General features: G+C 61.5%; 173 protein-coding genes, 2 pseudogenes and 1 riboswitch (1 of these 176 cut by a window edge). Of the genes and pseudogenes, 73 read left to right on the top strand and 102 right to left on the bottom strand.

Features of this window, described 5'->3' with window-relative positions; all coding sequences use genetic code 11:
• The first annotated feature begins 118 nt into the window (after positions 1–118).
• The 7 genes from AC1RRC_RS27520 to AC1RRC_RS27490 all read left to right on the top strand — a co-directional run bounded on the left by AC1RRC_RS27520 (position 119) and on the right by AC1RRC_RS27490 (position 6,970).
• Positions 119–523: a hypothetical protein gene (locus AC1RRC_RS27520; RefSeq protein WP_493058798.1), complete on the top strand. Its 405-nt coding sequence runs from the start codon at positions 119–121 to the stop codon at positions 521–523.
• 92 nt (positions 524–615) lie between these two features.
• Positions 616–1,050, top strand: a complete 435-nt coding sequence (locus AC1RRC_RS27515) for a hypothetical protein (protein ID WP_493058797.1) — start codon at positions 616–618, stop codon at positions 1,048–1,050.
• An 18-nt stretch (positions 1,051–1,068) separates the two neighbouring features.
• Positions 1,069–1,416, top strand: a complete 348-nt coding sequence (locus AC1RRC_RS27510; RefSeq protein ID WP_493058796.1) for a hypothetical protein — start codon at positions 1,069–1,071, stop codon at positions 1,414–1,416.
• Between the two features lie 198 nt (positions 1,417–1,614).
• A complete protein-coding gene (locus tag AC1RRC_RS27505) occupies positions 1,615–2,082 on the top strand; it encodes a hypothetical protein (protein WP_493058795.1) in 468 nt (155 codons plus the stop codon).
• 397 nt (positions 2,083–2,479) lie between these two features.
• Positions 2,480–3,019: a hypothetical protein gene (locus AC1RRC_RS27500; protein WP_493058794.1), complete on the top strand. Its 540-nt coding sequence runs from the start codon at positions 2,480–2,482 to the stop codon at positions 3,017–3,019.
• A gap of 832 nt (positions 3,020–3,851) precedes the next feature.
• Positions 3,852–4,589, top strand: a complete 738-nt coding sequence (locus tag AC1RRC_RS27495; RefSeq protein ID WP_493058793.1) for an ABC transporter ATP-binding protein — start codon at positions 3,852–3,854, stop codon at positions 4,587–4,589.
• Positions 4,586–6,970: a CPBP family intramembrane glutamic endopeptidase gene (locus tag AC1RRC_RS27490; RefSeq protein ID WP_493058792.1), complete on the top strand. Its 2,385-nt coding sequence runs from the start codon at positions 4,586–4,588 to the stop codon at positions 6,968–6,970. Before AC1RRC_RS27495 ends, AC1RRC_RS27490 begins: the two co-directional genes overlap by 4 nt.
• A 72-nt stretch (positions 6,971–7,042) precedes the next feature.
• Here AC1RRC_RS27490 and AC1RRC_RS27485 read toward each other — a convergent pair whose 3' ends face one another.
• Together AC1RRC_RS27485 and garD are read right to left on the bottom strand one after the other, a co-directional pair.
• Positions 7,043–7,849, bottom strand: a complete 807-nt coding sequence (locus AC1RRC_RS27485; RefSeq protein ID WP_493058791.1) for an NAD-dependent epimerase/dehydratase family protein — start codon at positions 7,847–7,849, stop codon at positions 7,043–7,045.
• A 69-nt stretch (positions 7,850–7,918) separates the two neighbouring features.
• Positions 7,919–9,490, bottom strand: a complete 1,572-nt coding sequence (gene garD / locus AC1RRC_RS27480; protein ID WP_493058790.1) for a galactarate dehydratase — start codon at positions 9,488–9,490, stop codon at positions 7,919–7,921.
• 184 nt (positions 9,491–9,674) lie between these two features.
• Between garD and AC1RRC_RS27475 the strand changes: the two genes are divergently transcribed.
• From AC1RRC_RS27475 to AC1RRC_RS27455, 5 genes are all read left to right on the top strand, one after another.
• Positions 9,675–10,382 (top strand): FadR/GntR family transcriptional regulator, encoded by a 708-nt coding sequence (locus AC1RRC_RS27475; RefSeq protein ID WP_493058789.1) that lies wholly within the window; start codon positions 9,675–9,677, stop codon positions 10,380–10,382.
• 241 nt (positions 10,383–10,623) lie between these two features.
• Positions 10,624–13,317, top strand: a complete 2,694-nt coding sequence (locus AC1RRC_RS27470; RefSeq protein ID WP_493058788.1) for a TonB-dependent receptor — start codon at positions 10,624–10,626, stop codon at positions 13,315–13,317.
• 54 nt (positions 13,318–13,371) lie between these two features.
• Complete coding sequence (locus tag AC1RRC_RS27465) at positions 13,372–14,172, top strand: rhamnogalacturonan acetylesterase (RefSeq protein ID WP_493058787.1); 801 nt, start codon at positions 13,372–13,374, stop codon at positions 14,170–14,172.
• A complete protein-coding gene (locus AC1RRC_RS27460) occupies positions 14,169–15,734 on the top strand; it encodes a pectinesterase family protein (RefSeq protein ID WP_493058786.1) in 1,566 nt (521 codons plus the stop codon). The genes AC1RRC_RS27465 and AC1RRC_RS27460 overlap by 4 nt, the downstream gene beginning before the upstream one ends.
• 5 nt (positions 15,735–15,739) lie before the next feature.
• A complete protein-coding gene (locus AC1RRC_RS27455) occupies positions 15,740–17,587 on the top strand; it encodes a glycoside hydrolase family 28 protein (RefSeq protein WP_493058785.1) in 1,848 nt (615 codons plus the stop codon).
• A gap of 46 nt (positions 17,588–17,633) precedes the next feature.
• On the opposite strand, the gene AC1RRC_RS27450 is transcribed toward AC1RRC_RS27455, so the two are convergent.
• The 5 genes from AC1RRC_RS27450 to AC1RRC_RS27430 all read right to left on the bottom strand — a co-directional run bounded on the left by AC1RRC_RS27450 (position 17,634) and on the right by AC1RRC_RS27430 (position 23,599).
• Positions 17,634–19,220 carry a glycoside hydrolase family 43 protein gene (locus AC1RRC_RS27450; protein ID WP_493058784.1) on the bottom strand — a complete coding sequence of 529 codons (1,587 nt, stop codon included), beginning with the start codon at positions 19,218–19,220 and terminating at the stop codon, positions 17,634–17,636.
• Between the two features lie 125 nt (positions 19,221–19,345).
• A complete protein-coding gene (locus AC1RRC_RS27445; RefSeq protein ID WP_493058783.1) occupies positions 19,346–20,230 on the bottom strand; it encodes an SMP-30/gluconolactonase/LRE family protein in 885 nt (294 codons plus the stop codon).
• Positions 20,218–21,795, bottom strand: coding sequence for an aldehyde dehydrogenase (NADP(+)) (locus tag AC1RRC_RS27440; protein WP_493058782.1), 1,578 nt, complete (start codon positions 21,793–21,795; stop codon positions 20,218–20,220). Before AC1RRC_RS27440 ends, AC1RRC_RS27445 begins: the two co-directional genes overlap by 13 nt.
• A 37-nt stretch (positions 21,796–21,832) precedes the next feature.
• Positions 21,833–22,744, bottom strand: coding sequence for a 5-dehydro-4-deoxyglucarate dehydratase (kdgD, locus tag AC1RRC_RS27435; protein ID WP_493058781.1), 912 nt, complete (start codon positions 22,742–22,744; stop codon positions 21,833–21,835).
• A gap of 126 nt (positions 22,745–22,870) precedes the next feature.
• Positions 22,871–23,599, bottom strand: coding sequence for a FadR/GntR family transcriptional regulator (locus tag AC1RRC_RS27430; RefSeq protein WP_493058780.1), 729 nt, complete (start codon positions 23,597–23,599; stop codon positions 22,871–22,873).
• 323 nt (positions 23,600–23,922) lie between these two features.
• On the opposite strand from AC1RRC_RS27430, the gene AC1RRC_RS27425 reads away from it, so the two are divergent.
• The 5 genes from AC1RRC_RS27425 (at position 23,923) to AC1RRC_RS27405 (ending at position 33,768) form a co-directional block, all read left to right on the top strand.
• Complete coding sequence (locus AC1RRC_RS27425) at positions 23,923–25,809, top strand: TOL_0244 family TonB-dependent receptor (RefSeq protein ID WP_493058779.1); 1,887 nt, start codon at positions 23,923–23,925, stop codon at positions 25,807–25,809.
• Positions 25,806–26,354, top strand: coding sequence for a TOL_0243 family YfiR-like periplasmic protein (locus tag AC1RRC_RS27420; protein ID WP_493058778.1), 549 nt, complete (start codon positions 25,806–25,808; stop codon positions 26,352–26,354). Before AC1RRC_RS27425 ends, AC1RRC_RS27420 begins: the two co-directional genes overlap by 4 nt.
• Positions 26,355–26,356: 2 nt before the next feature.
• Positions 26,357–29,353 (top strand): sensor histidine kinase, YfiR-like protein-associated, encoded by a 2,997-nt coding sequence (locus AC1RRC_RS27415; RefSeq protein ID WP_493058777.1) that lies wholly within the window; start codon positions 26,357–26,359, stop codon positions 29,351–29,353.
• Positions 29,354–29,371: 18 nt separating this feature from the next.
• Positions 29,372–31,975, top strand: a complete 2,604-nt coding sequence (locus AC1RRC_RS27410) for an EAL domain-containing protein (protein ID WP_493058776.1) — start codon at positions 29,372–29,374, stop codon at positions 31,973–31,975.
• Between the two features lie 128 nt (positions 31,976–32,103).
• Positions 32,104–33,768, top strand: a complete 1,665-nt coding sequence (locus AC1RRC_RS27405) for an alkaline phosphatase family protein (RefSeq protein ID WP_493058775.1) — start codon at positions 32,104–32,106, stop codon at positions 33,766–33,768.
• A gap of 24 nt (positions 33,769–33,792) precedes the next feature.
• Here AC1RRC_RS27405 and AC1RRC_RS27400 read toward each other — a convergent pair whose 3' ends face one another.
• From AC1RRC_RS27400 to AC1RRC_RS27380, 5 genes are all read right to left on the bottom strand, one after another.
• The gene (locus tag AC1RRC_RS27400; RefSeq protein WP_493058774.1) at positions 33,793–36,306 is read right to left on the bottom strand and encodes a lipase family protein; all 2,514 of its coding nucleotides are present in this window, start codon (positions 36,304–36,306) and stop codon (positions 33,793–33,795) included.
• Positions 36,307–36,460: 154 nt separating this feature from the next.
• Positions 36,461–37,042: a TerD family protein gene (locus tag AC1RRC_RS27395; protein ID WP_493058773.1), complete on the bottom strand. Its 582-nt coding sequence runs from the start codon at positions 37,040–37,042 to the stop codon at positions 36,461–36,463.
• Positions 37,043–37,054: 12 nt separating this feature from the next.
• Entirely contained in the window at positions 37,055–37,753 is a 699-nt protein-coding gene (locus tag AC1RRC_RS27390; RefSeq protein WP_493058772.1) for a TIGR00266 family protein, read from the bottom strand.
• Between the two features lie 18 nt (positions 37,754–37,771).
• Positions 37,772–38,347 (bottom strand): TerD family protein, encoded by a 576-nt coding sequence (locus AC1RRC_RS27385; protein ID WP_493058771.1) that lies wholly within the window; start codon positions 38,345–38,347, stop codon positions 37,772–37,774.
• Between the two features lie 119 nt (positions 38,348–38,466).
• Positions 38,467–39,510 carry a DUF475 domain-containing protein gene (locus tag AC1RRC_RS27380; protein WP_493058770.1) on the bottom strand — a complete coding sequence of 348 codons (1,044 nt, stop codon included), beginning with the start codon at positions 39,508–39,510 and terminating at the stop codon, positions 38,467–38,469.
• A gap of 101 nt (positions 39,511–39,611) precedes the next feature.
• Here AC1RRC_RS27380 and nhaR point away from each other — a divergent pair, with 101 nt between their 5' ends.
• A complete protein-coding gene (gene nhaR, locus AC1RRC_RS27375) occupies positions 39,612–40,508 on the top strand; it encodes a transcriptional activator NhaR (RefSeq protein WP_493058769.1) in 897 nt (298 codons plus the stop codon).
• A gap of 96 nt (positions 40,509–40,604) precedes the next feature.
• Here nhaR and AC1RRC_RS27370 read toward each other — a convergent pair whose 3' ends face one another.
• Together AC1RRC_RS27370 and AC1RRC_RS27365 are read right to left on the bottom strand one after the other, a co-directional pair.
• Complete coding sequence (locus AC1RRC_RS27370; protein WP_493058768.1) at positions 40,605–42,068, bottom strand: pectate lyase family protein; 1,464 nt, start codon at positions 42,066–42,068, stop codon at positions 40,605–40,607.
• Positions 42,069–42,132: 64 nt separating this feature from the next.
• Positions 42,133–43,182, bottom strand: a complete 1,050-nt coding sequence (locus AC1RRC_RS27365; protein WP_493058767.1) for a pectate lyase family protein — start codon at positions 43,180–43,182, stop codon at positions 42,133–42,135.
• A 269-nt stretch (positions 43,183–43,451) separates the two neighbouring features.
• Here AC1RRC_RS27365 and AC1RRC_RS27360 point away from each other — a divergent pair, with 269 nt between their 5' ends.
• From AC1RRC_RS27360 to AC1RRC_RS27310, 11 genes are all read left to right on the top strand, one after another.
• Positions 43,452–44,792, top strand: a complete 1,341-nt coding sequence (locus AC1RRC_RS27360; RefSeq protein WP_493058766.1) for a hemolysin family protein — start codon at positions 43,452–43,454, stop codon at positions 44,790–44,792.
• 102 nt (positions 44,793–44,894) lie between these two features.
• Positions 44,895–45,362 (top strand): papain-like cysteine protease family protein, encoded by a 468-nt coding sequence (locus AC1RRC_RS27355; RefSeq protein WP_493058765.1) that lies wholly within the window; start codon positions 44,895–44,897, stop codon positions 45,360–45,362.
• Between the two features lie 24 nt (positions 45,363–45,386).
• Positions 45,387–45,764, top strand: coding sequence for a hypothetical protein (locus tag AC1RRC_RS27350; RefSeq protein WP_493058764.1), 378 nt, complete (start codon positions 45,387–45,389; stop codon positions 45,762–45,764).
• Positions 45,765–45,766: 2 nt separating this feature from the next.
• The gene (locus AC1RRC_RS27345; protein WP_493058763.1) at positions 45,767–46,258 is read left to right on the top strand and encodes a GNAT family N-acetyltransferase; all 492 of its coding nucleotides are present in this window, start codon (positions 45,767–45,769) and stop codon (positions 46,256–46,258) included.
• Positions 46,259–46,267: 9 nt separating this feature from the next.
• Complete coding sequence (locus tag AC1RRC_RS27340) at positions 46,268–46,639, top strand: VOC family protein (RefSeq protein ID WP_493058762.1); 372 nt, start codon at positions 46,268–46,270, stop codon at positions 46,637–46,639.
• Positions 46,640–46,653: 14 nt separating this feature from the next.
• Positions 46,654–47,043: a GFA family protein gene (locus AC1RRC_RS27335; RefSeq protein WP_493058761.1), complete on the top strand. Its 390-nt coding sequence runs from the start codon at positions 46,654–46,656 to the stop codon at positions 47,041–47,043.
• A 42-nt stretch (positions 47,044–47,085) separates the two neighbouring features.
• On the top strand, positions 47,086–48,258 hold the full coding sequence (locus AC1RRC_RS27330) for a hypothetical protein (RefSeq protein WP_493058760.1): 1,173 nt from the start codon (positions 47,086–47,088) through the stop codon (positions 48,256–48,258).
• 29 nt (positions 48,259–48,287) lie between these two features.
• Complete coding sequence (locus AC1RRC_RS27325; RefSeq protein WP_493058759.1) at positions 48,288–48,638, top strand: hypothetical protein; 351 nt, start codon at positions 48,288–48,290, stop codon at positions 48,636–48,638.
• Entirely contained in the window at positions 48,628–49,161 is a 534-nt protein-coding gene (locus AC1RRC_RS27320) for a DUF4256 domain-containing protein (RefSeq protein WP_493058758.1), read from the top strand. Before AC1RRC_RS27325 ends, AC1RRC_RS27320 begins: the two co-directional genes overlap by 11 nt.
• A gap of 6 nt (positions 49,162–49,167) precedes the next feature.
• Positions 49,168–49,551, top strand: a complete 384-nt coding sequence (locus AC1RRC_RS27315; protein ID WP_493058757.1) for a YfeK family protein — start codon at positions 49,168–49,170, stop codon at positions 49,549–49,551.
• Positions 49,552–49,557: 6 nt separating this feature from the next.
• A complete protein-coding gene (locus AC1RRC_RS27310) occupies positions 49,558–50,133 on the top strand; it encodes a hypothetical protein (protein WP_493058756.1) in 576 nt (191 codons plus the stop codon).
• A 12-nt stretch (positions 50,134–50,145) separates the two neighbouring features.
• On the opposite strand, the gene AC1RRC_RS27305 is transcribed toward AC1RRC_RS27310, so the two are convergent.
• The 8 genes from AC1RRC_RS27305 to AC1RRC_RS27270 all read right to left on the bottom strand — a co-directional run bounded on the left by AC1RRC_RS27305 (position 50,146) and on the right by AC1RRC_RS27270 (position 57,857).
• Positions 50,146–52,068, bottom strand: coding sequence for a putative bifunctional diguanylate cyclase/phosphodiesterase (locus tag AC1RRC_RS27305; RefSeq protein ID WP_493058755.1), 1,923 nt, complete (start codon positions 52,066–52,068; stop codon positions 50,146–50,148).
• Entirely contained in the window at positions 52,065–52,616 is a 552-nt protein-coding gene (locus AC1RRC_RS27300; protein ID WP_493058754.1) for a heme NO-binding domain-containing protein, read from the bottom strand. The genes AC1RRC_RS27305 and AC1RRC_RS27300 overlap by 4 nt, the downstream gene beginning before the upstream one ends.
• A gap of 56 nt (positions 52,617–52,672) precedes the next feature.
• Positions 52,673–53,731, bottom strand: coding sequence for an AI-2E family transporter (locus tag AC1RRC_RS27295; protein WP_493058753.1), 1,059 nt, complete (start codon positions 53,729–53,731; stop codon positions 52,673–52,675).
• A 93-nt stretch (positions 53,732–53,824) separates the two neighbouring features.
• Entirely contained in the window at positions 53,825–54,418 is a 594-nt protein-coding gene (locus AC1RRC_RS27290; RefSeq protein WP_493058752.1) for an SCO family protein, read from the bottom strand.
• Positions 54,419–54,421: 3 nt separating this feature from the next.
• Positions 54,422–55,318 carry a heme o synthase gene (cyoE, locus tag AC1RRC_RS27285; protein WP_493058751.1) on the bottom strand — a complete coding sequence of 299 codons (897 nt, stop codon included), beginning with the start codon at positions 55,316–55,318 and terminating at the stop codon, positions 54,422–54,424.
• Complete coding sequence (locus AC1RRC_RS27280) at positions 55,315–56,487, bottom strand: COX15/CtaA family protein (protein WP_493058750.1); 1,173 nt, start codon at positions 56,485–56,487, stop codon at positions 55,315–55,317. Before AC1RRC_RS27280 ends, cyoE begins: the two co-directional genes overlap by 4 nt.
• Before the next feature lie 46 nt (positions 56,488–56,533).
• A complete protein-coding gene (locus AC1RRC_RS27275; protein ID WP_493058749.1) occupies positions 56,534–57,136 on the bottom strand; it encodes an SCO family protein in 603 nt (200 codons plus the stop codon).
• The gene (locus AC1RRC_RS27270) at positions 57,117–57,857 is read right to left on the bottom strand and encodes an SURF1 family protein (RefSeq protein WP_493058748.1); all 741 of its coding nucleotides are present in this window, start codon (positions 57,855–57,857) and stop codon (positions 57,117–57,119) included. Before AC1RRC_RS27270 ends, AC1RRC_RS27275 begins: the two co-directional genes overlap by 20 nt.
• Before the next feature lie 74 nt (positions 57,858–57,931).
• Here AC1RRC_RS27270 and AC1RRC_RS27265 point away from each other — a divergent pair, with 74 nt between their 5' ends.
• Complete coding sequence (locus AC1RRC_RS27265; protein WP_493058747.1) at positions 57,932–58,135, top strand: twin transmembrane helix small protein; 204 nt, start codon at positions 57,932–57,934, stop codon at positions 58,133–58,135.
• A 55-nt stretch (positions 58,136–58,190) separates the two neighbouring features.
• Here AC1RRC_RS27265 and AC1RRC_RS27260 read toward each other — a convergent pair whose 3' ends face one another.
• The 7 genes from AC1RRC_RS27260 to AC1RRC_RS27230 form a co-directional block, all read right to left on the bottom strand.
• The gene (locus AC1RRC_RS27260) at positions 58,191–59,045 is read right to left on the bottom strand and encodes a cytochrome c oxidase subunit 3 (protein WP_493058746.1); all 855 of its coding nucleotides are present in this window, start codon (positions 59,043–59,045) and stop codon (positions 58,191–58,193) included.
• Positions 59,046–59,105: 60 nt separating this feature from the next.
• A complete protein-coding gene (locus tag AC1RRC_RS27255) occupies positions 59,106–59,309 on the bottom strand; it encodes a DUF2970 domain-containing protein (protein ID WP_493058745.1) in 204 nt (67 codons plus the stop codon).
• Positions 59,306–59,845, bottom strand: coding sequence for a cytochrome c oxidase assembly protein (locus AC1RRC_RS27250; protein WP_493058744.1), 540 nt, complete (start codon positions 59,843–59,845; stop codon positions 59,306–59,308). Before AC1RRC_RS27250 ends, AC1RRC_RS27255 begins: the two co-directional genes overlap by 4 nt.
• Before the next feature lie 4 nt (positions 59,846–59,849).
• Positions 59,850–59,963 (bottom strand): cytochrome oxidase small assembly protein, encoded by a 114-nt coding sequence (locus tag AC1RRC_RS27245; RefSeq protein ID WP_493058743.1) that lies wholly within the window; start codon positions 59,961–59,963, stop codon positions 59,850–59,852.
• 57 nt (positions 59,964–60,020) lie between these two features.
• Positions 60,021–61,622, bottom strand: coding sequence for a cytochrome c oxidase subunit I (gene ctaD, locus AC1RRC_RS27240; protein ID WP_493058742.1), 1,602 nt, complete (start codon positions 61,620–61,622; stop codon positions 60,021–60,023).
• A 16-nt stretch (positions 61,623–61,638) separates the two neighbouring features.
• Positions 61,639–62,862: a cytochrome c oxidase subunit II gene (gene coxB, locus AC1RRC_RS27235; protein WP_493058741.1), complete on the bottom strand. Its 1,224-nt coding sequence runs from the start codon at positions 62,860–62,862 to the stop codon at positions 61,639–61,641.
• A gap of 271 nt (positions 62,863–63,133) precedes the next feature.
• Positions 63,134–64,066, bottom strand: a complete 933-nt coding sequence (locus AC1RRC_RS27230; protein ID WP_493058740.1) for a methyltransferase domain-containing protein — start codon at positions 64,064–64,066, stop codon at positions 63,134–63,136.
• A 59-nt stretch (positions 64,067–64,125) separates the two neighbouring features.
• Here AC1RRC_RS27230 and AC1RRC_RS27225 point away from each other — a divergent pair, with 59 nt between their 5' ends.
• From AC1RRC_RS27225 to AC1RRC_RS27210, 4 genes are all read left to right on the top strand, one after another.
• Complete coding sequence (locus AC1RRC_RS27225; protein WP_493058739.1) at positions 64,126–64,941, top strand: ComFC family protein; 816 nt, start codon at positions 64,126–64,128, stop codon at positions 64,939–64,941.
• Positions 64,942–64,958: 17 nt separating this feature from the next.
• On the top strand, positions 64,959–65,429 hold the full coding sequence (gene trmL / locus AC1RRC_RS27220) for a tRNA (uridine(34)/cytosine(34)/5-carboxymethylaminomethyluridine(34)-2'-O)-methyltransferase TrmL (RefSeq protein ID WP_493058738.1): 471 nt from the start codon (positions 64,959–64,961) through the stop codon (positions 65,427–65,429).
• Positions 65,430–65,596: 167 nt separating this feature from the next.
• Positions 65,597–66,373 (top strand): transposase, encoded by a 777-nt coding sequence (locus AC1RRC_RS27215; RefSeq protein ID WP_493058737.1) that lies wholly within the window; start codon positions 65,597–65,599, stop codon positions 66,371–66,373.
• Positions 66,374–66,505: 132 nt separating this feature from the next.
• A complete protein-coding gene (locus tag AC1RRC_RS27210) occupies positions 66,506–66,967 on the top strand; it encodes a DUF421 domain-containing protein (RefSeq protein ID WP_493058736.1) in 462 nt (153 codons plus the stop codon).
• A gap of 18 nt (positions 66,968–66,985) precedes the next feature.
• Here the strand turns inward: AC1RRC_RS27210 and rfaE2 are convergent, their stop codons facing one another.
• Together rfaE2 and AC1RRC_RS27200 are read right to left on the bottom strand one after the other, a co-directional pair.
• Positions 66,986–67,468, bottom strand: coding sequence for a D-glycero-beta-D-manno-heptose 1-phosphate adenylyltransferase (rfaE2, locus tag AC1RRC_RS27205; protein ID WP_493058735.1), 483 nt, complete (start codon positions 67,466–67,468; stop codon positions 66,986–66,988).
• A gap of 17 nt (positions 67,469–67,485) precedes the next feature.
• The gene (locus AC1RRC_RS27200; RefSeq protein WP_493058734.1) at positions 67,486–68,685 is read right to left on the bottom strand and encodes a PilT/PilU family type 4a pilus ATPase; all 1,200 of its coding nucleotides are present in this window, start codon (positions 68,683–68,685) and stop codon (positions 67,486–67,488) included.
• Positions 68,686–68,833: 148 nt separating this feature from the next.
• Between AC1RRC_RS27200 and AC1RRC_RS27195 the strand changes: the two genes are divergently transcribed.
• From AC1RRC_RS27195 to AC1RRC_RS27185, 3 genes are read left to right on the top strand one after another with little or no spacing between them, the layout of a single operon-like run.
• Positions 68,834–69,772, top strand: coding sequence for a hydrogen peroxide-inducible genes activator (locus tag AC1RRC_RS27195; protein ID WP_493058733.1), 939 nt, complete (start codon positions 68,834–68,836; stop codon positions 69,770–69,772).
• A gap of 54 nt (positions 69,773–69,826) precedes the next feature.
• A complete protein-coding gene (gene ubiA / locus AC1RRC_RS27190) occupies positions 69,827–70,681 on the top strand; it encodes a 4-hydroxybenzoate octaprenyltransferase (protein ID WP_493058732.1) in 855 nt (284 codons plus the stop codon).
• A gap of 32 nt (positions 70,682–70,713) precedes the next feature.
• Positions 70,714–71,070 (top strand): glycine zipper domain-containing protein, encoded by a 357-nt coding sequence (locus AC1RRC_RS27185; RefSeq protein ID WP_493058731.1) that lies wholly within the window; start codon positions 70,714–70,716, stop codon positions 71,068–71,070.
• A 4-nt stretch (positions 71,071–71,074) separates the two neighbouring features.
• On the opposite strand, the gene AC1RRC_RS27180 is transcribed toward AC1RRC_RS27185, so the two are convergent.
• Entirely contained in the window at positions 71,075–71,851 is a 777-nt protein-coding gene (locus AC1RRC_RS27180) for a substrate-binding periplasmic protein (protein WP_493058730.1), read from the bottom strand.
• A gap of 161 nt (positions 71,852–72,012) precedes the next feature.
• Between AC1RRC_RS27180 and AC1RRC_RS27175 the strand changes: the two genes are divergently transcribed.
• Both AC1RRC_RS27175 and AC1RRC_RS27170 read left to right on the top strand, forming a co-directional pair.
• A complete protein-coding gene (locus AC1RRC_RS27175; RefSeq protein ID WP_493058729.1) occupies positions 72,013–73,002 on the top strand; it encodes a porin in 990 nt (329 codons plus the stop codon).
• Positions 73,003–73,014: 12 nt separating this feature from the next.
• The gene (locus tag AC1RRC_RS27170) at positions 73,015–73,761 is read left to right on the top strand and encodes a substrate-binding periplasmic protein (RefSeq protein WP_493058728.1); all 747 of its coding nucleotides are present in this window, start codon (positions 73,015–73,017) and stop codon (positions 73,759–73,761) included.
• Between the two features lie 96 nt (positions 73,762–73,857).
• Here the strand turns inward: AC1RRC_RS27170 and proC are convergent, their stop codons facing one another.
• Together proC and AC1RRC_RS27160 are read right to left on the bottom strand one after the other, a co-directional pair.
• Positions 73,858–74,688 carry a pyrroline-5-carboxylate reductase gene (gene proC, locus AC1RRC_RS27165; protein ID WP_493058727.1) on the bottom strand — a complete coding sequence of 277 codons (831 nt, stop codon included), beginning with the start codon at positions 74,686–74,688 and terminating at the stop codon, positions 73,858–73,860.
• Positions 74,685–75,407, bottom strand: coding sequence for a YggS family pyridoxal phosphate-dependent enzyme (locus tag AC1RRC_RS27160; protein WP_493058726.1), 723 nt, complete (start codon positions 75,405–75,407; stop codon positions 74,685–74,687). Before AC1RRC_RS27160 ends, proC begins: the two co-directional genes overlap by 4 nt.
• Positions 75,408–75,499: 92 nt before the next feature.
• Here AC1RRC_RS27160 and AC1RRC_RS27155 point away from each other — a divergent pair, with 92 nt between their 5' ends.
• The 5 genes from AC1RRC_RS27155 to AC1RRC_RS27135 are packed head-to-tail and all read left to right on the top strand — an operon-like array spanning position 75,500 to position 82,675.
• Positions 75,500–76,543, top strand: a complete 1,044-nt coding sequence (locus AC1RRC_RS27155; RefSeq protein WP_493058725.1) for a type IV pilus twitching motility protein PilT — start codon at positions 75,500–75,502, stop codon at positions 76,541–76,543.
• Between the two features lie 3 nt (positions 76,544–76,546).
• The gene (locus tag AC1RRC_RS27150; RefSeq protein WP_493058724.1) at positions 76,547–77,683 is read left to right on the top strand and encodes a PilT/PilU family type 4a pilus ATPase; all 1,137 of its coding nucleotides are present in this window, start codon (positions 76,547–76,549) and stop codon (positions 77,681–77,683) included.
• Between the two features lie 24 nt (positions 77,684–77,707).
• Positions 77,708–78,193: a glutathione peroxidase gene (locus tag AC1RRC_RS27145; RefSeq protein ID WP_493058723.1), complete on the top strand. Its 486-nt coding sequence runs from the start codon at positions 77,708–77,710 to the stop codon at positions 78,191–78,193.
• A 49-nt stretch (positions 78,194–78,242) separates the two neighbouring features.
• Complete coding sequence (locus AC1RRC_RS27140; RefSeq protein ID WP_493058722.1) at positions 78,243–81,686, top strand: MHYT domain-containing protein; 3,444 nt, start codon at positions 78,243–78,245, stop codon at positions 81,684–81,686.
• Positions 81,683–82,675, top strand: coding sequence for an HD domain-containing phosphohydrolase (locus AC1RRC_RS27135; protein ID WP_493058721.1), 993 nt, complete (start codon positions 81,683–81,685; stop codon positions 82,673–82,675). Before AC1RRC_RS27140 ends, AC1RRC_RS27135 begins: the two co-directional genes overlap by 4 nt.
• Before the next feature lie 99 nt (positions 82,676–82,774).
• Here AC1RRC_RS27135 and glcF read toward each other — a convergent pair whose 3' ends face one another.
• From glcF to AC1RRC_RS27120, 3 genes are read right to left on the bottom strand one after another with little or no spacing between them, the layout of a single operon-like run.
• On the bottom strand, positions 82,775–84,040 hold the full coding sequence (gene glcF, locus AC1RRC_RS27130) for a glycolate oxidase subunit GlcF (RefSeq protein ID WP_493058720.1): 1,266 nt from the start codon (positions 84,038–84,040) through the stop codon (positions 82,775–82,777).
• Entirely contained in the window at positions 84,030–85,136 is a 1,107-nt protein-coding gene (glcE, locus tag AC1RRC_RS27125) for a glycolate oxidase subunit GlcE (RefSeq protein ID WP_493058804.1), read from the bottom strand. The genes glcF and glcE overlap by 11 nt, the downstream gene beginning before the upstream one ends.
• 18 nt (positions 85,137–85,154) lie before the next feature.
• A complete protein-coding gene (locus tag AC1RRC_RS27120) occupies positions 85,155–86,651 on the bottom strand; it encodes an FAD-linked oxidase C-terminal domain-containing protein (protein WP_493058719.1) in 1,497 nt (498 codons plus the stop codon).
• A gap of 82 nt (positions 86,652–86,733) precedes the next feature.
• Between AC1RRC_RS27120 and AC1RRC_RS27115 the strand changes: the two genes are divergently transcribed.
• Positions 86,734–87,309: a cob(I)yrinic acid a,c-diamide adenosyltransferase gene (locus AC1RRC_RS27115; RefSeq protein WP_493058718.1), complete on the top strand. Its 576-nt coding sequence runs from the start codon at positions 86,734–86,736 to the stop codon at positions 87,307–87,309.
• Here AC1RRC_RS27115 and AC1RRC_RS27110 read toward each other — a convergent pair.
• Positions 87,306–88,253, bottom strand: a complete 948-nt coding sequence (locus tag AC1RRC_RS27110; RefSeq protein ID WP_493058717.1) for a LysR family transcriptional regulator — start codon at positions 88,251–88,253, stop codon at positions 87,306–87,308. The genes AC1RRC_RS27115 and AC1RRC_RS27110 overlap by 4 nt on opposite strands.
• 115 nt (positions 88,254–88,368) lie before the next feature.
• Here AC1RRC_RS27110 and AC1RRC_RS27105 point away from each other — a divergent pair, with 115 nt between their 5' ends.
• Positions 88,369–89,835, top strand: a complete 1,467-nt coding sequence (locus tag AC1RRC_RS27105; protein WP_493058716.1) for an SGNH/GDSL hydrolase family protein — start codon at positions 88,369–88,371, stop codon at positions 89,833–89,835.
• Between the two features lie 36 nt (positions 89,836–89,871).
• Here the strand turns inward: AC1RRC_RS27105 and AC1RRC_RS27100 are convergent, their stop codons facing one another.
• The 6 genes from AC1RRC_RS27100 to AC1RRC_RS27075 form a co-directional block, all read right to left on the bottom strand.
• Positions 89,872–90,651 carry a M48 family metalloprotease gene (locus AC1RRC_RS27100; RefSeq protein WP_493058715.1) on the bottom strand — a complete coding sequence of 260 codons (780 nt, stop codon included), beginning with the start codon at positions 90,649–90,651 and terminating at the stop codon, positions 89,872–89,874.
• A 67-nt stretch (positions 90,652–90,718) separates the two neighbouring features.
• Positions 90,719–91,273, bottom strand: a complete 555-nt coding sequence (locus AC1RRC_RS27095) for a hypothetical protein (protein ID WP_493058714.1) — start codon at positions 91,271–91,273, stop codon at positions 90,719–90,721.
• The gene (locus tag AC1RRC_RS27090) at positions 91,273–93,639 is read right to left on the bottom strand and encodes a YHYH protein (RefSeq protein WP_493058713.1); all 2,367 of its coding nucleotides are present in this window, start codon (positions 93,637–93,639) and stop codon (positions 91,273–91,275) included. Before AC1RRC_RS27090 ends, AC1RRC_RS27095 begins: the two co-directional genes overlap by 1 nt.
• A gap of 416 nt (positions 93,640–94,055) precedes the next feature.
• Positions 94,056–95,939: a 1-deoxy-D-xylulose-5-phosphate synthase gene (dxs, locus tag AC1RRC_RS27085; RefSeq protein WP_493058712.1), complete on the bottom strand. Its 1,884-nt coding sequence runs from the start codon at positions 95,937–95,939 to the stop codon at positions 94,056–94,058.
• Complete coding sequence (locus AC1RRC_RS27080; RefSeq protein WP_493058711.1) at positions 95,940–96,827, bottom strand: polyprenyl synthetase family protein; 888 nt, start codon at positions 96,825–96,827, stop codon at positions 95,940–95,942.
• The gene (locus AC1RRC_RS27075) at positions 96,824–97,084 is read right to left on the bottom strand and encodes an exodeoxyribonuclease VII small subunit (RefSeq protein WP_493058710.1); all 261 of its coding nucleotides are present in this window, start codon (positions 97,082–97,084) and stop codon (positions 96,824–96,826) included. The genes AC1RRC_RS27080 and AC1RRC_RS27075 overlap by 4 nt, the downstream gene beginning before the upstream one ends.
• A gap of 338 nt (positions 97,085–97,422) precedes the next feature.
• Here AC1RRC_RS27075 and AC1RRC_RS27070 point away from each other — a divergent pair, with 338 nt between their 5' ends.
• Genes AC1RRC_RS27070 through AC1RRC_RS27060 form a run of 3 tightly spaced genes read left to right on the top strand, consistent with a single transcriptional unit; the run spans position 97,423 to position 100,358 of the window.
• On the top strand, positions 97,423–98,523 hold the full coding sequence (locus tag AC1RRC_RS27070) for an aromatic ring-hydroxylating oxygenase subunit alpha (RefSeq protein WP_493058709.1): 1,101 nt from the start codon (positions 97,423–97,425) through the stop codon (positions 98,521–98,523).
• 51 nt (positions 98,524–98,574) lie between these two features.
• Entirely contained in the window at positions 98,575–99,495 is a 921-nt protein-coding gene (locus tag AC1RRC_RS27065; protein ID WP_493058708.1) for a DMT family transporter, read from the top strand.
• A gap of 11 nt (positions 99,496–99,506) precedes the next feature.
• Positions 99,507–100,358 (top strand): sulfurtransferase, encoded by an 852-nt coding sequence (locus AC1RRC_RS27060; RefSeq protein ID WP_493058707.1) that lies wholly within the window; start codon positions 99,507–99,509, stop codon positions 100,356–100,358.
• Between the two features lie 102 nt (positions 100,359–100,460).
• Here AC1RRC_RS27060 and AC1RRC_RS27055 read toward each other — a convergent pair whose 3' ends face one another.
• Together AC1RRC_RS27055 and polA are read right to left on the bottom strand one after the other, a co-directional pair.
• On the bottom strand, positions 100,461–101,213 hold the full coding sequence (locus tag AC1RRC_RS27055; protein ID WP_493058803.1) for a ZIP family metal transporter: 753 nt from the start codon (positions 101,211–101,213) through the stop codon (positions 100,461–100,463).
• Between the two features lie 269 nt (positions 101,214–101,482).
• Positions 101,483–104,251: a DNA polymerase I gene (gene polA, locus AC1RRC_RS27050; RefSeq protein WP_493058706.1), complete on the bottom strand. Its 2,769-nt coding sequence runs from the start codon at positions 104,249–104,251 to the stop codon at positions 101,483–101,485.
• 187 nt (positions 104,252–104,438) lie between these two features.
• Here polA and AC1RRC_RS27045 point away from each other — a divergent pair, with 187 nt between their 5' ends.
• Genes AC1RRC_RS27045 through AC1RRC_RS27035 form a run of 3 tightly spaced genes read left to right on the top strand, consistent with a single transcriptional unit; the run spans position 104,439 to position 106,623 of the window.
• Positions 104,439–104,834 (top strand): hypothetical protein, encoded by a 396-nt coding sequence (locus tag AC1RRC_RS27045; RefSeq protein ID WP_493058705.1) that lies wholly within the window; start codon positions 104,439–104,441, stop codon positions 104,832–104,834.
• A 56-nt stretch (positions 104,835–104,890) separates the two neighbouring features.
• Entirely contained in the window at positions 104,891–105,847 is a 957-nt protein-coding gene (locus tag AC1RRC_RS27040) for a homoserine kinase (RefSeq protein ID WP_493058704.1), read from the top strand.
• Positions 105,847–106,623: a BPSS1780 family membrane protein gene (locus AC1RRC_RS27035; RefSeq protein WP_493058703.1), complete on the top strand. Its 777-nt coding sequence runs from the start codon at positions 105,847–105,849 to the stop codon at positions 106,621–106,623. The genes AC1RRC_RS27040 and AC1RRC_RS27035 overlap by 1 nt, the downstream gene beginning before the upstream one ends.
• 151 nt (positions 106,624–106,774) lie before the next feature.
• Here AC1RRC_RS27035 and AC1RRC_RS27030 read toward each other — a convergent pair whose 3' ends face one another.
• The 13 genes from AC1RRC_RS27030 to AC1RRC_RS26970 all read right to left on the bottom strand — a co-directional run bounded on the left by AC1RRC_RS27030 (position 106,775) and on the right by AC1RRC_RS26970 (position 122,855).
• Positions 106,775–109,063, bottom strand: a complete 2,289-nt coding sequence (locus AC1RRC_RS27030) for a UvrD-helicase domain-containing protein (RefSeq protein WP_493058702.1) — start codon at positions 109,061–109,063, stop codon at positions 106,775–106,777.
• A 251-nt stretch (positions 109,064–109,314) separates the two neighbouring features.
• The gene (locus tag AC1RRC_RS27025; RefSeq protein ID WP_493058701.1) at positions 109,315–111,579 is read right to left on the bottom strand and encodes a M56 family metallopeptidase; all 2,265 of its coding nucleotides are present in this window, start codon (positions 111,577–111,579) and stop codon (positions 109,315–109,317) included.
• A 198-nt stretch (positions 111,580–111,777) separates the two neighbouring features.
• On the bottom strand, positions 111,778–112,884 hold the full coding sequence (locus AC1RRC_RS27020; RefSeq protein ID WP_493058700.1) for an S-(hydroxymethyl)glutathione dehydrogenase/class III alcohol dehydrogenase: 1,107 nt from the start codon (positions 112,882–112,884) through the stop codon (positions 111,778–111,780).
• A gap of 50 nt (positions 112,885–112,934) precedes the next feature.
• The gene (locus AC1RRC_RS27015) at positions 112,935–113,372 is read right to left on the bottom strand and encodes a response regulator (protein ID WP_493058699.1); all 438 of its coding nucleotides are present in this window, start codon (positions 113,370–113,372) and stop codon (positions 112,935–112,937) included.
• Positions 113,369–113,803 carry a response regulator gene (locus tag AC1RRC_RS27010; RefSeq protein ID WP_493058698.1) on the bottom strand — a complete coding sequence of 145 codons (435 nt, stop codon included), beginning with the start codon at positions 113,801–113,803 and terminating at the stop codon, positions 113,369–113,371. The genes AC1RRC_RS27015 and AC1RRC_RS27010 overlap by 4 nt, the downstream gene beginning before the upstream one ends.
• 286 nt (positions 113,804–114,089) lie before the next feature.
• Positions 114,090–114,719, bottom strand: a complete 630-nt coding sequence (locus AC1RRC_RS27005) for an ANTAR domain-containing response regulator (RefSeq protein ID WP_493058697.1) — start codon at positions 114,717–114,719, stop codon at positions 114,090–114,092.
• Between the two features lie 128 nt (positions 114,720–114,847).
• Entirely contained in the window at positions 114,848–115,483 is a 636-nt protein-coding gene (thiE, locus tag AC1RRC_RS27000; protein WP_493058696.1) for a thiamine phosphate synthase, read from the bottom strand.
• Between the two features lie 15 nt (positions 115,484–115,498).
• Complete coding sequence (gene thiD, locus AC1RRC_RS26995) at positions 115,499–116,299, bottom strand: bifunctional hydroxymethylpyrimidine kinase/phosphomethylpyrimidine kinase (protein WP_493058695.1); 801 nt, start codon at positions 116,297–116,299, stop codon at positions 115,499–115,501.
• A complete protein-coding gene (locus tag AC1RRC_RS26990; RefSeq protein ID WP_493058694.1) occupies positions 116,296–117,099 on the bottom strand; it encodes a thiazole synthase in 804 nt (267 codons plus the stop codon). Before AC1RRC_RS26990 ends, thiD begins: the two co-directional genes overlap by 4 nt.
• A 139-nt stretch (positions 117,100–117,238) precedes the next feature.
• On the bottom strand, positions 117,239–117,442 hold the full coding sequence (thiS, locus tag AC1RRC_RS26985) for a sulfur carrier protein ThiS (protein WP_493058693.1): 204 nt from the start codon (positions 117,440–117,442) through the stop codon (positions 117,239–117,241).
• 13 nt (positions 117,443–117,455) lie between these two features.
• Positions 117,456–119,336: a phosphomethylpyrimidine synthase ThiC gene (gene thiC / locus AC1RRC_RS26980; RefSeq protein ID WP_493058692.1), complete on the bottom strand. Its 1,881-nt coding sequence runs from the start codon at positions 119,334–119,336 to the stop codon at positions 117,456–117,458.
• Positions 119,337–119,406: 70 nt separating this feature from the next.
• Positions 119,407–119,518, bottom strand: a riboswitch (TPP riboswitch).
• A gap of 81 nt (positions 119,519–119,599) precedes the next feature.
• Positions 119,600–121,171 carry a M20/M25/M40 family metallo-hydrolase gene (locus AC1RRC_RS26975; protein WP_493058691.1) on the bottom strand — a complete coding sequence of 524 codons (1,572 nt, stop codon included), beginning with the start codon at positions 121,169–121,171 and terminating at the stop codon, positions 119,600–119,602.
• A 175-nt stretch (positions 121,172–121,346) separates the two neighbouring features.
• Positions 121,347–122,855, bottom strand: coding sequence for a DUF4214 domain-containing protein (locus tag AC1RRC_RS26970; RefSeq protein WP_493058690.1), 1,509 nt, complete (start codon positions 122,853–122,855; stop codon positions 121,347–121,349).
• A gap of 298 nt (positions 122,856–123,153) precedes the next feature.
• Between AC1RRC_RS26970 and AC1RRC_RS26965 the strand changes: the two genes are divergently transcribed.
• Positions 123,154–125,952 carry a valine--tRNA ligase gene (locus tag AC1RRC_RS26965; RefSeq protein ID WP_493058689.1) on the top strand — a complete coding sequence of 933 codons (2,799 nt, stop codon included), beginning with the start codon at positions 123,154–123,156 and terminating at the stop codon, positions 125,950–125,952.
• Between the two features lie 207 nt (positions 125,953–126,159).
• Entirely contained in the window at positions 126,160–126,603 is a 444-nt protein-coding gene (locus AC1RRC_RS26960; RefSeq protein WP_493058688.1) for a DUF2147 domain-containing protein, read from the top strand.
• Between the two features lie 19 nt (positions 126,604–126,622).
• Here AC1RRC_RS26960 and pqqE read toward each other — a convergent pair whose 3' ends face one another.
• From pqqE to pqqA, 5 genes are read right to left on the bottom strand one after another with little or no spacing between them, the layout of a single operon-like run.
• Positions 126,623–127,747, bottom strand: a complete 1,125-nt coding sequence (pqqE, locus tag AC1RRC_RS26955) for a pyrroloquinoline quinone biosynthesis protein PqqE (RefSeq protein ID WP_493058687.1) — start codon at positions 127,745–127,747, stop codon at positions 126,623–126,625.
• A gap of 2 nt (positions 127,748–127,749) precedes the next feature.
• Entirely contained in the window at positions 127,750–128,013 is a 264-nt protein-coding gene (gene pqqD, locus AC1RRC_RS26950) for a pyrroloquinoline quinone biosynthesis peptide chaperone PqqD (RefSeq protein ID WP_493058686.1), read from the bottom strand.
• Between the two features lie 13 nt (positions 128,014–128,026).
• Complete coding sequence (gene pqqC / locus AC1RRC_RS26945; RefSeq protein ID WP_493058685.1) at positions 128,027–128,695, bottom strand: pyrroloquinoline-quinone synthase PqqC; 669 nt, start codon at positions 128,693–128,695, stop codon at positions 128,027–128,029.
• Complete coding sequence (pqqB, locus tag AC1RRC_RS26940) at positions 128,692–129,633, bottom strand: pyrroloquinoline quinone biosynthesis protein PqqB (protein WP_493058684.1); 942 nt, start codon at positions 129,631–129,633, stop codon at positions 128,692–128,694. Before pqqB ends, pqqC begins: the two co-directional genes overlap by 4 nt.
• Positions 129,634–129,653: 20 nt before the next feature.
• Positions 129,654–129,728, bottom strand: a complete 75-nt coding sequence (pqqA, locus tag AC1RRC_RS26935) for a pyrroloquinoline quinone precursor peptide PqqA (protein ID WP_493058802.1) — start codon at positions 129,726–129,728, stop codon at positions 129,654–129,656.
• 285 nt (positions 129,729–130,013) lie between these two features.
• Between pqqA and AC1RRC_RS26930 the strand changes: the two genes are divergently transcribed.
• Together AC1RRC_RS26930 and AC1RRC_RS26925 are read left to right on the top strand one after the other, a co-directional pair.
• Entirely contained in the window at positions 130,014–131,108 is a 1,095-nt protein-coding gene (locus AC1RRC_RS26930; RefSeq protein WP_493058683.1) for a branched-chain amino acid aminotransferase, read from the top strand.
• A 133-nt stretch (positions 131,109–131,241) separates the two neighbouring features.
• Positions 131,242–131,922, top strand: coding sequence for a PEP-CTERM sorting domain-containing protein (locus tag AC1RRC_RS26925; RefSeq protein ID WP_493058682.1), 681 nt, complete (start codon positions 131,242–131,244; stop codon positions 131,920–131,922).
• A gap of 34 nt (positions 131,923–131,956) precedes the next feature.
• Here AC1RRC_RS26925 and AC1RRC_RS26920 read toward each other — a convergent pair whose 3' ends face one another.
• The 11 genes and pseudogenes from AC1RRC_RS26920 to tyrS all read right to left on the bottom strand — a co-directional run bounded on the left by AC1RRC_RS26920 (position 131,957) and on the right by tyrS (position 141,508).
• On the bottom strand, positions 131,957–132,742 hold the full coding sequence (locus tag AC1RRC_RS26920; protein ID WP_493058681.1) for a glutaminyl-peptide cyclotransferase: 786 nt from the start codon (positions 132,740–132,742) through the stop codon (positions 131,957–131,959).
• The gene (gene ruvB / locus AC1RRC_RS26915) at positions 132,742–133,800 is read right to left on the bottom strand and encodes a Holliday junction branch migration DNA helicase RuvB (protein ID WP_493058680.1); all 1,059 of its coding nucleotides are present in this window, start codon (positions 133,798–133,800) and stop codon (positions 132,742–132,744) included. The genes AC1RRC_RS26920 and ruvB overlap by 1 nt, the downstream gene beginning before the upstream one ends.
• 71 nt (positions 133,801–133,871) lie before the next feature.
• Positions 133,872–134,453 carry a Holliday junction branch migration protein RuvA gene (gene ruvA, locus AC1RRC_RS26910; RefSeq protein WP_154375522.1) on the bottom strand — a complete coding sequence of 194 codons (582 nt, stop codon included), beginning with the start codon at positions 134,451–134,453 and terminating at the stop codon, positions 133,872–133,874.
• Positions 134,454–134,656: 203 nt separating this feature from the next.
• Positions 134,657–135,184, bottom strand: a pseudogene (ruvC, locus tag AC1RRC_RS26905) (crossover junction endodeoxyribonuclease RuvC); the annotation flags it as partial.
• A gap of 96 nt (positions 135,185–135,280) precedes the next feature.
• The gene (purH, locus tag AC1RRC_RS26900; RefSeq protein ID WP_493058679.1) at positions 135,281–136,867 is read right to left on the bottom strand and encodes a bifunctional phosphoribosylaminoimidazolecarboxamide formyltransferase/IMP cyclohydrolase; all 1,587 of its coding nucleotides are present in this window, start codon (positions 136,865–136,867) and stop codon (positions 135,281–135,283) included.
• Positions 136,868–136,996: 129 nt separating this feature from the next.
• Entirely contained in the window at positions 136,997–137,230 is a 234-nt protein-coding gene (locus tag AC1RRC_RS26895; protein ID WP_493058678.1) for a helix-turn-helix domain-containing protein, read from the bottom strand.
• A gap of 53 nt (positions 137,231–137,283) precedes the next feature.
• A complete protein-coding gene (gene dusB / locus AC1RRC_RS26890; RefSeq protein ID WP_493058677.1) occupies positions 137,284–138,300 on the bottom strand; it encodes a tRNA dihydrouridine synthase DusB in 1,017 nt (338 codons plus the stop codon).
• A gap of 189 nt (positions 138,301–138,489) precedes the next feature.
• Complete coding sequence (locus AC1RRC_RS26885) at positions 138,490–139,128, bottom strand: histidine phosphatase family protein (RefSeq protein ID WP_493058676.1); 639 nt, start codon at positions 139,126–139,128, stop codon at positions 138,490–138,492.
• 4 nt (positions 139,129–139,132) lie between these two features.
• Positions 139,133–139,807: a YbhB/YbcL family Raf kinase inhibitor-like protein gene (locus AC1RRC_RS26880; protein ID WP_493058675.1), complete on the bottom strand. Its 675-nt coding sequence runs from the start codon at positions 139,805–139,807 to the stop codon at positions 139,133–139,135.
• A gap of 10 nt (positions 139,808–139,817) precedes the next feature.
• On the bottom strand, positions 139,818–140,255 hold the full coding sequence (gene dtd, locus AC1RRC_RS26875; protein WP_493058674.1) for a D-aminoacyl-tRNA deacylase: 438 nt from the start codon (positions 140,253–140,255) through the stop codon (positions 139,818–139,820).
• The gene (gene tyrS / locus AC1RRC_RS26870) at positions 140,252–141,508 is read right to left on the bottom strand and encodes a tyrosine--tRNA ligase (protein ID WP_493058673.1); all 1,257 of its coding nucleotides are present in this window, start codon (positions 141,506–141,508) and stop codon (positions 140,252–140,254) included. Before tyrS ends, dtd begins: the two co-directional genes overlap by 4 nt.
• A 157-nt stretch (positions 141,509–141,665) precedes the next feature.
• Between tyrS and AC1RRC_RS26865 the strand changes: the two genes are divergently transcribed.
• Both AC1RRC_RS26865 and AC1RRC_RS26860 read left to right on the top strand, forming a co-directional pair.
• Positions 141,666–143,048, top strand: coding sequence for a M23 family metallopeptidase (locus tag AC1RRC_RS26865; RefSeq protein WP_493058672.1), 1,383 nt, complete (start codon positions 141,666–141,668; stop codon positions 143,046–143,048).
• Between the two features lie 383 nt (positions 143,049–143,431).
• A complete protein-coding gene (locus tag AC1RRC_RS26860; RefSeq protein ID WP_493058671.1) occupies positions 143,432–144,529 on the top strand; it encodes an anhydro-N-acetylmuramic acid kinase in 1,098 nt (365 codons plus the stop codon).
• A gap of 87 nt (positions 144,530–144,616) precedes the next feature.
• Here AC1RRC_RS26860 and erpA read toward each other — a convergent pair whose 3' ends face one another.
• The 5 genes from erpA to rplM all read right to left on the bottom strand — a co-directional run bounded on the left by erpA (position 144,617) and on the right by rplM (position 147,603).
• Positions 144,617–144,991: an iron-sulfur cluster insertion protein ErpA gene (erpA, locus tag AC1RRC_RS26855; protein ID WP_493058670.1), complete on the bottom strand. Its 375-nt coding sequence runs from the start codon at positions 144,989–144,991 to the stop codon at positions 144,617–144,619.
• A 92-nt stretch (positions 144,992–145,083) separates the two neighbouring features.
• Positions 145,084–145,536: a hypothetical protein gene (locus AC1RRC_RS26850; protein ID WP_493058669.1), complete on the bottom strand. Its 453-nt coding sequence runs from the start codon at positions 145,534–145,536 to the stop codon at positions 145,084–145,086.
• Between the two features lie 4 nt (positions 145,537–145,540).
• Positions 145,541–146,578 (bottom strand): N-acetyl-gamma-glutamyl-phosphate reductase, encoded by a 1,038-nt coding sequence (gene argC / locus AC1RRC_RS26845; protein WP_493058668.1) that lies wholly within the window; start codon positions 146,576–146,578, stop codon positions 145,541–145,543.
• 194 nt (positions 146,579–146,772) lie between these two features.
• Positions 146,773–147,165: a 30S ribosomal protein S9 gene (gene rpsI, locus AC1RRC_RS26840; protein ID WP_493058667.1), complete on the bottom strand. Its 393-nt coding sequence runs from the start codon at positions 147,163–147,165 to the stop codon at positions 146,773–146,775.
• A 9-nt stretch (positions 147,166–147,174) separates the two neighbouring features.
• Positions 147,175–147,603: a 50S ribosomal protein L13 gene (gene rplM, locus AC1RRC_RS26835; RefSeq protein ID WP_493058666.1), complete on the bottom strand. Its 429-nt coding sequence runs from the start codon at positions 147,601–147,603 to the stop codon at positions 147,175–147,177.
• 192 nt (positions 147,604–147,795) lie between these two features.
• On the opposite strand from rplM, the gene AC1RRC_RS26830 reads away from it, so the two are divergent.
• A complete protein-coding gene (locus AC1RRC_RS26830) occupies positions 147,796–149,925 on the top strand; it encodes an Ig-like domain-containing protein (RefSeq protein ID WP_493058665.1) in 2,130 nt (709 codons plus the stop codon).
• Positions 149,926–149,971: 46 nt separating this feature from the next.
• On the opposite strand, the gene AC1RRC_RS26825 is transcribed toward AC1RRC_RS26830, so the two are convergent.
• Positions 149,972–152,167, bottom strand: a complete 2,196-nt coding sequence (locus tag AC1RRC_RS26825) for an NHL repeat-containing protein (RefSeq protein WP_493058664.1) — start codon at positions 152,165–152,167, stop codon at positions 149,972–149,974.
• A gap of 175 nt (positions 152,168–152,342) precedes the next feature.
• Between AC1RRC_RS26825 and AC1RRC_RS26820 the strand changes: the two genes are divergently transcribed.
• Both AC1RRC_RS26820 and AC1RRC_RS26815 read left to right on the top strand, forming a co-directional pair.
• Positions 152,343–153,866 (top strand): methyl-accepting chemotaxis protein, encoded by a 1,524-nt coding sequence (locus AC1RRC_RS26820; RefSeq protein ID WP_493058663.1) that lies wholly within the window; start codon positions 152,343–152,345, stop codon positions 153,864–153,866.
• Positions 153,867–154,029: 163 nt separating this feature from the next.
• The gene (locus AC1RRC_RS26815; protein ID WP_493058662.1) at positions 154,030–154,452 is read left to right on the top strand and encodes an OsmC family protein; all 423 of its coding nucleotides are present in this window, start codon (positions 154,030–154,032) and stop codon (positions 154,450–154,452) included.
• A 79-nt stretch (positions 154,453–154,531) separates the two neighbouring features.
• Here the strand turns inward: AC1RRC_RS26815 and AC1RRC_RS26810 are convergent, their stop codons facing one another.
• The 3 genes from AC1RRC_RS26810 to AC1RRC_RS26800 form a co-directional block, all read right to left on the bottom strand.
• Positions 154,532–155,344 (bottom strand): LamG-like jellyroll fold domain-containing protein, encoded by an 813-nt coding sequence (locus AC1RRC_RS26810; protein ID WP_493058661.1) that lies wholly within the window; start codon positions 155,342–155,344, stop codon positions 154,532–154,534.
• A 249-nt stretch (positions 155,345–155,593) separates the two neighbouring features.
• Positions 155,594–156,238, bottom strand: coding sequence for a 2-polyprenyl-3-methyl-6-methoxy-1,4-benzoquinone monooxygenase (gene coq7 / locus AC1RRC_RS26805; RefSeq protein WP_493058660.1), 645 nt, complete (start codon positions 156,236–156,238; stop codon positions 155,594–155,596).
• Between the two features lie 48 nt (positions 156,239–156,286).
• On the bottom strand, positions 156,287–156,763 hold the full coding sequence (locus AC1RRC_RS26800) for a hypothetical protein (RefSeq protein ID WP_493058659.1): 477 nt from the start codon (positions 156,761–156,763) through the stop codon (positions 156,287–156,289).
• Between the two features lie 86 nt (positions 156,764–156,849).
• Here AC1RRC_RS26800 and AC1RRC_RS26795 point away from each other — a divergent pair, with 86 nt between their 5' ends.
• The 5 genes and pseudogenes from AC1RRC_RS26795 to AC1RRC_RS26775 form a co-directional block, all read left to right on the top strand.
• Entirely contained in the window at positions 156,850–157,629 is a 780-nt protein-coding gene (locus AC1RRC_RS26795) for an ABC transporter ATP-binding protein (protein WP_493058801.1), read from the top strand.
• Between the two features lie 29 nt (positions 157,630–157,658).
• Entirely contained in the window at positions 157,659–158,888 is a 1,230-nt protein-coding gene (locus tag AC1RRC_RS26790) for an ABC transporter permease (RefSeq protein WP_493058658.1), read from the top strand.
• Positions 158,889–159,052: 164 nt separating this feature from the next.
• Positions 159,053–159,946 carry an ABC transporter ATP-binding protein gene (locus AC1RRC_RS26785; RefSeq protein ID WP_493058657.1) on the top strand — a complete coding sequence of 298 codons (894 nt, stop codon included), beginning with the start codon at positions 159,053–159,055 and terminating at the stop codon, positions 159,944–159,946.
• Positions 159,947–159,958: 12 nt separating this feature from the next.
• A complete protein-coding gene (locus AC1RRC_RS26780; RefSeq protein ID WP_493058656.1) occupies positions 159,959–163,534 on the top strand; it encodes a M1 family aminopeptidase in 3,576 nt (1,191 codons plus the stop codon).
• Between the two features lie 34 nt (positions 163,535–163,568).
• Positions 163,569–163,715, top strand: a pseudogene (locus tag AC1RRC_RS26775) (DUF3597 family protein); the annotation flags it as partial.
• Positions 163,716–163,816: 101 nt separating this feature from the next.
• On the opposite strand, the gene AC1RRC_RS26770 reads toward AC1RRC_RS26775, so the two are convergent.
• The 3 genes from AC1RRC_RS26770 to AC1RRC_RS26760 form a co-directional block, all read right to left on the bottom strand.
• Positions 163,817–165,439 (bottom strand): methyl-accepting chemotaxis protein, encoded by a 1,623-nt coding sequence (locus tag AC1RRC_RS26770; protein ID WP_493058655.1) that lies wholly within the window; start codon positions 165,437–165,439, stop codon positions 163,817–163,819.
• Positions 165,440–165,526: 87 nt separating this feature from the next.
• Positions 165,527–166,006: a hypothetical protein gene (locus AC1RRC_RS26765; protein ID WP_493058654.1), complete on the bottom strand. Its 480-nt coding sequence runs from the start codon at positions 166,004–166,006 to the stop codon at positions 165,527–165,529.
• 79 nt (positions 166,007–166,085) lie between these two features.
• Complete coding sequence (locus tag AC1RRC_RS26760) at positions 166,086–167,051, bottom strand: LysR family transcriptional regulator (RefSeq protein ID WP_493058653.1); 966 nt, start codon at positions 167,049–167,051, stop codon at positions 166,086–166,088.
• 72 nt (positions 167,052–167,123) lie between these two features.
• Here AC1RRC_RS26760 and AC1RRC_RS26755 point away from each other — a divergent pair, with 72 nt between their 5' ends.
• A complete protein-coding gene (locus AC1RRC_RS26755; protein WP_493058652.1) occupies positions 167,124–167,813 on the top strand; it encodes a hypothetical protein in 690 nt (229 codons plus the stop codon).
• A complete protein-coding gene (locus tag AC1RRC_RS26750; RefSeq protein ID WP_493058651.1) occupies positions 167,813–168,541 on the top strand; it encodes a hypothetical protein in 729 nt (242 codons plus the stop codon). Before AC1RRC_RS26755 ends, AC1RRC_RS26750 begins: the two co-directional genes overlap by 1 nt.
• Before the next feature lie 8 nt (positions 168,542–168,549).
• Here AC1RRC_RS26750 and AC1RRC_RS26745 read toward each other — a convergent pair whose 3' ends face one another.
• A complete protein-coding gene (locus AC1RRC_RS26745; RefSeq protein WP_493058650.1) occupies positions 168,550–169,347 on the bottom strand; it encodes a substrate-binding periplasmic protein in 798 nt (265 codons plus the stop codon).
• 303 nt (positions 169,348–169,650) lie between these two features.
• Between AC1RRC_RS26745 and pulA the strand changes: the two genes are divergently transcribed.
• Positions 169,651–172,791: a pullulanase-type alpha-1,6-glucosidase gene (pulA, locus tag AC1RRC_RS26740; protein WP_493058649.1), complete on the top strand. Its 3,141-nt coding sequence runs from the start codon at positions 169,651–169,653 to the stop codon at positions 172,789–172,791.
• Between the two features lie 43 nt (positions 172,792–172,834).
• Here the strand turns inward: pulA and AC1RRC_RS26735 are convergent, their stop codons facing one another.
• The 5 genes from AC1RRC_RS26735 to AC1RRC_RS26715 all read right to left on the bottom strand — a co-directional run bounded on the left by AC1RRC_RS26735 (position 172,835) and on the right by AC1RRC_RS26715 (position 180,778).
• A complete protein-coding gene (locus AC1RRC_RS26735; protein WP_493058648.1) occupies positions 172,835–175,039 on the bottom strand; it encodes a TonB-dependent receptor plug domain-containing protein in 2,205 nt (734 codons plus the stop codon).
• Between the two features lie 156 nt (positions 175,040–175,195).
• Positions 175,196–177,880 carry a DNA topoisomerase III gene (locus AC1RRC_RS26730; RefSeq protein WP_493058647.1) on the bottom strand — a complete coding sequence of 895 codons (2,685 nt, stop codon included), beginning with the start codon at positions 177,878–177,880 and terminating at the stop codon, positions 175,196–175,198.
• Positions 177,881–177,967: 87 nt separating this feature from the next.
• Complete coding sequence (locus AC1RRC_RS26725; RefSeq protein ID WP_493058646.1) at positions 177,968–178,432, bottom strand: Smg family protein; 465 nt, start codon at positions 178,430–178,432, stop codon at positions 177,968–177,970.
• Positions 178,433–178,493: 61 nt separating this feature from the next.
• The gene (gene dprA, locus AC1RRC_RS26720) at positions 178,494–179,669 is read right to left on the bottom strand and encodes a DNA-processing protein DprA (protein ID WP_493058645.1); all 1,176 of its coding nucleotides are present in this window, start codon (positions 179,667–179,669) and stop codon (positions 178,494–178,496) included.
• 8 nt (positions 179,670–179,677) lie between these two features.
• Complete coding sequence (locus AC1RRC_RS26715; protein ID WP_493058644.1) at positions 179,678–180,778, bottom strand: LysM peptidoglycan-binding domain-containing protein; 1,101 nt, start codon at positions 180,776–180,778, stop codon at positions 179,678–179,680.
• A gap of 157 nt (positions 180,779–180,935) precedes the next feature.
• Between AC1RRC_RS26715 and def the strand changes: the two genes are divergently transcribed.
• Together def and fmt are read left to right on the top strand one after the other, a co-directional pair.
• Positions 180,936–181,475 (top strand): peptide deformylase, encoded by a 540-nt coding sequence (gene def, locus AC1RRC_RS26710; protein ID WP_493058643.1) that lies wholly within the window; start codon positions 180,936–180,938, stop codon positions 181,473–181,475.
• A gap of 165 nt (positions 181,476–181,640) precedes the next feature.
• Entirely contained in the window at positions 181,641–182,597 is a 957-nt protein-coding gene (gene fmt, locus AC1RRC_RS26705; RefSeq protein WP_493058642.1) for a methionyl-tRNA formyltransferase, read from the top strand.
• A 30-nt stretch (positions 182,598–182,627) separates the two neighbouring features.
• On the opposite strand, the gene AC1RRC_RS26700 is transcribed toward fmt, so the two are convergent.
• Positions 182,628–183,464, bottom strand: coding sequence for a glycosyltransferase (locus AC1RRC_RS26700; protein WP_493058641.1), 837 nt, complete (start codon positions 183,462–183,464; stop codon positions 182,628–182,630).
• A gap of 136 nt (positions 183,465–183,600) precedes the next feature.
• Here AC1RRC_RS26700 and metH point away from each other — a divergent pair, with 136 nt between their 5' ends.
• Both metH and AC1RRC_RS26690 read left to right on the top strand, forming a co-directional pair.
• Positions 183,601–187,380 carry a methionine synthase gene (gene metH, locus AC1RRC_RS26695; RefSeq protein ID WP_493058640.1) on the top strand — a complete coding sequence of 1,260 codons (3,780 nt, stop codon included), beginning with the start codon at positions 183,601–183,603 and terminating at the stop codon, positions 187,378–187,380.
• A 162-nt stretch (positions 187,381–187,542) separates the two neighbouring features.
• The gene (locus tag AC1RRC_RS26690; protein WP_493058639.1) at positions 187,543–187,992 is read left to right on the top strand and encodes a cache domain-containing protein; all 450 of its coding nucleotides are present in this window, start codon (positions 187,543–187,545) and stop codon (positions 187,990–187,992) included.
• A gap of 26 nt (positions 187,993–188,018) precedes the next feature.
• Here the strand turns inward: AC1RRC_RS26690 and AC1RRC_RS26685 are convergent, their stop codons facing one another.
• The 8 genes from AC1RRC_RS26685 to rsmB form a co-directional block, all read right to left on the bottom strand.
• The gene (locus AC1RRC_RS26685) at positions 188,019–189,299 is read right to left on the bottom strand and encodes an EAL and HDOD domain-containing protein (RefSeq protein ID WP_493058638.1); all 1,281 of its coding nucleotides are present in this window, start codon (positions 189,297–189,299) and stop codon (positions 188,019–188,021) included.
• 124 nt (positions 189,300–189,423) lie between these two features.
• On the bottom strand, positions 189,424–190,191 hold the full coding sequence (locus AC1RRC_RS26680; RefSeq protein WP_493058637.1) for a class II glutamine amidotransferase: 768 nt from the start codon (positions 190,189–190,191) through the stop codon (positions 189,424–189,426).
• Between the two features lie 93 nt (positions 190,192–190,284).
• Complete coding sequence (locus tag AC1RRC_RS26675; protein WP_154375633.1) at positions 190,285–190,542, bottom strand: BTH_I0359 family protein; 258 nt, start codon at positions 190,540–190,542, stop codon at positions 190,285–190,287.
• A 75-nt stretch (positions 190,543–190,617) separates the two neighbouring features.
• Positions 190,618–191,067, bottom strand: coding sequence for a GTPase (locus AC1RRC_RS26670; protein WP_493058636.1), 450 nt, complete (start codon positions 191,065–191,067; stop codon positions 190,618–190,620).
• Positions 191,064–191,786, bottom strand: coding sequence for a response regulator (locus tag AC1RRC_RS26665; protein WP_493058635.1), 723 nt, complete (start codon positions 191,784–191,786; stop codon positions 191,064–191,066). Before AC1RRC_RS26665 ends, AC1RRC_RS26670 begins: the two co-directional genes overlap by 4 nt.
• A gap of 94 nt (positions 191,787–191,880) precedes the next feature.
• The gene (locus AC1RRC_RS26660; protein ID WP_493058634.1) at positions 191,881–194,172 is read right to left on the bottom strand and encodes a sensor histidine kinase; all 2,292 of its coding nucleotides are present in this window, start codon (positions 194,170–194,172) and stop codon (positions 191,881–191,883) included.
• Positions 194,173–194,694: a DUF4390 domain-containing protein gene (locus AC1RRC_RS26655; protein ID WP_493058633.1), complete on the bottom strand. Its 522-nt coding sequence runs from the start codon at positions 194,692–194,694 to the stop codon at positions 194,173–194,175.
• A 103-nt stretch (positions 194,695–194,797) separates the two neighbouring features.
• Positions 194,798–196,137, bottom strand: the 3' portion of a protein-coding gene (rsmB, locus tag AC1RRC_RS26650; protein ID WP_493058800.1) for a 16S rRNA (cytosine(967)-C(5))-methyltransferase RsmB. 10 nt of this gene lie beyond the right edge of the window; the window shows 1,340 of its 1,350 coding nt (coding positions 11–1,350); the start codon falls outside the window, past its right edge — the gene reads right to left on this strand; the stop codon is at positions 194,798–194,800.

Here is a 196,137-nt window from a genome sequence, read left to right as displayed (position 1 = left end):
GTGCAGTGGTCGGGCCGCGCCAACTATTTAATCAACCGGACCGCCCAATCGCTGCGCGCTTGGGTCCCCTCCGTGCTTCGCACTCCGGCGGCCGGTTATTACAACGTTATTAGCGCCTATGTCCCTTGTGCTTGCATCTTCTAGAGAATTGCAAATTTCGCTTGAGCCTGTTCAAGTGGAAGATCGGTTGCCGTCCGTGGCTTTTGATGTCCTTGCAAGACTCACTATGCCATTTCAAGAGGCGACTATTCAAATTAGGGAGTGTTGGTTCACACTTGACGCACTTCGTGATTTCGAAGACCAGCTATCCGAATTACGGTCTCTTGATTTGGGCGCTGCAACGCTTCTGGATATGAGCGAGCGGCCCATTGTGCGAGTCGCACGCGACGGCGGGACTATCATTACTACGGTGCGGGCGTCGGACACTATGGAAGCTTCATCGACGGTCATCGAGCTGAAAGGCTATGCCGCTGAAGTTTCGGAAATGCTCGAGCACTTACGTGAATATGAGAAATGGTGGTAAACATGGCTAACAATGTGTTCAAGTTCGCTCCACTTCGTTCCGCCAGACGCGCTGACGCGCGCCGCTTAACCGAACGTTCGGCCATTTAAGAAATGAGCGGCAACTTTCACTTCACCTATGCATCTGACTGGCGTAATGTCCCAGGCGCGTTCTGGGTGCATCGACCAGTCGACGGGGAGCCGGGTACTTTCGCGCCGCCAGCGCCACTGGCGGTCCCGCACAAGGGCTTTCCTGTACTGCACGTTGAATTTGAAAAGTACGAGCTTCTGTTTAGCTCCGTTGCGCAGCTTGAGCATTACATTGAAGTCCTGTCGCAAACAGTCTTGCCTACCTCTCGATGCCTTTCCGAGGCCAGTGGTCTCAAGACTGGTCCAAATCAGCATTGGTTAAGCCGCTTGCCTGGCGAGTTAAAATCACCGAAAAGTCGGCAGTCGTTGGTAAAGGTGTTGGGTGCGGCCAAGGTGTTTGCAGCCGCTAACTCGTCGAACCACGCATTCAACCCGGACGCGCTAAAGCGCGCCGGTTAATTTTGCACGTTAGCAGCTATGGCAGCACTATTTCGTTACTGTTTGATCGTTGCAGGGTTTGTGCCTTTGATGCAAAGTGCTGTGGCCCGTCCAGATGTGCCTGATGCGCTGGTGGGAAAGAGCTACGCATCTGCGCGTACCAAAATGATGAAAGAGGGGTGGATCCCATTTCATCATCCGGATCCACAGATGATGGATTGGGTGAAAGAGATTCAAAGAAAATATCCGGAGCTGGATAGTTGTGCCGCCGATAAGCCAGTTTTCTCATTCGTCTTTAAGCGGTCTGGAAAATGTCGCCGTATAGTCACTTGGGGCGAAGAGTTGAAAGATTTTAAGGTTAATTCCATTGTTCATGATTGCCCATAAGACGACAAGCTCTAACCCTGCAGTCAACTGGACTTCCTCCACGCTACGCGTTGCGGCAGCCAGTTACTTTTGAACGTTAGGAAGTGAAAATTGAGAGCACTATTTGCACTATTTGCATTATTTCTATTAGCGGGATGTGCCACCCAAGCTACTCAGCGGAATTCAGATGCGAATATCCCAAACGGAACTTGGAGCGGGATGTTTGAATATAGTGGAATGACGGCTGATAGGAGTAAACATACTGCAACCATTTCGTTTGTAGTAGTTTCCTGCGGCGGAGAAGCGAAATATTGGGTGAATGGTGGAGGTGGAGCTTTCGAATCGCCAGAAGCCAATTTCCAGGTTGACTCCTACCATGGCACTCACGTTATTTCGTTTAGGGCTAAGGACAGTGGTGAGCAACTTGGTTGGGTCGAGCTCCAGAGCTTAACTATCATTGAAACGGGCTTAAGTAACGCGAGCTTTCAGTGGACCAGATCAGTTAGCAACAGAGATCTTGATGTTGGTGAATCGGACAGAACTTTTTTTCAGCACGGAACAGGTGTGTTTGAACATGCCAGAGCTGAGTGTTCAAAAGATCAAATCCCCGCTATTGCAGCAAAGGCAATAGCAGCTATGCCACCTAACAATTCGTTCAAGCTGACGCCTGCGGCGCTGCTTAACTGAACTATTAGACTTAATCCAATGGTCGACCTTCAAGCCCAAATCGCTGAACGAAAGACATATGCCGTAGCAATGCACTTTCTTCAAACCCTCTATGAATCTGGTACAGGCGTTAGTGGCTGGCGTACTATTCCAAGTGGCTTGAATGGTTCCTTCCATGGTGCTTCGTTTCTCAGTTCGACATCGAACAGGGATTCAGTGTTAATTACGAGAAACTTGATTGTCGCCTGTGAGCTGGAAAATAAAAAGGCTGGGGCAAGTGAACTTCTCTATTCGATTTATGCAAAAGTCTAACTCTTTAATCAACCGGACGGCTTACGCGCTGCGCGCTCCAGCCGCCGGTTATTCCGAAAGTTGGATCGCGATTTGATTTCTCGCACAAGCCTTGCCAAGGAAAATAATGACACTTAAATCTACAATGTTGATTCTTGCCGCACTTACTTTGAGTGGGTGCGCTGCATCTGGAAAACACTATAAAGATATTTCACATGACTCCGTTGCATTAGGGCTATCCAAGTCCAGACTGACCGTTTTCAGAACAACAGAGACAATGGCCGCTGCGGGCCGGGACGCGCGCGTTACTTTAGACAATACATACGCCAAATATGTAGCTTTCGGTGGATTTGCAAGCATCGATACCACAGCAGGTGATCACAAATTAAATGTCGGGATGGGTTCGGATAAGAATCTATGCGAAATTTCTGTTTCATCAAAACCGAGCGAAGAACTATTCTTCGAAGTTAAGCCACTGGTGGGTCGAATTGTTGGAGAAGCTGTTGCAGCTGGCGTGACCGCTGGCTTCAGCGCAAAGGGAATCTATGGAACCGACGTTGGTTCGCAAGCCAGTCCCAAAAATTGCCAAGGCTATTTCTTGATTATGCCAGTAGATCGGGCATACGCGCTCAAGCAGCTCGAGAGCATTCGCGAAAGTGCCCAATGATCCGAAAGCGATACACGGTCTTAAATTGATGTAGATGATGTCTTCGCGCAAGATGGCAGGTGCAGGTGCAGGCGTTTGGTTGGTGGCGGTATCGCGCTCGGGGCTTCGGTTGCGCAGCTCGGGGCACGTTCATGCGCTCGGTCCAATCTTTCGCTCGTTCGGACGGGTGGGATGCGCTGCCATTTATTTGCATTATCCGCTGGCGGCCCGCCGCGCAGCTCTACGATGGGCCTAGAAATGCTTCCTCCGATAAGCGTAATCGACAGTATTGAAATGATCCGAGACGGTGGCTCGCTAGCTGCAGTTTTCCGCGGAACCGATAGCTGTCAGTACTCATTATTCTTGGAAATCCACACGCGGACGCTAGAATCAGGGGATGTGGAACGGTTGGGATACTGCGCTCCGAAGATCGTGGACCGCCTCACCAATTCTTCGCAACTGATCACTTGGCAGCATGCTGCCGTCTTGCTAGGTCAAATCGGTGGAGTGATTCGACGAGAGCACGATTTGAGGTGGTATGCGTTGATGACGGAAGTCGTTGAAACTGAAGGCAGACTTCCGAATGAAATTGAAAAAATACTTCATGCTTTTCGTCACTAGTACATTGTTGCCCAACCCAGCAGTCAACAGGACTGCCTCCACGCTGCGCGTTCCGGCAGCCAGTTACCTTTAACGCTGGCCGCAGTCACAAATCCAGCACATCGGTCTCGCTTCGCTCTGGGGAGCGTTGTCCTAAGGACTAAAGTGCCAGCAAGCGGCCACCGCCCTCCCCCCGCCTGACATTGCCGCCCCGCCTTATAATTCATGCAAACTTTTGCAAAGCGGGGCAGCGATGATCGATTTCCAGGGACTCACCAAATCCTATGGCGGCTTTGAAGCCGTCAAACCCCTGACCATGCAAGTGCGGCGCGGCGAAGTGTTCGGTTTCCTGGGACCGAACGGCGCCGGCAAAACCACCACCATCCGCATGCTGATGGGTATCCTGGTGCCCAGTGCGGGCCGGGTCCTGGTGGATGGCCTCGATTGCCAGCGCGATGCGGCGGAAGTCAAACGCCACGTCGGCTACCTGCCTGACATCCCCACCTACTACGACTACCTGCGCGGCCGCGAAATCCTGCAATTCGTGGCCGAGATGCATGGCTATGCGCGCTCCGAAGCGCGCGGCCGCGCGCACCGCCTGCTCGATGAGCTGGGACTGACTGACGCCGCCGAGGAATTCGCCGCCAATTACTCAATGGGCATGAAAAAGAAACTGGGGCTGGCGTGCGCGCTGGTGCACAACCCCAAGGTGCTGGTGCTCGATGAACCGATCAACGGCCTCGATCCGCGCGCCTCGCGCGACGTGCAGGAACGCTTGCTGGCAGCCGCCGCGCAAGGCACCACGATCTTTGTCTCGACCCACTTGCTGGACATGGCGGAAAAGCTGTGCGACCGGGTCGGCATCATCCACCGCGGCGCGCTGGTCGCTTGCGGCACGCTCGATGAATTACAGGGCGCCGCCGCCAGCGGCAGTTCACTGGAACAAGTGTTCCTGAACATTACCGACGAAGCCGGCGAGCAGGCGCCATGATGGCGCCGCCGCTGAACAGCGCGGCCCGCGCCGTGTGGCTGCTGACCCGCGTGCGCCTGCTGCGCCTGTTCAATATGCTCAATGGCTTCAGCCTGGGCAAGAAGAAGGGACCGCAGCGCACCGGCACACAGCGCAAACGCACCGTGTACTGGATCCTCTCGCCCATCGTGGCGTTTTTCATGATGGCCGGGGTCATTAACATCATCAACGGTTCCATCGTCAACCTGCATTGCGCCATCGACCATACACCCGCGTGCATGAAGGCGGCCAGCCTGAAAAACAACCCGGCCGTGCAGTCGCTGGTCATGGACCAGCTGCAAGCCATGGCGTTCAGCACCAAACTCGCGGCGGCGGCCACGCTGCAACTCTTGATGCTGTGGCTGGTCAGTGTCTTGATGCCGCTGAGCAGCCGCGAAATGGCGCAACCGGAATGGGACCTGGAATGGCTGGTCACCTTGCCCGTGCAGCGCAAGGCGCTGTTATGGGGACGGCTGCTGGAGCGCACCGTTGCCAACCCCAGCGGCGTGATGTCGGTCTGGCCGGCCTGTATCGTGCTGGCCTGGTATGGCGGCCATGGCTGGTGGTCGGCGCTCAGCGGTTTTGCCGCGGCCAGCCTGTTGCTGATGCTGGCCGCGCTGGCGCGCACCCTGGTCGATACCGGCTTGCGGCTGTCGCTGGCGCCGTCGCAATTGCGCAACCTGCAGGCGCTGGCCTCCGTATCCTGCCTGCCCATCATGTACATGGCGATGTCGTATTCAATGATGGGCTACGGCTCGTTCACCTATGACTGGGCGCGCCACTTCCCGGCATGGAGTTTGTGGACGCCGCCCGGCCTGGCCGTGCAGGCATTGACGGCGCACACCTTGCAGCAGGCGGCGCTGGCTTGCGCCTTGCTGGTGGCGCAAGCCGCGCTGCTGATGCTGGCCGGCATGGCGTTATTGCAGCATCAGCTGCGCGCCGGGGTGGTCGGCAGCGGCGCGCGTGAAAGCGCGGGACGCAAGGCCGGCGCCGCCGTGGCGCTGGACGAGGACGGCTCCCCGCAAGGCTGGCTGGCGCGCGCGCGGCACTGGGGCACCACCTTGCAGCGGCGCGAACTGCGCCTGTTGAGCCGCGACCGCAACTTCCTGGTGCAAAGCCTGCTGGTGCCGGTGGTGATCGTCGGCAGCCAGCTGGTGTTCAACAACCAGTTGCAATCGTTCGCGCAAATCGGCGAAAACCAGCAATTGATGGCGGCCGTGGCGTTCGGCATCGGCAGCTATGTGCTGATGCTGTCGGCGTTCCAGACCCTGAACACGGAAGGCAATGCGCTGTGGATGCTGTACACCTTCCCCCGTTCGCTGGACAGCATGCTGAAGGAAAAAGCCCGGCTGTGGGGCGTGCTGGCGTTGACGTATCCGCTACTGGTGTTCGCGGCCGGCCTGTATTTCAAGCCCGTCTTCAGCTGGCAGCTGGCGTGGCTGGCCCTGATCGCGCTGGCCGGCGTGGTGATTTTTTCCGGCATCGCGGTGTCGCTGGGCGTGTTTGCCTGCGACCCGCTGGCACAGGAAACCCACGCCCGCATCCGTCCCACTTACTCTTACCTGTACATGCTGCTGTGCAGCCTGTATGTGTATGGCATCTATGCCCAGGAGTGGGTGCAAACCATCGCCGTCATGGTGCTGACCAGCGGCCTGTCGCTGGCCTTGTGGCAAAAGGCGCGCGACGCCTTGCCCTATTTGCTGGACCCGGCCGCGTCACCACCGCCGCGCGTGGCGCTGTCCGACGGCTTGATTGCCGCCATGACGTTCTTCGTCCTGCAATTGCTGGCGCTGTTACTGTTCACAGGAGGCAAGCAGGCCAATGTGCGCGACCTGGCGCTGGCGTTCACCCTGGCGGGCGCGCTGGTGTACTGCGTGGTGCGGCTGGTGTACTGGCGCTACAAGACGGCGGGTGTGCCGGCCGTGCTGGCCAGTGCGCTGCATGGCGGCATGATCGGCGCGGTGCGCGATGCGGTAAAAACCGGTGTCACCGCCGGCGTGATTGCCAGTGTGTCCGGTTATGTCTACCTGTACCTGCTGCAAGGGACCATCTGGGAAAGGGAAGCGATCACCGGTTCGCTTTGGTATGCCGCCATGGCCGTGCTGGCCGCGCCCGTGTTTGAGGAATTCATTTTCCGGGGCCTGATCCACGCCGGACTGCAACGGCTGGTCCCGTCACTGGCGGCGGCGCTGGGCAGCGCCGCCATCTTTGCCATCGTCCATCCGGCCGGGTCGATGGCGCCGGTGTTCGTGCTGGGCCTGTGCGCGGCCTGGGCGCATGGGCGCAGCACGTCGCTGCTGGCCCCGATGATCGTGCACGCGATCTATAACCTGACGATCGTGGCATTGCAATTCCGCTGGTAATCCAACGGCGCCGAGTCGGTAGGATGGTTTCCGCGCAGCGGAAGCCAGCATGGCGGCTTCTGGGTTACGGGCTTATTTGTACATCGGGCCGTCGTTGATGAAGCCCCCGCCCTGGTACAAGGTCGCAGCATCATCCGGCGCCGGATACGCGCCCGTGTCCGGGAACATGTGGCGGAATTGGCGCGAGCTGTCTTTCGGGTGGAAACCGATGTGGCCGGCCTTGCGGTTGTCCCACCACACGCCATCGTTGTCGGACATGCCGTACAACACCGTGTGGCCCACGCGCGGCGCCATCAGCGAGCAGCGCAGCGATTCCACCAGGTCGTCGTAGCTGAACCAGGTCACCATCATGCGCGGGTTCTTCGGTTCCGGGAACGACGAGCCGATACGCAGGCAGACCGTCTCGATGCCGGCGCGGTCCCAGTAATAGCGGGCCAGCTGTTCGCCAAACACCTTCGACAGGCCATACATCGAATCAGGACGGGTCGGGCTGTCGGCGTCCAGGTGTTCCGTGGTCTTGTGGAAGCCGATCGCATGGTTCGAGCTGGCGAACACAATGCGGCGCACGCCGTGCTTGTGGGCGGCTTCGTACACGTTATAGGTGCCCTGGATGTTCGCAAACATGATGTTTTCGAACGTGTTTTCAGTGGAAATGCCGCCGAAGTGCAGCACCGCTTCCACCCCTTCCAGCAAGTCCAGCACCGCTTCCTTGTCGGACAGGTCGCACTGGACGATTTCCTCGCCTTCGCGCGCAGCGCCCATGTCGCTGATATCGGACAGGCGCACCACATCGGCCCACGGCTTGATGCGGTCGCGCAGGATTTTACCGAGGCCGCCGGCGGCGCCGGTCAGCAGGATGCGTTTGAATGGTTTCGTCATGCTCTTTCCCTTAAATCTGCCAGTTGTACGACATCATACGACATAGTATGACATTATGCCACAACCTGTTCAAGTCACCGGCGCCGGATTGAACAACACCAGCGCATTGTGCAATTTCCACTGTTCGGCCCAGGTCTTGCGGCCGCTGGCCACGTCCAGCATCAGGCGGAACATTTCCCAGCCCACTTCCGCGATGGTCGCTTCGCCACTGGCGATCCGGCCCGCGTTCACGTCCATTAAATCATGCCAGCGCCGGGCCAAATCGTCGCGCGTGGCGACCTTGATCACCGGGCATTCGGCCAGGCCATACGGCGTGCCGCGCCCCGTGGTGAAAATGTGCAGGTTCATGCCGGCCGCCAGTTGCAAGGTGCCGCAAATAAAATCGCTGGCCGGCGTCGCCGCGTAAATCAAGCCTTTTTGCTGGAGCTTGTCACCGGGCGACAGGACGCCGGAAATCGGGCTGGAACCGCTCTTGACGATGGACCCCATGGCCTTTTCCACGATGTTCGACAAACCGCCTTTCTTATTGCCGGGCGTGGTGTTCGCGCTGCGGTCGACCCCGCCCCGCTTCAGGTATTGATCGTACCAGTCCATTTCGCGGATCATCGCATTGGCCACGTCGGCATTGATGGCGCGCGAGGTCAGCTGGTCGATCCCGTCACGCACTTCCGTCACTTCCGAAAACATCACGGTACCGCCCGCGCGCACCAGCAAATCGGTCGCATAGCCAACGGCGGGATTGGCCGTCACGCCGGAAAACGCGTCACTGCCGCCACACTGCACGCCCACCACCAGTTCCGAGGCGGGCACGGTCTCGCGGCGGCGGCGGTTCAGCACTTCGAGCTGCTGTTCGGCCTTCGACACGATGGCATCAATCATGGATTGGAAGCCCACGTGGCCCTGGTCTTGCAGGCACACCAGCGCCGGTTCGAAATCCGCTTCCGCGCCGGCCGACTGGATCGGGATCGAGCCTTTCGGGAACAGCCGCTGCGGCTGCAGCTTTTCGCAGCCAAGGCTGACCACCATGGCCTGGCCGCCGAAGTTCGGATTCAGGCTGATATTGCGCAGGGTGCGGATCGGCACATCGGCATAGGGCGCATCGATCGCCACGCCGCAGCCATACGTGTGTTCCAGTCCCACCACGTCATCGACATGGGGGAACTTCGGCAGCAACTCTTCCTTGATGCGCTTGACCGCATGTTCCACCACCCCGGCCACGCACTGCACGGTGGTGGTGATGGCGAGGATGTTGCGGGTGCCGACGCTGCCGTCCGGATTACGGAACCCTTCAAAGGTATAGCCTTCCAACGGGTCCATGGCCGGCGCTTTCACCGTGGCGATCGGCAGCCCGGTCAATTCACGGGCGGGCGGCAGGGTCACTTGCGGTTCCGCGATCCAGCACCCAGCTTTCAGGTCGGTCGCGGCATAGCCGATCGTGACGTTGTAGCGGATCACCGGGTCGCCCTGGGCAATGTCGCGCAGCGCCACCTTGTGGCCTTGCGGCACCGCTTCCAGCAATACCAGGCCGTCCGCGAACACGGCGCCCGCCTTCAGACCTCCATCATTGACAACGATGGCGACGTTGTCGTTTTCGTGCATCAGGATGTAGCGCGGGCTGTTCGCGCTGGACGCTGCAGTCATGTTCATTCCTTTATTGGTGCTGGATACGTGTTGTTTCCCGTCCAATTCAGTATGCCCCAGATAAAAAAATTTGGCTAGTCCAGATTGCATATTTGGTCTGACCACCTTAGAATGGCCTGACCAGATCGCAACTCAGCAACGAAAATCAATCAGCAAGTCGATCGGCTAACCGGTGAACCAGGCCATGAACGCAAACCCTAAAAAACACGGCGCAGCGCAAGACACCACGGGGCACGAGCCGCGCCTGTACCGCGTGGTGGCGGACCGTATCCAGCAATTGATCGAGGAAGAGCGCATCCAGCCCGGCGAGCGCTTGCCATCGGAGCGCGACCTGGCCACCAAGCTGTCCGTCAGCCGGGCCTCGCTGCGCGAAGCGCTGATTGCGCTGGAACTGGGCGGCGCGATCGAAGTGCGCGGCGGTTCCGGCGTGTATGTCAGCGAACTGCAACCGGATGCGGCGCTGCCGGAAGCCGGCCCGGGTCCGTTCGAAGTGTTGTCGGCGCGCCGTTTGATCGAAGCGGAAATCGCCGCCATTGCCGCCCGGGTGGCGACGGACAGCGCGATCGATGCGATATTGAAAGCCGTACAGGAAATGGAAGCGAGCCATGCCAACAAAGCCAGCAACGAACACGCCGACCGCAACTTCCACCTGGCCATTGCGCGCGCCACCGGCAACAGCGCGCTGGTCGGATCACTGTCATATTTATGGGACCAGCGGGGCCACCTGTGGCACCGGCTGAAAGAACACTTCCAGACCGAAGAATTGCGTCAGGAAACCTTGAAAGACCACCGCCACATCTTTGAAGCGATTGCTTCGCATGATGCGGCGGCTGCGAAAAAAGCCATGCGCGCCCACCTGGAGCGCGTGACCCGGACTTTCTCGCGCGGCTGACACAGGAATACGTCGTACCGCTTTGCAAAAAACTGGATGTACCCGGGACTGCCCCACTCCGAAGAAAGGTGGGCGTCCCGAATGAGTTATCGACCGGCTGCAAGCTCGGCGCCCAGGCAGGCGCCCTCCTGGCAGCGGCACGGAGTACGCGAGGTGCTCCATGAAGCGAATGGCGACAGCGGCAAGGGGCCGCAAGCGAACGCCGCGCATAACTTTGATTGAATTTGAAGGAGACATAAAAATGAACAAGCCTAGCCCTGTGCAGCCTCGCCTGTTGCTGACGTCCATCACCCTCGCCGTCCTGACCCTGGTCAACTCCGTCCATGCGCAGGAAATGCAGCGCATCGAAGTGACCGGTTCGTCCATCAAACGGCTCGCCGCCGAAGCGGCGCTGCCGGTGTCATCCATCAAGGCGGAGGAATTCGTCGAGCGCGGCATGACCACCCTGGCCGACGTCATGATGGCGCTGCCACAATCGGCCTCGCTGGCCCCCTCGAACGCCGGCTCCGGCACCAACATCAACTTGCGCGGCCTCGGTGTCAACCGCACGCTGGTGCTGTTGAATGGCCGCCGCCTGGCCAACGAGGCGATTGCCGCCGGCTACGCCAATCTGGACGTGATCCCGATGAGCGCCCTGTCGCGGGTGGAAATCCTGCGCGACGGCGCATCGTCGATCTACGGTTCCGACGCGATCGGCGGCGTGGTCAACTTCATCACCAAGCGCGATGTCGAAGGCGGTTCCGTCACGGCGCAATACATCCAGCCTGAAAAAGACGGCGGCGGCGATGAACAGCGCGTCACCCTGACCTACGGTATGGGCAACCTGGCCAATGATGGCTGGAACGTGTACGCCACCATCGATGCGCACCAGCGTTCGCGCCTGGCGCAAAAAGACCGCGCCGAACTGTCGTCGGCGGCAAAACTCACGGAACTGGGCCGTGCGCCAACCCTGGGCACCGGCGGCAACGCCACCCCGGCCAACTTCACCACGGCCACCAACAAGACCGCGCAAAACCCGTACTACGCGAGCGGCTGCCTGTCGCCATCGTCGATCCAGGGCGCAAAAAACACCTGTATCCTGAACGCCAATGAATATGGCACCGCGTTGCACGCCAACCAGCAGGTGTCGTTCTACACCCGCGCCACCAAGCGCTTCTCGGAAGACCATACGGTCACCATCGATTACGCGCTGGGCACCGAACAAATCCTGGCCGCGCGCAATCCTACCAACGCGGTCGCCGTCAACGGCGTCTCCGCCACCCTGCCATCGACCAGCAAATGGTATCCGGGCGCCAGCGGCGGCGTGCCTGCCGTGGCTGGCCTGAAAGGCGAACCGCTGACCGTGACGTGGGCCGTGGCCGACTATGGCGTGGCCGTGCAAAAGGACAAGCAGATCAACCAGCGCCTGGCCGTCTCCGATGAAAATCGCTGGGGCAGCTGGGATACCCGCGCCGGCCTGGTGATCGGCATCAGCGATCGCGAAAACTATTACCAGAACGGCTTCTTCCGTGGCCAGGGCTTGCTCGATGGCTTGAAGTCCGGCGCGCTGAACCCGTTCGGGCTGCAAGACCAGAGCGGCCTGGCTTACCTGAAGACGGTTTCCGTCGATGGCCAGAAAAACCGCGATTCGCGCACCACCTACACCGGCGTCGACTTCAGCGCAACGCGGCCGGTGATGAACCTGGCCGGCGGCGAAATGAACGTGGCGGTCGGCCTGGACTTCCACCGCGAAACCACGCGTGACGACAAGCTGGCGATCCAGAACGACGTGACGTACCTGAACTCGAGCGCATCGCACGGCGAAGGTTCGCGCAACGTGTCCGCTATTTATGCGGAAATCGATATTCCGCTGACCAAGCAGCTGACCTTGAACTTTGCCGGCCGCGACGACTATTTCAGTGACTTCGGCAACACCTTCAACCCGAAGGCCAGCTTCCGCTATGAGCCATCGAAACAGTTGATGTTCCGTGGCTCGGCCAACACCGGCTTCCGCGCACCGACCCTGTTCGACGCGTATGGCTACCGCCTGCCTGGCGCCACCACCCGCACCGCCGCGCGCTGGGATGACCCGGTACTGTGCCCGGGCGGCACCCCAGGCGTGGCCAACACCGGCAAGGCGCTGCCAGGCTACGTCGCGTCGGAAGTGTGCAATGCGACGCTGCCGAAACAGACCGGCTCCAACGCCGACCTGACCCCGGAAAAATCGAAGGGCTGGACCCTGGGCGTGGTGGTGGAACCAACCAAGTCGATGACCGTGTCGGTTGACTACTGGAACATCCGCATGACCGACATGCTGGCCAACCTGCCGGAGCAGGTCTACTTCCTGAACCCGGAAAAGTACAAGTCGTTCTTCGTGCGTAACGCCGACGGCACCATCAACTACATCAAGAATGTCACGATGAACCTGGGTGGCCAGAAGGCGGCCGGCATCGACATCTCGGCGTCCTATTCGTTCCCGCGTTCGTCGACCTGGGGCGACTTCAAGGTGCAGCTCGACGGCACCTACCTGACCCAGTTCGACAACCAGCTGGAAAAGGATTCCGACTTCATCTCGAACGTGGGCCGTTTCGGCCTGGCCAGCAACGGCACCACCAGCAGCTTCCCGATCATCACGTACCGCTGGAAGCATACCCTGAAGCTGAACTGGGCACTGGGCAACTGGTCGGCGCAGATGACGCAGAACTACAACTCGAAGTATGAAGACCAGAACCTGGTGGCGCAGCAATACTGGCGCGACATCAATTCGTACAAGCCATGGAACTTGACGGCGACCTACAAGGGCTTCAAGAACATTGCGATCACGGGCGGCATCACCAACCTGTTTGACTCGGCGCCACCGGCTACCAACCACAGTGGCTATTCCAATGGCTACCTGAGCAGCGCCGCCAGCCCGATCGGCCGTTCGTACAACTTGCGCGCGACCTACAACTTCTAAGCACGGCGGGCCACGACGCGGCATTGTCCCGCGTTGTGGCCGAGCGAGGATCCGATGAAGCTAAAAATCATGACCGCGGCGCTGGCACTGTGTGCAAGCGCCGCTTTTTCCACCCACGCGGCGGAAAACAAACCAGTGCGCTTTATCCTGGTGGGCGACTCCACCATGGCCACCGCCAGCGGTTACGGCGACGCCTTTTGCGCCCGCGTCATCCGCGCCGACACCTGCATCAACCTGGCCAAGGGTGGCCGCAGTTCCGGCAGCTTCCGCGCGGAAGGCCGCTGGGATGAAGTGCAGGGATTGCTGAAAGGTTCCAGCGCTTACCGCGCCACCTATGTGCTGATCCAGTTCGGCCACAACGACCAGCCCGGCAAACCGGGCCGCTCGACCGACCTGGTGACGGAGTTCCCCGTCAACATGGCGCGCTATGTGCAAGAAGTCAAAGCACTGGGCGGCGTACCGGTGCTGGTGACGCCGCTGACGCGCCGCAGTTTCAAGAACAAAATTTTGGAAAACAACCTGGCGCCCTGGTCCGCCGCGATCCGCAAAGTGGCCGCCGAACAGCAGGCCGCGCTGCTGGACTTGAACGCGGACAGCTATGCCGCCGTACAGGCCATGGGCGAGGACGAGGCCGACACCTTTGCCGTCGAACCCAAACCCGCTGCCGCCGCGACCGCTGCACCGGCCACGACCGACCTGGCCAGGATCGAACCGGCCGGCGCCGCCAAAAGCGCCTTTGATTACACCCACCTGGGCGCCAAGGGCGCCATGTATTTCGCCCGCATGGTCGAGCGTGAACTGAAAGCCGCGCTGCCGGTCACCGCCACGCAATTCCGGCCCGAGGGACAGCCATGAGGCAGCGCCGCGCGGAACCACTGTGCCGTGCTGCGCGGGCAACAACACTGGCCGCACTCCTGGCAGCCGGCATGGCGCATGGTGCGGAAACCGCCAACGCTCCCGCAGCGGCCCAGCCTCTCGTGAAAGACAGCAGCACCGCCGCCCGCCCCACCGCATCGACCGGCACCGCCCGTCCGCAATTGAGCGCCGCGCAAGCCGCACAATTCACGCTCCGGGAAGTCTTGAAGTACGTGGGCGTGGCAGGCAGCGAGCGGATCGATCCATGGGACCCGCTGGCCGATCCACTGGCCACCAATGCGCCGTTCACGCCGCACTACATCGTCGATGCGAAGGCGCAGGCCGATGGCGTACGCACCTTTAACACGGTGCAGGCCGCCGTGTCCCGCGCCTTGCAGGATGCCGGACAGCGCCAGCGCGCCCATATCCTCGTCAAGCCGGGCACGTACCGCGAGCTGGTATATGTGCCGGCCGCGCCGGTCGCCATCACCTTGTACGGCGACGGCAAGCAGCCGGGCGACACCGTCATCACGGCCAGGCTCGATGCCGCAGTGGCAGGCGACGCCTATGCCGTTCAATACGGCCCCCAGTTTGAAAAGGCACACCCCGATGTGCAAGCCATGCATGCGCTGGTCAAGCAACGCGCGGCAAGCGGCAAGGGCAATATCGGCACCGGCGGCTCGCAAACCATGTGGGTGCAAAACCACGGCTTCCAGGCCCGCAACCTCACCATCGCCAACGGCTACAACAAGGACGTCGGCAATGCGCGCGAAGAATGCGGTGAACGCCCGTGCGGCCGCAATGACGTGAACCCGCAGGCAAATGTCGTGCACCACCAGGCGGTGGCGCTGCAGGTGGAAGGCGCGGACAAGGTACAGTTTGAAAATGTGCGCCTGATTGGTTTCCAGGATACCCTGTACCTGAAAAACCGCGACGTCCACCAGCGCCAGCGCGACACCGTGCGCAGCTTCTTCCACCGCACGTATATCGAAGGCGACGTGGATTTCATTTTCGGCGACAGCACCGCGTATTTCCTGAAGTCGGAAATCCGCACCCTGGGCGACCGCAGCACCGCGTATGTCGGGGCGCCGAATACCAGCTACCTGTCGAAATATGGCTTCGTGTTCAACCAGTCCGCCTTTACCCATGACGGTTCAAAAAATGCGCTGGCGGGCCAGTTCCATTTGGCGCGCCAGTGGTTCCACAACCAGAAATGCACGCCCTATGGCAAGGTGCCGGTGGACGGCTACCGCTGCGTGCTCGGTGACGTCAGCGCTTACAGCGCGCCGCATGGCACCATCACGCCGAACGTGCTGGAAACCGTGGGAAAAATGGTGGTGCTCAACTCGCGCATCGGCCGCCACATCCACCGCGCCAGCCCGTGGTCGGACTGGAACCGCAACGGCACCCTGCCCTACCGTCCGGCGCAGTTCAACTCCGATGATTACTGGGCCAACCTGAAAGCGGCCGGCATCGATCCCGTGCAAGACCTTGGCTACGCCCGCGCGCCGCAACCGGCCGCGCCATTCCTGGCTGAATACAACAACACTGACGAACAATGACACCCATGAAAACCATCAACCAGTCGCGCCGCACCCTGCTGAAAACCTCCCCCGCCGCCGCCCTGGCCATGGCCGGCGCGCCGTCGATCGCCGCCACCGAACAGGACCCGTGGCTGCGCGCCGCGGACATCGCGAAAAAACTGGCCAACCCGACTTCTTTCCGCAAACAGGATTTCCTCGTCACCGAATTTGGCGCGAGCCAGTGCCAGCTGACCAAGGTCAAGGCGTGGGTATCGCATGACGACGAAGCCTCGGTCGATACGCCGGTCAAAGGATCGAAGGATTGCTATGCCGCGTTCCGCGACGCGATTGCCGCATGCCACAAGGCGGGAGGCGGCCGCGTGGTTATCCCGGCCGGCAACTGGTATTGCGCGGGCCCGATCGTGCTGCTGTCGAACGTGCACGTGCACCTGAACAAAGGCGCGCACGTCTACTTCAGCAACAACCCGGAAGACTATGCGAAGTATGGCGACGTCGATTGCGGCAAACACGGCAAGCTGGTGATCACGCGCTGGCAAAGCAATGACTGCCTGAATTTCGCATCCATGATCTATGCGTATGGCCAGGACAACATCGCGCTGACCGGCGACGACTGGACCAGCATCCTGAACGGCCAGGGCGGCGTGCCGTTTGAAAACAGCCCGGATTGCTGGTGGACCTGGAAGGGCAAGAACCGCACCATTAACGCGGTGTCGCAAACCAACACGCCCGGCTACAAGCCCGGTTCGATCGCGGCCAACATGGAAAACCCCATCAATCCGAAATCGATGGCGGAAGTGGCGCCCAACCTGACCGATGACGAGCGCAAGCTGATCCAGGGGGACAGCAATAAATGGCGCGCCGATGAACACTACCTGCCGGCGCTGTCGGAAGCCGGTGTGCCGCTGCCGCGCCGCGTGTTCGGGCTGGGCCATTACCTGCGCCCGTCGATGATCCATATCGTCGGCTGCACCAACGTGCTGCTGCAGGGCTACCAGGTCACCAATACGCCGTTCTGGCAACACCACCCGGTCCACTGCCGCAACATCGTGCTGCGCAACGTGTACATGAACAGCCATGGCCCGAACAGCGATGGCTTTGATCCGGAATCGTGCGACCACGTGCTGATCGAAGGCTGCGAATTCGACGCGGGCGACGATTGCATCGCCATCAAGGCGGGCAAGAACCAGGATACGCAATACGGTCCGTCGCAAAACATCGTGATCCAGAACTGCACCATGCACGCGGGCCATGGCGCCGTGACCCTGGGCAGTGAAATGGCGGGCGGGATCCAGAACGTGTATGCGCAAGACCTGGTGTTTGAAAACAAGCACTGGAAAACCAACCCGCTGAACACGGCGATCCGCCTGAAAACCAACATGAACCGGGGCGGCTACCTGCGCAATTTCTACGTGCGCAATATCTCGATTCCCAACGGCGTGCAAACGTCGCCCTCGTTCTACGCCTCGCTGCCCGGTTCGCCGATCGCCTCGCGCACGGTGGCCACGGCGGCCGGCGCCGTCGTGACCTTCGATTGCGATTACACGCCGACCGCCGACAGCGTGCGCACCCGTCCGCCGGTGGTCAGCAATGTGCATATCTCCAACGTCAAGGTGGGCAATGTGCAAACCAAGTCCGGCCAAAAGGCATCGTGCTTCCAGGCCATCGTGGTGCTGGGTCCTGTGGCGTCCGACTACAACGGCCCGCAACCGATGCCGACCGTGCTGCCGGTCACCAATGTGACGATCACCGATTGCGATTTCGGCACGCCGGTCAACGAGAAGGCGCCGTGGTATCTGTATAACGTCAAGGGTTTGAAGCTGAAGAACGTGACGATCGGCGGCAAGGTGCATAACACCGAGCTGGCGGGCTAACCAGCATCACATGTCACACCCCGGGGTCAGACCCCAGGGTGTGACATTATTGAGAGACACGGAAGTAATCGAAATCCGCATGGCCGGCGCCGGCCGCCGGTGCAATGCTGAACACCCCCATCTGCGCGCCCACCCAGCGTCCCATCGCCGCCGTGAAAGGCTGGCCGATTTCCGTATAGACGGCGCCGTCGGCGCTGTAGGCAAACCGCGTGACGCCACCGGCGGCCACTGTCATCCGCAAATGCACCGCATTGCCCGCCAGCGGCGCCGTGGCTTCGTCCCGCTCCACGCATTCCTTGTTGGCCTTGTTGCATCCGGCCAGCGCTAATAGCAGCTTGCCGCCGGCGCGCCGGATACCGATCCAGCGGTAATCCATGCCATACATCAGCAAGCCGGCCTTGCCGCCTTCGGCCAGCGCCGAACCATCGACCATGGTCTCGGCGGTAAAACGCTCCGCCGGCAGTTTTTGCAGCAGCAGCGCGGGTGCATGCCACAGGTTGCGGGCGCCCGCAGTGTCACTGACAGCGGGCAGGCGCAGCCAGCCGCTGCGCGCCGATAGCGCATACCATTCCGGCCGCCAGTTGGCGTTCCACTGCCACTGCAATCCCAATGCCGGCGTGCTGAATTCATCGGTGGCAGGAGGCATCACCATGCGCCCGTCCGCGACCACCGGCGGACGGTGCGTCATCACCGGTTCGCCGGTCCCCTTGCCTTCGCGATCGATGCCGATCACAGGCCAGCCATCACGCCACTGCATCGGCTGCAAGTGGACCACGCGGCCATAGGCCCGCTTGTCCTGGAAATGGTAAAACCAGTCTTCGCCCTGCGGCGTACGCACCCACGCGCCCTGGTGCGGACCATTGACGGGCGAGATACCCTGCGCCATGACGATGCGGTCTTCATATGGCCCATCGATGCGGCGCGAACGGAACACCGATTGCCAGCCGGTTTCCACCCCGCCGGCCGGGGCAAACACGTAATACCAGCCATCGTGTTTATACAACTTCGGCCCTTCCAGGGTACGGTAATTCGGCAGCTTGTTGCCATCGATGACGACCTCGCCCGCGTCATCGAGCAGGCGCGCGCCGTCCGGCGCCATGCGGCGCAACGTCAGCACATTATTGAAGCCCGCGCGGCTCTTGGCCCAGCCATGCAGCAGATAGGCGTTGCCATCGTCATCCCACAATGGCGTGGGATCGATCACGCCTTTACCGGCCAGCAGCAAACGCGGTTCGCTCCATGGCCCGGTGAACGTTTCCGCCGTGGTGACATAGACGCCATAGTCCGGGTCCGGATAAAAAATCCAGAATTTGCCATCGTGGTAGCGCAGGCATGGCGCCCACACGCCGTCGCCATGGCGCGGCTGTGCATACACGGCCAACGGCACTTGCCGCTGCACTGCATGGCCCACCAGTTCCCAGTGCACCATGTCGCGCGATTGCAGCAGCGGCAGCGCGGGGGAACTGTTGAAGCTGGACGACGTCATGTAATACAGGTCGCCGACGCGGATCACGTCCGGGTCGGAATAGTCTGCGTGCAGGATGGGGTTGGTGTAGACCGGGGATGGCGGCGCGGCGTGCGCGCGGCAAGCGAGGATAGTCAGCGCCAGTGCGGCGTGGAGGACTAGGTTCAATGGTGACTCCTGCGTTTGACAAGGGCGGTTTCCGCCTTGCATGCAGACGGATGGTGCGCGGGCATGGCGGCTTTGACTTTGGCAAAACCGCCCTACGGAATACGGCCAACACACAGGCGTGCGTTTCAGCCCCGGAACGGCACGTCGGCAACGCCTTTCACGCCAGGACGCAAGGTGATCACCGCCCCGCCCCACCGTTCATCCTCCGGCTTGCCGGAGACAATCGACGTCACCAGCAAGGTGTCGAGGTCCGGCCCGCCAAACGCGCACATCGACGGTTTGAGCATCGGCACATCGATGCGCCGGTCCAGCTTGCCCTCCGGCGTGAAGCGCAGCAGGCAACCGGCGTCATTGGCGCAGGTCCAGTAACAGCCGTCGGCATCGACGGCGGCGCCATCGGGCCGGCCCACATGCTGGTGCAAATCAGCAAACACGCGGCGATTCGATGGCGTACCGGAATCCGCATCGAAATCAAACGCCCAAATTAAACGGCGCTGCGGATGCGAATCCGACAGATACATGGTGCGGCTGTCGGGGGAAAAACCCAGGCCGTTTTGCGTCAGCAAGCCATCCACGACAGGCGCGGACAGCGCCCGGCCGTCATGCGCATACAGCAGGCCGGCCGGATTGGCCGCCGCCATGTCCATGAACATGGTGCCGGCCCAGAACCGGCCCTGGCGGTCGCAGCGGCCGTCATTGAAGCGCAGGCCGGGCCCCAGGCCGTCCGCATGGCACAGCAGGGTTTCCGCCGCGGACGGCGATTCCCCCAGCACCAGCGTATATAACCCGGACTCCATGCCCGCCACCAATGACGGCACTGCGCCGCCGCCGGCGCGGGGCGCGATGCACGCCACCATTTCCGACGTGGTCCAGCTGCGCAGCGCACCGCTGGCGCCATCCATGCGCCAGACCGTGCGTTGCGGGATGTCGACCCAGTACCAGGCGCCGGCGACGGCGTCCCAGACCGGGCTTTCACCCGTTTTGCACGTAACGTCTGTTACGCGTTCCATACCAGGTCGCCGTCTTCCACCCGTGGGATCGCCAGTGGATTCGCATCCAGCAGCGCCGCCGGCAGCAGCTCCGCCGGCACTTCCTGGTAGCACACCGGGCGCAGGAAGCGGTCGATCGCGGAGCCGCCCACGGACGTCGAACGCGGATCGGAAGTCGACGGGAACGGACCGCCGTGCACCATCGATTGCGCCACTTCGACACCGGTCGGGAAGCCGTTGAACAGGATCCGGCCGGCCTTGCGCTCCAGGGTCGGCAACAGTTTGCCGGCGAAGCCGATATCGGCGCCGGTGGCGTGCACCGTGGCGGTCAGCTGGCCTTCCAGGTGTTCGGCCACGCGCAGCACTTGTTCCTGGTCGCGGCAACGGACCAGCAGCGAGCATGGGCCGAAGATTTCGCTTTCCATTTCCGGGTTCGCCAGGAAGGCATCGGCATCGACTTCATACAGCGATGCGACCGCGCCGCATGGCAGGTCGCCGCCCAGGCCTTGGGCCAGCAGTTTGACGCCGGGGATGGACGACAGCTTGTCGACACCGGACGTGTAGGCCGAGTGGATGCCCGGGGTCAGCATGGTTTGCTGCGGCTTACCGCCGAGGAAACCGATGGCGGCGTCGACGAATTGCTGCAGCGCCGGGCTGTCCACGCCCACCAGCATGCCCGGATTGGTGCAGAACTGGCCCGCGCCCAGGGTCAGCGAATCGGCGAACGCCTGGGCGATTTTCGGTGCGTTTTCCAGCGCGCCCGGCAACAGGAACACCGGGTTGATCGACGCCATTTCAGCGTAGACCGGAATTGGTTCATGACGGGCATTGGCGGTGCGCACCAGCGCCAGGCCGCCGTGGCGCGAACCGGTGAAGCCGACCGCCTTGATGGCGCGGTGCGCCACCAGGTTCTGGCCCATGGTGACGCCGGAACCGATCAGCATCGAGAACACGCCTTCCGGCATGTCGCATTCGATGGCGGCTTGCTGCACCGCCTTGCCGACCAGCTCGGACGTGCCCAGGTGCGCCGAGTGGGCTTTGACCACGACCGGGCAGCCGGCCGCCAGCGCCGACGCGGTGTCGCCGCCGGCCACGGAAAACGCCAACGGGAAGTTACTCGCGCCGAACACGGCGACCGGGCCCACGGCAATCTTGCGCAGGCGCAGGTCGGGGCGTGGCGGCGCACGGTCAGGCAGGCGCGAATCCAGGGCCGCGGTCAGGAAGCGGCCGTCGCGCACCACCTTGGCGAAGTGACGCAACTGGTTGCAGGTGCGTCCACGTTCGCCTTCCAGGCGGGCCTGCGGCAAGCCGGATTCCTGCATCGCCCGTTCGATCAGGGCAGGACCGAGGTCCATGATGCGGTCGGCGATGGTTTCCAGGAAGCGCGCACGCAGTTCCAGCGAAGTTTCACGGTAACGGTCAAAAGCCTGTTCCGCCAGCTGGCAAGCCCGCTGCAACTCCTCTTCGCCGCCCAGGCCGAACGCGGGTTCGATCTGTTCATTGCGGGACGGGTCGATGGCTTTGACAGTGCCTTGCTGGCCGCGAACGATGGTTCGGCCGATGATCATTTCACCAGAAATCTGCATGTGTGCTCCTAGGTTGTTGCGGGCTTTTGGCCCTGAATTATTGAGCGCCTTGGGCGCGTATCAGTTTGTCCAGCATGTCGCATTCTGCCTCAGTCAGGTCCGTCAGTGGTGCACGGACCGGACCTGCGTCATGGCCCACCAGGCGGGCGCCGGCCTTGACGATGCTGACGGCATAGCCGGCTTTGCGGTTACGGATCTCCAGATACGGCAGGTAGAACTCGTCCAGCATGCGGTTTTGCTCGGCATGGTTGTCGGTGGCGACAGCATGGTAAAAGTCCATGGCCAGTTTCGGCATGAAATTGAACACGGCGGAAGAATACACCGGAACGCCCATGGCTTTGTAGGCCGCCGCGTAAACTTCCGCAGTTGGCAGGCCGCCCAGGTAGCTGAAACGGTCGCCCATGCGGCGCCAGATTTGCATCATGCGTTCGATATCGCCGATGCCATCCTTGAAGCCGATCAGGTTCGGGCAACGGGCCGCCAGCTTTTCCAGCGCGTTCGCATCCAGCTTGCAGACGTTACGGTTGTACACCACCACGCCGAAATTGACGGATTTGCACACCTGCTCCACGTGTTCCACCAGGCCGTCCATCGATGCCTCGGTCAGGTAATGCGGCATCAGCAAGATGCCGGCCGCGCCCAGGCGTTCGGCTTCCTGTGCGTACGCGATCGCGGTGCGGGTCGGACCACCGGCGCCGGCCAGGATCGGTACTTTGCCACGGCAGGTATCCACCGCGGTCTTGATCACGTCGGTGTATTCGTTTGGCGTCAGCGAGAAGAATTCACCGGTGCCGCCGGCCGCGAACAGCGCGCTGGCGCCGTACGGCGCCAGCCATTCCAGGCGCTCGGCATAGGTTTTCTTGTTGAAATTGCCTTGAGCATCGAAGTCCGTCACCGGGAACGATGGCAGGCCGGACGACAGGATGGTTTTTAATTCATTGGGTTGCATGACATCTCTCCAGGTTTTCGGTAGTCAGCGGCACCATGCTCGCTTGTTGTATGACATCGTACAACCATAACGATGACGAGGCAAGCGGCGAACGTGAATTATTTTTCGGGCGGAGGCGGTGCGGCGTTAAGCCGCGCCGGCGCTTTCCTGGGCCTTGCGCAGCCGTTCACGGCTGTTCGACAGGTGCGTGCGCATGGCGGCGCGGGCCGCTTCCGGGTCTTGGCGGCTGATCGCGTTATAGATATCCTCGTGTTCGCGGTTCACCCGCTCGAGGTAGTGGGCCGGATCGTCATGCGCCAGGTGCGCGGTATTGACGCGGGCGCGGGGAATGATGTGGGTGCCGAGGTCGGTCAGGATATCGACGAAATACCGGTTGCCGGTCGCTTGCGCGATCAGCAGGTGGAATTGCACGTCCGCTTCCACCGAACCGCCGGCGCGGATCCGCGCCAGGGCCTCCCCCATCGCCGCCAGTTGCGCCTCGCTGCGGCGCGACGCGGCCAGCCAGGCGGCTTCGGTTTCCAGGCTGATCCGTAACTCCAGGATCGCCAGCACGTCGCCGATGGTGCGCACGGTATCGGCGGAAATGCGCAGCGGCTGCGACGGCGGCTCCAGCACAAAGGTGCCGATGCCATGCTTGGTTTGCACCAGCCCGGCCGCCTGCAAATGCGAAATCGCTTCCCGCACCACGGTGCGGGACACGCCATGCAAATCCATGATCACCGATTCGGTCGGCAACTTGTCGCCCGGTTTCAGCTCGCCGCCACGGATGCTGGCCGTGATGGCTTCCACCAGCCCTTGCGCAAGGTTGCGGTGGCGTTTCTTCGGAGGCTGGAAGGCGGTGGCGATATCGTTCATGGCAAAGCCTGGGAGATGGACTACTGTGATTATAACAGTTGTATGACAACCAAAATCGATGGCCCCTGTCCAACACAATACGGATATTCCCGTTGCCAAAACGCACCGGAGAGACAATCATTTTTGATAGCGTACTGCAAGCTTTGCCTACGGACTTCCCTCACAGCGAGCCGAACTGCACAAATTGCTTAAAAAATCATCACAAATTATCACCGCACCGCACTCTTGAAAGCGTTCCCCGGCCTGTATGTTTCGATGTCTAATTAGAAACAGCGGCCCCAGAAAATGGCCGCCGGCAGCCATGCCGAAGACAAGGGGGTGGGATGCGAGCGCTCGGGAGCCAGGTTGCCACACCGCTCATCCTGATGCTGTGCCTGCTGGCGCCGCATCAGGGACATGCACAAGCGGCGCAACAACCCAATGAATATTTTCAAATGTCGCTGGAAGAACTGGATGGCTTCCGCGTGACGTCCGTGTCAAAAAAAGAAGAGCGGCTGGCCGATGCCGCCGCGTCGGTCTACGTCATCACGGCGGACGCGATCCGCCGCGCCGGTGCGCACAGCTTGCCGGAAATCCTGCGGCTGGCGCCAAACCTGCTGGTGGCGCGCATCAGCGCCCAGCAATATGCGATTACCGCGCGCGGCTTTAATTCCAGCACGGCCAATAAATTGCTGGTCATGATCGATGGCCGCACCGTGTATACGCCGCTGTATTCCGGCGTGTTCTGGGATGCGCAAACCACGATGCTGCCCGATATCGACCGCATCGAAATCATCAGCGGCCCCGGCGGCACCATCTGGGGCACCAATGCCGTCAATGGCGTCATCAATATCATCACCAAGGATACGGCCGCCACCAGCGGCGCCCTGCTGCAAGCGACGGCCGGCGGCGACATCAGCGGTATCGCCATGCGCCAAGCCGGGAGCGCCGGCGATGGCCACTATCGCATCTATGCCGGCGGCGACCGCTGGCGCCATACCGAGCGCATCAACGGCGCCGCGCTGCCGGACGCCTGGCGCCGCCAGCAGGCGGGCTTCCGCACCGACTGGCGCAGTGCACGGGGCGACATCAGCCTGATGGGCGACCTGTACCGGGGATTGGCAAACCTGGGCGCGCCGGCCCGCACCACGTTTTCCGGCGCCAACCTGCTGCTGCGCTGGGAGCGCCCGCTGGACCAGGACGCCCGCCTCAGCATGCAGGCTTACCTCGACCATACCGGCCGCGACGTGCCCAACACCTACGGTGAAGCGCTGACCACGGCCGATGCCGAAGTGCGCTACGCCGTCAGCCATGGCGGGGTGGAAACCGTGGTCGGCGGCGGCTACCGGCTGGCGCGCGACAATGTGCGCAACAGCGCGTTGCTGGCCTTCCTGCCAGGCCGGCGCATCATGCACTGGGCCAACTTGTTTGCCCAGCAGCAGCGCGAACTGGCGCCGGGCTGGCGCGTGACCGGCGGCTTGCGGGCCGAATCGAATGACCAGACTGGCGTGGAATGGCTGCCGAGCGTGAAACTCGCGTGGAACCCCGGCGAACGCCACACGCTGTGGGCGGGCTTGGCGCGCGTGGTGCGGGCGCCGTCGCGCCTCGATACGGATTTATATTCGCCGGCCAAGCCGCCATATAACATCGCCGGTGGTCCTGGTTTCCAGTCGGAACTGGCTAATAAGGTGGAGCTGGGCTGGCGCGCCATGACGCAGCCGTCGCTGACCTGGTCCGCCACCCTGTTCCACAGCCGCGACCACCGCCTGCGCAGCGTGCGCGCGACGCCGGGCGGCATCGTGCTCGACAACCAGATTGCCGCCCGCACCACCGGGCTGGAAGCGTGGGGCACGTGGCAGCCCGCGTCCGGCTGGAGCCTCGATGCGGGCGCGCTGCTGCAACGCCAGCATTGGCAAGGGCCGGTGGCCGGCGCGCCGCCGGGCAACGATCCGCGCCGCCAGTTCAGCGCCGGTTCCCGCTGGAACCCGGGCGCCGGCTGGGAACTGGACGCCGCCATCCGCCATGTCGGCGCCCTGGCCACGCCCCCGGTCCCCGCCTATACGGCGTTCGACGCCCGCGCCGGCTGGCGTTTGTCGCCCACGCTGGAGTTGCACCTGAGCGGGACCGACCTGTTCCACAAGGGCCATGTGGAATTCCGTTCCAGCGCCAGCGCCGTTCCCGTGCGCATCGATCGCAGCGTGGCGCTGACCCTGACGGTGCGGTTGCCATGAACACCGTGCGGCGCACCCTCTGGCTGCTGGCCGCGATGCTGTGGATGGCCACCGCGCGCGCAGGCGACATGGCGCAGGCCGACGCGGAAGCCAAGATCAAGGCCAGCTACATTTACAAGCTGGCCGCCTATATCGACTGGCCATCCGCCGAGCCCGGTGCGGCCGGCGCCCCCTTCATCATTGGCATCATCGATGCCGACAACGTGGCGGAAGAATTGAAAAAGCTGGGCGCCGCCCATCCACTGAAAAACCGCCCGGTACAGGTACGCCAGTTGGCGGCAGGCACCTCCCTGACAGGGCTGCACCTGCTGTATATCGGGCACCGTTCAGCCCGCAATGCGCGTAACCTGTTTGACAGCATCGCCACAAAACCGGTGCTGACCATGACGGAATCGGCAGGTTCGCTGTCGGCCGGCAGCATCATCAACCTGGTGCAGGTCGATGACCGCATCCGTTTTGAAGTGTCGCTGCCCCATGCCGAAGCGCGCCAGCTAAAAATCAGTTCGCGCCTGCTGGACGTGGCGTACCGCATCGAAGGACGGTAATTATGAAACGCTTACTGCACATGCGCTCCATCAGCAAGAAGCTGTTGCTGCTGGTGTTGGCGGCCAACCTCAGCACCTTGCTGATGGCGGGGGCCGCCCTGCTCTACCACGACTTCCACGAAGCCCGCGCCAAGACCGCGGCGGAACTCAATGCGCTGGCCAACCTGCTGGGCCAGGGCAGCCTCACGGCGCTGGAATTTTCCGACGCCAAGGTCGCCAGTGAAAACCTGGCCAATTTGCGGGCCGCGCAAAACGTCACGGCGGCCGCCATCTACACCAGCAAAGGCACGCTGTTTGCCAGCTACGCGCGCGATCCGGCCCAGGCCAAACAGCTGCCGGCGCGGCCCGGCGACGAAGGCGTGCATTTCAACGGCGCGGAACTGACGATTTTCAAATCCATCGGCACCGACCAGGAAGCGCTGGGCGTGGTGTTTGTGCGGGAGCAGCATGACTTGGCGGGCTGGCTGCGCGATTACCTGGTCATCCTGGGCGCGGTTCTGCTGGCCAGCCTGGCGTTCGGCCTGGTGATCTCCACCCGCCTGCAGCGCTGGATTTCCGGTCCCGTGCTGGCCGTGGCCGACGTCGCGCACCAGGTGATGGAACGGCACGATTTCAAATTGCGCGCGCCCAAGACCACGGAAGACGAGGTGGGCCAGCTGGCCGACGCCTTCAATGGCATGCTGCAAACGCTGGAGCATGAAATGGCTGAGCGCAATGCCGCCGAGCTGGCGGTGCGCACCCTGAACGAAGACCTGGAGCAGCGCGTGCATGACCGCACCGCCGAACTGGAGGTGGCCAATGAAAACCTGCAGGTGCGCACGCACGAGGCGGAAAGCGCCAACCGCGCCAAGGCGGATTTCCTGGCCAACATGAGCCATGAAATCCGCACACCGATGAACGGCATCCTGGGCCTGGCGTATTTGCTGGACCGGCGCCAGCTCGACAACGAATCGGCTGAAATGGTGCACAAGATCCGCAACGCGGGCCGCTCGCTGCAAGCCATCATCAATGACATCCTGGATTTCTCCAAGATCGAAGCCGGCCGTCTGGAAATCGAACATACGCCGTTCCGCCTGAGCGACATTTGCGACAACCTGGCCGCTATCATGGCGGCCAACGCCGGCAGCAAGGAAATCGAACTGGCCATCGCGCCGGCGCCCTATATCGGCGGCCACGTGCTGGGCGATGCGCTGCGGCTGGAACAAATCCTGATCAACCTGACCGGCAACGCCATCAAATTTACCGAAAAGGGCGGCGTCAAGGTCGGCATGACCCTGCTGTCGCAAACCGAGCGGATCGCCACCGTGCGCTTTGCCGTCAGCGATACCGGCATCGGCATCCCGCTCGACAAGCAGGCGCATATCTTTTCCGCGTTTTCGCAAGCCGATGCCTCGACCACGCGGCGCTTTGGCGGCACCGGCCTGGGGCTGACCATTTGCCGCCGCCTGGTGGAAAAAATGGGCGGCGACATCGGTGTCATCAGCAGTCCCGGCAAGGGCAGCGAATTCTGGTTCACCGTGCCATTCCCGTGGGAGCAGGATGTGGACTTTGCCCCGCCTGAACTGGCGCAGCTCGATATCCTGGTGGCCGATGACAGCGATATCGCACGGGAAAACCTGGTGCAGACCGCACGCTCCGTGGGCTGGAGCGCCACCATGGTCGACAGCGGCGAAGCCGCGCTGCAAAAGATCATGTCGCGCCAGGCCCGGCACGGCCATTACGACGTCATGCTGGTGGACTGGAAAATGCCGGGCATGGATGGACTGGAACTGGCCACGCGCATGCGCAACACGCTGCACGACACCGCCACGCCGATTGTGCTGATGGTGACGGCATTTTCCCAGGAAGAGTTGCTCAGACATCCCGACATCAAGAGCGTGGACGGCGTGCTGAGCAAGCCGGTCACCAGTTCGGCGCTGTACAACGGCGTGGCCAACGCGATGCAGCGCCGGGGCGGCGCGATTCCCGCCACGGTGCAACCGGCGGACAACCAGCGCCTGCCCGGTCTGCGCGTGCTGGTGGTGGACGACAGCGACATCAACCGCGAAGTGGCGCTGCGCATCCTGCAGGGTGAAGGGGCGCGGGTGGAACTGGCCAATGACGGCGCCGCCGCGCTGGGCTGGCTGTGCGCCAACCGGGACGCGGTCGACATCGTGCTGATGGATGTGCAAATGCCGGGCATGGATGGCTATGAAGCGACCCGGCGCCTGCGCGCCACGCAGGCCTGCCGCACCCTGCCCGTGATTGCGCTGACGGCCGGGGCCTTCAAGAACCAGCAGGATGCGGCGCGGGCGGCCGGCATGGATGCCTTTGTCGCCAAGCCCTTCAATGTCGATGAACTGATCGCCACCATCCTGCGCCTGGTCAAAGGGCAGGCGGCAGCCACGGCGCCGGCCGCCACGCCGGCGCCGGCCGATGCGGATATCTGGCCCGGCATCGCGCTGCAGCAGGGATTGGCAACCTGGCGCGACGAAACCGCCTACCGCAAATTCCTGCGCAAATTCGCCGCCGACTATGGCCGCAGCGGCGCGCAGCTGGAAACCTGGTATGCGCAGGGCGACAACACGGCCGCGCAAGCGCTGACCCACAAGCTCAAAGGCGGCGCCGCCAGCCTGTCGCTGCTGGACGTGGCGCGGGCGGCCGGGGAGCTGGAGATGGCCGAGCATGACGGCGCCGACCTGACCATGCCGCTGCGCGCGCTGCAGGATGCGCTGGCCATCGCCTGCGCTTCGATCATCGCGTATGCCGGCACGGACGCGGCGCCACCGCCGCAAGCGGCCGGCAGCGGCGATACGGCGGCCCTGCTGCGCGCATTGCTGCAGGCGCTCGACACGGATTCACCGGACCACGCCAGTGAAGTACTGCACCAACTGGCGCCCCGGATCGCCGCCAGCGTGGCGGCGCAGCTGCAAAGCCGGATCGATGATTTTGACTTCCGTGGCGCGGAAGCGATTGCCCACGGCCTGATGGCGGAGCTGGGACTGGAAGTTGCACAGTAGGACATGGAGGGCTAAGAGATGTTACCGGGACCAATCCTGATCGTTGACGATGAACCCAGCAACCTTGCGGTACTCAAGCAAATCCTGGGGGACACTTATACGCTGGCCTTTGCCCGCAATGGCGACGAAGGCCTGGCCGCCGCGCGCAAACACCGGCCGATCCTGGTGCTACTCGATGTGCAAATGCCGGGCATGGACGGCTATGCCGTGTGCCGCGCGCTGAAAAATGATCCGCAAACGGAAAACACGCCGGTGATCTTCGTGTCGTCGATGGGTGAAGTGGGCGATGAGGCGGCGGGTTTCGCGTGCGGCGCGGTCGATTACCTGACCAAGCCGGTATCACCGGCGATCGTGCATGCACGGGTGCGCACCCACTTGTCGCTGGTGCGCGCGGCCGCGCTGGAACTGGAACAGGCCAAGACCGCGCGCCTGAGCCGCATCCACGCCGTGCTGTCCGGCACCAACAGCGCCATCGTGCGGATCCGCCAGCCGCAGCCGCTGCTGCAGGAAGCGTGCCGCATCGCCGTCGCGCATGGCGGCTTCGGGCTGGCCTGGATCGGCCTGGCGGACGCCGGCGGCAAGATCACCGTATCGGCCACCGAAGGCGCGGCCGCCGGACACACTGAATTGCACGAGGCTGCGGCGGACGTGGTGCGCCACATCCTGCAGCACGGCGAAACCGTGTTGTGCAACGATGTCCACAGCGCGGACTCGTTTGGCCTGTGCTGCGCGGATGCCCACGCGCGGGGCTTTGAATCCATGGTCGGCCTGCCGCTGCACTCCCCGCGCGGGGTGATCGGCGTGGTGCTGCTGTATGCGCAGGCGACTGGCTGCTTCGATGCCGATGAAATGAAATTGCTGGGCGAACTGGCGGGCGACATTGCATTCGCGCTGGAAGCCATCACCAATGAGCAGCGCGCCAATTACCTGTCGTATTACGATGCGCTGACGGGATTGCCGAACATGGAACTGTTCCTCGACCGGCTGGAACAGATCGAACAAAACGCGTTCCACAGTGGCGGCGGCGCTTTTGTCATCGTGCTGAACCTGGAACGCTTCAAACAGGTCAATGACACCGTGGGCCGGCATGGCGGCGATGAAGTCTTGCGCATCATCGCCAGCCGCCTGGGCGAAGATCTGGGCCGCCAATGCACGGTGGCGCGGGTCGGCGCCGATAATTTTGCCGTGGCCGGTGAGCGCGGCATCGATGAAAACGTCAATGCGCTGTGCGCCACCCTGCTCAAGCTGGTCAATGAACCGATGACGGTGCATGGCGCCACGGTGCAATTGTCGGCGCGCCTGGGCGTGTCGGTGTATCCGGCCGACGCCAGCGATTCCGAATCCCTGTTCAAGAACGCCGAGGCGGCGCTGCGGCAAACCAAGGCGATGCTGGCGCGCTTCCAGTACTACTCGCAGGAATTGAATACGCGGCTGGCGGAAAAGGCGGAACTGGAGCGCTTGCTGAAGGAAGCCGTCGATACCGGCCAATTCACCATGTATTACCAGCCCAAGGTGGACTTGCGCACCGGGCAGATCGCGGGCGCGGAAGCGCTGATCCGCTGGCAGCATCCCGTCATGGGCACGGTCTCGCCGGACCGCTTTATCCCCCTGGCGGAAGAAACCGGGCTGATCGTGCCGATCGGCAACTGGGTGATCCAGGCCGTCTGCGCGCAGCAGGCGCAATGGCAGCGCGCGGGCCAGCGCATCGTGCCGGTGGCGGTGAATTTATCGGCGCTGCAATTCAGGGAAACCAATGTGCTGCAAATCCTGGCCGGCGCGCTGGAACAGCATGGCCTGGATGCGCGCTGGCTGGAAGTCGAGCTGACCGAATCGCTGGTCATGCATGACCCGGCGGCGGCGCAGCAAACCATGCGCCATTTCGGCGACCTGGGATTGAACATTTCACTCGATGATTTCGGCACCGGCTATTCCTCGCTGGCGTACCTGAAGCGCTTCCCCTTCCATTATGTGAAGATCGACCGCGCCTTTGTCACGGACATCTGCAGCAACCCCGATGACGCGGCGATCGCCACCGCCATCATCGCGATGGCGCACAGCCTGCGCATGGACGTGATCGCGGAAGGGGTGGAAACCGAAGCACAAATGCAATTCCTGCGCTCGCTCCGGTGCGACTACCTGCAGGGTTATTTCTTCAGCCGCCCGGTACAAGCCAATGAATTCGCGGCGATGGTCCGGGACGGCAAACAACTGGCGCTGGCCAGTGACCTGACCCGGCCGGAACACACGCTGCTACTCATCGATGACGATGCGGCGTTCCGCGCCGGCATCGAACGCACCCTGCACGGAGAAGGCTACCGCATCCTGAGCGCCGCGTCCGCGCCCGAGGCCATGGACTTGCTGGCGCTGCATCCGGTCCAGGTCATTGTCTGCAACCAGCTGGCGCAGAGCGCCAACCACAAGTCGGTGCTGGCCAATGCGGCCCGCATGTATCCGGACACCATGCGGATCGCACTGAGCAGCCAGGCCGCGCTGGCGCCGGTGCTGGACGCCGTCAACCGCGGCGAGATCTACCGCTTCCTGACCACGCCATGGGATGAAGAGATCCTCAAGCAAACCATCCGGGAAGCCTTCCAGCGCTACCGGCCCGGCCCGGACAAATAGCGCGGCGCACCCACTAACGGCACCGCATGGGCGCGGTAATGCTTGTTTGCGGACGCGCATGTCATTACCATTCAACATTGCCGCCCGATCATGGCGGCCTCCCGTTGACCAACCTGTCCAGCCTACGAATGCCTACACTGACCCGGTGTTTCACCCTGCTTGCCCCCCTCGCCCTGTCCCTGGCGGCCCACGCCGCCGCCCCGGACCCCGCCATCCCGCCCAAGCTGGTGGTGGTCATGGTGGTCGACGGCCTGCCCAATGAACAAGTGCTGCGCTACCGCAGCCAGTTCGGCGCCGGCGGTTTCCGCCGCCTGATGGATCAAGGCGCCTATTTCCAGAACGCGCACCAGGCCCATGGCGTGACCGTCACGGCGGTCGGCCACGCGGCCGTGCTGACCGGCGCCTATCCGTACATGCACGGCATCGTCGGCAACAACTGGATCAATCCGGCCAACAAGCAAGGCATGTACTGCACCGAAGACCGCGAGCACACGTACCTGGGCGTCAAGACGCAGCCGTCGGACGGCACCTCGCCGCGCAACCTGCGCGTCAACACCATGGGCGATGAGCTGCGCTACAGCAATGGCAACCAGTCGAAAGTCGTGACGGTCTCCGGCAAGGACCGCGGCGCGATCCTGTTGGCGGGTAAAACCGGCACCGCCTACATGTACGCCGACGATACCGGCCAGTTCATGACCTCGACGTATTACATGGCGTCGCATCCGCAATGGGTCACGCGGTTCAACGACGCGAAACCGGCCGACCAGTACTACGGCAAGAACTGGACGCCGCTGCTGCCCGCAGCCGCCTATGCGCACGATGCGGACGATGACCTGATCGCGCCGCGCGCCACCGGCGAGGAACGCAACCGCTTCCCGTTTGCCATGGCCAGCGAGACCGGCCAGCTTGACGCCAAATACTACAACCGCCTGCGCTCGTCGCCCTTCCTCGACAAGCTGACCCTGGACTTCGCGCGCGCCGCGATTGCCGGTGAAAACCTGGGCAAGAACCCCGCCGGCGTGCCGGACGTGCTGGGCATCAGCCTGTCCAGCCACGATTACATCAACCATGCGTATGGCCCGGAAAGCCGCGCCTCGCACGACCACTTGCAGCAGCTGGACCGCCTGCTGGCGGCATTCTTCAGCGACCTGGATAAATCGGTTGGCCTGGACAACACCATCGTGGTGCTGACCGCCGACCACGGGTTCCCGAACACGCCGGAGTTTTACCAGTCGCGCAAATTCGATTCAGGCCGCGTCGACGGCAAGAAACTGGTGGCCGACCTCGACGCCCACCTGGCCGCCACCTTTAAACTCACCAAGCCCGTCACCGCTTACCTGCTGCCGAGCATCCACCTCGACTATGAGCAAATCGCGCAGGCCGGCCTGAAACGGGAAGAGGTGGAACAAGCCGCCGTGCGCTGGCTGGCCAAACAGCCCGGCATCGCCGATGCGCTGACGCGCACGCAACTGGAGAACGGCGCCGTGCCCCGCACCCGCCTCGGCACCCTGATGCAGCGCGCCTGGCACCGCGACAATTCCGGCGACGTGCTGCTGGTGATGAAACCGTACTGGATCATCGGCTACGGCAAGCACGGCACCACCCACGGCGCCCCGTACGCCTATGACACCAACGTGCCGCTGTTCATGATGGGCAAGCGCTGGATCAAGCCGGGACCGAGCGGCGCTTATACGGAGGTGCAGGATATTGCACCGACGTTATCGTATTTGCTGGGCGTGCGGCCGCCGGCGGGGGCCGAGGGCCGGGTGTTGACGGAGTTCCTGCAACGTTAAGAAAAAATTAGCGACTCAATAGTCCTAAGGGCATGGCGGCGGACTGGGCCTTGCAATGCATGCCTTGATTGTATCGTTGATGGTCCGCCCGATCAGCACATCGATCAGGCGCCCCATCACTTTGCTGTCCAAATCAAAATAGTGCGTGTGCGCACCCTTGCCCAGGCTGAATTCATATTCGCTATCCGGCGGCAATGACACGCCGCTGGCTTTGAGTGTGTCCCTATACACGGCATTACCTGATGCCCTAAACCATAGCCAGCGTCCGACATAATCCCCTGTCGTGTAAGCATTGATCCAGTGGTTGACGCCCACATCGTTAGCACGGGGAATACGTTGGTTCCCGCAGCGACTGACCCACTCATACAAATCAGGAAACCTTGCCGCATACAGTTGCCGCAGCGGACAACCAGCCGTCACCAGTTCCACTTTGCCCTCTATCGCTTGCCACAACAGCGTCACGCGATCAATTTTCTCGGCCTGCTGTTGGCATTGTGTCCGCTGCTTCAGATAGCGCAGCAGCTCCGCAGTAATGACCGTCCCCTGGCTGTGGGCCACGATCACGATACGGTCATAGCCTTGCGCGACAAGATGTTCGAGCAACGCCACGTAGCGGGAGAAAATACGGGCACGCGGAATTGAACGCCGCGGGAATTCCCTGAAGTGGTTATCAACATCCAGCGCCACATCCAGGGGCACGCGCAGCCCGGGTACAAACCGCTTCAGCCAGCTGCCCAGCAATGAAAATGCAGCTGCAGCACCAACCGTACCGGCAAAGATCTTGGTCAACGTCAGCGCAGAAAGATTTTCGACGAAGTCCCTGGCCCCACCAAGGCCAAGGTAGCCAATGAGGTCAATATCGAGCCAACGATGCAGCCACATTTCTGAGCCAGCGAGGATGGCCACCATGATGCCAACCAGCGTCAATCCCATAATGACACCATTTAACCCACAATAGCCGGCGCTGAGCCACCTCCCAAGTGCGCCGGATGTACCCAGTGGTTTGCGCAATTCGGCGAATACACTCGGCAACACTGTGAGCAACATGTACAGCAGCAGCGCAGCTGGCAATATCAGCACAGCAACAAATAACTCGGTTCCCTGCTTATAATGGATTTTCAGAAATTCATCGGCACGCACTACACCGGGTTCCTTGAGAATAGCGGCAACATACGGCAATTCTCCGGCTCCCGCCACCGCAGCAATATTCAATACCCCCCACAATCCCATCCAAATGAGGACATAGGAAGACAGCGAAACCAGGACGCCCAGCCAGCCCGTCGCAATGATACGGAACGTAGCCATGTCGCGCTTTTTCATCCGCATGCCGGTAATGAACCAGGGAAGCATGATGAGCGGTGGAACAGTCACCCACCAGGCTATGCTCATGCACAACAGGTATTCCAATGTGCGCAAGCTCGCATGCAGCCAATACTGGAACCCGATAACTTCAAGCTCACGCTGCATCATCGCGTAGACGTGCCACAAGAGCGTCAGGCACGTGAACGCCAAAAACAGCCAGCCCACCGTGCGCGCCAGCGGATAGCGTTCTTCCGCGACCCGAAATCCCCAGTCACAAAGCAGCAATAGCAATCCCACCCAGGAAACACCGATGAGCACATGGGGCGGCAACAAATATGCGCCATACCCCGCCACCGCGATCACAGCGGCAACCGGCAATAGCACGGGCCATGACAATGAGTACCGGTACCAGCACCATAAAATGCCCACAACCGCAAAGGCGACGGACAGCCCGATACTGATTGACCGGTCATGCGCTGATAGAAATCCCAGCACACCTATGGTCAACACCGTCAGCAGCACTTGCAAACAGATATTGGCCAATGCGAACGACATAGCCCAGTCCACCAAGCGCTGCCGGCGCAGCAATGTGCTCCACGATGCGTCACCGCTTCGGACATGCGCTGCGCGGGCAATCGTTTCCCGGCCCAGTTGCGAGAAACGGAACAGCAGGGTAAAGGCCTCGGTGATGATTTGAGGGATTTTTCCTGAAAGCCGTGACAGGTCGGCCCAATACATTTCATACAGATCTACCCGAAGTTCGGGTACATCGTCACAAGCTCTGCGCTCCATTCGGATACAACGCGTCTCGTAAGTCTCTTCTTGCGCACCATTGCGGCACGCCTTATACAACAGGTAATCGCTGAAGGAAGCGCCAAGGTCCAGCTTTTCTTGAGGTGATGGCGTGACTTCCGCTCGGCCTGGCGCATCAGGAATATGCCATTGCGGCCGGAGAAAGTCAGACTCCTTCGCTTGATTGAGCGCTTTCTTCACAGAATGCACCACACGGCCAGTGTCAGCATCCTGCTTCATGGACGCCAACGGGTAAACCGGCAGTACAACCGTTTCGCAGACGCCTGCGCTATAGCAGGAAGCTGACGCACCCGCCGTCGCCAGCAATGCAGAAACCGCACACGCGGTATCTCCAGCCGCCTGATCGGCCACTCCATGGATCGCGATCACTGCAACACTTGGTTGCGGAATGCATGTTGCTGAGGCCTGCTTCGTCCCGTCCATGATGTCCTCCGCTAATCTCCGGAAACATATTGTGCAGGTATTTACTACGTGTAAATCTCTCGATTTGTCACAAAAAAAACGGCAGCCCCCTCTGACAAAGGCTGCCGCGAAAGAGACGCGCCATGGGGAACGCGCCCCGGGAACGCTTAACTAATTACAGGTGCGCCGCGATTTGCGGCAGCAATTCATCGAAGGTACGGCCGGTGCCGTTTTCGCCGATCGCGTGCATTTTCCATTCGCCGTTGTGGCGGTACAGCTTGGCCATGATTTGCGCCGAATGGCTGCCCTGCACCGACAGGTTGAAACGAGCGACTTCCTTGCCGTCGGCCGCGTTGATCAGGCGGCAGTACGCGTTTTCCACTTGCGCGAAGGTCTGGCCCGTAAAACTGTTCACAGTAAACACGATGCTGCTTACCTCGGCCGGCACGGTCGACAGCGACACGCTGATCTGTTCATCATCGCCATCGCCGGCGCCGGTACGGTTGTCACCGGAGTGGCTGATGCTGCCGTCGCGGCTTTTCAGCTGGCGGAACCACACCACGTCCAGCGGACGGTTGTTGGTGTCGAACAGGATGCACGAGGCATCCAGGTCGACTTCCGTCTTGCTGCCGCCGAAGCCGAAGAAACCCTTGGATTTCACGGCATCCCAGCCCAAGCCCATCACCACGCGGGACAATGCACTGCCCGCTTCCTTGTCCAGAGAAATCTTCTGGCCCTTTTGCAAATTCACTGACATCACTACCTCCTGTTACGAATTTTGAGGACCGCGCACCCAGGCCAGGAAGCCATTGCGGTTACGCGAACACACCACGACCTTGCCGTGACCCGAGAAGCGCAGCACCATCCCTTCGCCGCTGGTCACACTGTTGACCAGATTGCCGAAGAAACCGCTGCTGCGGTTGGTCGTCACCGACATCTCGTAGTGCAGGCTGCTGTCCCAGCACACCACGTGCGAGTTGTCGATGATGACGTCCTTGCCCGGCTCCACGACCAGCTCGTTAATCGAACCGAAGCCCGATACCACCACCTGGCCGCTGCCCGAGGTTTCCGTAATAAAGAAACCGCCGGACTGGGCGAACAGCGCGTTGCCCAGGCTCTGCGTGCGCACATTCAGTTGCACGCTGGAGTTGGCCGCGACAAACGCGCCGTCGCTGATCATGTATTGACGCTGGCCCACGTCCATCACTTGCATCGCGCCCGGCAAGGTCGGCGACAACAGGCAGTCGCCGTCGCCCTTGACCGCTTCGATGTGCTGCTGGAAGAACGATTCACCGTTGGCAAAGGTGCGCATCAACGCGCTGCCGAGACCACCGGACATGCGTCCCTTGAGCTCAAGGTTGGATTCCATCATCACCATGGCGTCCGATTCGCAATAAATCTTTTCGCCGTGGCGCATCGAAACATGCAGGAAGGGATCGACATCCCCTGTAACGGTAAATACTGGCATGGTCTTGTTCCGCTTCCGTTACACGCTCACGCCGAACGAACCGGCCAGCGCGCCCAGGCCGCCTTTGTAACCCTGGCCAACCGCGCGGAATTTCCAATCGCTGCCGTTGCGGTAGACCTCGCCGAACACCAGCGAAGTTTCCACGGAACCGTCTTCGGACAGGTCAAAACGGGCGATTTCCTGGCCGGTGGCGGCGTTCACGCAACGCACATACGCTTTTTGTACCTGGCCGAAGTTTTGGCGGCGGGCATCGGCTTCGTGGATCGTCACGCAGACCGCGATGCGGTCGATCTCGGCCGGCACGTTCGCCAATTCCACGGTGACGGTTTCATCGTCGCCTTCGCCGGCGCCGGTGCGGTTGTCGCCCGAGTGCGTGACGGAACCATCGCTGGACTTCAGGTTGTTGTAGAAGATGAAGTCATTGTCGGCGCGCACTTTGCCATCCGCTTTCAGCAGGAAAGCCGTGCTGTCGATGTCGAACGCGGCGCCGTCGGTGTTGCGTACATCCCAGCCCAGGCCCACGACCAGTTTCGACAGGCCGGGAGCTTCCTTGCTCAGGTTGACGTTACCGCCTTTTTGCAGACTGATTGCCATGATGTGTTACTCCTATGTGTGTGTGTTTCATTGGTTGAACACCTTGGGGTTGTCCCCCCTTGCTTACGCGGCGGGCCGGTGTTCAATGGGCACGCCGCGATTCCTGCTACTGGCGCTGTTTAAGCAGCGGCCAGCGATTCCTGTTGCTTGCGATACCGCACCGACGACCACAGCGACGCGACAATGAAGGCGACACCGATCAGGCCCGTGAAGATCTCGGGGATATGGAACTTGATACTTGCCAGCATGATGACTGCCAGGATACCGATCGCGTAATGGGCGCCGTGCTCCAGGTAGACAAACTCATCCAGCGTGCCTTTCTCGACCAGGAAGATGGTCATGGAGCGGACAAACATCGCGCCAATCGCCAGGCCCAGCATGATGATCACGACATCGTTGGTGATGGCGAACGCACCGATCACACCGTCAAAGCTGAACGACGCGTCGAGCACTTCCAGGTACAGGAAACCACCGATACCACCGCGCTTGACCATGTCACCGACATTGCCGCCTTCTTCCTCGCCTTCCAGCAAGTTGCTCAGTCCATCGACCGCCACGTAGATCAGCACGCCCCACAGGCCGGCGATCAGCACGATCAGTTTCTGGCCTTCTTCTACCATACCCAGGCAGCCCAGCAGCGCGCCAATGGTGACCATCACGGAAACCGACGACATCTTGCCCAGCGAACCCAGCTTCTTCTCGAAGTTACCCAGCCAGTGGGTTTCTTTTTCCTTGTCCAGCAAGAAGTTCAGGAACACCAGCAGCAGGAACGCGCCGCCGAATGCCGCCACTTCCGCGTGGTGGTTGGTCAGGTGGGTCGAGTACGCTTTCGGATCATTCAGCGCCAGGGTCCACACTTCCGCCAGGCTGATATCGGCCGCCACCGCGACAATCACCAGCGGGAACAGCAGACGCATACCGAACACGGCGATGATGATGCCGACGCCCAGGAACAGCTTTTTCCAAAACTCATCCCACGTTTTCAGCACGGAGGCGTTCACCACCGCGTTGTCGAATGACAGCGACACTTCCATCACCGCCAGGATGACGGCGATACCCAATGCCGTCAGCGCGCCGCCCCACCCTGTGTGTTGGTATCCCCACCAGCCTGCGACCGCAAGGCAGATGAAGGAGACAATGAATGAAACCCTAAAATGTTTCATTGTTTTTTCCTTTCATGTTGATCAATGTCACGCAGTGTAAAGAAAACCCGCCAATTGAAAAATAGAAGATAATCGAAGTATTACTTCGTAAAAACAGAACCATGAAGACCTCGGGCATCAATTTCAGGCACCTCTATTTCTTCTGGGCAGTGGCCAAGGAAGGCAGCGTGACGCGCGCCGCCGAGCGGCTGGGGCTGGCGATCCAGACTGTCAGCACGCAATTGGCCCTGCTGGACCAGTCGCTGGGCAAGGCACTGCTGACGCAGCAGGGCCGCCGCCTGGTGCCGACCGAAGCGGGCCGGGTCGCGCTCGATTACGCGGACCAGATTTTTCAGCTGGAAGACCAGTTACAACAGGCGTTGTTGAACGTCGATGCGGGCCGCATGCGGTTGACGGTCGGCATTTCCGATTCCTTGCCGAAGCCGGTGGCCTACCATTTCCTGTCGGTGACCAACCAGCTGGAAAAAAACGTCAAACTGATTTGCATGGAAGGTGAATACGATGCGCTGCTGGCCGACCTGGCCTTGAATAAACTCGACGTGGTACTGACCGACCGCGCGGTGCGCGCCACGCCCAGCCTGCGCGTGTTCAGCCACCTGCTGACGGAAAGTCCGATGCAGCTCTACGGTGTGCCGAAACTGGCGCGGCGCTACCGGCCCAATTTCCCCGCCAGCCTGAATGGCGCCCCGCTACTGCTGCCGACGCGAAACAATGCGCTACGGGGGCGCATCGATGCGTGGTTTGTGCAGCATCGCGTGCAGCCGGAAGTCGTGGGGGAGTTTGAAGACAACGCGATGCTGAACACGTTTGGCCGCAACGGCTGGGGCCTGTTCTTTGCACCGGCCATGCTGGAGCAGGATATGCGCGACCAGTTCAATGTCGACCTGGTGGGCCAGGCATCGGAATTGCGCGAACAGTTTTATGCGATTTCCAACGAGCGCAAGATCAAGCACCCGGCGGTGGAAGCGATTCTGGAGTCGTTGCAGGCGATCTCGTAGTGAGCCACGCGGCCCGCTCAACCTTGCCCCGTTTTTGCCGCTACCGGCCGGCATCACGGCCGCCGATGGAAGGCGGCCGGTGACGGAGGGACAGCCTTAAGGCAGCTTGCCGGCCCCCGCGTTGGCGCTCACCCACGCCTGCGTATCTGCCGCCGTGCGCAGCGTGTAGGCATACGGCGGTGTCCACGCATCGGCGCCGCTGGCAACCGTCAGGCCGCACTGGCCGTCCAGCGCAATGGCAGGCCCCACCCATGTGCCGCTGTCGGCACGGTTGCTGATGAACTGGTGACCGGACGAGCGGAATCCCGCATAGCCGGATCCCTTGATGACCTTGCCGCAGAATTCAGACGGTTTCAAGCCGGTAAAGTTGTAGTACTGGTTTTGCACCAGCACCATGGACTTGTAGCGCGCATCGAGACCGCTGCCGAATTTCACATCGGGATTCTTGGTCGCGGTATCGCCAGTGACCAGGTTGTTGAACAGGTGTACCTGGCCATAGCGGGCCAGCGGCAGGCGTGAACCCAGGCTGTCCCACCAGTTGCCGGAAAAGGTCACGTGCAGCCGGCCCTGGTCACTCCAGGCCCGGCCGCTGTCGCCATTGCCGACCAGTGTGACTTTGCCGTGCTTGTAAAACCTGCTGCCCGAAATGGTCACGTAATCCGAGCCGCGCACCACGTCGAGCGCGCCATCATGGCGGGTATCGCTCGACAGGGAGGCCGGCGTATCGCCATCGCTGATGGTGACGTGGTCGATCCAGACGTTTTGCGCGCGCGAGAGCGCCATGCCGTCGGCGTACGCATTGGCGCTGTCTTCCGGATTGACGTCCCATGGCGTGTCGATCTGCAGGTTGCGGATGATGACGTTACGCGTCCACGTCGGATAGTCTTCGCCATCCTTGCCCGCCGCGATCCAGTTCTTGAAGTCGGCTTCCGGATCGCCACCGGCGGCCAGCGGCAATTCATTGCCAATCAAAATACTGGTGCCGGTGATCCGCGCCGGACGCCCGCTCGCGTCATTAATGCCCACCAGCGTGGTATTCGATGGCAGCATGATGGAGCCGCCCAATTTCTGGTCCTGGTAACTTGTATATTCGCGGAACACCGTATTGTTGCTGCTCCAGCGCAGGTCGATATGACCGATCACGCGAATGATTTTCGGTTCGGTGCCCGCTTCACGAATGGCGGCCACCAGTTGCTGGCCGTTGTACACGGTATAGACCCGGTTGGCCACGGCGGCCGAACCGCCCGTCACCACCACCCGGCCTTTGCGCGACCACGTATGCCAGCCATCCTGCGGCGCGGTCTGGCGCTCAAAGGTCAGCACACCGCCAGTCGGATCGGCCTGCGCAAACTGCCACTGCGGCAGCACGGGCGCGGGTTTGTAATTGGCCGGGTCATGGCCGTTCGCATCCTTGACGGGTGCGGAATAGTTGCGGATGCCATACGGCGCGGTTTGCAGCGGCGTGCTGGCGCCGGTCAGGGTTTGCGCATCGATGTCGGCGGCCAGGGCCTGTCCGGACAGCAAGACGGCGATGGCGCCAGTCAGCGTAAGAAGTTTCATGGAATTCCCGTGATAAATGCCGGTGGCCCGCCACCGGCATGGTTGAACTGGAAAGTTGAAGCGCTTACTGCGCCAGGTTGGTGCGCGCGCCCGCCGTGGCGATGGCCTTGGCTTTCACATCGGCGGCCAGGATCGCGGTGTACGCATAGCCGGTCGAGCCATACGATTGCGTGGTGCCCCAGCTGGTGGCGTTGACGGCGCCGCTTGGCGTATCCCACGTAATGCCAGGACCGACGTAGTTGTTGCGCAGTTCCCAATAACCGATCTGGCTGCTGTCGCGTGACGTCACCGGATTTTTCACGTTCTCAAAATAATTCGCTTCAATCAGCGACAAGCCGCCCATGCGCACATTGATGCCGGACGAGGCGACGTTATTGAAGTAATTGTTGAATATGTGGCTCTGGCCAAAGCGCTGCAGCGGCAGCCGCGACTTGACGTTTTCAAAACGGTTGTTGTGATACGTGGTGCGGGCATTCGCGTTGGCGGTATCGCTGTCGCTGTAGCCGTTCAGAGACACCTTCTGGTAGTTGTAGACGTGGTTGTACGACACCGTGATGTGGTGCGCGCCTTTTTTCATGTCGATGCCACCATCGAACGAGGCGTCGCCCGCGCCCGGGCACGAGGTCAGCGACGCGAAGATCGTGTTGTGGTCGATCCAGATGTTGCTGGGCTGGCCGGACGACATGCCTTCGATGGAAATCGAATCGGCCGCTTCGCCACCTTGCAGCAAGCCGATCATCATGTTTTGCACGATGACGTTGTGGGTATTGCCCGCAATGTGGATGCCGAAGTTCGCGCTGGAATCGGCCGCGCCACGAATCGTGATGTTGCTCTTGTTTTTGACTTCCAGCGTTTGCGCCGGCTTTTGCCACTGGGCGCACACGTCGGTGATCTTGCTGTAATCGAACTTGCCGGTGTAATTCAGCACCAGGCCCGAGTTGTCCGTGTAAGCGTCGATTTTCGCCTGCATTTCCGCCAGGGTTGCCACATTGACGGCGGCTTTACTGCCGCCGCCGGTGGTGGCGGCGCCATAACCGACCGGCCCGGCCGACGCCGCCCCGGCAGCTGCCAGTGCGGCCGTCATGAACAGCGTTTTCAGATGCATAACCTTCATTCGCATATCTCCTGTCTCGTTTTTTGGGATGTTGGATGTCGGGCCGGCCGGGCACCACGGACAGCATGCGTTTTTCACAATAAAAAGTCTATATGGTCTGACCAAAATACAACATTTGGACTGACCAAATAAATATTTTGGCCAATCCATTTTAATAATTGGCCTTACCAAAATGCATCAACGCTGGAGAAAATGCCAAAACAGCATCCGGTCGCCTGCCGGGTCGGCTAAGATAGAGGTTTCAACTACGGTCGCGTAATGCGATTCATATGGGTAATCTATTGCTCGTTCTGCTCGCCCTGTTCCTGGTCGCGCTGAACGGTTTCTTTGTTGCAGCTGAATTCGGTATCGTCACACTGCGCCGCACCCGCGTGCGTGCCATCGCAAAAACACAAGGCCTGCGCGGCCGCATCCTGGCCAAGGTACACGGCGAACTCGACGCCTACCTGTCGGCCTGCCAATTAGGTATTACCCTCGCATCGCTGGGCCTGGGCTGGGTCGGCGAACCTGCTTTTGCTTCCCTGCTGGAGCCGCTGTTCCACGTGCTTGGCGTCACGTCGCCGCAAGTGGTGCATGGCATTTCCTTTGTCTTCGCGTTCGTCACCATTTCATTCCTGCACATCGTGGTGGGGGAACTGGCGCCCAAATCGCTGGCGATCCGCATGCCCGAAGCGGTCGGCTTGTGGAGCGCGGTGCCGCTGTATGGTTTTTACTGGGCCATGTATCCCGCCATCTGGCTGCTGAACCAGAGCGCCAACATGGTGCTGCGTGTCGCGGGCCTGTCCGGCGCGGGCCATGGCGATGCGCATTACTCGACCGAAGAATTGAAAATGATCTTGCGCACCAGCCAGCCGGGTGAAAAGTTCAACAAGGATGAACGCAATATCCTGGCGCACTCGCTGGAATTCTCGCAAATGTCAGTGTCCGACCTGATGCGCCCGATCCATGAAGTCATTGCGCTGCATGCGGACAAACCGCTCGAGGAAAACCTGCAAACCGTGGTGCGCAACCGTTTTTCGCGCTATCCGTATTACGACGAAGATGGCGAGACCGTGCTGGGCATGGTGCACTTGAAAGATCTGTTCTTTGCCGAGCAGTCCGGCAAGGACTTGTCATCGCTGGCGCCGTTCGTCCGCCCGGTGGAAACCTATTCGGCCCGCACGCCGGCGCTGGAACTGTTCCGCCGCCTGAAGGATGGCGCACCGCATTTCGCGCTGATTGGCGAAAAGGGCAAACGCCCGGTCGGCTTCCTGACGCTCGATAATTTGCTGGGCGCAATGGTCGGTGAAATCCACGATGAATTCCGCCTCAATGAAAACGACTGGCTGAAGCAGGAAGACGGCGCGCTGGTCGGCAAGGCCAGCCTGCCGATCGTGTCGCTGGAACGCGCGCTGGGCCTCGACATTGAAAACGAAGAGATGGGCTTGCAAGACATCGAATCGGTGGGCGGCATGGTCATGCTGAAACTGGGCGACATCCCGAAACAGGGCCAGCGCGTGGAATTCAACGGCTTCGATATCGTGGTCAAGAAAATGAGCGGCCCCCGCATCCTGCTGGTGAAAGTCATCCCGCGCCAGCCACGCCACAGTGAGTCGGACGAGCAAGACTAAGTTGTTCTTTTCGGAACGGGTGTGTGCTAGAGTTGACTATCTATCTGGCAACATTACGACAGTACCACCAGCGCTGCCCGTCCACCCCGAAAGGAATACGCCATGCCGAGCATTCAGCTTGATGTTCCCCTCGAAGCCCAGGAAAAATCCAGTTGCTGCTGGCACACCAGCGCTCACATGATTTGGCTGTACTGGCAAAAAAACGGCAAGGGCTCCGGCCCGATGAATTCCGTGGCCGCCAAATATGAAGTCGCCGACTCGGTCGGCCTTTACCCTGCCGAATTCATCACGCTGGCTGAAAAAGTCGGGCTGTACAAGCTGCCGGTGAAAAACCAACATACCGAAGAAGACCTCCATAATTACCTGACGGCCGGCGGCCCGGTGTGGTGCGCCGGCTACTGGTTCGGCGTCGGCCACATCATCGTGCTGACCGGCGTTGGCAAGGGCAATGTGTACTTCAACGACCCGGACCAGGGCGTCAAGAAAGAAGCCACCGTGAAGTGGTTCAACGAAAAGCTGGCATCCCAGTTGCAGGGCTGCCTGATGGTCAAGGACCCGGGCCGCTATTAAGCGCCGGAAGCGTCCCGCCTGCCGATGGAAATCCTCGTTGAGCTGCTGCTTGAACTGTTGATTCAACTGTTTGGCGAGCTGTTCATCGAGCTTGGCCTGCGTTCCGCCGCAGCGCCATTCCGCAAGGAATCCAGTCCGTGGCTGGCGGCGCCCGGCTACGCACTCTTTGGCGCCATCCTGGGCGGCATCAGCCTGCTGGTATTTCCCCATCATATGGTGGCCAGTGTCCCATGGCGCCTGGTCAACCTGGGTGTCACGCCCATCGCGGCCGGCGCATGCATGTCCTTGCTGGGGGCATGGCGCGCCAACCGTGGCCAGGACCTGATCCGCATTGACCGTTTTTCTTACGGCTATCTGTTTGCACTGTGCTTTGGGCTGGTGCGCTTTTTCTGGGCTGAATAACAATGCACATCCGGCCAGCGGCGGAGTCCGATCTCCCTGTCATGCGCGGCATTTTCGACGCGGTGGTCGCCACTGGCGATACGCTGCCCTTTTCCACCGCCATGCCGGCCGAAACGTTTTACAGCCACTGGTTCGGGGCCCACCGCGCGTATGTCGCGGAAAATGAAACCGGTGTCATCGGCATGTACAAGATGGGACCGAATTATCCGGATCTCGGCTCCCATATCGCCAGCGCCACCTACCTGGTCGCCCCAGCGGCGCAAGGCAAAGGGGTGGGTCGGGCGTTGGTCACGCACAGCATCGCGCAGGCGCACAGCGAGGGCTACCTGGCCATACAATTCAACTATGTCGTCAGCACCAATGCGGCGGCCATCGCGCTGTATGAAAAGCTGGGTTTCAACATTGCCGGCACGTTGCCGAAAGCCTTCCGCCATCGCCAGCTTGGACTGGTCGATGCCTATGTCATGGTCAAACCACTGCAATCGCCACCCTGAGAGGACATCATGGAACTCGGCAATTTTTCTGTCAGCCTCGCCGTCAAGGACATCGCGGCCTCACGGGCCTTTTATGAAAAACTGGGCTTTACCGTCTGGGGCGGCGACCAGTCGAAGAACTGGCTGATCCTCAAGAATGGCATCACCGTGATCGGCTTGTTCCAGGGTATGTTCGAGCGCAATATCCTGACCTTCAATCCTGGCTGGGACAGCGATGCCAACACACTGCAACAATTTTCCGATGTCCGTGTGCTGCAGCACAGCCTGAAGGCGCAGGGCGTGCCACTGATGAGCGAGGCCGATGAAACCACGTCGGGGCCGGCCAGCTTTATGGTGGAAGACCCGGACGGGAACCAGATTTTGTTTGACCAGCACGTGTGACCGGGGTCGTCGCCATGATTAAAGGTTCCTGCCTGTGCGGCGCCGTGCACTGGACGTTTGATGGCGTGCCCGATGGCGCCACCGCGTGCAATTGCACGGCGTGCCGGCGCTATGGCGTGCTGTGGGCTTACGACTACGAAGGCGAAGGCATCACGGTGTCCGGCCCAACGCAAGCCTTCGTTCGTGGGACCGCGCTGGAATTCCATTTTTGCCCAGCGTGCGGCTGCGTCGCATTCTGGCGCGGCTTGCGCATCGATGAACAGGGACGGCGGCGCATCGCCGTCAATTTGCGTTTGGCGGAACCGGACGCCGTTGCAGCGATTCCGATCGATCATTTTGACGGGCTGGAGACGTTTGATGATTTGCCGCGTGATGGGCGGTGTGTGGCGGATTACTGGTTTTGACGGCGGATGGCTGGTGTCATGCACTTACGTGACGAAGATGTGATGCAACTGCTGTCGAGTCTGCCGTATCTGACACTGGCCAAGCAACACCATGCGAAGTCTTACGTCATGTCGCTGGTGAGGGATGCCACGGAACTCCAGCCTGTGCTGGCACAGTTCCCTGCCGTGCTGTACGAACCACTCGACCAACATTATGTTCTGCTGCGGTGCCTTGGCAGTATGAGCGAGGATTTCATTAGCGACCTCTGCAAGCACTACACGTGGCGTGGTGTCGTGGGAGCAGCGTTTCTGGTGGCCTTGTCTCCGGATCACCGATACCGGCAGTATCTCGCCGACGCCTATGACCGTGTGCCACACAGCCAGTGGTTGGTCGCTCTTGCCATGGCCGAAATTGATCAGATTGAATGGAGGGTGGATACGGACTTCCAGGCTGAACTTCGCCGCTTGCGTACGCTGCTGCATGACTTACCAAGGCCTTCCAGTTTCCTTCGCAGGGCATTCAGCGACGAACAGTTGAAACAAATTGAGATTTCGCAGGCATGCGTCAAGTCTGCGTACCATGCAGGTGGTTTCAACGCGGCCCGTGACTTGCTGGAAAAGCTAACGCACCTGTATGCAGCATTGGAAGAATCACCCTGTGCGGATTCTTCGCGCCCTGCCTCGTTGCAACCGGGTTTTCCTGATTCGTTAGAATTAGAGATGACAAAAAATCAGAAAGAACCGTTGATGCATTGTCCCGTACATGGCGATGAATTGATCGAGGGACTCGTAGAAATCGCATATGGCACCTGGATGCCGGAACACGTTGACACAATAGTTCGCAGAGCTAACACCTATCCATATGCAAATCCTTTTGTAAAGGGGCCTTGCTGGCATCAGGAAGAGACACATGCAAAGGTACGGTATTGCCCAAACTGTAGGAATGCATGGGCAAAGAGTCCTGAAATGCAGGCGGCAGCAAGACAGCATGCTGACCAGATGGCACAAAGGGAGTTGGAATTGCAATGGGCAATCAAGATTGCCGGGCAGACGCGCAGACGGCAAGTGGCGTTTTGTGCCGTCGTTGGATCCGGCATAGGTGCACTGGCTTTCTATTTCAACGATAGTGGCTTTGTCAGCAATGTCATAACAGGTGGCTTGATCGGCTCCATCATTGGCTGGTTCTTAAATCGCCTACACCGGAGCCGCACAAGTAGGGGCAGCCATACATACTAAAACAAGGCAGCCAGAAGAAAATGTCATCCGTGAAAACTGCAGCGTTGCTGATGCTGTACTGTCTTGCAGGTACCGCATGCGCAAGCAGTAACCCACAGCAATACGATGTCCCATGGTCCCGAAAAACGGAAGTCCTGAAGTATCGATCTTGCGGATGCGCCGATGCTTGCTGGGTGGTCGAACTGCGTGATCGAAAAACCAGGCGGTTAAAAGCCAAACTCCGATGCGACTGTGAAGATCTGCTGGTCACATATCCAGCGAAAGGGATTGAAAGAAAACTGGTGAAATCATGTGCTGCTATAAATGACCGTGCCGATAAAATGGCTGCAATTTCACAGCAAATGGCGGACATCATGGAAGATTCTAACGATGAGCAATGACCTGATCCCGGTACTAAAGCAGCGCTTTGCAAAAAACATTGCCCGCCACCCTGAGCTCGACTGGGATGCGGTCCAGGCCAGGCTGGCAGCCCATCCACTGAAGCTTCAAGTGCTGAAGGCAATGGAAGACAGCAGCGGCGAACCCGACGTCATTGCCCATGACGCAGCAAGCGGCGAATACCTTTTTTGTGATTGCTCGCCAGAAAGTCCCACGGGGCGGCGCAGTCTGTGTTTTGACGATGCAGCACTGGCCTCGCGCAAAGAAAACAAACCCGGCGGCAGCGCTGTGGCCATGGCCGAGGCCATGGGGATTTCATTGCTGACGGAAGACCAGTACCGCGCTTTACAACAGCTGGGCGAATTCGACCGGAAAACTTCAAGCTGGATTCAAACCCCGGCCAACATCCGGAAGCTCGGTGGCGCCCTGTTTTGCGATCGCCGTTATGATCACGTCTTCACTTATCACAATGGCGCGGAATCGTACTATGCGGCACGGGGATTTCGCGGCCTGCTCAGAGTCTGATCAGATATGAAAAAACATTGCCTGGCGCTGCCAATTCTCGCCGCCTTCTGGAGTACGGCCATTGCCGGTCCGGCCGCCGCGCCGGTGCGCGCGGAAATCGACACCCTGCTCAGCAAACTGCAAGCCTCCGGCTGCCAGTTCAACCGCAACGGTTCCTGGTACAGCGGTGCGGAAGCCAAGTCACACTTGTTGCGCAAGCTGGAATACTTTGAAAACAAGGGCACGGTGAAGAACACGGAACAGTTCATCGAACTGGCTGCCACGAAGAGCAGCTCATCCGGCAAGCCGTATCAAGTCAAATGCGGTAGCGCCGCAGCCGCGCCCAGCGGCCAATGGCTGAACACGGAGCTCAATGCCATCCGCGCAGCCACCGGCAACAATGCGCGCTAAGTACGCATGCGCTGGCTGTCCCTCCTCTTCGCCGTCCCCTTCGCATGCGCAGCCTCATCGCAGGTATTGCTGTCAGCCGATACGGAATCGCCGTTAGAAGGCGGCATTACGCCTCCCCGGGACGTGGTCAGGCTCATACTTCGCAATGAGCCTGATGATGCGGCGCTGTTAAACGAATGTATGGTGGAAAAGGAAATTGAAAAGAAGGCCACCGCGACGCTCTTTACAGCGAAAGCAATTCATTTGAACAGCGATGGCCTGCCCGACTATTTTGTACGGCCAGCCCTCGTTCCTTACTGCCACGCGTTTTACGGTGCGCACTTATTCCGGTACTGGTTTGTTACCAGCCACCGCAAGCATGGCAAGATAACCTACAGGATCGTATTGAAAAGCGGCGGCGATGAAGTACGCGTCCTGCACAGCATGACGAACGGCTACCATGATCTGGAATTGATGGGACATACCGCAGTAGTCGCCAATACCAGTATATGGCGCTTCAATGGAAAGGAATACAGGGAGGCACGCTGCACCATGCAGGTCATGGGTGACAATGGCTGGACAGGCGACACACCCTGCCACTAGAAGAAGACAGCCTTACCGCAACACCCCCAAATCCATCACCATCCCGCTCTTCAGCATCGCCACAATTCCCGCTTCCGGCAGCGGACGGCTGAAGTAATAGCCCTGGATTTCATCGCAGCCCTGCGCCGCCAGCAGGCGCAACTGGCCCTCGGTTTCCACCCCTTCCGCGATGGTACGCAAGCCCAGGCTGTGCGCCAGGCGGATCACGGCGGTCACGATCGAGCGGTCTTCCGCATCGTTGACGAGGCCACGGGTGAAGGACTGGTCGATCTTTAATTTATCGACCGGGAAGCGCTTCAGGTAACTGAGGTTGGAATAACCAGTGCCGAAATCGTCGATGGCCATGGCAATGCCCACCGCTTTCAAACGGTGCATCAGCGCGATCGACGCTTCCGGGTCCTCCATCGACAGGCTTTCCGTCAATTCAAATTCCAGCAGCGACGGTTCCAGCTGATACTTCGCCAGTACATCCTGCAACATCGACTCCAGGTCCTGGTGCGCGAATTGCGAGGCGGCCACGTTGATGGCCACCTGCACCACCGGCACGCCCGCATCGATCCACTTGCGCAAGGTGGCGCAAGCCTTGTCCATCACCCAGGTGCCGATCGCGGTGATCAGGTTGCTCTCTTCGGCCACCGGAATGAATTGCATCGGCGGCACCAGCCCCAGTTCAGGCGATTGCCAGCGCAGCAGCGCTTCCAGGCCGATGATGCGGCCGCTGGCCAAATCGATTTGCGGTTGGTAATGCAACACGAATTCGTCGCGCTGCAAGGCGCGCAGCAAGCCCTGCTCGAGCGTGACCCGGGCATCGAGGCGGTTCTGCATTTCCTGCGTGAAGAACTGGAAGCCGTTGCGGCCCGCTTCCTTGGCGCGGTACATCGCGATGTCCGCCTGGCGCAGCAGGTTTTCCGCCTGCGCGCCATCTTCCGGGAACAGCGACAAGCCCATGCTGCCCGTGATCACATGCTCCTGTCCCGCCAGCATGACCGGCTTGGCCAGGCTGTTGCCGATCCGCTCGGCAATCATGCCGGGCGTGGTGTCGCCGAGCGGGCTGTCGAGCAGGATCACAAATTCATCGCCGCCCAGGCGCGCCACGGTATCGAATTCCCTGACACTGTGACGCAAGGTTTCCGCCACCGCGCGCAGCAAATCGTCGCCCACCGCATGGCCCAGGGTATCGTTGACTTGCTTGAATTTGTCGAGATCGATGAAGATCACGGCCAGCCGTTCGTTGCGGCGTTCAGCGCGCTTGATGGCATGGGCCAGCCGGTCCAGGAACAGCGCGCGGTTCGGCAACCCTGTCAGCTGGTCGTGCGTGGCCTGATGCTCAATGGCTTTTTCATGCAGGCGCCGTTCCGTGACGTCGTGCGCCACGCTCATCACGGCATCGGCATTGTTGAACCAGATGCGGCTGGCAAAGAATTCCACTTCCACCTGCTCTCCATCGAGCCGCATCACGCGCAGCGCTTTGCGCGGCACCAGCTGCGCCATCGCCATGTCGCTGTAGGTGCCCGCCTCGGCCTGATCGTGGCAATCGGCGGCGATCCGCAACATCGCTTCCGTGCCCAGCAACTGGTCCGGCACATGGGCGCCAAACAAGTGCAGCGCGGCCGGATTCATGAAGATGATCTTGCCGCCGGCATGGATCCAGATCGCATCGGGGATCAGTTCCACCAGGGTCCGGTAGCGCGCTTCGCTTTCCTCGATATGGGTGTTCAGCTGGCGCAGGTTCTGGTTGATGTCGTACAGCTCCCGGCTTTTTTTCTCCAGCAGGGATTCCGCTTCCTTGCGGGCATTTCGTTCACGCAACAAGCTACGCGATGCGACCGTCGGCGCCGCCGCTTGCGGCATGGCGATGCCAGCCGGCGCGCCTGCCGGCGAGGCGCCGGCCGGGGTGCCGGGCAGTGCCGTGCCGCTGGTATCCAATTGCGTCATGCCGCCTCGATGTGCAGGTGAAAGCGGGTGCGGTGCAAATTGCCTTCTTTTTCCAAGTCGGTGCGGGTCACCTTGATGGGTTCCTGGAAGTGGGCAATGCAGCCGTCGATCAAGCCAGCCGCCAGGTCGGCAAAGCCGCGCGGCGAGCTGTATAGCAACTCCAGTTCATTGGGCGACGGCCGCGAGCATGGCAAAGTCGGCAATTCCGCGTCGGGATACAGTTTGCGCACCTCGACATGGATCACGTCATCGATGCGGCTGAGGAAATCGAAGACGCAGTCCGCGTCCCGGAACAGCACCGGGTAGGATTCGGAAAAGCGCTGGAACAAATGCTGTCCAAACAGGTGGATCAGCGCGGGAATCGGCATCCCGGTGGCGTTCGACAGCGCCATCACCAGGCGCACCAATTCCGCATGGTCATAGGTACCGACCGACGTATACGCGCCATCATTCGGCAGTTCCGCTTCGGTAATGATGCGGTCCAGCATATCCAGGCCCATGCGGGACTCGACCAGTTCCATAAATTCGGTAAATACAACGCCCTTCATGGCGGCCTCTCCCAGAATGTGTCAGCCCCCAGTATAAACGTTGCAGTGGACAAACGTCAGTTCGTCACATTTGGACCTTCGTCGACACTGCTGGTCCAGTTGCGTAATAACCCCATTGCCACCGCCAGCAAGGTGGGACCGATGAACAAACCGACAAAACCAAACGCCAGCACTCCGCCCATCACCCCCAGCAATACCAGCAGGAATGGCAAGCTGCTGCCCCGGCTGATCAGCATGGGCTTCACCACGTTATCGACGCCACTGATCAAAAACACGCCCCAGACCACCATGAATATCGCCCACCCGGTACTGCCCTGGTTAAACAGCCAGATCGCGGCGCCGCCCCAGATCAAGGGTGGGCCAACCGGGATCAGTGAAAACAGGAAAGTTGCCACCGCCAGCAGCGCCACCCCGGGCACCCCGGCGATCAGGAAACCCGCCGCCGCCACCGCAGCCTGCGCCAGCGCCGTGCCCAGCAAGCCATACATGACGCCGCGCACCGTGCGGCTGACCGTATCGGCCACTTCGTCCGCATGTTCGCCCATGATCTTGGCCATGCCGGTGCGTAGCGCGGCCAGCAGGGCCAAGCCGTCACGGTACAGGAAAAAGCAGACGAACGCCGCCAGGCTGACCTGCGCCACGCCGCTGCCCAGCACCATGCCGCCGCCCAGCACGATCTTGCGGGCCGGTTCCATATAGCGCTTGGCCAGCGCCACCATTTCTTCACGGCTGCCGATCAGCTTGCGCAGGTAGGCATCGGCCTGCTCGCCCACCATGGGAATGTCTTTCAGCCAGGCCGGCGGTTCCATGGTGCCGTCCGCCATCGTATCCCGCACGTGTTCCACCACTTCGCCCGCGTGGTCGGCAATATTCCAGGTCACCAGGATCAGCGGCATGATGATCACAAACACCAGCGACACCGTCATGATGGCGGCCGCCAGGGTCTTGCGCTGACGGCAGCGCTGCAGCAGCATCAGGAATAACGGCCAGGAAGAAATCGTGATGGCGGCGGCAAACAGGATGGCCGCCAGGAAGGGGTGCAGCACGGCCAGGCAGCCAATCACCAGGAAGATGACGGCCGCCAGACGGGTATAAGGTTGAAAACGTTTTTCCAAGGCTAGTCCTTCAGGTTGTGAGGTAGACATCGGTGCCGGGCCTTCAGGCCGGGCATCCACATCTCAAACTAGCTTAGCAGGAATGCAGCAGTTTCAGGAAAGCAACAACTTCAGGTCGTGGACGATCGTTGCCGGGTCTTGCTTGTCGCGCACGTACAGGCGGATCTTGCCGTTTTTATCGAACACGAAGGTCGCGGCCGTATGTTCGATGGTGTAGGAGTCGGCGGTCTTGCCCGGCACCTTGTTGTAGATGACCTTGAATTCCTTGGCCGCCGCCGCGGTCTGTTCGGGCGTGCCGCGCAGGCCGACAAAGCGCTTGTCGAAGCCCGGCACATATTGCTGCAGCAATTCCTGCGTATCGCGTTCCGGATCCAGCGTGACAAACAGTACTTGCACCTGGTCCGCCTGCGGGCCCAGTTGCTGCATCACGCTGGCCATGTTGGCCAGGGTGGTCGGACATACTTCCGGGCACTGGGTAAAGCCGAAGAAGACCGCCAGGACCTTGCCCTTGTACGTATCGAGCGTGACAGGCTTGCCGGTATGGTCGGTCAGCGACAGCTTTTCCGCATAGGACAGGCCGGTCAAGTCCGTGCTCTGGAATTGCAGTTTCTCCGGGCCCTTGTCACAGGCCGCCAGCGACAGCGCCAGCGCGGCGGAAACAGCGAGGGCGGCAAGCAGTTTTTTCATCGTTTAAATCTTGATGTAATGGTCCACCAGCAGCGCGGCGAACAGCAGGGACAGGTAAATGATCGACCAGGCAAACGCCTTGCGCGCCACGATGTCGCTGTAATGGCGGTAAATGCGCCAGCCGTGCCACAGGAAGACCGCGTTCAGCACAATCGCACTGGCCAGGTAAATCAGGCCGCTCATCTTGACGGCGAAGGGCAGCAAGGTGGTCGCCGCCAGCGCGATCGAATACAGCCACACGTTAAAGCCCGTGAATTGCATGCCGTGGGTGACCGGCAGCATCGGCAAGCCGGATTTCGCGTAATCGTCGCGGCGGTACATGGCCAGCGCCCAGAAATGCGGCGGGGTCCAGACAAAGATAATCATCACCAGCAGCCACGCTTGCATCGGCACGTCATTGGCGACGGCCGCCCAGCCCAGCGCCGGCGGCATGGCGCCGGACAGGCCGCCGATGACAATATTTTGCGGCGTGGCCGGCTTCAGGATCATCGTATAGATGACTGCATAGCCGACAAACGTGACAAAAGTCAGCCACATCGTCAGCGGATTGACCAGCGCATACAAAATCCACATGCCGGCGCCGCCAATCACAGCGGAAAACACCATGGTTTCCTTCGGCGAAATTTCACCCTGCGCCATCGGACGGCGGGCGGTGCGCGCCATGCGCGCATCGATTTCACGCTCCACCAGGCAATTGACGGCAAAGGCCGCACCGGCCAGCAGCCAGATGCCGATCGTGGCGGCCACCACGACGCGCCAGTCCGGCAGCGTTTCGCTGGCCAGGAACATGCCGATCACAGCGCAAAATACCGCCAGTTGCGTTACGCGCGGCTTGGTCAGCGCCAGATATTGGGATATGCGGGACATGCTGGATTTTTGCGAAATAGTCTGGGTCGTCATTGCTGGTGCCTGGAAGGCGCCGCTGCGCGCAAAGTACTGCTTTCGCTGTGCAGGGCCATATCGAATTGATGCTTAGCCCGATAGTTTAGCATGGCCAGCAGCAAGACCAGCAGCGCCGCGCCACCGTTATGCAGTACGGCGATGGTCAGCGGGAAATTCAGGTAGATGGTGGCGATGCCCGTCACCGCCTGCGCCGCCAGCAAAACGGCAATACCGCGCGCCAAATTTGTCATGCCAGCAATGTTCCACGCGCGATACGCGGTATAACCGGCCACCGCCAGCACCACCAGCGCGAAATTGCGGTGCACCCAGTGTACGGCGGTCAGCGCTTCAAACGGTAAATAATGGCCGGCGGCCGTTTTACCCAGTTCGCGCCACAAGTGGAAACCGTGTTCGAAATCCATCCGCGGCACCCACTGGCCGCCGCATTTCGGGAATTCCGTGCAAGCCAGGGTCGCGTAGTTAGTACTCACCCATGCACCAAGCGCCAGTTGCGCCACCACCACCACGCTGGCCGCGATGGCCAGCCAGCGGATTGTACTGAGCACGGGCGGCGGCGCGGCCGGCCGGGCTTTCTTGCCCGTCAGGGCGTCGTGCACGGTGTTTTGGCGGCAGCCGAACCAGGCCAGTACGGCCAGCAAGCCCATGCCCAGCAGCAAGTGGCCGGTGACGATGATCGGCTGCAGTTTCAAGGTCACGGTCCAGGCGCCGAATGCGCCTTGCAGGCAGACAAAGAAGAATAAAAAAGTCGGCATCGCCGGTTCGAAACCGGGGCGCTTGAATTGACGCCACTGCAGCCAGGCGGTGGCCATCATGGCCACGATCAGCACGCCGATGCCCATCGCAAGGTAGCGGTGGATCATTTCCACCCACGCCTTGAACACGGTGACCGGGCCGGTCGGCTGCAACGCTTCGGCCGCCGCGATTTCCGCATGGGCCAGGAAGGGATTGGCCAGGCCGTAGCAGCCGGGCCAGTCCGGACAACCGAGGCCGGAATCGGTCAGGCGGGTAAACGCGCCAAACACGATCAGGTCAAACGTCAGGAAAACGCAAGTCCACACCAGCTTGCGGTACTTGTTTTCGTCCGACGACATCCACACCATGGCGGCCGGAAGCAGGGCCACCAGCAAGCCCGTGATGAGCATTTGCGCGAGGGAAGTCATGTGCATGGCAATGTCCTCAACCGTATCCTTAACCGTATCGTTGGCCGTGCCATCAACCGATGGCCGATGCTTTCAACACCTTGCCCAAGTCTTTTTTCACCCTGGTCGGGTCGGGCTCCTTGGGGAAGCGCATCATCAAATTGCCCAACGGGTCGATCAGGTAAATGTGGTCCGATGCCTGGCCGCCCTGCTCCACCGGCAGCCATTTCTGTACCACGTCTTGCGGCGCGCGCAGCATGCGGGTGCCGTCATTAACGCGCAACAGCACCGTTTCCAGCGGCTGGTCATCGGTGATCAGCCACACCCGTTCGATGCGGCTGGCTTCCTTGCCCTGCATGGTGCGCAGCTGGCGCATGGCGAACAGCTGGTCCTGGCAAGCCTGGGCGCACTCGGACGGGCCCACTTTCAGCATGATCCACTTGCCCTTGTAGTCATCGAGCTTGCCCGGTTTGCCATCGAGCTGCTTGCTGGCCATGGCGGGAATCGGGTGATTGCGCGGATCGATCAGCGCACCGTAATTGGTCCGCCCTTCCGGCTTGATCACGTAATAGGTCAAATACGAGGCGATCATCGGCGCCGCGCAGACTGCCAGTACCGCCAGCAGTTTCCAGCGCCCCTTGCGGCGCTGGCTGTCGTTAGTTTGTTGCTTTTCCACGTTTGAATCCTGTTACGACAAAAAAGAGTAAAGCCATCAACGCCAGGCCATACCACTGGAACGCATAGCCCTTGTGTTTATCAACACCGGTCGATGGCGCCGGCCAGTCCTGCACGACACCGGTATCGTCCGGCCCGGCCGCGACCGATTGTTCCACCACAAACGGCTGCATGCGCAAGCCGCTGGCCGCCGCCACTTCCTGCACCGTGGCATTTTGCACGATCGCGTGGCGCTGCAGCGGCGGCGGCGTTCCCAGCTGCATCACCTGCCCCGGGCCCAGCCGCGCAATGCCTTCCACCGTGACCGTGCCCGATGGCGTCCGGTATTCAGGCAACTGGTTGCGGTCCTTGGTATTGCGTGGCAGCCAGCCACGGGCCACCAGCACATGCATGTCCGTGCCGGCGATTTTAAACGGCATCAGCAGATAAAAACCCGCGCGGCCCTGATAGGGACGATTGTCGAGATAAATGGGCCAACCCGGGACAAACTCGCCCGTGATGCGCACGCGGCGGAATTCCACCAGGGGCGCCGACATGGGCTGCGCGCTGATTTCCAGCGGCGCACCGGTGCGGCCCGCCTGCAGGCGCAATTCCTGCGCCAGCTTGTATTCCGCGCGGCGGTCTTGCCACTGCCCCAGGGAGACACCCAATGCCACCAGCAAGACCGTGGCAATAAAGGGAATCAGCTTGAAGCGGAAGGTAATGGGAAACCCCGGACGCATTACAATGCAACCTTCCTTTTTACTGATATGAGGATGCACGGCCTAAAGGCCCGGCACCCATGTTGTCGAACATAATGAAAATCCTTGTCGCCATTGCGTTCATCCTGATCCTGGCCAGCCTCGGCTCCGCCTTTTATCACATGATGCGCCAGAAAACCAAAGCCGATCCCCGCATGGCCCGCTCACTGGGCATGCGCGTGGGCTTTTCGATCTTTTTATTCCTGTGCATCTTGCTGGCGAATTACCTCGGCTATATTCAGCCTACCGGCATACGCTGATAAAAAAAGCGGGGCCAGGTCATCGGACCTGGCCCCGCTTTTTTTGATTATACGCTTACATCCAGTACACGACGACGTACAGGCCCAGCCACACGACGTCAACAAAGTGCCAGTACCAGGCCGCGCCTTCGAAGGCGAAGTGGTGTTCCGGCGTGAAGTGGCCTTTCATCAGGCGCACCAGCACCACACCCAGCATGATCGCGCCCATGGTCACGTGGAAGCCGTGGAAGCCGGTCAGCATGAAGAAGGTGGAACCGTAGATGCCGGACGTCATCTTCAGGTTCAGTTCGCTGTACGCGTGCATGTATTCATACGCCTGGAAGCCCATGAACACGGCGCCCAGCAGCACGGTTGCCGCCAGCCACACAATGGTCTTGGCACGGTTGCCGGCCACCAGCGCGTGGTGGGAGATGGTCAGGGTCAGGCCCGACGTCAGCAGCAGCGCGGTATTAATGGTCGGGATCGGGAACGGCCCCATGGTCTTGTACTCTTCCACCACGCCGGCAGGGCTGTTACCCCAGCTTGCAACGAAGTCCGGCCAGATGAATTTGTGGTCCAGGTCGCCCAGCCATGGCAGGGTGATGGCGCGCGCATAGTACAGGGCGCCGAAGAACGCGCCAAAGAACATCACTTCCGAGAAAATGAACCAGCCCATCGACCAGCGGTACGAGCTGTCGATGCGCTTGCTGTACAAACCGCCTTCAGATTCCTTGATCGCATCGCCAAACCAGAAATACAGCACGGCCAGGGTGCATGCGATACCGATGAAGTTCACCGTCGAACCCCACGAGGCGTCGTTGACCCACGCCGACGCGCCAATCATCGTGATGAGCAGCGAAATGCCACCCAGCATAGGCCACCTGGATGGACCAGGCACGAAGTAGTACGGTGCCGCTTTATGAGAACTCATCTCGTTATCTCCTGAAATGTGAATGCCCGGCCTGAAGGCCCGGCACCCATGTTGTCTAATTTACTTACCTACTGCAAATTTCACTATTGTTATCAGCAGCGCGATAAATCCGGCAGCCCCCAGCAGCGCAGCGATAATCACATACGCCAGGTTCAGTTTCACTTCATCCTGGTCAAAATCGCTTTTCCTGCGCAGGCCAAAAAACGACCACAGCACCGCTTTCAGCGAATACAGAAACGATGCATGTTTAGGTTTTTCCGTCATCGCGACGCCGTCTTGTTTTCCAGCCCGTCGATTTCAAAGAAGGTATACGACAGCGTGAACGTTTTCACATCCTTCGGCAAGGCCGGGTCGATATAAAACACCACCGGCATTTGCCGCGCTTCGTTGGCCTTCAAGGTCTGCTGTTTAAAGCAGAAGCAATCGACTTTCTTAAAATACTGCGCCACCTGGCTCGGCGCATAGCTGGGAATCGCTTGCGCATTCACCGTCCGTGACTGGACATTCACCACTTCATACACCACCGTCACCAGCTCGCCCGGATGCACTTGCAGCGAGCGCTGGGTGGAGCGGAAGCGCCACGGGCCATGCGCATTGCTGTCCAGCTCCACCGTGATGGTGCGGCTGGTATCAACTTGCGTATTGCCCGGCAAATCCACCGTGCCGTCTTTTTGCGTGATGTTGTTAATGCCCAGCACTTCGCAAATATGCTTGTAGACCGGGATCAGCAGGTAGCCAAAGCCGAACATCATCACCGCGATGACGACCAGCTTGCCCAGCATGCGTCGGTTTTCGTTCACGCGGTTATCCCAGCCAGCCGCGCTTGACGAACACCGCGATGAAAAAGACCAGTGCAACGGAGCCCAGGGTCAACGCCAGTTTCAAGTTGCTGCTGTTTTGTTTCTTTGGATCGGACATGCCGCCCCCTGTCTGCTGTCAGAACAGGCGGAGGCTTGCCGCCTCCGCCGAATGGTCTTACTTGACGATTGGTGGCTCTTCGAAGGTGTGGAACGGCGCCGGCGATGGCACGGTCCACTCCAGGCCTTCGGCGCCATCCCAAGGTTTATCACCCGCAGGCTTGCCGCCACGGATGCTTGGCAGCACCACGAAGAACAGGAAGAACACCTGGCACAGGCCGAAACCGAAGGCGCCGATCGAAGCGATCGAGTTGAAGTCCGTGAACTGCGCCGGGTAGTCGGCGTAGCGGCGCGGCATACCGGCCAGGCCCAGGAAGTGCATCGGGAAGAACGTGATGTTGAACGTGATCAGCGATGCCCAGAAGTGGATCTTGCCCATGGTTTCGTTGTACATGAAACCAGTCCATTTCGGACCCCAGTAGTAGAAGCCGGCGAACAGCGCGAACAGCGAACCCGCCACCAGCACGTAGTGGAAGTGCGCCACCACGTAGTAGGTATCTTGCAGCTGGATGTCGATCGGGGTCACGGCCAGGATCAGGCCGGTGAAGCCACCCATGGTGAACACGAACAGGAAGCCCACCGAGAACAGCATCGGGGTTTCAAAGGTCATCGAACCGCGCCACATGGTGGCGATCCAGTTGAACACTTTCACGCCGGTCGGAATCGCGATCAGCATCGTGGCGTACATGAAGAACAGCTGCGACGTCACCGGCATGCCGGTGGTGAACATGTGGTGCGCCCAGACGATGAACGACAGGATCGCGATCGACGAGGTGGCGTACACCATCGATGCATAGCCGAACAGTGGCTTGCGGGCGAAGGCTGGAATGATCTGCGACACGATACCGAAGGCCGGCAGAATCATGATGTACACCTCGGGGTGGCCGAAGAACCAGAAGATGTGCTGGTACATGACCGGATCGCCGCCGCCGGCGGCGTTAAAGAACGAGGTGCCGAAGTGACGGTCGGTCAGGGTCATGGTGATCGCGCCGGCCAGGACTGGCATCACGGCGATCAGCAGGTAGGCGGTAATCAGCCAGGTCCAGCAGAACATCGGCATTTTCATCAGGGTCATGCCAGGCGCGCGCATGTTCAGGATGGTGACGATGATGTTGATCGAACCCATGATCGACGACGCACCCATGATGTGCATGGCGAAAATACCCATGTCCATGCCAGGGCCCATTTGGGTCGACAGCGGTGCGTACAGGGTCCAGCCGGCTGCGGTGGCGCCGCCGGGAACGAAGAACGAACCGGCCAGCAGCAGCGCCGCGGGCGGCAGCAGCCAGAACGAGAAGTTGTTCATACGGGCAAACGCCATATCGGACGCGCCCACTTGCAGTGGAATCATCCAGTTGGCGAAGCCAACGAACGCCGGCATGATCGCGCCGAACACCATCACCAGGCCGTGCATGGTGGTCAGCTGGTTGAAGAATTCAGGCTGGAAGAATTGCAGGCCAGGCTGGAACAGCTCGGTACGGATCATCAGCGCCAGCACGCCGCCGGACAGCAGCATGGTGAACGAGAACCACAGGTACAGCGTACCGATGTCCTTGTGGTTGGTGGCGAACAGCCAGCGCTGCAAGCCATGTGGGTGGTCGTGCGCATGGTCGTCGTGGCCGTGCGCGTGATCGTGTGCGTGATCGACAGTCGTGCTCATGATAGGCAACTCCTAATTACTTACGTGCAGCCAGAACTTCGGCCGGTTGAACGATGTTTTCAGCAGCCTTGTTCGACCAGCTGTTGCGGGTGTAGGTAATCACCGCTGCGATATCGGTGTCCGACAGTTGTTTCCAGCCTGGCATTTCGCTTGGGAACTTGCCGGACTTCTGGCCATGCAGCAGGACCTTGATTTGTTCGGCTTTTGGACCGTTCACCACCGCCGAGGCATCCAGCGCGGCGAACGCGCCTGGCACGCCCTTGCCGGTTGCCTGGTGGCAAGCTACGCAATTGGTGTTGTAGACTTTTTCGCCTTTGGTTTTCAGTTCGTCGATGGTCCAGGTCTTGTTCGGATCGTCGGCCAGCGCCGCCAGTTCGGCTTTCTTCTTGCCGACCCACGCGGTGTACTCGTCCGCGGTCACGACACGTACCACGATCGGCATGAATGCGTGCTCTTTACCGCACAGTTCCACGCAGTTACCGCGATAAACGCCGGTGAGTTCGGCTTTGAACCAGGTGTCGCGCACAAAGCCCGGGATCGCATCCTGCTTCACGCCGAAGGCCGGGATGCCCCATGCGTGGATCACGTCGTTGGCGGTGGTGACGATACGGATCTTGCGGCCAACCGGCACCACGACTTCGTTATCGACTTCCATCAGGTAGTTTTCGGAACGCTTTTCCGTCGGAGCAACGCCGGGCGCGCCCACTTGCGAACGTGGCGTCGACAGGTTCGAGACGAAGTTGATGCCTTCGCCCTCGCCCTTCAGGTAGTCGTAGCCCCATTTCCATTGCATGCCGGTGGCTTTAATGGTGATGTCGGCATTCGACGTGTCTTTCATCGCGACCACGGTGCGGGTCGCCGGCAGCGCCATGCCGATCACGATCAGGAATGGCACCACGGTCCAGGCGATTTCAACTGCGGTGGATTCGTGGAAAGTGGCCGGTTTATGGCCCAGCGATTTACGGTGCTTGAAGATGGAGTAAAACATCACGCCGAAGACAGCGATAAAAATCGCCAGGCAGATGTACATCATCAAATTGTGCAGATCGTAGATCTCATGCGCGATCTTCGTTGCCGGCGGCTGCAAGTTCAGCTGATTGAGAACCGGACCACCAGTACCGCCGGTGGCTTTCGAGTATTCAGTTGCAGCTGCCGCCGTGTCCGCCGCCCACGCCGAAGCGGAGGCGGCTGCCATCGACAGCGCGAGCATCAACGATTGAAATCGCTTTGCATATATCATATTTTCCCCAACCACCCAAGAAATAAAAATATTTTTTTAAAGGCAGCCGTTCGATGTTCTGAATAGCCGCCGAGCGCTACCACACCTAAAACCTTTTCACCTTGCCCGAAAACAGGACAAAAAGATGGCAAAATTAGTCAAGGATTATAGTCAACATCCTCTGAGCGCATCAAGAAGATTATCCATTACGCAAGAGCAAAGCCGACAGCTTTGGCGATATTTGCCACATATCGATAACGATATTCCGCGTATCTCCGGCGTGCTATTCGAATTACTTAGCGGGCTTATTGGGACCGTTGCGGGGAAGATCGAACCGGACGATGGATTCGCCGGTACTGGTGGTGCGTGGCGCCGGCCGGAAAGCATGTCCATACAACACTTCAAACGTCAAACCCAGCTTGCCGTCAGCGCGGCGCTGGTGTTCCAGGGCGTCCAGCAAGCGCCGGTGCGCTGCCCGGCCCAGCAAACCGGGCCGGCGCGTGGCCAGCGGATTGCCGCCCCAGGCGCGTACGTCGGCCAAAAGCGCTTGCGGCGTATCGTATGTGACGGTGATTTTTTCCATGTCCAGGACCGGGGTGGAAAAGCCCGCTTCCACCAATTGGTCGCCAAAATCGTGCATGTCGACAAATGGCAACGCATGTTGCGCCAAATCCACTTCCGCGAAGGCATTGCGCACTTCGACGAAGGTATCCGGGCCAAAACAGGAAAACATCAGCAAGCCTTCCACCCGCAGCACGCGGCGCCATTCGGCAAACACGCGGTCCGGTTGCGGGTGCCAGTGCAGCGCCAGGTTTGACCAGACCAGGTCGATACTGTGCAGTGGCAAGGGCAATTCCGCGAAATCGCCGCACAGCAAGTCGACCCCGGTTTTACCGGGCAACAGTTTGCTCAGGAACTGATTCAACCCTTTCGCGGCGGGCCCCCGTGCCGCGCGCGCCATGGCTTCGGCGGCATCGATGCCGACAATATGGGCGGCGCCATACATTTTATGCAACATGGCCAGGCCGGCGCCCGGACCACAGCCGGCATCGAGCACACGGCGCGGGATCATTTTCACCAGCGCCAGGCGGTCGTGCATGCGCGATGCGATTTCCCGGCGCAGGAAATCCGATGGCGCGATACGCTCGGGGTGGGCAAATTGCGCGCGAACGCGCTCGAGGTCGATCGGGGCGCTGAGTTTGGGCGGCTTGGCGGGTGGATGCATGGTCTTGACTGCTTGGGATGAGATAATGGCGGCAGTTTACATGGTTGGCGGGGTTTGCGATGCGGACCGGGCCGAATAGCGGCTTTTTCGGCCGCGCCGCCCTGCCGCTGCGCCGGATGGTGTCGCTGGCCGGCGCATGGCTGTTGCCCGGCGAATGTGCGCTGTGCGGCGGCCTGGTCGATCAAAGTAGCCCTGGCGGCGGACGGCTGGTCTGCGCCGCGTGCCACCACTACTATATAGAAGGGTGGTTTTCCGCCGCGGGGCCACGCTGCCGCCGCTGCGCCAATCCGCTGCCGGCCGGCGCCACCGGCCTGCGCGGAACCGGCATCTGCGGCTATTGCCTGCGGACGCCGCCCGCGTTCGACCTGACGGTGGCCGCCGCCCCGTATGCGTTGCCACTGGACCGGCTGGTGCTGCAATTGAAATTCGGCGGCCGCCTGGCGCTGGCGCGGCTGTTTGGCGAAGCGATGGCGGACGCCGCGCTGGCCACGCCCGGATTCGTCCGGCCCGACATCCTGTGCCCGGTCCCGCTGGGGCCGCGCAGGTTGATCGAGCGCGGCTACAACCAGGCGCTGGAAATGGCCCGCCCGCTGGCGCGCCGGCTGGACTTGCCGCTACAGGCGCGGATGGCGATCCGGGTCAGGGAAACACAGGCGCTCAGCCGTGCCGCCACGCCAGCGGAACGGCGCGCCCATATCGCCGGCGCCTTTGCGGCGCCACGGCGGGATTGGATCGCGGGATGCCATATCGGCCTGGTGGATGATGTGATGACGAGCGGCGCGACCATGAATGAATTGGCGGCGCTGTTGAAGCGCTATGGCGCGGCACGCATCACTTGCATGGTGTTTGCGCGCACAAGGCCGCACGATGACTGAATTTTAAGGAGAGTAAATTGTTTCATGTAGTCCTGGTCAAGCCGGAAATCCCCCCTAACACCGGCAACGTCATCCGCCTGTGCGCCAATACCGGCGCACAGTTGCACTTGATCGAACCATTGGGTTTCGAGCTCGATGACAGCAAATTGAAGCGCGCCGGCCTCGATTACCACGAATATGCCGCGCTGCAGGTGCATAAGGACTGGGATGCCTTCATGGCCGCCGTGCAACCGGACCCGGCCCGCTTGTTCGCGATGACGACCCATGGCTCGTCCCCGTTCGCCAGCCAGTCATTCCGCCCTGGCGACGTGTTTGTATTCGGCTCTGAAACCAAGGGACTGGACGCGGATTTCCGCAACAGCTTCCCGGAATCCCAGCGCATCCGCCTCCCCATGCGCCCCAGCAACCGCAGTTTGAACCTGTCCAATACCGTGGCGGTCGTGGTGTTCGAGGCGTGGCGCCAGAACGGCTACCAGGGCGGCGCCTAAGACTGCCCAGTTCGCAATGTCCACCTGGGGTCAGACCCCAATTGTGACAAAAGTGGACATTGCGGTCTCATCCATACAGCGTCAACAATCGGTTGATTTATTGGATAAGTTTGCACGACGCTGCATCAAGTCATGCTGTCCGAACGAGCGTTTGCTACGCTGCCACGATGAGCCGACACATCCGCTTTCAGGCAGCCGGCGCGATGTACCACATCACGTCGCGCGGCAACCGCCGTGCCCTGCTATATCTCGACCAAGGCGATCACTGCGAGTGGTTGGAGGCCCTTGCCGAGACGGCAATTCGCTATAACATCGTGGTCTATGCATACTGCATGATGCCTAACCACTTCCATTTGTTACTCAAGACCACCGAGCCAAACATAGGCAATACCATGCGCTATTTGAACGGCCGCTATGGCCGATATTTCAATGAGCGCCACGAGCTAACCGGGCATGCACTGCAAGGCCGCTATCACTCAGAGATCATTCATTCTGATGCACAATTGTTAGAAACTGCACGCTACACGGTACTCAACCCTGTCAGGGCCAGCCTGGCCACCGGTGCCGGAGATTGGCGCTGGAGCAGTCATCGCTATGTACTCGGGATTTGCCCAGCACCCACGTGGTTGGATTACGAATGGCTTTTAGGTATGTTTGGAAATGGAGAGCTGGCCGATCGCCGCATAGCGTACGGTCGATTTATAGAAGCCGGAAAAAATCTGCCCCGACCTTCGCCGAAACTGGCCCTGCCGCTGCCTGACGCTGCCCGCCCACGCCCAAGTTTGACCAATATTGCTCAGGACAGCATTTCTCGCAACGCTGCGATTTATCGGGCGCACATGACAGGCGAATTCACCTTGCATCAAATCGCGCAGTATTTTTGCATCTCCTCACGTACAGTTTGCCGAGTCATCCAGACAATGGCTTGCAAAACCTCCCTGTAAGTAGCACTCTGCTCAACCCATGTCCACTTTTGTAACATTTGGGGTCTGACCCCAGGGTGTGACATCCGGAGACAACCGTGTGGGCGCGCTCCGGTTGTCTGTCGTATAACAGCCGAAACGACAGGAGGCGCCATGTTCGACATGGAATTACCCTGGTGGGAATACATCGCGCGCGCCACCATCATTTATGGGGCGCTGCTGGTCATGGTGCGGATTTCCGGCAAGCGCACGGTGGGGCAATTTTCCCCGTTTGATTTACTGGTGATTATGCTGCTGTCGGAAGCCGTGTCGAATTCCCTGTCGGGTGGCGACCAGTCCGTGCCCGCCGGCCTGCTGCTGGCCGCCACCCTGATTGCCCTGAACATGCTGATCGCCTGGATCACCGCGCACAGCCGCAAAGCCACCGACTGGATCGAAGGCACGCCGGTGCTGCTGGGCCGGCATGGCAAGATCTTTCACGACGCGGCTGTGAAAAACCGCGTGGCGGAAAGCGACATTGAACGCGCGCTGCGCGAAGATGACTGCAAACTCGAAGATATGCAGTGCATCTTCCTGGAATCGGATGGCAAAATCACCATCCTGAAAAAACCTTAATGACCGCTCAGTTGCCGCTCAGTTGCCATACATGCGCACCCGGGCCAGCAGCTTGGTGGTCGAGCGGTCGTGTTCAAAATCGATCGCCACGGCCTTGCCGCCATACGCCAGCACCGCCTGCCCTTCCGGAATCGCGGTCATGTCGTAGTCGCCGCCCTTGGCATAGATCTCCGGCTGGCATTCCTGCACCACTTCCAGCGCCGTCTGTTCATCGAACGCCACCACCAGGCTGGCCGCTTCCAGCGCGGCCAGCACCGCCATCCGGTCTTCACAATGGTTCAGCGGGCGGTCGTCGCCCTTGCCAAGGCGTTTCACCGACGCGTCGGTATTGACCGCCACCACCAGCGAGGCGCCCAGCGCACGCGCCTGCGCCAGGTACGTCACGTGGCCACGGTGCAGGATGTCAAATACGCCGTTGGTCAGCACCACTGGCTTGGGCAATGCCGCCACGCGCTCCTTCAAGGTGGCGCGGCTGCAGATTTTGTCTTCAAATTCAGGCATGGATATGGGTCATGGTTTCAGGTTTTGGTGCCGGAAGCGTCATCTTCTTCCTCTTCTTCTTCCTCGATCTGCATGCTCAAGCTGCCGGCGCTGCTGGAACTGGCGGCATCGCCGGGCTCCTTGCGGTCGCCGCGCAACTTGATTTGCAGACGCAGGCCGTTGGCGGAATCGGCATTGCGTATGGCTTCGTCGTACGAAATGAAGCCCTTATTATAAAGTTCATACAGCGCCTGGTCGAACGTGCACATGCCCAGCTCGCGCGACTTGTGCATGATTTCCTTAATTTGCTGGAAGTTCCCCTTCAAGATCATTTCCGCGATCGTCGGCGAATTGAGCAGGATTTCAATCGCCGCCTTGCGGCCCTTGCCATCTTCCGTGCGAACCAGCCGCTGCGACACAATCGCCCGCAAGTTCGACGATAAATCCATCAACAGCTGGTTACGCCGCTCTTCCGGGAAGAAGTTAATAATGCGGTCCATGGTCTGGTTGGCGTTGTTGGCGTGCAGCGTGCCGAGGCACAGGTGGCCGGTTTCCGCAAACGCAATCGCATGTTCCATGGTTTCCGTATCGCGGATTTCACCAATCAGGATCACGTCCGGCGCCTGCCGCAAGGTGTTTTTCAGCGCGTTATGCCACGACAGGGTATCGACGCCGACTTCGCGGTGCGTGATCAGGCAACCCTTATTCTTGTGCACGTATTCAACCGGGTCTTCCACCGTGATGATGTGGCCGGCCGAATTCGCGTTGCGGTAATCAATCATGGCCGCCAGCGTGGTCGACTTGCCGGACCCGGTGCCGCCCACCACCAGCACCAGGCCGCGCTTGGTCATGATGACTTCCTTGAGTACTTCCGGCAAATCGAGCTTCTGGAAGTTCGGGATTTCCGACGCGATGGTGCGGATCACCATCGCGACATTTTGCTGTTGCACGAACACATTGACGCGAAAACGGCACACGTTCGGCAGCGAGATCGCGAAATTGCACTCCATCTCGGCCTGGAACTCGGTGCGCTGCCGTTCATTCATGATGGCGTACGCCAGCGCCTTGGTAACTTCCCCCGTCAGCCGCTGCTGGCTCAGGGGTTTCATTGAACCCTGCGACTTCATGCTGGGCGGGAAGTCGGCGGAAATGAACAAGTCGGAGCCGCCGGTCTGGTGCATCACCGTCAGCAATTTATGGATGTAGGCCTGGGCTTCCTCGTGACCAAAAGTAGACATGCGCATCGCTCCTGTCAGGCTGTAACCGGTGCGGCCCATTATATGCTTCGGCCTATGCCGTGACCATTGCCCGACGTTACGACTTTAGCTTGTACTTCAGACCACACGACCATTGCATGCGTCGGTTGCCTGTGTTCAAATAGATTGCATGACACTGACCGAGCTGAAATACATTGTCGCTGTTGCGCGCGCCAAACACTTCGGACACGCCGCCGAAGCCTGTTATGTCGCCCAACCCACCTTATCGGTCGCCATCAAAAAACTCGAAGATGAACTGGGCGTGGTCCTGTTCGAACGGGGCGGCGCGGAAATCTCGGTTACACCACTGGGCGCGCAAATCGTGGCCCAGGCCGAGCGGGTGCTGGAACAGACCGCCGCCATCAAGGAACTGGCCAAGCAAAACAAGGATCCGCTGGCCGGCCCGCTGCGTCTCGGCGTGATTTACACCATCGGCCCTTACCTGTTGCCGCCGCTGGTCAAAGCCATGGTCAGCCATGTGCCGCAAATGCCGCTGATCCTGCAGGAAAACTTCACCGTCAAATTACTGGAAATGCTGCGCCAGGGCGAACTCGACGCGGCCATCATGGCGCTGCCCCTGCCCGACCATGGCATGGCGCTGCAAGCGCTGTATGACGAACCGTTTGTGGTCGCCATGCCACACAATCACCCGTGGGCGGCCCGCAACACCATTCCCGCCGAAGACTTGAAGACCGAGACCATGCTGTTGCTGGGCAATGGCCACTGCTTCCGCGACCAGGTGCTGGAAGTGTGCCCGGAAATGGCGCGCTATGCGGCGCCGGGCAACGGCATGCAGCGCACGTTCGAAGGATCGTCGCTGGAAACCATCCGCCACATGGTGGCCAGCGGCATCGGCCTGACCGTGCTGCCGCGCGCGTCGGTGCCCGACATGCAGGCGCAGGACGGCATGCTGCAATTCCGCCCCTTCTCCGATCCGGAACCCACCCGCCGCGTCGTCATCGTGTGGCGCAAGAGCTTTACCCGCAAGGCCGCCATCGACGCCATCTGCACCGCGGTGGCGCAGTGCAAGCTGCCCGGTGTCACCCCGGCCACCGCCAGCGAGGCCTGAAAGGGGTCCTGACGCCGGGCTATAATCGCGCTTTTGCCCGATAAAGCCATCGCGATGAACAAGCTGCAGCTCTATTTCCGCCTGATCCGCCTCGACAAACCCATCGGCACCGTGCTGCTGCTGTGGCCAACCCTGGGTGCGCTGTGGCTGGCCAGCGGCGGCGTGCCCGACTGGCGCATCCTGCTGATTTTTTGCGTGGGCACTTTCTTGATGCGCTCGGCCGGCTGCGCCGTCAACGATTACGCGGACCAGGATTTCGACCGCCACGTCAAACGCACGGCGGAGCGCCCGATCACCAGCGGCCGGGTCAGTGGCAAGGAAGCCCTGGCGGTGGCGGCGGTGCTGGCGCTGGCGGCCTTCATCCTGATCCAGCCGCTCAATGCGCTGACCAAGCAATTGAGCGTGGCGGCGCTGCTGATTGCGGGCACCTACCCGTACTTCAAGCGCTTCTTCGCGATCCCGCAAGCCTACCTGGGGATCGCGTTTGGCTTTGGCATCCCGATGTCGTATGCCGCCGTGCAAGGCACGGTCCCGGCAGTCGCGTGGTGGCTGCTGGCGGCCAATGTCTTCTGGGCCGTCGCCTACGACACGGAATATGCCATGGTGGACCGCGACGACGACCTGAAAATCGGCATCAGGACCTCCGCCATCACGTTTGGCCGGCATGACGTGGCCGCCATCATGCTGTGCTACGCGGTCAATCTCGGCATGCTGCTGGCGGCCGGCATCCACTATGGCCTGGGCCCGTGGTTCCATGCCGGCCTTGCGGTGGCGGCGGGCTGCGCGGGGTACCACTACACTTTAATCCGGGGCCGCGAACGTGCGCCCTGCTTCGCCGCATTCCGGCACAATAACTGGCTGGGAGCGGCGGTATTTGCCGGCATCGCGCTGGATTTCGCGCTGCGTTAATCCTAATTTCACCCACCCACAGAGAGGGCGCCATGGACCAGACTCACACCCCCACCACCGGCAGCACTGGCAATACCTTGCGGCAGGAAGCCGGCGCCGACCGCGAACGCTTGCTGAGCCATTTGCGTGAGGCGGTCAGCGACGCGGAACAATGGCTCAAGGCCACCCCGAAAGATGCGCCGGCCGACATCGAGCAGGCGAAAACCCAGTTCCGGGAAGCGATCGATGGCGCCAAAACGGATTTACTGAAGCTGGAAGACACGGTGCTGGCGCGCGGCAAGCTGGCCTGCAAGGCCGCCGATGCCTATGTCCAGGAAAGCCCATGGGTGGGTGTGGGCATCGCGGCCGCGGCGGGTCTCGCGCTCGGTTACCTGATCGGCCGGGAGTAATCCCTCAGCGCGCCGATGCGCCATTGCTGATGTTGTAGCGGTTGCGTACGTGCTGCAGCCAAACCCGCTCCTGTTGCAGGAAATGGGAAAACTGTTGCACCACGTCCGGATAACGCACTGTCGACAGGCGGAAGTCGCTGCGCGCATGCGGCAAGCCCGGATCAAACTGCAAGCCGCCGGGCGCATGCAACTGCTCGTCCAGCATATGGTTGGCGACGTCCACGTTGACATACACCGCGTCGATATGGCCGGCCAGCGCCAGCCGCAGCAAACTGTCAAAGCTGCTGCTGGTGGTGAGCGTGATGGCCTTGCTGTCGATCGCCTCCTGAAACGGCCACGGCGTGAAACCCAGCGCCGTGCCCAGCGATTTCAATTCCACCATTGGACGGCCGCGGCGGCGCGGCAACACCATGGCCCCTTCCGCTGTCGTCACCACCACATCGCTGTAACTGAGAGTGACGCCGCTGCGTAATTCTTCGCGCCATTTCGGGTTATCCGGATACTTGAAATCCACAGTCCGCTCTTTCAGCAGGGCCGAATACAGGCGGTTGATCGGCAGCGGCACATAGCGGAAGGTATAGCCGTGGCGCTTTGCGAACGCATCCAGCACTTCGCGCGCAAAGCCCGCGTATTCATTATTGCGGTCGATCGTGTGCAAGGGGTAGTACTGCAGGCTTTCCACGCCCACGACAAACACCCGCCCCGCCGACGGCTCGGCACAGGCAGCCCATGTGGCGCCCCATCCCACCAGCAAGGCCAGCAATGCGCGGCGCAGTTGCATGCGTCATCCCCTGGAAAAGTCCCAGCATACCCAACGCGGCGAGTCCGCGCCATACAGACCGTTGCCAATTTGCACAAGATTACAGGCAGCCATTGCAGGTGCTCCGGCCCAGGAGTACAACAGGGAGAAGCGCCACGCGCGTGACAAATGCGGAATCCATCATGCAAAACCCACTGGCAGTACTACTGTGCCTGGTTCCGGCATGGGCCTGCGCGCAACAGCCGGCGCCACAATCCATCACGGTCTACGGCGTCATGGACCTGGCCATCGCCGCCGACAGCAACTCCGGCAAATCATCGATGCGGGTCGACAGCGGCCAGCAAACCGCGTCGCGGCTCGGCATCCGTGGCCAGGAAGACCTGGGCGGCGGCCTGTCCGCCAGCTTCATGCTGGAATCGCAAATCGAATCCGATACCGGCGCCCCGTCCTTTGCCGGACGGGTGTTTGGCAGCCAGGCGTGGGTCGGCCTGTCCAGCCCGATCGGCACGGTCCGGGCGGGCCGCATGTTCACCCCGTACTTCGGCGCGATTGCCACCAATGACCCGTTCGACGCCAAGGGCCCCGGCGAATCGACCCGGGTGTTTTATGACTCCGGCGTGCGCATGGATAACACCGTCAAATATTCGCTGCCATCGGACTTGCACGGTTTTTATGGCGACATTGCCTGGGCTGCCGGCGAAAGCGCGGTCAGCAGCAGCGCCAACCGCCAGGTCAGCATGGATGTCGGCTACAAGACCGGCATCTTCAATATCCAGCTGGCGCACCATGACGCCAACGACGCGGCTGGCGCCACCCTGGCGCGCAGCACCATGATCGGCGGGAATATCGACCTGGGCCCGGTGCGCGGCTGGCTGGCGGCAGCGCGCAGCACCAACGACAAGACACTCAATACGCGCGACTTGCTGGTCGGCGTGTCGGTGCCGTTCGGCTTGCATTTGCTGTCGGCGGATTATGTCCGCAAGACCGACCGCGGCAACCCGAACGCGGGCGCAAAACAGCTGGCGGCGGGCTACTACCATTTGTTATCGAAGCGTACCAACCTGTATCTGGTATCCTCCCGCCTGCGCAACGGCAGCGCAGCGAATTACCAAACCACGCTGCCGGGCGGTTCGCGGCGAGTGATCGCTGTGGGCATACGGCATCAATTCTGACGATCTCTGAACATGAACCTGCGCAGTACCTTCGCTTTGCTGGCTATCGGCTGGCAGTGCGCGGCCCCCTCCATGGCGGCCGACGTGAGCATGGCCTTTGGCGAAAAAATCCCGCCATTCTGTTTCCCGGAAACGAATTCCGGGATTGAAGTGGAAGTGCTCGGTGAGGCGCTGGCTTACCGTGGCCACGTGCTCAAGCCTCGCTATTATTCGTTCGCCCGCATCCCGGTCGCCTTCAAGGCGAAGGAAGTGGACGCCGCCATGACCGACCTGGGCCAGGATTTACGGCCCGACGGCGCACATTACGGCGACCCGGCCGTGTTTTACGACAACGTCTTCATCAGCCTGAAAGACCGCAACCTAGTGATCCGCAAGCCGGAGGACTTAAAGGGGCTGTCGGTGATTTCCTTTGCCGGCGCCGCGCGCCGCTATCCGGACTGGCTGGCCGCCGTGCAGGCCGAAGGCCATTATTACGAACAAAATGACCAGGCCTTGCAAGTGCTGACGCTGGACAAGGGCCGCTATGACCTGGTGCTCAGCGACCGCAATATCTTCAAGTACTTTACCTTGCAATTGCGGCAGACCGGTTATAAGCCCAAGCCCACCACCGAACATGCGTTTGTGCGCTTCAATCCCATGGATTACCGCCCGGTGTTCCGCGACCGCAAAATCCGCGATGATTTCAACGCGGGCTTGAAGCATTTGAAAGACAGCGGCCGGTTCCAGGCCATCTACCAGAAATATCTGGGCGAACCGTAGGGCGGTTTCCAAGGGAAGCCGCCATTGCCGGCAGCCCGCTACTACTGGCGCTGCCGTAACGCATGCATGGTGGCTTTGCCTAACGGCAAAACCACCCTACGCCTTGCCCAGTTCCTCGCCCAATTGCCGGCCTCGGGCAGCCGCCGCTTTCATCGCGGTGATGATGGCTTGCTTGACGCCGCTTTCTTCCATGCTGGTCAGCGCCGCATAGGTGGTGCCGCCTTTCGATGTCACGCGTTCGCGCAGCACCGACACCGGTTCATCCGATTGCGCCGCCAGTTGCGCCGCGCCGGTAAACGTCGCCAGCGCCAGTTGCTTGCCCTGCTCCGCGTTCAGGCCCATTTCCAGCGCGGCCTGCTGCATCGCTTCGATAAAGTAAAACACGTACGCCGGGCCGCTGCCCGATACCGCCGTCACCGGATCGATCAGCGCCTCATCGTCCAGCCAGACTGTGCCGCCCACCGCTTTCATGATGGCGTCCGCCGCCGCGCGCTGCGCCGCCGACACGCCGCTGGCCGCCACCATGCCGGTGATGCCCTGGCCGATCAGCGCCGGCGTGTTCGGCATGGTGCGCACGATGGCCGCATAGCCGCCTAGCCAGCGCGACAAGTCCTGCGCGCGGATGCCGGCGGCAATCGACAGCAGCAGCGCCGTGCCGCCGGCCGGCAGCAGCGGCAACAGCTGCGCCGTCACCTCTTTCATGATTTGCGGTTTCACGGCCAGCACGATCACGTCGGCCTGCGCAATCGCCGCGGGCGACGCCTCGGCCGAGGGTGCGGTGGTGACGCCGTATTGCGCCTGCAGGCGTTCGAGCGAGGCGCTGTTCGGGTCCACCACGTGGATATTGGCGCCGGCCGTCAGTTTGCCGGCCAGGCCGGCGATCAGCGCGGCGGCCATGTTGCCGCCGCCGATAAATGCGATTTTCATGATGATTCCTTGGTGGAGTAGGTGCGCGCGCCAAAAATGGCCGAGCCCACGCGGACAATGGTGGCGCCTTCCAGGATGGCGGCCCGCATGTCGCCCGACATGCCCATCGACAGCGTATCGAGCGGCAGGCCTTCGGCGCGCAGCGATTCATACAGGGTGCGCACGCGGGCAAAGGCCGCGCGCTGTTGATCGAAATCGTCTTCCGGTTCCGGGATTGCCATCAGCCCGCGCAGGCGCAGCTTTGGCATGGCCGCCACCGCATGGGCCAGCGCGGCCACGTCCTGCGGCGCGGCGCCGCTCTTGCTGGCCTCGCCGCTGATATTGACTTGCAGGCAGACGTTCAGCGGCGGCAAGCCGCTTGGGCGCTGGTCCGACAGGCGCTGGGCGATTTTCTCGCGCTCGACCGTGTGCACCCAGTCGAAATGTTCCGCGATGGGGCGGGTCTTGTTGCTTTGGATCGGACCGATGAAGTGCCATTCCAGCGCCTGGTCCGGCGTGGGGGTGGCGCTGGCCAGGGCGCGGATTTTGTCCAGCCCTTCCTGCAGGTAGTTTTCGCCAAAGGCCAACTGGCCGCCCTGTACCGCTTCCAGCACGCTTTCCGGGCCAAACGTCTTGGAAACCGCCAGCAACTGCACAGCCCCGGCCGGCCTGCCTGCCTCGTGCTCCGAGGCAACAATGTTGTCTATGACTGCTTGCAAGTTCCGGGCTATTCTGGCCATAATCGTTGAGCGGGAGAGTTGACAATTGCTGGACCCGCGCGTCCGCGCCTCCCGGGAGGAAGGCGCCCGAACCGCAGGCACAGGGATTATAAATGGACATTTCCGAATTACTCGCATTCTCAGTGAAGAACAAGGCTTCCGACTTGCATTTGTCGGCCGGCCTGCCGCCCATGATCCGGGTGCACGGCGACGTGCGCCGCATTAACCTGCCGCCGATGGAGCACAAGGATGTGCACGGCATGATTTATGACATCATGAACGACGGCCAGCGCAAGGCGTACGAGGAAATGCTGGAATGTGACTTTTCATTCGCGATCCCCGGCCTGGCGCGCTTCCGCGTCAATGCCTATAACCAGGAACGGGGCGCGGCCGCGGTGCTGCGGACCATTCCGTCGAAGATCATGAGCCTGGAAGAGCTGCACTGCCCGAAAATCTTCGCCGACTTCGCATTGAAGCCACGGGGACTGGTGCTGGTGACGGGACCGACCGGTTCCGGCAAGTCCACCACCCTGGCGGCCATGATCAACCACCTCAATGAAAACGAGTACGGCCACATCCTGACCATCGAAGACCCGATCGAATTCGTGCACGAATCCAAGAAATGCCTGATCAACCAGCGCGAAGTCGGTCCGCACACGCTGTCGTTCAATAACGCGCTGCGCTCGGCGCTGCGGGAAGACCCGGACGCGATCCTGGTCGGCGAATTGCGCGACCTGGAAACCATCCGCCTGGCCCTGTCGGCGGCGGAAACCGGCCACCTGGTGTTTGGCACCTTGCACACCTCGTCCGCCGCGAAAACCATCGACCGTATTGTCGACGTGTTCCCGGCCGAAGAAAAGGAAATGGTGCGCGCGATGCTGTCCGAATCGCTGCAAGCGGTGATTTCACAAACGCTGTTGAAGACCAAGGATGGCGGCGGCCGCGTGGCGGCGCATGAAATCATGGTCGGCACACCGGCGATCCGCAACCTGATCCGCGAAGCCAAGATCGCGCAAATGTATTCGGCAATCCAGACCGGCAGCAACGTCGGCATGCAGACCTTGGACCAGAACCTGACGGACCTGGTGCGGCGCAACGTGATTTCGTCGGCGGCGGCGCGCTTTGCCGCCAAGATCCCGGAAAACTTCCCAGGGTAATTTATGGAACGCGACCAGGCATCCAAATTCATGTTCGACTTGCTGCGCCTGATGCTCAGCAAGAAAGGTTCGGACTTGTTCATCACGGCCGGCTTCCCGCCCGCCATGAAAATCGACGGCAAAATGACGCCCGTTTCGGCCCAGCCACTGACTCCGGCCCACACCGCCGACCTGGCCCGTTCCATCATGAACGACAAGCAGGCAGCCGGCTTTGAAATGTCGAAGGAAGCCAACTTCGCCATCAGTCCCGGCGACCTGGGACGCTTCCGCGTGTCCGCCTTCGTGCAAATGGGCTCGGTCGGCATGGTGCTGCGGACGATTAACTCGACCATCCCGAAACTGGAAGACCTCGGCCTGCCCGAGGTGCTGAAAGAAGTCATCATGGCCAAGCGCGGCCTGGTCATCATGGTGGGCGCCACCGGTTCCGGCAAGTCCACCACCCTGGCGGCCATGCTGGGCTATCGCAACCACAACAGTTACGGCCACATCATCACCATCGAAGACCCGGTGGAATTCGTGCACCCGCATGGCAATTGCGTGGTGACGCAACGCGAAGTGGGGGTCGATACGGAAGACTGGGAAATCGCCCTGAAAAACACCCTGCGCCAGGCGCCGGACGTGATCCAGATTGGCGAGATCCGCGACCGCGAAACCATGGACCATGCGATTGCCTTCGCGGAAACCGGCCACCTGTGCCTCGCGACCCTGCACGCCAACAGTTCCAACCAGGCGCTCGACCGCATCATCAACTTCTTCCCGGAAGAGCGCCGCCAGCAATTGCTGATGGATTTGTCGCTGAACCTGAAAGGCATGATTTCGCAGCGTCTGGTGCCCCGCAAGGAAGCCAAAGGCCGCGCGGTGGCGATTGAAATCATGCTCAATTCCCCCCTGATTTCCGACTTGATCTTCAAGGGCCAGGTGCATGAAATCAAGGAGCTGATGAAGCGCTCGCGCGAACTGGGCATGCAAACGTTTGACCAGTCGCTGTTCGACCTGCATGAAGCGGACTTGATCACGTATGAAGACGCGCTGCGCAATGCCGATTCCGTCAACGACTTGCGCCTGCAAATCAAGCTGGAAAGCAAGGCGGCGAAAAACCGCGACATGTCGGCCGGCACCGAGCACCTCGGCATCGTGTAAATAACCTCAATTACTAGGATAACAATGACCACTGTCTTTGACTTCAAGGCCGATTCCCTGGCCGGCAAAGCCGTCGACCTGTCGCAGTACAAGGGCAAGGTGCTGCTGATCGTGAACACGGCCAGCAAGTGCGGTTTCACGCCGCAATATGAAGGCCTGGAAACCGTCTACAAGCAATTCAAGGATCAGGGCGTGGAAGTACTGGGTTTCCCGTGCAACCAGTTCGGTTCGCAGGAACCGGGCGCGGAAGAGGAAATCGGCGCGTTTTGCCAGAAAAATTATGGTGTCAGCTTCCCCATGTTTTCCAAGATCGACGTCAATGGCGACGATGCACACCCGCTGTACAAGCACTTGAAAAAAGCCTCGCCGGGGCTGCTGGGCACGGAAGGCATCAAATGGAATTTCACCAAGTTCCTGGTCCGCAAGGATGGCACCGTGTACAAGCGCTATGCGCCCACCACCAAGCCCGAAGAATTGACGGACGACATAGCAAAACTGCTGGCGGAATAGGCGCATTTCAGCCCGGCCTTTGCCGGGCTTTGTTTTTTATGGTGCCAAAATGACTACAGTCACCGCATACCTGACACAACTGTTTTCCCCGCCCACCGATCCATCGATGCTGACCTATGGGATTTATGATCCCTGGCTGGTCGTGCTGTCGGTGGTGGTGGCCAGCTTTTCATCGTGGATGGGATTGCAGATGGCGGGCCAGGCGGCGTCCGCGGCCACCCCGAACCTGCGCCGCGCGGCGCTGCTGACCGGCAGCCTGGCGCTGGGCAGCGGCGTGTGGGCCATGCACTTCATCGGCATGCTGGCCTTTAACCTGTGCACCGGCGTCGAATATGACCGCGCCCTGACGATCTGGTCGATGCTGCCCAGCATTGCCGCGTCCTGCGTGGCGCTGTCGCTGATCGGCCGCAAACGCATCAATGGCTGGCAATTGCTGATGGGCGGCGTGCTGGTGGGCGCCGGCATCGGCGCCATGCACTACACCGGCATGGCGGCCATGCGCAGCACGCTGGAATTGCGCTATGACCCGTGGATGTTCGGCTTGTCGATCCTAGTGGCGGTGGCGCTGGCCACCCTGGCGCTGTGGGTGCGCTTTGGCCTGTCGATGCTGCGCACGTGGATCACGGAATCGACGCGGTTGGGCATTGCCGGCGTCACCATGGGCTGCGCCATCGCCGGCATGCATTACACCGGCATGGCGGCGGCCCGCTTCGTCGGCCGGGTGGAACCGGACGCCGCCAGTGAAATCCTCAATGCGCCCTTCCTGGCGCTGGCCGTCTCGCTGATCACGGCGGTGTTCACCTTGCTGGTGACGTCGGCCAATGGCTTGCTGCGCTACCGCGCGCTGTTCTTCCAGTTGCGGGAAAGCGAATCGTGGATGCGCGCCCTGCTGGAAACCGCGGTCGATGGCGTGGTGACGGTGGAATCGGACGGCACCATCCGCGAATTCAACAAGTCGGCCGAACGCATCTTTGGCTGGAAGCGGGAAGAAATCGTCGGCAAGAATGTACGCCTGCTGATTGCCGACCCGGCCCGCTCCGCGCGCGACGGTTTGCTCAGCCATTTGAAGGATGGCCGCGAAGGCATGATCGGCGAAAGCCAGGATATCCTCGCCCTGCACAAAAGCGGCGCCAAGGTCCCGGTGCGCAATGCCTATGGCCATGCGCGGCTGGCGAACCAGGATTTGTATGTGTGTTTCGTCACCGACATCAGCGAACGCAAGGCCATGGAACAGGCGCTGCGCGACAGCGAACAGCAATTCCGCTCGCTGATCGGCAATATCCCCGGCATTTCCTACCGCGCGCTGCACGCGCCGGGCTGGCCCATGGTGTTTGTCAGCGCGGCGGTGGAAACCCTGACCGGCTATCCGCCGGAAGAATTCCTCGGTGCGCCCGCCACCCGGCTCTATGGCGACCTGATCCACCCGGACGACCACGAACACGTGGCGCGCGGCCTGGAACTGGCGATCTCGCGCAGCGAACCGTTCACCATTGAATACCGGTTGCGCCACCGTGACGGCAGCATCCGCTGGATGTGGGAAAACGGCAGCGCCATTTTTGACGACAAGGGCAAGGTGAAATGGCTGGACGGCGTGATCCTCGATATTTCCGGTCGGCGCCAGATGGAAGAGGAATTGCGCACGGCGAAGGAGCGCGCCGAACAGGCCGCCGCCGCGCGCTCGGCGTTCCTGGCCAACATGAGCCATGAAATCCGCACGCCAATGAACTCCATCCTCGGCTTCACCGACGTGCTGCTGCAGGGTGAACTGGCGCCCGACCAGCGCCGCCATCTGGACACGGTGCGCAACTCCGCCCGCTCGCTGCTGCGGCTGCTCAATGAAATCCTCGACACGGCAAAACTCGACAAGGGCGCCGTGGAACTGGAAGAAAGCGATTACAACCTGCTGGGGCTGGTCGATGAACTGTCCTCGACCATGGGCGCCAATGCCGCCGCCAAAGGGCTGGTGCTGAGCGTGCAGTACAGCGACGCGCTGCCGCACCGGCTGCGCGGCGACGAATTGCGCGTGCGCCAGGTGCTGACCAATTTACTGGGCAACGCCATCAAATTCACCAGTGCCGGCCATGTCACGCTGGCGCTGGCGCTGGATGAACAGGACGGCCTGGAACAATTGCACGTCACGGTCACCGACACCGGCATCGGGATCCCGGAAAACCGGCTGGGGGCGATTTTTGAACCGTTTACCCAAGCCGATGCCTCGATGAACCGGCGCTTTGGCGGCACCGGCCTGGGCACCACGATCTGCAAGCAGTTGACGGAGCTGATGGGGGGGCGCATCTGGGCCACCAGTGTCGAGGGCCAGGGCAGTGAATTCCACGTGCAGCTGCCGCTGATCTATGCCACCTCGACGACCAACCCCGGACAGCAGGACAACCAGCAGGCATTACCGCCATTACCGGCGCTGCAAATCCTGGCGGCCGACGATGTGCCGCAAAACCTGGAATTGCTGACCTTATTGCTGGGCAAACGGGGCCACTCCGTCGTTACCGCCAGCGACGGTGCGGCCGCCGTGCAACTGGCGGCGGATGGCCGGTTCGACGTGATCCTGATGGATGTGCAAATGCCCTTCATGGACGGGCTGGAAGCCACGCGCCGCATCCGCGCCGAAGAGCAGGCGCAGGGCCGCCCGCGCGTGCCCATCATCGCCATGACGGCCAGCGTGCTGGAAAAAGACCGGACTGCCACCAGCATCGCCGGCATGGATGGTTTTTCACCGAAACCCGTCGACATGCTGGTGCTGGTGAAGGAACTGGCGCGCGTGCTGGGGCTGGACTTGCCTGAATTGCCCCAGGAAGATGATAGCGGCGTACCGCGCGTGCTGAACCTGGGCCAGGGGTTGCGACGCTGGGGCGGCCAGGAACAGCCGTATTACCGGGCCTTGCACATGTTCGTACAGGAACGCATGGGCCTCGGCCAGCAACTGGGCGCCATCATGTCCGGCGAACGCTATTTGGATGGCGCGGCACTGACGCACCAGGTCAAGGGCGTGGCGGCCAACCTGGGACTGGAACAGCTGGCGGCCGTGCTCGACCGCCTCGAACATGCATGGCAACAGGCCGCCGCCAGCGCCGATGCGGCGATGGACGAGCCCGACAGCCGCAATACGCTGGCAGCGCTGCTGGCGCAAACCAGTGAGCAGGTGGCCATCGCCTGCGCCGCCATGACCACGGTGCTGGCAGCCCAAGACCGGGGTGGCGCCGCCTCCGGCGCGGCGGAGCAGGCGGCGGCAGCGCCGGCGCTCGATGCGGCGCACGTGCGTGCGCTGGCGGACCGGCTGCACCAGTCGATCGACAGCGGAGCGTTCGACGAGGCCCTGCTGCAATCCTTCGCGCAAGCGCTGGCCGGCCACGCCGCGCCGGGCAAGCTCGATGAATTGCGCGGTGCGATGGATAATTTTGATTTCAGCGCGGCCCACGCGCGGCTGGAGGCGCTGCTGGCTGCCTGCCTGCCGCCAGCGGCCGGGAGTACACCATGAACAACAAGCGCCAGGCCGTCATCCTGGCTGTCGATGACGAACCGATCAACCTGCAATTGCTGCGGCAAATCCTGCAAGACCGCTACCGGCTGCTGTTTGCCAAGGATGGCCCGCGCGCGCTGGAACTGGCGGCGCGCGAACAGCCGGACCTGATCTTGCTGGACGTGATGATGCCGGACATGACCGGCTATGAAGTGTGCAAGCACTTGAAAGCCGACCCTGCCACCTCAGGCATTCCCGTGATCTTTGTCACGGCGCTGACCGATACGGTCGATGAAGTGGCGGGCTTTGAGGCGGGCGGCGTCGACTACATCACCAAGCCCGTCAGCCCGCCCGTGGTGAAGGCGCGCGTACAGTTGCACCTGTCGCTGGTGCGCATGGATGAACTGAAAGCGAGCCGGCTGGAAATCGTGCAGCGCCTGGGATTGGCGGCCGAGTACAAGGATAACGAAACCGGCCTGCACGTGATCCGCATGAGCCATTACGCGCGCCTGCTGGGCATCGCGGCGGGGTTGCATGAAGATGACGTGGACGACTTGTTCAATGCGGCGCCAATGCACGACATCGGCAAGATCGGCATTCCCGACCGCATCCTGCAAAAGCCCGCCAAACTCGATCCCGACGAGTGGAAAGAGATGCAGAACCACCCCACCATTGGCGCCAGCATCATCGGTGACCATGCGACCGGCATGCTGGCCGTGGCCTACGACGTGGCGCGCACCCACCACGAAAAATGGGACGGCAGCGGTTATCCGGCCGGACTGAAAGGCGAAGCCATCCCGCTGGCGGGACGCATCGTGGCGATCGCCGACGTGTTTGATGCGCTGACGTCCGTGCGGCCCTATAAACGCGCGTGGACGGTGGAACAGGCGTGCGACCATTTACGGGAGCAGCGGGGGCAGCATTTCGATCCGGCGCTGGTGGATTTGTTCCTGGGGCTGATTCCCCAGGCCGTGGAAATCATGACCAAGTGGGCGGAGCGGGATTAACGGCACGGGGACGCTGACCGCGTAGGGCGGCTTTTACAAAGCCGCCTGCCTGCGTCAACGCGGCGCATGCATGGCGGCTTCCGCAGCGCGGAAACCGCCCTACGATATCAACGCCTGCTCCAGTATTTCTATCCAGTGCAGTACCGGCTTGTCCGTCCCCGCCTGCAAATGCGCCTGGCAACCGATGTTCGCCGAGGCATACACCGGCGCCCCGGTCTCTTCCAGCGCCGCCAGCTTGCGCTCGCGCAGCTGATGCGACAGCTCCGGCTGCAGCATCGAATAGGTGCCGGCGGAACCGCAGCATAAATGGCTGTCCGCGCACAGCGCCACCTCGACCCCGGCCGCGCGCAGCACCTGCTCCGCCTTGCCCCGGATTTGCTGGCCATGCTGCAGTGTGCAGGGCGGGTGATACGCGATGTGCGCGCCGCCCGCGCCCTGGCGGTCCGCCGCCAGCGCGCGGACCGGCGCTTCCAGCGCCGCCAGCACTTCGCTGAGGTCGCGCGTCATGGCGGCAATCCGCTGCGCCTTGACGGCATAGGCCGGATCATGCGCCAGCAGGTGGCCATATTCCCTGACGCTGGCGCCGCATCCGGACGCCGTCATGACGATGGCTTCCACCGGCTCTGCGCCCGGTTCACCAGTACCAGGTTCGCCCGACACATAAGGCCACCACGCATCGATATTGCGGCGCATGTCATCGAGCCCGCCATCCTGGTCATTCAAGTGGTAGCGCAGCGCGCCGCAGCATCCCGCCACCGGCGCGGCAAACAGGGTGATCCCCAGCGCGTCGAGCACGCGCGCCGCCGCCGCATTGATCGATGGCGCCAGCCCCGGTTGCACGCAGCCCTGCAACACCAGCATGCGGCGCGCATGGGTGCGCTGAGGCCAGGCGCCGGCCGGACGCGCCGCCACCAGCTTGTCCTGCAAGTCTTTCGACAATAAAGGCCGCACCAGCCGTCCCAGTTTGACGGCCGGCGTGAACAGCCAGCGGCGTGGCAGCGCCTCTTTCAACACATAACGCCGGATGCGTTCGGGCAGCGGACGCGGCACCTGGCTGTCCACCACCTTGCGGCCGATATCGGCCAGCCGTCCATACCGCACGCCGGACGGACAGGTGCTTTCACAGCTGCGGCAGGTCAGGCAGCGGTCCAGGTGCGTTTGCGTCTTCGTTGTGACCGGCGCGCCTTCCAGCACTTGCTTGATCAGGTAGATGCGGCCGCGCGGACCATCGAGTTCATCGCCCAGCAACTGGTACGTGGGACAGGTGGCCGTGCAAAAGCCGCAATGCACGCAGGCGCGCAGGATCGCTTCGGCTTCATCGCCGTCGCGGGTGTTCTTGATGAAGTCCGCCAGCTTAGTTTGCATAGTCCGCGTCCTCCTCGGCGAATAACCTGCCCGGATTGAACAGCCGGTCCGGATCGAACGCCTGTCGCATGCGCCGGTTCAGCAGCGCCAGCGCGGGCGATTGCGGATGGAATACCGGCACGCTTTTATCCGGAGAACGGAACAAGGTGGCATGGCCGCCGGACGCCGCCACGGTGCGGCGGATATCGGCGGCGCGCGCGGCAGGTTCGGCACATGCGGCATCGGCATGCAGCCAGCGCTGGCCGCCGCCCCACTCGATCAGCGATTGTCCTTTCAGGATGATCGCGCTGGCATGGGGCGGCACCGCCATTCGCCACAAGTGCGGCGTGTCGAAGTACGGATGGGTGTGATCGCGCAAGGAAGACCACAGCGCCTGCGCATCGGCATCCGGCATGACCGATGCCTGCGTTCCCGCGCCCAGCTTGTCCACTGCCGCCGCCACCGCGCTGTCGGCGCCGGACAGGCGCAGCGACAGCACGCCGCCATGCCAGCAACTGGCCGACAGCGGCAGTGGCTGGCCGGCCCACTCGTTGAGCTGGCGCAGCGCGGCAATTTCATCGAGCGGCATCCGCAAGGTGGCTTCCCGCACTGGCGCCGGCAACACTTTCAGCGACACTTGCGTGATCAGGCCCAGGGTGCCCATGGACCCGGCCAGCAGCCGGGACACGTCATAGCCGGCCACGTTTTTCATGACCTGGCCGCCAAAATTCAATACCTCGCCGGCGCTATTCATCAATTGCGCACCCAGCACGAAATCGCGCACGCTGCCGGCCGCCATGCGGCGCGGCCCCGACAAGCCTGCCGCCACCACGCCGCCGATGGTCGATGCCGCGCCAAACCGGGGCGGCTCGAACGCCAGCATTTGCCCGTGCCGCGCCAGCAGTGCTTCGATGTCGGCCAGCGGCGTACCGCAACGCGCGGTGATCACCAGTTCCGACGGTTCATAATCCACCACCCCGGCATGGCCGCTGGTATCGAGCAAGGCGCCGATGGGGGCGCCGCCATACCAGTCCTTGGTGCCGCCGCCACGGATGCGCAGCGGCGTTTTATCGGCCGCCGCCTGGCGGACCTGGTCACGGAAGGTATCGAGCATCATGGTTGCCAAAACGGTTCCTTAAAAACGGGGCAAGTCCGGATGCGGCAACACGCCGCCCGTCACGCGCAGCTTGCCGAATTCAGCGCAGCGGTTCAGCGTCGGAATCGCCTTGTCGGGATTGAGCAGCGACAGCGGGTCAAAGGCACGCTTCAGGGCAAAGAACGCCTGCAACTCGGCCGCCGTGAATTGCACGCACATGGAATCGATTTTCTCGATGCCGACGCCATGTTCACCGGTGATGGTGCCGCCCACTTCCACGCACAGCGCCAGGATATCGGCGCCAAACGCTTCGGCGCGGCGCAATTCATCGGGCTGGTTCGCATCGAACAGGATCAGCGGGTGCAAATTGCCGTCGCCGGCATGGAACACATTGGCGCAGCGCAAGCCGTACTTGTGTTCCATCGCTTCGATCCCCTGCAGCACACGTGCCAGGTGCTTGCGGGGGATGGTGCCATCCATGCAGTAATAGTCGGGAGAAATGCGGCCCGCTGCGGGAAACGCGTTCTTGCGGCCCGACCAGAACTTCAGCCGCTCCGCTTCGCTGGAAGACACCGTGATCGCGCCCGCTCCCGCCGCGCGCAGCACCGCCGCCATGCGGGCAATTTCCTCTTCCACTTCTTCCACAGTGCCATCGGCTTCGCACAGCAGGATGGCGGCGGCTTCCGTGTCATAGCCGGCCTTGACGAACGGTTCGACCATGCGCGACGAAGTGCGGTCCATCATTTCCAGCCCGGCCGGAATGATGCCGGCCGCGATCACGTCCGCCACCGCATTGCCGCCAGCCGTGACATCGTCAAACGAGGCCATGATGACGCGCGCCATGGCCGGTTTCGGCACCAGCTTGACCGTCACTTCCAGCACGATGCCCAGCATGCCCTCGGAACCAATGAACGCGGCCAGCAAATCCAGGCCCGGCGCGTCGGGCGCCTCACTCCCCAATTCGATCACATCGCCCTCGATGGTGCCGATCCGCACCCGCAGCACATTGTGGACAGTGAGGCCGTATTTGAGGCAATGCACACCGCCCGAGTTTTCCGCCACGTTGCCGCCGATGGTGCAGGCGATCTGCGACGAGGGATCGGGCGCGTAATACAGGCCGTGCGGCGCGGCTGCTTCGGAAATGGCCAGGTTGCGCACGCCCGGCTGCACCACGGCCGTGCGGGAATAGGCGTCGAGCCGCACAATGCGGCTCATGCGCGCGGTCGACAGCACCACGCCGTCGGCGATCGGCATCGCGCCGCCCGACAATCCGGTGCCGGCGCCGCGCGGCACCACGGGCACCCGCAAGCGGCGGCACACTTCCAGCACCGCCAGCACTTGCTGCTCATCGGCAGGCAGCACGACGATCATCGGCAACTGGCGGTAGGCGGACAGGCCGTCGCATTCATAGGGGCGGGTATCTTCCGGGGCGCTCAGGACCGCGCTCGACGGCAGCACGGCCAGCAATGCCTCGGCAACCTGCTGGCGGCGTTCGGGCGAAACGAAAGGGGCAAGTTGAGCGGTGGTGGCGGACATGGACTTATTTTAGGTGCAAACCCGGTATTTGTCGTATCCTGCCGGGATTCACCAATTTCTGAAACACGCGGAGAAACTTACCATGGGCAACCGCCTTTCAAAAATCGCAACCCGTACCGGCGACAACGGCACAACGGGCCTGGGCGATGGCACCCGTACCGACAAGGATAGCGTGCGCATTTGCGCCATCGGCGACGTCGATGAATTGAATTCCCATATCGGCCTGCTGCTGTCGGAAGACATGCCGGACGACATGCGCGATGAACTGGTCGGCGTGCAGCATGACTTGTTCGATCTCGGCGGCGAACTGTGCATTCCCGGCTACCAGATGATCAAGGAAGAACACGTGGAAAAGCTTGACGCGCTGCTGGCCAAGCACAACACGACCTTGCCGGCGCTGACGGAATTCATCTTGCCGGCCGGTTCGCGCGCCGCTTCGCTGGCCCATGTGTGCCGCACCATTTGCCGCCGCGCCGAGCGCAGCATCGTCACCCTGGGTAAAACCGAAACCATCCACGACCACCCGCGCCAATACGTCAACCGCCTGTCGGACTTGATGTTCGTGCTGGCGCGCGTGTTGAACCGCTTTGCCGGCGGCGGCGACGTGCTGTGGCAGCACGAACGCAAGAAGAAGGCCAAGCCGCAGCGCGACGCTTAAGGCTGCTGCTGCATCGGCTGCAGCATTGGCTGCAATCCGGCCTGCACGAAGTCCATGAATACCCGCGCACGCAAAGGCTGGTAGCGGCGCGACGGGTACAGCAGGTGCACTTCCTGCGGTAGCCCTTGCCATTGCGGCAGCACGCGCCGCAGCTTGCGCGCCGCCAGCAAATCCTGCACCAGCCAGGCCGGGCACAGGCCGATGCCCGCGCCCAGGACCAGGCTGTCCCGTATCGCCAGCGCGTTATTCACGCGGAAACGGCCATGCGTTTCCACCGCGACCGTGCGCACGCCATTGCTCAATTGGTCGCTCAACTCGTCGTTCAATGCCTCGCGCAATTCCACGCGGCCGCCGCTGCTCAGCCATGCGTAGCGGATGTACTCATGCCGCGCCAGGTCTTCCGGCCCGCGCAATGGCGGGCGCCCTTTCAGGTAAGCCGGTGACGCCACCAGCCAGCGCGGCGAACCGCCAATCCGGCGCGCCACGGCATTGGGCGGCAAATCGCCGCCCAGCCGCAGCGCGACATCGACACCCTCTTCCACCAGGTCCACCATCCGGTCATTCAGGATCAGTTCGATTTCCATGTCCGGGTAATGCGCCAGGAAATCCTGCACCAGTGCGTTCAGCCGGAACTGGCCCAGCGCGACCGGCGCGTTGACGCGCAACAGGCCGGCCACCGTCCCGGTCTGCCCGCGCGCCTCCGCCACGGCTTCCCCGTATTCCTCCAGCACGCCCTTGCCGCGCTGGTAAAAGCGCCGGCCCTGCACGGTGGGCGACAGGCTGGCCGTGCTGCGTTCCAGCAGGCGCACACCCAGGCTGTCTTCCAGCGCGGCGATCACCTTGCTGACCGTGGGCTGCGTGGTGCCCTGTTCGCGCGCCACCGCCGACAGGCTGCCCAGTTCCACGGCACGCACGAAGTATTGCAGGGAGCGGATGGTATCCATCGTTCAGTTTATCCCGATCTCATTCCAATATCGAATGAATAATAGTCCAGATTTCCTTCTTCCACACATGAATGGAATGATCGAAGATGGGCCGGTCAACCAACAGGAGATCATCATGCTCAAATCACTTGCCGCACTCGGCTTGACCGCAGCCCTGGCCCTGCCAGCCACGGCGCAACAATGGCAGACCAGCTGGTACGCCGCGCCGCAGCCGGTGTGGGATAGCGGTTTCGTGCTGCCCACCGGTGTCCCGCTCACCCTGGAAAACCAGACGGTGCGGCAAACCCTGCGGCTCAGTACCGGCGGCGCGCAATTGCGGATCGTGTTGTCCAACCGTTATGGGCTGGAACCACTGGTGATCGGCGAAGCACGCGTTGCGCGCACCGAAGCGGAGGAACCCGGCGGCAGCGCGTCCGGCGGCGCCTTCCCGGCGGCAAATGGCCGCGCAGCACCCGGCTCGTCGCGGCTGACATTTGGCGGCAACGTATCCGTGACCATCGCGCCCGGCCAGCACGCGGTCAGCGACGCCGTGGACTTCCGCGCCCGCCCGCTGGAGCGTCTCAGCGTATCCACCTGGCTGCCGCAACGCGCGGCGGTCACGACGTTCCACTGGGGGGCGCAGCAAACCGCCTTAATCGCCGCTGGCAACGCGACGGCGGCGGCCAACCTGCCTGGCGCGGCGCCACTGCCCGGCCGGGTTTTCCTCAATGCAGTGCAGGTGGCGATGCCAACCCGTGAACCGGTTCCGGGCACGGCGGCTGCGGCAGAAGCGGCGGCACAAGCGGCAGTACAATCGGCGGCACATACGGCGACCGAAGCGGCGGGACGAACGGCGGCACCAGCGGTGGCTCAAGCAGTGACACAAGCAGCCAGGCCGTCGCCACCCCGGCGTGGCGGTCTGGTCGTGGCGTTGGGCGACTCCATCACCGACGGCAATGGTTCGGCGCCGGACCGCGACCGCCGCTGGCCGGACTACCTGGCGCAAACGCTGGCGCCGCAAGGCGTCGCCGTCGCCAATGCCGGCATCAGCGGTGCGCGCCTGCTGGCGGACGGTATGGGCGAACGGGCGGCCGCCCGTTTCGAACAGGATGTGCTGGCGCAGCCGGGCATCACGGCGGTCGTGGTGGCGCTGGGCATCAACGATATCGGCTGGCCAGGCAGCGCCTTCGCGCCGCACGACCCGGCCATGCAGGCGGACGCGCTGGCCGCCGGCTATTTGAAGCTGATTGCCCGCGCCCGCGCCCGCAACGTAAAAATCATCGGCGCCACCATCACGCCATTTGAAAACGCATTGCAGGGCACCGCGCTGGCGGACCACTACAGCCCCGCCAAGGATGCGGTGCGGCGCAAGGTCAACGACTGGATACGCAACAGCGGCGCGTTTGACGCGGTGGTGGATTTCGATGCGGTGCTGCGCGATCCGCAACGGCCGGCGCGCATGCTGGCGGCCTATGACTCAGGCGACCACCTGCATCCCGGCGACACGGGGTATCGGGTGATGGGGGAAACAGTGGCCGCGGTAGTGCGCGGCGCCGTGGCGGGCCGCGCTCCCGCAAGGACCGGCGCGGCTGCGCCGCATTGATACGCCTGTGGTCGAGCGCCGCCGCCGGGGGAACGCCTAGGGACCGAGCAGCCGCACCATGCCACGCGCCGTGCTGATACGGGACGCGTAGAGAGGATGGCTGGCGATCAGCGGCTCACCACCTTCGGTGGCCGCCAGCACGGCCAGTTTTCCGTAAAACGACGTCATGGCCCGCACCGGCCAGCCTGCGCGGTGCGCTATCACCATGCCCAATTGATCCGCTTCGCGCTCCTGGATGTGCGACAGGCCCGCCAGCCGCACTTGCATGCGCAAGTCGCTGCCGAGCCGCTCGATCGCCACCTCGACCGGCACATACGGCGTGCTCATCAACATGGCTTCCGACAGGGTTTCGCGATGGTGTTCCGCCACCGCGTGGGCCACCTCATGGGCCAGCAGCACGGCCAGTTCGCCATCGTCCAGCGCCAGCGCGCGAATGAACGGGCCGCCCACCAGGATCTTGCCGCCAGCCTCGCAGTTGGCCTCGACATCCGGCGCTTCCGCCACATGCCATTCCCACTGCCAGAGCGCCACTTCCGGCTTCAAGCTGGCCGCCGCCGCGACCAGCCCGTCGCCGATCGCCTGCACGCGGCGCAGCAGCGCCCGGTCGGTATCGAGCTTGCCGGCAGCCGCCAGCGCCACCACCTGTTCGATGTAGCGCAATTCCAGCGATTCGCTGACTTCATCGAAACCGTAGCGCATCTCTTGCCAGCGCCCGGATTCCGGCGCCTCGGCATGCTGCGCAAGCGCCGTTGCAGCCTGGCCCAGCAGGCAAGCGGCAAGTCCGGCAAGTCCGGCCATACCGCGCGCGGCGCCCATGATGTCCCCAATTGAAATAAACTATTTATTTCAATATAGGAAACGAATCACGCCTGCGCAAGGACCATCAGAACACCACGGCGGGCGACGGCTGGTCCGGCTTCACCCAGACCTGTGCGGGGCGGTAGGACACCACCAGCACGTCGCGGAATTCCGCCGGAAACTGCATTTTCAGCGCATGAAACTCTTCGCCCGCCGCCAGTTCCGCCCGTACTTCCAGCGGCGCTTCGTGGCTGTGGGCGCCCGGCATGCGCACCAGCAGCATGGCCCGTTCACGCATTTTTTGCTGCACCTGCACGGCCGCCGGCCATTGCCAGCCCCGGAACGCCAGCGGCTGGCCGGCTTTCAGGGTTGCGCGCGTGCCTTGCTCGAATTTGCGGTGCACGCCATCGAGCGCCTGCTGGAATTGCGCGGCCGGCATGGTGGCGTGGGTCAGCATAAATTCCTCGAAGGGACGGTTTGCCGCCAGCGCCTGGTGCAGCGCCGCAGCATAATCGAGGTACAGGGTCAGCGACAGGTGGCCGCCGTCGCGCAGCACCAGCGTGGCCCGATTCGCTTCCATTTCATGCGCGTGGCACGCCCCCGCCACGACCAGCATCGCTGCCGCCATCCACTGTTTCATTAAAATGCCCTGCAATCGTTTTCGGTGGCGGTTTGCACGCCGTTGGTCTTGAACACGAACGTCCAGCACAGGCTGCTGGTCCGGGTATACAGGATCTGGTATTTATTGGTCCCCTGCTCCCATTCCAGTGTCGTGGTGCCACCGATGGCCAGGCTGGCGGCCGTGGCATTAAGCGACATGTTGGAAACGCCGGAACCGCCGCCCGGTCCTTTCGGGTTGTGCAGCACAGCGAACTTGCCACCCTGCCCCGCCAGGTCCGGACTCGGCGTACCCCGGAAGCACGACAGGATGTACGGGCTGGTATCGGTCACGTGATAGGCATATCCCGCAGGCGCGTTTTGGTGCGTCAGCGTATTGCCGCCACAGACCGCGTCGCGCGTGGCGGTGGTGCCGTCCGGGTTGTTGTAGCCGAAGATCGCAAAGCCATCGAGCGCCCAGCCGATCGGGTGGGTGTCCCAGTAGCTGGACGACTGGTCCGCCATCATGCACACCGGCGCCGCATGGTAGTGGTAGTCATCGGCGCGGCCCGCGTGGCCGTTGCAGATATCCAGCTCCCCCTGCACCTTGGTGTCGCCGCCGCCGGTCGCCGTCTCGCAGCCACCCTGCTTGCACGGATTGAAGATGGGGATGCCGTTGACTGCCACGCCGATCGGGCCGTCCAGCGCGGTCGTGGTGTTGGCCGCAATGGCCGGGTTCAGCGGGATTTTCCATGCATTCGACCCCGTAAAGTTTTGCGCCACCGGCACTTGCAGGATGGTTTGCGTAATCCCTTTCATCATCGGGTGCGCGGTCTGGATGCCGTACGTGCTGAAGTACGCGTAGGTTTCATCGCACGTGATGCCCAGGCTGTTGGCTTTTTCATAGGGGCCGATGGCGCGCTTCATCGACAGGCAATTCAGCGTTGCCTGGGTGCGGGTATTGAGCAGGTTCAGCGTTGCGGTTTTCAAGGTGACCGGGGCCAGCGCCTGCGCCAGCACACTGCCTGTGACCTGGCTGGCCGTAAAGGCCGACAGGTTGGGCGCCGCCGACAACGCATACACGGTGAAGGTATAGGTCTTGGTGCCCGCGCCGGACGAACAGGGCGCCGCATAGCCAAGGCCGGCGCCATCATCGGCAAAGCCGAACGCGCCGCCGCCCATACCGCCTGCATCGAGGCTGGTGACGGAGGCGGGAATGTTATACAACAGCCAGTTGTATTTGACGCTGCCCGGGCCGGGGATGGTGCTCATCACCACCGCGTAGCTTTGCGTCACGGACGGCGCGCCGCTCCATGCCAGCGGGGGCGATTTGCCGGTGCCGTCGCAGGTGTAGGTATTGGGCATGGTGGCGCCTTCCATACCGGCCGCCGAGGTAACGCTGAAGCCTGACGAACCGGCGCCGGCCACCGGCGTCACGCTGGCGCTGGCCGACGCCACGCCAGCGCCTACCGCGTTGATGGCCATCACGCTGCACGTATACGCCGTCCCGTTGGCCAGGCCGGTGACCGCCAGCGGGCTGGCCGTGCCCTGCGCGGTGACTGTCGCGCTGCCGGCCGTGGCAGCCGTGCAGGCCGCCTGATAGCTGGTAATCGGCGCGCTGCCATCTTGCGTTGGCGCGGTAAACGCGATGCTGACGCTGCCATTGCCTGCGATGGCCACGCCGATCTGCGGTGCGCCCGGCACCGCGCCGGCGGGTTTCGCCAGCGGCGTAAAGGCAATGCCGGTGCGGATGGCTGGCAGGACACGGGCGCTGTTTTCGGCCCCTTCGCTGAAGAATTGCAGCACGTCCGGCACGTCGGTGGCTTTGCTGTCCAGGATGTCGGTCCAGTATTTTGCACCGGCCGCATCCGGCATGCGCTGCAGCACGTTCTGGTAGAACGCCATGACCAGCGCCGCATTGGTGGGCTTGTCGCCATACAGCGTTTTGGATTCCTTATCGGCCAGGAAGCTGGCCGCCACGTCGCGCAAACCGGCGCCCCGGTCCATGACGTCGATCCAATAGCCCAAGCCGGCGGAGTCGGGCACGCGGTTGAAGGCGGCCTGGTACAGGCGATACGCCTTGCCGGCATTGCCCGTCACATCAAACGACACCGTAACATCGGAAAATTGCAGGCGCTGGCTGCTGGCGGCAGTGACAGACGCGCCGCCATGGACCGGCGTGACAAGAAAGCCGGAACCCTCGGCAGTGATGGTGTAGTCGCCGCGTTTGCCGGAAAACACCAGGGCGCTGGCCGCGGTGGCCGCGGGGTCGGCCTTTACCGGCTCAGTGGACGGGGCGGCCCCCATCTGCAATCGCGGGTTGGACGGCTGACCGCCGTCGCTGCCGCCGCAGCCGGATAATCCGGCGAGGCCGGCGGCTACCAGTACAGGTCCATATATTGCACGCATAAGCCCCCCTTCCACATCGTATGAACGGACATTATCGCGTGCAATTGTGGAAAAAGAAGGGAGCTGCGTGGACACACTGGCATCCGCGCAACACCGTGGGGTCAGGCGTGCATTGATGCGTTTTTTCGGCGGGGTCAGGCGTGCAATCGTGCGTTGCTGGCGGCAGCATACGGCAGAACGCCCGCAGCGACGGCTTGTTTCGCCAACCAGCGGGCACGGCGGCGGCCGGGAGCGGGATGCATCGACGCCAATCGAAGGGGGGACTTAGGCGGCGGCCCGCTCACTGCAAGGAAAAGTATGCACGAATGCACGCCTGACCCCACGGCGGAAACGCATGAATGCACGCCTGACCCCACAGGGTTTGAAGGGAGGAGTGGCGCGGATACTTGGGTATCCGCGCAGCAGAGGGCGTGGTTTTAGGCGTTGTTGACGACCAGGCGCGGTTCGTCGGAACCGGCGGCCGCGCCGAAGCGGGCTTTGATGGATGCGGCGATGCCGGCGGCGTCGAGCCCCGCCAGCGACAGCAGCTTGGCCGGATCGCCGTGGTCGATGAACTTGTCCGGCAAGCCCAGCATCAGCACGGGTTTGACGATACCTTCCACCGCCAGCGCTTCCGCCACGGCGGCGCCAGCGCCACCCATGATGCAGCCCTCTTCCACCGTCACCAGCACGTCGTGGGTCGCGGCCAGTAACCTGACCAGGTCCACGTCGAGCGGTTTCACGAAACGCATGTTGGCGACCGTCGCATCGAGCTGGTCGGCCGCGCCCACGCTTGGCGCCACCATCGAGCCGAAGGCCAGGATGGCGATACGCTTGCCCTGGCGCTTGATTTCGCCCTTGCCGATTTCAATGCCGTGCAGCGCCGGTTCGATCGCGGCGCCGATGCCGGCGCCGCGCGGATAGCGCACCGCCGCCGGACCTTGGTAGTGGTAGCCGGTGGTCAGCATCTGGCGGCATTCGTTTTCATCGGATGCCGCCATCACCACCATGTTCGGGATGCAGCGCAGGTAGGCCAGGTCATAATTGCCGGCGTGGGTCGCGCCATCGGCGCCCACCAGGCCGGCGCGGTCCAGCGCAAACGTCACGTCCAGGTTTTGCAGCGCCACGTCGTGGATCAGCTGGTCGTAGGCACGCTGCAGGAAGGTCGAATAAATCGCCACCACCGGCTTCAAGCCTTCGCACGCCAGGCCCGCGCCAAACGTCACCGCATGCTGCTCGGCGATGCCGACGTCGAAGTAGCGGTCCGGGTTTTCTTTTTCAAAGCGCACCATGCCGGAACCTTCGCGCATGGCGGGCGTGATACCGACCAGGCGCTTGTCCTGTTTCGCCATGTCGCACAACCAGTTGCCGAACACTTCGGTGTAGGTGATCTTCGCTGGCGTAGTGGCCGGCTTGATGCCTTCGGCCGGATTGAATTTGCCGGTGCCGTGGTACAGGATCGGTTCCGCTTCGGCCAGCTTGTAGCCCTGGCCCTTTTTCGTCACCACGTGCAAGAATTGCGGGCCCTTGAGCTTCTTGATGTTTTCCAGGGTCGGGATCAGCGATTCCAGGTCGTGGCCGTCGATCGGGCCGATGTAGTTGAAACCGAATTCCTCGAACATCGTGGCCGGCACCACCATGCCCTTCGCATGTTCTTCGAAGCGTTTGGCCAGTTCCAGCATCGGCGCCGGCAGCACGGACTTGCCGACGTTTTTCGCGGCCGCGTAAAACTGGCCCGACATCAGACGCGCCAGGTAGCGGTTCAAGGCGCCGACCGGCGGCGAAATCGACATGTCGTTGTCGTTCAGGATCACCAGCAAATTCAGGTCTTCCTGCACGCCGGCGTTGTTCAGCGCTTCAAACGCCATCCCGGCCGTCATCGAACCGTCACCGATCACGGCGATCGCGTGGCGGTGTTCGCCCTTGATCTTGGCCGCTTGCGCCATCCCCAGCGCGGCGGAAATCGAGGTCGACGAGTGGGCGGTGCCGAACGTGTCGTATTCGCTTTCGTCGCGGCGCGGGAAGCCGGAAATGCCATCCATCTGGCGCAAGGTGTGCATCTGCTTGCGGCGGCCGGTCAGGATCTTGTGCGAATAGGTTTGGTGGCCAACGTCCCACACGATGCGGTCATACGGCGTGTTGAACACATAGTGCAGCGCGACCGTCAGTTCCACCGTGCCCAGGTTGGATGACAGGTGGCCACCGGTCTTCGAAACGCTGTCGAGCAGGTAGTTGCGCAGTTCGTGCGCCAGCGGCGTCAGTTGGTGGCGCGCCAGTTTGCGCACGTCCGCCGGGTCATCGATATTTTCTAGCAAGTTCATTTAAGCCTTCCGCTGCACGATCAGGTCCGCCAGTTCGCGTAACCGCAGTGCTTTGTCTCCAAATGGCGCCAGCGCCGCATGCGCTTCCTGCCGCAGTTGTTCCGCCAGTGCGCGCGACGGCTCCAGGCCGAGGATCGATACGTACGTGGGTTTGTTGTCGGCGGCATCCTTGCCGGCCGTCTTGCCCAAGGTGGCCGAATCGGCCGTCGCATCGAGCACATCATCGACCACCTGGAATGCCAGGCCGATGGCGCGCGCATACACGTTCAGCGCCGTCATTTCGTCATCCGACAAATCCTTGCCGGCCAGCGCGCCCAGCACCACCGACGCGCGCAGCAAGGCGCCTGTTTTCAGCTGGTGCATGCGTTCGAGCTGCTCCAGCGACAAACTGATGCCCACGCTGTCCAGGTCGATCGCCTGGCCGCCGCACATCCCCGCCGAACCGGCCGCATGGGCCAGCAGGCGCAGCATCGCCACCTGGCGCGCCGGGGGTAAGGACGCGTCAGCCAATACCAAAAATGCCTGTGCCTGCAACGCATCGCCCACCAGCAGCGCGGTGGCGTCGTCGTAGGCCACATGCACCGTGGGCTTGCCACGGCGCAGTTCATCGTCATCCATGCACGGCATGTCGTCGTGCACCAGCGAATACGCGTGAATCATTTCCACCGCCGCCGCCGCGCGCGACAGCACGGCCGGTTCCGCGCCCGACAAGGCGCCGGCCGCGTACACCAGCAGCGGGCGCACGCGCTTGCCGCCACCCAGCAGCGCATAGCGCATCGCCTCATGCAGCTTGGCCGGCTCGGTGCCGGCCACCGGCAGGTACCCGTCCATGTCGGCTTCCATGCCGGCCTGGATGGTTTTCATCCAGTCCTGGAACGTGGCGCTCATGCCTGCACCTCATCAGCAAACGGTTTCAGCATATCGCCTTCCAGGATTTTCACTTGCGACTCGACCTTGTCGAGCTGGCCTGCACAATATTTCACCAGTTCCGACCCGCGCGCATAGGCGGCGACCGACGCTTCCAGCGGCAATTGACCCGATTCCATTTGCGTGACGAGCGCCGCCAGTTCGGCCATGGCCTCTTCAAATGAAACTGGCGCAGCAGGGGCGGAGCTGGCCGGATCGGAATTCAGTTTTTTAGACATAAGCATTTATTCAATGTGGCCAGGCAGTCAGCCCGCCGGCGCAGTGTAGCCCGTTATTTTAGAACAAACCAACGAATGAAGTTGAAAAATGCCGCTTGCGCCACAGTTGGGTGCGCTGAAAATCATTGCATTAATGATTAGTAATTTGCGGCAACACCACAGGCGCCACCCCATTTACCCCACCTATCCCGGGATGCCTTGTGTCATATCAACCTGTTTAACACATTTTCACGGTATAATCTCCGGTTCTGTCCGAAATACCGTTTCCTTAACTGACAACAGGTCTTTACGGATTCTGTCTCTTCTTGGTTGCTGTACATTAATTAAGGGGGGTTGGGATGTCCGATCTGGCTACCCACGCCATGCTGGCGCGTTCACACGCGCAACTTCCAGTAAACGTCTACTTTGACAAAACGCTGCTGCAGCGTGAAATGCAGTCGCTGTTTAAAGCCGGCCCGCGCTATGTCGGGCATGAATTGATGGTACCGAACGCGGGCGACTTCATGACGCTGGCGGCGGAGAATGACGGGCGCATGCTGGTGCGGAACGCCAATGGCCTGGAAGTCCTGTCCAATGTGTGCCGCCACCGCCAGGCCGTGATGTTCAATGGCCGGGGCAACGCCAATACCATTGTGTGCCCGCTGCACCGCTGGACCTATGACTTGAAAGGTGAATTGATCGGCGCACCGCACTTCGCCGAGACGCCGTGCCTGAACTTGCCGAAAACCCGCCTGCAAAGCTGGAACGGCCTGCAGTTCGAGCAAAATGGCTACGACGTCATGGACAAGCTGAAATCGCTGTCCGTGACCAAGGACCTCGATTTCAGCGGCTACATGTTCGACCATGTGGAAGTGCACGAGTGCGACTACAACTGGAAGACTTTTATTGAAGTCTACCTGGAGGATTACCACGTCGAGCCGTTCCACCCGGGCCTCGGCGCGTTCGTCAGCTGCGACGACCTGCGCTGGGAATTCGGCGCCGATTACAGCGTCCAGACCGTGGGCGTGAACCGTGGCTTGCGCAAATCCGGCTCGCCCGTGTACCAGAAGTGGCACGAGCAGGTACTCCAGTACCGCAACGGCGAACCGCCGCCGTATGGCGCGATCTGGCTGACCCTGTATCCGAACATCATGGTCGAGTGGTATCCGCACGTGCTGGTGGTCTCGACCCTGTGGCCGATCGGCCCACAGAAAACCCGCAACGTGGTGGAGTTCTACTATCCGGAAGAAATCGTGCTGTTCGAGCGCGAATTCGTCGATGCGGAACGGGCGGCCTACATGGAAACCTGTGTCGAAGACGATGAAATTGCGCTGCGCATGGATGCCGGCCGCAAGATCCTGATGGAACGCGGCGAAAACGACGCCGGCCCCTATCAGTCCCCGATGGAAGACGGCATGCAGCACTTCCACGAGTGGTACCGAAGTAAGCTGGAAGTTTAAAGAATGGGTGCCGGGCCTACAGGCCGGGCACCCACATCTCAAAGGCAGTCAATGCACTCTCTGTGGATGCTCTTCGCCAGTTTCCTGTTCGCCGCCATGGGCGTCTGCGTCAAACTGGCCTCCGAACTCTATAGCACGTCCGAACTCGTCATGTATCGCGGCATCATCGGCATGACGATCCTCTACACCATGATCCGCCTGCAGGGCGGCACCCTGAAAACCGCTTACGCCTGGGCCCATACGTGGCGCGGCGTGGTCGGCGTCCTGTCGCTGTGGCTGTGGTTCCATTCGATCAGCCAGCTGCCGCTGGCCACCGCCATGACCCTCAACTACATGGCGCCGATCTGGATGGCGCTGTGGCTGTTCACCCATGGCTGGTGGCACCGCACTGGCCATATTGAATGGCCGCTGATCGCCGCCGTGTGCATGAGCTTTGTCGGCGTGGTGCTGCTGCTGCAGCCAGCACTGGAAAAAGACCAGCTGGGCCCCGCGCTGATGGCGCTGGGGTCATCCGTGCTGACGGCAATGGCTTACCTGCAAGTGCGCAAACTGGGCCAGCTCGGCGAACCGGAATACCGCGTGGTGTTTTATTTCTGTGTCTCGAACTTGCTGGCCGGCGTCGGTGGCCACGTGCTGGAAGCCGGCAGCGGCCCCGTCACCTGGCATGCGATCGACAGCTGGCGCAACCTGGCGCTGTTGCTGGGGATTGGCTTGCTGGCGACGTCGGCCCAGGTGGCGATGACGCGCGCGTACCGCCTCGGAAAAACACTGGTGGTGGCCAATTTGCAGTACACCGGCATCGTGTTTTCCAGCATCTGGGGCGTGCTGGTGTTTGCCGACACCTTTGACTGGCATGCATGGCTCGGCATCGCGGTGATTCTTGCGTCAGGCAGCGCGGCAACGTTTTACAATACGCGCAGTACGGAACGTGGCAAAGCCATAGCCGACACCGATCCCATCGCCAGCGAATAAGGATACAAGACATGCATACCACCCTGATCAGCGCGGCCACGCTTGCCCAGCACCTGACAGACCCGAACTGGATCATCCTCGATTGCCGCCACGATTTACTGATGCCGCAAGCGGGCCGCGAAGGCTTTGCCATCGGCCACATCCAGAATGCGCAATTTGCCGGCATCGACGACGATCTGTCGGGCCCGAAAGCCGCGCTGGACGGCGTCTTCAAAGGCCGCCACCCGCTGCCGGACCGCGCCACTTTCATTGAAACCCTGCGCAACTGGGGCATCAATGACGACACCCAGGTGGTGGCGTATGACGCGCACGGCGGCATGTATGCGGCGCGCCTGTGGTGGATGCTGCGCTGGATCGGCCACCAGGCGGTGGCGGTGCTCGATGGCGGCATGGCGGCGTGGCAGGCCGAGGGCTTGCCGCTGGTGACGCCGACCGTCGGACGTCCCCGTGGCCATATCACCGAACGCCCGACCCTGACGTCCACCGTGACGGTGGCGGAAGTGCTGGACAATGTGACGCATGGTCGCAAGCAGGTGATCGATGCGCGCGCCCATGACCGTTTCCGTGGCGAGAATGAAACCATCGATCCGGTCGGCGGCCACATCCCGGGGGCGAAAAACCGCTTCTTCAAGGATAACCTGCTGCCGGACGGCCGCTTCAAGCCGGGCGCACAGCTCAAGCAGGAATTCTCGCACCTGATTTCCAACCCGACCAACGCCATCATGCAGTGCGGCTCCGGCGTGACGGCCTGCCACAACATGCTGGCACTGGAACTGGCGGGCCTGCATGGCGCCGCACTGTATCCGGGGTCGTGGAGCGAGTGGTGCTCGGACAAGTCGCGCCCGGTGGCGACCGGGGCTTAAGCCAGCAAGGATGGGACACATCCCATCACCACTGGCGGAAACCGCCATGCATGCATCCCGTTGAGGCAAGCATGGCGGCTTTGTAAAAGCCGCCCTACCAATTCAATGCCGGTGAGCCGTCAGGAACAGTACGATACACACGCCCAATGCAATCAGCAGCACCTGCGGGATGGTTTCCTTCAGGGTCGCCCGGCGCTGCATTTGCGGCATCAAGTCGCTGACGGCGATATAGATAAAGCCGGACGACGCGAACACCAGCACATACGGAATCATGCCGCTGGCTTTGTCGAGCGTGTAATAGCCGAGCAAACCGCCCGCGACCGCCAGCAGGCTGCACAGCAGGTTGTACACATAGGCGCGGGTGCGCGAAAAACCCGCATTCAGCAAGACGATAAAATCGCCGATTTCCTGCGGGATTTCATGGGCAATGATGGCCACGCCCGTCACGATGCCCAGGCCAGGGTCGGCCAGGAACGCGGCGGCAATCAGGATGCCGTCGGTGAAATTGTGCATGCCGTCGCCGACCAGGATCATCCAGCCGGCCTTGCCGGCTTCGCGCTTGTCGTGGCCGTGCGAATGGTGGTGGCCGTCGCCTTCATGGTGGTGCGAGTGGCGCAGGATCGCCAGTTTTTCCAGCATGAAGAACGCCAGCAAGCCGGCCAGCAGCGCCGCAAACAGGGTGCGCGGATCGGCGCCCGATTCAAACGCTTCCGGCAGCGCGTGCAACAGCGACGTCGACAGCATGATGCCGACCGACAGGCTGACCATGCGTTCCACCACCTTGGCCAGCAAGGTAAACGAAAACACCGCGGCGGCTGTCAAACTAATGACGCCGCCGATCGTGGTAGCCAGCAGGATGGAAATAAGTGTGGAATCGATTTTGAAACCTCGTGCGCACCGCGTGCATCACTTGCAAACCGGACATTGTAACGTCCGGCGCGGATTTTTGCCGGGCCCGGAACGCGAAAAACAGCCCCGAACGTCATACCGTAGGGCGGTTTTGCTGAAGGCAAAGCCGCCATGCCGGCGTCACGGTACTGCCGGAGCTGGCGGTATCGCACGCATGGCGGCTTCCGCCCCGGCGGCAACCGCCCTACGAAATCACGCCGCGTGGCAGCAAATAATCAATGGGCTTCTTCCCAGTTCTTGCCCACGCCGACTTCGGCCAGCAATGGCACCTTCAGTTCCGCCACGCCCGCCATCAATTCCGGCACCTTGCGCTTGACCAGTTCCAGTTCGTCGTCCGGCACTTCCAGCACCAGTTCATCGTGCACCTGCATGATCATTTTGGTCTGGAGGCCATCGTGTTCCAGCCAGTCCTGCACCGCCACCATGGCCAGCTTGATCAAGTCCGCCGCCGTGCCCTGCATCGGCGCGTTGATGGCCGCCCGTTCCGCCGCCTGGCGGCGCGGGCCGTTCGGCGAGTTGATTTCCGGCAGCCACAGACGGCGGCCAAACACGGTTTCCACATAGCCGCGCGCCTTGGCCTGCACGCGCGTGTCTTCCATATAGTGCTTCACACCGCTGAACCGGGCGAAATAGCGCTCGATGTAACTTTGCGCGGCCGCCCGTTCGATCCCCAGGTTGGCGGCCAGGCCAAAGGCGCTCATGCCGTAAATCAGGCCGAAGTTGATCACCTTGGCATAGCGGCGCTGCTCGCTCGTCACATCAGCCGGCGCCACGCCGAAGATTTCCGCCGCCGTGGCGCGGTGGATGTCTTCCCCCGCCGCGAACGCCTTCAGCATGTTTTCATCGCCCGAGATGTGCGCCATGATGCGCAATTCGATTTGCGAATAGTCGGCCGACACGATGTGGTGGCCCGGGGCCGCCACGAACGCTTCGCGGATGCGGCGCCCTTCGGCGGTGCGCACCGGGATATTCTGCAAATTCGGGTCGTTCGACGCCAGCCGGCCCGTCACCGCCACCGCTTGCGCATAGTTGGTATGCACCCGCTGGGTGGCCTGGTTGATCATGGCCGGCAACTTGTCGGTATAGGTCGACTTCAGCTTGGCCATGCCACGGTATTCCAGCAAGACTTTCGGCAGCGGATAATCCTCGGCCAGCTTTTGCAGCACTTCCTCGTCGGTGGACGGTGCGCCGCTCGGGGTTTTCTTGACCACCGGTAGCTTCAGCTTGTCGAAGAAAATTTCACCGATTTGCTTGGGCGAACCCAGGTTGAAGGGCTGCTCGGCCAGTTCATGCGCATTCTTTTCCAGTTCCAGGATGCGCGCGCCCAGCTCGTTCGACTGGGTGCGCAGTAAGTCCGGATCGATACGCACGCCATTGCGCTCGATTTTTTGCAGCACGATCGCGGTCGGCAACTCGATGGTTTCGTAAATGCGCTTGAGGTTTTCATCGCCCGCCACCTGACCAATCATGGCCAGGTGCAGGCGCAAGGTGATGTCGGCGTCTTCCGCCGCGTATTCCGTGGCGCGGCCGATTTCCACCTGGTCAAACGTAATCTGGTTCACGCCCTTGCCGCATACGTCGACGAATGGAATCGTGGTGTGGTTCAGGTGGCGCAGCGCCAGGCTGTCCATATCGTGCTTGTGATGCGATTCAAACACATACGACTGCAGCAGCGTGTCATGCGCGATGCCGCGCAGGACCACGCCATGGTTGGCGAAAATGTGGCTGTCGTATTTGAGGTTCTGGCCGACCTTGTGTTTATTGGCGTCTTCCAGCCAGGGCTTCAGGCGCTCCAGCACATAGGCGCGGTCGAGCTGCTGCGGTACGCCCTGGTAGCTGTGCGCGACCGGGATGTAGCAAGCCAGGCCCGGTTCGGTGGCCAGCGAAATGCCGACCATTTGCGCCGTCATCGGTTCCAGCGACGTGGTTTCCGTGTCCACCGCGGTCAGTTCGGCCTGGTTGATTTTTGCGATCCACGCGTCAAGCTGCGCTTCCGTCAGCACGGTTTCATAGTGCACATTGGCCGGCGCGGCGGCGGCGCCAAACAAATCGCCCGTGGCCGGGCCCAGCGGCGCGGCGGGTGCGGCCGACGCGGCTTTGGCAGTGACAGCAGCCGATGGGGCCAGGCCGCCCAGTTCGCGCAACAGGGTTTTGAAGCCGTACGTGGTGAAGAACGTCACCAGCGCTTCCTTGTCCTCGCCGCGCGCCACCAGCGACTCGGAAATCGACATCATGTGCGCGGACAGGTCGCAGTCTGTTTTGACGGTAATCAGTTCGCGGCCGCGCGGCAGCCACGGCAACGCGGTGCGCAAGTGTTCGCCCACGGCGCCCGTGACTTTATCGGCGCTGGCGATAATGCCATCGAGCGTGCCATATTGCGTCAGCCATTTGACGGCGGTCTTCGGACCGCATTTATTCACGCCCGGTACGTTATCGACGGTATCGCCGATCAGGGTCAGGTAATCGATGATCAGGTTCGGCGGCACGCCGAATTTGGCCAGCACGCCGGCTTCATCGAGTTTTTCATTGGTCATCGTATTGATCAGGGTGACCTTGCCGTTGACCAGTTGCGCCAAATCCTTGTCGCCGGTGGAAATAATCACGTCCATGCCGGCTTTGACCGCATCGACCGACAGGGTGCCGATCACGTCATCGGCTTCCACCCCTTCCACGGTCAGGATCGGCCAGCCCATGGCGCGCACGGCTTCGTTGATGGGCTCGATCTGCTGGCGCAAATCGTCCGGCATCGGCGGGCGCTGCGCCTTGTATTCGGGATACAGGTCATCGCGGAAGGTCTTGCCCTTGGCGTCGAACACGCAAGCAATGTAGGCGGCTGGGAAGTCTGCGCGCAGGCGGCGCAGCATGTTGACCATGCCGTGCATGGCGCCCGTCGGGTAGCCATTCGGGCCGCGCAAGTCAGGCAGTGCGTGGTAAGCGCGATAGAGGTAACTGGAACCGTCAACCAGCAGCAGGGTCTTTTGCATAACAGACAACCAATGAACGTGAATCCACCATTATCGCAGAACTGCGGGGCTGGCTGGTATGCAACACAAGCTTTCCCGGACGGCAATTTCCCCCTTGAGAAAACCGGGTTTAAAGCCAAGCTGTTAGGGGTTTGTTACAATGGAAAGGCAAGCAACCGCCTGCACAACCGACTGAGGCGAAATCACCATGCGACTTTCCACAATCTGGCCAGTTCTCATCCTCGCCCTGGGCAATACAGCGCTGGCTCAGGCGCCATCCGCCGCGCCACCCAAGCTCGACAAAATCGACGAAATTGACACCCCTATCACGGTGACCAACAAACCGAAAGAAAAAGCGGTCAACGAAAAACGCGACAACAGCGGCCGCGTGACTGAAGTCAAGGTCAAAAGCGGGCCGTCGTCGTACACCGTGAAACCCAAAAACACCACCACCAGCACGGCATTGCCTGGCGACGCCGCCGGCATGGCGAACCGTGGTCCCCAGTGGACGGTGATGGAATTTGATCTCGGCAAGAAAAAGACCAAGCAGAAGGATGACGAGGGTGACGACAATGCGCCGCCTCCGCCGTCACAAAAACCCTGACCGCGTCCCTTGCCTTCTTATTAATTTTTTATCAGCTATCACAGCTCCGCTTTCTCATGGCAGTTTTTACCCCGGTCAGCCTGGATGATGTCAGCCAGTGGATCACGCAATTCCCCCTCGGCAAACCGGTCGCGATCAAAGGCATCGCTTCCGGTATCGAGAACAGCAACTTCTTCCTGACGACCGAGAGCGGCGAATACGTCCTCACGATTTTCGAGAACCTGTCGTTCGAACAATTGCCGTTTTATTTGAACCTGATGCGCCACCTGGCCGACCGCAATGTCGCCGTACCGGCGCCGATCGCCAACGACCAGGGTGAACTGGTGGTGGCCCTGCATGGCAAACCCGCATCCATCGTTACCAAGCTGGTGGGCAGTTCGCAACTGTCGCCACAACCCGTGCACTGCGCGGAAGTCGGCGCGATGCTGGCAAAAATGCACGTGGCCGGCCTCGACTACCCGGCCTACCAGCCCAACCTGCGTGGCCTGGAATGGTGGCACTGGGCGGCGCCGCAAGTGCTGCCGTTCATGCCGGCCGAAACCGCGTCACTGCTGCGCGATGAAATCCAGCTGCAGGACAGCTTTGCCAAGTCCGACATTTACAAGAAGTTGCAACAGGGCCCGGTGCATGCCGACCTGTTCCGCAACAACGTCATGTTTGACGGCGAAAAGCTGACCGGCTTCTTTGACTTTTATTTCGCCGGCTGCGACACCTGGCTGTTCGACGTGGCGGTGACCGTCAATGACTGGTGCATCGACCTCGACACCGGCATCCTGGACACCGCGCGCGTGCGCGCCATGCTCGACGCGTACCACGCCGTGCGGCCATTCACGGCGGCGGAACAGCAATCGTGGTCAACCATGCTGCGCGCCGGCGCGCTGCGTTTCTGGCTGTCGCGCCTGTACGACCTGCATTTGCCGCGCGAAGCGGAAATGCTGACGCCGCACGATCCAACCCACTTTGAACGCATCTTGCGCGAACGCATTGCGGTCGCCGCACCGGCACTCTTCTGATGAACAAGCTCCCCGCAAGCACCGGCTGGCTGTGGATCAAACAGGGCTTTGCCCTGTTCATGAAACAGCCGGCGGGCCTGACCATGCTGGTCATTGCCTATTCCTTCCTGATGCAATTGCTGAGCATCATTCCCTGGGTGGGCCCGGTGGCGGCCATGGTGCTGACGCCGGTGTTCTGCATCGGTTTCATGCGCGCTTACCAGGGGGTGGAACAGCAGCAGCGCGTCACGTTGAACGTGCTGTTTGACGGCTTTCGTTCGCCGGTGCTGCCGCGCCTGATGACCCTGGGCGCGCTGTACCTGGCGGCCATGGCCGTCATGATGGGGATCTTTGCGCTGAATATGGGGGATGTCGCGGTCCAGGTGCAGAAACAGCAAGTCACGCCGGAAGTGGCCATGAAACAGGTCAACGTTGGCGCCTTGTTGTTCTGGCTGCTGGCGATCGGGGTGCCGGCGGGCATGGCGTATTTACTGTCGCCGATGCTGATTTACTGGCAGCAGATGAAAGTGGGCAAGGCGTTGTTCTTCAGTTTCTTCACGATCTGGCGCAGCTTCCGGGCCTACCTGGTCTTCCAGCTGTGCTGGGTCATGCTATTCATGATCGTGGTGCAAGTGCTGGCCATGGTGTTTGGCGCCAACACCACGCAAATGCTGGTGCGCGCGCTGCTGTTCCCGGTTGCGCTGGTGCTGTATCAGTGCGCGTCGTATTGCTGCTATAAACACTTCTTTGGCGCGCCGTCGGAACAGGCGGTGGCGCCTGAAAAAACCGTTGACTGAAAACCCGTAGGGCGGACTCCACGAGGCCGCCATGCTTGTGCCGCCAATGGCGCTGGCTGCACGGACCGGCATGCATGGTGGCTTCCGCCCCGGCGGAAACCACCCTACCGATTTTGCACCCGGATGCGTTCAGCGGCGCCACCCGGCGATCTCAGCGTCCCAGCTTTTCCAGCTTGGCCACCGACAAATCCAGCACCTTCATGCCGTGGCTGCCGAAATTGATTTGCGCGCGGCAGTTGTCGCCGCTGCCTTCCAGGTTGACGATCACGCCTTCGCCAAAGCGGCTGTGCGAGACCGCTTCGCCGATGCGCCAGCCGGACGATTTTTGCGCAACGCGCTGCGTCAGCGCCTTGTCCGCGCTGAAGGTCAGCGGCGCATCATCCCAGGCGGATTTGCGGTTGCCAAACCATTGCGCCTGCACGCGCGGCGACAGCCATTTCAGGGACTCTTCCGGCAATTCATCGAAGAAGCGTGAACGCACGTTGTAGCGGGTCTGGCCGTGCAGCATGCGGGTCTGTGAAAACACCATGTACAGGCGCTTGCGGGCGCGGGTGATCGCCACGTACATCAGGCGCCGCTCTTCTTCCACGCCGTCGTCTTCCTTGGCGCTGCTTTCATGCGGGAACAAGCCTTCTTCCAGGCCGGCGATAAACACATTGTCGAATTCCAGGCCCTTGGCCGAGTGCACCGTCATCAATTGCATCGCGTCCTGGCCGGCCTGCGCCTGGTTGTCGCCCGCTTCCAGCGACGCGTGCGACAGGAAGGCCGACAGCGGCGACATCACGGACGACAGCGGCGCGTCGGCATCGAGGATTTCCAGGCCGTCGGCATTGACGATGGCTTGCCCCGCCTGCGCTTCAGCGCGCGGCCCCATGTGCGCCGGGGCATCCTGGCCATAGCCTTCTTCCGACACGTACTGCTTGGCCGCGTTGACCATTTGCTCCAGATTCTCGATGCGGTCCGCGCCTTCTTTTTCAGTGGCGTAATGCGACAGCAAGCCACTGGCGTCCAGCACCACGCGCACCAGTTCCGGCAGCGCGAATTGCTGCGTCTCGAAGCGCGCGCCTTCGACCAGTTTCACGAACGAACCCAGCGATGTCCCCGCCTTGCCCGTCATGTACGGCACCGCCGCATACAGCGACACGCCATATTGGGTGGCGGCGTTTTGCAACAGCTCGATGGTGCGCACGCCGATGCCGCGCGCGGGGAAATTCACCACGCGCAGGAAAGCGGAATCGTTGTGCGGGTTGTCCATCAATTGCAGGTACGCGATCGCATGCTTGACCTCGGCGCGCTGGAAGTAGCGCAAGCCGCCGTACACGGTGTATGGAATCCCGGCCGAGAACAGCGCATGCTCGATCACGCGCGATTGCGCGTTGGACCGGTACAGCACCGCGATTTCACTGCGGCGTACGCCTTCGTTGATCAGGTTCTTCGATTCTTCGATGATCCACTGCGCTTCCTGCAAATCCGAGGTGGCTTCATACACACGCACCGGCTCGCCCTGCCCCGCATCGGTGCGCAAATTCTTGCCCAGGCGGCGGCTGTTGTTCGAGATCAGGATGTTCGCCGCATCGAGGATGTGGCCGTGCGAGCGGTAATTCTGCTCCAGCTTGATCAGGTTTTGAACACGGAACTCCGTTTCAAAGGCGCGCATGTTGCCGACATTGGCACCGCGGAACGCATAAATACTCTGGTCATCGTCGCCCACGGCAAACACGGCGCTGGCGCCCTCGCCCGACATCAGCTTGAGCCACTTGTATTGCAAATCGTTGGTATCCTGGAACTCGTCGACCAGGATGTGGCGGAAGCGCTGCTGGTAATGTTCGCGCAGCGGCTGGTTGCGCGACAGCAGTTCATAGGTGCGCAACAGCAGTTCGGCAAAATCCACCACGCCTTCGCGCTGGCACTGTTCGTCGTACAGCTCGTACAACTCGATCATCTTGCGCTCGTTGGCGTCGAACGCTTCCATCTGCGCCGCGCGCACGCCGCTATCCTTCGCGTTGTTGATGAAGTACATCACGTTTTTCGCGGGGAATTTGTCGTCATCGATATTGAACGCTTTCAGCATGCGCTTGATGGCCGACAGCTGGTCTTGCGTATCGAGGATCTGGAAGGTTTGCGGCAGCGCGGCATCCTTGTAATGGGTGCGCAGCAGGCGGTTGCACAGCCCGTGGAACGTCCCGACCCACATGCCCCGTGTATTAATCGGCAACATCGCCGACAGGCGCGCCAGCATTTCCTTGGCGGCCTTGTTGGTGAAGGTCACTGCCAGCAGGCCGGACGGCGAAATCTGGCCGGTCTGGATCAGCCACGCGATGCGGGTGGTCAGCACGCGGGTTTTGCCGGAGCCGGCGCCAGCCAGGATCAGCGCGCTTTGCGCGGGCAAGGTGACGGCGGCAAGTTGTTCGGGATTGAGGTTGTGGAGGAGATTTTGCATCCCGTGATTATACCGGGCGCGGATGGCGGAAGGCAGGCGGGAAGGCGCTTGCCGCCACGGTTTTGTCCCGCCAGGGGTGGCCTGGCGGGATCTGATCGACATTACGGGGGCTGGCACTGAATGTACTCGACATTACGCGGCCTGCCCCTTTACACAGCAACACACTACTCGACAATACAGGGCCTGGCCCCTTTACAGCACCTTTACAGCAACGCGGCATTCAGGGCCCGCCCCTCCACACGGCAGGAACGTCAAAGCATCGGCTTGGCCTGGCCATTGCGCACGGCCTCTTCGATCAGACCACGCACGGTCTTGTCCGCTTCGCGGCTGATGCGCGCCTGTTCGCGGCCCAGTTCACCCATTTTGCGGCCCAGCTCTTTCATGGGCTGGCTGGCTTCCTTCATCTGGCGGCCCAACTCCTTCATCGGCTCGTATGCCAGCGCCAGCTGCGCATGGTTTTTCGCCAGTTCCTGCGACGCTTGCGCCATTTGCCGGGTCAGCGGTTCCATCTTCGCCTGCAGCGCTTCCATCTGCTGGCGGTCGATGTCGCGCTGGCCCTCGCTGCGCTCGCGCTCCATCTTGCGGGCCGCTGCTTCCAGCTGGCGGCCGATGGCTTCCTGCTGGCGCGCCAGTTGTTCCATCTTGCGCTCAGCGGCGCGGCGTGCTTCGCGCTCGGCCTGGTTGCCTTCGCGCTGCGCCTGCAGCGCATCCATTTTCGCGGACAAGCCATCCATGACCTGGCTGTGCTGGTCCATGATCTTGCCCTGCGCATCCATCTGCTCTCCGAGCTTTTCCGTCGGCGCCCACGCGGCATGAGCCCTGGCCAGCAGTGCAGGATCCTGGATCAGATACGCCTTGCCGCCGCTGCGATACCAGATGAAGTCGCCTTTGACGGCACCTTTCAGGCGTTTCAATTCATCGATATCGGCTTCGGTGCCGGACAGTGAAATATTCCGGCTGCCCTGCACCACGGCATAGGTGTCCTTGTTGTTATTGCTGATGTGCAGGTGGCGGAAGCGTTCGCCATGCAGGTCAGGGCGTGGCGCTTTCGGTGGTTTCGGCGGGCGGGGGACGGCGCCCGGCGCGGGAGGCGCTTCCGGCACATCCACCATCGCGGGCACGGCCGGCGCTGCCGGTACGGCAGGCGCTGCGGCCACGGCCGGCAAGGCCGCCATTGCCGGCAAGGCGCGGGGTGCGGGCGCCGCCGCGGGTGCTGGCGGTGCGGGCGGTGCTGGCGGTGCTGGCGGCACCGGCGCATCTTCCACCAGTTCCTCGCCGCCTGACAGCGAGGCTCCCGCCGCGACGCGGCTGGCGCCATCATTGGCGCGGTTGGCGTCATTCACGCGATTGGCGTCATTGGCCCAGTTCGCGTCATTGGCCCGGTTCGCCTCATTGGCCCGGTTGGCGTCATTGGCCCGGTTCGCGTCATTGGCACGGTTGGCGTCATTGGCGCTATTGTCTTCCGACGTGACGGTAATCTTGCCGCGCACCGTGTCGAAGCTCGGTGCCGCATGGGCATACAGGACGGCGCATGCCGTGCACAGCCCCAGCAGGGGCGCCGCGATTTTCCAGCTGAGGGGTTCGGAGCCTGGACGGACTAGGCGTTTGATACGGGACATGAGGTTTCCTCCGTGGGCCGCGTGGGCCAGTTGGGGGGTGGAGAACTGGAAGCGGTCCAGTTCCGACAATGCAAGGGCCAGGCGCCGCGGTTCGCCGAGCGTGCTTGCGGCTATATCGTCTGCAATCTGTTCCCGTTCGACACGGATGCGGTTGGACAGCATCCACACGACAGGATGGTAGAACAGCAAAATCTCGATGGTGCTCTGCACCAGGTTGACCAGGTAATCGTGGCGGCGGATATGCGCCAGTTCGTGCGCCAGCAGCGCTTCCAGCAAATCCGGCGGCATGCCCGTCACCAGCGAGGCCGGCACCAGCACCACCGGTTTCCAGCAGCCGGCCGTCATCGGCCCGTCCAGGTGTCCGGCAATCGCCAGCCTGACTTCGCGCGTGAGCCCCATGCGCAGCGCCAGGTTGTCCAGGCGCTGCTGCCAGGCGGCATCCGTGAAATCCGCGGCTTGCAAGGTGCGTTCACGCACCCACAGCAAACCCAGCGACAGGCGCAGGGTCATGACCGCCGCCCCCGCCGCCCACAGCAACACCAGCCATGGCAACTGGCGCTGCACCAAGTAGCGCCACGACGTCCATTGGTCGGCATCCATCAGTTCAGGCACGGCGGGCGCGCCGGCCGCCGCCAGCCAGTTGCCGTCCGCTGCCGCAACGGCGGCGTGCAACGAGGCCGCTTCCACCAGGCGCAGGACAATGCCGGCCAGCGGCAGCGCCACGCACAGCAGCAGCGCGGCGCATGCCACCGCATAGCGCGCCTGCGGACGGGCATTGCGCAAACCATGCAGCGCCAGCGATGCACCGCAGCCGATCAGCAACCCTTGCCACATAAAATGCAGCAGCGACCAGCCGATGGCCGGCAGCAAGGCTGAGAAAAAAGCGTCTGGGGTCATGCGAAGCTCCTGATTGGTTGCAAAGTAGATTAAATGATCTAGACATCCGTGTCTAGAACTTTTTTTCTACATTGGGACGCGACGAGTGCGTGCCGGGGTCAGGCGTAACGATAAGGCAAGGCGGAGGGAAATCGGCGGGAAATGCGACAGGCTGCAAACCGGACGGTGCAGCCTGTTGATTCAGCTCAAGAGCGAAAATTAATACATGACGACGGAACGGATCGATTCCCCGCTCTTCATCAAGTCAAACCCTTTATTGATGTCGTCCAGCGCCAGCTTGTGCGTGATTAGGTCATCAATGTTGAGTTTGCCTTCCATATACCAGTCGACGATTTTCGGCACATCGGTGCGGCCGCGCGCGCCGCCGAACGCGGACCCTTTCCAGACCCGGCCCGTCACCAATTGGAATGGACGAGTGGAAATTTCCTGCCCCGCCGCCGCCACGCCGATGATGATCGACTGGCCCCAGCCCTTGTGGCAGCACTCCAGCGCCTGGCGCATGGTGGTGGTGTTGCCGATGCACTCAAAGCTGTAATCGGCGCCGCCATCGGTCAACTGGATGATGGCGTCCACCACATTGTCGACCTCGTTCGGATTGATGAAGTGCGTCATGCCGAATTTGCGGGCGATCGCTTCGCGTTCCGGATTCAGGTCGACGCCGATAATCTTGTCCGCGCCCACCATCTTCGCCGCCTGGATCACGTTCAGGCCAATGCCGCCGAGGCCAAACACCACCACATTGGCGCCCGCTTCCACCTTGGCGGTAAACAGCACCGCGCCCACGCCGGTGGTCACGCCGCAACCGATGTAACAGACTTTATCGAAAGGCGCGTCGGAACGGATTTTCGCCAGCGCGATTTCCGGCACCACGATGTAATTGGAAAAGGTCGAGGTGCCCATGTAATGGAAAATGGGCTGGCCATCGATGGAAAAGCGGCTGCTGCCGTCCGGCATCAGCCCCTTGCCCTGCGTGGCGCGGATCGACTGGCACAGGTTGGTCTTTTGCGACAGGCAGAATTTGCATTGCCGGCATTCCGGCGTATACAGCGGGATGACGTGATCATCCTTTTTCAGGGATTTCACGCCAGGGCCCACATCGACCACGACACCCGCTCCTTCGTGTCCAAGGATGGCGGGGAAAATACCTTCAGGATCCGCACCAGACAGCGTGTAGTAGTCGGTATGGCAAATGCCGGTCGCCTTGATCTCGACCAGCACTTCCCCTTCACGCGGCCCGCTCAGCTCGACCTCTTCGATGGTCAGCGGCGCACCTGATTTCCACGCTACGGCGGCTTTGGTTTTCATAAATGTTCCTGTTGGTGTGGGAAAAAGTCCCACATCTTATCAAGGAACAATTATTCGTGACACGCCATCGACGCCGTAAAACCAAAACCCCCGGGCAATTGCTGACGGCTGGCCCACAACTGGCGCACCTGCGATGCCAGACGCAACGGTTCCAACGGTTTGGCAATGATGCCGATCGCGCCGGCCGCCACGTATTGCGCCACGTCCGCCGCAGCCGCCAGCCCCGTGACAAACATGGCCGGCGTATCCCGCAAGTGCGCAATCCGGCGCAATTGCGACAACGTCATCAGCGCGTCGCGGTTGCAGGAAGCCACGTCCAGCAAGATCAAATCGGGGAAGAAATCCGCCGCATCGAGCAAACCGCTGCGGCTGGAATCGCAATCGCACACTTCGAAGCGGCCGATGACTTCCAGCGCCATCTTGGTAACACAGCGCAACTGCGGATTATCTTCCACGTACAGGATGTTGTTCAAATCAGCTAATTTCATATTGGCAACTCCTGCAGCGATGCGGACGACAGTCCCAGCATGTGGGAAACCGTGCGCCACAGTTGGCGCGGCGAAGTCCAGGGCTTCGGCAGGAAGGCATGGGCCGGCGTGCGCAAGCCCGGATGGCGTGCCGAGTACAGCAAGACCGCCGGCGGCGCCGAGCGTCTGGCCAAGTTATGCAGCAGGTCGACGCCGTCGCCATCAGGCAAATCGGGATCCAGCACAACCAGCGCAAATTCTTGTTCACTGATGGCCCGCACCGCTTCCGCCAGGCTGGCGGCATGGTGGACCAGGGTTTCCGGCACCAGCAAGGTTGCCAGGACCAGTGCGGCATCGCCATCGCCGTCCACGTGCAGCACGCGCGGTACATCACGGCAAGCTGCAGCGACTTCGCGGTATGCGTCACATTGAATGTCAGGTGTATCTTTCATCGTCATCTCCGCCCGCAGCCGGCAGGCTGCGGCATAGGCTGGGTTGATGCAAACCTGACGCGCATGCGATGCGTGTATGCGACCACGTATGGCAATCAGTCTCAGTCAGGGTTGCAGGGTCGGCGGAGTAGGGCCGGGGAAAAACAGATGCGGCGCAGGGAACAGGCGGCCACAGTGGGAAGCGGGGACGGGTCGAGGCCCCGCTGTATGATTTACAGTGTAGCGCAATTCGACACAATGTTGCGCAATATAATTATCTATTGCAGCGATTGTGTTTTACAAACGACTATTTTTTCAGGCGGGCGTTGAACGATACATGCAAGCTGTTCAACATTTCCTCGGCCGCCAGCAACTGGTCGGCAATTTCATTGATCTTGCGGCGGCTGGAACGGGCATGGTCGCGCAACACTTCAAAGGCCGTGTTGCGGTCGGTCTGGAACTTGCACATCAACAGGCCCACGGCCAGGCTGGTTTCCCGCCCCGCAGCCAGGGCGGCATTCAAATTCATTTCAGTCCGGCGCAACTGGCGGATTTCATCGGCGCGCGCCAGGCTGGCGCGGAAGGCCGGCATCAAATGCTGTTCGTCGACCGGCTTGACGACAAACCCGACGGCGCCATGGGCGGCCGCTTCCTTGGCGGCGTCATTGTCGCCGCGGCCGGACAGGAACATGAAAGGCACCGAGGTATTGCGGTTCAATTGCTTGGCCAGTTCCAGGCCGGACATGCCCGGCATATGGATGTCAAGCATGGCCAGGTCGGGTTCGCGTTCCGCAATCAGCTTCAGCGCTTCATCGGCGCCATGGGCTTGCATGGTGTCATAGCCTGCATGGCGCAGGATTTCGCAAATGAATTCCGCCAGCAGTTTGTCGTCATCGACAACGAGGATCAGGCGCTTGGCCGGGGCTGGTGCAGTCATGGTCGGCAACCTTTATATAGCATGAGTGCCGGGCCTTTAGGCCGGGCATCCACATTATGATGCATGGGTGCCGGGCCTTCAGGCCGGGCACCCACATTAACTAGCATGGGTGCCCCATTATAGATAAATCAAGCTGCCTGTGCGCGATTTCCTTGCCTCTCAAACAAGAGATTGAAGGCCCGCACCGCGCCGGCCGGATCGACGGCCTGGTATACGCTGGTAATCGCCGCCACCATGTGGGCGCCGCGCGCCACCAGCGGCGCCGCATTTTCCGGCGTCATGCCGCCGATCACGCAATTCGGCAAAGCCACCTGCGTCAGCGCCGCATCGATAATCGATGGCTGCGTGGTCACGGCATACTTCTTGACCAGCGAGGGATAAAAACCGCCGAACGCCACATAGCTGGCGCCGGCCGCCTGGGCATCGATGGCCAGCTGCATATCGCCATAGCACGACGCGCCAATGATTTTGCCGGAGCCCAGCAAGGCGCGCACCTGCGCCACCTTGGTGTCGGTGCCGCCCACGTGCACGCCATCGGCATCCAGTTGCAGCGCCAGGTCGATGTGGTCGTTGATGATGAAGGGCACGCGGTAACGGCGGCACAGCTCTTGCAGCGCGGTGGCCTGTTCGATGCGCAAATCAATACCGGCATCCTTGTGGCGGTATTGCAGGATGCCGACACCGGCCGACAGCGCCTGTTCCGTCACTGACAGCAGCTTGACGGTGTCATCCCAGTTGGGGGTGACCAAATAGAGTCCTTGCATCGTATCTCTCCTGAATTAACGTTGCGGGATCAACTGGCCCGGCGCGATCGCATACGCGGCCGCCAAAGCCCGGTGGGTGTAGCCCTGCGCACGGACCAGGGCTTGCGCCACCGGATAGCCATACGCCAGCAAACCGGCAATGGTGGCGGCCAGGGTGCAGCCGCTGCCATGGAATTCGCCGGGCAGGCGCTGCCAGCTCCAGCTTTGCCCCTGCGCCTGGGTGAACCAGCGGTTGATGATGGTGTCGCCCATGCCATGGCCCCCCGTGATCAAGACATGCTTACAGCCTTTATCGAGCAGCAACTGGGCATGGTCGCGTGACTGGGCATGGTCGACCGCCTGCGCGGGCGCGCCGGCCAGCGCTGCCGCTTCCACGCCGTTCGGTGTGATCATGGTCGCCAGCGGCAACAGCGGCGCCAGTGCCTGCACCGCATCATCGCGCGACAACAGGTCGCCGTGGCCGCTCGCCAGCACCGGGTCCAGCACCACCGGCAAATCCGGGTAGCTGGCGCGCAGTTCGGTAATGACTTGCGCAATCGCCTGCGCATTGGCGGCGCTGCCCGTGATGCCGATCTTGACGGCGCGGATGGCGACTTTCGCCGCCAGCGCGCGCGCCTGCTTCAGCACCATGTCCGGCTCCACCGGTTGCACGGCGTACACGCGGTTATTGTCTTGCACGGTCAGCGCCGTGATGACCGGCAATGCATGGGCGCTTTGCGCATGGATCGCCAGGATATCGGCAGCGATGCCGGCACCGCCCGACGGATCGGCGCCGGCAAACACCAGCACGCAAGGTTGGCGGGCTTCGCTGGTCATGCGCTGTGACCTGTCATGCGTCCGGCCATCGGCGACGATGGCGATGCCGTGAATTTGCGGGCAATCCGGCCGGCCAGGAACGCTTCGCGGCCCGCCTGCACCCCCAGCTTCATGGCGCGCGCCATGCGGATCGGATCCTGGGCGCCGGCAATGGCCGTGTTCATCAGCACACCATCGCAGCCGAGTTCCATGGCGATGGCCGCATCCGACGCCGTGCCTACGCCGGCATCGACCAGCACCGGCACCTTCGATTGCTCGATAATCAGCGACAGGTTCCACGGATTCAAGATCCCCATGCCGGAACCAATCAGCGACGCCAGCGGCATGACGGCCGCCACGCCGATGTCTTCCAGCATGCGCGCCTGGATCGGATCATCGCTGCAATACACCATCACATCAAAACCATCCTTGACCAGCTCTTTGGCGGCCACCAGGGTTTCCGGCATATTCGGGAACAGCGTTTTTTCATCGCCCAGCACTTCCAGCTTCACCAGTTTGTGGCCGTTCAACAGTTCACGCGCCATTTGCAGGGTGTACACCGCATCCTTCGCGTTGTAGCAGCCGGCCGTGTTGGGCAGGATGGTGAACTCGGACGGCGGCACCACGTCCAGCAGGCTGGGCGCGTTCGGATCCTGGCCGATATTCACGCGGCGGATCGCCACCGTGATGATGTCGGCCTCCGCGGCCAGGGTGGCGTCGCGGGTCTGTTGCAAGTCTTTGTATTTGCCGCTGCCGACCAGCAGGCGGGATTTGTAGGTCTTGCCTGCGATGGTGAGCAGGTCTTGGTGTTGGTCACGCATTGTTGAATTCTCCAGTTTTTTTGTATCGCGGCGGTGATCACGTAGGGCGGGTTCCGTGAACCCGCCACGCATGCCGTGCGGCGGCGCCAGCACGGCGGCTTTGTCAAAGCCGCCCTACGCGACGCGCGCGCAACGGAGATCAACCGCCGCCGATCGCCCGCACGATGTCGACTTTGTCTTGCGCCTGCAATGCGTGCGCCGGCCAGCCCTGGCGCGGCACCACCGTGCGGTTGACGGCCAGCGCCAGCGCCTGGTGCGCAATGCCCAGCTCTTCCACCAGCGACTGCAAAGTCTGCGCCGGCGCCACCGTACGGGATTCGCCGTTCAGTTCAATCTGAATCATGGCAATGGCCCCGTTACGCCTTGCTGTACAGCTGGGAGCCACCCTTGACGAACTCAATCGCCTTTTCCTGCATGCCGGACGCCGCGTACTCGCGCACATCCTGCGTGATCTTCATCGAGCAGAAGTGCGGGCCGCACATCGAGCAAAAGTGCGCGACCTTGGCTGAATCCTTTGGCAAGGTCTCGTCGTGGAACGAGCGCGCCTTGTCCGGGTCCAGGCCCAGGTTGAACTGGTCTTCCCAACGGAATTCAAAGCGTGCCTTGGACAAGGCGTTGTCGCGGATTTGCGCGCCCGGATGGCCTTTCGCCAGGTCGGCCGCGTGGGCGGCGATCTTGTAGGTGATGATGCCTTCCTTGACGTCATCCTTGTTCGGCAAGCCCAGGTGCTCTTTCGGCGTCACGTAGCACAGCATGGCGCAACCGTACCAGCCGATTTGCGCGGCGCCGATGCCGGACGTGATGTGGTCGTAGCCCGGCGCGATGTCGGTGGTCAGCGGGCCCAGCGTGTAGAACGGCGCTTCATCGCACTGTTCCAGCTGCAAGTCCATGTTTTCCTTGATCAGCTGCATTGGCACGTGGCCAGGGCCTTCGATCATCACCTGCACGTCATGTTTCCAGGCGATCTGCGTCAGTTCGCCCAGGGTTTTCAATTCACCCAGTTGTGCCTCGTCGTTGGCGTCATACACGGAACCCGGACGCAAGCCGTCACCCAGCGAGAACGACACGTCGTACTGCTTCATGATCTGGCAAATGTCTTCGAAGTGCGTGTACAGGAAGTTTTCCTTGTGGTGCGCCAGGCACCACTTCGCCATGATCGAACCACCGCGCGACACGATGCCGGTCAGGCGCTTGGCCGTCATCGGCACATAGCGCAGCAGCACGCCGGCGTGGATGGTGAAGTAATCGACGCCCTGCTCGGCCTGTTCGATCAGGGTATCGCGGAAGATTTCCCAGGTCAGGTCTTCGGCCTTGCCGTTGACCTTTTCCAGCGCCTGGTAAATCGGCACGGTGCCGATCGGCACCGGGCTGTTGCGGATGATCCATTCGCGGGTTTCGTGGATGTGCTTGCCGGTGGACAGGTCCATCACGGTGTCGCCGCCCCAGCGGATCGCCCATGTCAGTTTGTCGACTTCTTCACTGATCGACGACGTCACGGCGGAATTGCCGATATTGCCGTTGATCTTCACCAGGAAGTTGCGGCCAATGATCATCGGCTCGATTTCCGGGTGGTTGATATTGGCGGGGATGATGGCGCGGCCACGGGCGATTTCCTCGCGCACGAATTCCGGCGTGATCTCCGCCTGGATATTGGCGCCATAGTTGAAGCCCGGGTGCTGGCGGCCCATCATGTCGGCCATGCGTTCGCCCAGCGGACCGGCGGCGCGCAGCTCGGCCAGGTATTCCTTGCGGCGCATGTTTTCGCGGATCGCCACGTATTCCATTTCCGGCGTCACGATGCCTTTGCGGGCATAGTGCATCTGCGACACGTTGGCGCCTGCTTTGGCGCGGCGCGGCTTGCGGGACAGGTTGAAGCGCAGTTCGGCCAGCTTTTCATCGTCCAGGCGCGCCTGGCCGTAGTCGGAGGTTGGGCCGGCCAGTTCTTCGGTGTCGTCGCGCTCGGCGATCCATGGCGTGCGCGGGGTCGGCAAGCCGGAACGGATATCGATTGCAGCAAGCGGATCGGTGTACACGCCGGACGTGTCATACACGTAAATCGGCGGATTGACTTCATGGCCAAACGACGCGGAGGTATCGGATTGCGAAATTTCGCGCATCGGCACCTGGATGTCAGGGCGGCTGCCTTCAACATAGATCTTGCGGGAATTCGGCAGTGGTGCGACGGCGGCGCTGTCCACTTCAGCAGTGGCGGACAGGAATTTGGCGTTGGCGTTCATTTGGCTCCTTCAGTAGCTCTACAGGAGCCAGCAAAGGAGATTCGGCGGAACACCAATCGGACGGACTGGTGGAGCGAGCCTAAAGCTTCCCTTCGCTGGCATTATCCAGATCAGGTTCGGAGGGTATTTCTCACCCACAGTTACGCATTCGAATGCGCAACGCAGGACCCCTAGCGTGTGCTGCCCTTGCGGACAGCGAGCGGATTATACATCCGCCCGCCGCCGCATGGCGTAAATGTCACATATAGCTGACGAACTAACGATTATGGCGTTTGTGGCTTGTAAGTGACCGTCAGCGTGTAGCTCGACGCGGTGTAGCCGTTCAACAACACATAGACATCGCCATTGGCCGTCATGTTGATCGAGCAGGTTTCCGTTGCCGACGAACCGTCCGACTTGCAGTCATACGAGGTGGTGGTCGGCGCCGTGGTCTTGCGCGCATACAGGTCGACGTCGCCGGTGCCGGTGGTCGCCACTTTGAACGTGCCGGTGGTTGCCTTGAACGGACCGAAGGTGCGCTTCTGGTTGACGGTCAGCGAACCGGTGAAGGTTTCCACCTTGTCGGCCGGCGGCGGCGTGCCGGGGCCATCGCTACCCAGTTCCATCGCATAAGTCATGCCCAGACGCGCAAATTTCAGCGCGTGGTTGGCCTGGCTGCCCATGCTGGCGAACGTGTCGTTGACGGTGTGGATGTTCGGGTTGTCCTGGTTGAACGAGGCCTCGAACGGCAGCGAGGCCCAGTATCCCTGGCCGGTCCACGAGGCGTGGTCGGAGCAGCCATAGCCGCAACGGTCATAGGCGATGGTCAGGCTCGGCTGGTACGTTTGCACCAGCTTGGCGATGAAATCGTTTTGCAGGCTGTCGGTGTAATCGGTGTAGATAAAGATATCGCTGGCCGAACCCTTGTAGTTGGTCATGTCCAGCTGCATCACGCCGACCACATTGACGTTGTTGTTCTTGTGCCAGACGGCGATATCCTGCGACCCGCGCAAACCCACTTCTTCCGCCGCGTAGCCCATGAACTTGATGGTGCGGCGCGGCTTGTAATTTGCCGCCAGCATCACGCGCAGCGCTTCGGTCAGACTGGCCACGCCGGACGCGTCATCGTCCGCGCCCGGGGCGCGGGTGCTTTCGCCCATCGAGCCGCTGACAATGGAATCGAGGTGGGCGCCCAGCACCACGACTTCATTGCCGTTGTCGGTGCCGTTGATGGTCAAGATCACGGATTTTTGCGGATAGCCGCTATGGGTAAATTGCGACACGCTGATATCGCTGCGGCCGGCCGCCATCGTGGTCCACTTGTTTTTCAGCCAGTCCGACGCATTCACACCAGCCGTGGTGGTGTAGTAGCGGTTGGTGAACGCGGACATGTCGGTGATGGTCTGGCCGATATTCGTGGCCTGCAACTGCGACACCAGCGGCGTGATCAGGGTCTGGTTGTCGAGCACATACGAAGGACGGGTCAGCACGGGCGCCAGCGTGGTTTTCTGGGCCGACGGCGACAGGATCGCCAGGCCTTCCGCTTCACTGCGGTGCATCATGAAGCCGCCGCAGCGCTTCAATTCATGGTGCACGGCGGCCGACAGTTTCAGCATCTGGTCTTCGTCGACTTCGACCAGGTGCACCTGTTCCTTGGCAGCGGCCTTGCCGGCGGTGGCGGCCTGCGCCGTCAGCGAGCGGCTTTCGCGCGCGATGGCTTGCGGTGCGGCTTTCTTCAATTGCGTGTAGGCGGCATCGCCCACAGTGATCCAGAAGGTCTTCTGCTGGGCCTGTGCGGCCCCTGCCGCGCCAGCCAACAAGCTTGCCGCCAACAACGTGGTGAAGCGAACTGCCATGTCTGTCTCCTTGGTTGTTACCTCAGTTGTTACGTATACGTTTATACGAGCGGACCAAGGTAGACAGATACGGCAGGTAAATCAAAAAAATTGCAAAAATAGACAGAGTTTCAGCGGGTGTTACAGGCTTAACAGATCCATGCAAGCTGCAAGCCTGACATCACGTCTCAGGCACCTACGAACCAAACGGGGTGTATTCGCAGCCATGCTCGATGCTGCCGATCACCTGCGCCCGGTTTTCCGCGCCTTCGCTGAAGTTCAGCAGCACGTTGGCGCGGCCCTCGCCATGGTTCAGCACGTCGACCCAGTAATCCAGGCCGGCCTGTTCCGCGTCGCGGTGCAGCACGTTGTTATACAGGCGGGCGACAAAGGCCGCGTTCGACGGATTGTCGCCATACAGCTGGGCAAATTCCGTGCTCTTGATAAAGCTCTCGGCCAGATCGTGCAAGGTCACATGGCCGTCCAGCGCCTTGATCCAATAGCCCAGGCCCGGGTTGTCCGGTGTGCGGTCAAACGCGGCGCGGTACATGCGCCATGCCTGGCCCGCATTGCCGTCGATGTCATACGCCACGGCGCCATCGGCAAATTGCAGGCGCTCGACATTGGTCAGCACATCGACCCCGCCGCCCGAGGCCACGGTGAGTTTGCCATCGGCCTGGGTCACGGTGTATTGCGCCTTGTTGCCGGCAAACACCACGGTATCGGCGCCGGTGCCGCCGTCGACCTTGTGGTGGTCGGACAGCATCGTGATCACGTCATTGCCGGCGCCCGCAAATACGCTGAGCTTGCCGCCACCGCCCCCCACGGACACCGCGTCATCGCCGGCGCCGGACGCAATCAATATCTGGGCAGGCAGCACGGCCGGCAAGGTCACATTGATCGTATCGCTGCCGGACAGCGCGCCATGGACCAGTCCCAGCATGTCGTCGAGCTGGCCACTGTTGAACATGACGCCCAGGTCATCGCCGCGCAGATAACTGCCGTCGCGGAATTCCAGGTCCAGTGACGTGGCTTTGCCATCGAGCGTGAAATCCGACACCGGCGGTTTCAGCCAGATATCGGGCACGGCGCCGACCGCGTCGGGATGGGCTATCGCATCCGGATTGCCGGACAGGTTGAAACGGCCTTCGATCATGGCCGAGGCCAGGAATTTATCGGCGTTCACCGTCAGGCTGTTGAAACTGCCATGCAGCTGGCCATCCTTGTTGATGGTCAGGTGGCCATCGAGTTCGGCGCTGACGTTGCCATACAGCGCGTCATAGTCGGCCGACGTGGTGGCGTACAGGGTTGTGACTTTGATGCTGTCCATGGCGGCGACCGTCGCATCGATGCTGAACACAGGCTGCGTCATGTAGTTGAATTCGAACTTGCCGGCCGCTTCAATCGACACGGCGCCGGGCGCCGTGAGTTTCATGCCGGTGGCGCTGGCGACGCCACTGGCGGCCGTGGCGTTGGCCAGGGTCACGCCGGTATATTCCTGCACCACGCCGTTCGGGTAAGTAATCTTCACCGTGCCGTTCGCCAGCACTGCGGCCGTGAATTTGGTCCCATCGCCCGCCAGCCCCGCCATGGCGGACGCCATCGCATCCATTGCCGTGTCGAACGCCCCCTCGTCGTGCGCCAGTCCGTCCAGTGCGGCGCTGTCCATCACCGCCTGGGAAATCTTGACATCGATCGTAGCCATGTTTTGCCTCCATGATTGTCAGCTGCGGGAATGTGGCTCAATGTTTCCAAAATGAAAACATTGAGAACATGACTTCATTATATGAAAGCCACTCAACCGAACAGCCCCGCACTCATCCGTACTTACACTCCCTTACAACTGATGAATTCGCTTACAAGCAGTGAAATGTTGCAGATTGGACACTGTTATATGATGAAAAAAATTGTGCACTGCGATGGCAGCCCCATGCACTGGCCACATTGCGCCTTTATAATGGTCGCTTCGCATACAATTTTGCATACAACCTACGCCCAACATCATGGAATTAGCCAAGTCTTTCGAGCCTGCCAATATTGAACAGTTCTGGCGCAGCGAGTGGGAAAAGCGCGGTTATTTTGCCGCTTCCCTCGACCTGTCGAAGCCGTCCTTCAGCATCCAGCTGCCGCCACCGAACGTGACCGGCACCTTGCACATGGGACACGCGTTCAACCAGACCATCATGGACGGCCTGACCCGCTACCATCGCATGCTGGGCCATAACACCGCCTGGATTCCCGGCACCGACCACGCCGGTATCGCCACGCAAATCGTGGTGGAGCGCCAGCTCGACGCACAGAAAATTTCGCGCCATGACCTGGGCCGTGAAAAGTTCGTGGAAAAAGTGTGGGAGTGGAAAGAAAAATCCGGCTCCACCATCACCGGCCAGATGCGCCGCATGGGCACGTCGCCGGACTGGGCCCGCGAATACTTCACGATGGACGAGCCGCGCTCGAAAATCGTGTCCGACGTGTTTGTGCGCCTGTTTGAACAGGGCCTGATTTACCGTGGCAAACGCCTGGTCAACTGGGATCCGGTGCTGGGCACCGCGGTATCCGACCTGGAAGTGGTGTCGGAAGAAGAAGATGGCTCGATGTGGTACATCCAGTACCCGCTGGCCGATGGCAGCGGCCACCTGACGGTCGCCACCACCCGTCCTGAAACCATGCTGGGCGACGTTGCCGTGGCGGTCGATCCGACCGACGAGCGTTATACCGCGCTGGTCGGCAAGATGCTGAAGTTGCCGCTGTGCGACCGTGAAATCCCGGTCATCGCCGACTCGTACGTCGACAAGGCATTCGGCACCGGCTGCGTGAAAATCACGCCGGCGCACGACTTCAACGATTACCAGGTCGGCCAGCGCCACAAGCTGGACATGCCGTCGATCCTGACCCTGGACGCAAAGATCGCCGACACGGCGCCTGCCGCCTACGTCGGCCTGGACCGCTTCGCCGCCCGCAAGCAAATCGTCGCCGACCTGGAAGCACAAGGCTTGCTGGAACAAGTCAAACCGCACAAATTGATGGTGCCACGCGGCGACCGCACCGGTGTCGTTATCGAACCGATGCTGACCGACCAGTGGTTCGTCGCCATGAGCAAGGCCGCACCGGAAGGCACGCACTTCCCGGGCAAATCCATCGCCGAAGTCGCGCTGGACAAGGTCGCCACCGGCGAAATCAAGTTCGTGCCGGAAAACTGGTCCACCACCTATAACCAGTGGCTGAACAATATCCAGGACTGGTGCATTTCGCGCCAACTGTGGTGGGGCCATCAAATCCCGGCCTGGTACGACGAGCAGGGCAATGTGTTCGTGGCGAACACCGAAGAAGAAGCCAAAACCAAAGCCGCCGCCGCCGGCAGCACCGGCGCGCTGACCCGCGACAACGACGTGCTCGACACGTGGTTCTCGTCCGCGCTGGTGCCCTTCTCGACCCTGGGCTGGCCGGAACAAACGCCGGAAATGTCGGCGTTCCTGCCATCGAACGTGCTGGTGACGGGCTTTGACATCATCTTCTTCTGGGTGGCGCGCATGGTCATGATGACCGCGCATTTCACCGGCAAGGTGCCGTTCAACACCGTGTACGTGCACGGCCTGGTGCGCGATTCGCAGGGCCAGAAAATGTCCAAGTCCAAGGGCAACACCCTGGATCCGATCGACCTGATCGACGGGATCGGCATCGATGCGCTGGTGGAAAAACGCACCACCGGCCTGATGAACCCGAAGGCTGCCGAGAAAATCGAAAAAGCCACCCGCAAGGAATTCCCGGAAGGCATCGCCGCTTACGGGACCGACGCGGTGCGCTTCACGATGGCGTCGTACGCGTCGCTGGGCCGCAACATCAACTTCGACCTGGGCCGCTGCGAAGGCTACCGCAACTTCGGCAACAAGCTGTGGAACGCGACCCGCTTTGTCATCATGAACACCGAAGGCCACGACTGCTCGGCCAACGAGGCCGACCTGTCGCAAGCGGACAAGTGGATCATCTCGCTGCTGCAAAAGGCCGAGCTGGAAATCGCCAAGGGGTTTGAGGACTACCGCTTCGACAACATCGCCAGCGCGATCTACAAGTTCGTGTGGGATGAGTACTGCGACTGGTACCTGGAACTGGCCAAGGTGCAGGTGCAACACGGCACCGAAGGCCAGCAGCGCGCCACCCGCCACACGCTGCTGCGCGTGCTGGAAGTCGTGCTGCGCCTGGCGCACCCGATCATCCCGTTCATCACCGAAGAATTGTGGCAGACCGTGGCGCCGATGGCCGGCAAGGGCGACAGCGCCGGCAAGTCGATCATGACGCAGCCATACCCGATCGCCGTGGCAGCGAACATCAACGAAGCGGCGGAAAGCTGGATGGGCGAGCTGAAAGCGCTGACCGATGCAACCCGTAACCTGCGCGGTGAAATGAAGCTGGCGCCATCGCTGCGCGTACCGCTGATCGTCGAAGCATCCGGGGCTGACAAGGAGCGCATGTCGGTGTTCGCACCGTATATCCAGGCGCTGGGCAAGTTGTCGGAAGTATCGATTGTCGACACGCTGCCGGAAACCACGGCAGCGGTGTCGGTGGTAGGCACCACCAAGCTGATGCTGAAAGTCGAGATCGACGTCAAAGCCGAACGCGAGCGCCTGTCCAAGGAAATCGCGCGCCTGGAAGGCGAAATCGCCAAGGCGTCCGGCAAACTGTCGTCCGAATCGTTCGTGGCCCGCGCCCCGGCAGCCGTGGTCGCGCAAGAAAAAGAACGTGTCGCCGCGTTCGGTGCGACTCTGGCCAAGATGCAGGAACAACTGGCCAAGCTGCCGGCGTAATCCCGCACGCTTCCCAGCAAAAGCCGGCCTCAGCGCCGGCTTTTTTCATTGGGGCCTGGCCCCTTTCATACTATCGTTCGCCCCGGGTTCGATAGCTATTGAGCGCTATTGCCCCGAGTAATTCTTCTAATTAGGGCTAGGAAATAGCACGATCGTTTTGCTACACTGGACGGATAACACCGATAACCCCTCTTTGGAGACACTCACATGTTCAAACGCCTCACCGCCGGCGCCCTGCTGGTTGCCGCCCTGTCCCCTGCATTCGCCACCGACGTTTCCCCGGTTGGCCTGTGGCAAAACATCGATGACGAAACCGGCAAGCCGAAAGCCCTGATCCGCATCACGGAAAGCAACGGCGTTCTGCAAGGCCAGATTGAAAAACTGTTCCGCGCACCAAACGAGGACCAAAACCCGAAATGCGACAAATGCACCGATGCGCGCAAGGACAAGCCGGTGGTCGGCATGGTGATCCTCACCGGCCTGAAAAAAGACGGCGATGCCTATTCGGGTGGTGAAATCCTGGACCCGAACAACGGTAAAGTTTACAAGAGCAAGCTGGAACTGACCGATGGCGGCAAGAAACTGAAAATGCGCGGCTACATCGGCATGCCGATGCTGGGCCGCACGCAAACCTGGGTCCGCCAGGATTAAACCCCATCCCGGCCCGGGATTACCCCCGCGCCAGCAGCCGCCTGGATTCCGCATCGCTGCGGAACACCAGCGGCTGCGCCTCCACCGCACCTGGCCGCCGCGCCAGTGTCACCACTTGCCGCACCACGTCATGGGACGGTGAGCGCTCGCACACCGGATCGGCGGCCGCCGCATCGCCCGCCAGCGCCAGCGCCTGGCAACGGCAACCACCATAATCCTTGTCTTTATCCGGACACGCCCGGCACGGTTCCTTCATCCATGCATCGCCACGAAAACGGTTGAACGCATCGCTGTCGTACCAGATCTCGCGCAGGCCGTGCTCGCGCACATCGGGGAAATCGATGCCCGGGATGGTGCGCGCCGCATGGCACGGCAGCGCCGCCCCATCGGCGCCCACCGCCAGGAACACCGAACCCCAGCCATTCATGCACGCCTTGGGTTTGCCCTCGAAGTAATCCGGCGCCACAAACAGGATGCGCATGTGGTTGCCGATCCGCTCGCGGTAGCGGTTCACTACGCTTTCCGCGTGTTCCACCTGTTCGCGGGTCGGCATCAATTGCGCGCGGTTCAGCAAGCCCCAGCCATAGTATTGGGTGTTGGCCAGCTCCAGGTAATCGGCGCCCATCGCCAGCGCCATGTCGATGATGCGCTCCATGTGGTCCAGGTTATAGCGGTGCAGCACCACGTTCAGCACCATCGGGTACTCGTATTGCTTGATCAGGCGTGCCACTTTCGCCTTCAAGTCGAAGGTGCGCGTGCTGCTGAGGAAATCGTTCATTTCCCGTGTCGAGTCCTGGAACGACAGCTGGATGTGATCGAGGCCCGCAGCGCGCAGCGCCTGCAGCCGCGCCTCCGTCAGCCCGATGCCGGACGTGATCAGATTCGTATAGAACCCCAGGCGCCGCCCTTCCGCCACCAGCAACTCCAGGTCGTCGCGCAACAGCGGCTCGCCGCCGGAAAAACCCAGCTGCGCCGCGCCCAGTGCGCGCGCCTGGCGCATCACGCCGAACCACTGCTCGGTCGACAGTTCGTCGCGGCAGCGCACGTAATCGATGGGGTTATAGCAAAACACGCAATGCAGCGGGCAACGGTAAGTCAGTTCCGCCAGCAGCCACAGCGGCGGTTGGATGGCCGGGGCGCCCATGGTCAGATCACCCAGCCATGCTGGCGCGCATCGATGATGAACGCATCGACATCCGGCGCCAGCCCGGTGGCGCCAAAGTCGCTTTCCAGCTGCGCGACAATCTCCGGCAATGGCCGGCTGCCGTCGCAGCGCTTGAGGATTTCCGCGGCGCTGCGATTGAGTTTGACCATGCCTTCCGGGTACAGCAGCACATAGGCATCTTGCGCGGGTTCCCATTGCAGGCGGAACAAACGGGCCAGGCGGGGATGGGAGTGTGGGGTTGGCATCGCATTCTCCTTGTCAGCCATAGGCCAGTTCAATCGCGTCCATCATCGACCACAGCACGTCGAGCTTGAATTGCAGGATGTCGAGCGCGCGCGCCTGCTGCTCCGGCGTGACGAAATACGCCAGCGTGGTTTCCAGCCCGTGCTCGACATCGCGCTCGGCCAGTGCAATGCGGCTGCGGAAGTAGTGCAAGCCATCCGGCTCGATCCACGGGTAATGTTGCGGCCAGCTGGCCAGCCTGTCCTGGTGGATTTTCGGCGCAAACATTTCCGTCAGCGACGAGCACACGGCTTCCTGCCATGGCGCCTGCCGCGCGAAATTCACATACGCATCGACCGCAAAGCGCACACCCGGCAACACATGGCGCTGCGACCACAGTTCGTCGCGCGTCAGGCCCACCGCCACCCCGAGGCGCACCCACGCTTCGATCCCGCCTTCGTGCGTGTCATCGCCATCGTGGTCGACGATGCGCTGGCGCCAGCGGCGGCGCGTGGCGCGGTCGGGGCAATTGGCGAGGATGGCGGCGTCTTTCTGCGGAATGCAAACCTGGTAGTAAAACCGGTTGGCGACCCAGCCGCGGATCTGGTCCGGATTCAGCAACCCCTGCTGCATCCGCACGTTGAACGGATGGTGAATGTGGTAGCGGTCGCCCTTGGCCAGCAAGCGTTCAGTGAAAGTGGTCACAATACTATCTCCATGCCGTCATACGCCACCTCGACACCCTGCGCGCGCAGCACGCCGCGCTCGGGGCTGTTTTCATCGAGGATGGGATTGGTGTTATTGATGTGGATGAGGATCTTGCGCCGGCTGGCCGATGTCGGCAGGCCGGCCAGCACATCGAGCATGCCGCCGCCGCCCGATTGCGGCAAATGGCCCATGGCCGACGCCCCTTTGGCGGAAAAGCCATGCGCCACCATTTCATCCTCGGTCCAGAACGTGCCATCGACCAGCAGGCAATCGGCTTCGATCATGGCTTCCCACACCAGCGGGTCGACGCGGCCCAGTCCCGGCGCATAAAACAGCCGCTTGCCGCTGACCATGTCATGCACCAGCAAGCCGATGTTGTCGCCGGGCGCGGGCTGGTCGCGCCGTGGCGAATAGGGTGGCGCATTGCTGTGCAGCGGCAGCGCCGTGAAGCGCACGCCATTGAGTTGCGGGATGGTGAACGATTGCCGCTCGCCGGCCGCAACCGGGATGGCACGCCAGTCCACTCCGCAATAGTGCTCCAGCACCGTCAGCAGCGGCAGGCCCGACGTTAAATCGCCCTGCACGTCGGCGCTGCAATACAGTGGCAAGCGCGGCCCTTCGCGCAACATCATCAGTCCCGTCACGTGGTCGACTTGCGCATCCATCAGCAGCACGGCGGCAATGCCGCTGCCGCGCACAGTGCAAGGCAACCCCGGCGCCGGCTGCAGCGCCGGATTGGCTTTCAGTTGCGTGAGAATGTCGGGCGACGCATTGACCAGCAGCCAGTCCTTGCCATCGGCGGAAATCGCAATCGATGACTGCGTACGCGCACGGCTGTTGATCGTGCCGCGCCGTACGCCGTCACACTGGCGGCAATTGCAGTTCCACTGCGGGTAGCCGCCGCCAGCCGAAGAACCGAGTACCAGGATTTTCATGGCAGCTCCCGCAGTCCGGATCAGCGGTTCAGGATGTACATCGTGATTTCAAAACCGAAGCGCAGGTCGGTATATTCAGGTTTGGTCCATTGCATGATCGTCTCCTTGGTTATCGTGGGTTGAGCGGCAGGGACGGATTCCCGGCGCGCTCCACTTAACCAAGGCAACTTGCGTGCCTGCCCTCTTTGGCCCGCGCCCTGCGGGTTGCGCGGCGGTGTCGTGCGGCAAAATGCAACAAGCTGTACCGGATCGGCGCAGTGTGTGACACGCGTGGCGCAGCCGGTCAACGGCGACGCCGTTACGTCCTGGGGCTGCAACTTTGATAGAATCGTGGGATTGCCAACCGGCCGCAACATGGCCGCCACACTTAGACACCATCCATGAGCACTCCAGACATCCTGATTCAGCCATCCACCCATGCCCTGCCCGCCGCCGAACGCGAAAAGCTGATGGCCTCGCCAGGTTTCGGCAAACTGTTCACCGACCACATGGTGACCATCGCCTACAAGGATGGCGCTTGGCAGCAGGGTGAAGTGAAGCCCTATGGCCCGCTGACCCTGGCGCCATCGGCATCGGTGCTGCACTACGGCCAGGCCATCTTTGAAGGCTTCAAGGCGTTCATGCAGCCGGACGGCTCGATCGGCACCTTCCGCCCGGAAGCCAATGCCGAGCGCTTCAACCGCAGCGCGGCCCGCCTGGCGATGCCGGCCCTGCCAGTGGAACTGTTCATGAAAGCCGCCGATGCGCTGATCAACATCGACAAAGGCTGGGTGCCGAAAAACGTCGGCGAGAGCCTGTACCTGCGTCCATTCATGATCGCGACCGACGCGTTCCTGGGCGTGCGTCCATCGAAAGAATACTTGTTCGTCATGATCGCCTCGCCTGCGGGCGCCTACTTCCCGCAAGGCGTGAAGCCGGTCACCGTGTGGATCAGCGAAGACTATGTGCGCGCGGCGCCAGGCGGCACCGGTGAAGCCAAATGCGCCGGCAACTACGCGGCCAGCCTGCTGGCGCAAGCCCAGGCGCAAGATGAAGGCTGCGACCAGGTGGTGTGGCTGGACGCCGTGCAGCGTTCGTACATCGAAGAAATGGGCGGCATGAACCTGTTCTTCGTCTACACGGAAAACGGCAAGCCGGTGATCGTGACGCCGGAACTGACCGGCACCCTGCTGCCAGGCGTGACCCGCCGCAGCCTGCTGCAAGTGGCGAAAGACCTGGGCTACGAATCACGCGAAGTGAAACTGACGGCCCAGCAATGGCGCGACGACGTCGCCAGCGGCCGCATGACCGAAGTCTTCGCGTGCGGCACCGCCGCCGTCATCACACCGGTCGGCCACGTGAAAGCCAAGGGCTACAACTTCACCATCAACAATGGTGAAAACGGCCCGGTCACGATGGCGCTGCGCGACGCCCTGCTTGGGATCCAGCACGGCACCACGCCGGATACGCACGGCTGGATGCACAAGGTCTGCTAAATCTTTGCCGGATGGATATGGCCGTGTGGCCATATCCACAATGATTTAAATACAATAATATTGCTCGAAGGTATAGACAATTTACCTGGTTTAATGATTTACTTGCGTTTTGTTAATTACAAATAAGCAAGTCATGAAGAAAAGCTTGAGTTCCCTGCTGTGCCTCTTGGCACTGTCCGCACCGGTACAGGCGTCGGTCATCAATCTCCAATTCACTGCGAAAGTCGATTCGATCCATATCTGGGATTACCAGCAGGATGGCAGCGCCATCGAATCTGACCCACAATCCGCTATGTTCGGCGGTGACCTGATCAATTGGGGGGAAAAACTTGTTGGCGCGCTTAGCTACGATTCCGATACGCCCTACGCTGGAGAAGGTGCAGTCGGCGATGCCAACAGCGCACTCTATCATGCCAAGGGCTTGCGCCTGATTTTTGAGGGCGGCCACGTCTTCAAAGGACATTCTGGCGCTTGGACCAGCATTTCCATCTTCAATAACTCTGCTTATACCAATGGCTACGATTTGTGGAATATCGTGAGCTACAACGGCGCGTCGGAACAGGCCATCATTGGCATGTATAACTATAGCGGGGATATGTTCACTGATACCTCCCTTGCGCTGCCCTCATTCGCACATCCGAATTATGCGGGTCTGAACTTGAACTTCCACGATGCCATTACAGGGCAAAACATCCGAATCGGCGCTTTCCTGAGCGCCATTCAGCAAGTCCCTGAACCAGCCACGCTGGCCACCATGGCGATGGGCCTGGGCATGCTTGCTGTGGCGCGCCGCCGCAAGCAGGCAGGCCAGTAAGTCCGCGCCGTCGAGCCGGGCAGCCCCACCCGGCTTACTTCTTCTTTACCTCAATCTCAAACACCTTCGGCCACAGCTTGCCGGTGACGAACAGGCGCCGCGCCTTGCTGTCGTAGGCGATGCCGTTCAACACGTTATCGGCGCCCGGCACGATATTGGCCTGCGCGGCCAGGCCGGACAGGTCGATCCAGCCGATCACCCTGCCGCTGAACGGATCGATGCGGGCGATGCGGTCGGTCTGCCAGATGTTGGCGTAAATCTCGCCTTCCACCCATTCCAGTTCATTGATCTGCTCGAGCGGGACGCCATCGCTGGTCACGCGGATGCGGCGCGTCTGGCCCAGGGTTTTCCCGTCGAGCACGCGGATGTACGGCGTCCCGTCGCTCATATACAGGCGCTCGCCATCGGTGGTCAGGGCCCAGCCTTCGCCGGGATAATTGAAGGTCTGCTTCAGGGCGAAGGTCTTGGCGTCGAAGATAAAACCAGTCTGCGTGGTCCAGGTCAGCGCCACGATATCGCCGCCCATCGGTGCGATGCCTTCGCCGAAATACTGCTGCGGGAGTTCGCGCTTTTGCAGGACCTTGCCCGATTCCAGCTCCACCCGCCGCACCGACGAGCGGCCATTCAGGCCGGTACTCTCGTATAAAAACCCATCCTGGAAAAACAAGCCTTGCGTAAACGCGGCGCTATCGTGCGGATACGCTTTTTTCACCGTGTAGCCATACACCGGCACCGCCGATTGCGCGTGCGCCGCCATCGCCGCCGCCAGCCCTGCGGCGGCGGCGCGCTTCACAGCCCGTTTTACATTAAGCCTCAACATCACAGGTCATCCCACAGTTCTCCGTTTGGACTGGTGCGCGGCGGCGTGGCGCCGAAATGCCGGTAAGCGGCCGGTGTGGCGACGCGCCCGCGCGGCGTGCGCTGCAGATAGCCTTGCTGGATCAAATACGGTTCCAGCACGTCTTCAATCGTATCGGCCGCCTCGCCGATGGCGGCCGACAGGTTGCCGACGCCGACCGGGCCGCCGCCGAACTTATACAAGACCGCTTCGAGCAGCTTGCGGTCCATGACATCGAAGCCGACCGTGTCGACATCGAGCATCACCAGCGCATCGGCGGCGATTTGCTGGGTGATGTCGCCGTTGCCTTTGACTTCCGCATAGTCGCGCACGCGGCGCAGCAAACGGTTGGCGATACGCGGCGTGCCCCGTGCGCGGCGCGCGATTTCCGCCGCCCCCTCCGGCGCGATCGACGCTTTCAGCAACGCGGCGCTGCGGGTGACGATCTTGGTCAGTTCCGGCACCGTATAAAACTCCAGCCGCGCCACGATGCCAAAGCGGTCGCGCAGCGGGTTGGTCAGCATGCCGGCGCGGGTGGTGGCGCCAACCAGCGTAAACGGCTGCAAATCGAGCTTCACTGAACGGGCCGCCGGGCCCTCGCCGATCATGATGTCGATCTGGTAGTCTTCCAGCGCCGGATACAGGATTTCCTCGACCACGGGCGAGAGGCGGTGGATTTCATCGATGAACAGCACATCGTTGGCTTCCAGGTTCGTCAACAGCGCGGCCAGGTCGCCGGGACGTTCCAGCACCGGGCCCGAGGTCTGACGCATATTCACACCCATTTCGCGCGCGATGATGTTGGCCAGGGTGGTTTTACCCAGGCCCGGGGGACCGAACAGCAAGGTGTGGTCCAGCGCTTCCTTGCGCTTGCGGGCGGCGGAAATGAAGATTTCCAGCTGGTCGCGGATTTTCGACTGCCCGACATATTCGTCCAGCAGCTTGGGGCGCAGCGCGCGTTCGATGGCTTCCTCGTTCGGCGACGAAGGAGCCGCGTCGATAATGCGCTGCTCGGTGAAATTGTCAGTTTGAATGCTCATGCCTCAATGGTCCGGGTGTGGCCAGCACAACGCCGGCGCCGCATGGTTCCGCTCACGCGGGATGCCTGTCATTATCCTTTGGAGAGCGCCTTCAGCGCCAGCTTGATGCCGTCCGAGACGCCGGCATCGGCCGGCACCTTTTTCAGCGCCAGCAATGCTTCCTTGTCAGAATACCCCAATGCCAGCAGCGCGTTCAGGATATCGGTTTGCGCATCGGGCGCCGCATGGACGCCGCCGGTGGCGCCGATATCCGCCCCCAGCTTGCCCTTCAGTTCCAGCAACAGGCGCTCGGCCGTCTTCTTGCCGATCCCGGGCACTTTCACCAGGCGGCCCGATTCCTGCAACGTGACCGCCTGCGACAAATCCGCAATCGACATGCCGGACAAAATCGACAGCGCGGTGCGCGCACCGACGCCGGAAATCTTGATCAACTGGCGGAACACCGCGCGCTCTTCCGCATTGCCAAAGCCGAACAGCAAATGCGCATCTTCGCGGATCGCCTGGTGCGTGAACAACACCACCTTCTCGCCCACGCCGGGCAGGTTGTAAAACGTGCTCATCGGCACATCGACTTCATAGCCGACGCCGGCCACGTCAACCAGCAATTGCGGAGGATTTTTTTCAAGCAGGATGCCGGAGAGACGCCCGATCATAATGTCTTTCAGTAAAAGTGAGTTCAGCCGACCAGGCGGCCGCGCCGCATGCGCAGCGCGCCCAGGTCGATGGCGGTGGTGGCCGTGGCGGATGAAGCCGGCGACGGCGTCGCTGCGGCCGGTGCGGCGCCACGCACTGTGCGCTTGGCGGCAACCGGCACGACCGGATCATTGGCGATGCCGGCCGCGACCGCGCGCAAGCTGCGCCGTGCGGGCTTGGACCCTTGCAGGATTTGCAGCGCGTGCGCCGCGCCCGCAAGCGCCACCAAGTCCTGGCTGTGCGCATGGCAAATCGCCACACCGAGCGCGTCGGCCGCATCGGTGCCGGGCAGCCCGGGCAGCGCCAGCAGGCGCGCCACCATGTCCTGCACCTGCGACTTGGCGGCGCGGCCGGTGCCGACCACGGCTTGTTTCAATTGGGTGGGAGAATATTCCGCGACCGGCAAGCCCTGGCTGACCAGCGCGCAAATGGCGGCGCCACGGGCCTGCCCCAGCAACAGCGTGGAGTGCGGATTGACGTTGACGAAGACTTTTTCGATCGCCGCGCAGTCCGGTTTGTAGGTGGCGGCCACTTCGGCCACACCATCCAGGATGATCTTCAAACGCGCAGGCAATTCCCCTTCGCCACTCTTGATGGTGCCGGAAGCGATGTAGCGCAATTTGTGGCCGTGCTTGTGGATAACGCCAAAGCCGGTGGTGCGCAAACCGGGGTCGATGCCGAGGATAATCATCCCGGGATTGTACCCGGGATGATTGAACCCTGTATATAAAAACAGTGCGGCGTCCCCAAGTGAGGACGCCGCACTGTTTATGGAACTACGTGACGATTAATGACGGAAGTGACGGGTGCCGGTGTACAGCATCACCACGCCGCGCTCGTCGGCCGCGTCGATGACTTCCTGGTCGCGCATCGAGCCGCCCGGCTGGATCACGCAAGTCGCGCCCGCATCGACCACGACATCGAGGCCGTCGCGGAACGGGAAGAACGCGTCCGACGCCACGGCGGAACCGGCCAGGGTCAGGCCGGCGTTTTGCGCCTTGATGGAAGCGATACGGGCCGAATCGATACGGCTCATCTGGCCGGCGCCCACGCCCAGGGTCATGTTATTGCCGCAGAAGACGATCGCGTTCGACTTCACGTACTTGGCCACGCGCCACGCGAACATCAGGTCTTGCAATTGTTGCGGGGTTGGCTGCAGCTTGGTCACGACTTTCAGGTCGGCCAGCAAGACGTTTTTCGCGTCCGCCGATTGCACCAGCAGGCCGCCGCCGACGCGTTTGAAGTCCATGCCGTTGACGCCGTCGCCCAGCGGGATTTCCAGCAGACGGACGTTTTGTTTGGCCGACAGGATTTGTTTTGCGTCAGCCGAGAACGACGGTGCGATCAGCACTTCGACGAACAGTTTCGCCAGTTCGGTCGCGGCGGCCGCGTCCACTTCCACGTTGAAGGCAATGATGCCGCCGAAGGCCGAGGTCGGGTCGGTTTGCAGCGCGCGCTTGTACGCATCGGCGGCATTGACGCCCAGCGCCACGCCGCACGGGTTGGCGTGCTTGATGATGACGCAGGCGGCAGGCTGGTCGAAACCGCCCATGGATTTCACGCATTCCCACGCGGCATCTGCGTCGGCGATATTGTTGAACGACAGTTCCTTGCCTTGCAGCTGCTTGTAGTTGGCCAGCGCGCCCACTACCGGCGACAGGTCGCGGTAGAACGCGGCGGACTGGTGCGGGTTTTCGCCGTAGCGCATGTCTTGCACTTTTTCAAAGTGCACGTTCAGGGTGTTCGGGTACGACGAACGGGTCGCGTGCGCACGGTCCGGGCCCAGGCTCGACAGGTAGTTGGCGATGGCGCCGTCGTACTGCGCGGTGTGCGCATAGACTTTTTTCGCCAGCATGAAGCGGGTTTCATAGCTGACGTAGCCAGGAGCATTGTCGGTGGTCTTCATTTCCGCCAGCACCACGCCGTAGTCGGACGGATCGCAGATCACGACGACGTCCTTGTGGTTCTTGGCCGACGAACGCAGCATGGCCGGGCCGCCGATGTCGATGTTCTCGATCGCGTCATCCAGCGAGCAAGTGTCTTTCGCTACCGTCGCCTGGAACGGGTACAGGTTCACCACCACCATGTCGATGGTCGGGATGTTGTGCTCTTCCAGCTTGGCCATGTGCTCCGGGAAGTCGCGGCGCGCCAGGATGCCGCCGTGCACTTTCGGGTGCAGCGTTTTCACGCGGCCATCCAGCATCTCCGGGAAGCCGGTGTAATCGGCGACTTCGGTCACGGGCACGCCGTTATCAGCGAGCAGCTTGGCGGTGCCGCCGGTCGACAGGATATTGACACCCATCGCGGACAGGGCGCGGGCAAAGTCCAGTACGCCGGTTTTATCGGAGACGGAAATGAGAGCTTGTTTGATCATGGCTGTGGCTAGGTTGTTGAGTATTTTTTAGATGACTTGGGTGCCGGGCCTTCAGGCCGGGCATCCACAAATCAGTCCAGCAACATGGCCAGGGTCACAGCCATGCAAGCCGGACGTGGAACGGACTGTTTACAGCAGGCCGTGTTCCTGCAATTTCTTGCGCAAAGTATTGCGGTTGATGCCCAGCATCTGGGCGGCATGCGACTGGTTGCCGTCGGCGCGCGTCATGACGACTTCGAGGATCGGCCGTTCCACGGTCATCACGACCATGTCGTATACATTGGAAGCCTTTTGCTCGCCCAGGTCATTGAAGTAATCCTCGAGGCTTTTCTGGACGACTTCCTGGATGCTTTCTTTGCTCATATTCTTATCTTCTTGCTAAATGTTCTGCCAACTGGCGGCTATCGGTGCAGCTATCAAGCTGCCAGCATTTGTTCGGCGAGGCGGTATTGTAACCGCTCGCCGTACTTCAATTGCGATTCAAAAAATTCGTTGACTGCGAGCAACTGCTCGTCCGTCGATTCCATCCGGTTCATGCGCTGGCGGAATTCTTCGCCGCCGGCCAGGTCTTGCACATACCAGCCGATGTGCTTGCGCGCGGTGCGCACGCCCAGGTAGGCACCATAGAACTGGTAATGCGCCTGCAAGTGTTCATCCATCAGGTGGCGTACTTCTTCGACCATCGGCGGAGGCAAATGTTCCCCGGTGCGCAAAAAATGATCGATTTCGCGGAAAATCCACGGCCGGCCCTGGGCCGCGCGGCCGATCATGACGGCGTCGGCCTGGGTTTTTTCCAGCACGAATTTCGCTTTTTCCGGCGTTGTGATGTCGCCATTGGCCACCAGCGGGATCTTGACCGACGCCTTGACGGCGGCGATCGTGTCGTATTCCGCGTCGCCCTTATAGCCGTCGGCGCGCGTGCGCCCGTGCAGGGTCAGCATTTGTATACCGGCCTGTTCGGCAATGCGGGCAATCCGCAGCGCATTCTTGTTTTCCCGGTCCCAGCCGGTACGGAATTTCAGGGTCACCGGGATATCGACCGCGCGCACCACCGCATTGACGATGCGCTCGACCAGGTCTTCGTGCTGCAACAGTGCGGAACCGCACCAGTTATTGCACACCTTTTTCACGGGGCAGCCCATGTTGATGTCGATAATCTGCGCGCCCTTGTCGGCGTTGAATTTGGCGCAGTCCGCCAGGTCTTGCGGATCGGCGCCCGCGATTTGCACGGCTTTCGGCTCCATCTCGCCTGCGTGGTCGATCCGGCGCGAACTCTTTTCACTGGCCCACAGGCGCGGGTTCGAGGCCGCCATCTCCGACACGGCATAACCGGCGCCCAGCTGCTTGCACAACTGCCGGAATGGCCGGTCTGTCACACCCGCCATGGGGGCGACAAAGACGTTATTGCGGAGGATATGCGGACCGATCTGCACCGTGAAAACCTGTTTCTCGAATAGGGAAGCCGGCTATTTTACCCGAACAACTGCTCAATTAATAAGCACAATTTAGTATTGTTCGAATGTTTGTGCAGCATAGGGGTTATGTAGCGAAGTTTCTGTGCAGAAATGACAACGGCGGCAGGCGCTGCACAGGTCCTGCCGCCGCCGACTGCCAAGCGGGTTTTAAATAATGTCGTCCAGCGCCAGCGCCAGGTGGTCGACTTCACCCCAACTGTCGAGCGACAGCTGGCCACCGGCCAGAGTGAAGCGGTTGATGCTGGCGTTACGCACCTGGAAATCGCGGGGACTGTCCAGACTCATGCCTTTCGCCGCGCGGTACGCGCATTCCAGCACGCCGCCATGGGCCACGATGGCAATGGTTTTACCCGGATAGCGCCCGGCCCACCCGGTGATGGCGTGAATACAACGCTGATAAAACTGGCGGAAGCTTTCCGCGATCCGCTCGCCGTGCGGCATCATCGCATCCACGTCGCGCGCCTGCCACGCGGAAAATTCCACCGGGTATTGGCGCTCGATGTCCGCGTACAGCATGCCCTCGAACACGCCATAGGCACGCTCGCGCAATTGCGGGTCTTGTTGCACTTGCAACGGATGAAGCTCGGCAGCGGCCTGCGCTGTTTGCACGGCGCGCTGCAGGTCGCTCGACACGATGGCGGCCAGCGGTTCGTCCGCCAGCGCCCGCGCCAATGCCTGGGCCTGGCGCACGCCTTCATCGTTCAAGCCGATGTCGAGGTGGCCCTGCAGGCGGCGCACCGCGTTCCACGCGGTTTCACCGTGGCGTATTAAAAGTATGTTTGTCATCTATCTATTTAGATACTGCCGGGTTCAGCGCGGAACTCAACGCGGGATTCAGCGCCGGGTTCAACGTATAGCTGCCGATGATTTGCGCTTCATCGATGATATGGCCACGGATCGCTGCCAGTGCTTGCGGCCCGGTGAACCGGCCTTCCAGCGGCAGGCGCGCCACATCCAGTGCATACAAGCGGAAAACATAATGATGCAGCCGCTCGTCGTTCCAAGGAGGGCACGGGCCGTCATACCCGTAATAGTCGCCCGCCATCTGTTCATCGCCGGCAAACCAGCCCGTGTAATCGTTGACGCCCTGGCGCACGGCGGCGCCATCGAGCGTGGCGTCCGGCCCCGGCTTGCCTTGCGCGACCACGCCATCGGCCAGCTGGCCGGCGGCAATCGCCGTCTGCGTGGCCGGGATGTCGGCCAGGGTCCAGTGGTAAAAATCCGCGCGCGGCATCGACGCCGGCAGGGTTTTCCCCTCCTGGTTGACGTCGGTGCCGATGGTGGGCACATCGCCGTCGATGCACACCAGCAGCAGCGATTGGGTGCCGGCCGGCACATCCGTCCAGGCCAGGTGCGGGTTGCGGTTGGCCGACAGGTGGATATGCGTGGCCGCATCCTGTTCGGCAAAGGCAAATTCAGCGGGAATGACACCGCCATCCTGGATCGAATCGCTCCACAGCTTCATGGTTCTCCCTTTATGTTTTCAGCCAGATCGTCACCGGACCATCATTGGTCAGCGACACTTTCATGTCCGCGCCAAAGCGGCCGGTCTGCACCACCGCATGCTTGGCCTGCGCTTGCCGGACAAAGTAATTGAACAGGCGTTCGCCATCGGCCGGCGCCGCCGCCGGGCTGAACGACGGGCGGGTGCCGGATTTGGTGTCGGCCGCCAGGGTGAACTGCGGCACCAGCAGCAAGCCGCCCGCCACATCCGTCACGCTGCGGTTCATCTTGCCGGCGTCATCGCCAAAGACCCGGTAGCCCAGCAACTTGGTCAGCAGAGCGTCCGCTTCTTTTTCCGTATCCCCCTTTTCCGCACACAGCAGCACCATCAGGCCGTGGCCGATTTCGCCGACGGTGGCGCCATCGACCACCACCTTCGCGCTGGAGGCCCGTTGCAGCAAGCCGATCATGCGGACAGCGTGATGCGGGCAAACTTGCGCTTGCCGACTTGCACCACGAAGGTGCCGGCCTCGACTTTCAACGCCTTGTCGCTGATGACGGCGCCATCGATGCGCACGCCACCCTGCTCCACCATGCGCATGGCTTCGGAGGTCGACGCGCACAGGCCCGCGTTTTTCAGGATATTGGCGATGCCGGCCGGCGCGCCGCCCAGGGCGACTTCCGCGATGTCGTCCGGGATGCCGCCCTTGGAGCGGTTGACGAAGTCGGCCAGCGCTTCCTCGGCCGCCTGGCGCGAGTGGAAGCGTTCGACGATTTCCTGGCCCAGCGCGACTTTCGCATCGCGCGGGTTGCGTCCATCCGCCACTTCGCGCTTCAACTGGGCGATATCCTCGATGGACTGCCACGACAGCAGGTCGTAGTAGCGCCACATCATCTCGTCCGAGATGCTCATCAGCTTGCCGAACATGGTGGTGCCCGGTTCGGTAATGCCGATGTAATTATTCTTGGACTTCGACATTTTTTCCACGCCGTCCAAGCCTTCCAGCAGCGGCATGGTCAGGATGCACTGCGGTTCCTGGTTCCAGTCTTTTTGCAGTTCACGGCCCACCAGCAAGTTGAATTTCTGGTCCGTGCCGCCCAGCTCCAGGTCCGCCTTCAGCGCCACCGAGTCGTAGCCCTGCATCAGCGGGTACAGGAATTCATGGACGGAAATCGGCGTGCCGGCTTTAAAACGCTTGGTGAAATCGTCGCGCTCCATCATGCGCGCCACCGTGTAGCGCGACGCCAGCTGGATCAGGCCGCGCGCGCCCAGCGCATCGCACCACTCCGAGTTGTAGCGGATTTCAGTTTTCGCCGGGTCAAGCACCAACGAGGCTTGCTTGAAGTAAGTCTTGGCGTTTTCTTCGATCTGTTCGCGGGTTAGCGGTGGACGGGTGGCGTTGCGGCCGGACGGGTCGCCGATCATCGACGTGAAGTCGCCGATCAGGAAAATCACCTGGTGCCCCAGGTTTTGCAGCTGGCGCATTTTATTCAGCACCACGGTGTGGCCCAGGTGCAAGTCCGGCGCGGTCGGATCCAGGCCCAGCTTGATGCGCAGCGGCACGCCGCTCTGTTCCGAACGGGCCAGTTTCTGCGCAAATTCGCTTTCGATCAGCAGCTCATCGACGCCGCGCCTGGTGATGGCCAGCGCTTCCTGGACACTGTCGGTCAGTGGCAATACGGTGTTGGGCGCCTTCTTCGGCGAAGTGATTGTCTGATCCATAAGGGGGTAACGCGTTCTCTTAAAAATGTAGGAGGAGTCCGATAGTTTGATATAATTCGCGATCCGACCAATCTTGCCGTACGAAAACGAACCAAACAGACAACTATAAAAATATCAAAGTTCCGGATGTTTCAAGCGGCAAATTTTAACTGATTGCATGGACCCTATGAACAAATTCACAGGCTCAGGCCTGGTCAACTTGCTAGGTTCGACGCGCAAAGCGCGCATCATGAGTGCATCAGCGCTGTTGCTCGCTGTGTGCGCCTTTGGTGCGGCCGGCGTCGCGCCACTGGCGCCTGATGCCGCGGAACTGCCGGTCACTTCGGTCACGTCCGATCTCGCCCTGCCGAGCCTGTCTGACCAAATCAATGCCCTCCAGCAGCAGGAATCCACCGAGAAATACGTGCACGAAGAGCGCATCCGCGCCGGTGACACGTTGGCCGCCCTGATGACGCGCCTGGGTGTGGAAGATGATGCCGCCGAGAATTTCATCAAGAAAGACAAGGTCGCCAAGGGCGTCATGCAGCTGAAAACCGGCAAGCGTGTCCAGGCCCAGACTGATGAAAACGGCAACCTGATCTGGCTGCGCGCCACGGTCGTGGATGGCAAGGACATTCCGGTCAAAAACATTTCCATTACCCGCAATGGCGACAAGTTTGAAGCGTCCGAAGTGGCCGCCAAGCTGGAACGCCGCGTGGAAATGCACTCCCGCACGATTGAAAGCACGCTGTTTGCCGCGACCGACAATTCAAATGACGGCGCCAAGCTGCCCGATTCCGTGGTCAAGCAAATCGTCGAGATGTTCTCGACCAATATCGACTTCCGTTCCGACCTGAAACGCGGCGACAGCTTCAATGTCGTCTATGAATCGTTCTACCAGGATGGCGAATTCGTCAAGGCAGGCCGCATCCTGGCTGGTGAATTCACCAACCGCGGCGCCACTTACCAATCGGTCTGGTTTGAAGATCCGGTATCGGGCCAGGGCGGCTATTACAGCTTTGACGGCAAGGCGCTGAAAAAAGCCTTCCTGAAATCGCCACTGGAATTCTCCCGTATTTCGTCCGGCTTCTCGATGCGCGTACACCCGATTTCCGGCAACTGGAAACAGCACAAAGGCATCGACTTCGCCGCCGCGACCGGCACGCCGATCCGCGCAGCGGGCGACGGCGTGGTGGACTTTGCCGGTATGGACAAGGGCGGCTATGGCAACATGGTGGTCTTGAAGCACTGGGCCAACTACTCGACCGCGTATGCACACATGAGCGGCTTCGCATCGGGCTTGAAAAAAGGCCAGAAAGTCGCGCAGGGCGATGTGATCGGCTATGTCGGCTCGACCGGCTGGTCGACCGGCGCCCACCTGCACTATGAATTCCGTGTCGGTGGCGACGCCAAAGACCCGTCGAAGCTGGCCATGATCCAGCAAGCCCCGCTGACCACGGCGGAACTGACGCGCTTCAAATCGGTCTCCGGCGAAATGATGCACCGCTTCGCCCTGCTGCGCCCACTGGGCCGCACCGCAGCAACGCTGGCAGCCAAATAAGCCCGCCTTCGCAGCACAACAAAACGGCGCCCGCGTGGCGCCGTTTTCTTTGGGGTCAGGCGTGCATTCGTGCACACACATCCTGGGGTCAGGCGTGCATTGATGCATTCAATCTCGCCCGAAACCCGCACCAATGGCTAAACCAGCACTGCTGAGTTCGCCTGTTTGAGCGACGGACCCAGCCACACCCAATGCATGATTTGAGTGAGCCTCACCTATGAGCGCCATGCACGAACGCACGCCTGACCCCACAGGAGTAACGCATGAATGCACGCCTGGCCCCATTCTAAGTTGATTAATCAAGGGGTTATCGGGTGGTGTTCGGGTTTTGCGTTGAAGGGGAACGCAGGCGACAATAGGACTAATTTACTGCGGGGGGGGTTATGAGCTTGTATATCGGCCTGATGTCCGGCACCAGCCTGGACGGCGTGGATGGCGTGCTGGTGGATTTCTGGGCGGGGGCCGCGCGCACCATGGCGGCGGCGTATGTGCCCTTCCCTGACGAGTTGCGGGCGGAATTGCTGGCGCTGCAGGCCGCCTCGCCCAACGAGCTGGAGCGCGAAGCGCTGGCCGCTAATCGCCTGGCGCAACTGTATGCGCAATGCGTGGCCGAGATCCTGGCCCCCACTGACATGACAGCCGCCGATGTGCGCGCGGTGGGCGTGCATGGACAAACCATCCGCCACCGCCCCGAACTGGGTTTCACGCGCCAGACCAACAATCCCGCCCTGCTGGCCGAATTGTGCGGCATCGACGTGATCGCCGACTTCCGCAGCCGCGATATCGCTGCCGGAGGCCAGGGCGCCCCGCTGGTGCCGGCGTTCCACCAGGCGCTGTTTGCCCAACAGGGCAAGACCCGCGTGCTGGCCAATATCGGCGGCATCGCCAATATCAGCATCCTCAAGGGCGACAACCAGACCGCCGGCTTCGATACCGGCCCCGGCAACGTGCTGATGGACGCCTGGATCGGCCGGCACCTGGGCCGCCCCTACGACGACGACGGCGCCTGGGCCGCCACGGGCACCCCCATCCAGCCGCTGCTCGACGCGATGCTGCAAGAGCCCTACTTTGCCCTGCCCGCCCCAAAAAGCACGGGCCGCGACCTGTTCCACAGGGACTGGCTGCGGCGCCACCTGGCGCCCTACCCCGACGCGGCGCCGCAGGACGTCCAGGCCACCCTGCTGCAACTGACCGCCATTTCGCTGGCCGACGCCATTACCTCGCAGGCGCCGCGCACGGAAGCGGTCTACGTCTGTGGCGGCGGCGCGTATAACAGCGTGCTGATGCAGGCCATTGGCCGCAGGCTGGGAGAGAACGTGAAAGTGACATCGACCGATGCGCTGGGCGTGCCGCCGAACCGCATGGAAGCGCTGGCGTTCGCCTGGCTGGCATTCCGCTTTAATGAGCGGCAGGCAGGGAATTTGCCCGCCGTGACGGGGGCAAGTGGGGAGCGGGTTCTGGGCGCGCTGTATCCGCGCTAGCGGAGCGGCGCTATCGGCAAGGCGGCGGCGCAACGGTGGCGGCGCGCAAGCGCACCGCCTCTGACGCGCCGGTTGCCCGGCGGCAGCTTACGCCGAGAACGACGAACCGCAGCCGCAGGTCGACTGGGCGTTCGGATTCTTGATGACGAACTGCGCGCCTTCCAGGTCATCCTTGTAATCGATTTCCGCGCCCACCAGGTATTGGTAGCTCATCGCATCGATCAGCAACTGCACGCCGTTTTTCTCCATCGTGGTGTCGTCTTCGTTGACGATTTCATCGAACGTGAAACCGTATTGGAAGCCGGAGCAGCCGCCACCCTGTACAAAGACGCGCAGTTTCAGGTCTGGATTACCTTCTTCTTCGATCAGTTGCGCAACTTTTTCAGCGGCCGCATCGGTGAAAACGATGGGCGACGGAATCACGTCGTCTTGCGCTTGCGTGGCTTCTGCTACTTCACTCATTTGGTACTCCTTCAAAATCAATGCCTTATTATAGACCGTCGCACGGACTCATGCTGTAGGTGGCCGATTCTACGAACCGCCACGCAACAGCGTTATTTCTGCGGCAACGCGGTAATGGTGCCGGATGCGGCCCGGCCGGCAGCCGGCGCACCCGCCGCAGATGCCGCCACTGATGCCGACGGCGTCGATGCAAGCGGCACAGCCGCTACCGGCGCGGCGCCCACAGGCGCCGCCGCGACTGCCGCAGCAGCACCGGCCACGGCGCCCGGCGCCGCCGGCAAAGCCACCCCGGCCGCCTTCAGCGCCGCCTGCAACGCATCGCGTTCCACCGTCAATCGCCCGATTTCCGCCTGCGCCTCATCGAGTTGCTGCTGCACGTCGGGCAAACTTTGCCCCTGGCTGGCGCCCATGATGCGCTGACCGAGGTCAACGCCCCAGACCAGCAGCACCCCGCCCATCACCAGCACCACGGCGATACCGAGGATGCGCGCCACCAGAGGCGCGCGCCGCTCTTCCAGCACCACCGTCCCCTTCGCGTCTTTCACAGGATTACGGCAGCAGGGCGATGTTATTCAAGCCCAGGCCTTCTTCCAGGCCGAACATCAGGTTCATACACTGCACCGCCTGGCCCGATGCGCCCTTGACCAGGTTGTCCTGCACCACCAGCACGATCAGCGTATTGCCATTGTCCGGACGGTGCAGCGCCAGGCGCAGCATGTTGGCGCCGCGCGTGCTGCGGGTTTCCGGGTGCGAGCCCCACGGCATCACATCCACGAACGGCTGATCCTGATATGCGTCCTCGAACAGCTTTTGCAATTCTTCATTGCTGATTTCTTTGGTCAGGCGCGCATAAAGGGTCGAGGCCATGCCGCGGATCATCGGCACCAGGTGCGGCGTGAAGATCAGGTTGACCTTGTCGGCCGAGAAACGCTGCAGCTGCGCCACGGTTTCCGGCGTGTGACGGTGGCCCGACACGCCGTAAGCCTTGAAGTTATCGGATGATTCAGAGAACAAAATGCCGATTTCCGCCTTGCGGCCGGCGCCGGACACGCCGGACTTGCAGTCGGCAATCAGGTTGCCCGCATCGATGACGCCAGCCTTCAGCAGTGGCACAAAGCCCAGCTGCATGGTGGTCGGGTAGCAGCCCGGGTTGGCGATCAGGTTCGCGCTCTTGATGTCGTCACGGTTCAGTTCCGGCAAGCCATAAACGGCTTCTTCGATCAGTTGCGGCGCGGTGTGGGGAATCTTGTAGGTTTTTTCAAAGACCGCCTGGTCCTTGATACGGAAGTCCGCCGCCAGGTCGATCACCTTGACGCCGGCTTTCAGCAGTGCGGGCGCCTGCTCCATCGCCACGCCGTGCGGGGTGGCGAAGAACACCACGTCGCACTGGGTCAGGTCGACTTTGTCCGGCGCGGAAAACGCCAGGTTCACGCGGCCGCGCAGGGAAGGATACATGTCGGCCACCGGCAAACCATCTTCCTTGCGCGACGTGATTGCCGTCAGCTGCACTTGCGGATGGACTGCCAACAATCGCAGCAGTTCCACTCCGGTGTATCCGGTGCCGCCGACGATGCCAACTTTGATCATGTTCTTTCCTTGAGAGTAAATGGTAAAAAGGGACTGTATTTTATCAGTGCTGGAAATCCGGCGTCGCCGGACGACAAAATGACGATGCCCGGCCTGAAGGCCCGGCAAACATGGCAGAAATTAAAAAAGCCGCCAGGCGAACCGGGCGGCTTTCGTACAGTACCCGGACAAGCCGGGTAGCTGTATAAGCGAAATTAACGCTTCGAGAATTGCTTTGCGCGACGTGCTTTGCGCAGACCAACTTTTTTACGCTCAACTTCACGTGCATCGCGGGTCACGAAGCCGGCGCGTGCCAGATCGCCCTTCAGCGCTGCATCGTAGTCGATCAGGGCGCGGGTGATACCGTGGCGCACTGCACCTGCCTGGCCGGACTCGCCGCCGCCGTGCACGTTGACTTTGATGTCAAAACGCTCAACGTTGCCGGTCAGTTCCAGCGGTTGACGGATAACCATCAGGCCGGTTTCGCGGGAGAAGTACTCAGCGGCTGGTTTGCCGTTGACGATGATCTGGCCGGTGCCAGTTTTGATGAACACACGAGCCACTGCACTCTTGCGACGGCCGGTGCCGTAGTTGTAGTTACCGATCATGTCAGTTCCTTAGATTTCGAGTGCTTTAGGTTGCTGGGCAGCGTGCGGGTGCGAACCTTCGGCGTACACTTTCAGCTTCTTGATCATTGCGTAGCCCAGTGGGCCTTTTGGCAACATACCTTTAACAGCTTTTTCCAGGGCGCGGCCAGGGAAACGCTGTTGCATTTTCAGGAAGTTGGTTTCGTAGATGCCACCTGGGTAGCCCGAGTGACGGTAGTAGGTCTTCTCGGTTGCTTTGGTGCCGGTCACGCGCAGTTTGCCTGCGTTCACGATGACGATGAAATCGCCGGTATCAACGTGAGGGGTGAACTCTGGCTTATGCTTGCCGCGCAGTCGGCGTGCCACTTCGCTGGCAACACGGCCGAGGACTTTGTCCGTCGCGTCAATCACGAACCAATCACGCTGGACTTCATGGTCCTTAGCGGAAAAAGTTTTCATGTTTTGACTTTCTGTGAAAAATTAACTAACGCTCAAATGGTGGTTCCGCCCTGGTGTTGCAGCGGACGCAGCCTTCTTGTTTACTTTTCCTGAGCGAATGGAAAGCCTGCGAGTATAACCCAGAAAGACGCCCGGGGTCAACTCCGTCACTTGCAACGCCATGCTAAGATCCAAGTTTTTTGGCTGGCCCAAATGAGCGACGATCACAGCAATACCTATACGACTGCCACGCCCCTGGCGTTCAACTTCCCGGCGCTGGGGAAGATCGAATCTTCCTTGGATGTGGATTATTTCAAGCTGGCGCTGGAAGCAGGAAAAACGTATTCGCTGGCGCTGTTTGCCGGTGCCATTGACGGTTTGGCACCTATGAAATCCATGGTAGGTACCCTGTCCCAACTCTCCCCGCTGGCCTCGGGCGGATCGGGCCTGATCCAGATTGCGGCCATGAGCGCCAGCCTGCAGAAGGTGGAACGACTCAACTTCACGCCCACCACAAGCGGTGACTATTATCTGGAAGTGCATGCGCTGTTCGATTCAACGGGCAGCTATGCGATCAGCTATGACATGGCTGACATTACGCCGCCCGCGGCGCCTGTCATGATCTCCAACATCCGCTCGCCGGGCAACCACCTGTCGCTGAAAGGGACCGCCGAAGCCAACAGCACCGTCCTGATCAAGGCGGACGGCACTACTTACCGCAGCACAGTTGCCGACAGCAATGGCAACTGGACATTCGAAGAAACGCCATCGTCAACCTGGCTCGCATCCGGCAACCACCAGTTGACCGCCGTCGCCGTCGACAACCGCAACAATCAATCGGCACCAAGCACGACGATTAACTTCACGCTCGACACGCAGGCGCCAACGTGGCCGATGTGGAAAGACAGCTTATCTAACAGCACCTTCAACACCGCCACGCCCGTCCTGAGCGGTGAAGCCGAAGCCGGCGCGGTAATCACACTCCTGGACGGCACCACCACCATCGGCACCACGACGGCACTTGCCGACGGCACCTGGTCCACCACTGCCAGCACACTGTCCGATGGCGCGCATACACTCAAGGCGCGCGCCACGGATGCCGCCGGCAACACGTCCATGGAACGCTTCCTGGTGATTAATATTGCAACCAAGGCGCCATCGTCCCCGGTGGTATCGCTGGCCAGGGAAACCATGCCGGCTTCGCTGGTGCCGCTGGAGGGAACGGCTGCTCCGAACGCCACGGTGACCATTACTGAAAATGGCAGCCAGCTTTTCAAGACGACAGCGCAAGCCGACGGCAAATGGTCGGGATCGGTTCCGTCCGTCGCGGAAGGCAGCCACACCTGGCAAGTCACTGCAACCGATGCCGCCGGCAACACATCCCCAGCGACCGCGTTGAAATTCAAAGTCGATACCACGCCCCCGGTCATCCCTGTGCTGAATCCAGTCGCCAGCATCAATGGAGTGACCGACAGCAACCAGCCGCTGCTGAGCGGCCACGCCGAACCATTTGCCTCCATTACAGTCACGACCTCGCCGGATGCCGCCACCATGGCCAGCGTGCGCACAATCGGCGCCACGGTGGCCGGCAGCGATGGCGCCTGGCAGCTTCGCACTGATCTACTAGGCGATGGCATATATGGCATCAATGTGCGCGCCATCGACGCGGCCGGCCATGCATCACCTGCCGCCGCCACGCAGCTCACCGTCAAGAGCAGCCAGAACATCAGTGGCAGCGGCAGCGCGGACCCGATCGCGGTCACGCCAGGCAGCCATGTCATCGATGGCGGCGCGGGCATTGATACCGCCTCGTTTTCAAGCAAACGCGCCGACGCCAAAATCGGTATCAACGCGGAAGGCTGCTACACGGTCGAGAATGCCAGCGAAGCCAGTATCCAATTGCTGCTCAACGTGGAACGCCTGCAATTCAGCGATAAATCACTGGCACTCGACGTCGGCGCCGGCGCCAATGGCGGCATGGTCTACCGCCTGTACCAGGCGGCCTTCGACCGCACGCCTGATACGGGCGGCCTGGGCTATTGGCTGAAACAGGTCGACAATGGCACGACGCTGCGCGACGTCGCGAACAGTTTTCTGCAAAGTACGGAGTTTGCCACCCTGATGGGTAGCGCCAATCCCGACAACAAACAATTCCTCAGCAAGCTGTACGCGAATATCCTGCACCGGGCGCCGGACCAGGCAGGGTATGACTATTGGATCAATGTGCTGGATAAAGGCGCCGACCGCGCTGAAGTCCTGGCCGGGTTCAGCGAAGGCACGGAAAACCAGGCGCAAGTCATTGGCAGCATCAAACTGGGGTTCGAATACACCCCGTTCGGCTGATCGGACGGCGACGGGCAGGCGCCGGCCTGCCCGCCTTTCTTCCTGCTTAATACTGGTACACGTTCACCACATTAAACGTGGTATCCGGCACATACACATGCCGGTTATGCGCATAAATAAAGAACGGCATCCACACCCCGCCCACTTCCGGATAGCGCTTGAACACCAGGTCGCCGGTTTCATACGTGAGCGTATCGCCATCGATCTTGAATACTTTCAAGGCGCGGTTCACCAGGTCGTTGACGATCAGGTTGTCCTGTTCATCGATGCACAGGCTGGCCGGCAGGTAGAATTTTTCGTAGTCCTTTTCCAGGTCGTCGCAATAGCCCGCTTCGCCATACGACCACAGGCTGTTGCCTTCGCGGTCGAACACGCGGATGCAATTGTTGAACTGGTCGCAGACAAACAAGCGGTCTTGCGAATCCACGTCGACATCGCACGGCGTAAACGTGTCGAGTTCCTTGCCGTCTTCCTTCCAGCGGAAATTCCGGACAAAACTGACCAGGCCGGTCGCTTCCAGCTGCCACATCGAGATGCGGTTGTTGAGCGAGTCGGCGATGAAGATTTCACCGTGGCTGTTGACCACGATGCCTTGCGGCGCCTTCAGGGTGCCCTCGCCGCCGATGCCTTCGCGGCCAAACGGGACGCCATAGTTCAGCAAGTGCCCGTTCGGGCCGTACTGGAACATCGACACCGTGCACATATTGAAATTGGTGATGAAGATCAGCGGCGTGCCGGGGAAAACCTGGCCCAGCAGCGGCTGCGCAGGATAGTAGGCCGTCATCGCCAGGTCGCCCGGCGTGAAGAAGCCACGCACCATATTCTGCAATTGCGCGTACGGGTTGACGGCGGTATCGAAGGTTTTCAGGCACCAGTTGCCGGAATCGATGTTGTAGGATGAAGTCCCCACCGACGCCAGCGGATCAAAGCCGGTGTGCGCCAGGACTTGCTCATACCAGTACTGGTACAGCGACGCCGTGGCCTTGGCCCAGCCGTCGAGCCAGTTCCGCTCCGGCAGCCTGCCTTTGCCGTTCTTGCGTTTCGGATCGACACGGATCACCGACGTCATGCAATTGAATTGCGACGTCGCCAGCGCCTTGTTGACGTTGTCGCGACGCTGACCGACGGAATCGAGCAAGGTCGCCACGGTCGGCAAGTCGTCATCGATGATGTTGATGGCGGTGTGCAGCACGGTCGAGGCAAACGGCTCGGTGATGTAATATGTGTTCTTTTCCTTGCCGGCACAGATTTGGTACGGGCTGACAAACACGCGGTCTTCCAGTGTGTTGTAGATAAAGTCCGCATACGAATGCGCCACTTCCGGCTTGTGGTTCCACAGCGGCAGCATGCCGATCACGGTTTCCTGCAGCACGCCATCCGGGTTATAGATGGTCAGCGCGCCTTCCACCTGGCCCGGCACGAACACGTAATCGTTGATCACGCACACCGAGCGCATCACGTTGAATTTACCGATGCCGGCCGGATTGCCGAACGTGTGCAGCAGCGCGGTTTCTTTGGGTGCGATCACCACTTCATCCTTGACCGGCCACGCGGTATCGATCTTCAGCACTTCGTAGTAGCCCGTGTTGGCCAGGTACAGGTGGCCCTGGCTGTCGCTGGCCAGCCCCTGCGGCCACAGCAGGTCATGCGCGTGGTCGATGTCTTTGACGGTACGAAACTGCAGCACGAATTCACCGTCGAGCGTGAACTTCACGCAGCGGCTGCGCACGTCGTCGCCGGTGTGGAAGAACTCATCGGCCACATAAATATAGTGCTCACCCGACGCTTCACGCACGATGGTGATGCCGTTCGGATCGCTCAGCGGGACAAACGCCTTGGTGGCCTTGTCGCCAAACGCGAACTGGAAGTCCACGCCGTGCTCGTCATAGTCGAATACCACCACGCGGCCATTGCCCATGTCGGTGCAATACATGATGTCGTCCGTCGGGTGCGGGCACAGGTGGAAGGGCATCAGCAGGCGCGTTTCCTTGCCGCCCTTCTCCGGGGTGGCGTCGATCACATGCAGCAAGGTGTCGAGGTCCGCCGTGAACACCAGCACGCGGCTGTTGCCGGTATCGCAGACCCACACGTGGTTGTAATTGTCACGCGCAATGCCGACCGGGGAATTCATCGTGAAGTCGGCGGGCAAGGTGCCGCTCTTCGTCATGCCTGGCAAGATCAGCTCGCCATAATGGCAAATGTGCTTGAAGTTGCTGCCTGGTTCCAACGTGGTTTGCGTCATCGGGGTACCTCCTGGATTGATAGGGGAAGGAGCGTGCTGCTTAACCCCACAAGTATGCGCAATAGTGTGTGAGGCAGCAACAGGAACCCTTTCGCCAATTGCCACAGGGTGAAAACAGGTAGTAAGCTGCATGCGTGTCTGCATTGTAGGAATTCTCCGACCTCTACCCGATACGATGATGACCCTGACCACCGCCGCCGTCCATTGCATCCTGCTACTGGCAGGCTCCGTGTTGATTTTGATGGCGGGCGCACCGTGGTGGGCGCTGGCTTATCTCATCTGCGGCGCCGCCCTGTTATGGCTTGCGTCGCGCAAGGGAGGGATTGATTTCCGCCCCCTGATGCGCCTGGTGCGCGGGCATAACATCGGCATGTCGGTCGAAGCCGTCCACATCGGCAAGCAGATCAAGGAAGCCACGGAACACGCCAACAAGCAGCAAGACCTCAGCAGCCATATCTATACGCTGGCCGAACGGTCATCGAGCGAAGTGCAAGTAGTGCAATCGAGTATCAGCACCATCGCCGGCTTTGCCAACGACCTGGCGTCCGGCATGTCCACCGCCCGCACCGACATGGCGCAAGCCAATGACCAGGCGCGCGAAGCGGCGGAAGTCATGCAAACCTTTAACGCCAATATCGGCAAGCTGCTGGAAGGGACCAAGTCCACCCTGGGCCTGATGCACCAGATCTCGGAGATTTCACAGCAAACCAACCTGCTGTCGCTGAACGCATCGATCGAAGCGGCGCGCGCCGGTGAAAAGGGGCGCGGCTTTGCCGTGGTGGCGTCCGAGGTGCGCAGCCTGGCCGAACGCACGCGCGTGCTGGCGGTGTCCGTCACCACGCAAGTGAAAGAAATCCAGCAGCATTCGCAGCATACCGCCACCGTGGCTGCCACCATCACGGAGCGCATCGGCCGCACCTGCGAAGTGATGGGCGCCACCACGCAGCAGCTCGACACCTTCGCCGGCGGCAGCGTGCGCGTGTCGAGCGAAATCGATTCCATCCGCGACATCGTCGACCGGGTCACCGACAATAACAACACCATCAGCGACAACATCGGCCAGATGCGCAACCTGTCGCAAGACATGGCCAAGGCCATGAACGCGTGCAGCACGCGCTCGCGCAAATTGACGGCGGCGGCGGAAGACGGCATGCGCGAGCTGGGCAAGGTCACGCTGGGCGAAGCGGCCTTCGACAAGGTTATCGTGCGCCTCAACGAATGCCGGCGCGACTGCGAAAAAGGCTTGAAGCAGCTGGCCGACCAGGGCTTCGACGTGTTCGACAAAAACTACCAGCCGATCCCCGGCACCAATCCGCAGCAATACCACACCACGTATGACATGGCGTATGAAAAGCTGTTCCAGCCCCTGTTCGACGCTTGGGCGGAGAGCATCCCCGGCTGCGACCTGGCGGTCATGTGCACCCAGGGTGAAACCTACCCGCCCACCCACGTCTCGAAATACTGCAACAAGCCCAGCGGCGACGTCGCGTGGGACACCGCGCACTGCCGCGACAAGCGCTTCCACAGCGGCAACCAGATGCTGTCCAACGTCGCCAACGACACGCGCGACTTCCTGTTCCAGGCTTACATGCGCGATATCGGCGATATCTTCGTGCTGGTCTCGCAGCCGGTGTATGTCCATGGCCGCCACTGGGGCGGTTTCATGTTCGGCTTGCAGCATGAGGCGCTGAAGGATTGATGGGAATCCGCCGCGCCGCCTGCAAGCCGGGGGCCCCTCCATTACAATAGCCGCAATGATGAATGTGGATGCCCGGCCTGAAGGCCCGGCCCCCTTACTAACTTGTGGATGCCCGGCCTGAAGGCCCGGCACCCAAGCTAAACTTTTATTGCGGAGATCAAACATGGAATGCAAAGTCAGCTGGAATGGTCCGTCCGGAATGAGTTTCCGGGCTCAAACGGGTTCCGGCCACATGGTGACGATGGATGGCGCGCCCGAAGGCGGCGGCCACAATCTGGCGCCGCGTCCGATGGAAATGGTGTTGCTGGGCACGGGCGGCTGCACCGCGTATGACGTGGTGCTGATCCTGAAACGGGGCCGCGAAGATGTGCAGGGCTGCGATGTGACCCTGAAAGCCGAACGCGCGGACGTGGACCCGAAAGTGTTCACCAAAGTGCACTTCCATTTCACCGTGACCGGCAAAAACCTGAAGCAGTCGGCGGTGGAGCGCGCGGTCAACCTGTCGCACGACAAATATTGCTCGGCCTCGATCATGATGGCCAAGACGGCGGAAATCACGCACTCGTACGAGATCGTCGAGCTGTGATGCGGGATGGCTTCCGCCACGCGGAAGCCAGGCTGCGGATATAAGCCGGCGCCCTGCCGCGACGCGCCGGCTGGTTCAATCAGGCGCGGCGGCGTTTGCGCGCCAGTCCCAGCATGGCCAAGCCCAGGCCCATCATGCCCAGTGTGGCCGGCTCAGGCACCGTCGCCATGTTCAATGCCTGGATTTCCTGCTGGGTCAGCGCGGTGTTGTACAGGCGCGCCTCGCTGATGACGGCGTCGAGCGCGCCGACGGTTCCGTTGGCGCCATACAGGTGGCGAATACCAAACAGCATTTCCGTGTCGTTCGCCAGCCAGCTGCCGGCGTTGCCAGCGACATAGCTGCCGATACTCTGGCCATTGCGATAGCCGGAAATCGCCACCAAACCATTGCCCATGTCCTGGTAAGTGAAGGCCAGTTCAAACAGCTGGTTGACGCCGGTTTCTGCGTAGCCCGGATTGAAGTCCTGGGTGCGCGAAAAACCGCTGCTGCCGCTCACCCAACGGTTGTTCTGGCGCTCGGAAAACACCAGGCCGTCAAATTGATCGGAATTGATGCGGTCGATGGTCATCAGCGAACCGGCAGTCGCTTCGTTGCTCAGGCCGGACAGCGACGCCCACACCACCATGGTTTTGCTGGTAATGGCGGGACCGGTGTAATTGGCGGCGCGCGCCCAGCCCGTGGTGGACGTGCCGTTGCCGCTGACGGTCAGCTTGCCGTCTGTGACGGTGGCGTTGTGCAATTCCAGGTTACCGAAGTTGCCGGTCGAATCGGCCAGGGGAGTGGTACCGTCAAAGGTCCAGCTACCGATCAGGGCGGCCTGGCTGGCGCCTGCGGCGAACAGCAGTGGCAGGCTCAACGACAAACTCGACAGCAGGCGCTTGGACATCAACATGGTGATCCTTTTCTTGGAAGTAGTAGTTCGCCTGGTGGCGATTAAGTTACCCCAAAGAAAAGCAAATTGCATGCCAGAAAATTTTAGCAGGAGAGAATTTCCCCTGTGTAAAATTTCTCGACATCAACTATTCATGCTCCCGGCCGTTTTCCAGCCGAATTCGCCACTTTCACAGGAATTGCGCAATAGAAATAATACTTTACCAATAAAAATACTGTAAAGTTTTTCGACAGCCTTCAGCCGTCGTCTTCAGATGTAATAGGCCGTCGACGTCATGATCTTGCCCATCACCGTCATCGCCATTTTTGCCGGCAGCGGCGCCTCTTCCGCGCCCAGTTGCTGCGCCTTTTCGCCGTGTTCGATTTCATCGGTCTTCATTTGCTCGACGATCGCGCGCGATTTCGCATCTTGCGGCGGCAGCTTTTCCAGGTGGCTGGCCAAGTGCGCTTCCACCTGCTTTTCGGTTTCCACCACAAAGCCCAGGCTCTTCGCATCGCCCATCACGGCGGCCACCGTGCCCAGCGCATAGGCGCCGGCGTAAAACAGGGGATTCAAGACGCTGATTTGCGACCCCAGTTCGTGCAGCCGCTGCGCGGTCCACGCCAGGTGGTCTTCTTCCTCGCGCGACGCCAGTTCGAACTGCGTGCGGATCTCTTCGTTCTTGGCGAAGCGCGCCTGCGCGTTGTACAGCGCCTGCGCCATGACTTCGCCCACGTGGTTGACGCGCATCAGGCCGGCCGCGTGGCGCTGCTCGGACTCACTCATGACCGCGTCGTCCGCATGGACCGCGGGGCTCGGCCGCGACGCGGACGCGACACCGGCAACCACGCGCAAGGCCTTGTCGGCGCTGGCGATCAGGCGGTCGAGGGGATGGTGGTGGCGGTTGGCTGACATGATGGCGGTTCCTTCGTGATACGGAAAGCATCATTATATGACGCCAGGCTAGCCGCCCCTGAGAGCCTGAGCGGCCAACTCGGCCTCTTCGCGCAGCATGCGCTGCTTTTCTATCCAGTCCGCCACCGCGCCCCGCACGTCAATGCCGGACAAATCCTTGGCCACGCCCAGATTCAGTCCCAGCAGGAATGGGATGTTTTGCACCGGTACTTCATTGCAATGCGCATCGAAGGCCTGCAAAAAGCGCGGCGAATCCACCACCCGGATGACTTTTTCACCGCTCATGTATTGCAAGATACTGGTGATGCTGTGGCCCTTGCCGATCGCGTGATAGATAAAGCGGTTGTATTCGCGGTCCAGCGCGGCAAAATCCAGTTTTTCCTTGGTCATCAGGCCGGCCAGGTAGTGCAAGCCCAGCGCAACGCGGAAAAACCCGGTGGCTTCATCGCGGCCAACGCCGCTGCGGGTCACGGCCAGGACTTTTTCCTGTGTCGCCGTGTCAAGATAGGCATTCGGTTTCTTCATGGGGAAAAACTATAACGGGTTTGCTTCTTGCGAGCCAGAATTTCGGCGTGCTAATCTTGCAACCATATCAACAACAGGGCCACCGCATGCTCGACGTCCGCAACCTGGCCAAGCGTTTTCCCCTGCCTGCCGCCAAGGGCAAGCCGCCCCAGGCGCGCGACCCGCGCGACCACGATGGCTGGTTCCACGCCGTGCGCGACGTCAGCTTCAGCTGCGCGGCCGGCGAAGTGCTGGGCTTGCTGGGGCCCAATGGCGCCGGCAAGACCACCACCCTGCGCCTGCTGTCCACCGCATTGACCGCGGACAGCGGCCATGCCTGGGTCAATGGCGTCGATTTATTACAGGATCCGCTGGCCGCGCGCCAGCAAATCGGCTTCCTGTCCGGTTCCACCGGCTTGTATGGCCGCCTGACGGCGCGTGAAAACGTCGAATACTTTGGCCGCCTGCACGGCATGAGCGCGCCCTACCTGGCGCGCCGCTGCGATGAATTGTTCGAGTTGCTCGGCATGCAGGAATACGCGCACAAGCGCGCCGACCAGCTGTCGACCGGCATGAAGCAGAAATGCGCGATTGCCCGCACGGTGGTGCATGAGCCGCGCCTCGTCATCCTCGACGAACCGACCACCGGGCTCGATGTCATGTCCGCGAAAATCCTGCTGGACTTTATTGCCGGCTACAAGGCGCTGCGGGTGCCGCTGATTTTTTCCACTCACCAATTGCATGAAGTGGAAAAGCTGTGCGACCGCGTCTGCATCATCAACCGCGGCAAGACCGAGTTTAACGGCACGGTCAACGAATTGCGCCATCTGGGCGGCAGCGCGGATTTGTACGATGCGTTTGTCAGCGTGATTAATCGTGACACCTGAGCGTGACACCTGAGCGGGAAGCCTGAACAATGTGGACCATCTACCTGAAAGAAATCCTGGAGCTGGCGCGCGACCGGAAAACGTTTATTTTCACGGTCTTGATTCCCATCTTTGCGATGCCACTGATCTTTGCCGCCTTCGGCTATTTTTCCTCGACCATGTTCGACAAGGCGCGCCGCGCGCAATTGCCATACGCGGTGTTCGGCCAGGAAAACGCGCCAGAACTGGCACAGCGCTTCGCCGCTGAAAAAGGGTTCACCGAAGTCCGCCTCGCCAGTGAAGCGGACATCCGCCCGGCCATCGACCAGGACCGCATCAAATTCGCGCTGGTGATCCCGCGCGGCTACCGCGACCGCCTGGAAGGCCAGCGCCAGGCCGTGGTGGTGCTGCACTATAACAGCGCGGTCATGGTGGACTTGATCCGCAAGCGCGTGCAAGCCGTGGTCGAAGCACAGAATACGGAGCTGCGCGAAAGCGCGCTGTCCGCGCTGAACCTGAACCAGCTGCAATTGCGCTTTGCCTTGAATCCGATCCGCCTCGATGAACACTCGACCGCCGGCAAGCGTGAGCAAATCGGCGCGCTGGTGGGGGGCATGCTGCCCTACCTGTTGCTGATGGGCTGCCTGATGGCGGCCATGTATCCGGCAATCGACCTGGGCGCGGGGGAAAAGGAACGGGGCACCCTGGAAACCCTGCTGCTGGCGCCCGTGCCGCGCAGCGCCATCGTGCTGGCCAAGTTCCTGGTGCTGTTTACGGTCGGCCTGCTGTCGTCGCTGCTGATGGTGGGCAGCATGAGCGCGCTGCTGGTCATTGCCAGCGCCACCGCGCTGGGCCGGCCCGATGCCGCCAGCCAGACCGGCATCGCCGACCTGGCCGCGATGATGCAATCGATCGACGCCGGCGACATGGCCATGGTGGCGCTGATGCTGGCGCCGACCGCCGCCATGTTTGCCGCGATTTTGCTGTCGCTGTCGATTTACGCGAAAAGTTATAAAGAAGCCGCCGGACTGATTTCACCGCTGATGCTGCTGACCCTGCTGCCAACCATGGTGGCGCTGTTGCCCGGCGTGGAAATGAATTGGATGTGGGCCATGGTGCCGCTGACCAACGTGTCGCTGGCCATGAAGGAATTGGTCAAAGGCACCATGGATTACCGCATGTTTGCCGTGATCCTGGCCTCCACCACCGTCACCGCCGGCGCCCTGCTGGCCTTGTGCCGCTGGTGGTTCACGCGCGAGCAAGTACTTTTCCGAAATTAAATTCCGATTACTCCTACCGCCCTGCCCGGAATTATTACGTTCTGGCGGTCGGATTCCGCTGACTGTCGCAATGAGGCAACCGCTGTGTCGCAAATTCAATACAATGCGAACATTGAAAAGTGGTAGTCGGTGTTGCAACGCAGCAGGGCACAACAGGAGTCAGCATGGAATTACGCATCCGCAATTTGTCCAAAACCTATAGCAACGGTGTCGTGGCTTTGGACAATATTTCGCTCACGATCCCCACCGGGATGTTCGGTTTGCTGGGCCCCAATGGGGCCGGCAAATCGACCCTGATGCGGACGTTGGCGACCTTGCAGGAATGCGATGCGGGTTCCGTGTTTTTCGGCGACCTCGACGTGCTCGATGAAAAAGACGAAATCCGCCGTCTGCTGGGCTACCTGCCGCAAGACTTTGGGGTCTACCCGAAAGTGTCCGCCTATGAAATGCTGGACCACTTCGCCATCCTGAAAGGCTTGTCGCACCGGGGCCGCCGCCGCGAAGTGGTCGATGGCCTGCTGCAGCAAACCAACCTGTTCGAAGTGCGCCATCAAAAACTCGGCACGTTTTCCGGCGGCATGCGCCAGCGCTTCGGGATTGCCCAGGCGCTGCTGGGCGACCCGAAACTCATCATCGTCGATGAACCGACGGCGGGCCTGGACCCACAGGAACGGGTGCGCTTCCATAACCTGTTGTCCGATATCGGCGACGACCGCACCGTGATCCTGTCGACCCACATCGTCAGCGACGTGGCCGACCTATGCGCCAACATGGCCATCATCAACAAGGGCCATTTGCTGGTGGCCGGCGCCACCCAGCAATTGATTGACGATGTCAGCTGCAAGATCTGGGCGCGCTTCATTGACAAGCGCGATTTGCAGCAATTCCAGACCCGCCATGCGGTCATTTCCACCCGCCTGCTGTCCGGCCGCACCCTGATTCACGTCTACAGCGACGATGATCCGGGCGACGGGTTCGAGGAAGCCATCGGCGACCTGGAAGACCTGTATTTCGCCACCATCACCGGCCGCCACCACGCGGCCGACCGCTGCGAATAAGCGGAGCCGCGTATGTTCGACATCGCTTATTTCGAAGCCCGCCAGCGCCTGAAGCTGTTGTCCACCTGGGTGTATTTCGGCATGTTCATGCTGCTGGCCATGTTGTGGATGGCGGCCGCCGGCGGGGTGTTCAAGGAAGCCATGGTCTCGTTCGGCGGCCGGGTGGCCATCAACGCGCCCCGCTCCATCCTGCTGACCACAAGCCTGCTGGGCTGCCTGGGCGTGATCGTGATTGCCGCCATGGTGGGCCGCTCGGTGCAGCAGGACTTCGAATATGACATGCACCACTTCTTCTTCAGCGCGCCGATCCGCAAGTACCAGTACATGTTCGGCCGCTTCTTCGGCGCCGCGTTTGCGCTGGCCGTGGTGTTTTCCAGTATCTTGCTGGGCGCGTGGCTGGGCACCTTCATTCCCGGCATCGATCCCGAGCGGCTCGGCCCCACGCCGCTGGCCAGCTGGCTGATCCCGTATGGTTTCACGCTGCTGCCCAACATCTTTATCTTTGGCGCGGTGTTCTTCGTGGTGGCCGCGCTGACGCGCCGCATGTTGCCGGTGTATATCAGCAGCGTGGTCATGCTGATCGGCTACCTGGTGGCGCCGGGCCTGGCGCGTGACCTCGACTATAAAACCCTGGCCGCGCTGATCGACCCGTTCGGCACCACGGCGGTGATCCGCCTGACCGAATACTGGCCAATCGCCGAACGCAATACCCGCCTGGTCTTGCCGGAGGGCGTGTACCTGGTCAACCGGCTGATCTGGACCACCTTTGCGCTGGTGACTTTGCTGCTGGGCTACTGGCGCTTTCACTTTGTCGCCACCATCGACAGTGGCCGCAACGCCGGCCGCAACGAAGGGGAAGAACCGCAGCGCCTGTCCGCCACGGCGGCCGGCACCCGCGAAAAACCGGATTTCCAGGCCCGCAGCCTGGGCTTGCTGCTGCTGCGGAACAGCTGGCTGAACTTGCGTGAAACCGTCAAGAACGTGTATTTCGCCGTGATCGTGCTGGCCGGCGTGCTGCTGATGTTCGCCACCGCGCTCGATCCGCACACCATGGGCGTGAAAACCTATCCCGTCACTTACCTGGTGCTGGAACAAATCACGAAAATGTTCACCCTGTTCATGCTGGTCATCACGACCTTCTATGCGGGGGAACTGGTGTGGCGCGAACGGGAAAACCGCACCGCGCAAATGTTCGACGCCATGCCGGTGCCGAACTGGTTGCCACTGTTGGCGCGCCTGTTCGGCCTGATCGGTTTGCAGGGCTTGCTGCTGGTGGTGGTCATGGTGTGCGGCATGCTGATCCAGCTGTTCAAAGGTTACTTCGAGCTCCAGCCCGGCCTGTACCTGCACAACCTGTTCCTGGTCCAGTGGCCGCAATATGCGCTGGTGGCGGTGCTGGCCATCGCGCTGCAAGTGCTGATCAACCACAAGTACCTGGCGTACTTCGCGATGATCCTGTATTACGCGGCCACCATCACGGCGTCCGCCCTAGGTCTCGACCACCCGATGCTGGTGTACGGCATGACACCGGAATTCGTGTATTCGGACATGAACGGCTATGGCCACTTCCTGCTGCGCGAACGCTGGTTCCTGCTGTACTGGAGCGGCGCGGCGCTGGCGCTGGTGGTGCTGTCGGTGCTGTTCTGGGCCCGTGGCAGCAACCTGGAATGGCGCCAGCGCGTACAACTGGCGCGCCACGGCCTGACCCTGCCGGTGCTGGCGACGTTTGCCCTGGCCGCCACCATCTTTGCCGGCGCCGGCAGCGTGCTGTTCTATGATTTGCAGGTGGCGGGCGATTACAAGTCGGCCTATCGCGTCGACGCGGACCGCGCCGATTACGAGCGCAAATACAAGGCGCTGGCCGATGCGCCGCAACCGCGCATCACCGATGTGCGCCTCGGCGTGGCGATCGAGCCGGAACAGCGCACCCTGCGCGTCAAAGGCCACTACGTCCTGGAAAACAAGAGCACCCGGCCGCTGACGGAAATCCACGTCACGCAAGACACCCGCGCCACCCTGCAGCCGCTGCGCTTCGGCCAGGTGGCCAAACTGGTCCGGGCCGACCATGCGCTGGGATTCTCGACCTATGCGCTGTCGTCGCCACTGGCGCCGGGCGCGAAACTGCCGCTGGATTTTGAGCTGGTGTATGCGCCAAAAGGCTTGTTCGGCCTGGGCCAGGACTTGCCGGTGATCGGCAATGGCACCTTCTTCAACAACAGCTTATTGCCGCATATCGGCTATCAGCAGGTGATGGAATTACGCGACCCGCGCGACCGCAAAAAGCATGGTTTGCCGGCGCAGGAACGGGCACTGCCGCGTGACGACCCCAAGGGCCTGGCCAACAATTACATCGGCACCGATGCGGACTGGGTCACGTTCGACGCGGTGGTCAGCACCGCGCCGGACCAGACCGCCGTGGCGCCCGGCATCCTGGAAAAAGAGTGGCGGGCCAACGGCCGCCGCTATTTCCACTACAAGATGGATAAACCGATCCTGAACTTTTATGCGTTCCAGTCGGCCCGCTACGCGGTCAAGCACGACTGGTGGCAAGATGCGGGCATTGAAATCTATTACCACCCGGGCCACGAATTCAACCTCGACCGCTTCAACAAAGGCGCCAAGGCATCGCTCGAGTATTACACCAAGCATTTCAGCCCTTACCAGCACCGCATCCTGCGCATCGTGGAATTCCCCCGCTATGCCGCGTTTGCGCAATCGTATCCCAATACGATCCCGTATTCGGAAGCGATGGGCTTCATTGCCAAGGTCGATGACCGCAACCCGAAAGACGTGGATTTCCCGTTCTTTGTGACGGCGCATGAAGTGGCGCACCAGTGGTGGGCGCACCAGCTGGTGGGCGGCAATACCCGCGGCGCCACCGTGTTGTCGGAAACCCTGTCCGAATATTCCGCGCTGATGGTCATGAAAAAGCAGTTCGGCCCGGACCGCATGCGCCGCTTCCTGCGCTATGACCTGGACCGCTACCTGCTGGGCCGCGCGCTGGAAAACAGCAAGGAATTGCCGCTGGCCGACAATGAAAACCAGGATTACATCCACTACCGCAAGGGCAGCCTGGCGATGTACCAGCTGCAAGACATCCTCGGCGAAGACAAGGTCAATGAAGTGCTGCGCGGCCTGCTGCAACAGTACGCGTTCCATACCGCGCCGTATCCGAGCGTGACGGTGCTGGTGGACGGCTTGCGCAAGATTACGCCGCCGGAACAGGCTTACCTGATTGACGACTTGTTCAACAGTATCGTGCTGCACGATAACCGCGCGCTGAGCGCCACCATGCGCAAGCTGCCGGGCGGTAAATATGAAGTCACGATCAAGGTCCATGCCAGCAAATTGCGCGCCGATGAAGTGGGCGCGGAAAAAGAAGTGCCGATGGCCGACCTGATCGACATCGGGGTGGACGACAAGGATGGCAACAGCCTGCTGCGCGAACGCAAACGGATCAGCACGAAGGAATCCGTGTATACCGTGGTGGTGTCCGGGCGTCCCGCCAAGGCGGGGGTCGATCCGGACAACAAGCTGATCGACCGCAAACCGGACGACAATATGATTGCGGTGGAGACCGAGCAGTAAGGTGTGACCGCGTACGGACCGGGGAGCCGGCTGCCTGGAAGCGCGCAAGGAATTGGCGCGCGAACTGCATTACAGCGGCGATACCGCCGGCTCCGCCTCGATGAACATCAGGCAGCACAAACAGGTCATGGCGAAGCTGGCCGCGAGTGGCGGCAAGGTCCCGGCGGATTGGGCCACGTAGGGCGGATTGGCGGTATCAAGCCGCCATGCACGCAGGACGGCATGGCCTGGGCTGGTGGTGACGCGTGCATGGCGGCTCGCAAGCGAACCGCCCTACGGGTTTTATGCCGCCAGGCGTGGGTACAACCCGGTGCCTTGCATGTCCCCCGGCCCGGCCAGCGCGCGCAATGCCGGCCGCTCCGCCCCCCCCGCCAGCAGGAACACACTCATCGCCTGCGCCAGCGCTTCGGCCTGCTCGCGCAACGCATCGGCCGCCCCGGCGGACTCCTCGACCAGTGCGGCATTTTGCTGCGTGGCCTGGTCCATTTGCAGCACGGCCTCATTGACCATTTCGATCCCCGAACTTTGCTCGCGGCTGGCCGTGGTAATGTCCGCCATGATGACGGTGACCTGGCGGATGCTGTCCACCACGTCCCCCATGGTCACCCCGGCCTGCGTCACCAACCGGCTGCCCGCATCGACCTTGCCCACGGATGCATCGATCAGGGCCTTGATTTCGTGGGCCGCCTGGGCGCAGCGCTGCGCCAGGGTCCGCACTTCATTGGCAACCACGGCAAAGCCACGGCCCTGCTCCCCCGCGCGCGCAGCTTCCACCGCCGCGTTCAACGCCAGGATATTGGTCTGGAACGCGATACTGTCGATCACACTGGTGATGTCGCCGATCTTGCGTGCCGACGCGTTGATTTCCGCCATTGTCGCCACCACTTGCCCCACCACCGCGCCGCCGCGCTCGGCGACACCGGAGGCGGCCAGCGCCAGCGCATTGGCTTGCTGCGCATGGCCCGCGTTGTTGCGCACGGTGGCCGTCAACTGTTCCATGGCCGAAGCGGTTTCTTCCAGGTTGCCGGCCTGGCGCTCCGTACGGCGCGACAAATCCGCGTTGCCTGCCGCGATCTGCCCGGCTGCCGTCGCCACCTGTTCGGTACCGGCACGCACGTCCGCCACCACTTGCGCCAGGCCGCAATTCATGGTTTTCAATGCCTGCAACAAGCGGCCCGTCTCATCGCGGCGGTCCACCACGATCGCACTGCGCAAGTCATTGGACGCCACGGCGCACGCCACCTCCACCGCGCGCCGCAGTGGCCGCGTGATTCCCACCGTCAGGCGCCACGCGCACAACGCGCCCAGCGCCAGCACCACGGCGCCAAAGCCCAGCATGAACACGCGGTCGTTCTGGTAGGCCTGGCGTATCTGTTCGGCATCGCTGTCGATGCGCTGGCGCTGCAATTCCAGCAAGCCTGACAGTGCATTGAGATAGGCTTTCGCATCCGGAATGAATTGCTGTTCCAGCAGCGCATCGGCTTGCGCCAGATTGCCTGCTTTTTTCAGCGCGACGATGGCGTCGCGGTCCGCGAGGTAACGCTTGCGCGCATCCTTCATGCGTTCGAACAGCGCCTTTTCCGCGGCGCTGTCCAACAGCGGTTCAACTTGCTGTTGCAAGGCATTGACCTGGCTGGTCGACGCTGCCGCTTCCGCGGCAAAGTATGGCCCCAGCGCCGGATCCGCACTTTTCGAAATTGCCGTGGTGCGGCGCACGCTGGTGTGAATTAAACGGTACCAGTCGCCGATCATGCGTTCTTTGGCCAGTGGCTGCCGCATCATGTCGCGCGTGGCGTCCGCCACGGTTTGCATGTGGCGCATGCCGGTCCACAGCATTAACAAAGCAAGCAGCAAGACGAGGCCAAAGCCGCCAGCCAGGCGGACGCCGATATTGAGGTTTTTCATTGAACCGAGTCTAGCGAAAAGCAGTCGAAAATTCTTCGGGGAAAGTACGTATCCGACAACGTGGCGCGCATGCCGGCGCCGTGCCGGTTAGGCGTAGGTGCTGAAAGAGCTGACGATAGATTGGTTATACGCGTTGGCCACGGCCGTGCTGGCCAGTCCCGGCCGGGCTTTCAACGCCTGGGCCCACGAAGCTGCCATGGGCGCGCCATTTAAAGTGGGCAACAGCGGTGCACCAGTGTAAGCACCCGACGTTTGCGGCGACTGCGCCAGGGTGGCGGCGATTTGCTGGTTTTGCAGCAACTGCGCATCGCCTTGCCGGTACGTTCCTTCGTCGGGGATGACCGGCGCGCCGGGCAAGGTGCCGGCTTGTTGCAAGGTGCTCAGCAAGCCGGCCGCCGTGTACACCTGCGTCGATGATTTCGCGCCGCCCAGGGTCGCCACCACGCTGGCATTTTCCGACAGGCTGACCGCCAGCGTGGGCAACAGCGCATTGTCATTACCGGTTTCATCCACCGCCTGGGGCTGGTAGACGGTGTATCCGGGCAACGGGTTGATGGGCGAAATCATGGCAAATGGTCCTTGCTATGATTTCACTATAGATGGGTACGCGGGGCAGTCAAGCGTGCGGGCGATGAGCGATAAGCGATCACCCATCACCGCACTGCCGCGCCAGTTGCCGCAGCCACGCCGGCGCCCGCTCGCCGTCATACACCAGCGCAGCCTGTTCCTGGCAGGTAAATGCCGCGTCGGTCACGTCGATACGCACCAGCGCCGGATCGTTCAGGGCAAACTCCGGCAAATACGCCAGCGCCGCGCCGGATTTCACGAACGCCAGCAACAATTGCAGGTCGTCCGTCCAATAGCGGATTTTGCGCGGCAACTGGTCATCGCGCCAGCCGTCCGACCGGGCGCCACGCCCCTCGCCGCAAAACAGGGAATGGGACGGGCAGGCAAATTCATGCTGCAGCACCTGGGCGGCCGTGGCGCGCAAGCGCCCGCCCGCCATGCCGGCGTTGCCGCCCCGCTCAACGACGCGTTGCGCCCGGGGGCCCGCCAAAGACTGCAACGCCTGCACCAGCGGATGGCCCAGCCCCGCCACCAGGTGTTGCGCCAGCACGCCCAGCGGCACGGTGTCCCATGCCTCCGACCAGTGCGCCCCCTTGCCATCGAGTACTTCGCCCGTCACGATGGCCGCATGCGCGTCGCCCCGCGCCAGTGACGCCAGCGCCTCGTCTTCAAACATCGCTTGCAGGTGCAGGCTCGCTTGCGCATAGGGGCGCAAGCCGCCGGCCAGGGCGTCGCCATAGCGCCACAACAGGATGGCCGGGCCGGCAATGCGGCAATCGATGACGGCGTGGTCGCCCTGCACATCGGCCCTGGCCTGTTCCGCCATCGCCAGCAGCGCCTGTGCACGCGGCAACAACAGCGCGCCGCTGGCATTGAGCACCAGTTGCCGCGCGCTGCGGTCAAACAAGGATTTGCCTAAACTGTCTTCCAGGCGGCGCAACGCTTTCGAGACGGCGGACGGCGTCAAATGCATTTCCTGCGCCACGTCACTCAAGGTGGGCTGGCGGGCGGCGCTGACAAAGATGCGCAAGTCAGTGAGGTTCATGTTTCCAGATAGGACATTAAAAGTGAATTTAAGTTGCTTTACGCGACACTAACACCACCCTACCATTACCGCATGAAAACCTTCCTGATCTCCCTTTCCCTGCTGGCCGCCCCGGCCGTCATGGCAGCCGCGCCCGCGCCCGCGCAAGGCCCCACCTACGGCGAACATGGGATGGCCCTGTTTGGCGGCAAAGATGGCTTGTACACCTCGCACTTGCCGATGTTCCATGCGCCGCACGATTACCAGGTGGTGCTGCAGGTGCGCCTGGCCGATCCCCGCCTCGACGCGGCCGTCAAACAACGCCTGGACGGCAAAACCGCCCTGTGGACCGTGGCGCCGGAAAAGTTCGAGCTGGACCGGCTGCAGCCCGGCGCCCCGGCGCCCTTGCAGCGCTTCCAGGCGGACCTGGTGCTGGGCCATTTCGAGCAGGGTGGCCAAACCGTGTACCGGAGCGCCACCGTTGTCATCGATAAGGTATTGTTGTTCCGGAAGTTGTCGCCCGAGGTGAAAACCCGCGCCGTGGCCCGTTATGTGCAAGTTGGCAACGGTACGCAACGCTACCTCATCAAGGAGATCGACAGCCGCCCTGATTTCGATCATATTGTTTCGTACCGCGCAGCTGCACGCGCTTCCATTTTGCCGGTCTCGATCGCCAAAAACGGCGTGTCGGAACCCGATGCGGACGCGCTCGCTGCGGCACTCAATGCGCTCCCGTCCGCCATCCGCGGCACGGTTTACTATTACACGGACGACTTACGCTGATGACCGTTCCGTCGACTTACCAGGGTTTGTGGCGCCGGACCGGCATCCGGCGCAGCAACGGCAGCACGGACACCACCACGCAAGTGTGGTGGTTCCAGGCTGCCCGTTTCCACATCGACCTGCGTATTCCCATCGACCGCCCCGACCCGGCCAGCCGCACGCACATCGTCAAATATTTACCCCACCAGCTGTCGCGTTTCGGCGCGCAGACCGGCTTTGCCGGCACCACGGTGGTGGACGGCAACCACTGCGAATGGCAGCCTGAAATCGCCTTTCCCTGGATCAGCGACGCCACCGACGCCGGCTGGATGCGCTTTGACAGCGACGATGCGCTGCACGAAACCGCCGATGACGGCAGCTATGAAGAAGACTGGGAACGGGTGGCGGCCGGCCCCATGGCCGCCGTGCGGCTGGAAGACCCGCACGCGGGCGCCATCGCTTACCTGATCGCGGGCGACTTGTGGATGGCCTGGGCCTGCGGCCGGCCCGACGACCATTACGACCAGGCCGATCCGCTGTCGTCGCCGTGGAGCGAATTCACGGTGCTGAAAAAAGGCGCGCACTGGCGCGTGATGGCATCGAACATGCCATGGCTGGAAGGCACGGAAATCCCGCAGGCCGACAATATCGACCGCGCCCATCTCGGCAAGTGGGCCGTGGGCATGGCGGTGCTGTTACCGTTTGCCCCTGAAATGACGTGGCGGGTGCTCGACGTCACCTCGGATTAATTGCGCCGTCAATAATTCAACAGCGCCGCCGCCATGTCCGCACCGACATGGCGCTTGAAGATGGCCAGCAGGGTGCCGTCATCGCGCATTTCCTGGATTGCCTTGGCGAAGCGCTCCGCCGTCACCAGCGGCACCCGTTCACGCGACAGGATCAGGCCATGCGGCACGCTGTCTTTCGGCGACCAGTCCAGCACGCGCACGTCGCCGGTCATGCCTTCCTGCTCCAGCACCGGAACCCAGCTGGTCGGCAGCGCCAGCACCGCCTGCACCCGGCCGATCTTCAGCAGGCGCACCACGGCGCGGAAATCCGGGGCATCGAACACGCGGCCCTGCGCGCGCAACTTGTCGAGCCACGCATCGTAATCGGCCCCATGCTTGAAACTTTTCACCACGGCGACCTTGTAGTCCGGATTGGCCAGGAAGCCGTCCGCCGTCGCGGCGGCGGCTGGCAAGCCTTTCGGCTGCAAGACATAGTTACGGGTGGCGAAATACGGCACGAAGCGGGCGAACTTTTCGCGTTCCGGGGTTGGGATGCCGGACACCGACATATCGAGCTTGCCCGTCGATAACTGGGTCCAGATTCGCACGCGCGATTCCAGCGTGGCCTGGAAATGGCAACCCGTGCGCTTTTCCAGTTCGTCGACGATATCCTTGTCGATGCCGGCCCAGCCACCGTCGGGCTTTTGGTAATACAGCGCCCCCAGCTCATAAAAGGCGAGCCCCAGCGTGCCACACTCCGGCTGAGCGGCATGGGGCGCCGTGGCAGTCAGCGCCAATACGCAACAGGCAAAGAGTTGCTTGAGCAAAACGCCCTCCTCGATATTGCTTCACAGTAGCGTAACGATGGCAGATGGTCAACGGCGGCGCGATGCTGCCGCACCCACATGTCCGGCAATTCCTTGCATAACTCAGCCATGGAAACGTCACCGATATGGCCTGGCTGGCCATCCGCGCGCCAGCTTTTTTCGTTTACACAACATTAATACAAATCGTTTGCAAGACGACAGCAATCGCGTAGTAATATTACACACCCGTCCTGCACGCCTCATAAAACCCGACTACAAACCAATGTATAGTGGCGAAAACAACGAAAATCAGGGAGACAAACCATGCAATACAACAGTAGTTTCACTACAAAAATTTCTGTAGTCGCGGTCTGCGGTGCACTGGCGACCTTGGCCGGGTGCGGCGCCGGCAGCGACAGTGCGGACGCGGGCAAGGTCCGCATGGGCAATACCGCGTCGGCCAGCGCCAGCGCGGCCGCCGCCGCTGTGGCGCCGGTGGCGCCCGGTTCGATCCGCATGCACTTCCACCGCACGCAGGGCGACGAAGCGCAGTGGGGCGTGTATTCGTGGGATGGTCCGGTCAACCCCAGTTCCGCCTGGATCACCACCCGCTTCATGATGACGGGCACGGACAGCTTCGGCGGCTACGTCGACATCCCCGTCAACACCGCCAAGTCCGCGATCTGGTTCCTGGTCACCGATGGCAGCGGCAACAAGAATTGCGGCGCCGACCAGGGCGCCAACTTCAATGCCGATATCGCCACCGCAGGCCAGGAAGTGTGGATGCTGGACGGCGATTGCACGGTCTACAAAACGCAGCCCGCCATCAGCTACGGCAACCTGAACCAGGCCAATGCGCACTGGCTGTCCGCGAACACGCTGGCCTGGCCCGGCGTGCCCGCCAGCGGCAGCTATAAACTGTATTACGCGGCCAACGGCGGCCTGGGTTCGGACGTCACCGGCGTGACGGGTTACGACAGCGCCATGGACTTGACGGCATCGCCATCCCTGCCGGCCGCACTGAACACGAAATACCCGCACCTGGCGGGCGCCACCGCGCTGGCCTTGTCCGCGCAGGATGCCGCCAGCGTGGCGTCGAAAGCCTCCGGCCAGTTCGCCATCGCGCAATTCGATGGCAACGGCAAGCTGATGCAAGTGACTTCGCTGCAACTGAGCGGCATGCTCGACACGGTCTTCGCACCGCAAGCGGCCAACGCGGAACTGGGTGTCACGTTCGACCGCCGTGACGTGCCGACCTTCCGGGTCTGGGCGCCGACCGCGAAAGCCGTCAGCCTGAACCTGTATGCCGATGCCAGCGGCGAGCGCGTACGCCGGGTGGCGATGACGCGCGACGCGGCCAGCGGCGTGTGGCGCTATACGGCGCCGGATGCGTCGCTGACCAACCGCTACTACTACACCTATGACGTGCAAGTGCTGTCGCGCTGGGCCAACAACACCATCGTCACCAACACCGTGACCGACCCGTATTCCGTCAGCACGAATGCCAACAGCGGCCGCAGCTTCATCGCCAACCTGGACAGCCAGGCCATGAAACCCCATGGCTGGGACCACCACGGCATTCCCAAACTGGACAACGCGGCCGACATTTCGCTGTATGAATTGCACGTGCGCGACTTCAGCGCCAGCGACAGCAGCGTGCCGCTGGAGCATCGCGGCAAATACCTGGCCTTCACGGACAGCCGCTCGAACGCCATGCGCCATTTGCGCGGCATGCGCGAAGCCGGCCTGTCGCACGTGCACCTGCTGCCGGCCTTCGATTTCGCCAGCGTCAATGAAGCCGGCTGCGCCACCCCGGCGATTCCAGCCGCCGCCGCCGATTCCACCTCGCAGCAAGCGGCCGTCGAACAGTCCCGCGGCCTCGATTGCTTCAACTGGGGCTATGACCCGGTGCACTATGGCGCGCCGGAAGGCAGCTACGCCAGCAACGCCAATGACGGCGCGGCCCGCGTGCGCGAATTCCGCGCCATGGTCAAGGGCTTGCACGACGAAGGCCTGCGCGTGACGATGGACGTGGTGTACAACCACACCAGCGCATCGCAGCAGGGCCCGTTGTCGGTGCTCGACAAGATCGTGCCGACCTATTACTACCGCCTCAACAATAACGGCGGCATCACCAACGACAGCTGCTGCGCCGACACCGCGCAGGAAAACACCATGATGGCCAAGCTGATGATCGACACGGCCAGCATGTGGGTGCGCGATTACAAGGTCGACAGCTTCCGCTTCGACATCATGGGCTTCACCCCCCTCGCCGTGATGAACCGGCTGCAAACCGCCGTCAACCGCGCGGCCGGCCGCGACATCTATATCTACGGCGAAGCATGGAACTTCGGCACGGTCGGCAATGACGCCCGCTTCGTGCAGGCGCGCCAGGCCAACATGTTCGGTTCCGGCATCGGTTCGTTCAACGACCGCCTGCGCGACGCGGTGCGGGGCGGCGGCTGCTGCGATGGCGGCGAGGCGCTGATCAGCCAGCAGGGCTTCATCAACGGCGCGTATTACGACCCGAATGCGCGCGCCGCGCAAAGCAAGGATGACTTGCTGCGCCTGGGCGACCTGGTGAAAGTCGGCCTGTCCGGCACCCTGCGCGACTACCGCTTCACGGACCGTTTCGGCAATCTGCGGACCAATGCGGACATCGATTACTTCGGCCAGCGCGCCGGCTTTGCCGCCAACCCGTCGGAAACCATCAACTACATCGAAGCGCACGACAACCAGACGCTGTTCGACATCAACGCCTTCAAGCTGCCGCAAAACACGCCGCTGGCCGAGCGCGTCAAAGTGCAAAACCTGGGCGCCGCCATCACCGTGCTGTCGCAGGGTATTCCCTTCCTGCACGCGGGCCAGGAAATCCTGCGCTCAAAGTCGCTCGACCGCGACAGCTATGACGCGGGCGACTGGTTCAACCGCCTCGACTACAGCTATGGCGCGAATAACTTCGGCGTGGGCTTGCCAATCGCCGGCGTCAACCAGTCCAACTGGAGCCTGATGTCGCCGATTCTCACCAATGCGCTGATCAAGCCGGACACGCAAGCCATCGTCAACGCGCGCGACTATATGAACGACATGCTGGCGATCCGCCAGGACACGTCGCTGTTCCGCCTGCGTACGGCCAAGGATGTGTCGGAACGCCTGCGCTTCCACAACACCGGGCCGCAGCAGGTCCCGGGCGTGATCGCCATGAGCATCGATGGCCAGCACCCACAGCGCTACGACGGCGCGAAGTACAAGTCGGTGGTGACCTTGTTCAACGTGGACAAGGTGGCGAAGACGGTGCTGTTGCCGGAACTGCGTGGCCGCAAACTGAAGGTGCACAAGGTGCAGTTGAAGTCCGGGGCGGACCGCCTGGCGCGCACCGCGCAATATGAGGCGGCGACGGGGTCGTTCACGATCCCGCCGCGCACCACGGTGGTGTTCGTGGAGAACGCCGCGCACGACGATTAAGTCTTGCACAGAAAATGGGGCCGCTTCCGCGGCCCCATTTTCTTTAGAACTTCATTTCCACATTGGCCTGCAATCGCGCCGAACCCGGATTCCAGCTGCGGGTCTCGCTGGTCCCGCTCACGTCGACATAGCGCGACTCGTTGCGGTTATCTTCACCCAGCGCGTTGTTGACGGACAGCCGCACCTGCAAACCGGTGCGCACCTTGACCAGCCAGTACGCTTCCAGGTCGCGCCGTCCCTGCTGGCGGATGAACTGCTCTTGCGAGACGCGCACCGGACCGCCCGCGCGGTAAGCCAGGCTGGCGCCGGCGCTGAATTTGTCTTCGCGGTAGTCGGCGCCCAGGGTCACCGTCAACGGAATTTGCTGGTCGAGCCGGTTGTCCGGCCCCGGCACCGAATCCACCGTGGACCAGTTGCGGTTGGCGCTGACGCGGAAGTCAAATGGCAGTGCGTCCTTGTCAAAGGCTTTCAGCGGGAATTTCACTTCCACGTCCAGGGTGCGCACCAGTGCCCTGCCTTCATTCATCGGCAGGCTCAGCCAGTGGCCAGGCCGGTCTTCGATCAGGCGCGTGCGGATGTAATCGCGGATGCTGCGTTGCGACGCCCCCACGGAAAACACGGCGCCGGGGGCCCAGAAGTGCTCATATGTCAGGTCGATGCCATTGGCCAGTTCCGGCTTCAGGTTCGGGTTGCCGCTGCTGTCGGGCGTAAAACGGGTATTCAAATCCGCTTCGTAACGGCGCGCCGTCAACTGGTACGTTTGCGGCGCCTTGAAGGTGCGCGTCAGCGCCATGCGCAACTGACGGCCGCTGTTGCCAGGGAACTTGTACAGGGTTTGCGCGACAGGGCTCAGCACGTGGGCATTCGATTGCGTATCGGCCAGGCCGGTGCCGCTGCTTTCGGTGCGGATCGCTTCCCAGCGCGCGCCCATGTACACCGACCAGTCTTTCGTCACGTTCCACTCGTCCTGCGCATACGCCGCCTGCTTGACGACTTTGGGGCGGAAGAATTCAGGGATGGTCACGGCAGGACTGCCGACCAGCCCTTCCACCCGCACCGACGACTCGTCCGTCAGGTTGCTGCTGATTTCCCAGCCGGCCGCCATGGCGTGGCCGTCAAACAGCGTGCGCGTGAATTTACCGGTGGTGCTATAGCTGGTGTAGCGGCTCTCGTTGTGCGCGTCGCGCCGCAGCCTGGTCGCATAGTGCGCCGTCGCCGACGGGCGCACATTGTCACTGTCATTGCGGCCGCGCGATGCGGACAGCTTGGCGTCGAGCTTGCCGCCACCGAGCTTGGCCACCCAGTTGACGTCGCCGCCGGCAAACAAGCCGCTGTTATCGGAATCGGCGCTGCGGATCACATAATCGGGTGTGCCGAAACTGCCTTTGCGGTTGATGGTCTGCGCCCGCCAGTTATAGGATGAACGCATGGCTTGCACATAGCCGCTGACATTCAATTGTTCATCGTCGGGCAATTTCCAGTTCAGGCGCGGCTGCAGGCCGAGCATGTTGGAGTGGTTGCGCGAAGTGGATACGGTATCGCGCCATTGCACCACGTCGCCTTGTGGCGTCAGGAAGCGGTCGGTGGATGTATTGGGGCTGCCGCCTTCGTTATGCCCGAACATGGCGTTCAGGTAGTACGACAGGTTGTCGGCCCGGTCCGCCAGGGTGCCCATCAGGAACACATTGCTGCCTTCGTCGGAACGGCCGCCATTGATGCGCAAGTCCCGCTGCGGCTTGGCCACGACTTTCTTGAGCACGATATTGATGGTGCCGGCAATCGCCTGCATCGAGTGTTCGGCCGTCGCGGCGCGGATCACTTCGATTTTCTCGATCTGTTCCGGCGTCACCGTGTCCATAGAAAAACCCGGTGGCGGGCGCTCGCCATTGACCAGGATTTGCGTGTAGCCATTGCCCAGGCCGCGCATGCGGATGGCGTTGCCGATCACGGTCACGCCGGGCGCGCGCTTCAGCACGTCGAACACATTGGTGTCGCCGTACTTGATGATTTCTTCGTGGCTCAGGACCGTCTTGCTGGCGGTATCGTCGCGGCGCGGATCGTACGCTTGCGTATCGCCTTTGACTTCCACGCGCTGGATGGTTTTACTGCCGGCGGCGGAGGCCGGTGCGGGCGTGGCCGCCGCCCCTTCCGCGCCGCCCGCCTTGCTGTCCGCCTGCTCCGCCAGCGCGGCGAAACCGGCTGTCAGCAGCGTGATCGCCATGGCGACACGGGTCAGTGGGAATTTCATTGTTTCCTTGTGGGAATTGCAAATTTCGCAATTATGCACAGGATTTTTCCCACAGTGCAATGTCAGCAACATGTGGAAACAAATACTCATCCGGATGAGCGATGCCGCAAATAAAAACGGGACCGAAGTCCCGTTCTTGCACCAATTAAAGGCGGTTTATTTGGCAGCGGCGGCGGCTTTGCGGGCCGGCGCTTTTTTCGCGGCAGGCTTGGCTGCTTTGGCGGCGGGCTTGGCCGCAGCCTTGGCGGCCGGCTTGGCGGCGGCTTTTTTGGCTGCCGGCTTTTTGGCCGGCGCCGCTTCCGCGCCGCCGTCGGCCTCGGTGGCCGCACCATCGTCGCTGGCGGCCGCCTTGGTCTTCGCGCCCGGCTTGGCCTTGCGCTCTTCGAACTCAAAGCTGATCTTGCCGTCCTTGCCCTTGACCAGGAACGCCTTGAATGGACGGCGCGTACGCTGCGAAATGAAGCCCGGCAGCAAATCGGTTTTGCCGTCGTTCAGCAGCTTGGTCATCTGTTCCGGCAGGATTTCCTGTTGCAGGATGATGCGGCTGGAACGGAAGTCGCACGCCTTCGGTTTCGCCACCGTGTGCTCGCACACGTAGGCCAAGCCCATTTCATACACGTTGCCCGTGCACTTGGGGCAAGGACCGACCGGTGTCTGGTTCGAGAAGTCCACGCCTTCGCCATCTTCGCCTTCTTCGTCATTCTGGCCGAAGTCGAATTCCAGCTTGCAGTTCTTGATCTCTTCATCGCGTACGATGCGCAGGATGGCGGCAAACGGACGGCCCATCTTCGAACGGAAACCTTGCAGCGGACCGATGGTGCGTTCCTTCAGCAATTCTTCCACTTCGCTGATTTCAAACTGGCGGCTGCCCGGCGTTTTCGTCATCGAGAATTCGCACTTGGTGCACGCGAAACGGCGGTAGTTTTCCTTGACGGTGCCACCGCAATTCGGGCACGGCGTGTGCAGCGTCGCGTAGTCGCCCGGGATCGTGTCGTTGTCGTATTCCTTGGCGCGCTTGACGATAATCTGCGTCATTTGCGCGATTTCACGCATGAATTCTTCGCGCGAAATCTTGCCCTTTTCCATCTGCGACAGCTTGTATTCCCACTCGCCGGTCAATTCCGGCGCCGTCAATTCATCGACGCCCAGGCCATGCAGCAAGGTCATCAGTTGCGATGCCTTGGCGGTCGGGATCAGGTCGCGGCCTTCACGCAGCAGGTATTTTTCGGTCAGCAAGCCTTCAATGATGGCGGCGCGCGTGGCCGGCGTGCCCAGGCCCTTACCGGCCATCGCATCGCGCAACTCGTCCGAATCGACCAGCTTGCCCGCGCCTTCCATGGCCGACAGCAAGGTCGCCTCGTTGTAGCGTGCCGGCGGCTTCGTCACCAGGCCATTCGGCGTGACTTTTTCAGTGTGGACTTTCTCGCCCTTTTCCACCGCCACCAGGTTGCCGCCGCCTTCCTTGTCGTCGGTCGCATCCTTGCCGTAAATCGCCATCCAGCCCGGATTGGTCATGACCTTGCCTTCAGTCTTGAACTGATGGCCCGACACTTCCGTGAAGCGCGTGGTGACCAGGAATTCCGCCGCCGGGAAGAACACCGCCATGAAGCGGCGCGTCACCAGGTCGTACAGTTTCTGTTCCGGCTCCGACAAGTTTTTCGGCACGGTACCGGTCGGGATGATGGCAAAGTGATCCGAAATCTTCGTGTTATCGAAGATGCGTTTGTTCGGCTTGACCCAGCCCTTGGCCAGGATCTGCTTGGCAAACTGGTGGTAATTGTTGTTCTCGCTGAGCGTATCCAGCACTTGCTTGGTGGTGTCCAGGTAGTCTTCCGGCAAGTGGCGCGAATCGGTACGCGGGTAGGTCAGCACTTTGTGCTTTTCATACAGCGCCTGCGCCAGGCCCAAGGTGTTCTTGGCCGAGAAACCGAAGCGGCCGTTGGCCTCACGCTGCAAGCTGGTCAGGTCGAACAGGCCGGGCGCCATCGAGGTGGTCGGTTTCGACTCTTCCGTGACGATGCCGGTCTTGCCCTTGCAAGCGACAACGATGCTGTCCGCCGCGGCTTTCGACCACAGGCGTTCGGCTTTCTTTTCCGGGTCTTGCTCGTCTTTCTTGAACTTCGTGTCGAGCCAGCGGCCTTCATAGATACCGGATGCGCAAATGAATTCAGCGCGCACTTCCCAGTAATCACGCGCCACGAATTTCTTGATTTTCTCTTCGCGCTCCACCACGATCGACAGGGTCGGCGTCTGTACGCGGCCCACCGTGGTCAGATAAAAACCGCCCTCTTTCGAGTTGAAAGCGGTCATGGCGCGGGTACCGTTAATCCCGATCAGCCAGTCCGCTTCCGAACGGCAGCGCGCGGCATCGGCCAGCGGCAGCATTTCATCATCGCTGCGCAGGCGGGAAAAACCGTCGCGGATGGCGGCCGGCGTCATCGATTGCAGCCACAGGCGCTGGATCGGTTGCTTGGCTTTCGCGTTTTGCGCGATCAAACGGAAAATCAACTCCCCTTCGCGGCCCGCGTCACATGCGTTAATCAGGGCGGTGACATCTTTACGCTTGATCAGCTTGTTCAACACCTTGAGGCGCGATTCCGTCTTGGCAATCGGGTTCAGCGCGAAGTACGGAGGAATCATCGGCAAGTGCGTGAAGCTCCATTTGCCCCGCTTGACATCGTATTCCTCTGGAACAGCGATTTCCAGCAGGTGGCCGACGGCGGACGACAGCACATACTCGTCGGATTCAAAGTACTCATCGTGCTTGGTAAAGCCGCCCAGCGACTTCGCGATATCGTTCGCGACAGAAGGCTTCTCGGCGATGATGAGGGTTTTGGTCATAGTGTTGAATTCTCTTTTTTATACTGTAGTGGCGGCACGGCACACATCGAAGTGCACGAGCGAAGTGGCCAAGCGGTGGTATGCGTGTCAGTGCAACAGGCGCGGCAACTGGTCTTCATCCGAACCGAACAGATCATCGAACATCAGCGCATCCGGTTCCTTGCCCTGGCTCCACAACACCAGCAAGACAATGATCTTCAGTTTACCCAGCGACACAGGGACTTCGTTCAATGCCAGCGCACGCTCGATGACGATTTCACGCTGCAAGGGCGACAGCACTTGCGCGCTTTCCAAAAACTGGATGAAGCCAATCGCCTGGGTGCCTAACACATCCCGTTCTTCTTCCACATAATAGCGAATACCAGTGGAAGCAGCCGTCGGCGCCTGCTCGGCGCCGGCCATTGCATTCAAGTCTGTCAGCCAGACCAGCGCTTCGGAAATCTCCATGTCGTCGAACCCGACGGCCGACAGTTTCCGCGCCAGCGCGGCCGGCTCAGGGCACGCGTCGGGACGGTAATAAGTCTCGTAGAGATAAACCAGGATGTCGAACATGGCGCTACTCTAACAGTTAAGATCGGCGAAACACAAGTCCCGCACTTTAATAGCGAAGGCCTCAGTTTTGCAACCGTTGATAGATTCCCCCTGGCAATCTCTCGACCAATCCCGCCAATTCCAGCGCCAATAAATGGCCTTGCGTCTCCGGCAGTGGCAAGCGCGCCCGGTGCGCCAGCGCCTCGGCCGGCGCGGGATCATGGCCCATCGCGACCAGCAATTCGGCCAGCTCGCCATGCACCGCCGCGCTCCGCATCGCCTTGCCGGCATCGCGGCTCCCGCTGCCATTGCCGCCAGGCCGCACGACCTCGAGCACATGTTCGACCGATTCCACCAGGATGGCGCCCTTCCTGATCAACTCGTGGCAACCGCGCGCGAGCGGCGCATGGATCGATCCGGGGATCGCCATCACATCGCGTCCCTGGTCGGCCGCCAGCCGGGCCGTGATCAGCGAGCCGGATTGTTCCGCCGCTTCCACCACCAGCACCCCGAGCGACAGCCCACTGAGAATGCGGTTGCGTTTAGGGAAGTGTTCGGGCCGTGGCGGCGTGCCCAGCGGATATTCACTGACGAGGCAACCCTGTTCCGCGATCCGCTGCATCAAATCCAGGTTGCGCCTGGGATAGGCCACATCGATGCCCGTCCCGATCACCGCCACCGTGGAACCGGGGCCATTCAAGCTCCCGCGGTGCGCGGCCGCATCGATGCCCAGCGCCAGCCCGGACACCACCACCAGTCCCGCTTCCGACAACCCGCGCGCGAACTGTTCGGCATGCAGCATCCCCTGGGCGCTGGCTTTGCGCGCGCCGACCACGCCGACTGCCGGCGCGCTCAACAGTGATCGGTCCCCTTCTATATAGAGCAGCATTGGCGGATCCACGATGTGCTTCAGGCGCGGCGGGTAATCGTCATCGCCAAACACCAGCAGGCTGCGGCCCGGTAGCGCCGCCCATGCGCTGGCGGCATCCGCCATGCGCGCCACCTGGTCAAGCCAATTAGGCGAAGGGTCACGCAAGGCGCGCACGGCCGCATCGACGCGGCAGCCAGGCACATCCGCCAGCCAGGCGGCCAGCAGGACGGCATCGGTGACAAAGATTTCAGCAGGGTCCGGCACTTCGGCGAGCAACGCCTTGGCGGCGACCGGCCCGACGTGGGGTGTTTCCGCCAGGCGCAACCAGGCAGCCGCGTCGCGCTGGCTGCCGGGCAAGTCTGCAACAAGGGAGTCCGTGGCTTGCACGGCGTCGGTTACTCCGGCGATTTGGCGACGTCGCCGACCTCGACAGGTTCGGTCACCTGCATGATCAAGCCATAGGAAATATGCTTGAACACGCGGAAGATAAACAAGCTGCCCACTCTTTCATCCGGCAGCTTGACCTTCGGATCACCCATGTTGTGCCAGCCTTTGCTGGCGCCAATATCGGTGACCGTCTTCCCCCGATGGTACAACTGCAGCACGGAGCCAACATCGAGTCCGTCAACTTTGCCCCGATTGACCGACACCACCTGGTTCTGTCCCGCATGGGTGACGCCACCATAAATCGCCACCACGGCCGCATCGACCTGGCGCTCCGGCGGGTGCGGCACAAAATGGTTCATTGGCGTGGGCGGCATTTGCATCAGCAAATCGCCCCGGCCCATTTCTTCCTTGGCGGTCGCCACCGTAAAGGTATGTACTTCGGAACCCGGCGCGGCCGGCGTCACCAGTTTCAAGGTGCCCAGGTAAAACGCTTCCTGGCCAATCACGGCTTTCGTGACGGGGTCCTTCAGCGGCTTGCCGGGCCGGAACACCTGGAAAGACGTGCCGTCCTTGAGGTCGCCGCGCACATAGGCCTTCTCATCCTTGCCGAGGAAAACGCGCCCCTCTTGCGCGGCAATGATGCGGGGCGCGTTGTTCAGCTCATCGTTTTCGATGATCAGCGGCTGCGACAGGAACGGTTCAATGATGCCGTTCGGGATCGACTTGACGGCATCCTTGCCCAGCCCCTCCATCCGCAATTGCGGTTGCAGGCGCAAATCCGACGGGTTGCCGGCGCCGCCGGCGCCCCCAATCGGCGTGCCCAGCCGCAAGCGGCCTTCCTTGCGGTCAAAATAAACAATCTGCCCCGGATAAATCCAGTGGGGATTCCTGATTTCCTCTTTGTTCATGCCCCACACCTGCGGCCAGCACCAGGGTTTTTCGAGGAAACGACCGGAAATATCCCATAAGGTATCGCCTTTGACGACCACGTGCTGGTCCGGCGCATTGGGGCGGAAATCGCACTGCATGGCATGCGCACCGGATACCATGGCACTGGAAATCAGGCAGGCAATCGTCAGGCGTGCACCGACTGTGCTAAAATTTTTCATTGATAATGGCCTTTCCCACCAAAGGCATTGGCGCAGTAAATTGCCGCAGTGAATCAAATCTCTGCCCATAATACCCTGAACTCGCAAGAACAGTCACACGGCGCACGTGCTGCGTTGCTGGCCAGCCTTGTCGTATTTTTAAGTCTCTGACACCCGCATGTCCAAACTGAATATCCTCCGCTATCCCGATCCGCGCCTGCACAAAGTTGCCAAGCCCGTCACCGTATTCGATGCCCGCCTGGCCAAACTGGTCGAAGACATGGCTGAAACCATGTACGACGCCCCTGGCGTTGGCCTTGCGGCCACCCAGGTGGACGTGCATGAACGCCTGATGATCATCGACGTCACCGAAGACAAGAGTGGCCTGAAAGCCTACATCAATCCGGAAATCACCTGGGCCAGCGATGAAAAGCAGGTCTACGATGAAGGCTGCCTGTCGGTGCCCGGCGTGTACGACGGCGTGGAGCGCCCGGCCCGCGTCAAGGTGCGCGCCCAGGACGTCAAGGGTGACACCTTTGAAGTGGAAGCCGATGGCTTGCTGGCCGTGTGCATCCAGCACGAAATGGATCATTTGATGGGTAAAGTGTTCGTGGAATACCTGTCGCCCTTGAAGCGCAACCGCATCAAGACCAAAATGGTCAAGGAAGAGCGCGAAATCGCGCGCGACAACGCCGCCCGCTCCCAGCACCGCCGCTAAGCCGCAGTGGCGACCGGTGCGCTCGTGTTGAACGGCTAAGTCATCGGCAAGTGTGGAATACGTAGGGCGGTTCGCTTGCGAGCCGCCATGTATGCGCCGTGGCAGCGCATGCCGTGTCGGGCTGCCTGCCCGGCCTGCCGTTTGCGCCATCCAAGAGGAAATAACATGAAAATCGTCTTCGCCGGCACGCCAGAGTTCGCGGCAGTCGCATTGCAAGCCCTGCATGAGGCAGGCTTTGAAATCCCGCTGGTCCTGACCCAGCCCGACCGTCCGGCCGGACGCGGCATGCATTTGCAGCCGTCCGCCGTCAAACAATACGCCGTCGCCCACAACATCCCGGTGGCCCAGCCGCTGTCGCTGCGCATGGACAGCAAGGACCCGCAGCGCGCCGCCGAAGCCAAGGAAGCGCACGAGCGCCTGCTCGCCACGGAATACGATGCGATGGTGGTGGCGGCTTATGGCCTGATCCTGCCGCGCAGCACGCTCGACATCAAGCCCTGCATCAATATCCACGGTTCGCTGCTGCCGCGCTGGCGCGGCGCCGCCCCGATCCACCGCGCGATTGAAGCCGGCGATGCGGAAACCGGCGTGACCATCATGCAAATGGAAGAAGGCCTCGATACCGGTCCGATGCTGCTGATCGAGCGCTTGCCGATCGGCCCGCACGACACCACCGGCCAGTTGCACGACAAGCTGGCCGCCATGGGCGCCGCCATGTGCGTGAAAGTCATGCACAAGATGGCGCAAGGCGTGGTTGAAGCCGTACCGCAGCCGGAAGCCGGTGTCACTTACGCGGCCAAGATCAGCAAAGAGGAAGCCGCGCTCGATTTCACCGCCTCCGCAAAGGACATCGGCCGCAAGATCCGCGCCTTCAATCCCTTCCCCGGCGCCCACGCGTCGGTCAACGGCGTCACCATCAAACTGTGGAATGCCGAAGTACTGGACGCCGACAGTTCCGCGCCCGCCGGCCAGGTCCTGGCGGCCGATGCGCAACATGGCATCGTGGTGGCCTGCGGTTCCGGCTCGCTGCGCCTGACGGAATTGCAAAAACCGGGCGGCAAGCGCTTGCCGGCGTCGGAATTCATCAAGGGCTTCCCGCTCGACGGTTTGACGTTCGCGTAAGCGAAGTCACACGGGCCGCCGGCACGAGTGCTACTTGTGCCGGTTGCCGTGTTCGCCCATTTGCCGGATCGGCGACACGCGCGGAAACACATATTTATTACTGCGCACTTCGCGGTTCCAGTCCTTGTTCGCCTGGTGCAATGCCGCGTCGTAGTAACCACGGCCATGGTCCAGGTGCAGGCTGACGATCGAATGGCGTGCCCGCACGCCCTTGATGCCGATATTGTTCAGGCGCAGGCCGATGTTCTGGTCTTCGCCACCATACGCCATGCTTTCATCGAACCCGCCCACCTTCAGCACGTCGGTCCGCCACGCGCACGAATTGGCGCCGGAGAACACGTTGCGGGGCGACAGGAAGTCATAAAAGCGCTGCAGGCGCGGATTGCGCAACAGCCGGTTGCGGCTCTTGGAAAAGCCGTCGATGCCGCTCAGGAAGTCATAATCGAACAGGCGCTGGCTGCGGATGTCCGGGATCAGGTCGTGCGCCTGGTGGTACTGCTCCGGCACGCTGATATGGCTGCCGCCGGCCAGGAATATCCCGGGCCGCATCAAATTCACATACGTTTCGACAAAATCATCGCGCGGCACACAATCGCCATCGGTAAACAGCAGGATATCGCCGGACGCCTGCAGAATGGCCGAGTTCAGCGCGCGGCACTTGCCGAAGCCCCGGTGCTCCTGGGTTAAATGCATTAATGGCAAGTTCCAATGCGCGCTGCTGGCAATAGCTTCGGCGATTTCAGGGAATTCGCCATCCTGCGACACGATGACTTCATCGGCAGGACGGCGCTGCGCCGCATAGCCGGCGAGGACGAATTCCATTTCCCGGCGCTTCTTGTGCGCGGAGATGATGACAGTGATTTTCATGGAGGAACATTTTACGGCAACATCGGGATATCCGATATTGGAGCAGCCCCCGGTATGACGAACAGGGTTGACGTATAATTTCAGACCCGGTAGTAAATCCCGCATCCCCCAGTCCAAAAAGCCTAGAAAGCCTGCAATGACGAATACAGCCAAGCCCCCCGTCTCCAAGACCGAAGCGCAATTACGCGACATCCTCGCGCGCCGCATCATGTTCCTGGATGGCGCCATGGGCACCATCATCCAGCAATACAAGCTCGATGAGCTGGCTTACCGTGGCGGCCCGACGGGCCGTTTCGTTGATTTCGCGGCGCCTGCCGATAGCGGCGCCCGCGAACTGTTCGTCAAAGGCAACAACGAGCTGCTGACCCTGACGCAGCCGCACGTGATCCAGGAAATCCACGAGCGCTACCTGGCCGCCGGCGCCGACCTGATTGAAACCAACACCTTCGGCGCCACCTCGATCGCGCAGGACGACTACCATATGGCCCACCTGGCCTATGAAATGAACGTCGAAGCCGCCAAGCTGGCCAAGGCCGCGACCGCAAAGTACAGCACGCCGGACAAGCCGCGCTTCGTGTGCGGCGCCCTGGGCCCGACACCAAAAACCGCGTCCATCTCGCCGGACGTCAACGACCCGGCCGCCCGCAACGTCACCTTCGACCAGCTGGTCGAATCGTACTATGAACAGGTGCGCGGCCTGGTCGATGGCGGCTCGGATGTGCTGCTGGTGGAAACCATTTTCGATACCCTGAACTGCAAGGCGGCGCTGTTCGCGATTGACCAGTACTTCGACGAGCGCCCGGAAATCGAGCGCTTGCCGCTGATGATTTCCGGCACCGTGACCGACGCGTCGGGCCGCATCCTGTCGGGCCAGACCGTCTCGGCCTTCTGGAATTCCGTGCGCCACGCGCGCCCGCTGACGATCGGCCTGAACTGCGCACTGGGCGCGGCGCTGATGCGTCCGTATGCGGAAGAACTGTCGCAAATCGCCGATGCCTACGTCTGCATTTACCCGAACGCCGGCTTGCCCAACCCGATGAGCGACACCGGCTTCGACGAACTGCCGGCCGACACGTCCGCGCTGCTGCGCGAATTCGCCGATGCCGGCTTCATCAACGTGGCGGGCGGCTGCTGCGGCACCACGCCGGACCACATCCAGGCCATCGCGGCCCTGTTGGCCGATGCGACACCGCGCACCATTCCGGAAGTAAAAATCGCGCAGCGCCTGTCCGGCCTGGAGCCGTTCACCATCGACGACGACTCGCTGTTCGTCAACGTCGGCGAGCGCACCAACGTGACCGGCTCGAAAGCGTTTGCCCGCATGATTTTGAACGAGCAATACGACGAAGCCTTGTCGGTGGCGCGCCAGCAGGTGGAAAACGGCGCCCAGGTCATCGACATCAACATGGACGAGGCGATGCTCGACTCGCAGGCGGCGATGACGCGCTTCCTGAACCTGATCGCGTCGGAGCCGGACATTTCGCGCGTGCCGATCATGATCGACTCGTCCAAATGGAGCGTGATCGAGGCGGGCCTGAAATGCGTGCAGGGCAAGTCCATTGTCAACTCGATTTCCATGAAGGAAGGCGAAGAAGAATTCATCCGCCAGGCCAAGCTGTGCCGCCGCTATGGCGCCGCCGTGATCGTCATGGCCTTCGATGAAAAAGGCCAGGCCGACACCTTCGAACGCAAGATTGAAATCTGCGAGCGCGCCTACCGCGTGCTGGTCGACAAAGTCGGCTTCCCGCCGGAAGACATCATCTTCGACCCGAACATCTTTGCCGTGGCCACCGGTATCGAAGAGCACAACAACTATGCGGTGGACTTCATCAACGCCACGCGCTGGATCAAGGACAACCTGCCGCACGCCAAGATTTCCGGCGGCGTCTCGAACGTGTCGTTCTCGTTCCGTGGCAATGACCCGGCGCGTGAAGCCATCCACACCGTGTTCCTGTACCACGCGATCAAAGCCGGCATGACGATGGGCATCGTCAACGCGGGCATGGTCGGCGTGTACGACGATTTGCCGGCCGAGTTGCGCGAACGGGTGGAAGACGTGGTGCTGAACCGCCGCGACGATTCCACCGAACGCATGATCGAATTCGCCGCGACATTGAAGGCCGGCGGCAAGGCGCAGGAACAAAACCTGGAATGGCGCAACGCCCCGGTTGAAAAGCGCCTGGCGCACGCGCTGGTGCACGGCATTACCCAGTGGATCACCGACGACACCGAGGAAATGCGCCAGCAAGTGTTCAATGCCGGCGGGCGTCCGATCAATGTGATCGAAGGCCCGCTGATGGATGGCATGAACATCGTGGGCGACCTGTTCGGCCAGGGCAAGATGTTCCTGCCGCAGGTGGTGAAATCGGCGCGCGTGATGAAGCAAGCCGTGGCGCACCTGATTCCGTACATCGAAGAAGAAAAGAAAGCCGAAGAAGCCCGCACCGGTATCGTGGCCAAGCCGAAGGGCAAGATCGTGATTGCCACCGTGAAGGGCGACGTGCACGACATCGGCAAAAATATCGTCTCGGTGGTCTTGCAGTGCAATAACTTCGAAGTGGTGAACATGGGCGTGATGGTGCCGGCCTCGGAAATCCTGGCGCGCGCCAAGGTGGAAAATGCGGACATCATTGGCTTGTCCGGCCTGATCACGCCATCGCTGGAAGAAATGGCCCACGTGGCGCGCGAAATGCAGCGCGACGAACACTTCCGCATGATGAAGATTCCACTGCTGATCGGCGGCGCCACCACCAGCCGCGCGCACACGGCCGTGAAAATTTCGCACAACTATGATGGCCCGGTGGTCTACGTGCCGGATGCCTCGCGCTCGGTCTCGGTTGCGCAATCGCTGCTGACGCCGGAAAGCCGCGACCAGTACATCGAAGACATCGAACACGATTACGCCCGCATCCGCGAACAGCACGCCAACAAGAAAGCGCTGCCGTCGGTGTCGCTGGCCGCGGCGCGCGCCAACAAGGCAAAACTGGCCTTCGCGCCGGTGCGCCCGAAATTCATCGGCCGCCGCGTGTTCAAGAACGTCGATCTCGCCACCCTGGCGCAATACATCGACTGGGGCCCGTTCTTCCAGACCTGGGACCTGGCGGGCCCGTTCCCGGCCATCCTGACCGACAGCGTGGTCGGCGAAGCGGCCTCCAAGGTGTACGAAGAAGGCCAGCAATTGCTGAAAAAGCTGATCGACGGCCGCTGGCTGACGGCCAACGGCGTGGTATCGCTGTTGCCGGCCAATAGCGTCAACCATGACGACATCGAGGTCTACACCGACGAGTCGCGCGAACAGGTGGCGTTCACGTATTACGGCTTGCGCCAGCAAGGCGTGAAACCGGTCATCGATGGCGTGCAGCGTCCGAACCAGTGCCTGGCCGACTTCATCGCCCCGAAAGATTCCGGCATCAAGGATTACATCGGCATGTTCGCCGTGACGTCCGGCCTGGGCATTGAAAAGTATGAACAGCGCTTCGAAGATGCGCACGACGATTACTCGTCCATCATGCTGAAAGCGCTGGCCGACCGCCTGGCCGAGGCGTTTGCCGAATACATGCACGAGCGCGTGCGCAAAGACTTGTGGGGCTATGCCGCGGACGAAGTTTTGAGCAACGAACAGTTGATCAAGGAAGCGTACAAGGGCATCCGTCCGGCGCCAGGCTACCCGGCCTGCCCGGAACACACGGTCAAGGCCGACATGTTCCAGCACCTGCACGCCGAGGAAATCGGCATGGAGTTGACGGAATCGTTCGCCATGTACCCTGGCGCCGCAGTGTCCGGCTTCTACTTCGCGCACCCGGACTCGAAATACTTCGTGGTCGGCAAAGTCGAAAGCGACCAGTTGGAAGACATGATCAAACGCCGCAACGCCAGCAAGGAAGACGTGGAGCGCTGGCTGGCGCCGAACCTGTAATGATGTAGGGCGGCTTTGTAAAAGCCGCCCTACGCGGATGCTGCGGCATCACGTTACCGGTCCCGGGGCCACCACCGAAAAGCAACACATCCAAACGCCTGCTTTACACCCGTCCCTTGCCTGCTTACATTAGGGCTTCTCCCCGCCAAATAGGAGTCGCCCATGAAAGCCTTGCTGCAAGCGCTCGTCCTGTCCCTCGCCTGCTCCACCTTCGCGTTCGCCGCTGAGCGCGGCACCGCCGATGAAGCCGTCGCGCTGGTGCAAAAAGCCGTTGCCTACATGAAGGCCAACGGCAAGGAAAAAGCCTATGCGGAATTCAACAACCCGAACGGCCAGTTCAAGGACCGCGATTTATACATCTTCGTAATCGACATGACCGGGCTGGAATGGGCCAACGGCGCCAACCAGAAAATCGTCGGCAAGAATGTGCTGGATTTGAAGGATGCGGAAGGCAAGATGATGGTGAAGTCCTTCATCGACCTGGCGAAAACCAAGGGTAAAGGCTGGGTCGACTATAAATGGCCGAACCCGGTCCAGAAGACAGTGGAAAGCAAATCCACTTACCTGGAAAAATACGAAGACGTGCTGGTGGCGTCGGGCATCTACAAATAAAAAACCGGCCTCGGCCGGTTTTTCATTTAAATCGCGTAGCGCACCACGTTGTCGCTCCACTCGAACGCGGCCACTTCCAGTTCCACCAGTTCGTCGGTCGACATTTCCAGGTCGCGCAAGGTCGGATCGATCTTGTGGTCCATTTCCTCGACCTGCTCCAGGCACTCGGCCAGTTGCAGCAATTCGCCGAAGAAGCCCTGGCGGTACATCAGCGCATCGGCCACTTCATCGATGACCGGGATTTGCGTGAGGATTTCTTCCATCGGCAAGCCGAACAAGGTATCCATCAGCGACATGATGCCGACCGTGAAGGCGATATCCGAGACATGCTGGTGTTTCGGGCGCAGTTTATGGGCCAGCAACTCCAGCAGGCGGCCACGGGTGGTCGCCAGCATCAGCAGCGGCGTCATGCTGTGGCCACGCTTGGCCGGTTCCGCGTACAGCATGATTTGCAGCCAGCGCTGCAACTGGCGGCGGCCCAGGATCGTGACCGCCTGGCTCAGCGAATCAATGCGCTGGCGCGCGCCCACGGCCGGCGTATTCACCAGGCGCAGCAAGTTCAGCGCCAGCGACACGTCTTTCTTGATGGCGCGTTCAATATCGGCATTGTCCGCATCGGACGTCACCAGGGTCATCAGTTCCATCAGCGCCAGCTGCGACGGCGACAGCTTTTTGCCGCTCATGATGATCGGCTTGGCAAAGTAATAGCCCTGGAAGAAATCAAAGCCCAGGTCCAGGCAATTCTTGAATTCGTCGCGCGTTTCGACCTTTTCCGCCACCAGCTTCTTGCCATCCTGCTTGAAGCGGGGCGCCAGTTTCATCAGGGTCGGCAAGTCCGCATTGCGCATGTTCATTTTGACGTACTCGATCAGGGGCAGCAGCGACTGCACCTGGCCGGTTTCCGCCGTCACATCATCGAGCGCGAAACGGAAACCCTGCGTCACCAGTTCCGCCATGCGCGACAGCACCGGCGGCGTGGCTTCCATGTTTTCCGTGATTTCCAGGATGACTTTTTCCTTCGGCAGGAAGCCCCAGATATCGCTCATGATGGTGTCGGCATCGACATTGACGAAACCCAGCGCATCGCCAATGACTTTTTCCATGCCCAATTGCGCCGCGTGGGCAATCACGGACGCCGTGGCGCCCAGGTCGGAGGTGACATTGGCCGGGCCGATCGGAGCGTTGCGGAATAACAACTCATAGCCGAACAACGCCTGGTTACGGTCCAGCAGGGGCTGCCTCCCAAGATAAAACTCACGTACACGCAAGTTTTTCGAGGCGGAATCGTGGGAAGAGAGATCGATCATGGCGTTTTCCTGCTGGTGGGGACTAAAAATGTGCCAGAAGGCAACAGAAACTGATAGTTCTTAGAATTTTCCTGATATTTTGGCATCAATTGCCGCCCTTGTCGCGGAGAATTTCAGCTGGCAACTAACCTTGCGGCAGGCCATCTATAAACAGTTTCAGCTCGCCCTCGGCAAACGCGGTCCACTGTTCATTCGTGGTCAGCGGCTGGGTCACGATCACCGCGACGCGGTCGTTTGGCGTCGTGACTTCGGAAAAGTCCACCTTCACGTCTTCATCCGACAACAGCGCCGTCTCGAACGGATATTGCCGCACCAGGTAATGCAGGTTAGTCGAACAATGGGCCCACAGTTCGCCGCCGGACGACAGCATCATATTAAAGGTGCCGTGCGCGGCAATCTCCCGCACCAGTTCCGTCAGTACCAGGCGCAACTCGTCGCGGCCAGGGCAGCAATCGCCAAAACGACTGCGCAAGGTTTGCAGGATGTAGCAAAACGCCCGCTCGCTGTCCGTGGTGCCGACCGGCCGGTACGCCCCATCGAGGGGCGGCTGGAATTCCTTCAAGTCGCCGTTATGGGCAAAGACCCAGTAGCGGCCCCACAGTTCGCGTACGAACGGGTGGCAGTTTTCCAGGTTCACTTCGCCCTGCGTGGCCTTGCGGATATGGGCAATGACATTCTTGGATTTGATCGGATAGTGCTTGATCAAGTCCGCGATCGGCGAGTTGACGGCCGGCTGGTGGTCGACAAAATGGCGCACGCCGGCGCCCTCGAAAAAGGCTATGCCCCAGCCATCCTGATGGGTATCGGTGCGGCCGCCGCGCATGGCGAAGCCGGTAAAGCTGAACACGATGTCCGTCGGGACGTTACAGTTCATTCCAAGGAGTTGGCACATAGGAGAAACAGGCAAGTTGCTGCAAAACTGCACCTTATCATGTGCCGCGCCCGCAGGCGAGGATAAGCCGGGCAGCCAGCCCGGCACGGGGAATCAATGCAGTAAAACCGGTTGGCTCATCAGGGGTTCATAATTGCCCAGGAATTCATCGACCTCTTCCATTGTTGGCTCACCGGCAATCAGCCGGTTGACATCGCGCCGAAACGTTTGCGCCATCACGCCGGCAATGAAAATCTCGCGTTTCCCACCCTTGTCCACGATTTCATAGCCGCCAAACCGCAGGGCTTCCAGCTCACGGTCGGCGCCAAACTCGACCACGCTGTATTGCTCGCTGTTATAGATCAGGTTCATGTCGTTTCCTTCGCGCTAGTGGCGGACACTGGGCGTGCCGCCTACACCATGGAGGTGAGGGCCTGGCCAGGGAAATCAAGTAAGGCGAACGTGCCAGTTGGCTCCGAGTGTTAGCAACCCAACATAAGGTGCGTTTTCCAGCATGCCGTGCAACTGGCCGGCATGTTCCGCATTAGCCAAGCTGATCAACAACCGCGCCGGCGGACGGCGCAGCAGACGATTCAATGATACGCGCAAAACCAGGTTGCCGGCGCAGCACAGGCAGCCAGGCGCAATCCGCACCACAGTGACATGCGGTCCGCACTCGGCCAGCGCCGAATTGGCGTCCGCCAAACCTTCCAGGATGACGGCGGTGGGAACACCAGGATGCGCCGTAATATCGGCGTGGATGGCGGCTTCACGGGCCCGGGGCGTGGGACCGGTGACAACCGTGGTGATGGTGAGGACGGAAGCGGCCGGGCCCGCGGGCCCGTCCGTTGCACCGCCCCGTGCGCCGGCGGCCAGGCCGCCAGCAGGGGCCGTCATTGGTTTTTCTTGGCCAGCTTGCCAGGCTCGACGCCCAATTGCTTGAGCTTGCGGTACAGGTGGGTGCGCTCGAGACCGGTTTTTTCCGCCACGCGCGTCATGGAACCGCCTTCACGGCCCAGGTGGTGTTCGAAGTACATGCGCTCGAAGGCGTCGCGTGCTTCGCGCAGCGGCAAGTCGAACGACAGGTTGAACATGTGGCCTTCGCCGGCGTTGACACTGGCGCCGCGCACGGCGGCATGGCCTGGCGCCACATTGGCCGCGGCAAACGGCGCGCCGGCGGCAATCGCGCCGTCTTCCGGCGGCGGCGCCACCACCGGACGCGGCGCCATTGCCGGCGCGCGCGCCACTTCCTGCGCGCGGCTCAGGCCTGCCTGCACTGCTTTCAGCAGCTTTTGCATGGCGATCGGTTTTTCCAGGAAATTCAGTGCGCCGATACGCGTCGCTTCGACCGCCGTATCAATGGTGGCGTGCCCCGACATCATGATGACCGGCATGGTCAGCAAACCGTCGCGCTGCCACTCTTTCAACAAGGTGACGCCATCGGTATCCGGCATCCAGATATCAAGCAGGACTAGGTCAGGCGCGCCTTGCGCACGCGCCTCGCGCGCCTGCTGCGCGTTTTCGGCCAGTTGTATCGCATGCCCCTCGTCGCTCAGAATTTCGGAGAGCAACTCGCGGATACCCATTTCGTCATCGACTACCAGAATGTTCGCCATCTATCCCTGCCTTTTATACATTTCGCTGGACATGAAGCATTGTAATGCTTGCACGGCTCGCGATGATTTTATTAGTCTTTCAATATTATGCCAACTACACCGGTGCCAACTTTAACAGCAAAATCAGCATCGATGCGCCACTTCTATCGACGTGGTTCTGGATATCGATCCGTCCACCGTGTTCGTCGATAATCTTCTTCACCATCGCCAGGCCCAGGCCGGTGCCGCGCGCTTTCGACGTGACATACGGCTCGAACGCGCGCGCCAGGATTTTAGGCGCAAATCCGGGGCCGTTGTCCGAAATTATCAGGCGCACGGCAGTCCGGGTTCCCCCGTCCGCGCCCTGGTAATGGATGGCCTCGGTGACGACGTCGATGCGGGGCGCTGCCGAACCAGCCGGCAAGTCCGCCATCGCATCCTGTGCATTCTGTAATAAATTGTGGATGACCTGGCGCATCTGGCCGGAATCGCCCATCACTTGCGGCAAGTCCGGCGCCAGGGCCAGGTGGATAATATCGTTACCTTCGCCGGTAATGTACAGGTTAAGGATCTCTTCCACCAGTGCATTCAGGTCCAGGGATTCAAGGATGGCGGGCGGCGTGCGGGCGTAATCGCGGAAGTCGTCCACCATGCGCTTCATGGCGGCCACCTGGTTGACGATAGTCGAGGTGGCCTTGTTCAGCAGGTCGATGTCCGGCTGCGCTTCAAGCTTGCTTTCAAGCTTGTATTGCAACCGTTCCGCTGACAGCTGGATGGGCGTCAGCGGGTTTTTAATTTCGTGGGCCAGGCGGCGCGCCACCTCCCCCCAGGCGATCGAACGCTGGGCGGAAATCACGTCGGAAATATCGTCAAACACGATGATATAGCCGCTGCCGGATTCGACCGGCAGGCGCGAGCCGCGCATCAGCAGGGTCAGGTCATGTTCCTCTTCGCTGCCAAGCGGACGGGGAATTTCCACCTGGCGCTGCCAGTGCAGGCGCTGCGCATTGCGGCCGGCCGCCGACGAATGGGCGCTCTGCGCGGAAAACGCGGCCACCACGGCATTGGCAAAGTCTTGCAGGGATTCAATTTGCGTCAGTTGCTGGCCGATCAAGGTCACGCTCGAATGTTGCAGGATGCGCTCGACCGAATCATTGCAGGACACCAGCCGGAATTCGCCATCGAGCACCATCACGCCGGCCGACATATTGGCCAGCACGGATTCCAGGTGGGCCTTGGCGTTTTGCAGCGCGGCGCGGTTGCGCTCAACGGCGCTGCGCGCATCGGACAACTGGCGCGTCATGGTATTGAACGATTGCGTCAGCGTGCCCAGTTCATCGGAACTGGCGACGATCGGCCGTGGCGACAAGTCGCCGCCCGCCACCGCCCGCGTCCCTTCAGCCAGCAACAGCAGCGGCTGCGCCAGGTCATTGGCAATCAGGAAGGCCGCCGCAATGGCGCCAAACACCGCCAGCAGCAAGGTCAGCGTCAGCGTCTCGGTATACATCTTGCGCAAGCCGACCCGCGCCACGAACCGCTCTTTATATTCACTGTAGGCCGTACGCAGGATCTTGCCGTTGGCCGCCAGTTGCACCGGCACCGCCTGGATGATTTGCAGGTAGCGCGGCGCCAGGTGCGCGCCACTGGGCTGCACCGGGTCGGGAATCGCGATCAGCACCCGTACCCGCAACTGGTTGGCGGCGTCCGGCGCGGGTGGCGGCGGCGCGCCGATCCGGTCATCGCGCAATTCGCTGCCGTCTTCCGCCATGGCATACGATTGCTCGCTCTTGGCCGTGGCCAGCATCGACGAATTCGGCAAATCCGCCGACAAATTGATGCGCTGCGGCCCGGTGGCGGACACGATCAGCCCGCCTTCGGCATCGACAATGATGGCGCTCTGGGTGCCGGGATGGGTTTTCACGAACCGCGACAGGATCGCGGGCGCCGCATAAAACTGTTCTTCCGCCAGCAGGTTGGACGTCTTTTTGGCTTGCGCGCTGAGGTCGATGACGGCCTTGTCGAGCGCATCGCGCCCCAGGTTCAGGCCCGCATCGAGCGCTTCTTCGATGCGCACGTTGAACCACGATTCAATCGAGTGGGAAACGAATTGCACCGACACCAGGAAGATCACCAGGCCGGGCAGCACGCCGATGCCGGCAAACAGCATCACCAGCCGCGTCATCAGCCGGGAGCCGAATTTGCCTTGCTTATAGCGTGAATACAGGCGGAACAGGGAAACCCCGACCAGTATCAGCAGCGCCAGCGCGACCGCCGCGTTCAGTCCCAGCAGCCAGCCGTAATAGCGGTCAAAAAACCCTGAATTGTCCGACGCGGACGCCAGCAGGAACAGCAAAATGCTGACCAGCGCGCCGGCGACGACGAACGCATACCGCAATGCCGGTGTCACTTATTCCGCCCTGTACTGGAAAGTTTTTTTGCTTTCCAGGCGCCATTCGCTGTTATTGAAGGCATTGACCTGGATCGGCTTGGGCAGGTAGTCGCGGTCCAGGCGCATGCGCAGCGAGACGTTATAGACCTCCCCCACCTTCAACTGATTACGCTGGGCAATCACCCAGCGGCTGGGGCGCCGGATCAGAAACAGCGCGTCTTCCAGGGTGGCAAAACTCTGCTTCACACTGCCAACGATACCGACATGGTATTGCCGGGTCAGCACATTGAATGAAATCGCGGCCGTCCGCTTGACCCGCACGGCTTTTTCATCGACCCAGTACCAGCGCGGCCGGGTCAGCTCGACTTCCGTCGTGAAATACAACGTCACGCCATGCAGCAGCGCATCTTCCAGTCCGTGGTTGAGTTCAAACGAATACGCGGAAGACAGGCGATAGCCCTCTTCCGCCGCTTCAATGAAATTGCGCGTGATTTCGATGGTGTCGTCCGATGCCTGCGCAGGATATGCGCACGCCATCATCAAGAGCAACTGCAGGACGAGTTGTCGAAAAAAGCGTCGCGTCACGAGAAAGCCGGTACGTTGTAAAGCAGATAAATATGGGAATGTAGCAACGACAGCAATATTACGCATCTTTCTGGAACAATGCGTAGTACAAACCGTCATGATCTTGTTCGGCACTGCCGGTTGGCAGCAATTGGCCGGGCGCGTCGAGTCGGGTCGCGCCATGGCGCACCGCGAAAGCGGCCGCCTGCGCCTCGGACTCTTGCGGCCACAACGAACATGTCACGAACAGCAATTTACCATTGGGGGCCAGCATTTTCCAAAGGTTGTCGAGGATTTCACGGGAAAGTGTTGCAAGTTGGAGCGTGTCCGACTTGCGGCGCAGCCAGCGGATATCCGGGTGGCGGCGCACGATGCCGGACGCTGTGCACGGCACGTCGGCGACGATGCGGTCGAATGGCTGGCCATCCCACCAGCTGTCGTGCTGAGCTTCGGCGGGTTGCAGTTGGGCATTGAACCCCAGGCGCTGCAGGTTTTCACCGACCCGTTCCAGGCGTTTGGCATCGGCGTCGAGCGCCGTCATGCTGACGTCGGCCAGCTCGAGAATGTGACAGGTCTTGCCACCCGGCGCCGCGCACGCGTCCAGCACGCGCATGCCATCGTGCACATCGAGCAACGCCGCCGCCATCTGGGCGCCGGCATCCTGCACCGAGACCACGCCATCGTCAAAACCGGGAATCAGGTGCACGCCGACCGGCTTGGCCAGGCGCACCGCATACGGGCCGACCTGGGCCGCGGCAATGCCGGCCTGCTCCAGGGTGGCCAGGTAATCGGCCACCGTGCTGCGGCGTGCATTGACGCGCAGGGTCAGCGGTGGCGCCTGGTTGCCGGTGGCCAGCACCGCTTGCCAGTCTTTCGGGTAGGCGGTGATGACGGCATCGATCCACCATTGCGGGTAATTCCACTGCGCCACCGAATTGCCTTCCAGTGCCTCCAGCAATTCCTTGCGTTCGCGCTGGAAACGGCGCAGCACGGCATTCATCATGGCTTTCGCGCGGGCCGTGTCCGGGTGCGACGACGCCGCCGTCACGGTCTGGTCCACCACGGTGAACTGGCTGTACGCCTCGCTGCCGTCCGCGTCTTTCACCATCAGCGGCAGCGCACAGGCCAGCAATGCGCCCACCATCGGCTCCGGCGCTTTCGGCGCCATGATGCCGACCAGGGCATCGCTCCAGCCCAGCTTGCGCATGGCGCGGTAAGCGATATCCTGGATCGCGCCGCGCGCCTGTGGCGTCGCTTGCGTATCGTTGAACACAATGGCCAGCGCTTGCGGCAGCGCCATACCTTCGCGCACGCGCACCACGGCCGCCGCCGCGCCCAGCAGCGCGAACGCCAGCGAATCGGGTTTGACTTCGGCTTTAAAGCTGGTTTGCGGTGCGGTTTTGAAATCGCGGTGGTAGG

This window comes from Pseudoduganella sp. GW821-FHT12E03 (assembly GCF_058807115.1).
Note: the sequence above shows the minus strand (reverse complement) of the source record. Positions and strands in the feature narration are given on the sequence as shown.

What these genes read in the sequence shown, in the direction of transcription:
- AC1RRC_RS27520 (WP_493058798.1), top strand. Translation starts at nt 119, where the DNA reads ATGTCCCTTGTGCTTGCATCTTCTAGAGAATTGCAAATTTCGCTTGAG.
- AC1RRC_RS27515 (WP_493058797.1), top strand. Translation starts at nt 616, where the DNA reads ATGAGCGGCAACTTTCACTTCACCTATGCATCTGACTGGCGTAATGTC.
- AC1RRC_RS27510 (WP_493058796.1), top strand. Translation starts at nt 1,069, where the DNA reads ATGGCAGCACTATTTCGTTACTGTTTGATCGTTGCAGGGTTTGTGCCT.
- AC1RRC_RS27505 (WP_493058795.1), top strand. Translation starts at nt 1,615, where the DNA reads ATGTTTGAATATAGTGGAATGACGGCTGATAGGAGTAAACATACTGCA.
- AC1RRC_RS27500 (WP_493058794.1), top strand. Translation starts at nt 2,480, where the DNA reads ATGACACTTAAATCTACAATGTTGATTCTTGCCGCACTTACTTTGAGT.
- AC1RRC_RS27495 (WP_493058793.1), top strand. Translation starts at nt 3,852, where the DNA reads ATGATCGATTTCCAGGGACTCACCAAATCCTATGGCGGCTTTGAAGCC.
- AC1RRC_RS27490 (WP_493058792.1), top strand. Translation starts at nt 4,586, where the DNA reads ATGATGGCGCCGCCGCTGAACAGCGCGGCCCGCGCCGTGTGGCTGCTG.
- AC1RRC_RS27485 (WP_493058791.1), bottom strand. Translation starts at nt 7,849, where the DNA reads ATGACGAAACCATTCAAACGCATCCTGCTGACCGGCGCCGCCGGCGGC.
- garD (WP_493058790.1), bottom strand. Translation starts at nt 9,490, where the DNA reads ATGACTGCAGCGTCCAGCGCGAACAGCCCGCGCTACATCCTGATGCAC.
- AC1RRC_RS27475 (WP_493058789.1), top strand. Translation starts at nt 9,675, where the DNA reads ATGAACGCAAACCCTAAAAAACACGGCGCAGCGCAAGACACCACGGGG.
- AC1RRC_RS27470 (WP_493058788.1), top strand. Translation starts at nt 10,624, where the DNA reads ATGAACAAGCCTAGCCCTGTGCAGCCTCGCCTGTTGCTGACGTCCATC.
- AC1RRC_RS27465 (WP_493058787.1), top strand. Translation starts at nt 13,372, where the DNA reads ATGAAGCTAAAAATCATGACCGCGGCGCTGGCACTGTGTGCAAGCGCC.
- AC1RRC_RS27460 (WP_493058786.1), top strand. Translation starts at nt 14,169, where the DNA reads ATGAGGCAGCGCCGCGCGGAACCACTGTGCCGTGCTGCGCGGGCAACA.
- AC1RRC_RS27455 (WP_493058785.1), top strand. Translation starts at nt 15,740, where the DNA reads ATGAAAACCATCAACCAGTCGCGCCGCACCCTGCTGAAAACCTCCCCC.
- AC1RRC_RS27445 (WP_493058783.1), bottom strand. Translation starts at nt 20,230, where the DNA reads ATGGAACGCGTAACAGACGTTACGTGCAAAACGGGTGAAAGCCCGGTC.
- AC1RRC_RS27440 (WP_493058782.1), bottom strand. Translation starts at nt 21,795, where the DNA reads ATGCAGATTTCTGGTGAAATGATCATCGGCCGAACCATCGTTCGCGGC.
- kdgD (WP_493058781.1), bottom strand. Translation starts at nt 22,744, where the DNA reads ATGCAACCCAATGAATTAAAAACCATCCTGTCGTCCGGCCTGCCATCG.
- AC1RRC_RS27430 (WP_493058780.1), bottom strand. Translation starts at nt 23,599, where the DNA reads ATGAACGATATCGCCACCGCCTTCCAGCCTCCGAAGAAACGCCACCGC.
- AC1RRC_RS27425 (WP_493058779.1), top strand. Translation starts at nt 23,923, where the DNA reads ATGCGAGCGCTCGGGAGCCAGGTTGCCACACCGCTCATCCTGATGCTG.
- AC1RRC_RS27420 (WP_493058778.1), top strand. Translation starts at nt 25,806, where the DNA reads ATGAACACCGTGCGGCGCACCCTCTGGCTGCTGGCCGCGATGCTGTGG.
- AC1RRC_RS27415 (WP_493058777.1), top strand. Translation starts at nt 26,357, where the DNA reads ATGAAACGCTTACTGCACATGCGCTCCATCAGCAAGAAGCTGTTGCTG.
- AC1RRC_RS27410 (WP_493058776.1), top strand. Translation starts at nt 29,372, where the DNA reads ATGTTACCGGGACCAATCCTGATCGTTGACGATGAACCCAGCAACCTT.
- AC1RRC_RS27405 (WP_493058775.1), top strand. Translation starts at nt 32,104, where the DNA reads ATGCCTACACTGACCCGGTGTTTCACCCTGCTTGCCCCCCTCGCCCTG.
- AC1RRC_RS27400 (WP_493058774.1), bottom strand. Translation starts at nt 36,306, where the DNA reads ATGGACGGGACGAAGCAGGCCTCAGCAACATGCATTCCGCAACCAAGT.
- AC1RRC_RS27395 (WP_493058773.1), bottom strand. Translation starts at nt 37,042, where the DNA reads ATGTCAGTGAATTTGCAAAAGGGCCAGAAGATTTCTCTGGACAAGGAA.
- AC1RRC_RS27390 (WP_493058772.1), bottom strand. Translation starts at nt 37,753, where the DNA reads ATGCCAGTATTTACCGTTACAGGGGATGTCGATCCCTTCCTGCATGTT.
- AC1RRC_RS27385 (WP_493058771.1), bottom strand. Translation starts at nt 38,347, where the DNA reads ATGGCAATCAGTCTGCAAAAAGGCGGTAACGTCAACCTGAGCAAGGAA.
- AC1RRC_RS27380 (WP_493058770.1), bottom strand. Translation starts at nt 39,510, where the DNA reads ATGAAACATTTTAGGGTTTCATTCATTGTCTCCTTCATCTGCCTTGCG.
- nhaR (WP_493058769.1), top strand. Translation starts at nt 39,612, where the DNA reads ATGAAGACCTCGGGCATCAATTTCAGGCACCTCTATTTCTTCTGGGCA.
- AC1RRC_RS27370 (WP_493058768.1), bottom strand. Translation starts at nt 42,068, where the DNA reads ATGAAACTTCTTACGCTGACTGGCGCCATCGCCGTCTTGCTGTCCGGA.
- AC1RRC_RS27365 (WP_493058767.1), bottom strand. Translation starts at nt 43,182, where the DNA reads ATGAAGGTTATGCATCTGAAAACGCTGTTCATGACGGCCGCACTGGCA.
- AC1RRC_RS27360 (WP_493058766.1), top strand. Translation starts at nt 43,452, where the DNA reads ATGGGTAATCTATTGCTCGTTCTGCTCGCCCTGTTCCTGGTCGCGCTG.
- AC1RRC_RS27355 (WP_493058765.1), top strand. Translation starts at nt 44,895, where the DNA reads ATGCCGAGCATTCAGCTTGATGTTCCCCTCGAAGCCCAGGAAAAATCC.
- AC1RRC_RS27350 (WP_493058764.1), top strand. Translation starts at nt 45,387, where the DNA reads ATGGAAATCCTCGTTGAGCTGCTGCTTGAACTGTTGATTCAACTGTTT.
- AC1RRC_RS27345 (WP_493058763.1), top strand. Translation starts at nt 45,767, where the DNA reads ATGCACATCCGGCCAGCGGCGGAGTCCGATCTCCCTGTCATGCGCGGC.
- AC1RRC_RS27340 (WP_493058762.1), top strand. Translation starts at nt 46,268, where the DNA reads ATGGAACTCGGCAATTTTTCTGTCAGCCTCGCCGTCAAGGACATCGCG.
- AC1RRC_RS27335 (WP_493058761.1), top strand. Translation starts at nt 46,654, where the DNA reads ATGATTAAAGGTTCCTGCCTGTGCGGCGCCGTGCACTGGACGTTTGAT.
- AC1RRC_RS27330 (WP_493058760.1), top strand. Translation starts at nt 47,086, where the DNA reads ATGCAACTGCTGTCGAGTCTGCCGTATCTGACACTGGCCAAGCAACAC.
- AC1RRC_RS27320 (WP_493058758.1), top strand. Translation starts at nt 48,628, where the DNA reads ATGAGCAATGACCTGATCCCGGTACTAAAGCAGCGCTTTGCAAAAAAC.
- AC1RRC_RS27315 (WP_493058757.1), top strand. Translation starts at nt 49,168, where the DNA reads ATGAAAAAACATTGCCTGGCGCTGCCAATTCTCGCCGCCTTCTGGAGT.
- AC1RRC_RS27310 (WP_493058756.1), top strand. Translation starts at nt 49,558, where the DNA reads ATGCGCTGGCTGTCCCTCCTCTTCGCCGTCCCCTTCGCATGCGCAGCC.
- AC1RRC_RS27305 (WP_493058755.1), bottom strand. Translation starts at nt 52,068, where the DNA reads ATGACGCAATTGGATACCAGCGGCACGGCACTGCCCGGCACCCCGGCC.
- AC1RRC_RS27300 (WP_493058754.1), bottom strand. Translation starts at nt 52,616, where the DNA reads ATGAAGGGCGTTGTATTTACCGAATTTATGGAACTGGTCGAGTCCCGC.
- AC1RRC_RS27290 (WP_493058752.1), bottom strand. Translation starts at nt 54,418, where the DNA reads ATGAAAAAACTGCTTGCCGCCCTCGCTGTTTCCGCCGCGCTGGCGCTG.
- cyoE (WP_493058751.1), bottom strand. Translation starts at nt 55,318, where the DNA reads ATGACGACCCAGACTATTTCGCAAAAATCCAGCATGTCCCGCATATCC.
- AC1RRC_RS27280 (WP_493058750.1), bottom strand. Translation starts at nt 56,487, where the DNA reads ATGCACATGACTTCCCTCGCGCAAATGCTCATCACGGGCTTGCTGGTG.
- AC1RRC_RS27270 (WP_493058748.1), bottom strand. Translation starts at nt 57,857, where the DNA reads ATGCGTCCGGGGTTTCCCATTACCTTCCGCTTCAAGCTGATTCCCTTT.
- AC1RRC_RS27265 (WP_493058747.1), top strand. Translation starts at nt 57,932, where the DNA reads ATGAAAATCCTTGTCGCCATTGCGTTCATCCTGATCCTGGCCAGCCTC.
- AC1RRC_RS27260 (WP_493058746.1), bottom strand. Translation starts at nt 59,045, where the DNA reads ATGAGTTCTCATAAAGCGGCACCGTACTACTTCGTGCCTGGTCCATCC.
- AC1RRC_RS27255 (WP_493058745.1), bottom strand. Translation starts at nt 59,309, where the DNA reads ATGACGGAAAAACCTAAACATGCATCGTTTCTGTATTCGCTGAAAGCG.
- AC1RRC_RS27245 (WP_493058743.1), bottom strand. Translation starts at nt 59,963, where the DNA reads ATGTCCGATCCAAAGAAACAAAACAGCAGCAACTTGAAACTGGCGTTG.
- ctaD (WP_493058742.1), bottom strand. Translation starts at nt 61,622, where the DNA reads ATGAGCACGACTGTCGATCACGCACACGATCACGCGCACGGCCACGAC.
- coxB (WP_493058741.1), bottom strand. Translation starts at nt 62,862, where the DNA reads ATGATATATGCAAAGCGATTTCAATCGTTGATGCTCGCGCTGTCGATG.
- AC1RRC_RS27230 (WP_493058740.1), bottom strand. Translation starts at nt 64,066, where the DNA reads ATGCATCCACCCGCCAAGCCGCCCAAACTCAGCGCCCCGATCGACCTC.
- AC1RRC_RS27225 (WP_493058739.1), top strand. Translation starts at nt 64,126, where the DNA reads ATGCGGACCGGGCCGAATAGCGGCTTTTTCGGCCGCGCCGCCCTGCCG.
- AC1RRC_RS27215 (WP_493058737.1), top strand. Translation starts at nt 65,597, where the DNA reads ATGAGCCGACACATCCGCTTTCAGGCAGCCGGCGCGATGTACCACATC.
- AC1RRC_RS27210 (WP_493058736.1), top strand. Translation starts at nt 66,506, where the DNA reads ATGTTCGACATGGAATTACCCTGGTGGGAATACATCGCGCGCGCCACC.
- rfaE2 (WP_493058735.1), bottom strand. Translation starts at nt 67,468, where the DNA reads ATGCCTGAATTTGAAGACAAAATCTGCAGCCGCGCCACCTTGAAGGAG.
- AC1RRC_RS27200 (WP_493058734.1), bottom strand. Translation starts at nt 68,685, where the DNA reads ATGTCTACTTTTGGTCACGAGGAAGCCCAGGCCTACATCCATAAATTG.
- AC1RRC_RS27195 (WP_493058733.1), top strand. Translation starts at nt 68,834, where the DNA reads ATGACACTGACCGAGCTGAAATACATTGTCGCTGTTGCGCGCGCCAAA.
- ubiA (WP_493058732.1), top strand. Translation starts at nt 69,827, where the DNA reads ATGAACAAGCTGCAGCTCTATTTCCGCCTGATCCGCCTCGACAAACCC.
- AC1RRC_RS27185 (WP_493058731.1), top strand. Translation starts at nt 70,714, where the DNA reads ATGGACCAGACTCACACCCCCACCACCGGCAGCACTGGCAATACCTTG.
- AC1RRC_RS27180 (WP_493058730.1), bottom strand. Translation starts at nt 71,851, where the DNA reads ATGCAACTGCGCCGCGCATTGCTGGCCTTGCTGGTGGGATGGGGCGCC.
- AC1RRC_RS27175 (WP_493058729.1), top strand. Translation starts at nt 72,013, where the DNA reads ATGCAAAACCCACTGGCAGTACTACTGTGCCTGGTTCCGGCATGGGCC.
- AC1RRC_RS27170 (WP_493058728.1), top strand. Translation starts at nt 73,015, where the DNA reads ATGAACCTGCGCAGTACCTTCGCTTTGCTGGCTATCGGCTGGCAGTGC.
- proC (WP_493058727.1), bottom strand. Translation starts at nt 74,688, where the DNA reads ATGAAAATCGCATTTATCGGCGGCGGCAACATGGCCGCCGCGCTGATC.
- AC1RRC_RS27160 (WP_493058726.1), bottom strand. Translation starts at nt 75,407, where the DNA reads ATGGCCAGAATAGCCCGGAACTTGCAAGCAGTCATAGACAACATTGTT.
- AC1RRC_RS27155 (WP_493058725.1), top strand. Translation starts at nt 75,500, where the DNA reads ATGGACATTTCCGAATTACTCGCATTCTCAGTGAAGAACAAGGCTTCC.
- AC1RRC_RS27150 (WP_493058724.1), top strand. Translation starts at nt 76,547, where the DNA reads ATGGAACGCGACCAGGCATCCAAATTCATGTTCGACTTGCTGCGCCTG.
- AC1RRC_RS27145 (WP_493058723.1), top strand. Translation starts at nt 77,708, where the DNA reads ATGACCACTGTCTTTGACTTCAAGGCCGATTCCCTGGCCGGCAAAGCC.
- AC1RRC_RS27140 (WP_493058722.1), top strand. Translation starts at nt 78,243, where the DNA reads ATGACTACAGTCACCGCATACCTGACACAACTGTTTTCCCCGCCCACC.
- AC1RRC_RS27135 (WP_493058721.1), top strand. Translation starts at nt 81,683, where the DNA reads ATGAACAACAAGCGCCAGGCCGTCATCCTGGCTGTCGATGACGAACCG.
- glcF (WP_493058720.1), bottom strand. Translation starts at nt 84,040, where the DNA reads ATGCAAACTAAGCTGGCGGACTTCATCAAGAACACCCGCGACGGCGAT.
- glcE (WP_493058804.1), bottom strand. Translation starts at nt 85,136, where the DNA reads ATGATGCTCGATACCTTCCGTGACCAGGTCCGCCAGGCGGCGGCCGAT.
- AC1RRC_RS27120 (WP_493058719.1), bottom strand. Translation starts at nt 86,651, where the DNA reads ATGTCCGCCACCACCGCTCAACTTGCCCCTTTCGTTTCGCCCGAACGC.
- AC1RRC_RS27115 (WP_493058718.1), top strand. Translation starts at nt 86,734, where the DNA reads ATGGGCAACCGCCTTTCAAAAATCGCAACCCGTACCGGCGACAACGGC.
- AC1RRC_RS27110 (WP_493058717.1), bottom strand. Translation starts at nt 88,253, where the DNA reads ATGGATACCATCCGCTCCCTGCAATACTTCGTGCGTGCCGTGGAACTG.
- AC1RRC_RS27105 (WP_493058716.1), top strand. Translation starts at nt 88,369, where the DNA reads ATGCTCAAATCACTTGCCGCACTCGGCTTGACCGCAGCCCTGGCCCTG.
- AC1RRC_RS27100 (WP_493058715.1), bottom strand. Translation starts at nt 90,651, where the DNA reads ATGGGCGCCGCGCGCGGTATGGCCGGACTTGCCGGACTTGCCGCTTGC.
- AC1RRC_RS27095 (WP_493058714.1), bottom strand. Translation starts at nt 91,273, where the DNA reads ATGAAACAGTGGATGGCGGCAGCGATGCTGGTCGTGGCGGGGGCGTGC.
- AC1RRC_RS27090 (WP_493058713.1), bottom strand. Translation starts at nt 93,639, where the DNA reads ATGCGTGCAATATATGGACCTGTACTGGTAGCCGCCGGCCTCGCCGGA.
- dxs (WP_493058712.1), bottom strand. Translation starts at nt 95,939, where the DNA reads ATGAACTTGCTAGAAAATATCGATGACCCGGCGGACGTGCGCAAACTG.
- AC1RRC_RS27080 (WP_493058711.1), bottom strand. Translation starts at nt 96,827, where the DNA reads ATGAGCGCCACGTTCCAGGACTGGATGAAAACCATCCAGGCCGGCATG.
- AC1RRC_RS27075 (WP_493058710.1), bottom strand. Translation starts at nt 97,084, where the DNA reads ATGTCTAAAAAACTGAATTCCGATCCGGCCAGCTCCGCCCCTGCTGCG.
- AC1RRC_RS27070 (WP_493058709.1), top strand. Translation starts at nt 97,423, where the DNA reads ATGTCCGATCTGGCTACCCACGCCATGCTGGCGCGTTCACACGCGCAA.
- AC1RRC_RS27065 (WP_493058708.1), top strand. Translation starts at nt 98,575, where the DNA reads ATGCACTCTCTGTGGATGCTCTTCGCCAGTTTCCTGTTCGCCGCCATG.
- AC1RRC_RS27060 (WP_493058707.1), top strand. Translation starts at nt 99,507, where the DNA reads ATGCATACCACCCTGATCAGCGCGGCCACGCTTGCCCAGCACCTGACA.
- polA (WP_493058706.1), bottom strand. Translation starts at nt 104,251, where the DNA reads ATGCAAAAGACCCTGCTGCTGGTTGACGGTTCCAGTTACCTCTATCGC.
- AC1RRC_RS27045 (WP_493058705.1), top strand. Translation starts at nt 104,439, where the DNA reads ATGCGACTTTCCACAATCTGGCCAGTTCTCATCCTCGCCCTGGGCAAT.
- AC1RRC_RS27040 (WP_493058704.1), top strand. Translation starts at nt 104,891, where the DNA reads ATGGCAGTTTTTACCCCGGTCAGCCTGGATGATGTCAGCCAGTGGATC.
- AC1RRC_RS27035 (WP_493058703.1), top strand. Translation starts at nt 105,847, where the DNA reads ATGAACAAGCTCCCCGCAAGCACCGGCTGGCTGTGGATCAAACAGGGC.
- AC1RRC_RS27030 (WP_493058702.1), bottom strand. Translation starts at nt 109,063, where the DNA reads ATGCAAAATCTCCTCCACAACCTCAATCCCGAACAACTTGCCGCCGTC.
- AC1RRC_RS27025 (WP_493058701.1), bottom strand. Translation starts at nt 111,579, where the DNA reads ATGACCCCAGACGCTTTTTTCTCAGCCTTGCTGCCGGCCATCGGCTGG.
- AC1RRC_RS27020 (WP_493058700.1), bottom strand. Translation starts at nt 112,884, where the DNA reads ATGAAAACCAAAGCCGCCGTAGCGTGGAAATCAGGTGCGCCGCTGACC.
- AC1RRC_RS27015 (WP_493058699.1), bottom strand. Translation starts at nt 113,372, where the DNA reads ATGAAATTAGCTGATTTGAACAACATCCTGTACGTGGAAGATAATCCG.
- AC1RRC_RS27010 (WP_493058698.1), bottom strand. Translation starts at nt 113,803, where the DNA reads ATGAAAGATACACCTGACATTCAATGTGACGCATACCGCGAAGTCGCT.
- AC1RRC_RS27005 (WP_493058697.1), bottom strand. Translation starts at nt 114,719, where the DNA reads ATGACTGCACCAGCCCCGGCCAAGCGCCTGATCCTCGTTGTCGATGAC.
- thiE (WP_493058696.1), bottom strand. Translation starts at nt 115,483, where the DNA reads ATGCAAGGACTCTATTTGGTCACCCCCAACTGGGATGACACCGTCAAG.
- thiD (WP_493058695.1), bottom strand. Translation starts at nt 116,299, where the DNA reads ATGACCAGCGAAGCCCGCCAACCTTGCGTGCTGGTGTTTGCCGGCGCC.
- AC1RRC_RS26990 (WP_493058694.1), bottom strand. Translation starts at nt 117,099, where the DNA reads ATGCGTGACCAACACCAAGACCTGCTCACCATCGCAGGCAAGACCTAC.
- thiS (WP_493058693.1), bottom strand. Translation starts at nt 117,442, where the DNA reads ATGATTCAGATTGAACTGAACGGCGAATCCCGTACGGTGGCGCCGGCG.
- thiC (WP_493058692.1), bottom strand. Translation starts at nt 119,336, where the DNA reads ATGAACGCCAACGCCAAATTCCTGTCCGCCACTGCTGAAGTGGACAGC.
- AC1RRC_RS26975 (WP_493058691.1), bottom strand. Translation starts at nt 121,171, where the DNA reads ATGGCAGTTCGCTTCACCACGTTGTTGGCGGCAAGCTTGTTGGCTGGC.
- AC1RRC_RS26970 (WP_493058690.1), bottom strand. Translation starts at nt 122,855, where the DNA reads ATGGCTACGATCGATGTCAAGATTTCCCAGGCGGTGATGGACAGCGCC.
- AC1RRC_RS26965 (WP_493058689.1), top strand. Translation starts at nt 123,154, where the DNA reads ATGGAATTAGCCAAGTCTTTCGAGCCTGCCAATATTGAACAGTTCTGG.
- AC1RRC_RS26960 (WP_493058688.1), top strand. Translation starts at nt 126,160, where the DNA reads ATGTTCAAACGCCTCACCGCCGGCGCCCTGCTGGTTGCCGCCCTGTCC.
- pqqE (WP_493058687.1), bottom strand. Translation starts at nt 127,747, where the DNA reads ATGGGCGCCCCGGCCATCCAACCGCCGCTGTGGCTGCTGGCGGAACTG.
- pqqD (WP_493058686.1), bottom strand. Translation starts at nt 128,013, where the DNA reads ATGCCAACCCCACACTCCCATCCCCGCCTGGCCCGTTTGTTCCGCCTG.
- pqqB (WP_493058684.1), bottom strand. Translation starts at nt 129,633, where the DNA reads ATGAAAATCCTGGTACTCGGTTCTTCGGCTGGCGGCGGCTACCCGCAG.
- AC1RRC_RS26930 (WP_493058683.1), top strand. Translation starts at nt 130,014, where the DNA reads ATGAGCACTCCAGACATCCTGATTCAGCCATCCACCCATGCCCTGCCC.
- AC1RRC_RS26925 (WP_493058682.1), top strand. Translation starts at nt 131,242, where the DNA reads ATGAAGAAAAGCTTGAGTTCCCTGCTGTGCCTCTTGGCACTGTCCGCA.
- AC1RRC_RS26920 (WP_493058681.1), bottom strand. Translation starts at nt 132,742, where the DNA reads ATGTTGAGGCTTAATGTAAAACGGGCTGTGAAGCGCGCCGCCGCCGCA.
- ruvB (WP_493058680.1), bottom strand. Translation starts at nt 133,800, where the DNA reads ATGAGCATTCAAACTGACAATTTCACCGAGCAGCGCATTATCGACGCG.
- ruvA (WP_154375522.1), bottom strand. Translation starts at nt 134,453, where the DNA reads ATGATCGGGCGTCTCTCCGGCATCCTGCTTGAAAAAAATCCTCCGCAA.
- purH (WP_493058679.1), bottom strand. Translation starts at nt 136,867, where the DNA reads ATGATCAAACAAGCTCTCATTTCCGTCTCCGATAAAACCGGCGTACTG.
- AC1RRC_RS26895 (WP_493058678.1), bottom strand. Translation starts at nt 137,230, where the DNA reads ATGAGCAAAGAAAGCATCCAGGAAGTCGTCCAGAAAAGCCTCGAGGAT.
- AC1RRC_RS26885 (WP_493058676.1), bottom strand. Translation starts at nt 139,128, where the DNA reads ATGACAAACATACTTTTAATACGCCACGGTGAAACCGCGTGGAACGCG.
- AC1RRC_RS26880 (WP_493058675.1), bottom strand. Translation starts at nt 139,807, where the DNA reads ATGAAGCTGTGGAGCGATTCGATCCAGGATGGCGGTGTCATTCCCGCT.
- dtd (WP_493058674.1), bottom strand. Translation starts at nt 140,255, where the DNA reads ATGATCGGCTTGCTGCAACGGGCCTCCAGCGCGAAGGTGGTGGTCGAT.
- tyrS (WP_493058673.1), bottom strand. Translation starts at nt 141,508, where the DNA reads ATGGATCAGACAATCACTTCGCCGAAGAAGGCGCCCAACACCGTATTG.
- AC1RRC_RS26865 (WP_493058672.1), top strand. Translation starts at nt 141,666, where the DNA reads ATGGACCCTATGAACAAATTCACAGGCTCAGGCCTGGTCAACTTGCTA.
- AC1RRC_RS26860 (WP_493058671.1), top strand. Translation starts at nt 143,432, where the DNA reads ATGAGCTTGTATATCGGCCTGATGTCCGGCACCAGCCTGGACGGCGTG.
- erpA (WP_493058670.1), bottom strand. Translation starts at nt 144,991, where the DNA reads ATGAGTGAAGTAGCAGAAGCCACGCAAGCGCAAGACGACGTGATTCCG.
- argC (WP_493058668.1), bottom strand. Translation starts at nt 146,578, where the DNA reads ATGATCAAAGTTGGCATCGTCGGCGGCACCGGATACACCGGAGTGGAA.
- rpsI (WP_493058667.1), bottom strand. Translation starts at nt 147,165, where the DNA reads ATGATCGGTAACTACAACTACGGCACCGGCCGTCGCAAGAGTGCAGTG.
- rplM (WP_493058666.1), bottom strand. Translation starts at nt 147,603, where the DNA reads ATGAAAACTTTTTCCGCTAAGGACCATGAAGTCCAGCGTGATTGGTTC.
- AC1RRC_RS26830 (WP_493058665.1), top strand. Translation starts at nt 147,796, where the DNA reads ATGAGCGACGATCACAGCAATACCTATACGACTGCCACGCCCCTGGCG.
- AC1RRC_RS26825 (WP_493058664.1), bottom strand. Translation starts at nt 152,167, where the DNA reads ATGACGCAAACCACGTTGGAACCAGGCAGCAACTTCAAGCACATTTGC.
- AC1RRC_RS26820 (WP_493058663.1), top strand. Translation starts at nt 152,343, where the DNA reads ATGATGACCCTGACCACCGCCGCCGTCCATTGCATCCTGCTACTGGCA.
- AC1RRC_RS26815 (WP_493058662.1), top strand. Translation starts at nt 154,030, where the DNA reads ATGGAATGCAAAGTCAGCTGGAATGGTCCGTCCGGAATGAGTTTCCGG.
- AC1RRC_RS26810 (WP_493058661.1), bottom strand. Translation starts at nt 155,344, where the DNA reads ATGTTGATGTCCAAGCGCCTGCTGTCGAGTTTGTCGTTGAGCCTGCCA.
- coq7 (WP_493058660.1), bottom strand. Translation starts at nt 156,238, where the DNA reads ATGTCAGCCAACCGCCACCACCATCCCCTCGACCGCCTGATCGCCAGC.
- AC1RRC_RS26800 (WP_493058659.1), bottom strand. Translation starts at nt 156,763, where the DNA reads ATGAAGAAACCGAATGCCTATCTTGACACGGCGACACAGGAAAAAGTC.
- AC1RRC_RS26795 (WP_493058801.1), top strand. Translation starts at nt 156,850, where the DNA reads ATGCTCGACGTCCGCAACCTGGCCAAGCGTTTTCCCCTGCCTGCCGCC.
- AC1RRC_RS26790 (WP_493058658.1), top strand. Translation starts at nt 157,659, where the DNA reads ATGTGGACCATCTACCTGAAAGAAATCCTGGAGCTGGCGCGCGACCGG.
- AC1RRC_RS26785 (WP_493058657.1), top strand. Translation starts at nt 159,053, where the DNA reads ATGGAATTACGCATCCGCAATTTGTCCAAAACCTATAGCAACGGTGTC.
- AC1RRC_RS26780 (WP_493058656.1), top strand. Translation starts at nt 159,959, where the DNA reads ATGTTCGACATCGCTTATTTCGAAGCCCGCCAGCGCCTGAAGCTGTTG.
- AC1RRC_RS26770 (WP_493058655.1), bottom strand. Translation starts at nt 165,439, where the DNA reads ATGAAAAACCTCAATATCGGCGTCCGCCTGGCTGGCGGCTTTGGCCTC.
- AC1RRC_RS26765 (WP_493058654.1), bottom strand. Translation starts at nt 166,006, where the DNA reads ATGATTTCGCCCATCAACCCGTTGCCCGGATACACCGTCTACCAGCCC.
- AC1RRC_RS26760 (WP_493058653.1), bottom strand. Translation starts at nt 167,051, where the DNA reads ATGAACCTCACTGACTTGCGCATCTTTGTCAGCGCCGCCCGCCAGCCC.
- AC1RRC_RS26755 (WP_493058652.1), top strand. Translation starts at nt 167,124, where the DNA reads ATGAAAACCTTCCTGATCTCCCTTTCCCTGCTGGCCGCCCCGGCCGTC.
- AC1RRC_RS26750 (WP_493058651.1), top strand. Translation starts at nt 167,813, where the DNA reads ATGACCGTTCCGTCGACTTACCAGGGTTTGTGGCGCCGGACCGGCATC.
- pulA (WP_493058649.1), top strand. Translation starts at nt 169,651, where the DNA reads ATGCAATACAACAGTAGTTTCACTACAAAAATTTCTGTAGTCGCGGTC.
- AC1RRC_RS26735 (WP_493058648.1), bottom strand. Translation starts at nt 175,039, where the DNA reads ATGAAATTCCCACTGACCCGTGTCGCCATGGCGATCACGCTGCTGACA.
- AC1RRC_RS26730 (WP_493058647.1), bottom strand. Translation starts at nt 177,880, where the DNA reads ATGACCAAAACCCTCATCATCGCCGAGAAGCCTTCTGTCGCGAACGAT.
- AC1RRC_RS26725 (WP_493058646.1), bottom strand. Translation starts at nt 178,432, where the DNA reads ATGTTCGACATCCTGGTTTATCTCTACGAGACTTATTACCGTCCCGAC.
- AC1RRC_RS26715 (WP_493058644.1), bottom strand. Translation starts at nt 180,778, where the DNA reads ATGAAAAATTTTAGCACAGTCGGTGCACGCCTGACGATTGCCTGCCTG.
- def (WP_493058643.1), top strand. Translation starts at nt 180,936, where the DNA reads ATGTCCAAACTGAATATCCTCCGCTATCCCGATCCGCGCCTGCACAAA.
- fmt (WP_493058642.1), top strand. Translation starts at nt 181,641, where the DNA reads ATGAAAATCGTCTTCGCCGGCACGCCAGAGTTCGCGGCAGTCGCATTG.
- AC1RRC_RS26700 (WP_493058641.1), bottom strand. Translation starts at nt 183,464, where the DNA reads ATGAAAATCACTGTCATCATCTCCGCGCACAAGAAGCGCCGGGAAATG.
- metH (WP_493058640.1), top strand. Translation starts at nt 183,601, where the DNA reads ATGACGAATACAGCCAAGCCCCCCGTCTCCAAGACCGAAGCGCAATTA.
- AC1RRC_RS26690 (WP_493058639.1), top strand. Translation starts at nt 187,543, where the DNA reads ATGAAAGCCTTGCTGCAAGCGCTCGTCCTGTCCCTCGCCTGCTCCACC.
- AC1RRC_RS26685 (WP_493058638.1), bottom strand. Translation starts at nt 189,299, where the DNA reads ATGATCGATCTCTCTTCCCACGATTCCGCCTCGAAAAACTTGCGTGTA.
- AC1RRC_RS26680 (WP_493058637.1), bottom strand. Translation starts at nt 190,191, where the DNA reads ATGTGCCAACTCCTTGGAATGAACTGTAACGTCCCGACGGACATCGTG.
- AC1RRC_RS26675 (WP_154375633.1), bottom strand. Translation starts at nt 190,542, where the DNA reads ATGAACCTGATCTATAACAGCGAGCAATACAGCGTGGTCGAGTTTGGC.
- AC1RRC_RS26670 (WP_493058636.1), bottom strand. Translation starts at nt 191,067, where the DNA reads ATGACGGCCCCTGCTGGCGGCCTGGCCGCCGGCGCACGGGGCGGTGCA.
- AC1RRC_RS26665 (WP_493058635.1), bottom strand. Translation starts at nt 191,786, where the DNA reads ATGGCGAACATTCTGGTAGTCGATGACGAAATGGGTATCCGCGAGTTG.
- AC1RRC_RS26655 (WP_493058633.1), bottom strand. Translation starts at nt 194,694, where the DNA reads ATGATGGCGTGCGCATATCCTGCGCAGGCATCGGACGACACCATCGAA.